Source organism: Candidatus Tachikawaea gelatinosa, from assembly GCF_000828815.1.
Classification (GTDB): Bacteria; Pseudomonadota; Gammaproteobacteria; order Enterobacterales; family Enterobacteriaceae; genus Tachikawaea; species Tachikawaea gelatinosa.
Genome location: NZ_AP014521.1, coordinates 461,372 through 692,057, shown reverse-complemented (window position 1 = coordinate 692,057; position 230,686 = coordinate 461,372). Strand labels below are relative to the sequence as shown.

The window sequence follows — 230,686 nt, the reverse complement described above, 5'->3', positions numbered from 1 at the left end:
CAATGTTTTTTGGGCAACCTGTAAATATTGCACGTTTTGATCAACAAAAATATCATGTTTTTGAAAATCTTATTGAAAAACAACTATCATTTTTTTGGCGTCCAGAAGAAATAGATGTTTCTCACGATAGAATAGATTATAAAAATTTGCCTGATCATGAAAAACATATATTTATTAGTAATTTAAAATATCAAACATTATTAGACTCTATTCAAGGACGTAGTCCAAATGTAGCTTTTTTACCTATCGTTTCACTTCCAGAATTAGAAACATGGATAGAAACTTGGTCTTTTTCTGAAACGATTCATTCTCGTTCTTATACGCATATTATTCGAAATATTGTCAGAGATCCATCAATAGTATTTGAAGATATCGTAGATAACCAACATATTGTTGAACGTGCAAAAAATATTGCTTCATATTATGACAAGCTTATTCAAATGATAAGCTATTGGAATCTTTTAGGACAAGGCAAACATAAAATTAATGATAAAATAATTAATGTTGATCTGTATGCCTTAAAAAAACAGTTATATCTTTGTTTAATTAGCGTAAATGCTTTAGAAGCTATCCGTTTTTATGTAAGCTTTGCTTGTTCTTTTGCTTTTGCAGAAAGAGGGTTGATGGAAGGTAACGCAAAAATTATTCGTCTAATAGCACGTGATGAAGCATTACACTTAACTAGCACACAACACATTTTAAATTTAATGAGAAATGGTGAAGACGATTTAGAAATGAAAAAAATATCAAAAGAATCGGAACAAGAATGCTTTGATCTTTTTAAAGATGTAGCGATGCAAGAAAAAGAATGGGCAAAATATTTATTTTATGATGGATCAATGATAGGACTAAATAATGATATTCTTTCTGAATATATTGAATATGTCACAAACATTCGTATGAATGCAATAGGTTTAAAATTACCGTTTAAAACAAGATCTAATCCAATTCCTTGGATTAACACATGGTTAGTTTCAGATAACGTGCAAATGGCTCCTCAAGAAGTAGAAGTGAGTTCTTATTTAGTAGGACAAATAGATTCTTCAATTAAAAAAGATGATTTTAAAAGTTTTAAATTATAAAATGTCCGATTTTAATATAGTTTTAAATACATCTAGAATAAAACTAAAAAAAATTCATATATATTTAAATTTATTAAATATTTTAGAAAAAAATAATATAGAAATTGAATTTCAATGTCGTCAAGGCTATTGTGGGTCTTGTAGAATGCGATTATTAAAAGGTAAAATTATATATTATAAAAAACCTTTAGCTTTTTTAAAAAAAGGAGAAATTTTACCATGTTGTTGTTATATTATGAGCAATTTAGAAATACAAACTATTATATAATAGATTTTTTAGTTTTAAATGAATTTTTTATATAAAAACATACATTATTCATGCTATTAAAAATAGTAATTTATTAAATATTTAAAAAAAATTTTTATCAAATTAAAATTTAAAAAAAACTATCTTGAATGAACAAAAAAAAAGTAATCGTTGCTATGTCAGGTGGTGTAGATTCATCTGTTACTGCATACTTGTTAAAAAAACAGGGATATCATGTAGAAGGATTATTTATGAAAAACTGGGAAGAAGATGATAATCACGAGGAAAATTGTTCTTCTTTCATTGATTTTGAAGATGCTAAATCAGTTTGTAAAACAATTGGTATTAAAATAAAAATAATTAATTTTTCTGCAGAATATTGGGAGAATGTTTTTAAAAATTTTTTAAAAGAATATAAAAATGGAAAAACTCCAAATCCTGATGTACTGTGCAATAAAGAAATTAAATTTAAAACTTTTCTTAATTATTCTATTAAAGATTTAAATGCTGATTATATTGCGACTGGACATTATGTACGAAAAAAATTTTTCAATGGAAAAGAACATTTATTAAGAGGTATGGATCGCAAAAAAGATCAAAGTTATTTTCTTTATTTATTGAATCAAAAACAAATAAAAAAAAGTTTGTTTCCATTAGGAGATTTATATAAAAATGATGTACGTAATATAGCAAAAAAATTACAACTAACAGTAGCAAAAAAAAAAGGCTCAACAGGTATTTGTTTTATAGGAAAACGTAAATTTAAAAAATTTTTAAGTCATTATTTTTCTGAAAAACCGGGGTTAATTAAAACTATTGATCAAAAAGTCATCGGAAAACATAATGGCATTATGTTTTATACAATAGGACAACGTCAAGGATTAGGCATTGGAGGAATAAAACAGAATAATAATTTACATCCGTGGTATGTTGTAGAAAAAAATGTAAAAAAAAATATACTAATAGTAGCTCAAGGTTCTAATAATCCATTATTAATGTCGACAGGTTTAATCGTTAAAAAAGTACATTGGATTGATAATAATTTAATAAAAAATTTAATGTGTTGTACAGTACAAATAAGATATTGTAAAAACGATTATGATTGTAAAGTTGAATTTTTAGAAAATAAAAAAATTTTAGTTACTTTTAATCAACCTATTAGTATGGTTACCCCAGGACAATCAGCAGTTTTTTATTTAAAAGAGATTTGTCTCGGTGGCGGTATAATTGATCTTCGATTACCATTAGTAAAAAATTAAAAAAAACTTTAGCATAAAATAAAAATATAATAAATTTTATTTTTTTGGAAAAATATTAATGCAACTATTTAGTATAAAAGCTATTTCACCAATTGATGGTCGATATAATCAGCAAGTAATTGATTTAAAAGATATATTTAGCGAATATGGATTTTTTAAATTTCGTATAGAAATTGAAATAAAATGGTTAAAAAAGCTTGCTTCAACAAAAAAAATTCAAGAACTACCATCTTTTGATAAAGATTCAAACATATTTTTAGAAAATTTAATTCTAAATTTTAATGAATCTGATGCTTTATATATAAAAGAAATAGAAAAAAAAACTAATCATGATATAAAAGCAGTTGAATATTTTTTAAAAGAAAAAATTATTCAAAATAAACAACTAAAATCTATTGCAGAATTTCTGCATTTTTCTTGTACTTCTGAAGATATTAACAATCTTGCATATGCGCTGATGTTAAAAAAAGCTAGAACAGAAATAATTATACCTTGTTGTAAAGATTTAATTAATTTAGCTAAAAATTTAGCATATAAATACAAAAAAATCCCACTATTATCACGTACGCATGGGCAACCAGCTACCTCTACAACAATGGGAAAAGAAATAGCCAATTTTGTATATCGTATGCAAAATCAATTAAATATTTTCGAAAAAATACCAATTAAAGGTAAAATTAACGGTGCTGTTGGGAATTATAATGCACATTTTTTTGCATATCCTGAAATTAATTGGATAAATTTAAGTAAAGAATTTGTTACTGATTTAGGAATTACTTGGAATCCATATACAACGCAAATTGAACCGCATGATTATATTGCAGAATTTTTAGATTGTTTAGTTCGTTTTAATAATATTTTGATAGATTTTACTAGAGATTTATGGAGTTATATTTCACGCAATTATTTTCATCAAAAAACTCAGTTATATGAAATAGGTTCTTCTACTATGCCTCATAAGATTAATCCTATTTTTTTTGAAAATTCTGAAGGAAATCTTGGTTTATCAAATGCAATAATGATTTTTTTATCTAATAAACTATTAAAATCACGTTTGCAACGTGATTTAACTGATTCCACTGTTTTAAGAAATCTTGGTGTGTGTATTAGCTATTCTATTATAGCGTATAAATCTTTTAAAAAAGGTATTCAAAAACTAGAAATAAATACAACGCAATTATTAAAAGAACTCAACGAAAATTGGGCAATATTAGCAGAACCTATACAAACATTAATGCGTCGTTATGGTATTAAAAATTCTTATGAAAAACTTAAAACACTCACATACGGAAAACATATAAATAAAAAAGAAATAAAAAACTTTGTTGAAACTTTAAAAATTCCAGAAGAATCGAAAAAAAAATTAAAAAATTTAACACCAATGAACTATTTAGGATGCGCTATAAAGTTAGTTGAAAATCTTTAACTAACTATATTTCTTATAAATGATCAATTTGCATATAAATAAAAAAAATATAATAGTAAAACTTTACCTTTTTTTTTATAAAAGATATAATCAAAATAATTAATTTTGGAGGAGTGGCCGAGAGGCTTAAGGCAGCGGTCTTGAAAACCGCCGATGGGAAACTATCCGAGAGTTCGAATCTCTCCTCCTCCGTGTTTCAATGATTTATTATTTTATTTATCATTAGTCGAACTAAGATGATGAACTTTTGATTAATTAATTGTTCTCTTAATCGTAATCATTTCAAAAACTTCAATAATATCTCCTATTCGAATATCATTATAGTTTTTAACACCTATGCCGCATTCTGTACCACTACGAACTTCGTTAACATCTTCCTTAAATCGACGAAGTGATTCTAATTCACCTTCATATATAACAATGTTTTCTCTAAGTACTCTTAATAAATGATTGCGTTTTACTAAGCCTTCTGTAACCATACATCCAGCAATAGCATTAAATTTAGGTGATTTAAATATACTACGTACTTCTGCTAAACCAATAATTTTTTGTTTATATTCTGGAATAAGCATTCCAGACATAGAGGATTTTATTTCATCAATTAAGTGATAAATTACAGAATAATAACGTAAATCTACACTTTCAGCTTCAATAATTTGACGTGCTGGATAATCTGCACGGACATTAAAACCTATTATAATTGCATTAGAAGCAATAGCTAAATTTACGTCTGTTTCTCTAATACCGCCAACGCTAGAAGAAACTATTTTTATTTTTATTTCATTATTTGAAAGTTTCATTAACGATTCTGAAATAGCTTCTAATGAACCTTGTACGTCTGCTTTTAAAACAATGTTTAGTTCTGATTTTTCTCCTTTTTTTATATTTAAAAATAAATTTTCTGATGTAGATTTTGGTTGGCGATATAATTTTAGATCACGTATTTTTTCTTGCCGATAAAGAGCTACTTCTTTAGCTTTTTTTTCATCACGTACTACTGTAATTTCATCTCCTGCTAAAGGTACACCAGATAAACCTAATATTTCTATCGGAATTGAAGGTCCAGCTTTTTTTATTTCTATTCCTAGTTCATTACGCATAGCACGTATTTTTCCATATTCTAAATTACATAAAACAATATCACCTTTTTTTAATGTTCCTTCTTTTACTAAAATAGTAGCTATAGGTCCTTTTCCTTTATCAAGAAATGATTCTATTACAATACCTTTTGCCATACCTTTTTTAACTGCGGTTAGTTCCATTATTTCTGCTTGTAATAATATTGCTTGTAATAAATCATCAACACCTTTCCCTGTTTTAGCAGAAACTTGAACAAATATATTATCTCCACCCCATTCTTCTGGAAGAATATTCTGTTTTACTAATTCATTTTTTACACGTTCAGGATCAGCAGATTTTTTATCTATTTTATTAATAGCAACTATAATTGGTACATTTGCAGACTTTGCATGTTGAATAGCTTCAATAGTTTGAGGCATTACTCCATCATCAGCAGATACTACTAGAACAACAATATCAGTAACCTGTGTACCCCTAGCACGCATATTAGTAAAAGCAGAATGACCAGGAGTGTCAAGAAAAGTAATCATTCCGTTTGAAGTTTCTACATGATATGCTCCAATATGTTGAGTAATTCCTCCGGATTCTTTATCTGCTATTTTTGTTGATCTTATATAATCTAATAATGAAGTTTTTCCATGATCAACATGACCCATGATAGTTACAATTGGAGCACGAATTTCTGCTTCTTTTATATCTATGGTATCACGATCTTTCATAATTGCTTCTTCTAATGCATTATCTTTTTTAATAATAACTTTATGACCCATCTCTTCAGCAATTAATTGAGCAGTATCTTTATCAAGGGTTTGATTTATAGTTATCATAATACCTGATTTCATCATTGCTTTAATCAACTGTGAACTTTTTATTGCCATTTTATTTGCTAAATCTGCAACGTTAATAGTTTCTCCAATAACTACGTTTCTATTCATTATTTGAATTGGTTTTTTAAAAACTTGTTGTAGAGCGCTTGATTTTAAAACTTTTCTATTTTTATTATTTCTAATAATTTTATTAACAGCACGAATTTCTTCACGATCTTTTTTTGAGTCAAAATTTTTGTTATTCTTTTTAGATTTATTAATTTTTATATTACGAGATTTTCCTTTACCACTTTCTATTGCTTGATCTATTTCATCTTCTGCTTGCCGAGCATGTTTTGATGTTGTTAAATGATAATCAATCTCTTCATAACTATTAGATTTATCTTTATTCCAATCTATTGGTTTTTCTTTTGCAATAATACGTGCTTCTTTTGCAATACGACGTGCATTTTCTTCTAATTTTCGATACGTTTCTTCTTCTGCTTTTCTTTTTAATTTTTTTGCTTCTATTTCTAAACGTATTTTTTCTATTTTTGAAGGATATCGTTTCTTTTCATGACGATTTTTTTTTTGTATTTGTTCTTTTTCAGTTTTTTTTAGTTTATTCTCAACAACTGTATTTATTTTTTGTTTTAAAATATTTTTTTTTTCAACCACAGTCTTATCTTCTTTTAAGTATGTTCTTTTTTTTATAACTTCAACTCGAACTGATTTAGTTTTTCCTCCAGAACCTAATACATTAACAGTACTTTTTTGTGTTTTTCTACGTAAAATTGCTTTTTCTAAATCCAGTTTGCAAGGTTCATAATTTAAATAAGAAAATAACTTTTTTTTTTCTTTGGAAGTTATAAAATCATCTTTTAATTTTTTAATACCCAAGTCAGAAAAATACTTAATCAGTATTTCTATTGATTGTTGCATTTCTTTTGCAAGTGATTTTATAGTGGTTTTTATCATACCCTTTTCTTCCTTTTATTGATTATTTTTTTTATTATTAAACCAACAAACATTTCGTGCTGCCATAATAATAGAACTAGCTTTTTTATCATCAATACTTTCAATATTTTTTTCAATTAAATCATCAACGCTTTGTTCAGCAAGATCTTCTAGTGTTAAAACATCTTTTTGTGCTAAACGATAAGCTAATATATAATCTATACCATCAAGATTTAATAAATCTTTATTAGGTTTTTTATAAATTAATTGTTCTTTTTGATGTAATGATAAACTAGTTAAAACTTCTTTTGATTTTTTCTGAAGTGTTTGTAAATTTTCTCTATTAATATCTGATATTTCTGATAATTCATTAATTGATAAATACGCAATATCTTCAAGAGTTAAAAAACCTAATTCTACTAAATGAGTAGCAAGTTTTTTAGAAATATTCAGATGTTTAATAAATGTATTAATAGCCGTGTAAGCTTCATCTTGATGCTTTATCTTTAATTCATCTACAGTCATAACATTTAGTTCCCATCCACTTAACTGAGAAGCAAGTCTTATGTTTTGACCGTTTCGACCAATTGCCTGTGCAAGATTTTCAGGTTCAACAGCAATATCCATTGAATGTTTCGATTCGTCAACTATTATAGAAACAACATCTACTGGTGTCATTGCATTAATAACAAATTGTGCTGGATTTTTATTCCATAGGATAATATCTATACGTTCACCACCAAGCTCACTAGAAACTGCTTGCACACGAGATCCTCTCATTCCTACACAAGCTCCTATTGGGTCAATTCTTTTATCATTTGTTTTAACTGCTATTTTTGCGCGTAAACCAGGATCTCTTGCAACTGCTTTTATTTCGATAATTTCTTCTCCTATTTCTGGTACTTCAATTCGAAATAACTCAATAAGCATTGCTGATTTAGATCGAGTAAGAAATAATTGAAAACCCCTTGTTTCTGGGCGAATTTCATATAAAACACCTCTAATTCTATCTCCTGGTCTAAAGTTTTCTTTTGGTAACATATCTTCTTTTAAGATAATGGCTTCAGCATTATTTCCAAGATCAAGAATCATGTTTTCTCTGTTTATCTTTTTTACTATTGTTGTAATTATATTACCTTTTTTTTTTCTAAATTGATCAATAACTACTGCTCGTTCTGCTTCTCTAACTTTTTGAACAATTACTTGTTTAGCAGTTTGTGTAGTGATACGATCAAATTTTACAGATTTAATTTGATCTTCAATATAATCACCAATTTTTAAAGTGTCACCTTCAAAATTAGCTGCTTCCAATGTAATTTCACGTGTTGGTTGTGAAACGTCTTTAACTACTTGCCAACGACGATATGTGTTATAATCTCCACTTTTTCGGTTGATAATAACACGTACATCTATTTCTTTATCATGTTTTTTTTTAGTTGCTGTTGCTAGAGCACTTTCTAATGCTTCAAATATTTTATCGCGTGGTAAAGCTTTTTCGTTTGAAACAGATTCTACAACAGCTAAAATTTCTTTGTTCATCTTGATAAACCTCAATCTGAACTATATTAAAAATCTTTAATGAAATATGCTTGTTAAAATTTTTGAGTAAAAAATTTTTTAATATTTAATATTAGTTAATTAATTTTTTATTACTATATAAGTATTTTCTTTAAAAGTTTTATTAGTTAAGGTTTTTTCCTAAAATTTTTATATTGTTTGTTAGATAAAGTAGTTTTTTTTAAACCTGGAGATGATATTTCTAAGTTATAAGATACATTAAAAATATCATTTATATCTAAAAGTTCACTTATTTTTTGACTAACATTTACACAATCATCAACCGTAACACCGGTTTCTTTATTAATGTAAATGCGTAAAATATTTATTGTCTTTTTTTTTATAAACTTTATATCAATGCATTCATATCTAAGTTTTTTAATTGATGTTTGAATTAATTTTTTAAGCTCTTCAGTTAAAGGCAAATTTTATACCTCTTCAAAAATATAACTAATTTAAACTATTTTTTATACTGTAATAACAAAAAACCTCGAATATTTCGAGGTTTATACTATAAATTAGTAGTGTTAACGTTTTATTTTTATCAATTTATTTAATTTAATTATTCTAAAAAGCAATAAAATATCAATTAATCTTATTATTATACTAAGTATGGTTGCGGGGGCCGGATTTGAACCGACGACCTTCGGGTTATGAGCCCGACGAGCTACCGAACTGCTCCACCCCGCGTTTGAATAACCTTTACACCTGATACATTACAACAAATTTTCTTTTATTGCAAGCTTTACTAATAATTTTAATTAAAATACCGAGGACGGGATTTGAACCCGCAAACTCAAATGAGTACTACCACCTCAAGGTAGCGTGTCTACCAGATTCCACCACCTCGGCAAAATTATTATCATTAATTTTGTATCAAATTAACAAATATACTTTATTCAGGAATTTCGTTATTGTTCTCTTTTTGTATATTTTTTTGTTTGATTGTTTTTTGTAAATTTTTTTGCGAATGATAACTATTGTTTAAATTTCCTAAAAGCAAACTGATTATAAAGAATAAGCTTGCTAAAATAGTGATAATTTTACTAAAAATATTATTTGTATTACCGTAACCAAACAATGCAGACGAATCATCCGAGTTTAATGAATTGGTTATATTTGTCCCTTTACTTTTTTGTAATATTATTAATCCTACAAGACTAATTGATATCATTGAAAAAACTATTAAAAGAGTCTTGTACATAATCTTTTACTTTTTGTTGAAAATAAATATTATATGCATTTTATATGTTTTAAAAAAAAAAGCAAAAAAATAAAATTACTTATATAAACTATATTATAGTTTTATTTTCAAAAATTTATCATCATTGCTTTATTAATTCAATTTTATAATCTTTTCAACATAATTTGCTAAAAAATTAACTTTTTTTTTATCTGGACTTTCAATCATTATTCTTAATAAAGGTTCTGTTCCAGATTTACGTAAAACTATTCTACCATTTCCTTGCAATTTATTTTTTATTTGATCAATTATTTTTTTTATTTTGTGAGAATTTATTAAATTTTTATTATTACTAATTTTAAAATTAATTAAAGCTTGGGGATATAATTTTATTTTATTAGATAAATCATAAAGACTCATTTTATTTCTTACCATTATAGTTAAAACTTGTAATCCTGCAATAATTCCATCACCAGTCGTTGTTTGATCAAGTAATATAATATGTCCAGAACTTTCAGCTCCTAAATTCCATTTTTTTTCTTTCATCTTTTCTAAAATATAACGATCTCCAACTTGTGTTCTTACAAATGGAACATTTAATTTTTTTAAAGATAGTTCTAATGCCATATTACTCATTTGCGTTCCAATAACTCCTCCAACAAGCATTTTTTGACGTAATTTTTCATATGTAATTATATAAATAATTTGATCACCATTCACTTTATTACCATAATGATCAATCATAATAACACGATCTCCATCTCCATCATAAGCTAATCCAACATCAGCTTTTTCTAAAATTACACGGTTTTTTAAAAAATTTAAATAATTAGTGCCACACATTTTGTTAATATTAATACCATTGGGACAAACTGAAATTGGAATTACTTCTGCACCTAATTCACGCAATACATGAGGTGCAATATGATAAGTAGCACCATTTGCACAATCTACTACAATTTTTAATTTATTAAGATTTAATTCATTAGGAAAAGTACTTTTACAAAATTTAATATATCGTTCAGCAGCATCAGAGATACGACTAGCGCGTCCTAATTTTATAGAACTAACACAAGTTAATGGTTTATTTATTTCTAATTCAATAGCTTTTTCAATTTTATCAGGTAGTTTTGTTCCATCTGCAGCAAAGAATTTTATTCCATTATCATCAAAATTATTATGAGAAGCAGAAATTACAATACCAGCTTCTGCACAAAAAATGCGAGTTAAATAAGCAATAGCAGGAGTTGGCATGGGCCCAGTAAGATTCGTAGATAAGCCAGCAGCAGATAAACCTGCTTCTAAAGCAGATTCTAACATATAACCAGATATTCTTGTATCTTTTCCAATAATTATTTTTTTTGATCCATTTCTAGAAAGTACTTTACCAGCAGCCCAACCTAATTTGAGAACAAAATCTGGAGTTATTGGTTTACTTCCTACTTTACCTCTAATACCATCTGTTCCAAAATATTTATGTTGATTCATAATTAATTATACTCATCCTTTTTATAATACTTTATCATTTCAACTATTTTAATTGCTTGACTGGTTTCTTTAACATCATGTACTCGAACAATTTGTACGTTTTGCATTGCAGCAATTACTATACAAGATAAATTACCAGATAAACATTGTATCGGTGTTTTTTTAAGTATTTGGCTAATCATTGTTTTTCTTGATATTCCTACTAATATAGGTAATTTAAAATGCTTTAAAAAAGTTAAATTAGCAAGTAATTGATAATTATCCACGTGGTTTTTTTGAAAACCGAAACCAGGATCAATTAATATATTTTGCATTTTAATACCTATGGATTTACATTTTGAAATTTTTTTTTGTAAAAAACAGTCAACTTCTCTTAATATGTCATATTTTTTAAAATTTTTTCTTATATTTTTTAATGGATTATGCGTTAAACAAATTGGTAAATTAATGTTATAAGCAGTGTTTAAAGCACCAGGTAATTGTAGAGCACGTACATCGTTAATCATATGAACTCCAACTTTTTTCACTTCTTTCATAACTTCTGGTTTAGAAGTGTCTACTGAGATCCATATATCAAATCTTTTTATTATAGCTTCTAAAATAGGCATGATACGTTCTAATTCTTCTTCAGCAGTGATGTTTTTTGCACCTGGACGACTTGATTCACCTCCTATATCTATTATTTTTGCACCATCCTTAATCATTTTTTTTGTGTGAGTTAATGCTTTAGATAAAGTATTGTATTTATTTCCATCTGAAAATGAATCTGGGGTTAAATTAAGTATACCCATAATTGCTATATGAGTAAGATCTAAAAAGGATTTTTGAGAATATATTTTCATAAATATGTATTAAAAATATAAAAACCCCGATGATATCCGGGGATTTTATTGTGTGAAAAAAAACTTAATAAAGTTTTATATTTAATTAAAAAAAATATAGAATTAACAATTTTTCTTAGAATCAATTGCCTCTTCAGGAGGACGCACTGAACGACGCTCCATAAGATCATCAACTTGTAAAGAATTAAGAGTTTCATATTGCATTAATGATTCTTTCATTTTATGTAAAATATCTATATTTTCATTTAAAATATTCTTTGATCTTTCATAGTTATTATCAATTATTTTTTTTACTTCCTGATCAATAATATAAGCTGTTTCATCGGAAATATGTTTAGATTTTGCAACAGAACGTCCAAGAAAAATTTCATCTTCTTCTTCGGCATAAAGTAATGGTCCTAGTTTTTCAGAAAAACCCCATTGTGTAACCATATTTCTTGCTAATGTTGTCGCTATTTTTATATCGTTAGATGCTCCTGTAGATACTTTTTCTGAACCATAAATGATTTCTTCTGCAATACGACCACCATATAATGTAGAAATTTGACTTTCTAATTTTTGACGACTCGTACTAATTTCATCTTCTTTAGGTAAAAAAAACGTAATGCCTAAAGCACGTCCTCGAGGAATAATGGTTACTTTATGAATGGGATCATGCTCAGGAACAATACGTCCAACTATTGCATGTCCTGCTTCATGATATGCTGTGGATTCTTTTTGATTCTCTGTCATAACCATCGATTTTCTTTCAGCACCCATCAATATTTTATCTTTTGCTTTTTCAAAAGCAATCATTGAAACTACACGTTTTTTATGACGTGCAGCAAATAAAGCTGCTTCATTTACTAAATTTGCAAGATCTGCACCGGAAAAACCAGGTGTGCTACGTGCTATAACAGACAGATTAATATCACTAGCTAAAGGAACACGACGTATATGTATTTTTAATATTTGTTCGCGACCACGTACATCAGGTAATGCAACTACAACTTGTCGATCAAATCGACCAGGCCGTAATAAAGCTGGATCAAGAACATCAGGACGATTAGTTGCTGCTATTACGATAATTCCTTCATTACCTTCAAAACCATCCATTTCAACTAACATTTGATTTAAAGTTTGTTCACGTTCATCATGACCACCACCTAATCCTGCGCCTCTTTGACGACCTACAGCATCAATTTCATCAATAAAAATAATACAAGGTGCTGTTTTTTTTGCTTTTTCAAACATATCTCGAACACGAGATGCTCCCACTCCTACAAACATCTCTACAAAATCTGAACCAGAAATTGTAAAGAATGGTACTTTTGCTTCACCAGATATAGCTTTTGCTAATAAAGTTTTACCTGTACCTGGTGGGCCAACCATAAGAACACCAGTTGGAATTTTTCCACCTAATTTCTGAAAACGACTTGGTTCACGTAGATATTCAACTAATTCACTTACTTCTTCTTTTGCTTCATCACAACCCGCTACATCAGAAAAAGTAATTTTAATATTATCTTCATTTAACATACGTGCTTTGCTTTTACCAAATGACATAGCTCCTTTACCATTACCTCCTTGTACTTGTCTCATAAAAAATATCCAAACACCAATTAACAAAAGCATTGGAAACCAAGAAATAAAAATAGATGTTAAAATACTTGGTTCTTCTGGAGGATCACTTACTATTTTAACTTCTTTTTTTATTAATTTATTGAATAAATATGAATTACCAGTGGGAATGTAAATGGTATATTTATTATTATTTTTTTTAAGTACATGAATTTCACGTCCATTAATATGTACCTCACGAACTTTATTTTGATTTACTTCCGATAAAAAAGTTGAGTAATCAATTATGCGATTTTTAGATTCGTTTGGTCCAAAACTCTGAAATATCGACATTAATATAACTGCGATGACTAACCAGAGAATTAGGTTTTTGGCCATGTCGCTCAAGGGAAATAACCTCATAATTGCAACTATGTTAATGGAAATCTAGTATACTGATATTTTTTTTAAATTCATTATCATGCAATAACGCTATTTTAAATATATTCACAGTATCTAGAAAATTACTATAACAATTTTGTTAAAAATATATTATTTATTATTTTAAATATGATTAATGACGTTCTTTTGCTAAAATATACACTTCACGAGATGTTAATTTAGAGGCTATAGGTTTAATAATTTTTATTTCTTTAAAAATAGAATGAAAATTTTTAAAACATTGATCAAAATCTTTTCCTAAAAATGTTTTTGTTAAAAGCGTCCCGTTATTTCGTAAAAAATTACAAGAAAAATTTAATACAGAATTTAATAGGTTTATTGATTTTGGAATATCTATTGCGGAAATACCACTTAAGTTAGGAGACATATCGGACATTATAATATGTGCTTTTTTATTATTTAGACATTTAGTAATTTTTTCAAGAAAAAATGAATCAAAAAAATCTCCTTGAAAAAATTTTACTTTCTGAATAGGTTTCATAGGCATAATATCACACGATATTATCATTCCTTTCTTTTGGATATATTTTTGAGCATATTGAGACCAACCTCCTGGAGAAGATCCTAAATCAATAATTATCATACCATTTTTAAATATTTTTTCTGATTTATTAATTTGTTCTAATTTAAACCAAGCACGTGAACGTAATTTTTTAGAATGTGCTTCTTGTACATATTGATCATTAAAATGTTTTTTGATCCAATGATAAGAACTAGAAGAACGTTTTTTTTTCATAAAAATTAATGCGTTATTCAATTTTTGTGTATTTTAATAAAGTATTGTATTATATATTTATGATTTTTCAAAAATTGTATCTTTATGCTCTATTTTTTTTAAAATATTTAATTTTTGATTAACTGAAAAAAATTGAAAAAATTTTAACACAAAATCGAGAAAAATGAAAAAACAAATTTTTTTAAAAGACATTAACTCACTATAAATATTCTACTTGTATAATTTGATATTCTACATTACCTTTAGGCGTTTCTATAACAGTAAAGTCATTTATTTTTTTTCCGATTAGCCCCCGGGCCATTGGAGAGTGAATAGAAATTAGCTTTTTTCTAAAATCTGCTTCATCGTCACCAACAATACAATATATTGATTGTTTAGATGTTTGAACATTCATAACAGTCACTGTTGAACCGAATATTATTCGTCCTTTATTAGGAATTTTTTTTATATCTATTACTTGTGCGCAAGATAATTTAGATTCAATTTCTTTAATTCTTCCTTCACAAAAACCTTGTTCTTCACGTGCAGCATGATATTCAGCATTTTCTTTGAGATCTCCGTGTTCACGTGCTTCAGCAATAGAAGCAATTATTTTAGGACGTTTGATTTTTTTAAGATTATTTAATTCTTTACGTAATTTTTTTAAACCTCTTAATGTCATTGGATTTTTTTTCATTTTAAATACACCTTATTTAATGATTTTTACATAAAAGTTATATTTTTATAAGTAATTTTAGTTTTATGAAAAAACTTATAAATAAATAATGAGATTTAAAATATTTACTGATTAGCAAATATTACGTTATATAAAACTATTTTTATATAAATTTTTTAAAATATTCTTATAAGAAGTTTCTTAAATTTTAAATTTTTATATTCTTGTTTAAAAAAAACTACTTAAAAAGTAATAAATTATAACTGATATTTTTTTATTAAAAATAATAAAATTATATAATACGATGTATATTTATTTAAAAATAAAAATATAAATAATATTTATTTAGTGTTTTTTTTTATTTTTAAATATATAAATAAAAACTATTATATTTTTATTAAAAATTAATTATATGTTTTTATACTGTTTAATTTATTTTCTTAAAAAAAGTACTTATTAAAAAAATTATAAAAGACTTACTTGTAATTTTTTCATAAATAAATTAATATTTTAACCTTTTTTTAGATCAACTTTTTTATAAATCATTTATATAAAATTATTATACCATTTTTTTAAATAAGTTTTAAAATCAGTATTATCATTTTCTTCTAATTCTTTTTGTAAAAAAATAGACTGTTTTGCTTCTTTTATAAAATCTTCTTTACTGTAAATTTCAAATTTTTCTTTTTTTAAAGAATTAAAATGTTTTTTTGCTAAATAAAGACCTGTATTTTGAAAACCATTTTTTTTTATAATCTTTAAAATGCGTCCTGAATATGTTAAATCTGGATCATTAAAAAAATGCATAAAACTTTGACAAGCTTTTTGATATTTATTACTTTTAGTATTATTATCTAAAATTTCTGCTAAAAACTGTAAATTTGTAAGAATATCTTTACCAAAATCATCAAGAAAATATTTTTTTATACTATTATTTTCTTCAAGAAAGTGTATTGTTTGTTTAGGTTTCCTTCCTTCTAGGATGATACGTTCCCAATTTTTTTTAATAAAAAAAAGTTCTTTTTTATTAATTTTAGGAGATTCTTTTAATAAACACCAAATTAAAAAAAGATCAAGAAACAAAACTTGATCAATATCAATCCCTATTGATGAAAAAGGATTAATATCTAACGATCTTATTTCAAGATATTCAACGTCTTGAATATTAAAAACATTTGGTGATTTTTCTTCATATGGGTATGTGATTTTTTTTGGTCTAATGGGTACATAAAGTTCATTAACAGTTTGTAGTATATTAGTATTTAATTGTAATAAATTATTTCTACTATCTTTTATACCTATTTTAATATATTTCTGAGATGGTGTTTTAATTGCTTGATATAATGTTTGGTTATATTCTTTTAAAGAATTATAAAGAAAACTAATATTATTTGTATTATTAGTATAACCTAAGTTACTTAATCTTAATGATGTAGCATAAGGCATCCACAATGTATTTTTACTTTTATGATTCTGATGAAATTTAAAAATATCTTGATTACCATTACGTTTATTTAGAAAACTACTAGATATAGCAGGTGATGAACCAAATAAATATACTATAATCCAACCAAAACGGTAATAATTACGAATTAAATCAAAATAACCTGATGATATAAATTTTTTCTTGTTTTTTTGTTTATTAAAAATAGCCCATTCATTCCAAAAATCTAAAGAAAGAGAAAAATTATAATGTAAACCAGCAATTGTTTGCATTAAAGGTCCATATCTATGTTTTAATCCTTTTCTATATAACGTCTTTATGCGTCCAACATTTGATTTCCCATAATTAGCTATTTTAATATGATTAATATCGTCAATAATACATGGTATACTTAATGGCCACATCAATTCTTGATCTAGTTCATGAATTACGTAACGATGAATATCACTTAAAATAGCAATCATTTTATCTGTATTATCACATACAGGAGTAATAAATTCTAATAAAGATTCAGCAAAATCAGTAGTAATCCATTTATTTTTTAATGGCGATCCTAATGTTTTTGGATGTATTTTATTTGATAAACGTCCATCAAAATTAACACGTAAAGTTTCTCTTTCAATGCCTTTTTTTATGTTAAAAATTTGAGAATTTTTTTTCATCCACGTCAAGATTTTTGAAAAGTTTTTTATCATGTTGAATTCCTAATAAAAAAATAATGTTATTAAATATCATACAATAAATACGTATCTATTTTTATCAGCATAAATATTTTTATGCAAATTATATTTTTATACTAGAACAATGAAATTTGATAAGAATCTTAAAAGGATAACTATATTATTAATAATAATTAACATAAAAAAAATATTGTTTAATCTTGATATATCTACCGCAATAAAATGGCGCATCCGAGAGGATTCGAACCTCCGACCGCTCGGTTCGTAGCCGAGTACTCTATCCAGCTGAGCTACGGATGCAAAAAAAATAAACGGTGAGAGAGGGATTCGAACCCTCGATGCGTGTATATGATGCATACTCCCTTAGCAGGGGAGCGCCTTAAGCCTCTCGGCCATCTCACCTTTTAAAAAAAAGTTAACAATGTTGATTATGATACTTTTATTCTTAATAAGTCAAATATTTTTCTTATATATTTAAAAAAATAAAAATAAGTAATAACTTTTTTTTATGTTATATCTTTTAGAAAGTATATTTGTTCTGATATTAACTGTTCGTTTTTTGATTTTTTTCAGCTTGAATTCTCTGATATATTTCTTCTCGATGTACCGAAACTTCTTTAGGAGCACTGACTCCAATTCTTACCTGATTTCCTTTAACACCTAAAACTGTTACAGTGATATCATCACCAATCATAAGGGTTTCGCCGACTCGGCGAGTTAGAATAAGCATTCTCTGCTCCTTGAAATATTAAAAAGAATCAAAGTTTAAGATCCTTAACACTATCCGTTATACTAATAAGACATTAAAAAAAATTATTAAAATTTTTTATATTCTATAAAAATTTAGATTATTTATAATATAATTTTATGACTATCTCTTTAAGAGATATCTAATTTATTAATAATTTTTTAAAAATATTATATATTGTTTATTATTTCAGTAATACGATATTTTATTTTTTTCCAAATATTTTGAAATTTTATCAAATCTTTAGTTATTCCCTGTGCAAAATCAGATTTTCCGCCTCCTTTTCCATTTGTTTCACTCGTTATTTGTTTTATAATATCATTTGATTTTATATGATTAGTTAAATCTTTAGTAATATATGAGATAAAAAGCACGTTTTTTTCAGAAACATTTGCTAATAGGATAATACCAGAAACTAATCTAGTTTTTAAAAAATTAATAATTATTTGAAATATATTTTTATCAATATTGTGCACTTGGCTAAATAAAAAATTTTTATTCTTAATATTTACAATTTTTTTTAATAAGTACTCGCTATTTTTGATAGCTTCTTTTTTATTGTTTTGATACACTTTTTCTTCTAAACTTTTTGTATATTGCAATAAATCTGATACTTTTTTTTCAAGATCTCTATCATTTGTTTGCAACACTTTTTTTATTTCTATTATTTTTTTAAAATTAGAATGAATACTGAATAATGCTTGTTTACCAGTAACTGCTTCAATACGACACACGTTTGAAGATATCTTAGATGTAGATAAAATTAAAAATGTACCAATATCTCCAGTACGTTTTGCATGTGTTCCACCACAAAGTTCTATTGAGATATCACGAATATTAACGACCCGTACAGTATTATTATATTTTTCTTCAAATAGTGCAATTGCTCCAAGATTTTTTGCTTTATTAATATCCATAAAAGAAGTTTCTATTTTAATATTATTACGAATATAGTCGTTAACTATATCTTCAATAATAAACAATTCTTTATGTTTAATCTGGTTATGATAAGAAAAATCAAACCGAAAACATTTATCCTTAACTACAGAACCTTTTTGTACTATACTTTTTCCAAAAAAATTACGTAAAGCTGAATGTAATAAATGCGTTGCTGAATGATTAATAGAAACAGATAATCTATGATCTTTATTAACTGTTGCACATAACTGATCTCCAACTCGTATAGTACCCTTTTTAAGGTTTCCTAAATGCATTATAGTGTTTAAATGTTTTTTTGTATCTTCAACATAAAACTCAAAATTATCATTTATTAATATCCCTACATCACCAATTTGTCCACCAGATTCGAAATAGAACGGTGTACTATTTAATATTATTATACCACTTTGTCCTGCTTTTAATTCATTAACTTTTTTATTTAAAAAATAAATCGATTTCACCTCTGTTTTATGCATGTCTAACTTTTTATGTTCAAAAAAACTAAACTCAATTTCGTTATCAGTATTTTTTTTTTCAGCATTTAAAATAAAAAAACTGCTTTTTCTAGCTATCTTTTTTTGTTTTTCTATTAAATTATGACATGTTTTCATATCAACAATTAAATTGCGTTCATGACAAATTTCTGTTGTTAAATCAATAGGAAAACCAAAAGTATCATATAAACGAAAAACAGTTGCTCCATCTAATACATTAGACTTCAAATTTTTAATTTCATTTTCTAGAAGAAATAGTCCACGTTTTAAAGTTTTTAAAAATTGTTTTTCTTCGATTTTCAAAACTTCTTCTATTTTATTCTGATAATTTTTTAAATTAATTTTTATAAAAGACATTAATCCAATTACAGGTTGCACTAATTTCCAGAGAAAAGTATTTTTAATACCTAATAAATTTCCATGTCTTACTGCTCGTCTAATTAAACGACGAAGAACATAACCACGTTTCTCATTGGATGGTAGTGTACCGTCTGCAATAAGAAAAACACAAGCACGAATATGATCTGCAATAACATGCAATGATTTATTGTTAGTAATATCTTTTGTTTCTGTGATTTCAGCGATGTATAATATTAAATTTTTAAATAAATCTATTTCGTAATTAGAATGAACTTTCTGTAATACTGCCGATATCCTTTCTAGTCCCATTCCTGTATCTATTAAAGGATATGGTAAAGGAATCATAGTACCATTTTTTTCACGATTAAATTGAATAAATACAATATTCCATATTTCAACGTATCTTGCACCTGATGTTTCTTTAGTTCCTGGTATTGATCCGAATAAATGATCGCCATGATCATAAAATATTTCTGTACATGGACCACATGGACCTGTTTCACTCATTTGCCAAAAATTATCAGAAACGTATTTGTTGTTATTTTTGTCTCCAATAAAAATAATGCGTTCTTTTGGAATGCCAATATCTTTTAACCATATATTATAAGTTTCATTATCATTTTGATATACTGTAATCCAAAATTTATTAGGAGATAAATTAAAAAAATCTTTATGGGTTAATAATTCCCAAGCTAACTGAATAGCTTCTTTTTTAAAGTAATCACCAAAACTAAAATTTCCTAACATTTCAAAAAAAGTATGATGACGAGTCGTATAGCCAACATTTTCTAAATCATTATGTTTTCCTCCTACACGAATACAACGCTGAGCAGTAGCTATACGTGGATATAAGCTTTTGTTATATCCAAGAAAAATATTTTTAAATTGATTCATACCAGCATTAGTAAACAATAATGATGAATCATTTTTTGGGATAAGTGAACTACTTTCAAGAATGGTGTGTCCGTTTTTTTGAAAGAAATTAAGAAATTTTTTACGAATTTGCTCTATGCTGTTGTTCATATTTCTCCTATAAAGATTATTTTTAAAAAATCTTATATTATCGCAAAATTTTAGTTAATTTTCTTAGAAAAAATATAAAATACGTATAGGTTAAAATGAAACTGATATTAATTTTTTATACATTGTTAGTATTTTTATAAAAATTTTTAAGTTTTTAAATTGTCATGAATAATATTTATTAATTTATCACGTAATATTTGCTCAATTTTTTTGGTAATAATTAAATTTTTTTTTAAAAAATCAATTGCATTATTTTTACCCTGCCCGATTTTTTTTTCTTCGTAACTATACCAGACTCCGGATTTTTCAATTAAATTGTTTTTTACTCCAAGATCAAGAATTTCTCCAAATTTGTTAATTCCTTTACCATACATAATTTGAAATTCTGCTTGTTTAAATGGAACTGCTACTTTATTTTTTACTACTTTTACACGAGTTTCACTTCCAATTACACTATCACCATCTTTTATAGCACCGATACGACGAATATCTAATCTAACAGATGAATAAAATTTTAATGCACTACCTCCAGTAGTAGTTTCTGGATTACCAAACATCACTCCAATTTTCATACGAATTTGATTAATAAAAATTAATAATGTATTGAATTGTTTTAAATTTCCTGCAAGCTTACGCATTGCTTGACTCATCATTCTTGCTGTTAAACCTATATGTAAATCTCCAATTTCACCTTCTATTTCTGCTTTTGGGGTTAAAGCAGCAACAGAATCGACTACAATTAGATCTACAGAACCAGATTTTGTTAATGCATCACAGATTTCTAAAGCTTGTTCACCTGTATCTGGTTGAGAACATAGTAATTCATTAATATTTACCCCTAATTTTTTTGCATAAATTGGATCTAAAGCATGTTCTGCATCAATAAAAGCACAAATTTTTTCTTTTTTTTGTGCTTCAGCAATAACTTGTAACGTTAATGTGGTTTTTCCTGAAGATTCAGGTCCATAAATTTCAACTATACGGCCCATGGGAAGACCGCCTGTTCCTAAAGCAACATCTAAAGATAACGAACCTGTTGGAATAGTTTCTATATCCATAGATCTATCTTCTCCTAAACGCATAATTGAACCTTTTCCAAATTGTTTTTCGATTTGGCTTAATGTAATTGCCAATGATTTTTCTTTGTTCTCCTCAATTGACATGTTTTTTCCTTGTCATGGTGATGTTTTTTACATTCATAATTTAAGTATTATAATGAGTATAAAAAAAACGTAAAAAATCTCTATGCATAATAAATAAAAATTTTTTAAGTAAGATTACCTATTTTAGTAGTGTAAAAAAAATTAGTAAAAACTTTATATGCTATAAAATATTTAATAATTTTTATTATATCAATTTTTATTAATATCTCTAAAAAAGATGTTATGATGACAAAATTTAATATACTTTCTATATTATTTTTTATATAAAAAAAATAAATCATTTTATATGAAAAATCTGTTCGAATTTTTTTTTTTACTTGTAAAAAAAAAAAACTCAATATATGATCGCTTTTAATTATAGCATTAAAGACATTTATTTTATATTAAAATTTTTTTAGCATAATATATGAGATATTTTTTTATATAAAAAAATTCTTTTTATAGAAGATTGAGATAACTTTTGTGAAAAATAGTGTAAAAAAAGATCACGATAAATTTTTATTTAGTGAAATTGAAAAAAAAATTTTAAAATTTTGGGAAAATGATAAAATTTTTGAAAAATCTTTAAAAAAGAACCAAACGAAAAAAGTTTATTCTTTTTATGATGGTCCTCCTTTTGCAACGGGTTTACCTCATTATGGTCATTTAGTTGCTTCAATTATTAAAGATATAATACCTAGATATTTTACGATGAAAGGTTATTACGTTTCACGACGTTGGGGTTGGGATTGTCATGGTTTACCTATAGAACATGAAATTGATAAATCTCTTGGTATGTCTGCTAACGAAGTAGTTAAAAAAATTGGAATAACTGCATATAATAACAAATGTCGTAATATTGTACAAAAATATACAAAAAATTGGAAAAAAACTATTACTAGAATTGGTAGATGGGTTGATTTTGAGAACGATTATCGTACCATGGAACCATGGTATATGGAATCTGTTTGGTGGGTTTTCAAATCCTTATGGAATAAAAAATTAATTTATCAGGGAAAAAAAGTCGTTCCTTTTTCTACTGCTCTTTCTACTGTTTTATCTAATTTTGAAGCAAGTTCTAATTATAAAAATGTAGAAGATAACTCAATTTTTGTTTTATTTAAAATCATTAACGAAGATACATATTTTAGTGTGTGGACTACTACTCCTTGGACATTATTTTCTAATGTTGCATTATGTGTTAACAAGAGTATTTGCTATGTAAAAATTAAAGATAACAAAAACAATATTTGTTTTTGGATAGCATTAAATTGTATTAAAAATATTTTATCGCATAATGATTATAAAATTATTGATCAATGTTTTGGCAAAGATTTGGTAGGAAAAACTTATGAACCAATTTTTAATTACTTTTCTTCGTTAAAAAAAGAAGGTGGTTTTGTTGTAGTTGGAGATAATTTTGTTTCTATAAAAAATGGAACTGGTATTGTACATTTAGCACCAGCGTTTGGAGAAGATGATTATCGAGTAATTTTTTCAAAAAAATTAATAAAAAATATTCCTTGTCCAATTGATGATTATGGTTGTTTTACAAAAGAAATTATTGATTTTTATGGTTTATATGTTAAAGACTCTGAAAAAAAAATTATTAATATTTTAAAAGAAAAAAAATTACTATATAAACATGAAAAAATTGTTCATAGTTATCCATTTTGTCCTCGTTCTGATACACCGATAATTTATCGTATAATTCCTTCTTGGTATATTAAAGTACAATCTATACGCGAAAATTTAATAAAGAATAATAAAACAGTTAATTGGGTTCCTAAACATTTGCGTGATGGACGTATGGGAAAATGGTTAGAAAACGCTAAAGATTGGGCTATATCACGTAATCGTTATTGGGGTACCCCTCTCCCAATATGGATAAATAATTTAAATAAAAAAATTATTTGTATAGGATCACGAGCAGAATTAAAAAAATATAGCGGTATTTTATTAGATGATCTGCATCGGGAATATACAGATAAAGTAACATTTAAAATACCGAATGAAAAAGGTATATATTATCGTATTTCTGAAGTTTTTGATTGTTGGTTCGAATCTGGATCTATGCCATATGCACAAAGTCATTATCCATTTTCAGAAAAAAAAACGTTTTTTAAACATTTTCCAGCAAATTTTATTGCTGAAGGTTTAGATCAAACAAGAGGATGGTTTTATACATTACAAGTTATTAGTCATTGTTTATTTCAAAAATCAGCATTTAAAAACGTTATTGTTAACGGCATTGTTAATGCTGAAGATGGTAAAAAAATGTCTAAAAGATTAAAAAATTATGCTGATCCAGAACTAGTAATTGAAAAATATGGAGCTGATGCTCTTAGATTGTATTTGATTAGCTCTAATTTGGTACGTGCTGAAGAACAAAAATTTTCCGAAACAGGAGTTCGTGAATTAGTTCGTAGAATGTTATTACCTTGGATGAATGCTTTTAAATTTTTTCTTGTTTATGCAAAAATTGATAAATGGACAATGAAAAAAAAGACTACATTTATAACAAATAATATATTTGATCAATGGATTATATCTCGATTACAAACGTTAAAAATTAATATTAATCGTTCAATGAAAAAATATTTTTTATATAACGTTATTTCACATCTCTTAAAATATATTGAAGAATTAACTAATTGGTATATTAGACTTAATCGTCAACGTTTTTGGATTTCTGGTTACCACGAAGATAAAGATTATGCTTATAAAACTTTGTTTTATTGTTTAAGTGAATTTAATAAAATAATAGCTCCATTCACACCATTTTTTGCTGATTATTGTTACATAGAAATGCGCAAATTTTTTTATAATAAAATTAATACTGTTCAATCTGTCCATTTATGTTTTTATCCAAAATGTTTAAAAAAATTAATTATGCCTGACTTAGAAAAATCTGTAGAATTTTTTAAAAATATTATATTTTTAGGTCGACAACAAAGAAATGAAGTTAATATAAAAAATAAAATACCTTTAAAAAAACTTATAATTTTACATAAAGATAAAAAAGTATTAAATAATATTAAATTATTAGAGCAGTATATAAAATCTGAATTGAATGTTAAAGAAATAGAATATCACTTTAATGAAGAAGAACATGTAGAACTTTATGCACAACCTAATTTTTATCGTTTAGGAAAAATTTTAGGAAAAAATCTTAAAAAATATCAAAAATATATTCAGAAACTCAATCAATTACAATTACATGAATTTCAAAATTCTGGAGAAATTCATCTATATGGAAAAAAATTTAAAAAAAATGATATCTCTATATTTAGACGTTCTAAAAAAAATAGCAAATTTTTATCTAATTCTAAAATTTCTATTTATTTAGATTGCGATTTGACAGAAGAATTAATAGGAGAAGGCTTAGTACGTGAAGTTATCAGCAATATTCAAAAAACAAGAAAAAAAATGAATTTATCAATAGAAAAGAGAATTAATGTTTTTTATTCTGCTTCAGAAAAATTAAAAAAATGGTTAATGAATCATCAAGATTTTTTAAAACAAGAAACATTAACGCAAGAATTGATTTCTTCTAATGAAGAAGAAAATATGACTAAACATCATATTGGCAATGAATGGATTAAATTTAAAATAAAACATTAGATTAAATATCATTTATTATGATAAAATTTATATTAAAAAAAGCAGACGATTTTTTTGAGAATGTTTATTCGCCTGCAGCTTTTTTTGTGCTAAAATTATTCAAATAAATTTTTATGTAGTATTTTTATAATTTTTTCTTCATCTTTTTTAGAGATCAAAAAACAAATATTATGATTACTCGCACCATAACAAATTAATCTCAAATGATAATCTTCTAAAATCCCAAACACTTCCTTTCCAATACCATAAGATTTTGATAGATTATTACCTATTAATGTAATTAACGATAAATTTTTTTCTATTTTTAAATGACAAATTTTTGATAAATCTTTTAATAAATATTTATTTAATAAATTTGTCTCTTCAAAAAGAGTGTTTTGAATATCTAGAGTTAAGGCTATACTTACTTCAGATGTAGTAATTAAATCTACAGATATTTTGTATTGTTTTAATATATTAAAAACTTTAGCTAAAAATCCACATGTATGCAACATTTTTACACTATGTAAAGTTAATAATATTTGATTACATCTTAAAACAATTGCTCGGAATAAAGGTGGGTTATCACTATATTGACGTATGATAGTTCCTCCTTTTTTTGGTTTTTTACTAGATCCTACAAAAACAGGAATATTATTACGAATAGCAGGTAAAAGAGTCGCAGGATGAAGTATTTTTGCTCCAAAAATAGCCATTTCTGCAGCTTCTTCAAAAGTTATTTCTTTAATTTTTTTTGCTTTATGCACAATTTTTGGATCAGTTGTATAAATACCTGGAACATCGGTCCAAATGTCAATTCTTTTTGCTAATAATGCTTCTCCTAAGAGAGAAGCTGTATAATCGCTTCCTCCTCTTCCTAATAAAGTAGTCTTTCCATTTTTTTCGCTTCCAATAAAACCTTGTGTGATAACTAATTTGTTTTTTATTATAGGTGTTAGAAATTTTTGTGCATTTTTAAAAATTAATTGACAATCCGGTTCAGCTTGTCCAAAATTATCATTAGTTTTTAGAACTTTTCGTATATCAAACCACTCTGCATGTATTTGACGTTCATGTAAAATTTCTATAAAAATATGAGTGGATAATAGTTCACCATATGCAATAAGTTCGTCTTTTAAAAAAGACGTTTTTGAGATTTTTTTATTATTTGATAGATCTATGATATTTTTTAATATACTATTTACTTTTTGATATATTTTTTCTTTGTTTTTTAATTGATTAATAATAGAGTATTGAATATAACGAATTTTTTCTATTAATAATGAACGTTGATTTATTTTTTTTTCATTAGAAAGATTAATTAAAAGATTTGTCACACCTGCAGAAGCAGAAAGAATAACTAAGCGAATATTTTTATTTGCATTTATAATATCAATGCTACAGTTCATACTATGAAAATCAGCTACACTAGTACCACCAAATTTAGCTACAATTAAAGATAAATTTTTTGACATATGTTACCTCGTATTTTAATTGATATAAAATATATATATATTGTAAAATGCTTTATTTTATAAATTTTAATGAGATTTTATTCAGTTTTTATATAAAAAAAACTATGATATTTTTTATAACATTGAATTTTAAATTAAATCATACATACAATCATAAAAAAACTTTCATATACAAATAAAAATTTTTATGTTTTATATAAAACGGTATTTATATGAACAATATTAATCCTACAAAAACAAAAGCTTGGCAAGAATTAAAAAAACATTTTAAAATAATAAAAAAAATGCATTTGATTGATTTATTTAAAAATGATCCAAAACGTTTTAAAAATTTTTCTATATGTATTAATAATAAAATGTTAGTAGATTATTCTAAAAATTTTATTACTCAAGAAACAATGAATATTTTAAAAAAATTAGCTATAGAAGTAAATTTAGAAAAATCTATCCAGAAAATGTTTGCTGGAGAAAAAATTAATGAAACAGAAAATCGCCCTGTATTGCATACAGCATTAAGAAACAATAATAATAAATCAATTATTGTTGACGGCGAAGATATTATGAAAAAAGTTAAAGAAAATTTAAAGAAAATGGATTGTTTCTCTAAAAAAATTATTAATGGTACGTGGGTTGGGTATACTAATAAAAAAATTACTGATGTTGTTAATATAGGAATTGGTGGTTCTGATCTTGGCCCTTTAATGGTTACTGAATCTTTACGTCCATATAAAAATCATATTAATATGCATTTCGTTTCTAATATAGATGGAACTCATATTCTTGAAACATTAAAAAAATTAAATCCGGAAACAGTATTATTTCTAATTACATCTAAAACATTTACTACATTAGAAACTATGACTAATGCAGAAAGTGCAAAAAGTTGGTTTTTAAAATATGCTAAAGAAAAAAAGTATATATTACAACACTTTATAGGAATTTCTACAAATATTAAAGAAGCAATTAAATTTGGAATTAATAAAGAAAATATATTTGAATTTTGGGATTGGGTAGGTGGACGTTATTCTTTATGGTCTTCAATTGGTTTATCTATTAGTTTATCTATTGGATTTAAAAATTTTAAAAGATTATTAAATGGTGCTTATCATATTGATCAACATTTTTTAACATCTCCAATTGAAAAAAATATACCAGTAATATTAGGACTTATTGGAATTTGGTATAATAATTTTTTTAAGGCAGAAACTGAAGCGATCTTACCGTATGATCAATATATGCATCGATTTCCTGCTTATTGTCAACAAAGTTTTATGGAATCAAATGGAAAAAATGTTGATCGCAATGGTAATTCAGTGAATTATCAAACGGGTCATATTATTTGGGGAGAACCAGGTACTAATGGTCAACATTCCTTTTATCAATTACTGCATCAAGGGACAAAAATGGTTCCATGTGATTTTATTGCTCCAGTAAAAACACATAATCCTCTTTCAGATCATCACACAAAACTTATTTCAAATTTTTTTGCACAGACTGAAGCATTAGCTTTTGGTAGTTCACTAAATATTACAGAAGAAAAAGAATATGTTCAAAAACAAAAAGAAAATTTATACAAAAAATTTCCAGGTAATCAACCTACAAACTCTATTTTAATTAAAAAAATTAATCCTTTTAATTTAGGTATGTTAATTGCTATTTATGAACATAAAATTTTTACCCAGGGAATTATTTTAAATATTTTCAGTTTTGATCAATGGGGTGTTGAATTAGGAAAAAAATTAGCTAATATTATTCTTCCTGAGTTAAAAAATAACTTAATGATTAATTTTCATGATAGTTCTACTAATGGATTAATTAATCAATATAAGAACTGGTTAAAAGACTAAAAAAGCAGTAAGAATTAATTCTTACTGCTTTTTTTTAACGATCTATTTTATGACTAAACTAGTTTTTCATTATGAAAAAATCGAGATTCAACTTCTTGCCAGTTGATAATTTTCCAAAAAGCTTTAATATAATCGGATTTTTTATTTTGATATTTTAAATAATAAGCATGTTCCCACAAATCTAAACCAAACACAGGATAACTGTCGTTTACTCCTGTTATTTCTTTTCCCATTAAAGGATTATCTTGATTAGCAGTAGACACTACCTCTAGTATATTATCTTTTTTAACTAGCCAAACCCAACCTGAACCAAATCGATCTAAGGCTACTTTTTCAAAAACATTAAAAAAATTTGTTAGAGTTTTAAATTGATTTTCAATAATTTTTTTAAAGGTAGTTGTGATTTTTGTGTTTGGTTTTAATATTTTCCAAAATAAAGTGTGGTTTGCATGACCACCAGCATTATTTCTAAGTTTGTTTCTTATACTTTCTGGCTTTTCTTGTAACGTTTTAATTAACTCATTAATTGATATTTTTTCTAGATGATTTTTTTTAATAATCTCATTTGTATTATCAATATATGCTTGATGATGTTTTGTATGATGAATTTTCATTGTTTTTTCATCAAAGTATGGCTCTAATGCATTATAATGATATGATAAAGCTGGTAGTGAATATGTCATTTATTTTTCCTTTTATTGCAAAACGAAAAAATTATACATAAAATTTTAACTATTAATAATATTTAATTGCATATATCCATTTTTTTAAATTTTATTGTGTTTGTTAATTAACAAGTATCATAATTATTAGCCTAATAGAAATGCAATAAATTGTATATTTTTACTAAATTTTTAATAAAAAGTATATTTGAAATTATAATTTTTAAAAAATCAATAAAAATTTTATAAATAAATATTTTATTTGTTATACTAATAAAACACATAAAAATAGAGACTTTAAAATGATTACTATAAAAGCAATAGAACGTAACTTATATGGGAAAAGCGCTAGCCGTCGTTTAAGAATTAATAATCAATTTCCAGGAATTATTTACGGTAATGATAAAAAAAATATTGGGATAATAGTCGATCAAAAATTTTTTATGAATATACAAAATAAATCTACAATGTATAAAAATTTTATAAAAATTATTCTTAGTGATGAAAAAACTATCGTAGTAAAAATAAAATCTGTACAATATCATCCTTATAAACCAAAACTACAACATATTGACTTCATTAGAACATAAATTTAAATGCTATATTTTAACTAATTTTATAAATTTTTATTATTATTTACTTATATTATATTAATATATATTTTATTTATTAATAAAATATAAATTAAAAAAATATATAAAAATTATGTAACTTTTAAAAAATTTTTTATAAAAAAAGGTTTGTTTATAAAAACATGATTAAATTAGGCATTATAATGGATCCTATCCAATCCATTAATATAAAAAAAGATACTAGTTTTGCTATTTTATTAGAAGCTAAAAAACGAAATTTTAAAATTTATTATATGGAAATTAATGATTTATTTCTTTATGATGGAGTGCCATTTGCAAAAACACGTTTATTAAATGTATATAAAGATTATAAAAAATGGTACAAATTAGATAAAGTTATGGAAATAAAATTATCTGAACTTAACGTCATTTTAATGCGTAAAGATCCTCCTGTAAATGAGAATTTCATTTATGCTACATATATTTTAGAAACAGCTGAACGCTTTGGGACAAAAGTAATAAATAATCCTAAAAGTTTACGTGATTGTAATGAGAAATTTTATCCAGCAACTTTTTTTTCAAAATTTTTACCTGAAACTTTAATTACTACTAATAAAGAAAAAATATATGATTTTTGGAAAAAAAATAAAAACATCATACTTAAACCATTAAATGGAATGGGAGGTAAATCTATTTTTCATATACAATCAGATATTTCTAATTTATCAGTAATTATTGAACATCTTACTGATTATGAAAGCCAATACTGTATGGTTCAACAATATATACCTGAAATAAAAACAGAAGGCGATAAAAGAATATTAATGATTGATGGAGAACCTATACCTTACTGTTTAGCTAGAATTCCAAAAAAAGGAGAAAGTAGAGGAAATTTAATGGCTGGCGGTCAAGCCAAAGGACTAAAACTAGGTAAAACAGAAATTAAAATAGCTAAAAAAATTGGACCTTTTTTAAAAGAAAAAGGATTAATTTTTGTAGGATTAGATATTATTGGTAACAAATTAACTGAAATAAATATTACGAGTCCAACATGTGTTTGTGAAATTGAAAATATTTTTTCTTTTTCAGTTACTAATATATTAATGAATAAAATTGAAAACTTATTAAAATAATTTTCATATTTTTTCAATGAATTATTTTAATTTTTAATTAATTAAACTATTAATCTATATATATTTAAAACTTAAATGAATTTACAACATCATTTTTTAATCGCAATGCCATCTTTACAAGATCCTTTCTTTAAAAAATCAGTTATTTATATTTGTGAACATAATAATAAAGGAGCAATGGGATTAGTTATTAATAAAACTTTAACAAACATCACTATTGAAGGTATTTTAAATAAACTTAATATAGTACCTAATAATTCTGATTTTTCAAAAACTATACTAAATAAACCAGTTTTTACTGGTGGACCTATAGCAGAAGATCATGGATTTATAGTGCATTCTAATCAAAAAATTTATAGTTCTAGTATTCGTATATCTGATAATACTATGATTACTACTTCACGTGATATTATTGAAGTAATTGGTACTAAAGAACAACCAGAAAATATGTTAATTGCGTTAGGATATTGTGCTTGGGAAAAAAATCAGCTAGAAAATGAATTATTAGAAAATATTTGGCTATTAATACCTGCTAATGATTCTCTTTTATTTCATACTCCTATTTCTGAAAGATGGAAAAAAGCTGCTAAAAACATTGGTATTGATGATATGATTAATATAAATAATCAAATAGGTCACTCTTAATGTTAAATAAAACTTTTTTTTGTTTTGATTTCGGTACAAAAAATATTGGGGTAGCAATAGGTCAAAACATAATCTGCATTGCTAACCCTCTTACAACTATTCAATCAAAAAAAAAAAATCACATAAACTGGATAAAAATACAGCATCTTTTAAAAATATGGCAACCAAATCATATAATAATTGGTTATCCTATGAATATGGATGGAACAGATCAAAGACTAACTGATTGTGTAAAAATTTTTGCTAAAACCTTCAATGAAAAATTTAAAATTCCTGTAGAGTTTTATGATGAAAGATTAAGTACTGTTGAAGCTAAATCAAAGTTATTTAAAAAAGGAGGATACCGAGCTCTTAAAAAAAAATATATAAATTCATTATCAGCTGTCGTTATATTACAAAGTTGGTTTGAAGACGTTTATAAAAAAAATAAATAACTAAAAAATTTTTTATATTTTTTTTATATCGTTATTTTCATATAATAATATATGAAAAATTATTAAACATATATTACTTTAATGCTCTGTTATTACTTACTTTAAATATTATGATCTCTATTCAAAAAAACTTACAAACTATTCGTAAAACAATTATAAATATATCTAAATACTATCACCGTGATTATAAAAAAATTAAACTTGTTGCTGTTAGTAAAACAAAAAATATTTTCGATATTCAAAATGCGATAAATAATAAACAATATTTATTTGGAGAAAATTATGTACAAGAAGCAATAAAAAAAATTGAAATAATCAAAAAAACTAATAAAAATTGTGAATGGCATTTTATTGGGAGTATACAAAAAAACAAAATTAAATTAATTGCAAAATATTTCGATTGGTGCCATACAGTTAACAAAATAAATACAGCTGAGTTATTAAATAAACATAGGTCTAATATTTCATTTTCACCGATAAATGTTCTTATTCAAGTGAACATTAGTGAAGAAAAAACTAAATTTGGTATTAAAAAAGAAGAAATATTTTATTTAGCTAAAGCTATCAAAAAATTACCACAATTATGTTTACGTGGTTTAATGGCTATACCAGCAAAAAATGAAAATTACGAAGATCAATGCTTATTATATCAAACACTTAATATATATTTTTTAAAATTAAAAAAGATATATAATACTGTTGATACTTTATCATTAGGAATGAGTAAAGACATAAATTTAGCTATTAAATATGGCAGCACCTTATTAAGGATAGGTACTTCTATTTTTGGAAGCCGTAATAATTAAAAAGAATTAAGGATTATTATGTTAACATTAACTTTTTTCATTAAAATAATTTTTGATTCATATATAACAGTTTTATTATTAAGGCTTTGGATGGAATGTTCACGTTGTGACTTTCACAATTCATTATCGCAGTTAGTAATAAAAACGACTGAATTATTTAATATTCGTTTTATTCCATCTATTAAACGTATTAATTTCAGCATATTATTTTTTTCTATATTTTTCTCTGTTATAAAATATTTTTTTTTAAATTTTATCCAATTTAAAATTTTTCTAATTAATTATTTTGTTTTTCTTATTAGCATTGTTTCTTTGTTACAGCTTTTAATAAATCTTGTCTCATGGATAATAATTATTCGTTCAATTAGAAGTTGGGCCATTATAAATTATACTGATGCAGATATTGTTTTTTTTCAATTAACAGAACCTTTAATGATCAGAATACGTCATTATATTCCTATAATTGGAGGGATAGATTTTTCAGGAATGATTGCGATACTTTTACTGTATATTTTTAACTGCATTTTAAAAGATCTTTTCCCAAGTTTTAATTTTTATTTATAATAAAATTTTTAAAAAAATAGGAATCTACTTTGAATAATAATTTTATCAAAATTGGTTTATATATTCATATTCCGTGGTGTATTAAAAAATGTCCCTATTGTGATTTTAATTCATATAAACAAACAAAAGAACATGATATTAATATAGAAAAATCATATATAAAACATCTATTAACTGATTTACAAAATAACCTTTACTTAATTAAAGATAGAAAAATTAATACAATATTTATTGGAGGAGGAACACCAAGTTTGTTTCATCCAAATTCTATAAAATTTTTGATATATGCTATAAAAAAAAAATTGAAATTACTACTGACGTGGAAATTACAATTGAAGTAAACCCAGGTACTGTTTGTTTAAGCACTTTTCAGGCTTATCAAGAAATTGGTATTAACAGAATTTCTATTGGTGCACAAAGTTTTAACAAAAATCAACTAAAAAGTATAGGAAGAATACATGATAATGTTGATATAGAAAAATCTATCGTTTTTTTAAAAAAAATAAATTTTCTAAATTTTAACATTGATTTGATGTATGGATTACCGAATCAAACTTTACAGGATTCTTTAAATGATTTAATTAAAGCTGTTCAATTAAAACCTACACATATCTCATGGTATCAATTAACGGTTGAAAAAAATACTCAATTTTATTCTTTTACTCCTACACTTCCTAGTGAAGATAATATATGGAAAATTTTTAAAAAAGGACATAATTTTTTAATCTCTCAAAAATATTTACAATATGAAATATCTAGTTATGCAGCAGTCAATCATTTCTGTAAACATAATATGAATTATTGGAATTTTGGTGATTATTTAGGTATTGGATGTGGTTCACATAGTAAAATAACTAACAATAACAAATCTATCATTCGGATAATTAAAACGAGCTCTCCAAAAAAATTTATGGAAGGAACTTACATATTTAAAACTTATAAAGTTAAAAATAAAGATAAACCATTTGAGTTTTTTTTAAATCGTTTTCGTTTATTAAAAGATATTCCACGTGAAACATTCGAAATTTATACTGGATTAAAAGAAAACTATATAAGATTGCAAATAAATCAAGCAATTGATAACAAATATATTAAAGAATCTAAAAAAAATTGGATATTAACAAGAAAAGGTAAACGATATCTAAATAATTTATTAGAGATATTTATAGATATTTAAAAAACATAAATTTTTTATAAAAAATGTAATGATATATTTCAGTTATTAGATAAGATTTCTGCTCTTAAATTGTAGGAACATTTTTTGATTAGTTATTTAAAGTTTTTTTGAAAAATATCTATGTACATGATCATATGCTATTACTTATTATAAATAATATTGCGGATACATGCTTTTCTAATTATAAAAAAACATTAGTTTTTATACTCACCATTAAAATTTTATGCTTATTTTCTAATTAAATTGAAAAATCTTATAAATTTAATATTATCTTAACAATTTTTTATAGATCTTACTTTTTTTTAAAATTTAAAAAAAAAAATTTTAGATCATATGTGAATATTCTGTAAAAAATTTTTTTTAAATTTTTCAGTTCATAGCTATAAACTGAAAAATTTAAAAATATACAAATAAATAACTAGTTTAATAAACTAATATTTTGATAATAAAAATATTTACATTATATATACAATTTTTTTTTATACATAAAAACTAAAAAAAATTTTTAAAAAAAATTAAATTAAATTTAAAATTATATTAGATATTCAAAAAATTTTATGTTGATTTTTTTTAAAATTTTAATAAATACTTTAAATAACAGCGATACTTTTTTATCAAAAAAAAAGCATATAAATTAAAAATCTTGTATAAAATAATAAAATTAATACATAAAGTATAACGAATATATAATTAAAAGTTTTAATAAAATTATTGATTTTTTTTTAAAAATAAAAACATTCAATTTTTATGAAAAACAAAATTATTAAATCATACATTGAAAATTTTTAATAAACGTTGACGAATTTCATAAACATTTTTATTCATGTTAATTATATGATATTGTATTCCACTTAATTTAACTTCTTGTTTATAAAAGTTAATAAGAGGTATAGTTAATTTATTATATTGTTGTAAACGTTTCTTTAATATATGTTCTTGATCATCTAATCTAATAGTTAATTTTTCTCCTGTAATATCATCTTTTTCAGAATTTTTAGGTGGACAAAAATTAATATGATAAATTCGACCAGACGGTTCATGAATTCGACGTCCTGTAACACGTTTAATAATAGACGGAACATCAAGACTAAACTCTAATACAAAATCAATTTTAATTTTTTCCTGTTTCATATAAATAGCTTGATTAATTGTTCGAGGAAATCCATCCAGTAAAAAGCCATTTTTACAATCTTTTTTTTTTAAACGTGCACTTATTAAATTAATTATTATTTTATCGTTAACTAATTCTCCTTTTTTAATTACATTTTTTAAATGATTGCTTTCACTAGATTCTTTTTTTAAAAACTTACGTAAAATATCTCCACTAGAAATTTGAGGAATATGATATTTATTTGTAATAAAGTTAGCTTGTGTACCTTTCCCTGTACCAGGAGCTCCTAATAGGATAATACGCATAATTTTTTTTAAAAAACTTATATGAAAAAGAAATATTAATTCACATTTAATTTATTTTAAGGAAATAATAAACGATTAACTCGATTAATAAATTTATTAGTATCTTCTAAAGTACCTTTTTCAGCTAATAATGCTTCTTCAAATAATAGTTCTATCCAGTCTTTTAAAATAACTTTGTCTGATACTTTAATAATGTGTTTTATTAAGATATGTTGAGGATTAATATTAAAAATATATTTGATATCTGGCACTGCTTGCCCAGCTGCTTTAAAAAGTTTAGCCATCTGAGTACTCATTTCTTCAGTATCTGTCGTTAAAATAGATGGAGTTTTAGTTAAAGCATACGTTAATTTTACTTTTTTTACGCGATTTTTTAGCTGTTTTTCTATAATTTGTAAAAATGGTGCAAATTCTTTTTCTTGATTTTTTTTATTATCTTGTAAATTTTCTTTGTCAATTTTTTCTAGATCTTTGTCGATTTTGCTCACAGATTTAAAAGATTTATTTTCAAAATCTGTAAAATAACTAATCATCCATTCGTCAATACGGTCAGATAATAATAATACCTCAATATTTTTTTGTTTAAACTGTTCTAAATGAGGACTATTTTTAGCAGATATATAATTATCAGCAGTAATATAATAAATATTTTTTTGATCTTTTTTTGTTCTACTAATGTAATCTGCTAAAGATACGTTTTGTTCAGGATTATTTTGATACGTTGAAGAAAATCTTAATAAATTCATAAATTCTTTTTTATTTATATGTTCTTCTGCAGCTCCTTCTTTAAATACTAATCCAAAAGTATTCCAAAATTTTTGATATTTCTCATTATCATCTTTAGATAATTTTTCAAGAATATGTAAAATACGTTTTGTGATCGCAAGTTTTAAATTACTAATTAAGTGATTTTCTTGTAAAATTTCACGGGAAATATTTAATGGTAAATCATTTGAATCTACAATACCTTTTACGAAACGTAAATAGTTCGGTAAAAGTTGTTCGGTATCGTCCATAATAAAAACGCGTTGTATATATAATTTTAAACCATGTTTATTATCGCGATGAAACAAATCCCATGGAGTATTAGAAGGAATATATAGTAAAACAATATATTCTTGTTTTCCTTCAACATGGTTATGTGTCCAAATTATTGGTTCAACAGAATCATTAGTAATACTTGTATAAAAATCTTTATATTCTTTTATGCTAATTTCTGATTTTTTTCGTGTCCATATTGCTTGAGCTTTATTCACTTGTTCCCATTTAAATAGCTTTGTTTTTTCATCTTCCATTTCCATTTTTACAGGTAAAGAAATATGGTCAGAATATTTACTAATAATACTTTTCAATCGCCAAACATCAAGAAACTCTTTTTCTGATTTTTTAATATGCAAAACAATTTCAGTACCTCGTTTTTTCTTTTCTTTTTGTGTAAGAGTATATTCTCCTTCTCCTGTAGATTGCCATAAAACTGATTCATCAGCCGAAACATTTGCTGCACGAGTATGCAAAGAAACTTTATCAGATACAATAAACGCTGAATAAAAACCTACACCAAACTTTCCAATAAGCTGTGCATTTTTGTTTTCGCTTTCAGTTTTTAAAGATTCCAAAAAATTTTTTGTACCTGATTTAGCAATAGTTCCAAGGTTTTCAATTACTTCTTTTTTTTTCATGCCAATGCCATTATCGCTAATCTTAATTAAGCAATTTTTTTTATCTAACGATATTTTTACACATAAATCAGTATCATTTTCATATAGCGATGGATTAGAAAGAGCTAAAAATCTTAATTTATCAGCTGCGTCCGAAGCATTAGAGATAAGTTCTCGTAAAAAAATTTCTTTATTAGAATATAAAGAATGAATCATCAGTTTTAGTAGTTGTTTTACTTCTGATTGAAAATTATATGTTTCTTTTTGGGTCATAGAATTTTATATCCTAAATATTTATTTTCAAATTCCAGAAAGAAATGGGGACTGAAATAAAAAATTCAAGAGAATATCTTTTTTTATTAAAAATAAATTTTTGTTATTATACATATATAAGATTTTTTTAAAATGGCATGTTAAATCCTGAAGGTAAATTTAAATTAGAAGAGACAGATGACATTTTTTCTTTTTGAACTTCTTCAATTCGTCTTGCGGCATCATTAAAAGCTGCAGCGATTAAGTCTTCTAAAATTTCTTTATCAGAATTGTTTTTTAACAAATCAGAATCAATTTGAACATTTTGGCAATTATAAGCACCATTAAGAGTAACTTTTACTAAACCTGCACCAGATTCTCCAGTTACTTTCAATAAATTAATTTCTTCTTGTATTTTAGACATCTTATCTTGCATTTGTTGAGCTTGTTTTACTAAATTGTTTATTCCACCTTTGTTAAACATATTTTTCTCGCTTATTTTAATAATTATATTTTACTAGATAATAATCAATAAAAATATTTTTTAATAAATTTGTAGCATGGTAATCTTAAAGAAAAAATTAAATATAGCTTGTTTTAACTAATATTAACTTTGAATGGTTTTATAAGATTCTGTAACTTTTGGATGAAAAGCAATGGCTTTCAAAATTATCATTTCTATTCCTGTTCTATTGCAAGGAGCGTAGTAAAAATCTTTTCTCCCTAATAAAAATATTTGATAATATAATTGAATATCACTAGGTGAAACAGAAATAGCTAAATTATTTAATATATCTAAATATTTTTTTTTTTCTTCTGGAAGACTATCAGGTAAAATTTGTAAAATAGCAATATGATGTATCCAAGATAAAATCTCAATTAATAAGTTTTCGCATAACTGACCATTTTTTTCAATATCATCTAATAAACACATAATTTTTTTAATATTACCTTTAACCAAAGATTCAAATATTAACAAAGAATATTTTTCATCAATAATCCCTAAAATATATTTTAAATCTATAAAATTTATTTTTCCATTACCTAAAGCTATAGCTTGATCAGTTAAACTTAAAGCATCTCTCATGCTACCATCAGATGATTTAGCAATTAATGTTAATGAGTTAAGTTCAGTTTTAATTTTTTCTTTATTTACAATATCTTGTAACTTTTTTGTAATCTCATTAATAGTTAATTTTTGTAAATAAAAATGTAAGCATCGTGATATAATTGTTGTAGGTAATTTATTAGGATCCGTTGTTGCTAATATAAATTTAACATGATTAGGAGGTTCTTCTAAAGTTTTTAATAAAGCATTAAAACTATACCGAGAAAGCATATGTACTTCATCTATAAGATAGATTTTAAAACGACAATGTAAAGGGTAATATTGTATGTTGTCTAAAACATTTCTAATATCTTCTACTTTACTTTGCGATGCAGCATCAATTTCTATTAAATCAATACTTGTACCATTTTCGATATCTAAACAATGTTGACACTTTCTACACGGATTATCAGTAATTTTTTTTTTACAATTTAATCCTTTTGCTAAAACTCTAGCTATTGTAGTCTTTCCAATTCCTCGAGTACCAGAAAAAAGATATGCATGATGTAGTCGATTTAATGATAATGCATTCTTCAATGCTGTTATTATATGTGTTTGTCCATTTATTTCCGAAAATGTTTGAGGTCTATATTTTCTAGCTAATACTTGATAAATCATTTTTATGTTTTATATCATATTTTTATAAAAGTTTACAAAAAACTTACTATTTTGTTATTTTTATTATATTAAAACAATTAATATTAATTTTTTCTAGTTTTTTATCCGCTTTTAGAAAATGTAAACTCATTAAAAATGCTGCATCGTTTACTTTTCCTGTTTTTCTGATTAATTTAACCGCAGCACTGACAGTTGATCCAGTAGCTAAAATATCATCAATAATTAAAACTTTATCTACAGAAGAAATAGCATCTTTGTGTATTTCTAAAGAATTTGAAGAATATTCCATATTATATTTTTCGCTATATTTTGCTCTAGGTAGCTTATTTGGCTTACGTATTGGAACAAAACCAATACCTAAATTTAAAGCAACAGGTGCACCAAACAAAAAACCTCGAGCTTCTATTCCTGCAATTTTAGTTATTTTTTTATCATAATAATGATTAGATATACATAAAATTATTTGAGAATAAATTTGAGGATTATCTAAGATATTGCTAATATCACGAAATATAATTCCAGGTTTGGGAAAATTTGGAACGTTTTTAATCAATTTTTTGATTAAAAGAATTGTTTTTTTTTCCATTTTTTAATGCACATTATAATTTTTTAAAAATGATCTGTTAGTCAGATTTCAGCATATATATTATTCTATTACGGATGCTTCTTTCCAGACCTGACCGGGTTCATAGATATATATCGTGATATGACTAACAGATTTTATATGCTAGTCAAAAACCAGAGCATATTTTTGATATTGTAACATATTTTGTTAATATAATTAAATTTTTTTTAATATATTTATTATCTATTTTATTCATTAATAACTTTTTTTAATATTTTTCCTGGACGAAATCCTGGAAATTTTGCAGCAGGAATTGTAATTTCTTTGCCTGTTTGAGGATTTCTTCCAATTCTAGCAGCTCTTTTACGTACAGAGAAAGTACCAAATCCAATTAAAGTAACTTCTTCACCAGCTCTTAATGCGTTAGAAACTGAACCCATAAATGCATTTAAAACACGTCCTGCTGTTACTTTTGAAATATCAGCATCTATAGCAATTTTTTCTATTAACTGTGATTTATTCACTCCATTTATCTCCTTAATAAATATTAATATTATAACTATAATAACGTTTTTCTTGTTAGATATATTAAAAAATAAAAAATAATGTTAATGTATTAAAAAATTATTTTTATACAATTAAAAATATTATTATATAGCATAAAACAAAAATAAATAATTGACATATTTCTAGTTATATTATCCATTTATTGAATTAGTTTTTCAGTAGATTGACTAATAGATCCTTTCCAATTATTTCTGGAAGAAGAAAAAGGAGCTTTTTCTAAAGATAAACTAAATACTTCTTCAATATGTTTTACAAGACAAATGTTTAGTTTACCAATAATATTTAAAGGAATTTCTTCCAAATCATGTTTGTTCTCATAGGGAATAATAACTGTTTTTATACCACCTCTATGAGCAGCAAGTAATTTTTCTTTTAATCCTCCAATTGATAATATTTCACCTCTTAAAGTAATTTCACCTGTCATGGCTATTTCAGAGCGTACAGGATTATTAGTTAAACAAGAAATTAAAGCAGTACACATTGCTATACCAGCACTAGGTCCATCTTTTGGAGTTGCTCCTTCTGGAACATGTACATGTATATCAATTTTTTCATAAAAATTACTATTTATGTTTAATATATTTGATCTTGATCTTACAACTGTTAACGCAGCTTGAATAGATTCTTTCATTACTTCACCTAAAGAACCAGTATAAATTAACTTACCTTTTCCAGCTACATAAGCACTTTCAATTGTTAACAAATCACCTCCACATTCAGTCCATGCAAGAGCTGTAACTTGTCCAATATTGTTTTTTTCTGCTTTACGATCATATCTATAATTTTTAATTCCAAGATATTTTTTTAAATTTTTTTTGGTGATATTGGCAGATTCTTTAAGTTTGTCAATTACAATAGATTTTACAACTTTTCTACAAATTTTTGATAATTCACGTTCTAAATTTCTTACTCCTGCTTCACGAGTATAATAACGAATAATATCAATGATAGCAGTATCATCAATATTGATTTCGTTGTTATTTAAAGCATTTCTTTTTATTTGTTTAGGAATTAGGTGTTTTTTAGAAATGTTTAATTTTTCTTCTTCAGTATATCCAGATAAACGAATCACTTCCATACGATCTAATAAAGGAGAAGGAATATCCATAGAATTCGATGTTGCAACAAACATAATATCAGATAAATCATAATCTAATTCAAGATAATGATCATTAAATGTTGCATTTTGTTCTGGATCAAGGACTTCTAATAATGCTGAAGCTGGATCGCCTCTCATATCAGAAGACATTTTATCTATTTCATCAAGCAAAAATAGAGGATTTTTTACTCCAACTTTTGCTATTTTTTGAATAATTTTTCCAGGCATGGATCCAATATAAGTTCTACGATGTCCTCTAATTTCTGCTTCATCTCTTATTCCACCTAATGCCATACGAACATATTTTCTTCCTGTTGCTTTAGCAATAGATTGTCCTAATGAAGTTTTTCCTACTCCTGGTGGTCCTACTAAACATAAAATTGGACCTTTTATTTTGTTAACACGACTTTGTACAGCAAGATATTCCATAATTCTTTCTTTTACACGATCTAGTCCATAGTGATCATCATCTAACATATTTTGAGCTGTATTTAAAGCTTTTCTTATTTTACTTCTTTTACTCCAAGGTACTTGAATAATCCAGTCAATATAACTTCTCACAACTGTTGCTTCAGCAGACATAGGAGACATCATGCGTAATTTTTGTAATTCTGAATCTACTTTTTCTTTTGTTTCCTTTGGCATGTTAGCTTTGTCTATTTTTCTTTTTAAAGCTTCATATTCATCTGGAAAATCCTCTATTTCTCCTAATTCTTTTTGAATAGCTTTCATTTGTTCGTTTAAGTAATATTCTCGTTGACTTTTTTCCATTTGTTTTTTGACACGATTACGAATGTTTTTTTCTACTTGTAATAAATCAATTTCCGCTTCCATCATAGCAATAAGATATTCAAAAATTTCTTTGGTATTAAGCATTTCTAATGCTAATTGTTTATCAGATAATTTTAAAGGAATATTAGCAGCAATAGTATCTGCTATATGTTCAGCATTTTCTATGTTATTTAGTGCAGTTAATATTTCAGAAGGAATTTTTTTATTTAGTTTAATGTAGTTTTCGAATTGATTAATTGCAGTACGAATTAATACTTTTTCTTCTTTTTTTTCTATCGTAAACATTGATATTAATTCAACTTTTGCAATAAAACAATTTTCTTCTATCAAATTTATAACACGTGCACGTTGTAATCCTTCAACTAATATTTTTATTGTTCCATCGGGCAATTTCAACATTTGTAAAATTGAGGCAATGGTACCAATAAAAAAAAGATCATTAATATTAGGGTCATCCGTTGATGCATCTTTTTGTGCAACTAACATGATTTTTTTTTCATGTTTCATAGCAAATTCAAGACATTTTACTGATTTTTCTCGGCCAACAAATAACGGAATTACCATATGAGGATATACCACTACGTCACGCAACGGTAAGACGGGAATTTTAATCCACTTAGAATGATCAGTAGGATTCATAAGATTTTCTCCCCATATAGTAGGTAGTGTATTTTTTCTAGATCATCACTGCATAATGAGAAAAATATGCAATTCAGCTCATAGGTATTATTATGAATAAAGGAAGCATTAAATAATAAGATTAAATTTAATACTAAAGATGTGATAAATAGAAGATGAAACAGTTTTTCCTCCTTTTAAGATCAATTTGTTGGAAAATTTTTGTTTCTTTCATGATTATAGATTAATTCTGGCTCAGAATTTTTTTGAATAACAGATTTATCTATAACTATTTTTTTAATTCCTTTTATAGAAGGAATTTTATACATGGTTTCAAGTAAAGCTATTTCTATAATAGATCGTAAACCACGAGCTCCAGTATTACGCAGTATTGCTTTTTTAGCAATAAAAATCAATGCTTCTTCAAGAAATTCTAGTTCTATTCCTTCAAATTGAAAAAGTTTTTTATATTGTTTTGTTAACGCATTTTTTGGTTTACATAAAATTTTTATGAGCGATTTTTCATTTAATTCATTTAAAGTTGCAACTATTGGTAACCTTCCTACAAATTCTGGAATTAAACCAAATTTTATTAAATCTTCAGGTTCTACTTGAGTAAGCAATTCTTTTTCTTTAAATTTTTTTGATTTAATAGTTTTTATTTTTGCTCCAAAACCTATTGTTGAGCTACTTTCTATACGCTTTTCAATTAATTTTTCTAATCCATCAAATGATCCACCACAAATAAATAATATTTTAGAAGTATCTACATATAAAAATTCTTGCTGGGGATGTTTTCTCCCTCCTTGTGGGGGTATAGCTGCAACAGTTCCTTCAATCAATTTCAATAAAGCTTGTTGTACCCCTTCTCCTGAGACGTCTCTAGTAATTGATGGATTATCCAATTTTCTTGAAATTTTATCAATTTCATCAATATAAATAATACCTTTTTGTGCTTTTTTAACATCATACTCACATTTTTGTAAAAGTTTATGAATAATATTTTCTACGTCTTCACCAACATATCCTGCTTCTGTTAAAGTAGTAGCATCTGCTATTGTAAAAGGAATTTCCAAATGACGTGCTAATGTTTCAGCTAGTAGAGTTTTACCACTACCAGTTGGTCCAATTAGTAATATATTACTTTTACCAATTTCTACATCATCTTTAATATCGTTATTTATACGTTTATAATGATTATAGACAGCAACTGCTAAAACCTTTTTAGCTTTTTCTTGCCCTATAACATAATCATCTAGGTTAGAATAAATTTTTTTAGGTGTTAAAAATATTTTTTTTTCTTCTTTTTTTTCTTTTTTAACTTTTTTTGTAACTGTTTTAGTATCTTCAGATATAATTTTATAACACAGACTAATGCAATTATAACAAATATAAGCAGATAATCCTGCAATAAATTTTTTTATTTCATCTTGACTTTTATTACAGAAAGAACAATGTAATAACTTTTCAGAATCGTTTTTACTATCTTCCGTCATTTTTTTACCTTTTTCTCTAAATAGAAATTATTGGTAAATAAGAATATCAAAATTTTTTATATTTTTTGTCATTTTATTTAATTATAAAAAATAGCATATAATTTTATTTACGATTTTTTAGGATCGAATCTATTAAGCCATATTGCAATGCTTCTTCTGCAGATAAAAAGCAATCTCTTTCAGTGTCCTTTTGAATTTCTTCTAAACTTTTTCCAGTATGTTTTGACATTAATATATTCATGCGTTTTTTTACATTTAAAATTTCTTTAGCATGAATTTCAATATCTGTTGCCTGTCCATGATATTCACCCATCGGTTGATGAATCATAACTCTTGCATTAGGCAAACAAAAACGTTTTCCTTTTTTTCCTACAGCTAATAAAAAAGCACCCATAGAACATGCCTGACCTATACATATAGTACTTACATCGGGTTTAATAAACTGAATTGTATCATAAATAGACATACCAGCAGTAATTACTCCTCCTGGTGAATTTATATATAAATAAATATCTTTTTCAGGATTATCTGCTTCTAAAAATAATATCTGTGCTACAATTAAATTTGCCATATTATCTTCTATTGCGCCTGTTAAAAATATTATTCTTTCCTTAAGAAGTCGCGAATAAATATCATAAGCACGTTCACCATAATGTGTTTTTTCTATTACAATCGGAACTAATCCCATATTATAAATAAAAGATTTCTCTTTATTAAACTTCATTATTCTATCCTAGATAAAACATAAAATGTTTGTCGTTTAATTAATGAATAATTTATTTTTTTACTATTTTATATAGTTTAAATTTGTTTTTTGTTTTAAAAATTAAGCTATTTTTAAAAAAGTAAAAAATATATAAATATATACGTAAAGTTATTTTAGTTCATAAATTTTTCAAATGTTACTTTTTTTTCTTTAATAATCACATTATTCAAAATATTTTTTATTATTTCTTCTTCCATAATCATATTATATATATGTTGTATAAATATGTTGTTTTTTTGTAAAAAACGTAATGCTTGATTCGGTTTTTCATGAGAATTAATAAAGCTTTGAACCATATTTTGAATTTTTTTATCATCGACCTTAATATCATAAACGTTAATAATTTTTTTAAAAAATAATTTTTTCTTTATATAATTTTTTGCTTCTTTTCTTATTATATCTTCAGAAATAAAATGTATTATATTTTTTATATCTTTTTGAGAATTTTTTATTTGATAACTTAATATTTTTATTTCTTCTTGTAGTAAAGTTTTAGGTAAAAAAAACTGATTTTTTTGTATCACTTTTGAATTAATTTGTAACATGATAAAATCATTTATTGATTTTTTTAACTCTTTTTCCATGTAACTTTTTATTACAGAATAAATTTTATCTTTTTCAAGATTTTTTATATCAAAATTTCTAACAAAGTTTTTTGTAAAATGAGGTAATGTAAACTTTTCTACTTTTTTAATAAATATAGAAAATGTTACAATTTTTTCTCTAATTTTAGAAATACTATAGTCTTTAGGAAAAGTGATATCTATCATCACTAATTCATGTTTTTTACGACCAATTAGATTTGCTTCTAAAAAAGAATGTTGTTTTTTTTTATCAATTGTTAAAATAAAATTAGATACATTAATGTCGCTTAATTCTTTTTTACCAAGCATACCTTTGTAGTTAATAGTTACTCTATCACCTATTGCTATAGGTTGATTACTGTCTTGCCAAAAATTTTTTTTTTCCTTAATTACAGATAATATTTTTTGAATATCTTTCTCTTGTATTTCAACGATCGGTTTTTCAATTGTAATATTTTTTAAGTCTATTAAATTAATTTCTGGATATGTTTCAAACATTGTAGAAAAAATTAGGTTATCTTTTTCTTTATTAATTATTTTATATTCTAGTGAATTTTCGATGATATGTAATTTATTTTTTTTAGCTATTTTTTCTATATCATTTTTTATTAAGTCTGAAATAACTTCTTGTGTAACTTTTTTTTCATAATGCTGAGCAATTATATTGAGAGGTATTTTACCTTTTCTAAATCCATTGATGTGAACTTTTTTTGAAAGCTTGATAAGTTCTTTTTTAAGATTTTCTTTAAAAATTTCATAGTTAATTTTTATTTGTATATTATGTTCAATATTTTTAGTTGTTTTTTCTATACTCGTCATTTTTTTCCTTAAGAAAAATATTATTATATATCAAATTTTATTTATTTTTTTTGTTAGTATAAATTGTTATAAAATTTTTCAAAAACTCTAAAATAATTAAAAATTCTTTATTGTTTTTGTAAAAATTTTATCAAAAAAATTTATATTTAAATAGCAAGAATTATTTGTAATGATACATAATTTTTATACAAAAAATTAACTTTTGTTATAAAAATAGAGTAAAATATATTTATAGTAAATTATTTTTCTATACTTATATAAAAAAAAATCTATAAATAATAATTTTTTATTGTTTTTTATGTAAAAAAACAACAAAAATTTTTAAAAAAATTAGTTTAGGAATGTTATTAATATTAAAAAGTAAATTTTTTGAGGTTAAAATGAGTATTGAAAAACACGTTACCAGTTATAAATTTATTTTAGTAACAATTTTTAGTTGTTTATTATTAGGTTGTGATAATTTTTTTGTCCCAAAAGGACAAATCGCAACAGAACAAAAATATCTCATTCTCATTTCTCTTTCTTTAATGTTAATTATTGTTATCCCAGTAATTTTTATGATTATAGCATTTGCTTGGAAATATAGATCTTCTAATAAATCTGCAAAGTATACACCCAATTGGTCAAAATCTCATACTATAGAAATAATAGTGTGGACTGTTCCAATTATAATAATAATATGTCTTGGAATTATTACTTGGAAATCAACTAAAAAATTAGAACCTAGTAAACCGCTAATATCTAGTAAAAATCCTATTGAAATTAATGTGATTGCTATGAATTGGAAATGGTTATTTATTTATCCTAAAGAGAAAATTGCTACGATTAATCAAATAGTTTTTCCAATTAATGTTCCCTTAGTTTTTAATATTACCTCTAATTCAGTCATGAATTCTTTTTTTATTCCATCTCTTGGTAGTCAAATATATGCTATGGCTGGAATGAAAACAAAATTATACCTTATTGCTAATAAAGCTGGAAAATATCGTGGAATTTCTTCAAATTTTAGCGGAAATGGTTTTTCTAATATGAAATTTGAAGCAATTGGAACAAATCAAGAAAAAGATTTTAAATCATGGATTGAAAAAGTAAAACAATCTAAAAATAAATTAGAAAATTTAAATGATTTTTCAAAATTAGAAAAAACGAGCGAAGATTACCAAATTAAATATTTTTCTATTGCCAATCCTGACCTTTTTTCAATGATTATTCATAAATTTGAAATGAATCATAAAAGTCACCATATCAATAAAAATTAAAAATTTTTAATATAAAATTTAAGGAAAAATGATGTTTGGAAAGTTAACTTTAGATGCAATACCATATCATGATCCGATAATTATGGTAACAATTACTAGCATTTTTTTTATTATATTATCTATTATAATAGCAATAACTTTTTTAAAAAAATGGAAATATTTATGGAATGAATGGTTCACTTCTGTAGACCATAAAAAAATAGGAATTATGTACATAATATTAGCATTTATTATGCTAATTAGGGGATTTGCTGATGCTATAATGATGCGTGCGCAACAGGTTCTTGCATCAGGCGGAAAGCCAGGATTTTTACCTCCTCATCATTATGATCAGGTATTTACTGCTCATGGTGTAATTATGATATTTTTCGTTGCTATGCCACTAGTAATTGGATTTATGAACTTTATAGTACCTCTTCAAATTGGAACAAGAGATGTAGCATTTCCATTTTTAAATAATTTGAGTTTTTGGTTAACATTTTCAAGTGTAATACTAATAAATCTTGCACTAGGTATAGGAGAATTTGCACAAACAGGATGGTTATCATATCCTCCATTATCAGGTATAGAATATAGTCCAGGTGTGGGTGTAGATTATTGGATTTGGGCACTTCAGATTTCTGGTATTGGTACAACGCTGACTGGTATAAATTTTTTTGTGACTATCTTAAAAATGCGTGCTCCAGGAATGAGTTTGTTTAAAATGCCAGTTTTTACTTGGACATCATTATGTTCTAATATACTAATTATTACTGCTTTTCCAGTATTAACTGCAACATTGCTGATGTTGACATTAGATCGTTATTTAGGATTTCATTTTTTTACAAACACTATGGGTGGAAACCCAATGATGTATGTCAATCTTATTTGGATTTGGGGGCATCCTGAAGTTTATATACTAATATTACCAGTATTTGGGATATTTTCAGAAGTAACTGCAACTTTTTCAAAAAAAAGATTATTTGGATATCATTCTTTAGTATGGGCTACTTTAGCAATTACTGTACTATCATTTATAGTATGGTTACATCATTTTTTTACTATGGGTGCAGGAGCGAACGTCAACGCTTTCTTTGGAATTATGACTATGATTATTGCTATTCCAACCGGCGTAAAAATTTTTAATTGGTTATTTACTATGTATCAAGGAAGAATTTATTTTAATTCAATTATGTTTTGGACCATCGGTTTTCTTATAACTTTTACTATTGGTGGAGCTGCAGGCGTTTTGATGTCAGTGCCTGGTGCTGATTTTCTGTTACATAATAGTTTGTTTTTAGTTGCACATTTTCATAATGTAATAATTGGAGGTGTTGTTTTTGGTTGTATGGCAGGTATAACATACTGGTTTCCAAAAGCATTTGGATTTACTTTAAACGAAAAGTGGGGTAAAAGTGCTTTTTTTTGTTGGATCACTGGGTTTTTGTTAGCTTTTATTCCTCTTTATTTTTTAGGTTTCATGGGTATGACACGTCGTATTAGTCAAAACATTGATTCACAATTTCATCCTTTTTTAATTGTTGCTAGTATAGGTGTAGCTATTATTGGAATAGGAATTTTATGCCAAATGATTATGATTTTTGTTTCGATTCGTGATCGTAAAAAAAACGCTGATCTATCAGGAGATCCATGGGATGGTAGAACTTTAGAATGGATGATGAGCTCCCCTCCTCCAGTATATAATTTTTCAACTATTCCAGTAGTAAATTCAAGAGATGCATTATGGGAAAAGAAAAAAAATATTCGTAGCATTAAAAAAAATATTGAAGATATAGTCATGCCTAAGAATACAAAAATAGGAGTTATTATGTCTATTTTTACAACTATTTTTGGTTTTTCAATGATTTGGTATATTTGGTGGTTATCTGTTGTATCTTTTTTAAGTATTGTTGCATTATTAGTTATTAAAAGTTTTGATGAAGATTTACATTATATAATTTCAAAGAAAGAAATTAAGAAAATTGAAAAAAAATACTTACAAAAAATAAATAAAACAGGTTTAAATTATGCAGAATAATTTATTACATTCACGTTCCTCATCTATTGATGATAAGAAAATTTTTGGTTTTTGGACTTATTTAATGAGTGATTGCATTCTTTTTGCAACTTTGTTTGCTACTTATGCTGTATTGGTAAGTAATACAGCAGGAGGGCCATCAGGAAAAGATATTTTTTCACTTAAATTTGTATTTTTTGAAACTGTTATTTTGCTTTTAAGCTCTCTTACTTGTGGTTTATCAGTGATTTATGCTAAAAATAAAATAAAAAGTTTTGTATATTTATGGTTATTAATGACTTTATTACTTGGCATTTCTTTTATAGGAATGGAATCATATGAATTTTATCATTTAATTGCAAAAGGATATGTGCCTAGTAAAAGTAGTTTTTTATCTAGTTTTTTTTTATTAGTAGGGACACATGCTATTCATGTTACGACAGGTATTTTTTGGATATTACTTTTAATTTCTCATATAACTAAAAACGGTTTAAATAGAAATAATAACACCCGTCTTATATGTTTTAGTCTTTTTTGGCATTTTTTAGATTTAATATGGATATGTGTTTTTAGTTTGGTATATTTAATAGGAACAATATAATGCATAAAAAATCTTGTGATACTCAATCAAAATTTAAGTATTTTAAATCTTATTTATTAGGTTTTTTATATTCAATTATATTAACAATAATTCCATTCTTTATTGCAATAAATAATCAATTTTCAAAAAAACAAAAACTTTTTACAATAATAGTATGTGCTATTTTTCAAATTTTAGTACATTCTATATTTTTTTTACACATCAATAAAAAGGATGAAGAAAAATGGAATTTAGTTACTATTCTTTTTTGTTTCATAATAGTTATGATAATTTTCTTTGGTTCATTATGGATTATGTATCATCTTAATTATAATATGATGAGTTTTTAAAAGAACAGACATGTTTAAGTCATATCTATCAATTATTAAACCAGGAATTATTGTTGGTAATCTTTTTTCTGTAATTTGTGGTTTTTTTTTAGCATCGCAAAAAAATATTAATTATCTATATTTGTTAAAAATTATAATTAGTACTAGTTTAATTATTGGATCTAGTTGTGTTTTTAATAACATAATAGATTGTGATATTGATAGAATAATGAAAAGAACAAATAATAGAGTTTTTCCTAAAAATATTATTTCCTTAAAAAAAGGATTTATTTATGCTTTTATTTTAGGAATTAACGGATTTTTATTATCTTTTTTTTGGATGAATTATTTAACGACTTTTATTGCTTTTTTAGGATTTATAATATATGTTCTTTTTTATACTGCATTTTTTAAAAAAAATTCTATTCATAGTACTTTAATTGGTAGCTTATCGGGAGCTACTCCTCCTGTTATTGGATATTGTTCGGTTTCTAATCAACTAGACTTATGTTCAATGATTTTGTTTTTTATGTTCTTTTTTTGGCAAATACCCCACACATATACTATTGCTATATCAAGATTTAAAGACTATAAAAAAGTAAATATTCCATTATTACCTATTAAGAAAGGTATTACTATTACTAAAAAATATATAATTTTTTATATATTTTTATTCACAATATTTAATGTATTATTAAGCATTAACGGATATACTAGTTATATATTTTTAGTTGTTTCAATAATACTGAATACTTTATGGATTGCTATATCTTTATATGGTTTTAAAAAAGACGTTAACAACCATCTTTGGGCAAAAAAAAACTTTTTATTTTCTATTTTTATAATTACAATGATAAGTGTGATTATAATTTTTGATTCTCTCTAACTTTTTTATAGACTAAAAAAAATGTAAGTTATAGAATATTAAATATATATCTTGTAAAATATATACAATAATTTTTTTTATTATTAAAAGTATAATACATTATAAATCAATAGTTTTCTAAGAGGTAAAAATGTTCACCGGAAGTATTGTTGCACTTATTACGCCAATGGATATTAAAGGTAATATTTGTAAAAAAAGTTTAAAAAAAATAGTTAATTATCATATAAATAGTGGTACCACTGCAATTGTTTCTGTCGGAACTACTGGAGAATCTTCTACTTTAAATCATGAAGAACATCATAAAATAGTCAAAATGACGCTAGATTTCTCTAATGGAGAAATTCCAATTATTGCTGGTACAGGAGCTAATTCTACATTAGAAGCTATTTCTTTAACAAAAAGTTTTGAAAAAAGTGGGATATCAGCTTGTTTAAGTGTCACTCCTTATTATAATAGACCTACTCAACAAGGATTATATGAGCATTTCAAAGCTATTTGTGATCATACTGATCTACCTCAAATACTTTATAACGTTCCTTCTCGTACAGGATGCGATCTTTTACCAAAAACAATTGCAAGATTATCAAAAATTAATAATATCATAGGAATTAAAGAAGCTACTGGAGATTTATCTCGCGTAAATGAAATACTAGAATTAGTGGATAAAGATTTTTATGTTATTAGTGGAGATGATAAAACTTCACTTGATTTTATGCAATTAGGAGGAAATGGAGTTATTTCTGTTACAGCTAATATAGCTGCAAAAGAATTAGCAAAAATTTGTTTTTTAGCAAAAACTGGAAAATTTTTAGAAGCACGTGTCTTAAATAAAAAATTAATGAGTTTACATGAAATTTTATTTTGTGAATCTAATCCTATTCCCATAAAATGGGCTGCAAAAGAAATAGGATTAATTAAACACGATACAGTTCGCTTACCATTAACTTCTTTAACTGAAAAAAATCATTTAAAAGTAAAAAAAGCAATTATTAATGCAAATTTAATGTTTCATAAAAATACATAAATATATAAAAATATATTTCTTATTTTATTTAATGAAATAATGTAATTGTTAAAGTTGATTTCTTTTCAAGAACCTATATAGAAGATTATATGTTCAAAATTGTTGAAAAATGGAAGATTAAAAGATTTAACATTAATTATATCATAGCAAAATATGTTAAAAGAATTAATATTCATATATAATCCTCTTAACGAAAAATATATTATCAAATGAGTATAAATGTGTAAAAAAATTTTTTCAAAAGGAAAAACAAAAACTTTATATTGTACAGAACACGTAGATTTTCTTATTATGAAATTTAGGGATGATATATCTTCAAAAAATGGTAAAAATTGTAGTTCTATTAAGCAAAAAGGTGATGTTAATAATCAGTTAAATTACTTTATTATGAATTATTTAAGTAAAAACGACATTCCAGTGCATGTAATTAAACTAATTAATAAGAATCAAGTTTTAGTGAAAAAATTAACAATGTTTCCAATTGAATTTGTGATTCGTAATCGTGTTGCTGGATCATTATCTAAACGTCTGCATTTAGAAGAAGGTAATATTATAAAACCACAGATATTTGAACTTTTTTTGAAAAATGACAAAAAAAATGATCCAATGATTAATGAATCTTATTGTGAAGCTTTTGGATGGATTAGTAAACAACATTTAGAAAAAATATACATTTTATTAAAAAATATAAACAATATTTTAATAAAACTTTTTAGTAAGGTTCAGTTAATTTTAGTTGATTTTAAGTTAGAATTTGGATTATTTAAAAACAATCTAACTTTAGGCGATGAAATTTCTTTAGATTGTATGCGAATTTGGGATAAAAAAACACTAAAAAAGATGGACAAAGATAGATTTCGTAAAAATTTAAATAATATTATTGAATCTTATAAAGAAGTAAATCAACGTTTAGGAATATATGATTTTTAAAAAAATAATATATAGTTTTTGTACTCATATTTGACTAGAGAATTTATAACATTAGTTGTTCAATTATTTTTTGATATATTAAACTTAATTTTTGTATATCTTTTATATTAATACATTCATTGTTTTTGTGAATTGTTTTATTAATTGGACCTAATTCAATAACTTCTGCACCTTGTTCTGCAAGAAATCTTCCGTCAGAAGTGCCACCTGATGTTTCAATTTTAGGATAAAAGCCATTATATAAATTTAGTATTTTTAAAACAACGTCCATTAATTTTCCTTTTTTTGTTAAAAAAGGATTTGCAAAAATTTTCCATTTAATTGAAAAATTTAAATTGTTTTTTTTTAGCAATTTTTCTACTATTTTTTTTATATATATTGAGTTAATTTCATTATTAAATCGAAAATTAAATTGTATAAAGATTTTTCCAGGAATAATGTTTTCACATAAATAATCAGCTTTTATATTAGTAATTTGAATTTGTGTAGGAACGTCACAAGTAGTTTCTTTATCCCAATTAATTAGTAATAATTCATTTAAAAAAGGTATGATTTGATGTACAGGATTAATTATTAAATTAGGATAAGCAACATGACCTTGAATTCCATAAACTGTTAAATAGGCACTCATTGATCCTCTACGACCGTTTTTTATAATATCACCTAATTTTTCCGAACTTGTAGGTTCTCCTACAATACAATAATCTAAACGTTCATTATTTTTAATAATTTTCTTGATCACTTTTTTTATTCCATTTTTTCCACTTCCTTCTTCATCTGAAGTAATTAAAAATGCTAATTTTCCTAAATGTTCAGGATATTTTAAAACAAAATTTTCTGCAGCTATTATCATAGCTGCAATCGCACCTTTCATATCAGATGCACCTCTACCAAAAATAAAATTATCTGAAATGACAGACTCAAAAGGATTATGTATCCAGTTTTTGATATTTCCTGGTGAAACTACATCTGTATGACCTAAAAAAATTAAGGTTTTACCATTATTACCATGAGTTGCCCAAAAGTTATGGGTGTCATCTATATTTAATTTTTTAATATGAAAATTAAATTTTTTTAAACGATTAATAAGTAATGTCTGACATCCTGCATCATCAGGTGTTATTGATTTCTTTTTAATTAAATCTTTAGTTAATTGAACAATTGGACAGATCATATAAAACCATTCCTTTTTATATTAATATAAATTTGATATATTTTTATCAAATAGTTTAAAGCTTTTATATACTTACTAAATTAATTATATTATTTTAAGAGTATATATAAAGTAAAAAGTAACCTATAAGTATAAGTTACTTTTAAAAATGTTTTATGAAAAAATACTATTTTTAATCCTAATGTAAAAAATTTTTGTTGTTATAGTAAGTTATGCATTAATATCTTTTCTATTTTTTGTTGATCAGTAAAAAACAAACGAATACCTTCTGAAAGTTTTTCTACTGCTATTTGATCTTGATTATGTTGCCATCTAAAATCTGATTCAGAAATATTAGGTAAAAAATGATTATTAATTTTTTTTATAGGTTTTAAACAACGTTTAATAGGTAGATTATTGGATTTTAAAATTTCTAATAAATTAGGAGAAATTGTTAAACGATCACATCCAGATAAAGCTAAAATTTGATTAGTGTTTCTAAAACTAGCAGCCATTATAATAGTTTTATAATTATTTTCTTTATAATATTGATAAATTTTACGTACAGATTTTATGCCCATATCTTCACTTTCAATATATTTGCTTGTTTTATTTTTTTCTTGATACCAATCATAAATCCTGCCAACAAAAGGTGAAATTAAAAATACTCCAGCCTCAGCACAAGCACGTGCTTGTGCAAAAGAAAATAATAATGTTAAATTGCAATTGATTTTATATTTTTTTAATTCCTTAGCTGCACATATTCCTTCCCAAGTTGACGCAATTTTTATTAAAACTCTTGAGCGATTAATGCCAGACTCTTCATATAAATCAATTATTTTTCTGGCTTGTTTAATGCAAGAATGTTGATCAAATGAATAACGAATATCTATTTCAGTAGATACATATCCTGATATTCTCTTTAAAATTTCAATTCCAAAGTTTACACTTAATTTATCGTAAGCATTTACTATTTGTTTACATTTGTCGCCTCCTTTTTTTTTTGCATAATTTATAGCATTTTGTAACAAAAATTCATAAATTTTTAATTTTGTTGTTTTTAAAATTAATGAAGGATTTGTTGTAGCATCATGTGGTTTATATAAATAAATTGATTCGATATCACTACTATCTACTACAATGGTACTATATTTTTTTAAAGCTTCTAATTGATTCATTATATAAAACCTTATAAATGTTTATTATTATTGTAATGAACAATAAAAAATTATTGTACTAAAACTATGATTCTTTATTAAATTAATTAATAATTATCTCTCAGTGAAATTATTAATTAATTTAATAAAAAATCATAGTAACCTTTCGAAAAAATTATTATAATTACATTAACAAAAATCAAAAAAAATGTTATAACATGTAATTTTTTTATTTTTATAAAGAAATTTATAATATTAACTTGTGAAATTTAAAATACTATGTATCAAAATATTATTTACGCAGAATTACAAGAATCTCAAGAACTAATTAACGATTTCATAAAAAAAAAAGAAAATATTTATGCCATTCAAAATTCTGCAATATTAATAGCGAAAAGTTTCAATAAAGGAGGAAAGATAATATCTTGTGGAAATGGTGGTTCACATTGCGATGCTATGCATTTTACTGAAGAATTAATGGGAAAATATCGAAAAAAGAGAGTAGGTTATCCAGCAATTGTTATTTCTGATCCTAGTTATATTTCATGTGTCAGCAACGATTTTGGATATCAATATGTTTTTTCGCACTATATCGAAGCAATTGGTAAACCTCAAGACATATTATTAATTTTTTCTACATCTGGCAATTCAGTTAACCTTTTACATGCAATTCAAGAAGCAAAAAAAATAGGTATGAAAATTATTAGTTTAAATGGAAATACAGGAGGAAAAATAAAAGGAAAATCAGATATTGAAATTTGTATCCCTCATTTACGATATTCTGATCGAATTCAAGAAATGCATATTAAAATAGTACATATTATAGTCTTATTGATTGAGAAAGAAATGACAAAAAATCTAAAACAAACAAAATAATTTAAAACAATCATAGGATATTTTCTATTTTTGATAAAAAAAATCGTAACAATTTTAGTATAATTCGTATTTTTTTTTAACAACTACAAATTAACAATTTTATCAACTATGCTAAAAACAATAAGTATTTTATGTCATAAATTAAATTTTATGGTAAATATCTTATAAGAATAAAGTCATAATTTTTTTATCAAAAAAATTATGCATGATGAAGAATGAGAACATAATGTATACTTTTTTTATTATAGGTTCTATACTTGTATTTGTAAGTATTTTATTAAGTTCATTTTCTTCTCGTTTAGGAATTCCAATTTTATTTGTTTTTTTAGTTTTAGGAATGCTAACTGGTTCTGATGGTATTGTAGGTATAGATTTTGATAATTATCCTTCCGCATATGTTATATCCAATTTATCACTAGCAATAATATTATTAGATGGAGGTATGCGTACAAAAAGAAGTTCTTTAAAAGTTGTCCTTGCTCCCGCCCTTTCTTTAGCAACTTTTGGAGTTGTGATTACTGCTGTGTTAACCGGTTTAGCTGCTATGTTTTTATTTAAATTCAATTTAATCCAAGGATTACTTGTAGGAGCTATTATTGGTTCTACTGATGCTGCAGCAGTATTTTCTTTATTAGGAGATAAAGGATTAAATGAACGAGTAAGTTCTACATTAGAAATTGAATCTGGTAGCAATGATCCAATGGCTGTTTTTCTTACTGCAACTTTAGTTAATATAATAGCAGCAGGACAAAACAAACTAAATTGGATGTTTTTGTTACATTTTATACAGCAATTCGGTTTAGGAATTATTTTAGGATTAGGAGGTGGATGGATACTTCTACAACTTATTAATCGAATATCATTAGCAAATGGTTTATATCCTTTATTAGCATTAAGTGGCGGAGTATTAATTTTTTCTGTAACAAGTTTGTTAGATGGTAGCGGAATTCTTGCTATTTATTTATGCGGATTTTTATTAGGAAATTCACCTATTAAAAACAAAAATGGTATTTTGCAAACTTTTGATGGAATGGCGTGGCTCAGTCAAATTGGTATGTTTGTTATTTTAGGATTATTAATTAACCCATCTGATTTATTAAAAATAATTCTTCCAGCCATTATTCTATCTATATGGTTAATTATTGCAGTTCGTCCATTTTCTGTTTTAACTATTTTATTGTTTTTTAAAGAATTTACTATAAGAGAAAGATTATTTATTAGCTGGGTAGGTTTAAGAGGAGCTGTTCCTATTATTCTTGCTGTTTTCCCAATGATTGCAGGAATCAAAAACGCTACTCTTTATTTTAATTTAGCTTTTTTTGTTGTTTTAGTCTCTTTAATTTTACAAGGAACTACAGTAGGTTTTGCTGCAAAAAAAGCACGTGTTACTATTCCACCTAGTTCAGATCCTATAAATCGTATTAGTTTAGATATTTATCCTACAAATTCTTGGGAACAATTTATTTATCAACTCCATGAAGATAAATGGTGTATAGGTGCTGCATTACGAGATTTACGCATGCCTAGAGAAACACAAATTTCAGCTTTATTCCGTAATAACATATTAATTAATCCTACTAATAATACACGCCTAAAAGCCGGAGATATACTATGTATAATAGGAAAAGAGTGTGATTTACCCATTTTAGGGAAAATATTCAGTCAATCACCATTTATTTCTATTGATCAAAAATTTTTTGGAGAATTTATAATTGATGCAAAAACGTCTATTCATGATTTTGCTAAAATTTATGGTTTAGAATTGGAAAAAAATATTGATCCTAGAAAATCACTAAACGAATTCATGATTCATATGATAGGTGGTACTCCAGTTATAGGAGATCAAATAGAATGGAAAAAAATTATTTGGACAGTAGCAGAAAAAGATAACGAAAACAATATTATAAAAGTAGGAGTACGTTTTGTAGAAAATCAATAATTTTTTTTATAATTTTTTAAAATTATCCAAAATTTTATATTTTTAAATAAAACAAGGAAAAAATATGATAATAGTAGAACTACTTATTGTTTTTTTATCAATTGGATTAGGAATTAAACTAGGTGGAATAGGAATAGGATTTAGTGGTGGTTTAGGAGTTTTTCTATTAACTTTCTTTTGCAAAGCACATATTGGATCTATTCCATTTGACGTCATAGGTATTATTATTTCAGTAATTTCTGCTACTTCAACTCTAGAAGCAGCTGGTGGAACGAATTATTTAATTGATATTTCTGAAAGATTTTTAAGAAAACGTCCTAAATATATTAATTTTCTTGCTCCTTTAGTTACTTATTTAATTACTATAGTTTCTGGTACAGGAAATATGGCTTTTGCAACTTTGCCTATTATTTCAGAATTAGCAAAAAAACAAGGTGTTCAACCTTCACGTCCATTATCTGCATCTGTAGTCGCTTCTCAAATAGCCATTACAGCTTCCCCGCTTTCTGCAGCAGTTATTCTCTTTTCTTCTTTATTAGAAGAAACAGGTATAAATTATTTAAAGTTTTTAGGAATATCTTTTTTTTCTACAATTGCAGGTATTTTTTTTGCAATATTAACTATTAATTTTTTTGAAGATAATTTTTTTCAAAAAAAATATCATAAAAATATAATAATTGATAAAAAGAAAGTATCTACTTCAAAAAAAATATTCAATAAAAAACAATCAAGAACATCAGTACTAATTTTTTTAATTGGTGTTATATTTATTGTAGTCTACTCATTTTTTTTTGAAAAAAATGCAACATTTGGTAACTTAACATTATCACGCAATAATGTAAGCATTTTAGTAATGTTAACTATTGCTACTTTAATTACATTATATTCTAAATTAGATTCTAAAAAAATTTTAAAAACTAATATATTTACCATTGGTATGAGCGCTTGTGTCTGTATTATGGGTGTTTCTTTACTTGGTGATACTTTCTTACACAGCCACTTTTCATTAATACAAAATAGTCTTAATAGTATCCTAAAAAATTATCCATGGATGTTATCTATTATTCTTTTTTTCTCCTCTATTTTTTTATACTCTCAAGCAGTAACTACAAAAATCTTTATGCCTTTAATGCTTGCTTTAGGTATTAAACCAATTATTATAATTTCTTCTTTTTCAGCTGTATCTGCATTATTTGTTTTACCAACTTATCCAACTTTATTAGCAGCAATAGAAATTGATGACACTGGATCTACATACATTGGTAAATATATATTTAATCACTCTTTTATAATTCCAGGTATTTTATCTATTTTTTTCTCTGTTTTGTTTTCTTTTATAATGTGTCTTGTTATTTTATAATAAATTAATAAGATTAAAAATTGTTACGCTACATTAAATATTATTTTAAAAATATTAATATTGACTTATTGAAACAATTAAAATAAAATCCTTTCTAGTTGCCCGGATAGCTCAGTCGGTAGAGCAGAGGACTGAAAATCCTCGTGTCCTTGGTTCAATTCCAAGTTCGGGCATTGAAGAATTAAAGTTAACAACAGTTCATTATCATCAAAAAAAAATTAAAATCCATATATAAAAAACGATTCCTTTCTTAAAAAAGACAAGAATCGTTTATTTAATAAGTTGTTAAAGTTGAAAAAATTTTATAAAGTTTTTGACCCTAATGACGTTCCTGCAAGAAAATGCAGATGAAGATGTTTTATTACTTGGCCGCCATCATCATTACAATTCACAACTATTCGATAACCTTTTTCCGCTACTTGTTCTTTTTTTGCTATTTTAGCTGCTACTGTAAACATATGACCAATAATGTACTCTTGTTCTTTTTGAATATCATTTATTGTTGCGATATAAATATTTGGAACTATAATAATATGAATAGGTGCTTTAGGAGCAATATCATGAAAAGCAGTAACTAGATCATCTTGATATACAATCTTAGATGGAATCTTGCGATTAATTATTTTGCTAAAAACTGTTTCTTTTGACACAATATATCTCCTAAAGTTATTTAAAATAATTTAAGAACTTTTTAAAGCATTATTTTTTTCTTTTATACTTTGCATATATTCATCCATTGATGTTTTTAAATTATCTGAATTTGTCCCAAAAATTGCTTGAATTCCTGACCCAACTACTAAAACACTTTGAGCACCTAGGCTTTTTAATTTGTCTTGATTCACTTTTGTAACATCTTTAACAGTAACACGTAATCGAGTAATACATGCATCAAGATTAACAATATTATTTTGCCCACCAAATGCAGTAACAAGTTCTTCAGCTTTTTCGTTATCTTGTAAAATACGATCATCTGTTTCTAACTTTAATTCTCTTCCTGGAGTTTTTAAATTAAAAGATAAAATCAAAATTCGAAAAATTGTGTAATATATTACACCATATGCAGTACCTACAATCGGAAACAACCATATTTTAGAACTATTTCCACTTAATAAAACAAAATCAATAAATCCATGTGAAAAACTAAATCCATCTCTCATACCTAAAATAATACAAATAGGAAATGCTAAACCTGCTAAAATAGCATGTATAATATAGAGTATTGGTTCTACAAAAAGGAACGAAAATTCAATAGGTTCTGTAATACCTGTTAAAAATGAAGTAAAAGCAGCTGAAATCATAATTCCACCGATTTTTACTTTATTTTCTGGTTTTGCAGATTGCCAAATAGCTAAAGCAGCTGCAGGTAAGCCATACATCTTAAATAAAAATCCACCAGAAAGTTTTCCAGCTGTAGGATCTCCTGCCATGTAACGCGCTATATCTCCATGCAATGTTCTACCAAAATTATCTACAAAATCGCCTATTTGCATTTGAAACGGAACATTCCATATATGATGTAACCCAAAAGGAACTAAAGCTCTTTCAACTACACCATATAACCCAAAAGCCATAATTGGATTTTGATATGCAGCCCATTGTGAAAATCTGTTAACTAATCTACCAACCGGAGGCCAAATGCAAGCAAATAATAATCCTATTACAATAACACTTAATCCAGAAATAATTGGTACAAATCTTTTACCAGAAAAAAAACCAAGATAATCTGGTAGTTTAATACGATAAAAACGATTAAACATATAAGCAGAAATAGCTCCAGCAAGAATACCACCGATTACTCCAGTATTTACAAACATTTTTTCTGCGCTTGTATTTAAATCTAATCCTAATATCAATGACGCTCCCAAATGTGTTGTTTCTTCCATAATGATATAAGATACGGCAGCGGCTAATGCTGCTACTCCATCGTTATTAGTAAAACCTAAAGCTATACCAATAGCAAAAATTAATGGAATATTTTCAAAAACAGCGCCTCCAGCATGAGACATTACCATAGATAATGTATGAGGCATCCATGGAATTTTTGAAGAACCTATACCTAATAAAATACCAGCAATAGGTAAAACCGATACTGGTAACATAAGGGCTTTTCCAACTTTTTGTAATCCTGCAAATACATTTTTAAACATAGAATTTAACCCCCTTTTTCGATATAGTGATATATTTACTATGTAAAAAAGATAATTCTTATAATTAAAGCATTTAATACATTTATTATATAATATACATACAAATTAATATTTAATCTATATACGAAATATTAAATAATTGAGTAAAATTTTTTTTAACAATATCTGCAAAATTTTTAACGTTCATATTTTTTATTTTTGCTATACAGTTAGCAATTTCAACAACATGAGCAGGATGATTTGTCTTTCCTCTAAAAGGTTCTGGAGCAAGATAAGGAGCATCAGTTTCAATTAAAATACGATTAGTAGGGATATATTTTATAGTTTCTCTTAGCTGTTCTGAATTTTTGAACGTTACAATACCAGAAAATGAAAGATACATACCAATATCAAGAAATTTTGATGCTATTGATTTATTTCCATTGAAACAGTGCATAATTCCCCTAAAATTTTCTATTTTTTCTTTTTTTAAAATAGATAAAATATCTGTATAAGAGTTTCTTGCATGTATAATAACTGGTTTTTTTAATTGATAACTAACATCAAGATGTTTATAAAAAGCAGATTGTTGTTGTTTTTTTCTATCGCTACTGTGAAAGTAGTCTAAGCCCGTTTCCCCAATAGCAATAACTTTTTTATCCAGTGATAATTTATATAAAGAGTGATAATCTAAACTATCTATTTCTTTTTGATATAATGGATGCACACCACAAGATATAGCAATATTTGAATAATCATTAACCAAATTTTTCAAATGTTTAAATTGCGATAAAGTAGTAGATATTCCTAAAATGAATTTTACATTTTTTAAAAAGCATGTTTCCATGATATCTTTCAAATTATAAGAAAAATTACTAGACGATATTAAAGAATCTATATGACAATGAGAATCAATAAGAAACATAGTGTATTATAAATAGTTTTTTAGTTTTTTATATTAGTTATTTTATTATAAATTTATGATTTCTTCAAAATCTAATAACAATTTTACTATAATTAATTCACGATTAATAGCACTGATTTTTATTAAAAATTTACGTGCATTTATTAAAATCTTTGTAAGATTATATAAAATACTATAGGAAAAAAAATTTTTATTTTCTTTAAAAATATTAATACAATCACAATTAGTTATATGGTATGTTGCTTTAACTTTCCATTTCATAAAATCTAAAAAAAAAGTTAATAACCAAGAAGTATATAATATTAATTGATCGTCATTAAGTATAGTAAATATTTCTTGGAAAATTTTTTTTCTAAAAAAAATCATGATATTAAAAAATAATATTTTTCTTTTATTCCATAAAATGTCATTAGACAAAAAAGAAAAAGCAGCAATAGGTCCATTTCCACATAATCGTAAAGCAGTAATTAAATCAACTTCGCATTTTTGTGTTTTTGCTTTTAACCAATTTAAATTTTCTTTTTCATTAAAATACAAAAGAGATATTTTAAAACAACGACTTTTTATACTATTTGATAAATAAGAAAAATTTTTAGAAGAAATAAAAAACCAGGTATTAGAAGGTGGTTCTTCTAATATTTTTAATAAACTATTCATAGAAGATTTACCTAACTGTTCAGCAAAAGGAAACCAAACTATTTTAGGACCATCTTGTTGCGCATAATTAAAAAGTTTTTCAATTAATTTTCTAATAATATCAACGCTAATTAATTTTTTTTTATCTTCTGCTTCTACACAATACCAATCAGGATGATTTCTTTTTTTCATTAATCTACAATGATGGCATATTTTGCAAGATATATCATAACTCGTATTATTTTGACACATAATCCAACAACTAAAATTCCAAATTAATATTTCATCACCCATACCATCAATAGTTTCTATAATAGTTGAATGATGATATTTTTTTTTTTTATATTGATATACCATATTTCTATAAATTTTTTTTAACCAACTATATTGATCTATATTTTCATTTTTATCATCCATTTTTTTAACTCTTTTTTTACGGAAAAAACTACTTTTTTAAATGGCTGCGTAGCATCAATTAATAACATTGATTGTTTTTGATTTACAATATCTAAATATTTTTGACGAGTACGAATAAAAAAATTTAAAGATTCATTTTCTTCAATTCGATCTAATTCCCCCCTTTGATAAACTCTTTTTAAACCTATTTCTGGTGATACATCAAGATAAAAAGTTAAGTCAGGTTTACAATCATTCAAAAAAAATTTTTTTAAAAATTTTATTTTTTCATCGTTGATACGTCTACCTCCTCCTTGATAAGCTTGAGAAGAAAGATCATGACGATCGTTAATCACCCACTTTCCTTTTTTTAAAGCTGGTTTTATTACTTTATGAAATAATTGAACACGTGCCGCATAAAATAGTAATAACTCTGTATCTTCAAAAATTTTTTCTGCATTTTTTTTTTTATTAAATAACGTATTTTTTCTCCTACTATTGTGTTTCCAGGTTCACGATTTAAAATAATTTTTTTTATTCCTAAATTTAATAAAATATTTTTTATTACTTTTTGTATAGTAGTTTTTCCAGATCCTTCTAAACCTTCAATTACTAAAAATTTTCCTTTCATTGCTTTCCTTTTTTAATATTGTTTCAGTATTAAATGTAAGAATACTATTGTTTATTTTTTTTAATTCAATTATTTAATTATCTATATGCATTATTGTAATTGTTAAGGTATTTTTATATAAAAAGTAATATCATTTAACTTTGCTAAAAATTAAAGAACTATTAGTTCCTCCAAAACCAAATGAATTACATAAAACATACTTTAATCCTTTAACTTGTCTTGAAATATGAGGTACAAAATCTAAATCGTCACAATTTGTGTCTTTATTATCTAAATTAATAGTTGGAGGAATAATTTGATCACGTAAACTTAAAATAGAAAAAATCGATTCTACTGCACCTGCAGCTCCTAAAAGATGACCTATCATTGATTTAGTAGAACTAACCATAATTTTTTTTGAATGTTCACCAAAAACATATTTTATTGCTTTAGCTTCTACTTCATCTCCTATAATAGTAGATGTTGCATGAGCATTAATATATCCAATTTGTTCTGGAACAAGATTAGCATCAGACAATGCATTCCTCATAGATAAAATCGCTCCTTTACCGTTAATAGATGGTGTTGTAATATGGTAAGCATCACTACTCATACCGAAGCCAACTAGTTCTGCATATATTTTGGCATTACGTTTTTTTGCATGTTCAAACTCTTCTAAAACTATTACACCAGCTCCATCTGATAACACAAAACCATCCCTATATTTATCCCATGGACGACTTGCTTTTTTAGGATTATTTTTTTTTGTTGAAAGTACACGAGCTGCCCCAAAACCTCCGATACCTAACGGAGTACTAGCTTTTTCTGCTCCACCTGCTAACATTATATCTGCATCGTTGTAAGCTATAATTCGAGCGGCTTGTCCTATATTATGAGATCCAGAAGTACAAGCTGTAGAAATGGAAATAGTTGGCCCTCGTAAACCATACATAATACTTAAATATCCTGCCACCATATTTATAATAGTAGAAGAAACAAAAAAAGGACTAATTTTTCGTGGTCCTACTTCTAATAATAATTTGTAATTTTTTTCAATTAATCTTAGTCCTCCAATCCCAGAACCAATTGCTACTCCAATACGTTGTGATTTTTTATCATCTATTTTGAGTCCAGAATCTTGCCATGCTTGTATACCTGCTACAATTCCATATTGTATAAATAAATCCATTTTTCGTTGATCTTTTTTTGAAATAACTGAACTACAATCAAAATTTTTGATTAATCCAGCAAAATTCGTTGTATATAAATGTGTATCAAAATGATCAATTAACGTAATGCCACTGTGACCTTCAACTATTTTTTTCCAAGTTGAATCTATAGTATTTCCAACAGGTGATAATATTCCTAAACCAGTCACAACAACTCGTCTTTTAAACATTGTTTCCTCAAGAATTAATTTTAAATTATCAGGCAGTCAAAGAAAAGACTGCCTGGTTAAAATTCATTGAATTTTATGGCTATTAATATAGTCAATTGCTGCTTGAACAGTAGTAATTTTTTCAGCTTTTTCGTCTGGAATCTCAGTATTAAATTCTTCTTCGAGTGCCATTACTAATTCAACAGTATCGAGAGAATCCGCTCCTAGGTCTTCTACGAAAGAAGCGGAATTAGTTACTTCTTCTTCTTTTACACCTAATTGCTCAGCAATAATCTTTTTAACACGTTGCTCGATATCACTCATGCTATTTAGTTTCCTTTCAAAACTTGATAAAATCATCATTTATATAGTGTATAAAATTTTGAAAGTTTTTAATAAAAATTTTTTTCAAAAAATTATACACGATTTTTTATGATTTTTATTAATTTTTTTAAAATAAATCAGACCATATACATACCACCATTAACATGTAAAGTTTCGCCAGTAATATATGAAGATTCATTAGAGACTAAAAAAGATACAACGTTAGCAACTTCGTCTACATTACCTAAACGACCTAACGGGATATGTTTAAGAATAGCGGATCGTTGATCTTCTTTAATATTATTTGTCATATTAGTTTCAATATATCCAGGTGATACTACATTCACATTAATTCCAAATGGAGCAACTTCCCGTGCTAAAGATTTACTAAAACCAATTAAACCAGCTTTTGAAGCAGAGTAATTTGTTTGTCCAATATTACCTATGCTAGCTACAACAGAAGATATATTTACAATACGTCCTTTTATATGTTTTTTCAACATATAACGTAATATTGATTTAGTAATAAAAAATATAGAATATAGATTGGTATCTAAAACGTTTTTCCATTCAGTATATTTCATTCTAAAAAATAATTTATCACAATGAATAGCTGCGTTATTAACTAAAATATCAACTTTTTCAAATTTATTATGAATTCTATTAATTTCATATTCAACTTTTTTATCATCATTAATGTTTAATACAATTCCCCTATCTTCATTTTTCAAATAATTACAAATAGTTTTAGCACCATCCTCAGTTGTAGCAGTACCAATAACTATTGCTCCTTTTTTTGTTAATTTTTTTGCTATTGCTTTACCAATACCTTTAGTTGCTCCAGTCACTAAAGCTATTTTATCTTTTAAACTCATAATAATTAATTATTCCTTTATAAATTTATATACTAATGATAACGATTTATAATCATTTATTGATATTGTTTCTATACTATTTGTAATAGATACAATTAATTTATTTAGAACTTTTTTTGGACCAATTTCTAATATTTTTTCAATATTTTTTTTGGTGATGAATTGTACTATCTCTATCCAACGTACTGGTTTATATAATTGTCGTGCCAAATTTTTACGAATAATATTTACATCATTTTCTATTGTTACATCTACATTATTAATAACTGGAATCTTAGGAGGATAAAAATCAACTTTCTTTAAATATTGAGAAAATTTTTTTGCAATAGGTTTCATTAAACTACAATGTGATGGAATACTAATGGGTAATTGAACAATATGTTTAGCTCCTATATTTTTGCAAGCTATCCCTGTTTTTTTAACAGATTCTTTATTCCCTGAAATAACTATTTGATATGGGCTATTAAAATTTGAAATTTCAACGATTTCTTGTTTTTTTTTATTTTCTAAGCATAATTTTTGAACAATTTTTTTTTCTAAACCTATGATAGCCATCATGAGTCCTGTTCCTTTTGGAACAGCATTTTCCATTAATTCACTTCTTATTTTAATTAATTTAATTGCATTATGAAAGCTTAGTACTTTAGCACAAACTAATGCAGAATATTCACCAAGACTGTGACCTGCCATTATTTGAGGAATTATTTTTTTTTTCTTTAAAATCTTAAAAATAGCAACTGATGCAGATAATAATGCTGGTTGTGTATTTATAGTTTTATTCAATTCTTCTCTCGGTCCGTTTTGAACCAGTTGCCATAAATCTTTGTTATCAAGAATTGATGAAGCTTCATCAAATGTCTCTTGAACTTCAGGATATTTTGATATTAATTGTGATAACATTCCAATATGTTGAGATCCTTGACCTGGAAAAACCATTCCAAATGATTTCATAATTTATATCTCATTTTATTTAAAAATAAATAAAGAAGAACTTTAAGTAAAAATATTTCTAAAAATTTTTAATAAAATTAATTATTTCATTCGTATGTTACTATTATTTCTTTATCTAAATTACAGAATATAAAAAAGTATGTTGCTATGATGATTTAACATAATAATTTTTGTGTTTATGAATGACTTTTTTGTTCACATATTTAATTATTTTTATTTTTTTTTATAAGGTATCTATCAATTTTCAATTAATTTAAATTATTTATTTTTAAAATGTACTTAAGAGTAATTAATGTTATAAGAATTATTTTTAATATCTTGTCTTTAGACAAAATATAGATATAAAAAAAATTTTTAAAATTTTTCAGTACTATAATAATAAAAAATTAACATATAAATTTTTAGAAATGCTTTTTTAAAACTTAATATTAGTTGACTTAAATTATCTTTATTGATTAATAAGATTAAATTATTATAATATTTAATAAAAAATTAATTAATATTTTTGTACTTATAATAAATTATATCTTTTATATATAATTTTTAATTTATTTACTAGTTATACTTAGGACATATAAAAAATTAATATAAATAATACTAATGTTAAAATATAAAATACTATATATTATAAATATTTAAAAATTTTTAAAAAATACATCGAGATTTTTAAGAAATATAACAAAAACAAATAGTTACTAAAAAAAATTTTATAATAATTGATTTTGTATAATAATTGTTCTTATAAAAGTGATGGTTTCATCTAAATTAGTAACATATCAATTTTTCATTTCTATATAAATAGAAATATAGATATTAACAAAAATTATTTATAATATCCTCAAAAATATTTCCGTTTCTAATAATAATTGGTTTTTATAATTTTGTTAAACATATTAAATTTATTATCCTAAGTACGGTATGTTTGCTTTATAAATTTTATTAGAAATTTTTTCAGGAATTTTGAATAGTATAGATTTTGCAGCATATTTTATTGCAATAGCAAAAGCTTTTTGGTTAGCAGAGCCATGACTTTTAATAACGGGTTTATTTAAACCTAAAAGATAAGCTCCATTATATTGATCTGTGTTAAAACAACTAAAATTACTTATAATTTTTTTTCTTGTCAAAGATTCTAAGAAGTTAAATTCATATGGCATTAAACTTTTGCTATTTTTAATAAATGTAAAAAAAATTTGAGAAATACCCTCTATTGTTTTTAATGTAATGTTTCCTACAAAACCGTCACAGACTACAACATCAGTTTTTTTAGCAAAAATATCATTACCTTCAATATAACCAATATAATTTATATTTGATAAATTTTTTAAAATTTTTGAAGCATTACGTATGTTAGCTAATCCTTTTTTTTCTTCATTGCCAACGTTTAATAATGCAACTCGGGGATAAGAAATATTCAGTACAGTTTCTGCCATTATACTACCCATTATTGCAAATTGTACTAACATTTTAGTGTCTGATATAATATTTGCACCTAAATCTAATATAATAATATTGCCTATGATAGCAGGTAATATAGTTGCTAAGGCAGGACGATGAATACCCTTTAAAGGTTTAATTAATAATTTTGATAAGCCTAATAAAATAGCTGTATTTCCAGCGCTAACACATGCTTGCGCTTTTCCATCTCTTACTAATTCTAGTGCTATTCGCATTGAACTACCTTTGCTATTAAAAATAGCCTCTGAAAGGCTAATATCACTAGAAAGTACAGTATTTGATTGAATCAATTTTAATCTTTTTAATAGATGATAATCTTCTTTATTGATTAGAGAATTAATAATATTACAATCACCAATTAAAAAAACAATAAATTTAGGATTCAACTTTAGACTTTGTATTATAGCTGGTACAATAACTTTAGGTCCAAAATCACCACTCATTCCATCTATTGATAAAGTTAAATATGTCAAAATATACCTAGATAATAATATTATAATTTATTTTTTAAATGTTATTACTTTACACCCACGATAGTAACCATCTGCTGTTATTCTATGTCTAATATGCATTTCTCCAGATACTTTATCTATAGATAAAAGCTTATTTTTTAATGAATCATGTGATCTACGCATTCCTCTTTTTGATCGGCTCGGTTTATTTTTTTGTACTGCCATAAATATATTATTCCTTTTATATTAATTTTTATTTAAAAGTTTTTAAAAGTCGTTTTTAAATTATCTGAAAAAGATAATGATTCATTATATATTAATATAAAACTTTGATCAAAAATATCATATCTTTTTTCTGACAAAATATATATTAAAAAATAAACTATAAAGAATTTATGTATACTATATTTTATTATTTCTTAACATTTTTATTAATGTTTTTAATTGATTATCCATCGGAGCAAAAAAAGTAACTTTTTTAAGAGTATAGGGGTGAATAAATGTAATATATTCAGCATGTAAACATAAACGTTTATTTTTATTATTCAATTTTTTATTAAGTAACTTATTACCATATCTAGAATCAAAAATAATAGGAAATCCTACATGTGCAGAATGTACACGAATTTGATGAGTTCTACCTGTAATAGGAACAATACTAACTAATGTAGACGAAACAAAATGCTCTTGTATATAAAAGTGTGTTTCAGATATTTTTCCTGTATTACATATAGATACTATTCTTTCACCATTTTTAAGCACATTTTTTAATAAAGGTTGTTTTACAATTTTTATAGAACTTGGCCATACTCCGTGAACTAATGCTGAATATCTTTTATGAACACTTTTTAACCGCAACTGTTCATGTAAAAATCGTAATGCAGAATGTTTTTTTGCTATTAATAAAATTCCAGAAGTATCTCGATCAAGTCGATGAACTAATTCTAAAAAATTATCATTTGGTCTTAATCTTCTTAAGCCTTCTATTATTCCAAAATTTAAACCACTTCCTCCATGGACAGCTATTCCAGAAGGTTTGTTTATAATTAAAAGATGACTATCTTCATATATAATAACGTTTTTTAAAAAAAGTACTTTATTAATATCAATATAATTTTTAGTTTTTTTTTTAAATTTGATGATATGTTAGTATATATTTTATCCTCAAACTGAAGTTTATATTTTGGTTTAACACGTTTTAAATTAACTCTAATTTTTCCTTTTCTTAAAAGACAATAAATCATAATTTTTGATAAATTTTTAAATTTATTAATTAAAAAATTATCTATACGTTGTTCTGAATTTTTTCTATCAAAAATCATTATTCTTTTAAATGCTTTCAATTTCATACCGTTCTAAATAAACCTTAACTATTACAAAACAAAAATTTTTATTTCTCTCTGAACAAAATTTTTTTTTTATAGAATTATACAATAATCTTTACTATATACTATATAAATAATTTAATAATTGTTTTTTGTTTGTCACCTATTGTTTTTGAAATTTGTGTAAAAACAATTTCATTATTTTTATAAAAAAATGATGAATTAAATACTAAATATAAAATTTTATATACCAAGTTTTTATAATATTTACATAAAAAAATACATAATTTAATGTAATTTATATTTTTTTAAATTTCTTAAAAATATTTTTATTTTTAATTTTTATTAAATAAATACGTGTTTTAGAAAAAATTTTTTGGAATAAAACTATTGTTAAGAAGTAATGAGCAACGAAAATGAAAAGAATGTTAATAAATGCAACTCAAAAAGAAGAATTGCGTGTTGCAATTGTTGATGGAAAACGTTTATATGATTTAAACATCGAAAATGTTAAGCATGAACAAAAAAAATCAAATATTTATAAAGGCAGAATTACTAGAATTGAACCTAGTTTGGATGCTGTTTTTGTAGATTATGGAGGAAAAAAACATGGATTTTTACCTTTTAGAGAGGTATCTATAGAATATTTTAAAAAAATAACAAATATTAATGCACGGTATAATATAAAGGATGTTTTATTTGAAGGACAAGAGTTAATAGTACAAATTAATAAAGAAGCTAGAGGTAATAAAGGTGCTGCTTTAACTACTTTTATTAGCTTAGCAGGAAGTTATTTAGTATTAATGCCAAATAACCCAAAAGTTGGAGGCATTTCTCGACAAATAGAAGGAGAGAATAGAAATGAATTAAAAGAAATTATGTCATTGTTAGAATTTAAAAAAGGTATGGGATTTATTGTGCGAACAGCAGGATTAGGACAAACTAAAGAATCTTTACAGTGGGATTTAAATTTCAGAATTCAACATTGGGAATCAATAAAGAAAATAGCTTCTAAACACGCTGCTCCGTTTTTACTTCATCAAGAAAGTAATGTACTTGTAAGAGCTTTTCGAGACTATTTGCGTCAAGATATTAAAGAAATATTGATTGATAACTCAAAAATTTTTGATTTAGCACGTCAGCATATTACAGCTCTTGGACGTCCTGATTTTAAAAATAAAATTAAACTTTATAAAAATGAAATTTCATTATTTAGTCATTATCAAATTGAATCACAGATTGCATCTATTTTTCAAAGAGAAGTACGATTGCCTTCAGGAGGATCAATTGTTATAGATACGACAGAAGCTCTAACTGCAATAGATATTAATTCCTCTCGTTCAACAAAAGGATACGATATTGAAGAAACTGCTTTTAATACAAATCTAGAAGCTGTAACCGAAATTGCACGTCAATTAAGATTACGCGATTTAGGTGGTTTGATTGTCATGGATTTTATTGATATGACTCCCATAAAAAATAAACGCCTTATAGAAAATAGTTTAAAAGAAGCAGTTAGACAAGATCGTGCTCGTATTCAAATTAGTCATATTTCCCGATTTGGTTTATTAGAAATGTCTAGACAAAGATTAAATTCTTCATTATGCGAATCTGATAATCATATTTGTTCTCGTTGCAATGGTAAAGGTGTCATTCGTGATTATAAATCACTATCTTTGTCTATTTTGCGATTAATTGAAGAAGAATCAGTAAAAAAAAATACAAAATCAGTAAATGTGATCGTGCCAATTAATGTTGCTTCTTATCTTCTAAACGAAAAAAGAACAATATTAGTGTTATTTGAAAAAAAATCTAGTGGAGTTAAAATAGTCATTGTACCAGATAAAAATTTAGAAACACCAAATTATTCTATCACACGTATCAGAAAAAATAGAATAAAAAAAAACATCAATAAAGTATCGCCAAAAACATATAAAATAAAATTTCTTTTTTATATTAATAAAATAATTCATTTAATTAATTTTTACAAAAGAAGAAAAATTTTTATCATATGCACAAAATAACACTTAAAATTTTATATTTTATTCTATTCATAAAAATAAATTAGATAAAATTGATAATTAATCAAGTATTATAAAAAATATTTTATTGAAATAGAACAATATCTAAAAAGTCACTAAAAACAGTTTTTTAATTAATTTTTAATATTTTAAAAATACAAAAAAATTTTTAAATACTTTGCTAAGTTATTTTGATATGGCCCCTGTTGGATTTGAACCAACGGCCAAGCGATTATGAGTCGCCTGCTCTTACCGCTGAGCTAAGGGGCCTTTTGTTATATTTTTAAATTTTTTTATATTTTTAAACAATTCAGATAAAATTATATTACTTTTTTCATTTTTTTCAATAAAAATTGTTAATTATTATTAGTTTTATATAATAAACTTTATTCGTCATAAATAAAAAAGATAATATTTTTTACTATAAACTATCATCTTTCAAGTTTAGCATGTATTTCATTAATAGATAAAACATTTTTTATTGGATTTGAGTTTAAAGCACTAATAGTAGCAAAACTACCTTTAATCGTTGTATCAAAATGAATTTGATTTTGTAAAGCATGAATTCGAATATTTTTAGAATTTTCAAAAGCATTTATTTTTTTTTCAATATTAACAATATAAACATATTCACGATTTTTTATACAATTAAAAATGTTTAACTTGTCTGTATTTTTTGAATTTAAAATACGTACATTAATGTTTTCATATTTTAATATTTTACCTGTTTCAGGTGTAGCATCTAATTGAAACCCTAAATTTATCAATTTTTTAGCTAAATTAATAATTTTGTTTTTTTCTTTTTTTCCTAAACATAACAAAACGCGACCTCTTTTTTGAAAAAAGGATTGAGTAGCTAACATTGATTTAGAGAAAGCTTCTTCAAATGTTATACCAATAGACATAACTTCACCAGTAGAACGCATTTCTGGACTAAGAATTGGATCAACTCCTTTAAATTTATTAAAAGGCAAAACTACTTCTTTAATTGAAAAATATGGAGGTAAAATTTCTTTTAAGATACCTTGTTCTTTTAGTGATTTTCCAATCATAACACGTGCTGCGATTTTCGCTAATGGAATACCGATAGCTTTTGAAACAAAAGGTATTGTTCTAGCAGCTCGTGGATTGACTTCAATTAAATATGGGACATCTTTTTTAATAGCAAACTGAACATTCATTAAACCAGAAATATTTAATTTGAAAGCTAATTTTTCTACTTGTTTACGTAATTTATTTTGAATATTTTTATTTAAAGTATATGGTGGTAAACAACATGCAGAATCTCCAGAGTGTACTCCAGCTTGTTCAATATGTTCCATAATTCCAGCAATTAATACTTGTTTACCATCACAAATAGCGTCAACATCAACTTCTGTCGCATTATCAAGAAATTGATCAAGAAGAATGGGATAATCTTTAATAGAAAACATCATTTCTTTAAAATATTTTTGTAAATCAATCTCATTATAAATAATTTGCATTGCTCGTCCTCCTAATACATAGGATGGACGAATAACTAAAGGGTATCCAATAATTTTTGTTTTTTCTATTGCTTCTTTTATATTGTTAGCAATTGCATTTTTAGGTTGTTTTAACCCTATTTCATAAATAATTTTTTGAAATTTTTGACGATCTTCTGCACAGTCAATAGATTTTGGGTTTGTTCCTATGATAGTAACATTTTCTAGTTCCAAACTTTTTGCTAAATTTAACGGGGTTTGTCCTCCATATTGAATAATTACTCCTTTTGGTTTTTCAAGATGAACAATTTCTAAAACATTTTCTAAAGTTACTGGTTCAAAGTATAAACGATCAGAAATATCGTAATCTGTAGATACAGTTTCTGGATTGCAATTTATAATAATGGTTTCAAAATTATCTTTTTTTAAAGCTAATGCAGCATGTACACAACAATAATCAAATTCTACTCCTTGTCCTATTCTATTTGGACCACCACCTAATATTAAAATTTTATTAGAATTTTTATTAGGATTAGATTCACACTCTTCTTCATAAGTTGAATACATATATGCAGTATTAGTTGAAAACTCTGCGGAACAAGTATCAATTCTTTTATAAACAGGACGTACATTTAATTTGTAACGTAATTCACGAATATCTTTTTCTGTTGTATTTTTTAAGAATGCTATACGTGCATCAGAAAATCCTTTTTTTTTCAAAAACTTTAACGTTTTTAAGTTAAAAATTTTTAATTTTTTACTTTTAATTTGTTCTTCTATATCAATTAACTCTTTTATCTGTGTTAAAAACCAATAATCAATATTTGTTAATTTAAAAATTGTTTCTATAATAATTTTCGCTCGGAAAGCATCTGCAACATATAAAATACGATCAGAACCTGGATTTTTTAATTCATATTTAATTTTCTTTATATCCTTAGCGTCATAATGAAATACTTTTTGATCAAAACCAGAAATACCAATTTCTAAACTACATAAAGCTTTTTGAATTGATTCTTGAAAAGTTCTACCAATTGCCATGACCTCTCCAACTGATTTCATTTGTGTAGTTAAACGATTATTTGTTCCAATAAATTTTTCGAAATTAAATCTTGGAACTTTTGTAACTACATAATCAATAGTTGGTTCAAAAGAAGCTGGTGTTTGATTACCCGTAATTTCGTTTTTTAGTTCATCTAAAGTGTAACCTACTGCCAATTTAGCAGCAATTTTAGCTATTGGAAAACCAGTAGCTTTTGATGCTAGTGCAGAAGATCGTGATACACGAGGATTCATTTCAATAATAATTAATTTTCCATTTTTCGGATTTACAGCAAATTGTACATTAGAACCACCGGTTTCTACTTCAATTTCTCTTAAAACTGAAATTGCAGCATTTCGCATAATTTGATATTCTTTATCAGTCAATGTTTGAGCAGGTGCAACCGTTATTGAATCTCCTGTATGAATACCCATAGGATCAAGATTTTCTATAGAACAAACAATAATACAATTATCTTTTTTATCTCTCATAACTTCCATTTCATATTCTTTCCAACCAATTAAAGATTCATCAATGATTAATTCTTTAATAGGAGATAACAGTAATCCATTATCACAAATTTTTTTAAAATCTTTTAAATTATATGCTATTCCTCCTCCCGTTCCACCCATAGTAAAAGATGGTCGAATAATACATGGAAAACCTATTTTTTCTAAGACTAATAAAGCTTCTTTAAACGAATGAGCTACTCCTGATTTTGCTGTCTCTAATCCAATTTTTTTCATTGCTTTATCAAAGAGTTGTCTATTTTCTGCTTTTTCAATAGTTTTAATGGTAGCTCCAATCATTTTTACGTTATATTTATCTAATACATGATTATGATGAAGTTCTAATACGCAATTTAATGCAGTTTGACCTCCCATAGTTGGTAAAATCGCGTCTGGACGTTCTTTTTTGATAATTTTTTTTACTATTTTCCAATGTATTGGTTCAATATAAATTATATCTGCTGTTTCTGGATCTGTCATAATAGTTGCTGGATTAGAATTAATTAAAATTATTCGATATCCTTCTTCACGTAAAGCCCTACACGCTTGTACTCCAGCATAGTCAAATTCACATGCTTGGCCAATTACAATTGGCCCGGCACCAAGAATTAATATAGATTTAATATTTATACGATTATTCATTATAACTCTCTTAAGTTTTTTTCTTTTTACAATAATTTTTCATTAATTCAATAAAATAATCAAATAATGAAGAAGAATCTTGTGGACCAGGACTACCTTCTGGATGCCCTTGAAAACCAAAAGCTGGCTTAGAAAGATGATGAATACCTTGAATAGTTTTATCAAAAAGTGAAATATGCGTGATACAAATATTATTTGGTAAATTTTCTTTATTTACAGTAAATCCATGATTTTGCGAAGTAATCATGACGCGATCATTTTTTAAATCTTTCACAGGATGATTACTACCATGATGTCCTATTTTCATTTTTATTGTAGTTGCACCAATTGCTAAAGCTAATAGCTGATGTCCTAAACATATACCAAAAATTGGAATATTTTTTTTTAAAAAAATCTTTATTGCTTTTATAGCATAATGACATGGCTCTGGATCTCCTGGGCCATTTGAAAGAAAAATACCATCTGGTTGAAGATTTAAAACGTTTTCAGCTGACATTTGTGCAGGTACTACTGTAATATCGCATCCTCTATCAGATAACATTCTTAGTGTGTTATATTTTATTCCATAATCATAAGCTATTACTTTATAGCAAAATTTTTTATTAATTTGTTCTAGTTTTTTTGTTGATTTAATCCAGGTTTTTTCTGTCCAAGTATATATTTTTTTAGTTGTAACTGTTTTTACTAAATCTTTACCTTTTAATTTTTTAGTATTACGTGCTATTTTTAATGCTAAATTATAATCAGGATTATTTCCTGTAAAAATACAACCATTTTGCGTTCCTTTTATACGTAAAATATGTGCTAATTTTCTTGTATCTATATTTGAAATAGCTACAATATTATTCTTTTTAAGATAACATGAAAATGTTTCTTCGCTACGAAAATTATTAGATATTAATGAAATATCTCTTACAACTAGTCCCTTTACATAGATACTATTAGATTCTACATCATTATTGTTTATTCCTACGTTTCCAATATGCGGATATAAAAAAACAACAATTTGATGATAATAAGAAGGATCAGTAATAATTTCTTGATAACCAGTCATAGACGTGTTGAAAACGACTTCTCCTGCAAAAAAAGAAGAATTTATACCAACACTCTGACCATAAAATTTTGTTCCATCTTCTAAAACAAAAATTGCTGATCTATTCAAAAGATCCTCCAAAAAAAATTATATAATTATAAATCTTAATTATATATTTTAAATATAAAATAATTAAAGACCTTTAAAAAATGTTTTTTAAATTTAAAACATCTTGCATATCAAAAAGACCTTTCTCTTTTTTATTTTTTTCAATCCATATAGCCGCTTTAACAGCACCACTGGCAAAAATTTTTCTATTTATAGCTTTATGAGTAATTTCAATTTGTTCATTCTTTTCATGAAATAATACAGTGTGTTCACCAATAATTTCTCCAGAACGGATACTTGAAAATTCAATAACTTTTGGAGGACGTATTGCAATATTATTTATATTATTATAAAACATAGATTCTTTTAAATTCCAATTCATAATCTGCGCTATTTTTTCCCCGATAGTTAATGCAGTACCTGAAGGACAATCTTTTTTTTGTCGGTGATGTTTTTCAATAATATCTATGTCTGAAGAATTTCCTATAATTTCTGTAGTTTTTTCTATTAATTTAAAAAGTAAATTAATTCCGATACTAAAGTTTGAAGAATAAACAATAGGAATTTTTTTTGCGGCATCTTGAATAATTTTTCTTCCAGATTCATCAAAACCAGTTGTCCCAATTACAATAGATTTATTATTTTGATAACAAACTAATAAATTTTTTAAAGTATTTTCTGGACGAGTAAAATCGATAAGGATATCAAAATTATTAATAACGCTATTAATATCGTTAGTAATTTTTGCATTAAAATTATCAATTTTTCTAATTAAACTATTTTTTTTTTCAAAATTAAAACAAGATTTAGTTATAATTACACTTAAAACTATATTTTTTGTTTCTTCAACACATTTAATTAGTTGAGAACCCATACGACCATTTGGTCCAGCAATAGCTATTCTAAGTTTTTTCATATTCATTTTTTAGCCAATATATAAAATGTTATTAAATTTATTTTTTAGAAAAAATTAACTTTAAAACTAATAAATATTTAATATAACTATATTAATTTATATAAAATTATAATAAAACAGACGGTTTTCTATAAAAACTTTTAGGTATTTTAAAAATAAAATTTTCTTTAATACCTGATAATTCTATTACAGATGTATTTTTTATTTCGCATAAATATTTAATAATTTGATTAATTATTACATCTGGAGTAGAAGCCCCAGCAGTAATTCCAATGTTCTTGATATTATTTAAACAGATTTTTTTTATATCACTAATAGAATCTATTAAATAAGATTTCTTTTCGTATTTTTTTACAATTTCTACTAATCTATTAGAATTTGAAGAGTTTTTTGAACCTATTACAAATACTATTTCTGTTTTTTCAGCTAATTTTTGTACAGCAATTTGACGGTTAGTTGTTGCATAACAAATATCACTTCTACTAATATTAATTTTTGGAAATTTTTTTATTAATATTTTTTTAAATAAGTAAACTTCTTCTGTAGATAACGTAGTTTGATTAGCAATTACTACTCTACTAGGGTTATTAATTTTTATTTTTAAAACATCTTGAAAAGATTCTATAAGATATATTCCCCCATTTTTATTATTAATATATTGCCCTATAGTCCCTTTAATTTCTGGGTGATATGAATTGCCAATTAGAATAACTTCTATACCTTGATCGCTGGCTTTGCATACTTTTTTATGCACTTTTTTAACTAATGGGCAAGTAGCATCAAATATCTTTAGATTACGTTTTTTAGCTTGATTCTGTACGTTTTTAGAAACACCATGTGCAGAAAAAATTAGTATAGATCTTTTTGGAACATTTTCAATATTTTCAACAAAAACTACACCTTTCTTACGTAAAACGTTCAAAACATGACTATTGTGTACAATCTCATGATAAACATAAATAGGTTGTCCATATATCTTTAGAATTAAATTAACAATATTAATTGCTCTGTTTACTCCCGCACAAAATCCGCGAGGATTAGCTAAGAAAATATTCATATCGCATAAAAGTATTAATTTTTTTTTGTAACATATTATATATAAAGAATGTTATTTTTTTATACTATTTATCTAACTTAAAAAAGATAATAAAAAAATTTATAGTTAAAATAATTAATAAACCAATAAAAATACTAAGATCAGCAATATTAAAAGTAGGAATATGAAATTTTATAATTTTTATATCAATAAAATCAATTACATATCCATGATATATTCGATCAAATACATTACTTAAACCACCCCCAATAATTATTGAATAAGCTATTTGTTGTGTTTTTTTAAAAATTTTTTGACAATTCATCATAACTAAAAAAATCATAAATATTATCAGACAAGAAATACTAGATAAAAACCAACGTTGGAATTCCTTAGAAAAATTTGATAAAAAATTAAATGCCATTCCATAATTATAAGTGTAAAAAAAATTTAAAAAAGAATTGATATGAAAAGTTTTATGTAATTTTACATGCATGACTACCCATTTTTTACTAATAGTATCGATAGTAATAATAATTAATATTAATAACAAATATGTTGTTTTAAAAAAAATAGATTTTTTCATATAATGATTAAAAGATTAAATAATAAATTATAAAGATAATTTATTTAATGAAAGTTAACATGAATATATATGATTTGTTAAAAAAAAAAAATTAAATGTTATATCTATTATTTTTTTTTTGAATAAAAAAATTTTTTGTAAAAAGTATATCTTTTTTTATCTGATTTTTTAATTCGCTTAATGAACAAAACTTGATTTCTTCTCTAATTTTTTTTATTAAAACAATTTGAACATAATATCCATAAATATTCATACAAAAATCGATAAGATGAATTTCAATCCGTTTTTTCTTTCCATTTAATGTTGGACGAGTTCCAATATTTGCTACTCCTAATATAGGATCTTTTTTTATACCTAAAACTTGTACGATATAAACTCCTTTAATAGGTAAAACATTATAATAAGAATAAAGATTAGCTGTAGGAAATCCAATTTTTTTCCCTATAGAATCGCCATAAATAATTCGCCCTGAAATGCTAAAATTTCTTCCTAAAAGTTTTTTGACTAATAAAAAATTATTTTCATATAATGCTTGTCTGATAAAAGTACTACTAATTCTTTGTCCATATTTGCAAAAAGTTTTAGTACTAATCACTTCAAAACCATATTTTTTTCCAAATATTTTTAACAAAAAAAAATTTCCCTTTCTATCTTTACCAAAACGAAAATCATCACCTATTATCAGTAATTTTATATTTAACTTTTTTACTAATAAATAAAAAATAAAATCTTCTGCTGACATTTTAGAAAATTTTTGATTAAAAGAAACACAAAGCACAATATCTATATTTAGTTGAAATAAATAATTTAGTTTATCTTTTAAATTAGTTAAACGGTATGGAGCTTTTTTTAAAAAAAATTCTAAAGGTTGCGGTTCAAAAATCATAACTATAACTGGAAGATTACGTTTTTTTCCCTCAAAAAAAAGATGAGAAAGCAAAATCTTATGACCATAATGTACACCATCAAAATTTCCGATTGTTAATACACAACCTTTTTCTTGATAATTAAGATTATGTATACCACGTATAAATTTCATAAAATTCCTGTATATATGAAAATTTATACATTATTATAATGAAAATAATGTAAAATCTAATTTTAATTTTTTTAAATTAAAATTTTTATAAAATTATAAAAAAAATATAATATAAATTATCTATTTATATTATTATCGACATTTAAAAAATTAACATAAGGATTTAAAGTTGGCAAATATTAAATCATCTAAAAAACGTGTAATTACTTCAGAAAAACGTCGTAAAAAAAATGTAAGTCATCGTTCTATGCTACGCAATTCGATTAAAAAAGTATGTATGGCAATAGATTCTGGTGATAGAAATATTGCTCAAAAAAAATTTGATCAAACACAACCAATTATTGATCGTCAAGCATCTAAAAAATTGATAAGTAAAAATAAGGCTGCGCGTCATAAATCAAATTTAATTAAAAAAATCAAAAAAATTATTTAATAAAATTTAAAATTAGAAAACCGAATGATTAAACATATCGGTTTTCTTTTAATTTTATTATTTTTATTTAATGAACTTTTATTTTATCAATTAGTTAAATCATCAAAAAATTTTTTTACACTTTCAAAAAAACGTTTAGATTTTGGGCTATTTTTTTCTCCAGTAGGTCCTACAAGACTATAATTTAGTTCACGTAGCAAGTTTTTTTGTTTTTCATTAAGATTTATAGGTGTTTCTATAATAACGCGACAAAACAAATCACCAAGAGATCTTTTTCTAATTGATTTAATCCCTTTTCCACGAATACGAAATAATTTTCCTGTTTGAGTTTCTGAAGGTATTTTTAATTTTACACGGCCATCAAGTGTAGGAACTTCAATTTCCCCACCTAAAGCAGCCATTGAAAAGCTAATTGGTATTTCACAAGAAAGATTGTTATCTTCTCTATTAAATATAGGATGTTTTTTTATAAAAATTTGAACAAAAATATCACCCATTAAAGCAGCATATTTCCCTTTTCCTTTATCATAATTTACTCTAATTCGATCATTTGTATCAACTCCTGCTGGAATCCTAACATTAATTTTTTTTGTACAATCAACATAACCTCGAGTACCACAAATATTGCAAGGATTTCTTATGATTGATCCTCTTCCTTGACATGTTGGACAGGATTGTTGTAGGGTAAAAAATCCTTGTCTCATTTGAATTTGCCCTGATCCATGACAAGTTCGACAATTCTCAGGTTTTTTACCCATTTTTGATCCACTACCATAACATGCATAACATTCTTTAATAGATTTTATGTTAATTTCTTTACTAATACCTTTTACAGCTTCTTCTAAACTCATTTCAATATTATATTGAACATCTGCATGCCGTTCGTTATGCTGTTTTTTTCCGCCTCCAAAAATATCACCAAATACATCTCCGAAAATATCATTAAAATAAGAAGAGCTGTTATCAGTATTATTAGATCCTTGTTCAAAAGCAGAATCTCCATATTGATCATATGCAGCACGTTTTTTTGGATCAATTAGAATTTCATAAGCTTTTTTTATTTCTTTAAATTTTGATTCTGCTTTTTTATCATCTGGGTTTCTATCAGGATGATATTTCATAGCTAATCTTTTGTAAGCTTTTTTAATTTGACGTTCATCAGCGTCGTTAGAAATATTTAAAATTTCATAATAATTATTTTTTTTTGACATTATTTTTTATCCCTTAAACATTACTACACGGGCGAAAAGATGCCCGTGTTTTAATATAAAAACATAACGGCAAAGAAAACCGCACTCGCTAGTCAAGGGAAGTTATTTTTTATTATCTTTTACTTCTTCAAATTCAGCATCTACAACGTCATCATTTTTTTTATCTGAATTATTCTTTGTATTTGTATTGTTATTTGCGTTATCTTTTTCTTGTTTTTGTATTAATTCCATTAACTTTCCAGATACTTGTAATAATTTTTGTATTTTGTCTTCAATTTCGTTTTTATCTTCACTTTTTAATGCTAAATTTAATGCATCTAATGAAGACTCAATAGATTTTTTATCATCAACAGATAATTGATCACCAACTTTTTTTAATTGTTTATTAGTGTTATGAATGATTTGATCACCTTGATTTTTTGTACGTATCAGTTCTTCAAATTTACGATCTTCTTCAGCGTTAATTTCTGCATCTTGAACCATTTTTTTGATTTCTTCTTCTTTTAATCCTGAAGATGCTTTAATTGTAATTTTTTGTTCTTTTCCACTATTTTTATCTTTTGCAGAAACATGTAAAATTCCATCAGCATCAATATCAAAAGTCACCTCTATTTGAGGAATTCCTCTAGGAGCTGATTGAATACCATCAAGATTAAATTGTCCTAATGATTTATTATCTAATGCTCGTTTACGTTCACCTTGTAAAACATGAATAGTAACCGCAGATTGATTATCTTCAGCAGTTGAAAATATTTGACTATGTTTTGTAGGTATAGTTGTATTTTTATTGATTAGAGCAGTCATTACACCACCCATAGTTTCAATTCCTAAAGATAATGGTGTTACATCTAATAATAATACATCTTTAACATCACCAGTTAATACACCTCCCTGTACAGCAGCTCCAACTGCTACTGCTTCATCAGGGTTAACATCTTTTCTTGGTTCTTTCCCGAAGAATTCAGCAACCTTTTTTTGAACCATCGGCATACGGGTTTGTCCACCGACCAATATAACATCATTAATATTATTGATAGATAGTTTTGAATCTTTTAAAGCAACTTTTAATGGTTCGATTGATCTTAATATTAAGTCTTCTACTAATGATTCTAGTTTTGCACGTGTTACTTTAATATTTAAATGTTTTGGACCACTAGAATCTGCAGTAATATAAGGTAAATTTACATCTGTTTGCTGTGCAGCAGATAACTCAATTTTTGCTTTTTCTGCTGATTCTTTTAATCGTTGCATAGCCAATGGATCATTTTGTAGATTTATTCCTTGATCTTTTTTGAATTCTGAAACTAAATAATTAATTAAACGTATATCAAAATCTTCTCCACCTAAATGTGTATCTCCATTAGTAGCTAAAACCTCAAAAGTTTTTTCTCCATCTACATCATCTATTTCTATTATAGAAATATCAAAAGTTCCACCGCCTAAATCGTAAACGGCGATTGTTTGATTACCTTTACTTTTATCTAAACCATAAGCTAAAGATGCAGCAGTGGGTTCATTTATGATACGTTTAACTTCTAGACCAGCAATTCGACCAGCATCTTTCGTTGCTTGTCTTTGAGCATCATTAAAATATGCAGGTACTGTTATTACTGCTTCTGTAACTGATTCTCCTAAATAATCTTCAGCAGTTTTCTTCATTTTTTTTAAAACTTCTGCAGAAATTTGGGGCGGAGCTATTTTTTGATTATCTATATTTAACCATGCATCACCATTATCTGATTTAATAATTTTATAAGGCATGATTTTAATGTCACGCTGTACTTCTTCATCTTCAAAACGACGTCCGATTAATCGCTTAATTGCAAAAAGCGTATTTTTAGGATTAGTTACAGCTTGACGTTTAGCCGGTTGACCAACGAGAGTTTCGCCGTCTTTAGTATATGCAATAATTGAAGGTGTAGTTCTATCACCTTCAGCATTTTCTAGAACACGTGCTTTTTTACCATCCATAACTGCAACGCAAGAGTTGGTTGTACCTAGATCTATACCAATAATTTTACCCATCTAAACGTCTCCCATTTAAATTTTTTTAAAATTGGATAATAAATAATTTTCATATGGTTATCTTTTATAGATTGTCATATGTGTGAATAGGGATTAAATGGGGCTTCTTTTTGATGTCATCAAGGTCTAAAAAAAAAAATATTCATAATTTTTTAAAATTGCCTGTATATAATTTTAAAATTGTTCGCTTTTTAACACTTATTGATATGTTCGTTAAGTTTTTTAAAAAAATTAACTAATATATTTTAACTATTTCATTCTACGTTAGATATATTAATCAAAAAATTTTTAATGTCATCAAAATTTGGATCCATATTTATGGATAAAAAAGGTAAATTTATTTTTTTTTCTAAATCAATTGATATAGGAATCGTTTTTTTTATTAAACTTTCAACTAGTTTATTAAATTTAACAGGATGTGCTGTTCCTAAAAATATTCCTATTTCTTTTGGTTTTAAATGTTGCTTTAATGACATCCAAGCAATAGCTGTATGTGGATCTGCAACGTAGTTTAATCGATTCAGTTCAAAAATTGCTTGTTTAGTTTTTTGATCCGAAAAAGTACTATAAGAGATGTCAGATAGTCTCCAATTTTTTCGTCGAAATAGTTCTTGAATTCTTGGCCAGTTATTTGGTTTATTAATATCCATTGAATTTGAAAGTGTTTCAATAGTTTTCTTTGGATTCCAAATACCAGTTTGTAGATATCTTGGAACGGTATCATTAATATTACTAGCAATAATAAATTTTTTAATAGGTAAACCAAGAGATTTAGCTAAATAACCTGCTGTTAAATTACCAAAATTTCCACTAGGAACAGAAAAAACTAATTGATTTCGATATTTTTGAGGAACTTTTTTTACTGCTTCAAAATAATAACAAATTTGAGCAAATAACCTACTAACATTTATTGAGTTAGCTGAATTAATATTTACAATATTTTTTAAAGTTTGATCTTGAAAAGCTCTTTTAACAAGATTTTGGCATGTATCAAAATTACCATTTATAGAAATTGTATATATATTTTTTCCTAATGTACAAAATATTTTTTCTTGAATAAAACTAATTTTACCTTTTGGATATAAAATAACAACTTTAACATTGTTCATTTTATAAAACGCATGAGCAACTGCTGCTCCTGTATCACCAGAAGTTGCAGTTAATATTATAGTAGATTTTTTATTATTTTTTTTTATATTAATCATTTGCGCCATAAATTGAGCACCAAAATCTTTAAATGCCAAAGTGGGTCCATGAAATAATTCTAAACAAAAAATGTTATTCTCTACTCTTTTTAAAGGAATAGGAAAAAAAAATGATTTTTTAACATATTGAAAAATTTTTTTAAAACTTATCTCTTTTCCTATATATTGTGATAATATTTTTGCACTACAATAAATAAAATCTGTTTTTAACAATGAACTAATTTCTTTTTTCGTAAACTTAGGAAGTTTTTTAGGAAAAAATAAACCTTGTTTTGAGCCAATACCAATATTTGTTGCTTGAATAAAATTCATTCGTTCATATTTATTTTTAAGATTATAAAATTTCATTATCTATCCTAATTTTCTTGCACCTAAATCATCAACTTTGCATATATGAACAAAACCTTTGTTATTTTGCAAATAATTTTTTTTTAACCAATCTGCTATTTTTATAGCTATTTCTTGTTTATCACAAATAGCAAAAACACTTGGACCAGAACCAGATATTCCAGATGATAATGCACCAATTATTTTGAGAGACTCACGCATGTTAAAAAATTTCGGTAATAATTTTATACGGTAAGGTTCTGCAATGATATCTTGCATAAGTTTTATAGCTAAATCACATTGTTTTGTATGACAAGCATGAATAAAACCAGACAAAAGACGGCTATGTTTTATACACGTTTCTTTGTAATATTTTTTTGGTAAAATAGATCTGGATTTAGCGGTAGAGAGTTTATAACCTGGATAAGCTATAATCCATATCCAGTTTTTAAATATTGGTATTTTTTGAGTAATATTTTTTTCTTGATTTAGGATAATTTGTAATCCACCGAAAAGACAAGGAGCAACGTTATCGTAATGTATACTACCAGCAATTTCTCCTTCTATTTTTCCCATCATAATCAATAATTCTTGATAATTTAATGGATTTTTTAAAAAAATATTAATTGCTAATAATGTAGCCACTGTAGAACACGCGCTTGATCCAAGTCCAGAACTAATAGGTATATTTTTTTCTAAAATAATTTCTATATCAATATTTCTTTGAATAAAATTACAAAAATTTTTCCAACAATTCCAAACAATATTTTTATTTAATTCTAATGGTAATTCATTAGCGAACTTACCTTTGATTTTTAACGAAAAAGAATTAGCTGATTTTACGGTAACAAAATCTCCTAAAAGACTTCCATCTACTGGAGAAATTGCCATTCCTAATACGTCAAAACCCACGTTTATATTGCCTATAGAAGCTGGTGCATAGATTTTTATCATAATTATTATTCTCTTAAGTATTATAGAATTCGTAATAAATCTGAAAATATTCCTGCAGATGTAACATTATTTCCTGCCCCATATCCAGTTAATAGTAATGGATTAGGTGTATAATATTTAGTGTAAAAAGCCAAAGAATTTTCTCCATTTTTTATCTTAAAAAATGGATGATTAGAATCTACTGCAATAATTTCTACTTTACATTTACCATATTTTCCAATTGTTCCAACTAATCGTAACACTTTTTTTTCTAAATGTGCTTGTATACTTTTTTTATGAAAAATAGAATCCATAATTGATATTTCTTGCATAAATAACTCAACGTTACTAACTTGCATAAGTTTTTTTGTTATAATTGGCTCAATAAATATATCTTCCATTTCTATAAAATATCCTACTTCCCTAGCAAGAATTAATAATTTTCTAGCAACGTCAATTCCAGAAAGATCATCACGAGGATGAGGTTCAGTGAACCCTAATTTTTTTGCTAATTTTGTAGCCTGAGAAAAAGAAATTCCTTCATCTAATTTACCAAAAATAAAAGAAAGAGATCCAGATAAAATACCAGAAAATTTTATTAATTTATCTCCTGTATCCATTAATTTTTGTATGTTTTCAATAACAGGTAGTCCAGCACCTACGTTAGTTTCATAAAAAAATTTAGTATTATAATTTTTTGCAGCATGTCTAATATTTTGATAGTTTTTTAAAAAACTAGAATTTGCTTTTTTATTTGCAGTAATAACATGAAAACCGTTAGTTAGAAAATCAATATATTGATTAGCAATAATTTGGCTTGATGTACAATCAATAATAGTTGGGTTTGAAAAAAAATTTTTATTAGATAATTTAATTAATTTATTGAAATTAAATTTTTTCTTGGAAGATTGTAGAAAATTTTCTAAATTTTTTAATACAATACCCTTTAAATTAATATAAAATCCTTTTGTATTTGAAACACCTAAAACGTTTAAAAAAATATTTTTTTTTTGCAGACGTTTTTTTTGAAAAAATAATTTTTCTAAAAAAGATTTACCAATTGAACCAATACCTATAAGAAATATGTCAATATTTTTTTTTTTTAAAGTTAATGTTTGTTGTATTGAAAAATGTATTTTTTGTAAATTAGTGTTATTAGATAATAATGATATTGAATATTTTGAACAGTTATTTGTAGTAATTGGAAATTGATGAGAAAAAATTTTTGTACAAATATTAAATAATTTTTGTGATTGTTCTATAAAAGTGATAATAGATACATTATTAATAGTTTTAATAATTTTAAAATATTCATTTTTTAATAGTTTAGAAAATAGATTTTTAAAAAGATTAAAAATTCGTTTTTGTTCGTTATGAGAGATAGAAAAAGTAATCGTTTTTTTAATAAAAGATTGACTTATTAAAATAACAGAAATACCCAAACTAGAGATTTTTTTTAACATTTTTGAAATAAACATCTCATTTTCTTTATGTTGAATATGAAATATGATCATTTCATTTAAATGAACTATTTTATAATAAGAGCATTTTTCTTTAATTAAAAATTTTCCAATATAAATTGAAAAATTTTTAGAAAATTTAATATTTTTTATAGAATAATAAATATTAAATTGATGAATTAAAGAAATTATTCTAGGATGAAAAACTTTTGAATAAAAGAATGATAATTCCATTGCTTCTTCATAACTAATGAAAATTGAATTATATACATTTTTACTTCTTTTAATCATTTTTTTTATAAACTTATTAGAGTTAGTCCAATTTTCTAAGTAACCACAATTTAAACAACTTGCTAAAATAGCTGCTGAATAATCAGAACCGTTTCTTCCTAATAAAACTAATTCTCCTTTTTCGTTACCTGCGATTTTTCCTGTCATTAATATTATTTTTTTATTTATAAAAAAATTTTTTATTCTTTTTTTCGATTCATAGATATCTGCAGTAGATTCAAAATAATTGCCTATTCCTAATATTTTTTTTATGGGATTAATAACAACAAACTCATTGTTTCTAGCTTGTAATAATAATTCTATAATGTTAGTGTAAATTTTTTCCCCTCTAGATAAAATAAAAACGTAAATTTTATCTGGACAGTATCTTAATACATTTACTATTTTTAGTACTTTTTGTATAAACAAAAAATCTAAATCTAATTTTTTTTTTATATTATTTAAATTAAAATTATTTTGAACTTTTGATATTTTTTTTGATATTAAAATAAAATTATTTTTTAATTTTTTCAAATCATTATCAATATTTATTCCATTAATACTATTTTTAATAAGCATAAATATTTTTATAAAAATTACATGTGGTGCTGAAATTATTCCTGCTATTTGTTCTTTTTGAGATTTTTTTTCTAAAAGATGAACTAAAAAAATAATTTTTTCTGCGGTTTTTAGTAAATTTTCATCAATTTTTACTACTTTCATATTTGTTTTTTTCCTAAACTTTATTAATAAAAATTTATTTTAATATAAGACATATAACTTTTTTTAAAAGATATTAAAATACTATATAAATCTAGTATAAAATATTTTTTTTATTTTTTTATAAGCTATATTTCATATAAAATATTTTTTCTAATAAATTTATTAAAAATAATTTAAATATTTTTTATAAAATATATTTATATTTTTATAAAGGATTAACTAATGATAAGTTTAATTGCTGCTTTAACAAAAAATTATATTATTGGTATACATAATACAATACCTTGGTACATACCAGAGGATTTATTATGGTTTAAACGTAACACAATAAATAAACCTATCATCATGGGTAGATTAACTTTTGAATCTATTGGTTATCCATTAAAAAATCGTATAAATATTGTGGTTAGTCGAAAAAAACTAATAAATTTTAATGAAGTTATTTGGGTAAAATCTATTGAAGAAGCTATTACATTAGTAAAACATGAAGAAGAAGCAATAGTTATTGGAGGAGGATTAATTTATGATCAAATGTTAAGATATGCAAATCGCTTATATTTAACTCATATTAATTTTGAAACATTCGGTGATACTTATTTTCCTATATATAATAGTAAAAATTGGAAAGTAACTTTTAGAAAATTATGTTCTAATTTTAAGAATAAAAATATAAATTATTATTTTGAAATTTTAGATCGTTAATTTATTCATAGTTATAACGATTCTTTTATTTCATAACAAACATTTTTGAATTTTGTTTAAAAAATTTGTTTTTTTCCCAAAAAAACAAAGTTAGATATTTTCCCCAACAACATCCAGTATCTAATCCAATAATTTTATTAGGAGTTCCTTTCCCTTCTAAAGATGCCCAATGACCAAAAAATATCGTATAATTCGCTATTATTTCTTTATTAATAAGATTAAACCATGGTTTTAAATAAAAAGGAGCATTAGATGGTTTATCTTTAAAATGCATATCTAATGTTCCGTCTAAAAAACAATAACGCATTTTAGTAAATGCATTAATAGAAAAACGTAGTTTGGATAAACCCATTAAATTTTTATAACTACAAGAATTTTTTTCATATAACATTTGAAGATGTAGTTTATAGTTATTACTAGATAAAACTTTTCTTAATTCATTAGCACAAATAAAAGCATTTTCAATATCCCATTGAGGAGCAATACCAGCGTGTGACATGATAATTTTTTTTTCTTTATCAATTTGTAAAAATGGTTGTTTTCGTAACCAGTTAACAAGTTCATCAATATCTTCTGATTTTAATAAATCTGTCAGGTAATCTTTAGGTTTACAATTATAAATTCCTGCATAAATAGCAATAAGATAAAGGTCATTGTTTCCTAGCACTAATTTTATACAATTGCCTAATGATTTTATATAACGTAATACTTGTAAAGATTTTAATCCTCTTGTCACTAAATCCCCAGTTAACCATAATGAATCTTTTATAGGATCAAATTTTACTTTTTCTAATAGCAAACAAAGTTCATCATAACAACCATGTATATCGCCAATTAAATATGTACTCATTTTTCATGCCTAACATAATAATTAGTTTTTTAATAAAATTATTAACTTAATGATATATAGTGTATATACTATACACTATATACGTTTTTTATGTAATTTTAGATTTTTTTATATTTTTTAGATAAAAATTTGTTATTTCAAAATATTGTTGTACAGATAGATTTTCTGCACGTAAATTACAATTAATTCCTATAGTTTCTAATTTTTTTACATTAAAAATTTTATTTAAACTGTTTTTAATAGTTTTTCTTCTTTGATTAAAAGCATCAGTTAGTATTTTTTTTAAAAAAAATATGTCTTCTTTAATAAAATTATAAAATTTATGAGGTATAAATCTAAGAAAAATAGAATTTACTTTTGGTTGTGGTAAAAAAGCAGATGAATGTATTTTATCTACTACTACAGTTATTTTAAAAAAAGATTGAGCAAGTATAGTTAATTTTCCATAATTTTTACTATTAGGAATAGCAAGTAATCTATCCGCTACTTCTTTCTGAAACATAAAGTGTACATCTTTTATTAAATCAATATATTTAATAAGATGAAATACTAAATTCGTGGATATGTTATAAGGTATATTTCCAAATATTCGTAGTTTCTTTTTATATTGTTTTGTTAAATTATTAAAATTAAATTTTATTACATCCGCATTAAAGACAATAAAATTAACATGTTTTAAAAAAATGTTCTTTAAAAGAATCACAAGATTATTATCAATTTCAATTGCAATTAATAAATTAACATCTTTTATAACGTGTTTAGTTAATGCTCCATTTCCCGGACCTATTTCTACCATAATATCTTCACTTTGAGGATTAATAGCATTAATAATAGCAGAAATAATATCTTTATCTTTAAGAAAATGTTGTCCATATCTTTTACGAAATATATGAAATTTTTTTGTTTTGAATATTTTCATTATTTTTTACTAAATTAATTGCTAATTTAATTGCTAATCTAAAACTTTCTAAATTTATTTTTTTTGTGCCTGCTAATTCTAAAGCTGTTCCGTGATCAACGGATGTACGAATAAAAGGTAATCCTAAGGTTACATTAACTGCTTTTCCAAAACTATGACTTTTTAGTGCAGGTAATCCTTGATCATGATACATAGTAAGAATAACATCATATTTTTTTAAAGGAAAATTAAAAATTGTATCAGCTGAAAAAGGTCCTATAACGTTTAATCCTTCGTTCTTAAGTTTTTGCAAAACAGGAATAATAATATCAATTTCTTCTTTTCCTAAATATCCATTTTCTCCAGCATGAGGATTTAATCCTGTTACTAAAATTCGCGGTTTTAAAAATCCAAATTTATTTTTTAAATCAGTATATAAAAGAGTAATTTTTCTATATAAAATATCTTTGTTAATAAAAGAAGCAACATCTTTTAAAGGAACATGTGTTGTAATCATAGCCATATGAATTGATTTTACAACAAATAACATCAATACTATTTTTGTTCCTGTATAATTGGCTAAAAACTCTGTATGACCTGAAAATTCTATTCCTGCTTGATTAATAATACTTTTTTGTACTGGGCCGGTAATTAAAGCTGAAAATTCTTTTTTTAAACATCCAAAGCATGCGATAATAAGTGAATTAATTACATAGTAACTATTTTCAATACATAATTTTCCTATTTCTACTATTTTATTAGTTTTAATTGGAAGAATAATCATTTCACTTTTTTTCACTATGTTATTTGTTGCATTTTTCTTATAAATTTTTATATCAATTGGTAATTTTAATTCTTTAGCACGGTTATAAATTAACATAGGATCAGCGCAAATGACTAATTTTACCGGCCATTTTTCTTGTATTAATTGAATTATAATATCCGGCCCAACTCCTGCGGGTTCACCAGGAGTAATAATAAATTGATGATTTTTCATAAAGTATTTACATATTTAATATATGTCTGATTTTTTTGTTCTTGTATCCATTTCTTTGCTTCTTGATCAAATTTTTCATTAAAGAAAAAGTTTTCAGCTTGTTTTTTATTTAAAATATTTGTTATATCCACTCTTCTTTTATCAATTAATTGAATAACATGCCAACCAGAATTTGAGCGAAACGGATAAGTCATATTTCCTTTTTTTAGTTTTTCAATAATTTTTTCAATTTTTTTTCCAAAATATTCAGACGAAATCCATAAAAGATCACCACCTTTTGCAGCAGATTTACTATCTTCAGAATATTTAATAGCAGCATCACTAAAACTTTCTTCTTTGTTTTGAATATTTTTTATAATTTTTTCTAATTTTTTCTTTTTTTGTATATCGGTTTTTTTGGAGGATGATTTTAAAAAAATATCTTTTACATGAAATTGTTTAATAATCGTATGTAACTTACTTTCGTCCCTATTATGTATTTTTAATACATATAATCCTTTTATATTTTTTATAGGACCGATAACATGAACATTTTTAGGACTATTAGATAATGCTTTTGAAAAAAAAACAGGTAAATCATTAATACATTTTTTTTCAATTTTTTTATATTCTATGTTTAATTTTTTATTAGATAAAAAATGTAGTATTTGCGTAATATCATTATTCTTTTGAAGGTTTTTAATAGTATCATGTGCTAATAAATTAATTTTATTAATTATTCTTTTGTTAACGTTTGCCTTTAAAGGAAAAAAAATATAAGTAAATGTATATTCAATATTTTTATCTTGATCTTTTTGGAGCTTTTTTAAAAAAAATTTTTCTTCTTCTTCAGTAACGTGTATTCTTTTTTTTACTTCATTTTGAAGTAGTATTGATATAATAAATTTTTTGCTAATATCATTTATATAATCTATATATTCAATATTGTGTTTTTTTAGATAATCATGTAATTGATCAATAGTTATACCATGTTTTTTTATTCCATTTTTTATCATTTGATTTAGTGTTTTTTCATCAATTTTTATTCCTTTTTTTTCTCCAAGTGCTAATAAAATTTTATTTATAATTTCATTTTCAAAAATTTTTTTTAAAAAATTTTTATCGCTAGTAGTAACTAATGGATTTTGTTTTTTTATTTGATCAACAACATTTTTTATATCACTTTTTAGTATTACATCATTGTTTACAATAACAGCTATTTCGTCTAATAAATGAGGTTTAGCAAAAGATGTATTATATACTAGTAGTATAATTAAAATTAATTTTTTTAACATTTTGTTTTATTTATATGTTTTGATTTATGAAATTTAGGTGTTGTGTGGATTAATATGTAGTTCATTATATATTAGTTTATATATTTAATTAACATTTTACCTTGATAAGATAAAATCTATAAAATGACAATTATATTTTTACTAATTTTTGTTCACATATAAAAATTTTTTATATTTTGAACTAAAAATATAGTTATATTAATTATCTTTTATCTTTAATACTTAATTAATAATTTTTAAAAAAAATAGTAATAATTTTTAATTTATGTATAAAAATAAATCAAACATTCCATGATAATCTCTATTTTTTATAAAAATTGTGAAAAAGGATTATTGTAAATTTTTTCAAAAATAAAATCATCATCTTTACAACGAAAGACATAAATATACCAGATATTTAATTTTATATTTTTAATTTCTTTGATAAAGATAAAAATAAAAAAATGTCTTATTAACAACGCTAAAAATATCTATTTTAAATTTATTATGATGTTTATGAGAAGTATTTACACAAAAAATTTGAAGTTTTATTAAACAATATTAAATATCAGTTTTAAAAAACGTTAACATTTACAATATGTTTTAAAACAAGCAAAAATTTTAGAATATGTAATAAATATCACTATAAGACATATCTTTTTAATGATTTTCTTCATAAAAAATATATAATGCATAAATATTAAGTTTTTTAAAACTGATATTTTTTTAATACAAAATATATTTTGTAAATTCACTCTGTTAAACTAGCTACAATAAATATTCATGTGTACTTTAATTTTTTTTAAACATATTTATACAATAAAAAATATATTTTTTTTTAAAAACTATATTTTTTTTGAGAGAATAAAAAGATATGTAGTATACTTTGATAAATCGAAAAAGTAAAATATGAAAGATAAAACCTCTGAATTCTATTAATTTTTTATAATGATTATAACGTTTGTATACTAATTTTTTTTTAAATCTAATATTATCTTTTTACAAAAAAATGAATTTATTTTTATTTTTAGCAAAACAAAAATAATCTTTAACAGAATATTTTATTTTAGATAAATTCTATTACAAACCTTTATATTTTTATAATTAAAAGTTTCACTAAAAATTTTTATATCAAAATAAAAATTTACTATAATTATCGATTATATTATTTATTATTTTACATAAATGTAAGAGTTTGTTTTTATGTTTTTTAAAAAAAATTGTAAATATAAAATTATTCAATAATTGTAATTAAAAAAAATGAAACTTATCAAGTTTTTCAATATATTTTTATTAATATATAAAAAATTTTAAAATTTATTAAGCAATCAATAAACAAGTAAAATTAATCATTTCTTTTTTAGAGTTATATGAAATATTAAAGAATAGCAATAATGCATGGAGATATATTTATATGCATCCCTTTGGTAAAATTTTTGGAATATTAATTGGATCTATATTAGGAACTGGATTTTGGAATATTATTATTGGATTTTTTATTGGTTACATAATTGATAAAATATTTGATCATAAAAAAAAAAAGTTGTATATCGATGATAATCGTTATCAAAAAATTTTCATTTGTACTACATTTCAAGTAATGGGAAATATTGCGAAATCCAAGGGATACGTTTCTGCAAAAGATATAAGAATTGTTTCAACATGCATGAATGATATGCAATTAAATAAAGATTTATGTATACAAGCACAACAGGCTTTCCGATATGGCAAGCAAAACAACTACCCGTTACGATATAAACTAAAAGAATTACGTCAAATTTTTTATAAAAATTTTGATATAATAAAATTTTTTTTTGAAATTCAAATAAAATTAGCATTTTCTGACGAAGTACTACATCCCAATGAAAGAAATATTTTATATGTAATTGCTCAGGAATTAAGTACGTCAAAATTTCAATTAGATTATCTTTTAAATATGATAGAAGAAAAAAATTTTTTTTTCTATCACAAATATCATAGAAGCTTTCAAACAAAAAAAAACAATTCACAATCAACAATAGAAAATGCTTATAATACTTTAAAAGTAAAAAAAACTGATGATAATATTACAATTAAACGTGCTTATCGAAAATTCATGAATAAATACCATCCAGATAAACTATCATCAATAAAAACATCATCCGAAATGTTAAATACAGCAAAACAAAAAATGCAAATTATACAAAAAGCTTATAATATTATTTGTAAAGAAAGAAATTTAAAATAAGTATTAAACTAGTTTATTTATTTAAAATACATAAATTTTTACTTTTATTGATAGATAGAAATTTTATTATAAAATATAATAAATTATATTTTTAGGAAATTTTTTTTATAAAAAAGCGACTATTTTTATCATCTATTATACGAAAAATATCTGCTGTTTCAGATTGACTGCTTAACAAAACTTGTATCCAAATAATTTTATTATCTAATTGAGTTACATGTAATATATTTCCAGTTTCTTTCCAAGAATCTTTAACTTTTATTTCTAATATAGATTTAACAGATGGCACAACACTAGATGTTCCTTCTAATAAAAAAATAGAAAATTTATTTTTTCCACGATACTGTATACGTGAAATAATTTCTTGACCAAGATAACATCCCTTTTTAAAACTTATTGCATTAAATTTTTCTAGATTTAAAAACTGAGGGAAAAATTTTCGTATATTATAATTATTAATTACTGGAAAACCACATTCCATATCTAACGAAAACCATTGCTCATCTTTTGACAATTGTAATTGATTTATTTTTTTTATTTTATTAAAAATCAATTGATCAATAATTATTAAATAACGTTCGATCGGTTTCTCAAACCATAACAATATATTTTTTTTAAAAACTATTTTTTTTTTATTTTTATTTGGTAATTCAGGAAAATATTGTTTTAAAAAAAATTTTGCTTCTTTTCCTACAACTCCTAATAATTTTTTTTGATCGTTTTCACAAATTTTTATATTTGAAAATATTGCATATTTTTTTAACTCATTCATTTGAATTTCAGAGATATCATTATATATAGTATAAAAATAGCTATCTTTATATAAAAAAATAGGAAAAATACCTAAAACTTTCCCATAAACATTACAATGAGCAGTAATTAAATAATTATTTTCTTTTAACAAAAATATATTAGCAGTAAATTGACTCTGTAAATATTTTTTAACATTATTTCCTTGTATATTAATTAATTTTAATTTTTCAAAAAAAATAATTTTCAAGGGTAATCTATAAGAAGGAAGAGAAAAATGATATGATAAATTTTTAGACACAATTATTCCAAATAAAAAATATAAGAATTCTAATAAAAATTTTTGCCAATCTAAGTATAATATAATATTTAACTTATTAATAATAATTTTTTTTATTAACAATATTTTAAAGGTTAAACTCTAATTGACATATAATATATTTACAAAAAATTTTAAACTAAAACGTCGACATATTAAACACGATAATCATTCATTAAATGAATATCCGCCATTACTACGCAAAATTTATCTTCACAGAGGTATTGATACAGTAAACGATCTACAAAAAAGTTTAAATCATTTATTATCTTATGATCATCTCAATGATGTTCATAAAGCAGTAAAAATTTTGTATGATTCGATAAAGAAAAAAAAACGTATTACTGTTGTCGGTGATTTTGATGCAGACGGAGCAACGAGTACAGCACTCGTAGTTTTAGCAATACAATCAATGGGCAGTCATAACATAAACTACTTAATTCCCAGTAGATTAAAAGATGGGTACGGTTTAAGTCCTAGCATAGTCAAACAAGCCTATGAAATAGGAACAGATTTAATTTTAACTGTTGATAATGGAATTTCTTCATATGAAGGTGTTAAAGAAGCAAACAAGTATAATATTCCTGTTTTAATTACAGATCATCATTTACCAGGAAATGAATTACCTCCTGCAAAAGCAATTGTCAACCCTAATTTAAAAGATTCTAAATTTTTATCCTGCAATTTAGCAGGTGTCGGCGTAGCTTTTTATCTTATGATTGCGTTAAGAGCTTATTTACAAAAAAAAAAATGGTTTGAAAAAAATAAATTATCAATTCCAAATTTAGCAAACTTTCTTGATTTAGTCGCAATTGGTACTATCGCTGATATGGTGCCATTAGATAAAAACAATAGAATTTTAGTTTGGCAAGGATTAAACAGAATACGATCTGGCAAATGTCGTCTTGGAATTAAAGTTTTGTTAGATATTACTCATTGTAACTTATATGATTTAGTAGAAAATGATTTAAGTTTTGTTATAGGATCACGTTTAAACGCAGCTGGACGTCTTGATAGTATGTCAACAGGAATTTCTTTATTATTGTCCAATAATATTGAAAATATTTATTATTTAGCAAATAAATTAAATGCATTAAATGAAAAGCGAAAAAAAATTGAAAAAAAAATGAATAATCAGGTAATTTTTTTATTAAAAAAGTTATTTGAAAAAAATCAAAAAAATTCACCATCAATTCTAATTTTTTATGAAAATAATTGGCATCAAGGAGTAGTAGGTATATTAGCATCACGTTTGAAAGAAAGATTTCATTGCCCGGTAATTACTTTTGCTCCTGTAGACAAAGATATTTTGAAAGGTTCTGCTCGTTCTATATCAAACGTTCATATTTATCATCTATTTGTAAGATTTAATCATTTATATCCAGGGATAATATTAAATTTTGGTGGCCATGCAATGGCGGCAGGTTTATCAATAGAAAAAAAAAATTATGAAAAATTTTATAAAATTTTTACTGAATTCATAAAAAATTTTTTTCATGAAAATAATATACAAGATATTATTTGGTCTGATGGAGAATTAGATCCTATAGAGTACACATTAAAAACAACACAAATTTTAAGACATGCTGGTCCTTGGGGGCAAAATTTTCCAGAACCATCTTTTGATGGAAAATTTTTATTAATTAATCAAAAATTAGCAGGTAATAGACATTTAAAACTCACGTTAAAACCATTAAACGGAAATAATTTTATTAATGGTATTCTTTTTAATGTTAATACTTTATTCTGGCCAAATAATGATATTAAGAAAGTAGAAATAGTTTATAAACTGTACATGAATAATTTTCGAGGTAATCGTCAAATGCAACTTTTAATTGAAGAGATTTGGCCTTTATAATGTTTTATTGCAGCGTTTATTCCTAGACTATTTATATTTTTAATTTTATATATTACTTATATACATTATTTTTTATAGTGTAATAAAATGATAAATACTAAATATAAAAGAAACTATGTTTGAATTAAATTTAATTAAAAATCGTATACAAAAATTAATAGAAAAAAATAAAAATATTAGAGATATTTTTAATTATTATAATAATAAAAAAAAAGTAAAAAAAATTGAAAAAGAACTAAAAAATGTTGATTTTTGGAAAGATAAAAAACGTGCTAAATTTTTAAAAAAAGAATATTCTGCATTATTATGCAATGTTAATAATCTTGAAACTCTTCAAGAAAGATTACAAGATATTAAAAGTTTTATTTTATTAGCAGAAGAAGAAAAAGATTTAATAATGTTTAACGAGATTATATCTGAAATAAACGAATTAGAAAATCAATTTAATGACTTAGAATTTCATCGTATGTTTACTGGAAAATACGACAGTTTTAATTGTTATATTGATTTCCAATCAGGTTCTGGAGGAATTGACGCACAAGACTGGACAAAAATGTTATTAAGAATGTATATAAGATGGGCAGAGAAAAAACATTTTAAGTATAAAGTTCTTGAAGAATCAGGAGGGGAAAGTGTTGGTATAAAATCTGCAACAGTTTTTATATCAGGTAAATGTGCATTTGGTTGGCTAAAAACAGAAACTGGAATTCATAGATTAGTACGTAGAAGTCCATTTGATTCTAGCAAACGTAGGCATACTTCTTTCAGCTCAATTTTTGTTTATCCAGAAATAAATGATAAAATTTCTGTAGAAATAAATTTACTTGATTGTAGAATAGATGTATATCGAGCGTCTGGTGCAGGTGGTCAACATGTTAATAGAACAGAATCTGCTGTTAGAATTACTCATCTTCCTACAGGAGTCGTAACACAATGTCAAAATGATAGATCACAACATAAAAATAAAGAACAAGCTATAAAACAAATGCAAGCAAAACTATATAATTTAGAATTACAAAAAAAAAAAAAAACACAAAAAGAAATAGAAAATAATAAAGCTGAGATTAGATGGGGTAATCAAATTCGTTCCTATATACTGGATGATTCACGCATTAAAGATTTGCGAACTGGCTTAGAGTCTCGAAATATACAGTCAGTACTTGATGGAGATATAGATCTTTTTATTAAAAAAAGTTTACAAGTAGGATTATAGATCAAATGTTAAACAAAAACTTACAGAAAGATCGTGAAAAATTACACATCTCAGAAGAAAAAGAAAAAGAGATACGTAGAAAAAAGCTAAAAAATTTACGTAATTCTAACGACGAAATTTTTCCTAATGACTTTCGTAAAAATTGTATTGTTAGCAAACTAAAAAAAAAGTATCAAAATGAAGACAATCAAAAATTACTTAATATTAACGTTAGTATTGCTGGACGAATAATTAGCAAACGTATTATGGGTAAAGCTTCTTTTGCACATATACAAGATGAAGGAGGAAAAATTCAATTATATATAACATGTAATTCAGTAAATAATAATTTTTATGAAAGTTTTAAAAAATGGGATCTTGGAGATATTATAGGTGCAAAAGGTTATTTGTTTAAAACAAAAAAAGGCGAACTTTCTGTTCATTGCTTAGAAATTTTTCAATTAACTAAAGCTTTACGTCCTTTACCGGATAAATATCATGGTCTTGTAGACAAAGAAATTTGTTATCGGAAACGATATTTAGATCTTATTGTAAACACTAAATCTCGCGAAAAGTTTAAAATACGTTCCAAGATTTTTCATTATATCCGTCAATTTATGTCAGAAAACAACTTCTTAGAAGTAGAAACTCCAATTTTACAAACTATTCCAGGAGGAGCATCAGCTCGTCCATTTATAACTTATCATAATTCTTTAAATATGGACATGTATTTAAGAATATCTCCAGAATTATATTTAAAACGTTTAATAGTAGGAGGATTTGAAAGAGTATTTGAAATAAATAAAAGCTTTCGTAATGAAGGTTTATCAACCTTTCATAATCCTGAATTTACTATGTTAGAATTGTATATAGCATATGCTGATTATAAAGATCTAATGAGTTTTATAGAAAATTTTTTTTACCAATTAACCATGAACGTTTTAAAAAAAACAATTGTCAAATACGGAACAGAAACTTTTGATTTTTCTCAAAAATTTATAAGAATGACAATGAATGAAGCTATTATAAAATATAATACAAAAATCAAAAATATAAATTTAGACAATTTTATTGAAATATCGAATTTTGCAACTTCTATTGGAATCTCTATAGAGAGAGATTGGACTGTTGGTAACGTTATTTACGAAATTTTTGAAAAAACTGTTGAAAAAAAATTAATACAACCTACTTTTATTACAGAATATCCTATAGAAGTCTCGCCTTTAGCAAAAAGAAATACAAAAAAAAAATCTATAACTGATAGATTTGAATTATTTATTGGAGGATATGAAGTTGGTAATGGTTTTTCAGAATTAAATGATGCAGAAGATCAAAAAGATCGATTTAAAAAACAAATTAGCACAAAAGAATTTAACAGTATAAATGAACACTTTTTTTATGATAAAGATTATATAATTGCTTTAGAACATGGTTTACCCCCAACAGCTGGTTTAGGTATAGGAATAGATCGATTAGTAATGTTATTAACAAACAGTCAAAGTATCCGTGATGTTATATTATTTCCAATATGTCGTCCTGATAACAAATAATTTATTCAAAATGCTATTAAAAAAAAATTAATTATATATGAAATTTTTATCTTTTAATGTTAACGGATTAAGAGCTAGATTAAATCAATTAGAACAGGTTATTAGTATACATAACCCTGATGTAATTGGTTTACAAGAAATAAAAGTTCATGATGATGTATTTCCAATTTTAGATATAAAAAAATTAGGATATCATTCCTTTTTTTATGGTCAAAAAAGATATCATGGAGTAGCTTTATTAACAAAAAACAAACCTATATGTATTTTGCGAGGATTACCAGATGATACTATACATACAAAACGTCGTTTAATTCTTGTAAAAATAAAAAGCAAGATTGGTATTATTACTATCATTAATGCTTATTTTCCTAATGGAGAAAATAGAAAAAATATAGAAAAATTTACTGAAAAAAAAAATTTTTTTTATAGATTAAAAAAATTTATAGAAAAAAATTTTTCTCCTAATGATTTTGTCTTATTAATGGGTGATATAAATGTTGCTATTAATGATAAAGATATTGGAATCAGCGAAAATAATAAAAAAAATTGGATAAAAAATGGAAAATGTGCTTTCTTACCAGAAGAAAGAGAATGGTTTGCTAGTTTAGTAAATTGGGGTTTTATAGATATTTGGAGATCATTTAATCCAGATATAAATAACTGTTTTTCTTGGTTTAGTTATAGTTTCAATAGTTTCAAAAAAAATCAAGGATTACGCATTGATTTATTATTATGTAGTTACCCACTATATAAATTTTGTAAAACAACAGAAATGGATTATAGCTTTAGAGCAATGATTAAAACATCTGACCATATTCCTATTTGGGCTGATTTCAGTATCTAATATTCTTATTAGTAAGGAAAAGGTTCGCTAAAAAATAATTGCTTATGATAAAAAAAAATATCTTATATATCATATCCGCTCCCAGCGGAGCGGGTAAGTCGACGTTAATAACGAATATTTTAAAAAACAAATTTTTTTATAATATCAAATTATCTATTTCATATACTACTAGAGAGATAAGATCAGGAGAAATAGATGGAGAAGATTATCACTTTATTTCAAAAAAAGAATTTAAAAAATTAATTAAAAAAAACGAATTTTTAGAGTATGCAAAAGTCTTTGATAATTATTATGGTACTTCAAAAGTATTAGTTAACAAACTACTACTAAAAAATTATGATGTAATACTAGATATTGATTGGCAAGGAGCTAATCAAATTCGTAAAAAAAATAAAGATATATGTAGTATTTTTATACTACCTCCATCTAAAAAAGTATTATATCATCGTATAAAAAATAGAGGACAAGATACTGATGTTGTTATTATAAAAAGGATGAAAAAAGCTATTAAAGAAATGAGTCATTATCATGAATATGATTACTTAATTATTAATGATAACTTTAGTAAAGCTTTATTTGATCTTAAAAACGTTTTTTATACTGCGCATCTATCTACTAAACAACAAAAAGTTTATAATTATGATTTAATTAACAAATTATTAACATAACAAAAAGGTAATTGTAATATGGCAAGAGTAACAGTGCAAAATGCGGTTGAAAAAGTAGGAAATCGTTTTGATTTAGTCTTAGTTGCCGCTAAAAGAGCTCACCAAATTCAATCTGGTGGTAAGAAAACATTAGTTCCTGAAGATAATGATAAAGCTACTGTTATTGCTTTACGTGAAATTGAACAAGGATTAATTAATAGTAGTATTTTAAATATATATAAAAATATTAGTGATTAAATTTTTTTATTTTAATTTATTAATTTTAAAAAATTTTATAAATATATTTAGAAAATTTTGTTTGAGCATTATTATCTTTTATGTATTTATTTTTCTATAAAAATTTAGCAAGCATAGTATGAATATGAAAAATATTTATCTTAGAAATATCTCAATTAATTCACTTATTAATATTTCTTTAGATCAAAAGAAAATATTTTTAAAAAAAGGAATAAATAATATTCACGATCTTTTGCTATATTTTATTCCATTAAGATATGAAGATTATAGAAAAATTTCAAAAATTAATGTAGTTATTCCAAATAATGTTTATATTATCAAAGGGACAGTTATAAACTGTAAAAAAATTATCAAAAAAAATCGTTATATTTTCCTATATAAAATAAAAGACGAAAGTGGTGATCTTTTTTTGCGTTTTTTTTATTTTTCTCCACAAATAAAAAAAACATTATTTATTGGTGCTACAGTTACATTCTATGGAAAAATCATAAAAAATTTTAATCAATTAGAGATTATTCATCCTAAATTTTTAATGAATAACAAAGATTATCTTAATATAAAAAAAAAATCAATAATTCCAATATATCCTAAAATGTTAGGAATATCTCAAAATACAATTAAATTTTTTATTAAAAAAGCTCTAAATTTATTAAAAGAAGTACATATTAAGGAAATTATTCCAGAATTCATAAAAAATAATTTGATAGACTTTTCAAGCGCATTAAGAGAAATACATCAACCATCAATTGATTTGTATAAGAATACGTTAAAAGAAAATATAATTTTTTTAGCAAAAAAACGATTAATTTTAGAAGAAATTTTAGCTTATCATTTACATTTAATTTTTTTAAAAAAAATCAAACAACAATATAAATCCATTCCTTTTTTTATTAATAAAAAATCTGTTGAAAAATTTATCTCTAATTTACCTTTTCAATTAACAAACGCACAAAAAAAAGTTATAAATGAAATCAATCAAGACTTAAAAAATGATTTTCCTATGTATCGTTTAATACAAGGTGAAGTTGGTTCAGGTAAAACTTTAATAGCTGCTATTACTGCATTAAATGTAATTTTGCATGGAAAACAAGTAGCTTTAATGGTTCCTACTGAATTATTAGTTGAACAACATAAAAAAAAATTTTTAAAATGGTTTTTACCATTTAATATTAAAATTGTTTGTTTAACTGGTAAGCAAAATAAGAAAATTCGTCAAGAACAATATCATCAAATAGCGTCGGGTTATGTATTAATGATCATTGGGACTCAAGCTTTACTTCAAAAAAAAGTAATATTTAAAAATTTATCTTTAATCATCATCGATGAAGATCACCGTTTTGGTGTGAATCAACGTTTTTCTATATTAGAAAAATCCGAATATAAAAAAAAATATCCTCATCAATTAATGATGACTGCTACACCTATTCCAAGAACTATAAATATGGTATCTTTTGAATATATTAATATATCTATTATAAAAGAACTACCTAAAAATCGTTTACCTATTGTTACAGTAATTATACCTGATATTCGTAGAAAAAAATTGATTAACCGTATAAAAAAAATTTTAGAAAAAGGACAACAAATCTATTGGATATGTACATCAATTATTCAATCAAAATCATTGAATATTAGAGATTTAGAAATTACTTTAAAAGAATTAAAAAATCTATTACCTCAATATAATATTGGTATTTTACATGGTAAAATGAAAGATTCCGAAAAAAAAAATATTATGTTTCTTTTTAAGAAAAACTTTTTTCAACTATTAGTTACCACAACTATAATTGAGGTAGGAATTGATATTCCTAACGTAAGTTTAATAATTATTGAAAATTCAGAACGATTAGGTTTATCTCAATTACATCAATTACGCGGAAGAGTAGGAAGAGGAAGTCATCAATCTTATTGTATAATGTTATATAAACATCCATTAAACGAAATTGCAAAAAAACGCTTTAAAATTTTAAAGAATTATAATAGCGGTTTTGAAATAGCAAAATATGATTTAGAACATAGAGGTTTTGGTGATTTTTTAGGTACCCGTCAAACTGGATTTATTAATTTTAAAGTTGCCAATCCTTTCAAACATCGATTATCTTTTCTTGAAATGAAAAAAACAGCTTTTTATATTTATAAAAAATTTCCTAATATAGCACAAGAAATTCTTAATCGTTGGTATCCAAATATTAAAAATTTTTTTTAATATTTATATATTATAGTTAACTATATGAAACGTATTTACTGTCTATATAAAAAATTTAAAAAAATTTTAATAAACATACTTTATTTTAGATATACTAATATAATTAATGTAATGTGTAGAAAATAAATAGTGTAACAAACCAATTATCAATATAACGTATTTACATTTAAAAAAAATTAATAAAAATTTTATTTAAAGCAGTTAGTCTTAATGAGATCTAAAATAAAATTAATAAAAAGAAAATATAAATTATTTAATAATAAAAAAAAGTTTAATATTAATAAAATATATAAATAAACAAAAAATAAAAAATTTACATAAAATAACTAACAATATTTATGATAAAATTATCTATACAAAATATTTTTTAAAAATTTATATAAAAAACACACTAACTTTGTTATTATTGGTAAGTTTAACTATTTTTTAATATAAAAATATTAATTAAACACAGATTTTTAAAAAAACTCGTATTTATTTACGATAATGTAATATTTTATATATACAACGTTTAATAAAATAATTTAAATTTATATTTTATATAAAAATATAAACGTTTATTATTAATATTTATTAAAAACCCTATAATTTTTTTTTACAATGGCAAGAAATTTTTTATATAAAATCATTTATTTATTATATATACTCTACTAATAATAAATTTCATTAAATGATTCATAAAAATTTAATTGCTCAAGGAGCAAACAAACTATGAATCTTTTTTCTATTAGTCTATCCGAATATATTAAATTTTTAATTGGACTTTTTGTAATAGTAAACCCTGTTGGGGTATTACCAATTTTTATTGGAATGACTAGTACACAATCTGTAACAGAACGAAAACAAACTAATATTGTTGCACATTTTACTGTTGCTGCAATATTATGTATTTCACTTTTTTTAGGAGATTCTATATTACGTGTTTTTGGAATTTCAATTGAATCTTTTAGAATAGCAGGTGGTATATTGATTTTAACTATAGCAATGTCTATGATTAGTGGCAAACTAGAAAAATCTCAAAATAACAAAAAGTCTAGTTCTGATGATATTGATAATAATTCTAATGGAAATATTGGTGTAGTACCTCTTGCTTTACCATTAATGGCGGGACCTGGAGCAATAAGTTCAACAATTGTTTGGAGTACACATTCTAAAAATATTTTTGATTTATTAGGTTTTAGTTTATCAATTATGTTATTCTCTTTTTTCTGTTGGTTATTATTTCTTGTTGCACCTTATGTTGTACGTATTCTTGGAAAAACTGGAATTAGTATTGTCACAAAAATTATGGGGCTATTATTAATGTCTTTAGGTATTGAATTTATTGTAACTGGAATTAAAGTTGCATTTCCTAGTTTTTCTAGTTAGATATATAATCTAAAAAAAATTAAAAATTTATAATAAAGGGCTAAAAAAATAAAAAAGCCGTTCAATTATTCGTTTCCACCAAGATCTTTTTGACCAAATTTTAATATTTAATAGCGTGGATTTGGCAATGTATTCATTATGAATATGGTATAATTTTTTTCCAAGTTTTCTATCATCAATTACTAATGTAATTTCAAAATTTAACCATAAACTACGCATATCAAAATTAGCTGTACCAACTAAACTTAATTGTTGATCAATTAATAAACTTTTGGTATGTAGTAATCCACCTTCAAATTGATAAATTTTAACCCCTGCATTTAATAAATCACTAAAAAAAGAACGGCTTGCCCAAGTGACTAAAAAAGAATCATTATTTTTAGGAATAATGATTCTTACATCGATACCTCGTATAGCAATTTTACAAATAGCTTCTAAAAGACGAGCACTAGGCACAAAATATGGAGTAGTTATGGTTAATTGTTTATGAGAAGAATATATTGCGGTTAACAAAGTTCTATGTAATATATTTTTTTGATAACCGGGCCCGGAAGGTACCATTTGAATAACATGATCATATTTTTTTTTACTATAATCATTAATTTGAAGTTGAATAGGTTCTCCTGTTTCTATTTCCCAATCACAAGCAAAAAGTACATTGATAAAAATGACAATTGGTCCTTTTAATCTGATCATAATATCAATCCATTGACCAACTTTTTTTTTTTGTTTAAAATAGAAAGGATCAGCTAAGTTCATGCTTCCTGTATATGCAATATTATTATCAATTAAAACTATTTTTCGATGTTGTCTTATATCTATCCTTCTAGAAAATATTCTAAAAATATTTATTTTTAAGGCTGCTACTATATCGATTCCTGCATCACGCATTTTTTTTGCCCAAAAGCTTTTAAAAAAGCAAAAACTACCAACTGAATCTAAAATTAATTTACAAGATATTCCACGTTTTGATGCAAGTATTAAGGATTTTGCAATTTCATCCGCTAAACCCCCAGGATACCAAATATAAAAAATCATTTTTATACTATTACGTGCTAATAAAATATCACGAATTAGTACATGCATAATTTTTTGAGCGTGCGTAAAAATTTTTAATTGTTTTCCTTTAACGCCCAATAACTTTTGTCGATAATGAGAGAATTTAAATAATGATTTTGCTACATTACTATAAGTATTTGTAAAAATGTTTTGATACTTTTTTAGTTCATCATACCAATTGCTAATAGACAATAAAATTGCATGTGATCTTCTTGATCTTTTTTGTTCAATATATAACTCATCAATTAATAAATAGCAGATAATTTTAACTGACATTAAAAAATAAATAATAAGTAACCATTTCATAAAAGAAGTTACTAGTTTTTTGTAGTAATTAATGAATTATACTCATTATTAATAAATAGTAGTGAAAAATTTTAATAAATAGTTAAAAAATTATTCATGATGTATAAATTTATAAATATAACAACAAATTTAAAAAATTATTTTTCCAAATTATTTTTTTTAAAAATATAAATACCATTTAATAAAAGAAAAATAAAAGTTATTGAAGTAAAACCAAATATTTTAAAATTTATCCAAAATACTTCAGAACAAAAAAAAGTAACATAAATATTTATTAATCCGCAAATAAAAAAAAATATAGACCAAGCTATATTTAATTTACTCCAAATATTTTCAGATAATTTAAAATCTTTTTCAAAAAATTTTTTTATTAAAAATTTTTTTTTCCACCAATGATTAATGACAAAAACAAACGATAATATAAAATATATAACTGTAACTTTCCATTTTATAAAGATAGCGTTGTGAAACAATAAACTAATAATACATAGTGATGTAAGACAAAAAAAGTTAATAATTTCTATCTTAGTAAGCTTTTTTTTTAAAACAAACCGATTAAATAACAACAAAAAACCGCTAGTTATTACCATACTTATGGAGGCAATAAAAATATCATATAATTTATAAAAGATAAAAAAGAAAAACAACGGTATAATGTTTATTATATATTTCATATATTTTATATAACATTAAAAGAAAAAATTATAAATAAAATAGAATTAAAATTTATTTAGGTAATAGCATATATAATCTAGATAAATAAATTAACTCTATTGCATAAAATAAGTTATTAACAAAATTAATTAAAAAAGAAAATATATAATCATGCTCTATTCCTATAAAGTTTTTTAAAAATATTAAAAAAATCATTTTTATTAAAAAAGAAAATAATATTATAGGAGCTATAATCCAAAGATTTTTCCAAGTAACAGATATACTTTCTTGAAAGGCATGCCATAATTTAATTCTCTTTGCAAAAAGAATAATAGGTGATAGCGATAAAAGAATGGCAATAAAAATACTAGGTAACATAAAAAATGCAAAAGAACTATTAATAAGTAATCTAATAATCAAAGTTTGAATAAATATTTGAAAAAAAACTGGCTTGATTTTTTTTATGAGATTTATTAATGTACAAGATCTATGAGAAGATATAAGATCGATAACAGATAAAATAACGCCAACAAATAGTGAAATATTTGTAATAAATAAAAAAATTTTAATAACACATACGTATAATAAAGTATATTTTTGAGTTAACGTTAGACTATTAATATATTCAAAAATAGAAGAAAACTTTTTTTTATTTTCAATAAATGTTGTAATAATTTCTTTATCACTATGTAAAAAAGAATCAAAAAATACTACAAAAAATGAAAAAATTATTGAAATAAAAATAATTTTAATTAATTGATTTCTTATAAAAGAGATTGTATCACGGTACAACATATTTGCCGTAATAACCATTATTTCTCCTTGCAAAAAAACTTTAAGAGTAGTTAAATAAAAAAATAGTTTATTATAATAAATTTAATAAAAATGAGCTATAAAACATTTTTATTAATATTTTCAATACAATAATAAATTTCTTTCTTTATAGAGATGAAAAAAAATCGTTATATTTTATATAAAATTTACATAATATCAAATGAAAGATTTAAAATTGATAGATTTTTATATTATTGTATTAATTGTAGCATTTTTTAACAAACGTACAATTGAATTTAATTTTTTGCATAACAAAGTCAAGTTTGACTGATTTTCTTCTATAATTTTTATTATAACAGATCCAGAAATTACTCCTGTTGCACCAGATTGAATAATAGTTTTTATTTGATCAGTATTACTAATTCCAAAACCTTGTATAATAGGTACTGAATTATATTTTTTTAATTTATTAATTAAACTTTTTAAAAAAAGTAACTGATTATCTTCAACACCAGTAATTCCTAATCTAGATACTAGATATATGTAACCTCTTCCTAATTTAGATATTTTTTTTAAAAAATTATCGGTTGCATTTGGCGGACAAATAAAAATTTCATCTATATTATAATAATTAGCAACTTTACAAAAATTTGATGACTCTTCTATTGGAAGATCTGGTATTAATACAGAATCTACACCTGATTCTTGACATTTTTTATAAAATTCTTCAATACCATTACAAAAAACTAGATTTGCATAAACTAATATACCAATAGGAATCTGAGGATATTTGTTTCTAATCTCTTTAATACAGCTAAAACAAAAATTTTGATCAACTCCAGATTTTAAAGCTCTCATCATTGCAGATTGAATAGTCGGGCCATCTGCTACAGGGTCAGAAAATGGAAAACCTAACTCTAAAGCATCTGCTCCACTGTTTATAATAATATCAATAATATTTTTTGTGTATTCAATACTAGGATCTCCAATAACAACAAATGGTATAAAAGCACCTTCATTATTTGATAATAATTTTTTAAAAACGTTATTATATCTTTTCATTGAATTTTCCTTGCATTTTTAGATAAAAAATCATTTACAGTAATAATATCTTTATCACCACGTCCAGAAAGATTCACAATTATTATTTGTTCTTTATTTGGATTTTTTTTAATAATTTTTAAAGCATATGCTAAAGCGTGAGCAGACTCTAAAGCAGGGAAAATCCCTTCATATTTACAAAGTTTTTTAAACGCATCAACTGCTTCTTTATCGTTTATTACAACATATTTTGCACGTCCAATATCTTTTAAATATGCATGTTCAGGACCTATAGATGGAAAATCTAACCCAGCAGAAATTGAGTAAGATTCTAAAATTTGTCCTGTATTATTTTGCATAATAGGTGACTTCATTCCAAAATAAATTCCTAAATCTCCACAATTTAAAGGTGCACCATGTTTGCCACTTTCTATTCCTTTTCCAGCAGGTTCTACTCCAATGAGTTTTACATGTTTTTCTTCAATAAAATTGGTAAATATACCAATAGCATTAGACCCTCCTCCAACACAAGCAATAATCATATTGGGTAATTTTCCTTCTCGATTTAAGATTTGTTCTTTAGTTTCTTTACCTATTATTCTTTGAAATTCGCGAACTATTGTAGGATATGGATGAGGACCTGCTGCTGTACCTATCATATAATGTGAGTTTTCATAGTTTTTAGACCAATCTCGTAATGCCTCATTACAAGCACTTTTTAATGTTGCTAATCCACTTTTAACTGGAATAATTTCTGTGCCTAAAAGACGCATACGCATAACGTTTTGAGATTGGCGATCTATATCTTTTAATCCCATATAAACACGGCAATCCATATTAAATAATGTGCTAGCAATAGAAGCAGCTACTCCATGTTGTCCTGCCCCTGTTTCAGCAATAATTCTTTTTTTACCCATATGTTTTGCTAATAAAACTTGACCTAGAGCTTGATTAATTTTATGTGCTCCGCTATGTAATAAATCTTCTCTTTTTAAATAAAGTTTTGTTTTTGTGCCTTGTGTTAAATTACGACATAAAGTCAAGGATGTCGGTCTACCAGCATAGTTTATAAGCAAATCATTAAGATCACGACGAAAGTTTTTCTGATGCATTACTTGAACAAAATATCTTTCTAATTCTTTCAAAGCGTTAATTAGGATTTGAGGGACAAACATTCCTCCAAATTTTCCAAAATATGTATTAAGTAACATTTTTTTTCTTCTAAATAGTTTTATAGGTTTTTAAGTATATAGAAAACAGAATTAATTTTTTGATGATCTTTAATACCTGGAGAAATTTCTACTCCAGAATTAAAATCAAGGCCAGAACATCCAAAATAAGAAGCTTTTTGGCAATTTTTAGCATTTAAACCGCCTGCTAATAATACATTTTCTAAATTTTGATTTTTTAATAACGACCAATTAAATGATTTATTACTTCCTCCATATACATTATCAAAAACATATCGATCAATATGAAAAAAATTTCTTTCTGGCAAAAAATTTTTTATTTTTAATACTTTCCAAATATTAATTTTTTTAGGTAAAATTTTACGTAAAGTAGTAATAAAATCTTGAGTTTCTTCTCCATGTAGTTGAATAACTTTTAATTTTAATTGTAATGCTTTATTTAAAATATTCTTAATTGATTCATTAGAAAATACTCCTACCCATTGTAGTGGAACACTATTAATAATTTTTTTTGCTGTGATATCATCGATTTTCCGTTTTGATTCTTTTATAAAAATTAAACCTCCATAAATTGCTCCACATTGATAAGCAAATTTAGCATCTTCTATACGTGTTAAACCACAAACTTTATTTTCTCCAAAAATAATACGTTTTATTCCTATATTAATATTTTTTTTTTTAACAATATTGGTCCCTATTAAAAAACCATGAACAAATGGGTTTAATTTTTTAATATCAGCATAATATGCAATTCCTGATTCGCTAATAATTTTTATGTTTTTGTTTATTAAATTTGCAGATAAATGATAAGTACGATTAAAATCAATAGAAAAATTTCTCAAATCACGATTATTAATACCAATAACTTTTGCTTTTAATTGCATTGCACGGTTTACTTCATCTTGATTACTAACTTCTGTTAATATTCCCATTTTTAGTTGATGTGCTATTTTTGATAAATTTATATATTCTTCATCGTTTAGTATTGATAACATTAATAAAATTGCATCTGCTTGATAATAACGTGCTAAATAAATTTGATATTTATCAATAAAAAAATCTTTACATAATATTGGTTGAGAAATTTTTTTTTTTGCAATCAATAAAAAATTAAAGTCTCCTTTAAAATATTCTTCATCAGTTATAATAGAAACAACTGAAGCATAATTTTTATATTCTTGTAAGAGTTTTTTTAAATCAAAGTGTATTGAAATATTTTTTGAAAAAGGAGAAAATTTTTTACATTCTAATATAAAAATAGTTTCTTTAGTATTTGTTATTGTTTTATAAAATTTGTTATCAGCTTTTTGTAACAAATTTTTTAAAACAGTAATAGGTTCATCTTTTTTTTTTTTATTTATCCATATCTTTTTATTTTTAATAATTGTATCTAAAATTGTGTTGTTCATTATTTTTTTCCGTTAACTGTAAAACTTTTTTATACGACTCACCGCTACGAATAACCTGTAAAGCCCATTTTGCGTTTTCATATAAGTCTTCATGGTTGAATAACTTTAATAGTAATGCAACATTAATAGCTATAAGTTCTTCATAGAATTTATCACTTTTTCCTTGCAAAATTTTAATAAAAATTTCATAATTTTGTTCATCGGTATTTTTATAAAAAAAACTTCTAGAATAAAAAGGTAAACCAAAATTTTCTGGTGAAACTTGGTAACTAAAAATTTTTTCTCCTTGAACTTCAACTATTTGAGTAATTTTATGCAAAGATACTTTATCTATATTACCACTATTAACAACAATAGCTCTTTTGTAGCCCAATAACTGTAAAGTTTTTGCAACAGGTAAAAGCAGAAAAGGATGATAAACTCCAATTAAACCTAATTTTGGTCTTGCAGGATTAATTAGTGGTCCTAAAATATTAAAAATTGTTTTTACTTTAATCGTTTGTCGTATATTTTGAATATTTTGAAAAATAAAATGATAATTGTTTGAAAATAAAAAACAAAGATTTATATGATCTAAAAAAAATCTGGATTGTTCTGCAGTGATGTTAATATTAATTCCAAGTTTTTGTAAAAGATTAAAAGAACCCAACCGAGTATTACTGATATTGCCGTGTTTTGCTATTTTTACACCACAAGTTGCAGCAACAAATGCACTAGCAGTAGAAATGTTAATATTATTACCAGAGTCACCACCAGTTCCAACTATGTCTGCGAAGTCATAGTTTGGTGATGGAAATTTTTTTGCTTTTCTTAATATAGCTATTGCAGCTCCAGTTATTTCTTCTGGTGTTTCACCTCTAACTTTCATAGCAATAATAACGCTAGTTAATTCAATTAAATTTAGTTGATTTTCAATAATACAATCAAATAAAAAAAAACTTTCATTTTGAGTAATAAATTTTCCATTATATATTTTTTTTAAAATTATTTCTTTTTCCATATTTTTTCTCATTTTTTTTAAAAAACTATCCATTTTAATGTTTTTTTTAATAGTTCTTCACCTTGTGTTGTTAATATAGATTCTGGATGAAATTGAAAGCCACAAACTCGATCTTTTTCATTAATAATACCCATTACCATATTATTATATTGAGCATTAACAATAAGTGTTTTTGGAATTTTAGTTCCCACTAATGAATGATAACGTGCAACAGATAAAGGATTTTTTAATCCCTGAAACATTGCTTTCCCATTATGATGGATTAAAGAAGACTGTCCGTGTAAAATTTCATTAGCTGGTTTAATAACACCACCATAAGCTTCAATAATTGCTTGATGTCCTAAACAAATTCCTAAAATTGGAATAATTCCTTTTAATTTTTTTATTAATTCTAATATACACCCAGCTTTTTTAGGAACACCTGGCCCAGCAGAAATGATTAATATTGGATTATGCATTAATTTTATTTTTTCTAATAAAAAAGTACTAGAAAAGTTATTACGAAAAATAAATACTCTATATGATAAAACTTTTAATTGATCAACTAAATTATATAAAAAAGAGTCAAAGTTATCGATTAATAATATATCAGACATTAAAATGTATCCTTACAATAGTGAGCTTTTGCAATAGCGTATAAAACAGCTCTAGCTTTATTTAAACTTTCGTTAGTTTCATCTTCCGGATTAGAATTTACTACTACACCTGCTCCTGCTTGTATAGTTGCAATATCATTTTTTACATATGCAGAACGTATAATAATACATGTATCTAAATCACCCATAGAAGTTAAATAACCAATAGCACCCCCATAGCTCCCTCTCTTTTTTGTTTCTTTTTCTGCGATTAATTGCATTGCACGTATTTTAGGTGCTCCTGTTAAAGTACCCATATTCATACATGCACGATATGCATGTAACACATCTAAATCATTTCTTAAAGTTCCAACAATTCGAGAAACTAAATGCATAACAAAAGAATAACGGTCGACTTTTAGTAGTTCTTCTACAAAACGACTACCTGGAATACAAATCTTTGATAAATCGTTACGAGCTAAATCTACAAGCATTAAATGTTCTGATAATTCCTTTTTATCAATTCTCATTTCTAATTCAATACGTTTATCTAAATCATTATTTATAAATCCATTTATAGAATAACCACGCGGTCTTGTACCAGCAATAGGATAAATTTCAATTTTTCTCGTAGATGAATTAAACTTTAGTGAACTTTCTGGTGAAGCACCAAAAAGAGTAAAACTTTTATCTTGCATAAAAAACATGTAAGGACTAGGATTTTTTTTTTTTAAAATATTATAAGCAGTTAATGAAGAAGGACAAGGAAGGTAAAATTGTTGTGATGGAACCACTTGAAAAACTTCTCCTAAAATAATTTCTTTTTGCATCTCTTTAATAATTCTACAAAAATTTTCTTTATTAGGAATTGCTTTTAATTTCATGTTTTTTATTTTTTTAGTAGGTATTTTATATAGAGATATATTGGATTTTTCTATTATGTTCGTTAATTCGTTTACACGCTTTTTTAATCTTTTTTCTTCGGATTGAGAAGGTACAAATAAACTTGCTTGTAGAATAGAAGTTTTATTACGATGATCTATAATTAGCAGAGTTTCAGCTAAATAAAAACAATAATCTGGACAATTTTTTTTTAAGTTAACATATAATAATGGTTCAAAATGATCTACTAAATTATAAGAAAAAAATCCTCCAAGAAAAACAGACATTTTTTCTTCTTTTGAAGATTTTACTACTTGATTAACAAATCTTAAAGCATCAAACACAGATATTGACTTTAATTTGCTATCTTCATCTTGCATATGATTAATTGTAGGAAATATTAATTCATATCCATCTTTATAAAAAATAATCTTAATAATATCAGGTATTAAATTTTTCATTAATGATAATAATTTCTTTCCATTCTTAGATAATATTTTAAATCTTACTTTATTATCCAATGCAGTAATACGTATTGCGCTATCTATAATTAATAAACTTTTTAGATCTTTTTTTTTATTAATATCAGCAGATTCTAATAATAAAGTAAACGAACGTTTTTTACATAATTCATAAAATAAAATAGATGGGTTTTTTTTATATACTACATGATTTTTAATTAATTTTAATGTAGGTTTTTTATACATTTTTTCTCCAATAAACATAAAATAAAAATTTTAATAATGCTTATTCAATATAATAAAGATTCATATTAAGCTTTTAATTGATATTTAATATAATTTAGTTAACGCATATGTTAAATATATTTTTCATAAAATATATTTATTTAATTACATAATAAAAATTTTATTTTTTTGTATAAAACACATTATGAATATAATATGATATTGTTTTTGTAGTTATTAAATACATTTATTTTTAATATCAAAAAGGTTTTTTCAATGAATTTTTTTTCTTATTATGGATTATTTCTTGCAAAAACTATGACTATAGTTATAGCAATTTTATTTATATTAACTCTGATTATTTATGCTAAAAGTCGTAAACGTAAAAAAAGTGATACTTTACAAATAATCCAATTGAATAAAGAATATCAAAAAATAAAAGAATCGTTATTACTTTCAAAATTAGAAATCTATGAAAAAAAAATTTTTTTGAAAAAAATAAAAAAAGAAACAAAAAAAAACAAAAAAATCTTACAAAAAACACCAAAACCAACACTTTATGTTTTAGATTTTCGAGGAGGTATAAACGCAGAAGAAGTAGAATCTTTACGCAAAGAAATTTCGGCTATATTATCAGTTTTTCAAAAAAATGATCAAGTTTTGTTGAGATTAGAAAGTTCAGGTGGGGTGGTACATGGTTATGGATTAGCAGCCTCACAACTCCAAAGATTGCGTGATAATAAACTACATTTAATAATTACTGTTGATAAAATTGCTGCAAGTGGTGGATACTTAATGGCCTGTGTCGCAAATAATTTAATAGCTGCTCCTTTTGCTATTATTGGTTCAATTGGTGTTGTCGCTCAAATTCCTAACTTTCACCGATTCTTAAAAAGAAATAACATTGACATTGAATTACATACGGCTGGTGAATATAAAAGAACATTAACGATGTTTGGAGAGAATACTGATTCTAATCGAAAAAAGTTTGTTGAAAATTTAGAACAAACACACCAGCTATTTAAAAATTTTGTTTATAAAATGCGTCCTCAATTAAATATGGAAGAGGTAGCAACAGGTGAATATTGGTTCGGAAAACAAGCTTTTGAAAAAGGTCTAGTAGATTCATTAAAAACTAGCGATGATGTTATTTTAAGTAAACTATCTGATTTTAATATTATTAAAATTCGTTATTTTAAAAGAAAGAGAATGATTGATCGTTTTATTTATAACATTGAAAAGTGTTATAAATATTTTATATGAAATAAAAAAAAAATAGCAATTTTTTAGAAAAAAATTAATTTTTGATTGAAAGAATATTATTTTTCATTTTTGTTAAAATATTTAAAAGTTTTTAACTTTATATAACTAGTTTAATTAAATTTTTACAAATTTTGTTAATAAAATTTAATAAATTTGTATTTTATATTTTTATTATATAATAATTTAATTAAATTAGTTTAAAGTAATTTAAGTAGTTTATAAAAAAAATTATTAATTTTACAAAACTTTTAAAACATATTCTAAAAAACAGTTTTTATAAATAAAGTCTATATAATTTTAAATCAAATGAAGTAACATATATTAAATTTTTTTAATATTTTTAAATAAAAATATTAAATTTTTGATATGTTTAGGGAAAATAAATATATATTAAAAATGAAAATATATATAAGATATATAAATAGTTATAAATTTAAAAACTGACTTTTTTATTAGTATAGTATTTAGAAAAATAAATTTTAATAAAAAAACAACATTTATATAAATCTTTGTTAATTTATTTAGTATTACTAATTAATTTAATTAATAATTTGACTATTAAATTTATGTATATTATAAAATAAAATGAATATTTTAGCCTTCTAAGGTAAATAATTATGAAATTGCAGCAATTGCGCTATATTGTCGAAGTAGTTAATCATAATTTAAATGTATCTTCTACAGCAGAAGGCCTATATACTTCACAACCAGGTATTAGTAAGCAGATTCGTATGTTAGAAGATGAGCTTGGAGTGCAAATTTTTTCTCGTAGTGGAAAACATCTGACTAAGATTACAGTAGTTGGCAAAGAAATTATTCATATTGCTCGAGAAATATTATCTAAAGTTGATGGTATAAAAGCAATTTCTAGTGAATATACTTGGCCAGATAAAGGTATCTTATCAATTGCTACAACACACACTCAAGCTCGATATGCTCTTCCTGATGTTATTAAAAACTTTGTTAAACGTTATCCTCAAGTTTCATTACATATTAATCAAGGATCTCCTGCACAAATTATTGAAGCAGTATCTAAAGGTAACGCAGACTTTTTTATTGCTACTGAATCAATTTATAATCATAATGATTTAATCATGTTACCTTGTTATTCTTGGAATAAAATAATTATTGTTAAACAAGATAATCCTTTATCGGGAAAAAACAATATATCTCTTGAAGCACTTGCTAAGTTTCCATTAGTAATTTGTACGTTTGGTCTTAACAATGAACATTCTGAATTAGATTTAATTTTTAATCGTGCAGGATTAACTCCTAAAATTGTATTTACTGCAACTGATGCAGATATTATTAAGACATATGTTCGTCTTGGATTAGGAGTTGGAATAATAGCTGATATGGCTTTTGATCCAGTTTATGATAAAGATTTAGTACGTATTGAAAGTATTAACATATTTGATAGTAGCACTATAAAAATAGGATTTCGTAGAAACAAGTTTTTACGTGGTTATATGTATGATTTCATTCAACGATTTGCTTCTCATTTAACACGAAAAGTTGTAGATACTGCTATTTCTTATCGATCTAATGAAGAAATTGAAGAAATGTTTAAAACAATTAAATTACCTTTAAAATAAGAACAAAAGTTCTTTCACGCAAATAACTACTATGTTAAAAATTTTCATTTTTATAATAATACATTTGAAAATAAAAACTTATGATGGTAACAAATGACCCATTTTTATAGCTTTAGTATCAAGATAACGAGAATTTTTAGAATTGCGTCCTACAATTAATGGAACACGTTCAATAACATTGATTCCTGCTTCAAGTAATATTTCAACTTTTTGTGGGTTATTAGTGAGTAAACGAATTTCATTTATTCCTAAAAGTTTAAACATATCAGCACATACTGTAAAATCACGTTCATCAGTAGCAAAACCTAACTGATGATTAGCTTCAACAGTATCGTATCCTTGATCTTGTAGAGCATAAGCACGAATTTTATTTAATAATCCTATATTACGTCCTTCTTGCCGATGATAAAGAAGTACACCACTTCCTTCATCGGCAATAGCTGTTAAAGCCGCTTCTAATTGGAAGCCACAGTCACAACGTAAACTAAATAATGCATCTCCTGTTAAACATTCAGAATGAATACGGGCTAACACTGGACGATTTTCGCTAACATCATTATAGATTAATGCAACATGACCATGTCCTGTTGTAAATTCTTCAAAACCTAAAATTAAAAATTCTCCCCATGGGGTCGGTAATTTAGCTTGTGTTACTTGTTTAATTTGCATGATAATTTCCACAGTTTTTTATAAAATTAAACAAACATTTATTATTATAGCAATAATAATGTATATTAATAATTTATCTAAATTAATTGGATAAAGAGGAGATCCATAAAACACGAAAATTACTTTACGAAATACATAAAAAAATCATTAGAATAAAGGAAAAAAAAATTTTGAAAACAATTCAACGTCTTACTTTCAATTCTTTTTTACTTCTAATTATTCCAACAATTTTTTGGTTATCTGGATGGCAATGGAAGTTAAATATAAATCAAATTATATTAATAACATTTTTTTTTTAACTGAAATAACATCCTTAAAAATTCTTTTTTTTATGCATCTAATTTTTAGTGTGTTAATTGTATATTTTTTACGTTTTTCTATCAAGCGTGCAATACTCATTATAGTAGTTATAAATTTAACAATTTTTATTGGGCAATATATTAAATATTGGATTAAAAATACAGTTAAAGAACCTAGACCTTATACATTTTGGATCAAAGAAAAACAAAATTTTATAAAAAAAAATAAATTTTTAGAAAAAAAAACTATTAACATTAAAAATAAGATATCTATTTTTGATAAAAAATTACCTTATTGGTTAAAACATCAATCAATGTTAAAGAACGATTTTTCTTTTCCTTCTGGACATGCTATTTTTTCTACAATTTGGTTTTTATTTTTTATAGAATTATTTTCAAAGAAAAAATACATTAAAACTATAATTTATTTATTCTGTTGGACAAACACCATTATCATTAGTCGAATTTTACTTGGTATGCATTGGCCATGGGATGTTATTGTATCTATTATAATAGCTTTTTTATTAGTTCTAATAGCTATAAAACTAATAATGTTTATTGATAACAAATTTTTGTTAAAAGAAGACTGAAAACAAAAATATTAATTATATTTTATAAAATATATATATTACTTTTAATAGTAATTATTTTTATGTCGTAATATTAGATAACTGAACTAGTTATATAACCATTTTTCATATTTAATAATTCGACATAATATATACTTTTATTTTTATAAAAACTATAATAATTTTAAACTATTAGAGTTTCTTTGTTTTTAAAAAAAAACAAAAATTTATTTAAAAAAAATAACTTTCGTAAAAATTTTAAATTTTGTTCAAAATATATAAACATTTCATACAAAATTAATCTAAAATATTATTTATTAATATTTTATTAAATTTTTTGATTATGACTTTAAAAAATGTTTACTACAACAATAAATAATTCTTCTCCTATATTAATTGCACTAGATTATTCTAATTTAAACGAAATGTTAGATTTTGTAGATAAAATTGATCCACAATATTGTCGATTAAAAATAGGAAAAGAAGTTTTTACACGTTTTGGACCTTCATTAATAAAAAATCTTCAAAAAAAAGGATTTCAAATTTTTCTTGATTTAAAATTTCATGATATTCCAAATACTGTTGCTCGAGCAGTTACAGCTGCTGCAGAATTAGGCATATGGATGGTTAATATACACGCAATAGGAGGGATAAATATGATGATTTCAGCATCAAAAGCTATCATGAAATTCGGAAAGGATGCTCCTTTATTAACTGCAGTAACAATATTAACTAGTATTAGTCAGAATGATTTAAAATTTATTGGAATTCAATTATCATTAGATCAATATGTTAAAAAACTTGCAGTTTTAGCACAGGAATGTGGTTTAAATGGCATAATTTGCTCTGCAAATCAAGTAAAAAGTTTGAAAAAAGATTTAGGTAAAAATTTTAAGATAGTAGTACCAGGTATACGTTTATCAGGTGATCAAAAAAATGATCATTGTTATGTTACAACTCCTTTAGAAGCTAAAAATATAGGTGTAGATTATATGGTTATAGGAAGATCAATTACAAATTCAAAAAATCCTTTTGATGTTCTTCAAAAAATATTGTTTGAATTAAACATTATAAAAGAATTATAAAGATCTTTAATGTTTGTTTTATTGTAAACGAAATAAAAAATATCCTTAATATATAAGTATAAAAAAATGACATATAAAGAATTACGTTCGATATGGGGGCTATGTTTACTTCTTTCATTAAGAATGTTAGGTATGTTTATGTTATTACCAATTTTAACAACTTATGGATTATTATTACCTCATTCAAATAAATTTTTAGTAGGTTTAGCAATTGGAATATATGGTTTTACACAAGCAATTTTTCAAATTCCTTTTGGTTTATTATCTGATAAAATAGGAAGAAAACCTATAATTATAATAGGTTTATTAATTTTGACTTTTGGCAGTATAATAGGATTTTTATCTAAATCAATATGTGGAGTTATTATTGCAAGAGCTTTACAGGGATCAGGAGCAATATCATCAGTTTCTATTGCATTATTATCTGATTTAGTCAGTGAACAAAATTATACTAAATCAATGATATTTTTAGGTATAAGTTTTGGAATAAATTTTATTATTGCAATGATTTTAGGTCCGATTTTAGCTTCTATTTTAGGTTTAAACGGGATCTTTTTTTTAATTATAATTTTTTCCGTTTTAGGAATATTAATAACAATTTTTCTCATTCCAAATACTAAAATTTATACTTTTAATCGCAATACTATAATTGTAAAAAAGAGCTTACTTTCTGTCTTTTTTAATAAAGATTTGTTAAAAATTAATATCAGTATTTTTTTATTACACATGTTTCTTGTTTCAAATTTTATTGCATTACCTATACAATTAGAATTATTTAATTTTCCAAATAGTAGACATTGGCAAGTTTATTTTGTAACAATAATTGTTAGTTTTTTTCTGATGTTTCCTTTATTAACGTATGCTGAAAAAAAACAAAAAATTAAAAAGATTTTTGTTTTTGGAGTAATTTTAATTACTTTATCAGAAATAATTTTATGGAAACTTAATCAAAATTTTTGGATAATAATTATAGGTATACAACTGTTTTTTTTATCATTTAACCTCATAGAGGTTATTTTACCTTCTTTAATTACAAAAGAATCTCCTGTTGGATATAAAGGTACTTCAATGGGTATATATACAACTAGTCAATTTTTAGGAAGTGCCATGGGAGGAAGTATAGGTGGATTTTTGTTTCAACATTTTGATTTCAAAACAGTTTTTTTATTTAATATAATTTTTGGGTTTTTATGGATACTGTTAAGCTTAAAAATTCATGAACCTCCTACTTGTAAAAATTTTCGTATTTTTTTTAAAGATTTAGTTAATAATGAAGAAATAGTTAAAAAAAGACTGAAAAAATCTCCGGGTATATTATCATATTTTATTGATTTAAAAGAAAATTATATTTATATTAAAGCAAACACTAATATAACAAATGAAAAAAAAACTAAAAAAACAATTTTGAAAAATTTAAAAAACTAAAAAACATAAATATTTTTATAGATATAATTTTAAATGAGAATCATTAATGAATTTTAATAACTTTTTTGTAATATATAAAAAACGCATTAATCAAGCATTAAAAAATTTTCTTGCTCCTTTTTTTTCTAAAAAAAATATTTTATCACATGCTATTAAAAATCAACTATTTCCTGGAGGTAAACGTATTCGGCCTTTATTAGTATACGCTATAGGAGAAATGTTAAAAGTTAAAATACATAATTTAGATATTCCAGCAGCAGCAATTGAATGTATGCATACTTACTCTTTAATTCATGACGATCTTCCTTCCATGGATAATGATAAATTTAGACGTGGAAAATTAACTTGTCATGCAAAATACGGTGAAAATATAGCAATACTTGCTGGTAATTGCTTACAATCTCTAAGTTTTTCTATTTTATCTGATCAATCCATGCCTGATGTTAATAATAAATGTAGAATTGCTATGATATCTGAACTATCAAAAGCAAGCGGAATAAAAGGTATGTGTAACGGTCAAGCTTATGATTTATTTTTAAAAAAAAAAAAAATTACTATATCTGATTTAGAAAAAATTTATTTTTATAAAACAGGAGCTCTGATTCATGCAGCAATTAATATAGGTATGTTATCTGCAGAAGAAAAAAGATATCATGTTATGCCATTATTAAAAACCTATGCACATTCTATCAGTCTAGCTTTTCAACTAGTTGATGATATTTTAGATAAAGACCAAGATACATTTGGAACAAAAAAAAATAAGATTACGTATCCTAAACTTGTTGGTATTAAAAAAACTTATCAAAAAATAAGAATACTTCATGAAACAGCTCTTGAAACTTTAGAGAAACTTTCATCTCAATCATTTAATACAAATTTATTGAAAAATATTGTAAATTTTATTGTTATGCGTAAAAAATAATTTTAAAAATGAGTAATTTATGAAATTATTAGAAAATAAAGAACACACTTTTCTATCGAAAATTGATAATGTTGAACAGTTAAGATTACTTAAAAAAAAAGATCTACCATTTTTATGTGAAGATTTACGTAATTATTTATTAGAAACTGTTAGCATATCAAGCGGACATCTTGCATCTGGTTTAGGAGTAGTAGAACTAACCGTAGCTATTCATTTTTTTTATAATACACCGTTTGATTTGTTGATTTGGGATGTTGGTCACCAAGCTTACCCACATAAAATTTTAACGGGAAGAAAAAAACAGATCAAGACTATTCGTCAAAGAAAAGGATTACATCCTTTTCCATGTAGAGAAGAAAGTAAATTTGATGTTGCTAGTGTAGGACATTCCTCTACATCGCTTAGTATAGGATTAGGATTATCTATCATATCATCACTTGAAAAAATAAAAAGACATACCATTTGTGTAATTGGTGATGGCGCTCTTACTTCTGGAATAGCTTTTGAAGCACTTAACCATATAGGAGATATTCAATCCAATATATTAATTATACTTAATGACAATAATATGTCTATTTCAAAAAATGTAGGAGCAATTAATAATACGTTATTACAAAATTTTTTTCATATTAAACATTCAACTTTTGAAAAAAAATTCGTGAATTTGTCACATACTCAAAAAAATTATAATAATGTCATAAAAGCTCTAAAAAAAGATTTTGTCCCAAGTATTCTTTTTAAAGAATTAGGATTTAATTATATTGGCCCAGTTGATGGTCATAATGTCATAGAGTTAATCAAGATATTTAAAAATATATCTGAAATGCAAGGTCCACAATTTTTACATATTTTAACTAAAAAAGGTAAAGGTTATGCTCCTGCAGAAAATGATCCAATTGCTTGGCATGCAGTTCCAAAATTCTGTTTAAACAAAGATATTCTTCCTAAGAAATTTCAAAATACATCAAATTATTCACAAATTTTTGGTGATTGGTTATGCGAAATAGCAAGTATAGATTCTAAATTAATGGCTATTACTCCAGCTATGTCTGAAGGATCAGGCATGGTAAAATTTTCTCATCATTATCCAAGACAATACTTTGATGTAGCTATTGCTGAACAACATGCTGTAACTCTCGCAGCAGGTATGGCTATAGGAGGATATAAACCTATTGTTGCTATATATTCAACTTTTTTACAACGTGCTTATGATCAAGTAATACATGATGTTGCTATACAAAAACTCCCAGTTTTATTTGCAATTGATCGTAGTGGAATTGTAGGAGAAGATGGTCGAACACATCAAGGAGCGTTTGATATTGCTTTTTTAAGATGTATTCCGAATATGATCATTATGACTCCTAGTGATGAGAACGAATTACGTAGTATGTTATACACTGGTTATAAATATAAACAAGGACCTTGTGCAGTACGATATCCCCGTCGTGCTATTGCTGGAAATTTTTTACAACCCTTTACAAAACTACCTATAGGAAAAGGATTATTAAAAAGGAAAGGAAAAAAAATTGCTTTTTTAAATTTTGGAATGCTTCTCAAAGAAGTTTCTGTAGTCGCTGAATTAATGAATTCTACGCTAATTGATATGAGATTTGTAAAACCTTTAGATCAATCGTTAATAATAGATTTAACATATACTCACGAATTTTTAGTGACTGTAGAAGAAGGAACAATATGCGGTGGAGCAGGTAGTGGAGTAAACGAATTAATCATGAAAAACCGTAAGTTGGTTTCTGTATTAAATTTAGGAATACCAGATGAGTTTATTCCTCATGGTAATCAAAAAGAAATTCTTTGTGAATATGGATTAAACGCAAAAGGAATTAGGAAAACAGTACATGAGTGGATAAAATCTAATAAAAAATAAAAAATTTTGTTTTTTAATATTGATTACTATTTCTTATTTTAGCTTTTTGGACCGCTTTGTCTAAAACTCCATTAATAAATTTATGACTATCTTTTGCACCAAAAATTTTTGCTAATTCAATTCCTTCATTAATAGCAACTTTATATGGAATATCATTTCTTTTAAACAATTCATAAAAAGCAATGCGTAAAATAGCTTTTTCTATTTGATCAAGTTTATATAAATTTCTTGATAAATAAGGAATCATTAGCTGGTCAACATATTTGATATTTTTATATACACCTATAATTAAATCTTTACAATATTTTAAATCAACATTTTTAATGTCTTTATTCTTTAAAAATTGATTTTCAATATCATAAATATCGTTTTTAGAAATTTGCCATGAATACAGTGCTTGTAAAGCATATTCTCTAGCACGACGTCTTGCACTATATTTCATATAATCTCTCCATATTTCTATATTTATTAGTTTTTAACTATGTTAATAAGATTAATCATTTCTAATACCGTCATTGCTGCCTCATATCCTTTATTACCAAATTTTCCACCTGAACGATCTAGAGCTTGTTGCATATTTTTAGTAATTAGTATTCCAAAACCAATTGGTATTTCTCTTTTTTGCATAATTTCTATAATACTAGAACTGACACTACTAGCAATATGCTTAAAATGATCAGTTTCACCTTTAATAATTGTTCCTAAAGCAATAACGGCTGAAAAATTACTATTATATTTTAATAATATATTTAAAACTAAAGGTAACTCATAAGAGCCTGGTACCCAGATAATTGTAATATTTTCATCTTTTATTTGACCTATTTTTTGTAATGCATGAATAGCTCCCTCTAACAAGTTATTATTTATATGTTTATTGAATTTTGATACAATAATTGCAATCTTTGAATCAGAATTATATAAATCAGCATGGATAGTTTTCATAATAGCAACCTTATATTAAATTTAAATATTTTTTTTTGGTGTTAATATTAAACGTAAATCATTTCCTAATACTTGAATATCAGTAAATTTATATTCTAATGCTTCAGATAATTTATGTAACTTAGGAATATAAAATAATTCCTTATTTTCATGACCAAAAATTTTAGGTGACATATATAAAATTATTTCATCTGCTAATTTTTGTTTAATTAAAGCACCTGCTAGTTTTGGTCCAGATTCTACTAAAATTTTATTTATTTGTTTTTTTCCTAATATTAGAAACATTTTTAACAAATCAATATTTTCATTCTTTGTTGGAACAAGAATTTGTTTTATTTTCTTTAAAGAAAGAAATTCTCGTTTAATATTTTTTCTTATAAACCAAATATTATTAGACGATTGATTTATTATTTTATATTGTGATGTTACTTTATTTTTGCTATCAATAATGATAATGATAGGTTGACGAACATCTTCTTTTTTTAAAATCACTTTTGTGTTCGTATCCAATTCATTCCATCTCACATTAAGAGATGGATTATCTATCATCACAGTTGCACTGCTACTAAGAATAGCCGAACTTTGTGCTCTAAATTTTTGAACATCACTTCTTGAAAATGAATCTGTAATCCAACATTTTTTTTCTGATAATAAAGAAGTTCTACCATCAATAGATGATGCCATCTTTATTTGTATCCAAGGAAAACCTGTTTTCATTCTTTTAAAAAAACCACAATTGATTTTTTTAGCTTCGTTAGCCATAGTACCAACTTTAGTTTGAATGCCATGTTTTTGAAGATAAGTTAAGCTTTTTCCAGATACTAAAGGATTTGGATCTTTAGTAGCAATAACTACACGATTAATACCACTTTTTATTAACTCTATACAACATGGGGGGGTTTTTCCAAAATGATTGCAAGGTTCAAGTGTAATGTATGCTGTAGCATTTAATGAATTTTTTCCAGCATTTATTAAAGCATATATTTCTGCATGCATATCACCTGCTTTTCTATGCCATCCCTCTCCTACAATATGATTATTTTTTACAATTACACAACCGACATTAGGATTAGGATCTGTTGTAAAAATACCGCGATATGCTAATTGTAAAGCACGATTCATATAAAAATCGTCCATTATAATATATCCTTAAATATAAATAACATGAGTATTAATTTTAATACCAATTATTTTATATGATTAACATGTTTTATTTATTTTATTTTGTTAAAATTTTATTATTGATACCAAATACTAACGCTAAAGCAGAAGTGATATAAAAAGATGAAAGGGTTCCTATCGAAACACCAATTAACATTGTTAAAGAAAAACTTTTCAAAAATTCTCCTCCAAAAATAGCAAGTATTATAATGGCGATTAAAATTATTGCGGCAGTCATAAGAGTTCTTTTTAAAGTTTGTGTTAATGATAAATTTATTATTTCATAAGAACTAATATTTTTAATTTTATTAAAATTTTCTCTAATACGATCAGAAGAAACAATGCTGTCATTTAAAGAATAACCAATAACTGATATTAGTGACGCAATACTTGTTAAATTTATTTCAATAGAAAATAATGATAAAAATCCAATAGTAATAATTATATCATGTATTAATGCTATAATTGTACTTAATGCTAATCTCCATTCAAAGCGAAAAGTAACGTATATAAAAATAGAAAATAAAGCAGCAAAAAAAGCTGTTATTCCCTTTAAAAATAAATCTGCACCTGCACCAGGACCAATCGATTCAGTTCGAGTAATAATGACTTTTTGTTTTTTTTGTAAATAAATATTATTTAGTATATTTTTAATAGTCAATGTATCATCAGCATTTTTATTTAAATAAAATTGTATTTTTATATTAAGATCACTGTCAAATTTTTGTAAGTTTACTTTATAAAGTCCAGATTTTTGTAATGATTTTTTCAAAATAGTTAAATTTATTGGTTTTTCTAATTGAATTTCAACAATTTTTCCTCCAGTAAAATCAATTCCTAGATTAAAATTTTTATTATAAATTACAAGAATAGAAATAATACATAAAATTACCGAAACAAAAAAAGCAAAATAATTCCAACGCATAAAATCATAAATTTTTGTTTTTTGTTCTGTTTTACTAGTTAATAGTACATTCATGAAAATTTTTCCTAAATGGAAAGTTTTTTAATATTCTTGTGACCATATAATAAATTAACTATTCCACGAGTTATAAAAATTGATGAAAACATTGAAGTAAAAATACCAATTGCAGTGGTAATTGCAAATCCTTTAATTGCACCAGTACCAAAGATATAAAGAACTATTGTAGTTATTAATGTACTAAAATTAGCATCTAATATACTAGATAATGCATTTTTATATCCATAAAAAATAGATAATTGTATTGAATTATTATTAATTAATTCTTCTTTAATTCTTTCATTAATTAATACATTAGCATCTACTGCTATAGCAATAGTTAGTACTATACCAGCTATACCAGGCATAGTTAATGTAATATTAGGAATTAATGACATAAGTCCTGTAATTAAGATTAAGTTAATAAATAAAGAAAATACTGCAATAAGACCAAATTTTTTATAAAAAATAATCATAAAACAACTAGCAGCAATTACACTCCATATACATGATTTAATTCCTTGAGTGATATTTTTTTTACCCATAATTGGTCCAATTATACGTTCTTCAAGTATTCGTAATGGAGCAATCAGAGCACCTGAACGTAATAATAACGATAACTGACGTGCTTCATCAATATTTTTAATTCCACTAATACGAAAATTATTGTTCAATACTGATTGAATTTTTGCGATATTAATTATTTCTTCCTTTTTTTGAAGGACTTTATCTCCATGAATGTCTTTTTTTCCTGTTTCATAATATTCAATTAAAAGAGTAGCTATTAACTTTCCAATGTTTTTTTTACTAAAATTAAACATAAGATTACCACCTTGATCATCAAGCATAATATCTACTTGAGGTTTATTATATTCATCAATGCTAACATTTGAATTAATAATATGGTTACCTGATAATATTACATTTTTTTTTAATAAATATTTTTGACCGTCTCTTGTACTTTTTACTTCTAACGTTTTTTCATAATCTTGACTATATTTTAGAATATCTGTTTCAACTACATGTAACTCTATCATAGCAGTAAGACTAATAATTTCTTTTGCGTGTGTAGCATCTTGTATGCCTGGAATTTCAACAACAATTTTGTCAAAACCTTGTTGATAAATTAAAATTTCTGATAATCCTAATTGATTTAAACGATTACGAAGAATACCGATATTTTTTTTTGTTATTTCTATAATAGTTTTATGAACAAATTCATCTTTCATTTGTACATAAATGTTTTTTTTAAAAACTGAAATAAAAAAATTTTTATTTAGCAATTGAAGATTTTTTAATAATTTTTTGCTATCTTTTTCATCATATAAATAAATTTTTATTTTTTTATTTGATATTTTTTCTATTTTTTTATAATGAATTTTGTTTAAATTAATAGTTTTTTTTATTAATTTAATATTATTATTCTGTATGTTAATAAAATTTTTATCTACATCTGATTGCATTAAAAAATAAATTCCACCTCTTAAATCTAAACCAAGTTTCATAGGATGAGCTCCAATTTTCTGCATCCATTTTGGGGTAGAAGGATATAAATTTAAGGCAACTAAATAATTTTTTCCTAGCTTTTTTTTTAAAATATTATAAAAATTTAATTGTGTTTCTGTATTTTTAAAAAATATAAAAAAACTTTTATTATCTAATATCAGTTTTTGAGCTGAAATTTTTTCTTTTTTTAAAACATTATGTATTTGATTTAAAGTATTTTTAGTAAACGGTTTATAGTGAGTTAAAGTAATTTGAATAGCTGGACTTTCTCCATAAATGTTTGGTAAAGCATATAAAGAACCTATAATTATGATAATAATAAATAAACAATATTTCCAAAAAGGATAACGATTTGACACAAAAATTCCAACCTATAACAAATTATAATTCATTAATGGTGCCTTTAGGCAAAATAGAAGCAATAAAGTCACGTTTAATAACAACTTCTGTTTTTTCGTTTAAAGCAATACTAATATATCCAGTTTTTTTGATGTTTACTACACGTCCTAATAAACCACTAGTAGTAATAATTTCATCTCCTTCAACAATCGAATCTATAACTTTTTTTTGTTCGTTTAAACGTTTTTTTTGAGGTAAAAAAACAACAAAATAAAAAGTAACACCAAATAATATTAATATTAATATTAAAGAATAAGGATTACTCTGATCAGTAGAGTGTATATTTGACATTTTTTTATTCCTATATTATATATTTCACCATTTGTTATCTTAATATATTATTTTTTATATAGAAATCATTAATAAATTTCTCAAGATTGTTATTTATAATAGCCATTCTTATATTTCTCATAAAAAACTGATAATAATGAAGATTATGAATAGTATTTAATCTCATACCTAGAGTTTCATTACATTTGTCTAAATGATGCAAATATCCTCTACTATAATTTTGGCATGTATAACATAAACATTCATAATCTAATGGACGTAGATCAGTTTTGTATTTCGTATTCCTGATTTTTATAATTTTTTTATTTGTAAACAAATACCCATTTCTTGCATTCCTTGTAGGAATGACACAATCAAACATATCGACACCATTTAATACTGCTGTAATAATATCTTCCGGTTTTCCAATACCCATAAGATAACGAGGTTTTTTAGAAGGAATTTTAGAACAAATATATGATAGAATGTTATTTATATCTTTTTTTGGTTCTCCTACTGATAAACCACCAATAGCGTAACCATCAAAGTTTATATCTAATAATTCTTTTAAAGAAAAAAGACGCAAATCTTTATAGATACTACCTTGAATAATACCAAATAAAAGTTTTTTCTTTGTTGTAATGGTTTGAAAACATATTTTACTTCTTTCAGCCCATTTTAAAGATCTTTCCATTGATTTTTTAGCATCTTTCCAAGTAACAGGATATGATGTACATTCATCAAAAATCATAAAAATATCAGATCCAAGATCATTTTGGATTGATATCGATTTTTCTGGATTTAAGAAAAAATATTCACCATTAATTGGACTTTTAAACTTTACTCCTTTTTCGTTAATTCTTCTAAATTTTTTTAAGCTAAAAACTTGAAAACCTCCAGAATCTGTAAGAATTGGTTTTTTCCACTGAATAAAATTATGTAAACCATTATAAGATTTTATAATTTTTGTTCCTGGTCTTAAAAATAAATGTAAAGCATTACATAATATTATTTGTGAACCAGTATTAGTAATCTCATCTATGGAGAGACTTTTTATCGTTCCATATGTTCCCACTGGCATAAAAGTAGGCGTGTCAATAACGTTGTTATTGATAATAAGACGACCGCAACGCGCTTTTCCACATATTGCATCAATCTTAAATTTCAATATTTTCTCCTAAAAATTTAATGTTTAAATGTGAGGATCATTACTAATAAACATTGCATCGCCATAACTAAAAAAGAGATACTTTTTTTTAATTGCTTCCTGATAAGTTCTCATGAGCAGTTGACGTCCAACAAAAGCTGAAACTAAGATAATTAAAGTAGATTTAGGCAAATGAAAATTCGTAATTAACGCATCAATAACTCTATATTTCCATCCTGGATATATAAATATATTTGTTTTACCAGAGTATGGAACAAAATTTTGATTGTTGTTTATAGCTATACTTTCTAATGCTCTAACTGTACTAGTACCTACTGCTATTATTTTATTACCTCTAGCTTTACAAGATAAAATTGCATTAATTGTTTCTTGTGAAATATTTAAGTATTCATCATGCATAGTATGATATTTTATATTCGTTTTTCTGATACTTTTAAATGTACCAATCCCGATATGTAAAGTTATAAATGCTGTTTCTATATTCTTTTTTTTAATTTTTTTTAATAATTCTTGATCAAAATGTAAACCTGCAGTATGCGCTGCAATTGAACCAATATTTTTTCCATATATTGTTTGATAATATTCGTAATCTATTTTTTCATCAATACGTTTTATATATGGAGGCAATGGAATATGACCTACTTCATAAAGAATATCAAGTGTATTAAAATTATTTTTACTAAAACTAATAATTGCTTCATTTTTAATAATTTTTATAATAATTGCTTCTATATATTGAGTAGAATTCTTTCTTTTTTGTAAAAATATCTTTGAACCTAATGATAATGGACGTTTTGAATAAATATGTACTAAAATATTTTTGTTGTCTAAAATACGTTCTACTAAAATTTCTATTTTTCCTCCAGTATTTTTATGTCCATATATTCTAGCAGGAATTACTTTGGTATCATTAAAAATTAATAAATCTCCTTCATTAATTTTGTTTACAATATCGTAAAATTTCGTATGAGTTATTTTACCACTGATTTTATTTAGTATAAGTAATCGACAACTACTTCTTTTTTTTTGTGGAAAACGTGCAATTAGTTTAGTAGGAAGATCAAAAAAGAATTTAGATATATGCATAATTTTAAATATTTTTTTTCAATTAATTAAAATATTGAATAGTTTTTACTTATAAAAATTTTCAAATTTTTTTATTGCTTGATTAATTAAGCCATCAAATACAATTTTTCCTTTGTCTATTAATATACTTCTTAATGAAAGATTCTTAAAATCATCAAGATGATGAGTAATATTTAGTAAAGTGATATTATATTCGTTACAAATTGTATCGATCAACTTGATAATTTCTTGTCTTAAAAAAAAATCTAAACTTGAAAATGGTTCATCTAATAGTAATACTGGTCTTTTTTGCAATAAACAACGACTTAATGCAACACGTTGTTGTTGTCCTCCTGATAATTGATAAGGAAAAAATTGCATTAAATCAATAATTTTCATCTTTTCTGCTATTTTTTTTATTTTTTTTTTTTCTAAATCATTTAGTTTTAATCTAGAATTTAAAGCTAATCCTATATTTTCATAAACAGTTAAATGCATAAAAAGATTATTTTCTTGAAATAACATTGAAACTGGTCGTTGATTTGAATAAATTTTAGTATAATCATAATTATTAATAAAAATTTTTCCTTGTATAGGTTGAAAAAAACCAGATATTAAGTTTAAAAGTGTAGTTTTACCAGAACCACTAGGGCCTATTACAATGATTTTTTCTCCTTTTTTAGCTGTAAAAGAAAAATTAAAAATTGTGTTAGCATGCCGATACTTTATATCAATTAATTTTAACATTTTTAAATAAAATATTCTCAATAAAATAAAATAATAACAAACAAAAAAATAAAATAAAAAAAGATATTACATTTGCATCTTTATAATTGTAATTATTCATTTGTTCATAAAGATATATTGGCAATGTGCATATATTATCATTTTTAAATAAACCAAGAATTCCAAAATCTCCGATTGAAAGAATACAAGAAAAAGCTAAAGCATATGCTATTTTTTCTTTTAAAAAACGAAATTCTACAAAGATAAATCGATTAATACCAGAAATATTTAAAGATTGACAAAGATTATTATATTTTTTGTTAAAAATAAACATTGGATGTTCTAAAATTTTTATTATATAAGGCATAACAAGTAAAGTATTATTAAAAATAAATAAATTATTAATTAAATATTTTGTATTATCAAAAAAGTTATGAAATAAAAGAAAAAAAGTTATAGATAAAACATTACTTGGTATAGTTAAAATTAAAATTCCACTTATTCTTAATATTTGCGCTTTTACTTTAGAAAAGTATACATTTAATTCACGAATAGTCCATAATAACATTATGGAAAAAATTAAAGCAAAAATACTTGATGTTAATGAAATTTTGATGGATGAATAAACAGCATTTAAAAAGTTATGGTTTTTCAAGATAGAAATTATATTTTCTTGTATACCGTAATAAACTATCGTAAATAAAGGAGGTAAGAAAAAAAACATAGCAATCATGATTATGATCATATCTACTAATTTTAAAACAAAAGAATCTTGTGTATAATTTGAAAAATTAGAAGCATATTTTATCGAAGTTATAATTTGGAGGTTTTTAAAGCGTTCATTGATTAGTAAAAATATTAGACAAATAAAGAATTGAATACAAGATAATAATGCAGCATAACTTGGATTAAAATTAAAATTTAATGATTCATAAATGAGCACTTCAATAGTAGTTGATTTAGGTCCACCTCCTAATATCAAGGCTATAGTAAAAGTGGAAAAACATAAAATAAAAATAAGCGTAAAAATAGGTATTATTTGATTTCTTAAAAAAGGCCACTCTATTAATTGAAATCTATTCCAACCATATATATTTAGTTGCGAAGATAATTGGCAATATTTTTCAGAAATATTTTCCAAATTTTGTAAAAACAAACGAGTAGCAAGTGGTAAGTTTAAAAAAATATGTGTGATTAAAATTCCTTTAATACCATATAAAGAAAAATTATAAGAAATATGAAAATACGTACAAATTTTTGCAAGCCATCCGTTATGACCATAAATCGAAACTATACCTATTATAATAACTAAAATAGGTATGACTAAATTAATACTAAAAATTTGTAATAAAAGTTGACGTCCTAAAAATTTTCTTCTATGTAAAGCTTGAGCTAACATTATAGCTAATATTATAGATAAAAAAGCAGATAATATAGCTTGCCAAAAAGAAAAAAACACTACATGATGTAAATATTTATCGTGTAATAAAATATCAATCCACTTTTGGTTGTTTTCTTCTAAATGAGAAATTTTTCTTAATACAAAAAAAACTGACATTATAATAGTATATAAAAGAAAAGATATCATTATTCCAGGTATAATAATTAAATTTTTATTGTTTTTTAATTGTTGATTGCTTCCTGCCATTCTTTAATCCATTTTAATCGATTTTTTTCTATTAATATTTCATCTAAATTTAATATGTTTTTAGGAAAAATGATTTCTTTATAAGATTTTGGTAGTTTTTTTTGAATTATTGGATACATCCAATTTTTTTTTGGAATAAATTCTTGAAAGTCTGGTGTTAAAACAAAATTCATAAATTTTTTAGCTAATTGTAAATTTTTACTATTTTTTAATTGTGCTACAACTGATACTTTTAAAACATGACCTTCAGGAAATATACAAGCAACATAGTTTTTTTTATTTTCTTTCATAATATGATATATTGGGGAAGTTGTATAACTAAGTACTAAATCAGCTTCTCCTTTTAAAAATAAAACATAAGCATCGCTCCAAGTTCTTGTAATGGTAATTGTTTTTTTTGATAATTTTTTCCAAACGTTAATTGAATCATGAGCATAAATTTTTTTAATCCAATAAACAAAACTAAATCCTAAAGAACTTGTACGAGGATTTTCATAAATAATATTTCCAATTTTTTTATTTTCTACTAAATCTTTGAGACTTTTTGGTGGAGTTTTGAGTTTGTTTTTATCATAAATAAATGTGATACATCCGTACTCAAAAGGCATAAATATAGGATTGTTCCAAAGTATTGGTAAGTTTATTTTTTTTATATCAACATCATGTTTCATAAACAAACCTGTTTTTTCCGCTAATTTCATTAGATTTTGATCTAATCCAATAACAATATCAGCTGTATTGTTTTTACCTTCTAACCTTAATCTATTTAATATAGCGAAACTATCTTTTAACGAAATATAATTTATTTTACATTTATATTTTTGTTCAAATTTTTCCTTAATTTCCAAACCTGGGCCAAAATTGTTAGTAAAAGAATTACATGAATAGATTGTTAAAATAGATTTTGCAGATACTTCAGAAAAAAAAATAAATAAAAAAACTAAAAAAAAAATTTTTTTATATTTCTAAAAAAGTTTATAAAAGTTAAAGATAATTTTTTACGTAACATAAAAGATGTTATTTTACTATATTGATGGTTTAACAACTATGTTATTGGTGTCCAATTTTACTTCATGTATTTTAACATAAATTATATCAGAAATTTTATATAGAATTTTTTTTTTTAAGTATAAAATACCTTGTTTGTTATTTACGAATAAAAAATCATTTTTATTCACAATAAAAGATAAAGGAATAAAAGCTATTGCTCCGTTTTCTATTAAACATACACGTATTCCAAAACGGAGTATACTAATAATTTCAGCTTTAAAAATATAATTTTTATTATTGATAGAAGATATATATTGAGCATAAAGCCAATTTTTAATTTCACGTTCTACCACGCGGTACATTCGTCGTCTTTCATGTATTTTTTTAACGATAGATTCTTTGGGACACTCAACTTTATTATTAAAAATAACAGATTTAATTAATCGATGATTAATTAAATCACTATATTTCCGAATAGGTGACGTCCAAGTAGCATATGAATTTGTTCCTAATCCAAAATGAGGGCCCGATTTCGTTTTTATTTCTTGAAAATTTTGAAATTTTCGAATATACCTTAAAAGGTATTGATTTTTTTGATTATTTAATTGACGATATATTTTGCAAAATCCTTTAACAGTAGTAATGTCATAATTATTCGTTTGAATGCCATTTTTTAATAATATTTGCACTACTTCTTCAATATGTGCATCATCAAAACCAGTATATATATTATATATACCGAACCCTAATTTATCTTTTAAAAATTTTCCTGCGCATATATTTGCTATAATCATAGCTTCCTCAACAATATAATTTGCAGTTCTGCGATACTCAACAAAAATATTAGTAATTTTACCTTTTTCATTCATAGAAAAACGATATTCAGGAGCGCTTTTTAAGATTAACGTGTTTTCGTAACGCCATTTTCTACGTATAAGATAAAAACTGTATAATAATTTTAATTGATGAATAACTTTTTTATGAAAAACTACTTCTTTTTTACTATTTTTTTTTTCTAAAAAATTTGAAACATCATAGTAAGCCAATTTTTCTTTAGACTTTATCCATGCAAGAAAAAACTCAATACTGTTATTAATAATAGTTCCAATTTTATTTATTTTTACACGACAAACTAATGCTGATCTTAATAATGAAGGTTTTAAAGAACAAAGATTTTCCGATAACTGATAAGGTAACATCGGAATATTAAATCCAGGAAAATAATAAGTAAATGCACGTTTTTCAGCTGTTTTATCAACTTCACTATTTTTTGAAAAATATGCTGTAGGATCTGCAATTGCAATTGTAAGACAAAAAACTTCTTTTGATATTTCTTCTATATATAATGCATCATCTATATCTTCAGTATTACTATTATCAATAGTGATAAAATCTAAATGAGTTAAATCTATTCTTTTATTAGAAATATCTAAAATTTTTTTTTCTGTAACAATGTTTAAATCTTTATATTCTACATCGTAACGAGATAAAGTAACTAACCAAGGAACTAAATAATTTGTTTCTCTAGCAATAAATGTAATTAATTTAGCGTAAAAATAGTCGTTTCCGTTTAGTGGATGACCACACATTTCTGCTATTAACCAATCTCCTGTTTTTAACATTTTTTTTTGAACATTATTATTTAAAAAACAAATAATTTTTTCTTTTTGATATTTATAAGTTGCATAGATAAAAAAACGGTTGTTTTCTTTTTTTATTTGACCCACAAATCGTTTTAAAAAAGGTTCAATTAATTTTTCAGGTTCTGCTTTATTACAATTTTCTGACAAATAAACAAGAGCAGTAATTTTATCACCATTCATAACTTTATTTTTTAATGAACTAGGAATAAAAAAACTTTTTTGATGAACTGTTTCAAGAGAACAATATCCTTTATTATTTTTTTTTACAGTGCCTTCAATGCGTAAAAAATTTTCTTTAAATTTATTTTTAAGTTTTATGAGTATAGGGTTATCATGCAACATGTGTTATTAATATCTTATATATTATTTATTAAATATTAATTCATAATTTTAAAAATCATTTTAAAATATAAATTATTTGTGTTTTTTTTTAAAAAAACTACCTTTTAAAGTATCTTCAATTAAAATATCCATTTTTTTTAATCTTTCTCTGATTTTATCAGCAAGTATCCAATTTTTTTCTTTACGTGCATTATTTCTTATAATGATTAATTCATTAATTTGATCAAGCTCAATTGTTGATATAGTTGGTGTTTTTTTATTCAAAAAATATGATGAATCATTATTTAATAATCCTAATATATTACCTAGCTTACGTAATTTTGTAGCGAGTAAATTAACTATCTTATCTTTTCTGTTTTTTTTATAAAAATTAATTTTTTGTGCTATTTTAAACAAAATTGAATAGGCTTTAGGAGTATTAAAATCATTATTCATAGCATTGCAAAAAGAAATATCATATTCTTTTGTATAATTAGTATTATCTTCTATTTCATGTGTATTATTTAATGCTTTATATAAATGTCGTAACGCAGATTCTGCTTGATCAAAACTTTTTAATGTACAATTAATAGGTTTTCTATAATGACTAGACAAAGCAAAGTATCTAATTGTTTCACTATCATATTTTTTTAAAATATTTTTTAATATAAAAACATTGCCTAATGATTTAGACATTTTAACTGAATTTAACATTACCATTCCAGAATGAATCCAATAATTTGGATAACTCTCACTATCATATGCACAAACGGATTGTGCAATTTCATTTTCATGATGTGGAAAAATTAAATCAGAACCGCCACCATGAATATCAAATTTTTTTCCAAAATATTTATAACTCATAGCAGAACATTCAATATGCCAGCCCGGTCTACCATAACCCCAAGGTGATTTAAAATTAAAAGTTTGATTAGAAGCATCATATTTCCATAAAACAAAATCCTCACAATTTACTTTACTTGACACATTAATTCGCGTATTTAATTTCAAATAATTAATCTTTTGATGTGATAAACAACCATAATTTTTATAAGTTTTAATATTAAACATCACATCACCATTTTTAGCTATATAAGCATGGTTTTTTTTTATTAATTTTTTTATAAAATTAATAATTTCTGTAATACATTCTGTAACCTTAGGTTCGAAGTTTGGTAGAATTAAATTAAGCAATTTAAAGTCTTTATTCATTGCTTTTATCATATCGTTTGTTAATGTAAAGATGGTTTTTTTATTCAATATTGCTTGATTAATAATTTTATCATCTATATCAGTAATGTTACGAATATAGTTAACTTCATATCCTATATGTTTAAAATAACGTATAATCATGTCAAAGATAATAAACGTTCTACCATGTCCAATATGACAAAAATCATAAGGTGTTACACCGCAAATATATATATTAATTTTTTTCGGATTAATAGGTTTAAATATTTCTTTTTTTCGATGTAATGTATTATAAATTTTTAGCATTAAATTTATCCTAATAAAGTTATATTAATTAGATAAAAAATGATAAAATACATTATATATTATATGCGTATTTTTTTACTTTTTATTTTATAGTCAAAAGTGTATTTTTGTTTCAAAAACATTAGATAATTTTTTTTCAAAACGCATAATTCATTATTTATTATTGATATTTTTTATTTTAAATATGTCACACACACTTTTTATTTCTGATTTGCATCTTTCTCAAAAAAAAAAAACTGTAACTAAATCTTTTTTTAAATTTTTAAAAAAAATAACAAAAAATTGTGATGCTTTATATATATTAGGTGATTTATTTGAAATATGGATTGGTGAAGATTACTCTAGTATTTTATATAAAAAAGTTACTATATTCTTAAGTTTATTAACTTTTCCTGTTTACTTTATTCACGGTAACAAAGATTTTTTAATTAATGAAACATATGCAAACAAAAGTAATATGATTATTCTACCAGAAAAAAAAATATTATTTTGTTATGGATACAAAATTTTAATAACACATGGTGATATATTTTGCACTAAAGATTTCAAATACCAACAGCTTAAAAAAATTTTACAGAAAAAGTTTTTAAAAAACATTTTTCTTTTATTACCTTTATTTATAAGAAAAAAAATTGGAGCATATATACAAAATAAAAGCAAAAAAATAAATAAGTATTTTAGAACAGATACAAACATTGATGAAAAAAAAGTTTTTGAAATAATGAATGAAGAAGATGTACAAATATTAATTCATGGACATACTCATAAATCCGGAATACATAAAAGTAAAGGATCAAAAAAGTCTTATAAAAGGATAGTATTAAGTAAATGGAAAAAAAACAAAGGCTCTTATGTAAGAGTTGATGAAAATGGTATTAATCTTTGTTTTTTAAATTTCGATAATTGAATAATAATGGTATTTATTAATAAATCACAATCACGAAAAGTAATAAAATATGTTTAAAAAAAAATCAATAGTACCTGTTGCTGTAATAATGGGATCCAAAAACGATTGGAATATTATGAAAAATTCTTGTGATATTTTACAAAAATTATCCGTTTCTTTTTATAAAGAAGTTATTTCTGCACATCGAACTCCAGATAGATTGTTTAGTTTTGCAGAATCTGCAGCAAAAAAAGGATTTAAAATAATTATAGCAGGAGCAGGTGGATCCGCTCATTTACCTGGTATGTTAGCATCAAAAACATTAGTTCCTGTTTTAGGTGTTCCTATTAATAGTACTGTTTTAAATGGAATAGATAGCTTATATTCCATAGTGCAAATGCCAGGTGGTATACCTGTAGGTACTTTATCTATTGGAAAATCTGGAGCAATAAACGCAGCTTTATTAGCAAGTCAAATTTTATCCATTTATGATAAAAATTTACAAATACGTTTACAAAATTGGAGAAACGAAAACACAAAAAATATATTAAAAAACTCACAATTCAATGAGAATTCTTAATCATGAAATTAATATACGTATTAGGTAATGGACAATTAGGTCAAATGCTTAAGCAAGCAGGAGAACCTTTAGGAATTAAAGTAATGTTCATCAATAAAAATACAAAATCTTTAATAAAATTTTTTGATGCTATTACAATAGAAACTGAAAATTGGCCAAAGAATATAATTACTCAGACATTAATAAAAAATCCTCTTTTTTTTAACTATAATGCCATAATCTGTTTAACGGATCGCTTAACACAAAAGAAATTTTTAGATCAATTAAAAATGCCTAATGTTAAATGGATATATTTATCAAAAAAAAAAACGTTAAAAGACGCTTTCCAAAAATTAGGTAAACGTTTAATTTTAAAAAAAAGAACTGGTGGATATAATGGTCTCTACCAAAAATTTATAGAAAAAGAGAATGTTGAGAACAATAAACAAGATTATCAACAATATATTTTTGAAAAAAAAGTTGATTTTATTGAAGAAATTTCTTTAATTGGTGCACGTTCAAAAAATAATCATATTGTTTCATATCCTATTACATATAATTTTCACGAAAATAGTATGCTGAGAGCAAGTATTTCTTTTAAAAAAACAAATAAAAATATTCAAAATCAATCAGAAAATATACTAAAAACTATAATGAACCAATTAAAATATGTAGGAGTTATGGTAATAGAATTTTTTTTAATTGATTTCAATACATTATTAATTAATGAGATAGCACCTAGAGTTCATAACAGTGGGCATTGGACACAAAACGGAGCTTCTATTAGTCAATTTGAATTACATCTTCGTGCTATTTTAGATTATCCTATGTACAACCCAACGATTTGTTACGATTATTCAGTAATGATTAATTTAATTGGGATTGATTTTAATATGTTGTGGATTAACCAGTCTTCTGTACATTTACATTGGTATTCAAAAAAAACGTTTAAAGGAAGAAAAGTTGGTCATTTAAATATAGTTGATAATAATTATTTACGATTATGCAAAACTTTAAAAAATTTACAAAAAAATTTACCTAACAATTATGCTTCAAGTATAGAATGGTTAATAAAAAAAATAATATTGCATAATAAGTTTTAAAAAATATTATTATATCGTTTTAAATTTAAAAGGAATAAATATGATTACAATTGGAACTCCACTTTGTTCTAGCGCAACTCGTGTAATGTTATTAGGTTCTGGTGAATTAGGAAAAGAAATAGCTATAGAATGTCAACGTTTAGGAATAGAAACAATTGCTGTTGATAGATATCAAAATGCACCTGCAATGCAGGTTGCACATAAGCAATATGTTATCAATATGTTAAACGAAAAAGAATTATGTATGTTAATAAATCAGGAAAAACCAAATTTTATTGTTCCTGAAATTGAAGCTATTTCTACTACAACATTACTAAAATTAGAAAAAAAAGGTTATAAAATAGTTCCTAGTGCTTATGCTATAGATTTAACAATGAATAGAGAAAAAATTCGCTCTTTTGTCAGAAATCAGTTAAAGATTCCTGCTGCAAAGTATTATATTGCAAATAATAAAATAAAATTTATAGAAATGATAAAAAAAATAGGTTTCCCATGTATTGTAAAACCTTTAATGAGTTCTTCTGGAAAAGGTCAAAGTGTGCTTCATAACTTTGATAAAATTAATGAAGTATGGGATAAAACACAAAAAGAAAATAGAGCTCATATCGCTAGTAGCGTTATTATCGAAGAATTTATAAATTTTGATTTTGAAATTACTCTTTTAACTGTTAGTGCTGTGGATGGCATCCATTTTTGTAGTCCAATTGGTCATCGTCAAAAAAATGGTGATTACAGAGAATCTTGGCAACCCCAAGAAATAAATGATGCGATAAAAAAATCTGCGTATAAAATTGCAAAAAAAATTGTTCTTTCTTTAAAAGGATATGGAATATTTGGGGTAGAATTATTTATAAAAAATAATGAAGTTATTTTTAATGAAATCTCTCCTAGACCTCATGATACTGGATTAGTTACATTAATATCTCAAGATATGTCACAGTTTTCTTTACATGTACGTTCTTTTTTAGGCATACCTATCGGAAGTATTAGAAATCATAACTTTTATTGTGCTTCCTCTGTTATATTGTCAACTATTAATAGTAATAACATTAAATTTAATTTTTTAAAAGAAGTTCTAAAAAAAGATATTGAAATAAAATTGTTTGGAAAACAACATGGTTTTATTGGAAGGCGTTTAGGTATTGTTCTATCAAAAAGCAATATATCAATTAAACATGCTATAAAACAAGCAAAAATTTTTGCAAAAAAAATCGTAATAACATAATAATAATTTTCTTAATGTTGTATATATATAATGTAAACTACTTCTTATATTTTATCGAAATAAAATATATATTAAATAAAAACAATTATTTTTTTTCAGAAACATAGGGGATTTTATCTAACATCTTTCCTATAATTATTTCTTCTTTTCTATGATTATATGCATTTACAAAGTACGCTTTTTCATTAATCTGAATTTCATGATACATATGATTGTAAACTCTTTCTAAAGTGTTTAATGTACGACAACGGCGAAATTTTAATAAATAATCAATTTTTTTCATTTTTTTATCTTTTTTTAAATTTTTGTTATTAAAATAATTATGAAATATTTTTATTTTTTATAAAGTTATTTAATTACATTTCATTTTTTAATATCGATATTAGTGATTTCTACAAATTAACGACAAGGATAATAAAATAAAATTTTTAATATTTGAAGAAAAAACTTTATAAAATTAATATAATTTTTATGTTTTTTTATATATTCATAAAACCAATACTTACAGTAAGGCAAATACATTAAAAATGTTAGATTATATTATAGTACCTGTAACTATTTTTCATCAGAATTGTTCGATTGTTTGGTGTAAAAAAACTTATATAGCTACCATCATAGATCCTGGAGGAGATACAAACAAAATAAAAAAAGTTATTACTGATAATAAACTTGTTCCTACTAATATATTAATAACACATGGACATATTGATCATATAGGAGCAGCAAAAATAATATCTAATTTTTATAAAATTCCAATATTCGGTCCTCATAAATACGATAAATTTTTATTAGATAATTTATCAGAACAAAATAAAATGTTTAATACAGATTTAGAGTATCTTAATTTTTTACCAAATTCTTGGTTAGAAGAAAACAACAAAATCAAAATTGGTAAATTAATTTTTAATATTATTCATTGTCCTGGACATACTCCTGGGCATATAGCTATATTTAATCAAAAAAATAATTTTTTAATATCTGGAGATATTATTTTTAAAAATGGTATTGGTAGAACAGATTTACCTGGTGGTAATCTAAAAGATTTAATATTATCAATTAAAGAAAAAATATTTACTTTAGGTAATAATATTACTTTTTTGCCAGGTCATGGTCCAATATCAACTCTTGGAGAAGAAAAAAAATTGCAACTATTTTAATAATATATCTTGTAACTAATTGCTGAGAAAAACGAGATGGCCTCTCGTTTTTCTTCTATTAATATATCTAAAAATTATAAACGATACCCGTTGAAAAACTGTTATCTAAACGTGTTTCTATATCGCGATTCTTATGTAGTTTATTTAATACTATTTCAGCATAAACGAAAGCATTTTTATTAAAGTAAAAAGTAGTGTTTATTTTAAAATCATTTCCTACTGGAATATTTCCATCATCTACAGTGTTTTGAATATGATATCCTTCCAATCGAGAATAAAGAATTGAGGCATTTAGTCCAAAATCAAATCTATATTGAATCATTGCTTCAACATTTCTAGCTTTAGTAATACTGCCATGTGCAAAATATCCTCCATCATGATATGTTATTCCTTCAAGATATATTCCGTTTAAAGATTGTGAATAACTTAATGCAAGATATAGTGGTTTTGTGTCATATTTAAAAGCAGTAGTCCAATATTCACTACGGTGGCCTACTCCAAATATAATAGGATGTGCAGCAGTCGCTTCTTCATTACGGCGTTTTTGCATACCATAAGCAAAAGAAAAACCCATATTAAATGGTGTAATGTATGTTAAAGAAAAACCGTAACCGTTATCATTATAACGATCTTGTCTATCGGTTTTAAATAAACTTTTTTGAACATATTGAGCAGCAATATCTAATCCATCAAAAAATCCAAATAGATCAGAGTTACGATATGTAAAAGCTCCATTCATTCTACCAGCAATTGTATTGTTTTGAACGAATTTACTACCAAAATGTAATTTGTTTGTCCATGATAATGCATCATTTATTACACCATAATTATGTCCATAGTCTAAAGAACCTAAATAAGGTATTTTGATACCAGCAAATGCTAAATTATTGTTTATCGAAATATCATTTTCATGTTTAAATCCAAATTCTACTTTATTTGTAGGAATAGAATATTCTAATTGCCCATAACTATAAATTAAATTATTAACTGTTGATTCACCTTTTAACCCTATTTGTATATTAGATTGATTACCGTTAAGATCAGAATATCCTGTTTTTTCTTTACTGATGTCAAATTGTTCTCGTATTTGACCGTAAATTTCTATATTATTTTGATTATCGTTTGAAATTTCTGCAGCGTTTAAAGAGTTTATGCTAAATAAAATGGGGATAATGATTGCGAGTATTTTTTGCTTAATCATTATTTTCTACCTCACAAATTTTATTAATATTTTCAATTAATTTTATTAATTTTCGAGAAAGTTCATGCACTATATTTTTATATAAATTTATTGGTTATTTTATTTTATTGATGAAAATATATCATGATTTTTACCATAAAGAAAATAAGCTAAAATATTTTTTTTAAAAATTAATATTTTTTGGAGTTCTTGGAAACGGAATTACATCTCGTACATTTTTTATACCTGTTACATAGCTTAATAAACGTTCAAATCCCAGTCCAAAACCAGAATGATGAACTGTTCCATAACGACGAAGATCACGATACCACCAATAATCTTTTTTAATTAACCCCATTTCTTGTATTCTATTATCTAAATATTTTAAACGTTCTTCGCGTTGAGATCCTCCAATAATTTCTCCAATACCTGGCACTAAAACATCTATTGCAGCAACTGTTTTTTCATCTTCATTTAGACGCATATAAAAAGCTTTAATTTTTTTAGGAAAATTTTTAATAATAACTGGTTTTTTAAAATACTTTTCTGTTATATATTTTTCATGTTCTGCAAAAAAATCCATTCCCCAAAAAATTTTTCTCTCAAAATTATTTTCATATTTTTTTAAAATTTTAACGACATCATCGTATTCAATTTCTTCAATATTATTACATATAAAATATTCAAAATGAGATAAAATATTTTCATTCACTGTTTTTTTCAAAAAATCTATATCATCCATACATGTTTTTAAAAGATTTTCAAGAACGTTTTTTAACATAGATTTAATAAATACGATAATATCGTTAAGTTTATAAAATGCTATTTCAGCTTCTAACATCCAGAATTCTGAAAGGTGTCGACTAGTGTTAGAATTTTCTGCACGAAAAACTGGACCAAAATTATATACTTTTGATAAAGCACAAGCAAAACATTCTAAATTTAACTGACCTGATACAGTTAAATAACTTTCTTTCCCAAAAAAATTTTTCTGATTATTTTGAAGTGTTTCAGTTGATTTCATGTGTGAAACATAAAACATTTCTCCAGCGCCTTCTGTATCTAAAGAAGTAAGTATGGGAGTTGGTATCCATAAAAAACCTTCTTGATTTAGAAAAGAAAAAAAAGATTGTGCTAAGTGATGTCGTATTCTAGAAATTACTCCAATTATTTTAGTACGAGCACGTAAATGAGAAACTTCACGAAGATATTCAATGCTATGATTTTTTGCAGATATGGGATAATTTTCTGGATTCTTGATCGTACCAATAATTTTAATATCATGTGCATAAAGATCATATATTTGAGATCTACCAACAGATTTTTCTAAATTTCCTAAAATAATAACACTACAACCACTATTCAATTTTTTAACTTCACTATAATTTTTTATAGTATTAGGTACAATTATTTGAAGATTATTTATACAAGAACCGTCATATATATGAATAAAAGAAATTCCAGATTTAGAATCTCTTTTTGTTTTTATCCAACCACGCACGGTAATTTTAGTTTTTATTTTTATATGATGCTTGAGTACATCAGATATTGATACAACTTTCATAGAAGTTTCTCACTAAAATAAATTGATTTAAAAATATTATTAAAAATATTCATTTTTAAATATCTTTTGATGAAAAAAAGATATTTGTTATAAAATTGCTATGCAGACAAATAATTTTTTTAATTTATAATTGGTAAATTATATGCTTTATGTAAAGTTTGTATAAAAGACTGATCTTTACAAATAGTTTTACCAGGGCTATCAGAAATTTTTGCTACTGGTTTTCCATTACATTCAATTAATTTAATAATAATATTTAGAGGATTAATATTAGGAATATCACAACTTAAATGTGTTCCTATTCCAAAAATTACATTAGTAAGATGACCAAATTTTTTATATATATTTAATGTTTTATCTAAAGTTAGATTATCTGAAAATATTAATGTTTTATTTTTAGGATTAATTCCTAGTTTTTTATAATGTAAAATAGCTTTTTCACCCCATTTTAATGGATCTCCTGAATCATGACGAAGTCCATTATATTGACATGCAAATTTTTTTCCAAAATCTTTTAAAAAAGCGTCCATATTGATACAATCAGTAAGAGCGATTGAATATTGATTATAATATTCTTCTAACCATACTTGTAACGCTACGCGTTGACTATTAGCTAATATAGGACTAATTTGTTGATGTGCTTGAAACCATTCATGCGAATTTGTACCAATTGGGGGAAGATTAAATTTTCTTGCAAAGTGATAATTACTAGTTCCTATAAACCATGGAAAACTTTTTTTTAGTGTTAGAATAATTAGTTCTTGAACTTTTTTTGAAAATCTTCGTCTTGTTCCAAATTCAATTAATTTAAAACGGGACATATCTAATTTTTTTGTTTTTTTATAAAAATTGTATAATTTTTCTTGTAAAAAAATTATTGCTTTATTTGGTAAAATTTTTGGTGATCGGTTTCGATGTACTATCTCGCTAATTACAGCTAGAAGCGGTGTTTCCCACATAACAACTTCTAACCATAAACCTTTGATAGAAATTTTTAATTGGTTATTATAGTTATATATTTTGATTAATTTTGGGTTATAACGAAATTTTTTTAACCAATTTTTATAATCTTTTTTAAAACAGTTAAACTTAGATATATAATTAAGTTCTTCATTTTTTAAATAAAGAAATTCCATCATTTTTATTTCTTGATATATTTCTTTTATATAACAACCAATAAAATCTTTACTACGACAATAAAATTCTGCTTTCACTCTTACATTATAATAACGGTGAAAAATTGCTTGTTGTATATAAAATTTATATACGTCTGTATCAAGTATTGTTTTAATAATTGGATCAATTATTTTCATATTTTTTTTTTTTTATTTTTAAACAATAAAAATTAGTTTTAAAATTAATAATTAAAAATATTTAAATAAAATAAAAATATATAAAATATTGTTTTATTTACATATTTTAAAGTTTTTTTCATAATAAAAAGAGCAATTTTAAAATAAAAAAACTATTTTTAGTATGATTTGAAAATATGTTTTTTGCAAAACTATAAAATATTATATATGAAAAAATTTTTTATTTTCACTGTGCTGTAAATACTTACTAAAATGAAATAAAAAAAATTAAAAAAATTTAAGTGTTTTATAAATATAATGTAGTCCCTTTTTGGTGATACTTAAATTAAGAACGAAATATATAAAAAAAGATATATATTAAAATTATTACAATAAATATTTTTTTTGTTATTTATAATTATATTATAAAAATTTTTATTTAAATAATAAAATAAATATTTTAAAAAACATACATATTGTATTATTGTTATTTTATCTATCTTAATGAGTAAATTTTAGTATCTACATATCTTTAAAAACTATTCTTAATTTTTGTTAGTCTTTATAATAAAAAGTATATAATATATTATATTTAAAAAAAAATTGTGAGAAAAAATATTTTCTGAAAAATTTTTTTACTTTTTCTAATAGAAAATCTATATTTTTTTGTTAAATTAGTTAAATTATTTTTGCATATTTTTGTATATTTCTGAATTTTTTATATATAGAAGTGAATAGTTTTATCCTTATATAATTAATGTTATTATAATTAAAAGAAAAAATAAGTTTAGAATACATTATATTAAATATAAAAAAACAAATAATCGTGATTGCATGATTACTATTGAACTACTTTAAAAGTAATTACAACATATAACAATAAAATAAATATTATAATAATTTAAGTAAGTTTTTAATGAATCTTCATTTATCATCTTGATATAAAATTAAAAAAAACTTTTTAAACCATTATTGCTAATTATTAAATTCAGTATAATTTCTAATTGCTTTAGAAATTTTAATATATTTTTATAATAAACTTATAAATTTTATTAGACTAATTAATTTAACACTAATTGACATAACTTTATTTATTATATATATATAAAATTGTTTTTATAAAAAAATTTAGGAAAACATATGATATTTAATATCAAAAAATTTGATATAGAAAAAGAGCATATTGATTGTATAGTTACAGGCATTTTTTCTCTAAAAAATTTATCGAATTCAGCTACAATGATAGATAATTTAAGTAATGGTTATATAAAAAAAATATTAAGTTATGGGGAAATGCAAGGAAAAATTAAACAATCCTTAATATTGTATAATATTCCTAATATAATATCTAAAAAATTTTTATTAATTGGATGTGGAAAAAAAAATAAAATTAACGATGATCAATATCAAGAAATTATTTGTACAATTGTAAAAAATTTAAATAAAATGTCAATGAAAAAAGTTGTTGTTTATTTGAATGAATTAAACGTTGAAAAAAGAGATTTGTATTGGAAAATACGTCAATTTATAGAAATTTTTTATGAAAAAACTTATATTTTTAGCTTAAATAAAAATAAACAAAAAACATTCAACAATACATATGAAATAATTATTCATCTTGAACAAGAGAGTGATTTTTCTATTGGAAAAATTGCTATAAAACACGCTTTAGCAATTGCTTCTTCAATAAATATTGCAAAAAATATTAGCAATTTACCCTCTAACATTTGTAATGCTGAATATATTAGTCATAAAGCTAAAGAAATGGAAAATATTTATAATAATATTCATACATATAATATATATGAAAAAGATATGAAATTGTTAGGTATGAACGCATATTTAGCAGTTGGATCTGGATCAGAAAATCAATCTATAATGTCAATTATCCAATATAATAACTCTAAAAAATCTATAAAAAACCCTATAATATTAATAGGGAAAGGTTTAACTTTTGATTCTGGAGGATTATCAATCAAACCTGCAGAATCAATGTCACATATGAAATATGATATGTGCGGTGCAGCAGCAGTATATGGTATAATCAATATGATAGCTACTTTAGAGTTACCTTTATATGTAATTGGAGTATTAGCATGTTGTGAGAATATGATAGGGAAAGGTTCTATGAGACCAGGTGACATTATTACAACCATGTCAGGAAAAACTGTAGAAGTGTTAAATACAGATGCAGAAGGAAGATTAGTTTTATGTGACGTTCTTACTTATGTACAAAAATTTAATCCAGAAATTGTTATTGATATTGCAACTTTAACAGGAGCTTGTTCAGTAGCACTTGGTACAGAAATAAGTGGTCTTTTTTCTAATAGTACTTATCTGATAAACGAGTTATATAAAGCATCAAAATATACTTTAGACTATGTTTGGCATTTACCTATTTTTAAAAAATATAAAAAACAGCTTAATTCTAAATTTGCAGATATAAATAATATCGGTGGTCGTATGGGTGGAGCAATTACAGCAGCTTGTTTTCTAGAAAGTTTTGTAAAAAAATATCAATGGGCACATTTGGATGTTGCAGGCACAGCTACAAATGAAGAAAAAAAAGTGGAAGCTACTGGTCGTCCTATCCCACTTATATCTCAGTTTCTATTAAATCGTGTTAAAAGTTTATTAAAATAATGTTTAATAAAACAAATGAAAATTTTTATGAAAATCTATGTTTTTATTTATGAAATAATAAAAAAATTTTAATAAATGAAGCTGAATATATAAAATATATTACACTTAAACTAGGATCCAATGTGTTAGAAAAAATTCTTAATATTTTATCAAAACAGAAAGTGAACCATTTTATTAAATAAACTATTTTAGATATATCTATTAAGCTGTTTTATTTTTTATCATTTATCTACAAAAAAACAAATATTCTTTCAATCGTAGAAATCTCATGATAAAAAAAAAGAATACTTTTAAATATAGTATATTGATTAATTTATGTAAAAATATGCAACTCTTTAAAAGAAAAATTTTTAAAAATTATTAATTTTACTTCTAAAAATGAAAAAATAATAATATTAACAAACAAACGTTACAGATTTTATGAAAAATGAAGAATTCATTTATTTATTAAAAAATAAAAAAACATTATAAAAATGAAAAAAAAATATAGTCCTAAAGAAATTGAGCAAAAAATTTATAAAAATTGGGAAGAACAAGGTTATTTTAAGCCTACTAATAATAGTAAATTAAAAAATTTCTGTATTGTTATACCTCCTCCAAATATTACTGGTCATTTACATATGGGGCATGCCTTCCAACAGACTATAATGGATATTATTATTCGATATCATCGAATGAGTGGCCATAATACTTTATGGCAAGTGGGAACTGATCATGCAGGAATTGCTACACAAATAATTGTAAAAAATCAAATTAATATTGATAATAAAAAAAAGATTAATGATTATTCAAGAAACGATTTTATTGAAGAAGTATGGAAATGGAAAGAAAAATCAAGTCAAATTATTACAAATCAAATGCGTCGTTTAGGAAACTCTATTGACTGGACTCGTGAACGTTTTACAATGGATAAAAATTTTTCACAATCTGTTAAAGATGTTTTTATTCGTTTATATAATGAAAAATTGATTTATAAAAAAGAAAGATTAATTAATTGGGATTCAAAACTTCTAACTGCAGTTTCTGATTTAGAAGTAGAAAACAAGCTAATTAAAGGATCAATGTGGTATATTAGATATTTTCTTACTGAAAAGAATCAAACTACAGAAAAAAAAAATTATTTAGTAGTAGCTACTACTCGTCCTGAAACATTATTGGGGGATGTAGCTATAGCAATAAATCCAAAAGATCTACGTTATAGACATTTAATTGGAAAAACAGCAATAGTACCGATTATAAATCGTACTATTCCTATTATTGCTGATGAACATGCAAACATTAAAAAAGGTACTGGTTGTGTAAAAATAACACCCGCTCATGATTTCAATGACTATGATGTTAGTAATCGTCACAATTTACCTGTTATTAAAATTTTTACTAAAAATTGTAGCATTCGTCATGTTTTAAAAATTTATAATAATAACTATTTTTCAAAAAAACTTTTTTCTAAAAAAGTTCCTTATTTTTTAATAGGATTAGATCGTTTTTCTGCTAGAGAAAAAATAGTAAAAAAACTAGAAAAACAAAAATTCTTAGAAAAAATTGAATTACATGATTTAATGATACCTTATGGTGATCGTAGTGGTTCTATTATAGAACCTATGTTAATGAATCAATGGTATTTACGAGTTGATGCTCTATCCAAAACAGCTATTCAAGTTGTTAAAGAAAAAAAAATTCAATTCTTTCCAAAAAATTATAAAAATCTATATTACTCTTGGATGTATCATATTAAAGATTGGTGCATTTCTCGTCAAATTCTATGGGGTCATCGTATTCCTGCATGGTATGACAATAAAGGAAACATATATGTAGGAAATAACGAAAAAGAAATTCGTTTGAAACATTGTTTATCTAAAGATTTAAAATTAAATCAAGACAAAGATGTTTTAGACACATGGTTTTCATCAAGTATGTGGACTTTTGCATCTTTAGGGTGGCCTCAAGAAAAAAATTTCTTAAAAAAGTTTCATCCAACTAATGTATTAGTTAGCGGTTTTGATATTATATTTTTTTGGATTGCTAGAATGATTATGATAACTACACATATAATGAAAGATGTGCATGGTAATCCTATAGTTCCTTTTAAAAATGTTTATATTACGGGATTAATTCGCGATGAGTATGGAAATAAAATGTCAAAATCGAAAGGAAACGTTATTGATCCACTTGATTTAATTGATGGTATTTCTCTTGAAGACCTCTTAAAAAAACGCACTTTTAATATGATAAAACCAAAAATTGCTAAAAAAATTTTTGAAAACACCATTAAAAAATTTCCTAATGGTATTAGTGCTTATGGAACTGATGCATTAAGATTTACATTAACAGCTATTGCATCTAATGGAAAAGATATTAATTTTGATATAAATAGATTAGATGGATATCGAAATTTTTGTAATAAACTATGGAATGCTAGTATTTTTATAATGTTAAATACTAAAAATTACAACGAAAAACAAAAGAATAAAAAATTTTTAGTTATAGATTATTGGATTCTTCATGAATTTAATATTTTAATAAAAAATTATAGAAAAGCTTTAGATACATATCGTTTTGATTTAGCAGCAAATTTCATTTATGATTTTGTTTGGAATAAATTTTGTGATTGGTATTTAGAATTTTTTAAAGTAATCGCAAAAGAAAATAAAAAAGAAATAAATGGCACTCAATTTACATTAATTACAGTATTTGAATCGTTATTAAGATTGGCTCATCCTATTATTCCTTTTATTACTGAAGAAATCTGGCAAACAATAAAAAATAAAAAAAATCTTGATAAAGAAAATACGATTATGTTACAACCTTTTCCTAAAGAAAATATTGTTTATAAATATTTAAAAGAAAAACAACAAATAATATTGATACAAAAAATAATTAGTACAATAAGAAATATACGTAATGAGTGTAAAATATCTCTAAATACATTGCTTAAGGTATATTTTGAAAGTTGTCTAAAAAAAGATCAAGAATTTATAATTGATTATAAAGATTTTATAATAAAATTAGCAAAAATTGATGATTTGTTTATTTTTTCTAAAAAAGAGAAAAACAAAGGAAATTATATAACTAAAACAATCGATAAAAATACAAAGTTATTTATTAATATTGAAAATTTTAACATTAATTATGAAGAGCAAGTAATATTATTAGATAAAAAATTAATAAAAGTAAACCGTGAAATAGCAAAGGCTAGTAATATTTTAGAAAACAAAAACTTTTTAAAAAATGCTCCTAAACAAATTGTTGATAAAAAAAATGAACATTTAAACCAATTGATTTTTTTAAAAAATCAATTATTAGAAAAACGAAATATGCTTGATAAAACATCAAATAAAATATAAAATTTTGCAATGAAGTAGTTTTAAAATTTTATTAATCTTTATCTATTCGACTTTTAATAATATGGTTTTGTTTGTAATATTTAGAATTAACACGAGAATTATAAGGACGTATTGCATGTCCAGAAAGTTTTTCAAAACTTATTGCTGCAATTATCATTTTTTTCCTTAATGCTAACGGTAATTTTCCAGAATTATAAAGTTCTAAAACAATATGTCCTGACCATCCTGGATCAATACGGTGTGAAGTAATATGTACCATTAAACCTAATCTTGCTAAAGAAGATCTTCCATCCAACCATCCTACTAAATTATCTGGTAAATTAATATATTCATAAGTTAAAAAAAGAACTAGTTCACCTGGATGTAAAAAAAAAGCTTCATTTTTTTTAAGGTGTTTTTCTTTACTCATAATTTTTTCCAGAGCATTACTAAGTTCATTTTTAGGACCACTTAAATCTATAAAAGGCACATTGTTTCCACAAAAAGTACGAAATCGATCTCCCAAATGAATATCTAAAGTAGCACCGTTTATGTGTTTTTTTAATGGTTCAGGAGAAATAACTATTTTTTTTTTATTTAACCATATTTCAATATCTTGATCACATAGTTTCATATTTATTTGTATCTTCTAAAAATAAAAAAAAATTTATATATTTAAAAAAATATGCTTTTAAAAAAAACAAATGACATTTGAATATATAATTAATTTTATAGTCATATTTTTAATAGAAGCATTATTTAGAATTATTATTGCTTAATTATATTTGTTCTGAAAGATAGCGTTCAGCATCTAAAGCTGCCATACATCCACTTCCTGCAGAAGTAATTGCTTGTCGATACACCGAATCGATAACATCTCCTGCTGCAAATATGCCTTTTACGCTTGTTTGTGTAAAATTTTCACGAGTATGAGATATTTTAATATATCCATATTTATCTAACTTAATATCATTTTTTAAAAAACCTGTATTAGGATCATGACCAATAGCAATAAAAATTCCCGATATTTGAGTTAATTCTTTATATTTTTTACTATCCAATGTAGAATTAATTAGTGCTCCAGTGACGCCATTTGAATTTCCAAAAATTTCAATCATTTTATAGTTTTTATACAGAACTATTTTTTTACTTTTAACATATTTAGTTAGGCGATTGATTAAAATTTTTTCCGCACGAAAGTTTTCTCTACGATGTACTAAATAAACTACGGATGCTATTTTAGATAAATAAATAGCTTCTTCTATTGCAGTGTTTCCTCCACCAACTACCACTACTTTTTTATTAGCATGAAAAAATCCATCACAAGTAGCACAAACAGAAACACCTTTTCCTTGGAATTTTTTTTCAGATTTAAGTCCAATATATCGTGGCGATGCACCGGTAGCAATAATAATTGAATTAGCTGTATAATTTTTATCTCCTGTTAATTTAAATGGAAAAACTTTTGTATTAATTTCTTGAATGTGATCAAAAATAACTTTAGTATTAAATTTTTTAACATGTAATTCCATTCGTTCCATTAAAGATAATCCAGTTAAAGATTTAAAATCTCCTGGCCAGTTTTCTATCTCTTGTGTAGTAATTAATTGACCCCCTTTTTGTAATCCAGTAATAATTAAAGGATTTAAATTAGCACGAGCAGCATAAATACCTGCTGTATAACCAGCTGGTCCTGATCCTAATATTATTAGTTTTTTATGTATATTATTCTTTTTCATAAATTATATTATATTTATAGTCAAAAACAAAATTTATTGTATAATATAATGCATATTATTAATAAATCTACAAAATAATAATTAATTCATAATTTTTTTATATTGATCTAAAAATTATAAAAATGGATTCATTCAAACAATGAAAAAAAAATTATATAAAATATTTTTTGTTCTTTTGTTTTTTTTTTAACTAACAATATTTCAGCAATTTCTTCTACTCAAATATTAAAAGAACGCTTAAGTAAAATTAGTAATTTCTATGTTAAGTTTACACAAAACGTTACTGATCAAGAGGGTAATAGTTTTCAAAAAAGTAATGGAGAAATATGGTTAGAATTTCCTAATAAGTTTAAATGGCATGTTCTTCTTCCAGAAGAAAGTTTTATCATATCTACAGGTAAAGAAATTTGGTTTTATGAACCAAATATTAAGCAAGCTAGCGTTTCTTTCCTAAAAAAAATTTTTAAAAATTTTTCATTGTTAAGTTTTTATAGAAAAAGTAATTTAGCAGACTATGTGATTAATCAAAATAGAAATACATTTATCATACACTCTAATAAAAGAATATATAATAATATTAAGGAACTTAAAATAAACATTTTACCGTCAGGTAAAATAACTGATGTTACTATTTCAGAAAACGATGGTTTATGTACAAAGTATCACTTTTATGATTATCAATACAATATTATTTTTAATAATCAATTTAAATTTTTACCTCCAAAAGATACAATGATAGACGATCAAAGATATTAATGGATAATTAACAAGAAAGAAACTAATTAACACATAAATTAATATTTCATACTTAGAATGTTAAAAAAATGATTGATATAAACACATTACGTCAAAATTTAAACGACGTTGAAAAAAAACTACAAAGTAGAGGGTTTCTTTTAGATAAAGAGAAATTCATTGTTCTTGAAAAAGCTAGAAAAAAATTACAAATAGAAACAGAAATTTTACAATCTAAAAAAAATAAATTATCTAAAATTATAACTAATGATTTAGAACATAAAGATGAGATAATAAATTTAAAAAAGAGTAAATTAATTAATCAAAAAATAAATAGTAAGCAAAAAGAATTAAAAAAAATACAAAAAGATTTATATGATTTTTTAATTGATTTGCCAAATATCCCAGATAAAGATGTTCCTATAGGTAAAGATTCAAAGGATAATAAAGAAATTTTTCGATGGTTTCCTAAAAGCATTAAAAAAAATTTTGTTCTAAAAGATCATGTATGTTTAGGAGAAAATCTTAAAGAATTAGATTTTGAATCTGCAACAAAATTAACAGGATCAAGATTTGTTGTAATAAAAGGTAGTATTGCTTATTTATATCGATCTCTTATACAGTTTATGTTAGATTTACATACTATAAAACATAACTATATAGAAACTTATGTACCTTATATAGTAAATCATACAAGTTTATATGGTACTGGACAATTACCAAAGTTTTCGGATGAACTATTTCATATTAAACCACTGCAAGAATCTAATAAAAATCAAAAATATGCACTTATTCCTACAGGTGAAGTGCCATTAACAAACTTAATTCGTAATAAAATTTTTGATATAGACAAATTACCATTAAAATTTGTATCTTGTACTCCTTGTTTTCGATCAGAAGCAGGATCTTATGGACGAGATACAAGAGGTATGATTCGTATGCATCAATTTGATAAAGTTGAATTAGTAAAAATTGTTCATCAAGAAGATTCGTATGAATCTTTAGAGAAATTAGTAGAACATGCAGAAACAGTTCTAAAATTACTTGAGTTACCTTATCGTAAGATATTGCTTTGCACTGGAGATATGGGTTTTTGTGCAAATAAGACATATGATTTAGAAGTTTGGTTACCTGCACAAGAAAAATTTTTAGAAATATCTTCATGTTCGAATATGGAAACTTTTCAAGCACGCCGTATGCAAGCAAAATATAGAGATAAAAAAGGAAAAAAACATTTTTTACATACTTTAAATGGATCTGGATTAGCTATCGGTAGAACATTAGTAGCTATATTAGAAAATTATCAATTGTCTGATGGTAAAATACAAATCCCTAATGTTTTACAAACTTATATGCAAAATTTAAAATATATTGGATAAAAATATTTAATTACAGTATGATAAATCTTACTTACTAAAATTTTCATAAAAGATTTGATATCAATTCTTTACAGAACAAAGAAAATAAGGCAATATAAAAATACTTAATAAGTATAAATGTATATATATAGAATTAAATATCGATGATAAAAGAAGAAAATATTGAAATGCAAGGTACTGTTTTAGATACTCTTCCAAATACTATGTTCCGAGTGGAATTAGAAAATGGTCATTTAATTATTGCACATATTTCTGGAAAAATGAGAAAAAATTACATTCGTATATTAACTGGTGATAAAGTTACTGTTGAACTCACACCGTATGATTTAAGTAAAGGTAGAATTATATTCCGTAGCCGTTAAAATATTAAAGTTTTCTTGAAATAAAAAGGAAGATCAATTATATAACTAGATGCCATCACCATATTCAAAACCTGAAATTAATATACTAATTTGGTGTTTATTATTTTCTGAAAAACTATTATTAACTATTGATTTTTCAATAATGCGTGCTGGAACTCCTACAGCTGTAGTATTAGGAGGAACTGTTTTTAATATAACAGAACCAGCCGCAATTTTTGAATTTTTTCCTATTTCAATATTACCTAATATTTTTGCACCTGCTCCGATAAAAACGCCTTCTTTTATCAAAGGATGACGATTTTTGTTTTTTTGATAATCACTTTTTTTGTAAGTTCCACCCAGCGTAACAGATTGTAAAATTGATACATTATTTTCTATAATAGTAGTAGAACCTATCACTATTCCTGTCGCATGGTCAAGCATTATCCCATACCCAATTTGGGCTGCAGGATGAATATCAATAGAAAAAAATGATGACATTATATTTTGTAAATAAATTGATAATTCACGTCTATTATTATTCCATAACCAGTTATTAATTCTATGTATTTGTAATGCATGAAAACCTTTGAAATGAAGAAAAGGTGTAGAATATTTATTTATTAGAGGGTCTCTATTATATATCGCTTGAATATCTAAAATTGCAGAATTTATAATTGATGGTTTTTTTTTATAAATTTTCTTAAAAATATTATAAAAAGTTACTAACGATATAATAGATAATTTAGATAATTTGTACGATAAAATATAACTTAGTGAATCATCAAAATTTTCATGTTTTAATACCATATTATAAAAAAATTCTTTTAAAATAGGTTCATTATGCAATAAATATTGCGTTTCTTTTTTAATATTTTGCCAAATTTTTTTTTTTATTTTTTTTTCTAACATAATTTATTCTCTTATAATTTTTTAATTATTTATAAAAAAAATTATTTAATACTGATCTTCTTCTTTTTGTTTTCTTTGTAATAAATTTAACACTGCTTCTTGTACTGATTTATTAGAATATAAAATTTGATAAATTTGTTCAGTGATTGGCATATCAATTTTTAAGTTTTGTGATAACATCCAAACTTCTTTTGTACTTTGATAACCTTCAATTACTTGACCAATTATTTTTTTTGCTGTATAAGTGCTGTTTCCTTTACCTAATAACTTTCCGAACCTTCTATTTCTTGATTGATCATCTGTACAACTAAGAACTAAATCGCCTAAACCTGCCATTCCCATAAAGGTGTTTGATTTTGCTCCTAAAGCAATTCCTAAACGACTCATTTCTGCCAAACCTCTTGTAATTAAAGCGGTTCTTGCATTTGCTCCAAAACCAATGCTATCAGATATACCGGCCCCAATAGCAATAATATTTTTAACGATTCCACCTACTTGTACTCCAATACAATCAGAATTTTTATAAATACGAAAATTTTTCCCACAATACAATTTTTTTTGCAAATATTCTGCAAAATTTTCATTAAACGAAGCTAACGAAATAGCTGTTGGCAAACCTAAAGCTAATTCTTTAGCAAACGTTGGACCTGATATAATAGCTAAAGGAATCATATTACCCAGAATTTTTTTTGCAACATCATGTAACAAAAGTCCTGTACCTTGTTCTAATCCTTTTGTAGCCCATAATATTTTAGACTCTCTTTTTAAGAGAGGTTTTATTTTTTTTAGAATTGAACTAAATGCATAACTAGGAACTACAATAATCAAAGTAGGGCTAATATCAACTATTTTAGATAAATCAGATTCAACAATAAGATTATCAGGAAAAAAAATTTCTGGAAAACATAATTGATTACAGCGATTTTTTTCTAGTTGTTTTAAATGCATTTTGTTATGCCCCCATAAAAATATGGGATATTGATTATTTTTAGCTAAGGTAATAGCTAAAGCAGTTCCATATGACCCTGCACCTATAATACTAATAGAAGATTTTGACATATTTTAGAAAATTATTATTATTGTTAATAATTTATAACAAATATTGCTATATAAACAATTAATTTAATTTAAATTGAAAAATTTTTATTTTTTTTTAAAATAAAATCAAGTTTTCTGTTTTTTTCTAAATTATATAAATCGTCACATCCCCCGATATGTTGATTATCAATAAAAATTTGTGGAACTGTTTTACGATTGCTTCTATTAATCATTTCTTTACGTTTTTCAATATCGTTATCAATTTTAATTTCTTTAAATAATACTTTTTTTTTTTTCAATAAAAGTTTTGCTTGATGACAAAAAGAACACATTTCACTTGTATAAATCTCAATTTTTTTAATCATATGGAGAACATCCTAACTTTTTAGTATTTATTTTTTATTAACGGTAATTTATTTTTTTTCCAACCATTTATACCATCTTTTAATACAAAAATATTTTTAAATTCTAACATTTTTAATTTTTTTGCAAATGTATTTATATTATAACCAGTCATAGAAACTATAATAATAGAATGATTTTTATATTTTTTTAATATATTTTTTTTAATTTCTTCAAAATTTAACAAATTTATATGTATAGCATTTACTATATGACCATTTTGATAATCTTTTATAGAACGTATATCAAATATAACTGCATTTTTTCTATTTATTAATTCAATTGCTGTATTTTTATCTATAATTTTTCCAATAGCAAAAAAATTTTTGATACACATAATAATAATTAAAAAAAACATAAAAAACCATATTAAGAATAATATTAAATGATTTTTAATAAATAATGTTATTTCTTGCATAATTTTTTTAGTTAATCATTGTATATTTACAATATAATTTTTAAAGAAATATTTTTTATGTAGTTTTTATATATTGAAAAATTTATGTTAAAAGTTTTATAAACAGTATATAAGGTTAACATATTTATGTTATTTAATTAATAATTAAATAATATATTATAAATATAAAAAAAAGTTCAATTTTATATATAAAAAGTATAATAACAATATTTCTTTAATACAATCACTGTATATTATTTTATTAAAATGTTTACTAATATAAAAAAATTATTAAAAATAGCAAAATACTACAAACAACCATTTTGGGTATATGATGCGAATATAATTTACAAAAAAATTCATCAACTAAAATTATTTGATACTATAAGATTTGCGCAAAAATCTTGCTCAAACATTAATATTTTAAAATTCATGAAAAATTTAAATGTGAAGATTGATGCTGTATCTTTAGGAGAAATTGAACGTGCACTAATAGCTGGGTATCAAACAAAAAATCATGATATTGTTTTTACAGCAGATTTATTTGATATTCCTACTTTAAATCGCATTAACGAATTAAAAATACCTGTTAATGCAGGTTCTATCGATATGTTACACCAACTTGGTAGAATTTCACCTGGACATTTAATATGGATTAGAATTAATCCTGGTTTTGGTCACGGACATAATAAAAAAACTAATACTGGAGGTATAAATAGTAAACATGGAATCTGGTATACAGATGTTCCAATAGCATTATCCGCAATTAAAAAATATCAATTAAGATTAATAGGCATACATATGCATATTGGTTCTGGAGTTAATTATTATCATCTAAAAAAAGTATGTAAAAAAATGGAAGAATGTGTACTAAGTTTAAATCATGATATAAAAATTATTTCTGCTGGTGGTGGTTTAACTGTTCCTTATAAAAAAACTGATAAAGCTATTGATACAAAACATTACTTTGATTTATGGAATTTATCAAGAAAAAAAATATCATCCCACCTTGGGCATAAAGTTCATTTAGAAATTGAACCAGGTCGATTCTTGATTGCAGAGTCAGGATTGCTAGTAACTCAAGTATTTGCTGTAAAAAAAATTTATAAACGATATTTTGTTTTAGTTAACGCAGGTTTTACAGAATTAATGCGTCCATTATTGTATGGAAGTTATCATAATATTTCTATTATTAAAGAAAACGGAGATCATATCACTGAAAAAAAATCATCTCAAACTTATAACACTGTAATTGGAGGACCATTATGTGAATCAGGTGATATTTTTACTCAAACTGAAGATGGAACAATAAAAGATCGCATGATGCCTAAAATAGTAGTTGGAGATTATTTAATTTTTCATAACACAGGGGCGTATGGTGCTTCTATGTCATCTAATTATAATAGTCGACCTTTAGTACCAGAAATTTTTTTTAAAGAAAATCAATTTTATGAAATTCGTCGATCTCAAACAATACAAGAGCTTTTAAATTTAGAACTAAATAATAGAAAAATTATTTTTTAATAACAAATATAATTAATATCAATTATATTTGTTAAAATTAATTATATACTAATTTTTTAATAAAAATTTCTCAATTTTTATTAAAACTACTTTTTTTTATAAGCACGAATAAAAAAATTGAGAAGAAATATAAAAAGTATTGTAAATATGCTAATTAAAAATACAATCTTTAAACTATGATTAAATTTATAAATCCAAGGAACAATAATGGCACCTGAAAAATAACCTATAGTGATACAAAAAGTAGCCCAAATACTAGTACCTATTACATTTAATATCATAAATTTAATTGATCTTAAATAACTATTTCCTATAATAATAGGACCGATGATACGCAAACCATACATAAAACGTACACCAATAACAATTAAATTAGGATATTTATGAATTAAATTGTGAAGTTTAATAATATAATAATTATATTGGTTAAATTTTTTAAAAATTTTATCTCCATATATTCGTCCTATCCAAAATAAAAACTGATCACCTATGAAACCACCAATTATCACTACAATAACTGATCCATAAAAATTCAGTAAACCTTGATTAACGGCTATCCCGCCAATTAGTATAATAGTTTCTCCTTCTATAAGACTACCTATAAAAAGCGCAAGATATCCGTATTGTATTATGAATGTATTAATATTAAAATTTAATGTAAATTGTTTCATTAATTTAACTAGATTAAAATAATTTTTGTTTAAAATTAATTTAATGAGAAATTAGTTATCTTAAATCAATATTATTTGAAATCCTATTTAATTTTGTAAAAAATTAAAAAATATATTATTGTTTATGAATATTTGGCTTTAATGGATCAACTGCTTTTTTATTTAACCATAATTCATAGTGTAAATGTGGTCCAGTTGAACGTCCCGTATTTCCTGATAAACCTATACAATCACCTTGCTTTATTTTTTGCCCAATTTTGACTAATATTTTTTTTAAATGCATATATCGTGTTATAAATTTTCGATTATGTAGCAAAGTTACATATTTCCCTGCTGTTTTACTTTTTTTAATCTTAATCACTTTGCCATCACTTACAGAAAATATTGGAGTGTTAATAGGTGTTGCAAAATCTACTCCTTTATGAGGTAATATTTTTTTTGTAATAGGATTAATACGTTTTGGATTAAACTGAGAAGAAATTTTATAATTTTTTATGATAGGTAAATTAATAAATCCTTTTTTAAATTGTATTTCAGTATTATTAAATAATATTCCATTATTTGAATAAAATAGATAAGAATTTTTATTTAAATAATGTAAACGTAACCCGAATAATTTATTTTCTATGAAAAATGTTTTATAATTTAGCTTCCATTGCATAAATTTAATAATATTAAAAAAATTTTTATCATTTAATGAAATATATTGAGCACTATTATTTATAGTACTTAATGTTTTTTTTTGTACTTTATAATTTATTTTTTTGATATCTTTTTTTATTGATTTAAAATTATTTTTTTTAGATAATATAAATTGATCATTATATCTTTTATAAAGATGTTTTTTTTGTAAAAAGTAATTATGTCTTTTAATATTATAAATTTTTTGATGTATTATTGATAATAACTCATTAAAATTTTTGCTATTTTTTATATTAAAAAATAATAAAAAAATTGTTAAAGAAAAAATTATTTTTAACATATTGCGATAATTTTTGATAAAGTAATGAAAAATTAAAAAAATGAATAAGTTATTATTTGCACTATATTAATTTTTTTATTTGATTTTTATTAAAAACGGTTAATCTATTGATTTTAAAATTTTTTATTAATTTTACACTATCCATGGAATATTTATTTTTTTTATTGAAGTAAAAAAACAAGCATTTATCATTCTTCTAGAAGTTCTTTATGAAAGCTCTTTTTTCAAAGAGGTATTTTTTAAAAACATATTCAACAATTTTATTTCTTTTTCAAGTGTTATTGATAAATAATATAAACTTACTAACGATCCTTCTAAAAATTTATTAATAATTGTTGTCAATAAAAACCTTATATCCATATAATATAGCCCTTGTTGATCAGTATTTGAGATTTTTCAAGCTAATAGTTTCATTAATGGATTTATATGTTGTAAGAATTTTAAAAATAATGTATACGGCGTAATAATAGTTTTACTATTATTCTTCAATTTATTTTTGTTATACAAGCAAAATTTAATACACTTTTTTTATCAGTTTCAATATCTAAAATAGATGTATTCTTCAAAAGAATTTTTTTTAAATTTATTGCAGAATAAAACCCTAATTTTTGAAATATACCAAATCTATCATTTAAAGGTTCAGCCAATTCAATGATTTTAGTTGTAGTACTAATTAATGTAGATAGTTTTAATTCTATTTTAATAAATCGAGAATTCGATTTTTCTATGGGCATGATATCTATTTTAAAATCTTCCATAGTTGAAGTATTCCTTCTTTTAGAAGAGGTAATTTATCAATTTTCATCAAAAAGTATATTTTTATTATCTAAGTTGATTAATATCACTGCTAAATTTCCTGATTTCTCTGAATTTGGACCGGATTCTGGTTTAAAAAATACCTCCAAGTTCATTTATAATAATATTATTTTACTTAAACCTGGTTATCTAAAAATTAATAAATAATCTATAGAGCTTTTTAAAAAAATATAACTTTTATAAATATTTTTATTTATTTAGTTATATTTTTTATTTGATGTATTCTTTAAATAACTTTTGATTAAAAAATATGATCAAATTATTTTTACTGATTTAGTATCTTCTCTCTAAATAAAGAATTTCAATATTTCATAAAGTAATAGTTGATCATTTTTTTTTAAACTATTCAAATAGTTAATGTTTTATCATACTAACTGCTTCCTTTATGTTTATATTCTAAATAAATTAATGTAGTCATAGATATTCTTTAATATACAAGATTTTTTTACTTTTTAAAAAAGTTTTATTTTTTTCGTTTTCTATAATTTTTTTGAATTTTTTTATTTTAAAAAAATAATTATTTTACAATTTTTTGTCTATACTACTAAGTGATGCTAAAAAATTTACTTGTTTATTGTTTTTATAGCATCAAAAATTGTTTAATAGACATTTTAAAAAAATAAAAATTACTAATTCTGTTTCTATTCTATTAATCTTATTAATTTACAAAAAAGATAATATTTATTTTCATAACTAAATCCAAAAAACACTTATATATTTTTTTTTATTAGTAAATGAGTAAAAATAATAATTTTTTACTGATTTAAAATAAATATACAGATATAACATATATAAAATAACCTATACTATTTATAAAACAATTAGTTATTTATTGTTAATAACTTTTCTATAATTCTATTAATTATTTTTACTACTTTCTTTTAATAAAAGACAAAAATTTTTTATTTTATATAAATAAATCCTTATTAAGAAATAATATTTTTTTGATGAATATAATAATGAGTAATAGCAATAGCTAAGGCATCTGCAGCATCTTCTTGAATTTTTTGAGAAAGATTTAATAATATTTTTACCATGTTTTGGATTTGATGTTTATTAGCGTTTCCAGTTCCTGTTACGGTTTTTTTGATTTTTCGAACAGCATATTCAAAGACAGGAATTGATTGATTTGCAGCAGTAATGATTGCTACACCTCTTGCTTGACCTAATTTTAATGCAGATTTAACATTTTTTGATAAAAAAACTTCTTCAATTGCAAAATAATTTGGAGAAAACTGATTTACCACTTCAGTTAACATAACATAAATTTCTTGTAAACGAAATGCAAGATCTTTTTTGCTAGTACGAATATACCCACTATTAATATAACTGATACCTTTTTTAGTGCATTTAATAATACCATACCCAGTTATTTGTAAACCGGGATCAATTCCAATTATTGTAAACATAAATAACTTCTATAAAAATTTTTTAATATTTTTAAAATTTTTATTCTTAAATATTTATTTGACTATTATGATAAATCGCTTGTACATCTGAAAGATTTTTTAATAGCTGTATTAAATGTATTAATTTTTCTTCATTTTCTCGATTTATTGTTATTTTGACGAATGGTATCATGATAGTAGCAATTTTTTTTGGAATAATGTTGTTTTTATTAAGAATTTTTTTTGCTAAATTAATATTTTCCCAAGAAACATGAATATCAATTAAATTATTTTTTTGAAAAGAAATATTTTCTGATTTTATTTGTAAAGCAAGATCTAAAATATAATCTTCGCTTAAAATGGACTGAATTGATATTGTTCCTTTCTTTTGAAATAAATAACTTACAGAACCAGATGTTCCTAAATTTCCTCCAACGCGATTAAAAGAGTATCTTATTTCTGAAGCAATACGTTTATTATTATCACTGAAACAATCAACCATAATCGCTACGCCTCCTGGGCCATATCCTTCATATGTAAATTTTTTCATCAATATGTTATTATTTTTTAAATTACGAAAAACTGCTCTATCAATCGTTTCTTTTGTCATGTTTTGAGAAAGTGCTTTATCCATAGCTGTGCGTAAACGTGAATTGGAAGAAGGATCTGTTCCTCCTATCTTTGCTGCTGTTACTAATTCACGTATTATTCTTGTAAAAATTTTTCCTTTTTTTGCATCTTGTGATGCTTTTCTATGTTTTGTATTTGCCCATTTACTGTGTCCTGACATATTAGAGTCCATTTATATTTTGAAATTTTATTTTAAGTTTTTTGTATTATTTTAAATTTGCAATAAAAATATTACAGCTAATATAGATTTTCAGTACTATATTTTATTTAAAAAATTTATTTTATATGATAAAATAGCTATTTTAATAACTGTATAGATAATTCTTTTATAAAATCATTGTCTATAAAACTTGGAGCACCCGTCATTAAGCAAGAAGTAGACGTGGTTTTAGGAAATGCAATCACATCACGTATGTTGTCTGTGTCAGTAAGTAACATAATTAAACGGTCTAATCCAAAAGCAAAACCTGCATGAGGTGGAGTACCAAAATTTAAAGCATCTAAAAAAAAACCAAATTTTTCTTTTTGTTCTTCTTGTTTAATATTTAAAATATCAAAAACTAATTTTTGTATTTTTTGACAATGGATTCTTTTTGATCCTCCTCCTACTTCATTGCCATTAATAATCATATCATATGAATCAGATATTATATATTTATGTTTTTCTTTTATTTCTTTTATATCCTTATTATAAGGAGCTGTAAACGGATGATGAACAGAATATATTTTGTTATTTTCATCAAAGTTAAACATTGGAAAATTAATAACCCATAACGGCTTCCATTCACCACATGAAATTTTTAGTTCATTACCTGCTTTTTTTCTAATTGTTCCTAATACATCAGAAACTATTTCTGTATTATCTATGCATAAAAAAATTAAATCATCATCATTTGCATTTAATATAGTAATAATTTTTTCAAGAATATCATAATTAGAAAAAACTTTTATTTTTTTTTCTTTACTAAACCATTTCCATAAATTTGATGTTTTTCTTATCCATCCAAAATTTTTACTTTTAGATTCTAAAATAATTTTTTCATAGTTATCTAATTTTTTTCTGCTAATTTTTTTTCCTTTTGGAACACAAATTGCAGCTAAGCGTTGGTTATCTTTTTTTAATTTTAATAATTCTAAAAAATTTAAATTAAGATCTATAATCTCTATAGGATTACGTAAATCAGGATTATCACATCCATACCGTAACATAGATTCACGATATGTAAGAATAGGAAAAGTACCTAAATCAAAATTTTTAATTTTTGACCATAATTTTCGAACAATGTCTTCTGCTATTTTTCTAACTTCTGATGTTTTTACAAAAGACATTTCGAAATCAATTTGAGTAAATTCTGGTTGTCTATTTGAACGTAAATCTTCATCACGAAAACATTTAACTATTTGATAATAACGATCCAAACCAGATATCATAAGTAATTGTTTAAAAATTTGTGGGGATTGAGGTAACGAAAAAAACTTGTTTTTTTGAATTCTACTAGGAATTATATAATCTCTTGCACCTTCTGGTGTCATTTTTGTCAAAAATGGAGTTTCAATTTCAAAAAAATTATTTTTTTCCATATAATCACGTACATATCTAATAATTTTTGCACGTTTCTTTAAACGATCAATCATTTCTGGACGACGTAAATCAAGATAGCGATACTTTAAACGCATTTCTTCAGTATTATTATGATTATTATCTAAAGGGAGTGTTTCAGATGTATTAATTACTTTTAAATAAGTAGCTAATACTTCTATTTCCCCAGTAAACATTTTAGAGTTTTTGTTTTTGTTGTCACGTTTTTGTACAATTCCTTGAACTTTTACACAAAATTCTTTTCTTAAAATAGAAGCTAATTTAAAAATTTTTTTATTATGCATATCAAAAACTATTTGTAAAATACCTTCACGATCACGTAAATCTATAAATATCATTTTTCCTAAATTACGATGATTGTTCACCCATCCATATAATGTTACTTCTTTTTGAAGGTAAAATAAGTTGATTTTTCCACAATATTCTGTACGCATGTTTTTTCCACTTGATTAAAATTAAAATTCTTTATAAAAGTTATGTTATGTTAATATAAAATAGTTAGTCTTTTAATATAATAAAAAATATTTTTTATGGATTTATATAAATTTTTTTTAAAAAATTATATAACTTCATTTATTTATATAAGTGAACTTTTAAAATTACTTAATAAAATTTTAATTTTTTAAAAAAAAATATCTGTAAAATCGTGATATTTATATTTTATAGATTTATTAATTTAATAGAAAAAATATCATTGCATGAATAATTAACTATAATATATTAACAATATATCTTAGTGTTCTATCATCGTAGATGCTTTATTAATCTATGATTAACTAGAATATTAGCAGAAAAGTTTCTTTAAAATTGAAGTTATTGTTAATATTTAAAATATTTTTCTGATAACGCTATGATGATTATTTATAACAGAGTTAATATCACGCTATGTTTTTTTATAGTTAATCATTCATAATTTATATCAAATGAAAATTATAAACACTTAAAAAATTTAATTATAGGAAAAAATCTTCATTTATTAAAATAATATGTGTCATTTTTTAATTAATAATACTATATTAATAATTTTAAATTTTATTTTACAATTTATTAATGTTTTTTTATTTGAAGTTATTAAAAAATTTTAACAAGATTAATAGAAGAGAAAAGTTTTTCTAGAAATATAAAAAATAAATTTATACATTAATAATATATTATATATTTAAGAATAATCATAATTATATTTAATTTAAAGTTAAAAAAAAGCTTTTACATAAAATAATGTTTTTTTAAAAAATATAAAAAATCAAGAAACAACAAAAAAAATAAAACAAATATTGTGATATCTAATAAAAAATAAAAATTTGTCATTAAAAATTTCATCATGCATCAATTAACTTACTAAATTCATTTTTAATGAACAAAAAACTAAAAATATGCGATATAAACGATATATAAAAATTATATTAAAATTTTTAATATATGAAAAAAAAATACTATATTATTTATTTAGAATAAAAATTAACTCTAAATCGAAACCAAATTGGAAATATATCATTTACTAACCTTATACTTTTTTAAAAAAGTTTTAGAAATTCAGTGTAACAATAAATGTTGTATCTACAGAATAATCAATTTAGATCAAAAAATTAGTTAAGCTATCTATTTTAGATTTATATTCATATATAATTATACACACATTTCAGATTCTATTAGCTGCAATAAAGTAATTGATAGTTTCAAGATTTTATAAGCATAAAAATAAATATCAAAAAAACTCTAAAATAAAAAATTTTAAAAACTGTTATTATGTTTTATAATGTTTTAAGCGAAAAAATAAAAATCACTGAAATATCTTATGAATTATAAATTCTATAAAAATAGAATAAGGTTAATTTTTGAATACTCATGCATTTATATCAAACAAAGTTCGTGAAGCAATGACTTCTATTAACATTCCGGAAGATTTTGACCCGCAAGTTAAACAAACTAATAGAATAAAATTTGGACATTATCAAGTTAATGGCATTATTTCAATAGCAAAAAAATTAAAGAAGTCATCTTTTTCATTAGCTAATGAATTAATTTTAAAAATTGATTTGCAAGGAATAGCAAAAAATATTACGGTTATAAAACCTGGATTTATTAACATTTATTTAGATGAAAATTGGTTATCTATACAACTTGAAAAAATTTTTTGTTCTTCTCGTTTATCAATTAATGTTGTAAAAAAACCACAAACTATTGTAATAGATTATTCATCTCCTAATTTAGCTAAAGAAATGCATGTAGGACACTTGCGATCTACAATTATTGGAGATTCTTCTGCAAGAATATTAGAATTTTTAGGTCATAAAGTTATAAGAATGAATCATGTAGGAGATTGGGGTAATCAATTTGGCATGCTCATTGCCTATATAATAAAAAAAAAAATACAAGATATATCTTTAATTAATTTAGAAAAAATTTACAAAAAATCAAAAATATTATACGAACAAGATATTAATTTTAATAGTGAATCAAGAAATTGTTTAAAACAATTACAAAGCGGTAATGTCTTACACAAAAAAATATGGAAAAAAATAGTAAAAGTTTCATTAAACAATAATCAAAAAATTTATAATCGTTTAAATGTTTCCCTGAAAGATCAACATGTTCTTGGAGAAAGTTTTTATCATAACGATTTATCTAAAATTGTAAAAGATTTAAAAGAAAAAAAATTAGCTGAAGAAAGTGAAGGAGCTATCGTTGTTTTCTTAAAAGAATATATAAATAAAAATGGACAACCTTTTGGAGTAATTATTCAAAAAAAGGATGGAGGTTTTTTATATACTACCATTGATATTGCTTGTTTAAAATATAGATATGAAACATTAAAAGCAGATCGTATTTTATATTATATAGATGCACGTCAGCACTTACATCTAATGCAAGTTTTTAATATTGCTCTTAAAGCAAATTATATCACTGCTGATCTTCAATTAGAACATCATGCTTTTGGTATGATATTAAATGATAATAAACAACCTTTCAAAACACGCAGCGGAAACACAATTAAATTAATTGATTTATTAAACGAAGGGTATAAAAAAGCGTTTAAATTAATACAAATGAAAAATCCTTGTATGAAAGATCTAGAAAAACAAAAGTTAGCTGAAATAATTAGTATTAGTGCCATCAAATATGCAGATCTTTCAAGAAATAGAACACATGATTATATTTTTAATTGGGATCTAATGTTATCTTTTGAAGGAAATACTGCTCCTTATATACAATATGCATATACTCGTATATTATCTATTTTAAAAAAATCTTTTGTTAAAAATCATGAAATTAATAACAAAATAATCATTAGTAATACATATGAAATGCAATTAGCAATTTGCTTATTACAGTTTGAAGAAACTATAGAAAAAACAGCATTTTTAGGAACCCCTCACTTAATTTGCACATATCTTTATAAAATATCTGGATTGTTTTCCATATTCTATGAAAATTGTCCTATTATTAATAACAAAAAAATGAATATTAAAAAAAGTCGTTTAAAACTAGCAATCATTACTGCAAAAATAATTAAACTTGGTTTAGACTTATTAGGAATTCAAACTATAAAACATATGTAGTAATATATAATTGTTATTACTAAAAAATATCTTATTTCCTTCTGTATATTTATAGTTAAATGTTCAAATGCCATCCAAAACCATCACGCTCAATAATTTTTCTTGAAGAATATGGACCCCATGTACCTGCAGGATATGGTTCAATTTTACTTCTTTTTATTTTCCATGCATAAATAATTGAATCTATCCATTCCCAAGCTAATTCTACTTCATCTCTACGAACAAATAAATTTTGTAAACCTTGCATTACATCTAATAAGAGACGTTCATAAGCGTCTATTAAGCATGATTCTTTAACATCTTTAAAATAATTTAAACTCATTTTCATAGGTTTTAAATTATATTTATGATTAATACCAGGAGTTTTATTCAAAAACTCAAAATCAATACCTTCATTTGGTTGTAATCTAATAATCAGTTTATTTTTAGCTAAAACAGGATATAAATCTTTAAAAATATTTATTTTAGGTTGTTTAAAATAAATAACTATCTCTGAATATTTTTTAGGTAAACGTTTTCCTGTTCTTAAATAAAAAGGTACACCACTCCATCTCCAATTATCAATATCTACACGTATTGCAACAAATGTTTCAGTATCACTTTTTGATATTTGAGCATCACTTTCTTCTAAGTACCCTACAACTTTTTTACCATTTAATACACCAGCAGAATATTGTCCTCTTGAAGTATTGAGATCAATATTTTTACAATCTATTCGACGTAAAGAATTCAACACTTTTACTTTTTCATCTCGTATACTATCAGCGTTTAAATTTGCAGGAGTAGACATTGCAATTATTGTCAAAATTTGCAATAAATGATTTTGAACCATATCACGAGTTTGCCCTACATGATTAAAATAGTTCCATCGTCCTTCAATTCCTACTTCTTCTGCAACTGTAATTTGTATATGATCAATAATATTTTTATTCCAGTTATTCATAAAAATAGAATTAGAAAATCGTAAAGCTAACAAATTTAATACTGTTTCTTTTCCTAAATAATGATCAATACGAAATATTTGACTTTCTTCAAAAAACTTTCCAACACTATTATTAATATCTTGTGAAGTTTTTAATGATAAACCTAAAGGTTTTTCTATTACAATACATGCTGGTTTTGCATTCAAAGAAGCAGTTCCCAATCCTTTACAAATAGCTCCAAAAGTATCAGGAGGCATAGCAAAATAATTAATAGTATGACGATTTTTTTGATCCAGTAATTTTTTTAATTGATAAAATTTATTAGTATCATTTACATCAAGATTTAAAAAACAAAAACGATCAGTCAGTTTTTGTAAAATTTTTTGATCTATTTTTGTTGAAGAAAAATCTAAAATAGATTTTTTAACGATATCTATATATTTTTCTTTATTCCATTGCGCACGTCCCACACCAATAATTCGAGTGTCTTTATGGATTTGTTCTAATTTTTCTAATCTGTATAATGAAGGTAATAATTTACGTCTAGCAAGATCTCCTTTTGTTCCAAAAATTACTAAATCACAAGCTTTAAAAGATTTTATTATTGACATTATTTTTTCCTTAAAAAATAACAAATTTTTATTTTTAATAATTTATATGAAATAGATCATGTTAATATTAAAATAATTTTTTTTAAATTTTTATAAAGAAATGATTTTTTATCATTTATAAAAACCGTATAATTTTGTTTTACTTTTTTTAAATTTATATAAATTTAAATATTAAAAAAAATAAATGCAAATACTTTTAAAAAATAGCGAATAATTTTATTTTTTTTAATTATATTAAATATTAAAAGTTTATGAGAACATTTATTTCATTTTTATAAAATAAATAATTAAAAAATATTAACATTATTTGTTAAAACAGGAATTTTTATGCTAAAACGTTTTAGAAGAACAAAAATTGTAACAACTCTCGGTCCTACAACAGATTCTAATAATAATCTTGAAAAAATTATTAAAGCAGGGGCAAATGTTGTAAGAATAAATTTCTCTCATGGAGAAAAAGATGATTATTATCGTTATGTTAAGAAAGTGAGAAACATTGCTAAAAAAAATGAAATTTATATTGCAATTTTAGGGGATTTGCAGGGCCCAAAAATAAGAATTTCTAGTTTTAAAACAGGAAAAATATATTTAAAGAACGGAAATCAGTTTATTATTGATCCAAGTATTAATTCTATAGAAGGAAACGAAAACACTGTTGGAACAGACTATCAAGATTTACCACAAGATTTAAAAAAAGATGATGTTTTATTATTAGATGATGGTCGTATCCAACTCAAAGTTATAAAAATTGAAAATAAAAAAGTTTTTACAAAAGTAAAGGTGGGTGGTTTTTTGTCTAACAAAAAAGGAATTAATAAATTAGGAGGTGGTTTGTCCGCAGAAGCATTAACAGAAAAAGATAAAAAAGATATTATTACTGCGGCTAAAATTGGAGTAGATTATTTAGCAATATCTTTTCCTAGATCAAGCAACGATTTAAATCGTGCTCGTTATTTAATTAATCAAGCAGGTTGTTTTGCAAAAATTATTGCGAAAATAGAAAGAGCTGAAGTAGTTTCGAGTCAAAAAGCAATAGATGATATTATTTTAGCATCAGACGCTATTATGGTAGCACGCGGAGATTTAGGTGTAGAAATTGGAGATCCGGAATTAATTGGCATACAAAAAACATTAATTAGTCGAGCACGTCAATTTAACCGAGTTATAATAACTGCAACGCAAATGATGGAATCTATGATTGCTAATCCTACTCCTACTAGAGCAGAAGTTATGGATGTAGCTAATGCTGTTTTAGATGGTACTGATGCAGTTATGTTATCAGCAGAAACTGCCACAGGAGAATATCCATATGAAACTGTGTCTTTAATGTCTAAAGTCTGTTTTGGAGCAGAAAAGATACCAAAAATAAATATTTCAAAACATAGATTAAACATTACGTTTAAAACAGTTGAAGAAGCAACTGCTATGTCAGCAATGTATACTGCTAATCATTTGCAAGGAATTTCTGCAATTATTACTATGACTGAATCTGGAAAAACAGCTTTAATGACATCCAGAATTACTTCTGGATTACCAATTTTTGCTCTTTCTCGTCATGAAAAAACGTTAAATGCAGTGACATTATATAGAGGAGTGATACCTGTTTTTTTTGATAATCATGATGATGGTTTAATTGCCGCAAAAAAAGCTGTGCATTTATTATATAAAAAAAACTTTTTAAGATTTGGTGATTTAGTAATTGTTACACAAGGTGATGTTATGGGTACTACTGGAACTACTAACATTAATAGAATATTAAGTGTAAGTTAACGCTAAAAAATAATGTAATTAAATAATATAAATATTATTGATGTTTTTTATAAAAATTTTAATAAAAATTAAACAATGAATATCCAAAAGATTATAAAAAAAATTATCCGTAAAAAAAATGATTATAGTATGACGTTTAACGATTCAAAAAAACTTTATCAATGTATTCTAGAAAATAAAATTGCAGATTTAGAATTAGGAACTTTATTACTTGCTATACGTTCAAAAGGAGAAAGTATAAAAGAATTACATGGTTTTTATTGTGCTATGCAAGAAAAGATATCTTGTTTTCGCATTAAAACTAAAAATATTGTAGCTATTATTCCAAGTTATAATGGTGCGAGACGTCAATGTAATTTAACTCCTTTACTAGCAATTTTATTAAATAAATTAGATTTTCCTGTCTTAGTACATGGAGTTACTGAAGATCCAACAAGAATAATTAGTAAAGATATATTTAAATATTTTCAAATATTTCCAACTAGTGATTTTTTAGTAGCAGAAAAAAAAATAAATAATCATGAATTAGTTTTTATGCCTATTGAAAACTTATGCAAATCTATAGCTAATCAGGTATCTTTACGTTGGCGTACTAATATGAGAAACAGTTCACATATTTTAGCAAAATTAATTTATCCTTTTAATATAAATCAAGCTATACGATTTGTTAGTGTTTCTCATCCTAAATATTTTAATTTAATAAAAATGTTATTTAGAAAAACTAATGAATCAGTACTTTTAACATATGGAAATGAAGGTGAAGTTTCTATTCATCCAAACAAGTCACAAAAAATTACTTTTATTTATGGAAATAAGTTTGAAAAAATTTTTTTTTATGATTATAAAGAAAAAAAAACTTTATTGCCATCTAAAAACATTCAAGAGACAATATCTTGGATGAAAAAAATTATAAAAAAATTGTTACCAATGCCTCCTTCTATTCGTTTTCAAATTGCTAGTTATTGTGTAGCTAGTAAAGTATGTTCTTCTTTTGAAGAAGCGTTTTTAAAAATAAAAAAAAAAGGATATTGAGAGAAGTTATTTACTTATTTTTTTATTTTAATAATGATATTTAAAATTTTAAATTAAACGTATTTAATTTTTTTATACTGACGAAGTTTTTTCTAAAAATTACATTTATTTAAAATAATCTGCGTTTGATTTTTTTAAAGAATCTGTATAAATATTATTATCTCTTATTAAAGAGAGGTATTATTTTAGTGAACTAAATAATATATTTAAATTGATTATTAATAAAATTAACTATTACTTTTGGAGTTGTTAATATTTCAAATCTTTTTTTCTAAAAAAAATAATACATCACGTATAAAAAAATTATTTAAAGAAGATAAAAATGATTGTTAACAATAATTAATTGAATATTTTTTAGATATATTATGGAATAATTTTTTTAATGTTAAATGTATTTGCTGTATACAATTTGTAAGAAATAATTTTATTTTTTTAGAATGTAATCATTTTTTTTATATCGTTTACCTATGCTTATAATATTTTTTTGATTTTTTGCTATGTAATTATAAATTATTCATAACATATAACATATATTAATATATTGTTTACTATAAAAACTTTATAGTTTTTATAGTAAAATTATGCGTACAAGTAATATATTTTATTAATATTCTTATATATAAATTTTTAAAAATTTATATATAAATATCTTTTCATTTATAACAACATATAAAAGTTTTACTTAAAATTTTTCATAAATAACCCTCTTAAAATTTTTAATGAGGGTTTTCTTTTTTTTAATTATAAATGACCAAAAAAAGGAAAAATAATGTTAAGTAATCGTTTAAGAATAGCTATACAAAAATCTGGTCGATTGAGTAACGATTCATGTGAATTATTAATAAGATGTGGAATTAAAATTAATTTAAAACAACGTTTAATTACTTTTTCTGAAAATATGCCTATTGATATTATGTGGGTTCGTGATGATGATATCCCAGGATTAGTTATAGATAAAGTAATTGATCTTGGTATTATTGGTGAAAACGTTTTAGAAGAAGAATATTTAACGCGTAAATCTAGAGGAGAAAATCCATTTTTTTCAACTTTATTACGATTAGATTTTGGAAAATGTCGTTTATCTATTGCTATTCCTATTCATCAAAATTATGAAGGATTAGAATATTTAAATAATACCCGGATAGCAACTTCTTATCCTCATATTTTAAAGAAATATTTTAATAAACATGGGTTATCTTTTAAATCTTGTTTATTAAATGGTTCAGTAGAAGTAGCTCCTAGAGCAGGTTTAGCAGATGTTGTTTGCGATTTAGTATCTACTGGAGCAACTTTAGAAGCAAATGGATTAAAAGAAGTAGAAGTAGTTTATAAATCAAAAGCAGTACTCATTCAACGTCATGGCCCAATATCAAAAAAAAAACAAGAATTAATAAAAAAAATAATTATGCGAATTAATAGTGTAATAAAAGCACGTGAATCAAAATACATTATGTTGCATATACCAGCTAAAAATTTACAAAAAGTTATTAATTTATTACCAGGAGCAGAACGGCCTACTGTTTCATCACTAGCAGGCGATAATAATCGTGTTGCAATGCATGTAGTAAGTAGAGAAACAATTTTTTGGGATACAATGGAAAAACTAAAATCTTTAGGTGCTAGTTCTATTTTAGTATTACCAATTGAAAAAATGATGGAGTAAAAAATGAATGATTTTAATTCAATAGTTTTTTGGAAAAATTGTAATCAAGAAAAAAAACAAAATATCTTATTAAGACCAGCGATATCTGTTTCAAAGAAAATTAGTAAAAAAGTTGCTGATATTATAGAAACAGTTAAAAAATATGGAGATGATGCGTTAATAAAATTTAATAGTAAATTTGATAACTTTCATGAAAAAAATTTGCGTATTAATCCAAAAAAGATTAGTTATTCTAAAAATTTTTTAAATAAATCAATAAAAGATGCTCTATTGGTAGCAATGGAAAATATAAAAAAATTTCATATGGCCCAAAAAATTTCTCCTATAAGTATCGAAATAAAACCTGGAATTATTTGTGAACAATTTTTTCGTCCAATAGAATCAGTTGGAATTTATATACCTAATGGTTCAGCACCACTATTTTCTACAGTTTTAATGTTAGCAATACCTGCTAAAATTGCAGGATGTAAAAAAATTTTATTATGTTCACCACCTCCAATTGGTAATGAAATACTATATGCATGTGAAATGTGTGGCATAAAAGATATTTTTCAAATAGGTGGAGCTCATTCTATTGCTGCTTTAGCTTTTGGTACAAAATCTGTTTATAAAGTAGAAAAAATATTTGGACCCGGTAACATATGGGTTACTGAAGCTAAAAAACAAGTGAATTATCAATTCGATGGCCCGGCTATTGATTTTTTTGCAGGTCCATCAGAACTATTAATTATTGCAGATTCTAATGCTAGACCTGACTTTATTGCTGCTGATTTGTTATCTCAAGCAGAACATGGTGAAACATCACAAGTATTGTTATTAACACCTTCATTTTCATTAGCTTCTTCTGTATTAAAAGAAATAAAAAAGCAAATTATTTTTTTGCCTCGTTCTTTAATTGCTAAAAAAGCGTTAAAAAATAGTTTGTTAATAATCACATCTTCTTTACAAGAATGTATAAATATCTCTAATCAGTATGGTCCAGAGCATTTAAGTATTCAAACTAGTTGCCCCCGTGATTTATTAAAAGAGGTAAAAAACGCAGGATCTGTTTTTCTTGGAAAATGGTCCCCAGAATCTGCAGGAGACTATGCTTCTGGTACTAATCATGTGCTACCTACTTATGGTCAAACTGCTACTCATTCTAGTATTGGTTTACTTGATTTTCAGAAACGTATTACCGTCCAAGAATTAACAAAAAAAGGTTTACATAAACTTTCTTCTACTATTGAATGTTTAGCTCTTGCAGAAAAATTAGAAGCTCACAAAAACGCTATTACTTTACGTTTATCTTAATTTTATATATAAATATGAATATAAAAAAAATTATAAGAAAAAATATAGATTTATTAATTCCATACGAATCGGCACGTAGTTTAGGTAACCAAGGTAAAGTTTTTTTAAACGCGAATGAATTACCTTTTTCTTTTGTTTTTTGTAATAAACATTTAAATCGTTATCCTGAATGTCAACCAAAAATATTAATTCAATATTATGCTGATTACGTCAATCTTAACACAAATCAAATTCTTGTAACACGAGGAGCAGATGAAGGTATTCAACTTTTGATGACTGCTTTCTGTGAACCAAAAAAAGATTGTATTATTATCTGTCCTCCTACTTATGGTATGTATTATGTTTCTGCGCAAATAATTGGTATTAAATGTCATTTAATTAACCTTTTACCTAATTGGCAATTAAATATTTTAGAAATTATGAAAAAAATTAATAATACTAAGATAATTTACATATGTCGTCCGAATAACCCAACTGGAAATGTATTTTCTTTTAATGATATTAATAAATTATTACGAATGACTAAAAATAAATTATTAATAGTAATTGATGAAGCTTATATCGAATTTTGTAAAAATGAAACGTTAGTGAAATTAATGGAAAAATACTCTCATTTAGTTATTTTAAGAACTCTTTCAAAAGCTTTTGGTCTAGCTAGTATAAGATGTGGTTTCGTTTTAGCCAATACTTTAATAATTAATAGTTTATTAAAAGTTATAGCTCCCTATCCAATATCAACAATAGTTACGGATATTGCAATACAAGGATTAAGTAAATCAAAACTATCTGTTATGAAAAAAAATATTTTTTCTATAAATAAAAATAAAGAGTGGTTAATTAACAATTTAAAAACATGTCCATTAGTAAAAAAAGTGTTTCCAAGTAAAACTAATTATATATTAGTACGTTTTTTACAATCACAAGCAATTTTTCGATTTCTTTTAAACAAAGGAATAGTTTTACGGAATCAAAATAGTTATATAGATTTATCAGAATGTTTACGTATTACTATTGGCAGTTATAAAGAATGTAAAAATTTGCTACATGTATTGAATAGTTTTCCAATGGAGAGTATATGAAGCAAAAAATAGTTTTTCTTGATAGAGATGGAACAATTATTTTTGAACCATTAACAGATTTTAAAGTAGATAAAATAGAAAAAATACAGTTTGAACCTGATGTTATTAACACTTTATCTTATCTTTATAAAAAAAAATATAAATTAGTTATAGTTTCAAATCAAGATGGTTTAGGTAAAAAAGGTTTTTCAAAAAAAAATTTCTATAAAACTAACGACTTTATAATAAAAATATTAAACTCTCAAAATATTTTTTTTGAATCAGTATTAATTTGTCCTCATTTAGAGAAAGACAATTGTAGTTGTCGTAAACCAAAAACTAAAATGATTACATCATGGTTACAAGGAAAAAAAATTGATAAAGAAAAAAGTATGGTGATTGGTGATCGTTTAAGCGATATGGAATTAGCAAAAAATATGAATATTTTAGGAATACTTTATAACCGAAAAACTAAAAATTGGAAAAATATTAAATATTTATTAAGCAAAGTAAATCGTTATGCATGTATACATCGTATTTCAAATGAAACAGATATACTTGTCAAAATATGGTTGGATCGTCAAGAAAAAAATGAATTAAATACAGGTATTAGTTTTTTTGATCATATGCTTGAACAAATTGCTGTACATGGTGGTTTTAGGATAAAAATAAAAGCAAAAGGAGATCTTCATATTGATGACCATCATACTATTGAAGATACTGGTATTACACTTGGTAAAACTTTATTAAAAGCTTTAAATAAAAAAAAAGGGATAGGAAGATATGGTTTTGTGTTACCTATGGATGAATCTTTAGCAAAATGTGTTTTAGATATATCTGGACGTTCTTATTTTAAATTTTATGCAAACTTTCGTTTTAGACTTATTCATAATTTTAGTGTTGATATGGTCGAACATTTTTTTCGTTCTTTATCAAATTCAATGGGTATTACTTTACATATGGAAGCAAAGGGTAAAAACGATCATCATATTGCTGAAAGTTTATTTAAATCTTTTGGACGTACTTTAAGACAAGCAATTGTAATAAATGACAAAATATTACCTAGTTCAAAAGGTACTTTATAATTTATGAAAATAGTTATTATCAATACTGGTTGCGCAAATATTTTTTCTTTAAAGATTGCAATAAAAAGATTAGGTTATCAACCTATTATTACTAATAATAAAAAAATCATAGAACAATCAGATAAAATTTTTTTACCGGGTGTAGGAACTTCAAAAAGTGCAATGAGTTTTTTGAATAAAAAAAAAATAGTTAAATTAATAAAAAATTATGATCGTCCTGTTCTTGGTATTTGTCTTGGAATGCAACTATTAGGCAAAAATAGTGAAGAAAGTCCTGGTATTTTAAATTTAAATATTATTGAAGAATCAAGCAAACTAATAAATACGAAAAAACTGCCTTTGCCTCACATGGGATGGAATAAAATAAAAATTTTAAAAGAAAATAATCTTTTCTATGATGTAGATCAAGAATCTTATTTTTATTTTTTACATAGTTATGCAATGTCAATTAACGAAAACACAATATCTAGTGTTTTTTATGATGGATACTTTTCTGCAGCAATACAAAAAAATAACTTTTTTGGAGTTCAATTTCATCCAGAACGTTCTGGTAAAGCTGGTGAGAAATTGTTAAAAAATTTTTTGGAGATTATATGATTATTCCTGCTTTGGATTTATTAGACGGTAAAATAGTGCGTTTATATCAGGGTGATTATAAAAAACCGACCTATTATCAAAATCATCCATTTTTTTATATGAATATGTATAAGGAAAAAGGTGCAAAAATGATTCATTTAGTTGATTTAAATGGAGCAAATAATAGCAAGAATCAATTACCTTTAATAAAAGAATTAATAAAAAGCATCAAAATACCAATACAAATAGGCGGAGGTATTCGTTCAATTAAAGATATTTATACACTATTTAAAATAGGGATAAATCGTGTAGTTATTGGTTCCAGTGTTATTCATAACAAAAAAGATGTTAAAATTTGGATTAATGAATTTGGCGCAGACAAAATTGTTTTCGCAATTGATATTATTGTAAACGCTTCTAATAAAAAATTAGTAGCTATTAATGGATGGAAAAAATTGACTCAAATAACTTTAGAAGAAGTAATTTCTTGGTTTGATGTTATTAAAATAAAACATATGATTTGTACTGATATTTTACGTGATGGAACATTTTTAGGCCCTAATATTGATTTATATAAAGAAATTTTAAAAAAGTTTCCTTATATTATATTACAAGCTTCAGGAGGTGTATATTCTTTAAGAAATGTTAAAGATTTATGTAAATCTCATATAAATAGCGTAATAATTGGGCGTGCTTTTTTAGAAAATAAATTTACATATGAAGAGGCAATTAAATGTTGGCAAAAAGAATCATTCCATGTTTAGACGTAAAAGATGGAAAAGTAATAAAAGGAATACAATTTATAAATCATAAAGTTGTTGGTGATATTATAGATTTAGTTAAAAGATACGTAAAAGAAGGTGCAGATGAATTAGTTTTTTATGATATCACTGCTTCTAGTAATAAAAAAAAGGTTAATAAAAAATGGATTGCTGAAATAGCAGATGTTATTAATATTCCTTTTTGTGTTGCAGGAGGAATTAAGACTGTTGATGATGCAGAAGAGATTCTTTATTTTGGTGCTGATAAAATTTCAATTAATTCACCTGCATTATCTGATCCTAAATTAATTAATCGTCTATCAAAAAAGTTTGGGAAACAATGTATTGTAGTAGGAATAGATGCATGGTTTGATGAAAGTACACAAGATTATTATGTAAAGAAATATACAGGGAATATATCTAAAACATGCATAACAAAATGGAATCTTTTCAAATGGATTAAAAAAGTTCAAAAATTAGGAGCTGGAGAAATTGTTTTAAACGCTATTAACCAAGATGGTATGAAACAAGGATATAATATATTCTTATTTAGAAAAATACGAGAAATTTGCAAAGTTCCATTAATTGCTTCAGGTGGTGCTGGAAATATGCAACATTTTTTAGAAGTATTTAATATTTCTAAAGTTGATGGAGCTTTAGCAGCTTCAATATTTCATAGTAAAATTGTTAATATTTATTCTTTAAAAAAATTTTTAATCAAAAATAATGTAGAGATACGTTTATGTTAAATACGCAAGAAATAAATAGCTTAGATTGGATCAAAACAAATGGATTAATTCCAGCAATTATACAAGATAAAATATCAGGTCAAATTTTAATGCATGGTTATATGAATAAAATTGCTGTTAAAAATACTGTGACTACTAAAAAAGTAACGTTTTTTTCTAGAACAAAAAAATCTATTTGGATTAAAGGAGAAAAATCTGGAAATTTTTTATATGTGGTTGATGTTTTATTAGATTGCGATAAAGATACTTTATTAATTTTAGTAAATCCAGTTAAATATTCTTGTCATCTTGATGAGATCAGTTGTTTTTCATCAAAAAAAAATAAAACATTTTTATATGATTTAGAAGAATTAATTTCTTTAAAAAAAAATGATTCTTTGATTTCTTCATATACTACTGAACTTTATTCTCAAGGGACAAAACGTATTGCACAAAAAGTTGCAGAAGAAGGTATAGAGACTGCACTAGCAGCAGTTGTTAATGATAATAACGAGTTAATTAATGAAGCATCTGATTTAATATATCATTTACTTGTATTGTTACAAGAAAAAAATATAAATTTTAATATGATTATTAAAAACTTATTTAAAAGATATAAAAAAAATAAAATTAACTATTAATTTTTTAGGATAACGGACTATTTTATCAATTCTTAATAAAGGTAAATTATTTGTTTAATTATAACGATAGTTATTTAATAATATATAAAATATTGTTTTTACCAAAAATAATATTGTGTTGAGAACATTGTAAAAAAATTATAGACGTATACTTTTTAAACAAATTAATAAATAATCAATTAATGATTTTTGAGAATTTAGTGAATTTCTATCAATTTTTTTAAAGAAAAATTAGTAATTAAATTTATTAAAGTAATTTCTTTAAAAAAATTGATAAATCTTTTTAATAAAAAAACATCTCAAATAAATTCCATTACTAATTTAAAAAAAACGCTCATTTCCTATAACTATTTTATAATTTTTAAAAATTTTTTGATAAATTCTTAAATAAATTCTTAGTACTTTGCATAAAAATTTAAAATAATGTTATTAATATTTCAAATAAAAAAATTATTTGATTTTAATGTGTTTTTAAAATAAACAATATCTTCAAAAAATTTGCTTATTAAAACTATGCTGAAATTTTTGTATATTTTTTTATATAAAAATTTCATAAAATTTTTCTTTCTATCAAAAGAATTGTAAATATTTTATTGGAATATTAATTCTTTTAGAATATCAAAAAAAATTGATATAATTCAAAAAAATGCTATTTTTTATTATTTTATTTTATTTAAAACTTATATGACAATAAAAGCAATTTATCCAGGTACGTTCGATCCAATTACAAACGGACATCTTGAAATATTAAATCGTTCTATAAAAATTTTTAATCATATTACTATCGGTGTTTCCCATAACATAAAAAAAAAACTTTGTTTTCTTTAAAAGAACGTGTATTTCTTGTTAAAGAAGTAACTAAAAATATTAAAAATATAGAGGTAGTAAGTTTTAAAGGTTTAACAGCTGATTTTGCTAAAATGAATAACATTAACTTTTTAATCAGAGGTTTACGTAATTTTATTGATTTTGAAAACGAAAAATTATTATTTCGGATGAATCAACATCTTTTTGTAAAGTTAGAATCTATTTTTTTAATTTCTTCAAAACAATATTCTTCAATTTCTTCTTCTTTAATAAAAGAAATTGTCCTTAATAGAGGAGATGTTTCTTTTTTCCTTCCTAAAATTGTTCAAAAAGCATTAAATAAAAAGTTTTTTTAATTATTTATAAAAAAAAACCCTAATAATTTAGGGTTTCAATAAAATTATTTAATTTTTTTTTCTTTATATATAACATGTTTTCTTGCAACAGGATCATATTTTTTTAAAGATATCTTTGTAGATTTATTTCGTTTATTTTTAGTAGTAGTATAAAAATGTCCTGTTCCAATTGATGAAAGTAATTTTATTATTTCACGACCACCCTTAGCCATATTTTTACCTTATTTTAATAATGATAATTTTTGCAGAACCTCATCAATTCCATTTTTATCAATAATACGCATTCCTTTAGCAGATACTCGAAGAGTAATAAAACGTTTTTTATTTTCAAGCCAAAAGCGATGTAAATGTAAATTTGGTATAAATCTACATTTAGTTGCGTTCATAGCATGAGAACGTTTATTACCTACCATAGGTTTCTTCCCAGTAATTTGACAGATTTTTGACATATTTATATCCTTAAATATTTGTATAATAGCGAAAATTTTTGATAAAATATAATGAAAAAATTTTTAATATTTACAGTAATTTTATTTTACTTAAAATATTATATTCAATACATTTATTACAAAATATAAAAAAACGTTGATACATTATAATAATTTTTTTATTTTTTAGTTAAAACAAAATATTTTATATAAATAGCTTAATATATAAATTTTTTATAAATATTAAAAATTATATTGTATAAAAAACTTGATGAATTTAATAATCACTTTAATTTTTTAGCTTTATTATTCATTGTAAGATTACTACTTTTAATCTTTATTTATTGTATAGATTACTATTTTTCTGACTTAATGAATGAATATATCATGCGATATATAAATTAATCAAATGGTTTAAAATTAAAAAAAAAACATAAATTCTTATAAGAATTTATATAAATTAAAGCTATTATATATAAATATTTTTTAATCTAATTTATTTTAAAAATTTTTAAAATATAAAAATAACTGAATATATATATAAATTTAATAACTGATAATTTAAAAAAAGATTTATTACTTAATTATTATTTTATTAATATTAAAAAAATATTTATAATATTCTATTTATAATCATGGATATAATCCATATCAAAAAAATATCCAAAAACAAAAAAAATTATTAATAAATAATTGTACTAAAATTATTAAAATATTAGGTAATGTAATGAAAACAATAGAAATAAAAATAATTGATCAACGTTTTGGAAAAATATTCCCTTTACCCAATCATACAACGATTGGATCAGCTGGTATAGATTTACGCGCTTCTATAACAGAAGAAAAAATAATTCATCCAGATGAAACTATTTTAGTCCCTGCTGGAATTGCTATTTATATTGCAGATAAAAATTTTGTAGGTATGATTGTTCCTCGATCAGGCCTGAGCCATAACAATGGTATTATCTTAGGTAATACCATAGGCATTATAGATTCTGATTATCAGGGTGAATTATTTTTATCTTTATGGAATCATAGTAAAAAAGAGTTTTTTATAAAACCAGGTGATAGATTAGCACAATTAATTTTAGTAAAAATAACTCAAATAACATTTAAAATAGTAAATACATTTAAAAAAACTATACGTAATAAAAAAGGTTTTGGTCATTCTGGAACGAATTAAAATTTATAATGTAAGTGATTATTATAATCCATATATTTTTTTATATGTATCAATAGCGATAAGTTCTTGATTATATTCAATATTTTTTTGCATATAATTGATAACATCATTTAGTGTAATAATAGAATAAATACAATATTTTTGTAAGGTATCAGAAGAAACAAAAAAGTCGTTATTTTTTTTTTCCTGACGGTTAAAAGCAATTAAAATACCCACAATTGAAGTTTTTTTATAATTGCATACATTGTTTATCAACTCTTTAATAGAACTGCCAGAAGTTATAACATCATCAATTAATATAATTTTTTTTTTTTGAAAACTACTTCCTATTAGTAATCCTTGCTCTCCATGTTTTTTTTGTTCTTTACGATTGAAACTATAGTTTACTTTACGATTATAAGTATTATACAAAGACATTGATGTTACAATTGCACTAATAATTCCCTTATAAGGGGCACCAAAAAGCAAGTTAAAATCAACGTTAATATTTATTAAAACTTTTGCATAAAATTCGCCTAAAATATTTAAATCTTTACCATTATTTAATGCACCAATATTAAAAAAATATGGACTTATTCTACCAGATTTTAAAAAAAACTTTCCAAATCTTAATACTTTTTTACTAATAGCAAACTTAATAAAATCATCTTTCCAATTATTCATACTATTTTTTTTTAAAATGTTATATGTAGATTAAATTTTATAAAAATTTTACATAATTGTAAAAGAAAAAAATAAAATATATATTTTTAATATATTTATAATATAAAATATAATAGAATACATAAATGAAAAAGACAGTTAATAAAAAATACAATATACTATTGTTTAATTTTAACATAAATTATTAAGTACTAATCATTATGATTCATAGTATGACCGCTTATGCGCGTTATGAAAAAAAAAACAAATGGGGGGACGTTTTATGGGAATTACGTTCTGTTAATCAGCGTTATTTAGAAATTAACATTAACTTACCAGAAATATTACGTAATTTAGAAGAAAATATTTTAAAAAAAATACGTCAACGTTTATCTAGAGGTAAAATAGATTGTACTCTTCATTTTGAAAAAAAAAAGTTTATGAAAAATGACTTTATAATCAACAAAAAATTAATAAGAAATATTACAAAGTTAATTGATTCTATAGTTCTTAAAAATCATCCAGGTATTATTAATTTAATAGAAATATTGAAATGGCCAGGCGTTATTTCAGTAAAAAAATTTAAAATTAATCAATTTAATTCAGAAATTTTAGAAAACTTCGATACAACACTGGATAATTTAATTCATCAACGTGAAAGAGAAGGTGCAATATTAAAAACAATTATTGAAAAAAAATTAAAGTCTATGTTAACTGAGATTAAAAAAATTTTTAAAAATATTCCTATCGTTATTGAATTTCAACGAAATCGTTTATTAAAGAAAATGAAAGAAATTCCAATAAATAACGATTTTCATCGGTTTGAACAAGAACTTTTAATGATGTTATGTCGAATGGATATATCAGAAGAACTTGATAGAATTAAAATTCATACTAAAGAAATTTTTAATATATTAAATGATAAAAAAATAGTCGGGCGAAGATTAGAATTTATGATACAAGAGTTAAACAGAGAATCAAATACTCTAGCTTCAAAATCAATAAACGAAAATATAACTGCTTCTGCTATTGAACTTAAAATATTAATAGAACAAGTTAGAGAACAAATTCAAAACATAGAATAAAATATAATAATTGGTTTTTACTAATTTTATAGTAAAAAAAACCGTACCAAAATTAGATTCGGCATAAATATAAAAAACATTATTCAATAATCACATTTTTTTATTGATTGTAACTTTTTTTCTAAAAAGTGTACATTTATACAACCAGCGTGAAAAACTGGATCTGAAATAATTCTCATTTGCAATTCAATATTCGTTTTAATACCTTCTATAATAAGCTCTGACAAAGCATTTTTCATTCTCATGATAGCAACATGTCTATTTTCTCCGTATGTAATTAGTTTTCCAATCATTGAATCATAGTATGATGGTACATTATAATCAGAATAAATATAGGAATCCCATCTTACTCCTAAACCTCCTGGTGCATGAAATCTTTTTATTTTACCTGGACTAGGTAAAAAATTAATAGAATCTTCAGCATTTATACGACATTCTATAGCATGTCCTTTAATACATATTTCATGTTGTTTTAAAGAAAGAGGAAAACCAGAAGCAATTCGAATTTGTTCCTTAACTAAATCTAATCCAGTAATCATTTCTGTAACTGGATGTTCTACTTGAATTCGAGTATTCATTTCAATGAAATAAAAGTTATTGTTTTCATATAAAAATTCAAAAGTTCCAGCATTACAATATTTAACGTCTAAACATGCTCGAATACAACTTTTACTTATTTCAAAAAGTATCTCTTTAGAGATACCTAAAGATGGAGCTTCTTCTAGCACTTTTTGATTTCGACGTTGTACAGAACAATCTCTTTCAGATAAATAAATAGCGTTTCCTAAACAGTCTCCTAATACTTGAATTTCAATGTGACGTGGATTATTAAGATATTTTTCCATATAAATAATATCATTATTAAAAGCAGATTTAGCTTCTATGCGTGTAATATTAATGGCATCTTCTAATTTATTTTTATCAAAAACAACACGCATACCTACTCCACCTCCACCAGAAGAAGCTTTAATAATTACAGGATATCCTATTTTTTTTGCAATTTTATGATTATTATTCATATTATTGCTTAATGGTCCATTGGATCCTGGTAAACATGGAACGCCAACTTTTTTCATCGTGTTAATCGCAGATAATTTATTGCCCATTAATCTTATCGTTTCTGATTTAGGCCCAATAAATATAAAACCAGATTGTTCTACTTGTTCAGCAAAATCTGCGTTTTCAGCAAGAAAACCATAACCCGGGTGAATACCAGTAGCACCAGTAATTTCAGCTGCAGAAATAATTGCAGGAATATTTAAATAACTTTTTAATGATTGCGGTGGACCAATACATACACTTTCATCTGAAAGCAACACATGCTTTAAATTGCAATCTATACTAGAATGTACAGAAACAGTTTTAATGCCTAATTCTTTACAAGCACGTAATATTCGTAATGCTATTTCCCCTCTATTAGCAATGACAACTTTATCTAACACATCTAAGATTCCTTATTTATTTTTTAATTATCATTATTGGTTGATCAAATTCAACTGATTGACCATCTTCAACTAATATAGCTTGTACAACACCAGGTATTTCTGCTGATATTTGGTTCATCATTTTCATTGCTTCTACAATACATAAAACATCGCCTATATTAACATTTTTGCCAATTTCTATAAATGGTTTAGAGTCTGGGTGAGGTGTTCTATAAAACGTTCCAACCATCGGTGATTTTACAACATAATTATTTATGTCATCATAACATTTTAAATCAATTTTCTTATCTATATTTGAGATATTATTTTTTGAAGATATGTTAAATTTTTGATTAGATGAAGAAGTTGATGTTTGATACATTTGATTATGATAAAAAGAAGCGTGAGACGCTCTATTAATGCGAATTGATTCTTTTTCTTTTTGAATCTCTAATTCAGAAATTCCATACTTTTCAACAATTTCAATAATTTTTTTTATTTTCCGAATATCCATAAATTTAGTACCATTTTAAATTGATAATTTTCTTATTACTGATTCTAAAGCTAATAAATATCCATCAGTTCCTAATCCACAAATAATTCCAGATGAAATATCAGAAAAAAAAGAATGATGACGAAATTTTTCACGAGAAAAAATATTAGTAATATGTACTTCAATAAATGGAATATTTACTGCAATTAATGCATCACGTAATGCGATACTAGTATGTGTTAATGCCGCAGGATTTAATAATATATAGTTTATATTTTCTATTTTAGCATTATGTATTTTTTCTATAATTTTATATTCTGCATTAGATTGAAAATGACTAATTTGTATATTATTTTTTTTTCCTTTTATTATTAGTTGATCAACAATTTGTTTCAAACTTGTTGTTCCATAAATTTTTGTTTCACGATTACCTAACAAATTAATGTTAGGTCCATTTAAAATCAAAATATGAAATTTTTTTTTCATTATGTAATTTTCCATAGATTATTTATTGCAAAAACTAACATTCAAAATGCACTTTTTTTGTTAATAAAATTTAGATAACAAAATTTTATTAACAAAAAAACAATAATAAATTATAAAAAATTTCATCATATTTTTAGTATATTATCGTATATTTTAAGTAAATTTAAAAAATATTTTTATGATTTTTTTTTAAATACTTATATATTTATATGATATATTTTGTTTTAAAATAACATATTTAATGTAAAATATATTATATTATTTATTATTTTTATTAAACTTTATGATCTTTTAGAATGTTTAAAAAATTTAGAGGTATATTTTCTAGCGATTTATCCATTGATTTAGGTACTGCAAATACTTTGATTTATGTAAGAGGACAAGGTATTGTTTTAAATGAACCTTCAGTAGTTGCTCTTAGACAAGATCGATCAGGTTTTCCTAAAAGCGTTGCAGCAGTTGGACAGGAAGCAAAACAAATGCTAGGTAGAACTCCTGGTAATATTGCAGCTATTCGACCAATGAAAGACGGAGTAATCGCAGATTTTTTTGTAACTGAAAAAATGTTACAATATTTTATAAAACAAGTACATAGTAATAGTTTTTTACGTCCAAGCCCACGTGTTCTTGTTTGTGTTCCTGTAGGAGCTACTCAGGTTGAACGTCGTGCTATTCGTGAGTCAGCACAAGGAGCTGGAGCTCGTGAGGTATTTTTAATTGAAGAACCAATGGCAGCTGCTATTGGAGCAGGATTACCAGTTTCTGAAGCAACAGGGTCTATGGTAGTAGATGTAGGTGGAGGAACTACAGAGGTAGCAGTAATTTCTTTAAATGGAGTTGTTTATTCTTCTTCTGTGAGAATTGGAGGAGATCGTTTTGACGAAGCAATTATTAGCTATGTACGTCGTAATTATGCATCATTAATTGGTGAAGCAACAGCTGAACGAATAAAACATGAAATTGGTTCTGCATATGCTAACGAAAAAATTTGTGAAATAGAAGTACGTGGTAGAAATCTAGCTGAAGGTGTTCCTCGGAGTTTTATATTAAACTCTAGCGAAATTTTAGAAGCTTTACAAGAACAGTTAACAGGAATAGTTAGTGCAGTAATGGTTGCATTAGAAAAATGTCCTCCTGAGCTAGCTTCTGATATTTCAGAAAAAGGCATGGTATTAACTGGTGGAGGTGCTTTATTACGAAGTTTAGATAGATTAATTATGGAGGAAACTGGAATTCCAGTAATAGTTGCTGAAGAACCTTTAACTTGTGTAGCTAGGGGAGGAGGAAAAGCGTTAGAAATGATTGACATGTATGGAGGAGATTTATTTAGCGAATAATAATATATATCATTAATTTTATTAAATTATTTTAAAAATAAGGTTTAATTCTTATTGTTTTTTTATAGAATAAACCTTTATTTTTATAAAGTTGTAACTTTGTACTCCCAAATTAAGAATACATAAATATTATGAAATTATTTTTTAATAAAAAATTCTTATCTAAATCTTATTTTTTTACATTATTAGTAATAACATTAATACTTATTTTATTAGATATACGTTTTGGATTATTATTCAAAACAAAATGTTATATTAACCAATTAATATCACCAATTTTATGTATAAAAAAAAATTTTAAAGAAAAATTTAGTAAATTTTCAAAATATTTAATATCAAATGAAAAACTTCAATCAGAGATTGATACTTTATATCAAGAATTGATGTTAAAAAATCATAATATATTGATCTTGAACAATTATAAAAAAGAAAACAATCAACTTCGTCAATTACTTGATGCACCAGTTCAATTAAAAAATTTACATCATCCTAAAATATTTGCTCAAGTTCTTTCTTTTATTATTAATGATAAAAAAAATTATATTATGATTAACAAAGGAAGTGATAGCGGTATTTATAAAGGACAACCAGTTTTTAATGGATTAGGTATAGTTGGTCAAGTTCGTTATGTAGATAAAAAAACTAGTAATGTAGCATTGATTTTTGATAAATCTCATGCATTACCTGTAAAAATTGCAAGAAATAATCTTCATGCAATTATTTATGGTAATGGATTGAATCAACATTTAAGTTTAAGATATTTCCCGGAAGTCAGAACTATTGATGCAAAAGTAGGTGATTTAATAGTTACATCTGGTTTAGATGAAATATTTCCACCAGGTTATCCTGTAGCTTTTATTTCATCAATTAAAAAAGATTTAGAGAACATTAACGCTTTATCTATTAAAGCACAACCAATATTTGGTATTAATAAAATTTCTTATGTTTTATTATGAATATATTCTCATTTATTAATACATACTAAACAGTTAAAATTTTTTTATATATGGACAAAAAAAATGTTAGAAAACAGATTTAAACCTAGTAATTTTATTATTAATAAAACTACTCTTATATGGTTATCTTTATTAATAGGATTTTTTTTACATTTTTTTTTTATAAATTATATAATACTTCACCATCTTTTTTATTAATTATTTTAATTTATTGGATAATCAATACACCATATAGTATAAATTTAAGAACTGTTTTTATAACATCTTGTTGTATAGATTTTTTAAAAGGTTTTATTTTTGGCGTTCATTTTTTTTCAATAATAATTTTTATTTACTTTATTCAATGTAAACTTTCTTTTTTTTATCAATTAGTTTCATGGAAAAAAACATTAATTATTATGTTTTTTTTATTACTTATAAATAATATTGCTTTCATTTTAGAAAGTTTTTTTTTAAAAAAACCGTTTGAATCTTTAATAAAGATATTATTAGAAACTTTTCAAAATGGAATTTTTTGGATATTTTTTTCTTTTTTGATAAAAAAAACATTTAATCGATTTCATATTTGTGTTTAACTGAATTACTTTTAATATGTAAAATAAGTTTTTTTAACACTTAATTATTTTTATATTTAAAATGTAAACTAATTTAGTTGTATTTGAAAAACACTACTTATAATTTTATAAAAAAATGACAAAAAATATAATTAATCAAGACTTGCTAATTGAAAATAATCTTAATAAATCAGATATCTTTTCTCTATTAGATCAATTTTCAGTAAAGAACATAGACTATGGAGATTTATTTTTTCAATCGAATACATCTGAAAACTGGATATTAGAAGACACAATTATTAAAGATGTTTCATATAATATTGATCAAGGCGTTGGAGTACGTGGTATTGCTGGAGATAAAACTGGATTTTCTTATACGAATAAAATAGATTATGATTCTATATCTGAAAGTATAAAAACTGCACGTAATATTACTTTTGAAAAAAACAGTCAGAAAATAAAAAAAAATTTTCAACATTCTTGTTTGAATTTTGGTAAAAATTTAAATCCTTTAACATCAATAAAAAATAAAGAAAAAATAGATTTCTTAAAAAGAATAAATCATATTGCACGTATGACAGATAAAAGAGTAAAAAAAGTTAACATACAATTAAATGGACAATACGAAAAAATAATTATTGCTGCTACAGATGGAACTTTTAAAAGCGATATTAGACCTTTTATTCGTTTATCAATTGGAGTTTTAGTAGAACAAAATGGAAAATATGAATCTGGTTTTAGCGGAGGCGGGGCAAGAAACGACTATAATTTTTTTATTAAAAATAAAAAAAATGGCTTAAACCTTGCTGAATTCTGGACAAAAGAAGCAGTACGTATCGCTTTAATTAATCTTTCTGCAGTTTCTGCACCAGCTGGTTTATTTCCAGTAGTTTTAGGTCCTGGATGGCCTGGTGTTTTATTACATGAAGCTATAGGTCATGGTTTAGAAGGAGATTTTAACCGTAAAAAAACTTCAATTTTTCATAAGAAAATTGGGGAAGTAGTAGCCTCTGAAATATGTACTATTGTAGATGATGGTACATTACATGGAAAAAGTGGATCTATTCTAATAGATGATGAAGGTACTTTAGGAAAGTATAATATTTTAATTAAAAACGGTATATTGAAAAAATATATGCAAGATAAAATCAACGCAAAGTTAATGAATACTAAACCAACAGGAAACGGAAGACGTGAATCATATAATTGTCTTCCTATGCCTAGAATGACGTCTACTTATATGTTACCTGGTAATTTTCTTCCTAATGAGATTATTGAAAGCATTGATTATGGATTATATATTGCTAATCTTAGTGGAGGTCAAGTTGACATAACAACTGGTAATTTTGTTTTTTCTACTTCTGAAGCTTATTTAATTAAAAAAGGAAAAATTAATACACCGATTAAAGGTGCAACTATTATTAGTTCTGCAATTGAAACTATGAAAAAAATATCAATGATAGGAAATGATTTAAAATTAGATGATGGAATGGGTATGTGTAGTAAAGATGGTCAAAATATTCCTGTAAATGTTGGTCAACCCACATTAAAAGTAGATGAAATGATTATTGGAGGGACAAAAGTAGCGACGAATATTTAATTGATATTTTAAACTTGAATATATTAAAATTTCAGTAATATATTCAAAAAAAATTATTCAAAAATAATTTTTTTTACACGGTAGATTTGCTATTATATATTTTTATGTTTACCTTGTGTAAGAACTAAATGTAGTTCCTTATCATTTTTTGCAGAACGTAACATGTCACATATTTCCTTATTATTCAAATATTTCGCTAATAATGAAAGTGTATGTAAATGATCTTTACATTGATCAAATGGTACTAATAAAGCAAATAAAAGATCAACTGGTTGATTATCTACAGATTTAAAATCAATTGGTTGATCAAGACTAATAAAAATTCCTAAAATTTTTGTCATGTTTTTTTCTAGTTGTCCGTGAGGTATAGCGATTCCGTTACCAATGCCAGTGCTACCCATTTTTTCACGTGTTAAAATTGCGTCAAAAATTTTTTGATAAGGAATTTTAATTTGTTCTGCAGCTAATTCGCTTATAATCTCTAATGCTCTTTTTTTACTTTGACAATGCACTCCGCTACGTATACATTCTGGAGTAAGTACAATGTTCAATTTAAATATTAAATCATTGTTCATTATTTTTAACTTTTGAATTATACAGGGTTAAAAAGATAAATTTTGAATATTGATAAGACTACATCGGTATTATATAATAATTTTATAAATAATTTTATTCAAAAAAATTTTTAAAAATCCTTTATTTCAATTAAAAAAATATTAAATAAATTATTAGTAATATATCGGACAAATTAAATTATTACTTTTCGGTACAATTTTTTTTTTTGATTAATATCAAATTTAATTTTTTTTAATGTTTCAATATTATATATTACATTTTTTTAATAAGTATATTTTAAAAAAATTCTTACTATTTATTATTTCATTAATAATTCCTTAATATAGTAAGATATTAATTTATTTATAGTCACAGTTAATATCATTATGTCTAAATCATGTTTAGACAAATATTGAATATTTTTTAAAATATGCAATAGATATAAAATCTATTTCCAAAAGATATTTGTCAAGCAAAAATAATTTTCAAATTATAGCTAAAGTTTTAAGCATTGTATAATTCTTTTAGATTTTTTTGCTAATGATAAAAATAAATTTTTTTAAAAATATTTGCGATATTAAATTTTTTATAAATTGGTAGAATTAAATATTTTTTATTAATTATTAAAATAACTCTAAATTAATGTGAGTTATTTTACTCTCAAATATTAATGTTTTTGAGATAAATTATTAATTCTATATTTTGTATTTTTATATAATGAAAAAATTGATGTTTTTTTTATTAATTTTTTAATGTATTTTTTTATAAAATAAAAAATAAATTAGATTACTATTAATAGTATTATTTTTAAATTTTTGATAAATATTTTTACAAAAAATATTGATTATTTTTTCTTATTATAATAATTTATTCACTTTTTGTTTTTTAATACTTTTTAAGCGACAATTTTTATTTAATTTGTTTTTATCAAAAAGTTTTAACAGGTATTGTATCATAGTTTTGTTAATTTAAAATTTATCTATTAGCTTTAACATCTTTTTTTTTATAATTAGTTAAAAAAATTGTTTAAACAGTATTTATTTTCATAAAAAAATAAATACTTTAAGACTATCTATAACAATTTTTTTTGTTATAGATATTATATTTTTTTATATTACTTATTGTTTTTTTATAAATAATCATTGATTCAAAGAAATAATTATTATTTTACTGTTTTTGCAAGATATAATAAACTTTTTTAATTTATTCATTACAAATTTTTTAATAAAAATTAATTGAAATAATCAAAAATATACATAATTTTTATAAATATCATGTACTTATTTTTTTTAAAAAAAATGTAAAAAATAATACATAGAAAAATTCTATAAAAAAATTTTGAAGCTATGTAAATAATTTAATTTATTAAAATAAATAAAAAAATTAAATCTAAATAAATATTATAATAATTTTAATCAATAATTTTATTAGATATAAATAATTTTAAAAAGAAAAAACAATGAAAAAACGAAATATTAAACAAATTTTAATTAGTGAACTATCCTTACAAAAAGTTTATCTTAACAGTGAAGATAATAATCATTTTCATTTAATAGCTATTGGAAACATTTTTAATAATTTAAATTCTCTTGAAAAAGAACAAATTATTTATAAGGTTTTAATGGACTATATTATTAATGGCGATATTCATGCTATTTCTATAAAAACTTTTACGCCCAATGAATGGTTAGAAAATGCTAACTTATACAAAAAAACAATTAAAAAAAATATTGAGTAATCTAAATAATTGAGAATTTTATGCATAAATTCAGAATACAAGGACCAACTTGTTTAAGTGGAGAAGTAAAAATTTCTGGAGCAAAAAATGCAGCTTTGCCTATTTTATTTTGTACAATTTTATCCAAAGAAGAAATAAAAATTAAAAATGTTCCAAAACTCAAAGATATAGATACAGCAATTAAACTATTAAAGTTATTAGGATCTAAAATAGAAAATAAAGAATCTATTTTTTTTATTAATAACAAAGATATTAATAAGTTTAATGTGCCTTATAATTTAACAAAAAAGATGCGTGCATCTATATGGATTTTAGGTCCATTAATTTCTCGTTTTGGACATGGGGAGGTTTCTTTACCAGGCGGTTGTTCAATTGGTAATCGTCCAATTGATTTTCATATATATGGATTAAAAAAATTGGGAGCGAACATTGATATAGAAAATAATTATATTAAAGCCTTTAATAAAGGTCGATTAAAAGGTGCACGTATAGTTATGAAAAAAAAAAGTGTAGGCGCTACATTAACTATCATGAGTGCCGCAACTCTTGCAACAGGAAAAACGATTATTGAAAACGCAGCATGTGAACCTGAAATTGTTGACACAGCTAATTTTTTAAAAAGTTTAGGCGCTAAAATTAATGGAGCAGGTAGTAAAAAAATTATAATTGAGGGAGTAAAACAACTAAAAGGAGGTACGTATTCTATTATGCCTGATAGAATAGAAACTGCTACTTTCTTATTAGCTGCAACTGTCTCAGGAGGCAAAATAATATGTCGTAATACTAATCCTAATTTTTTAAGAGTAGTTTTAAAAAAACTTCAACAAGCTGGAAGTGAAATAAAAATAGGTAAAACTTGGATAAGTATAGATATGCATAAAAAAAGACCTAAATCAGTTGATTTATATACAGCTCCTTATCCTGGATTTCCAACAGATTTACAAGCACAGTTTACATTATTAAATCTCATTGCAGAAGGGAATAGCACTATAACTGAAAATATTTTTGAAGATCGATTTTCACATATATCAGAATTAATAAAAATGGGGGCGTGCGCAAAAATAAAAAAAAATACAATCATATGTTATGGTGTTAAGAAATTATACGGCGCTACAGTAAAAGCAACTGATTTAAGAGCTTCAGCAAGTTTAGTGCTAGCAGGATGTATTGCACACGGAACTACATTAATTAATCATATAAACCATATAGATCGTGGGTATGAAAACGTCGAAAAAAAATTAAAATCAATTGGTGCAAATATTATAAGAATCAAAAATTATAAGTAAACACTGCAATTTTTTATTAATTATTTATATTACTTGATAAATATTAATATTAATCTAAAATTAAATTATTAATATATTTTTTTAATTTATTACAATATAAATAACTAGCATCATATATAAATTTTATGAACACTCAAAAGAAATTTAATACTTAGGAAAAAATATGTACGCAGTTTTTAAAAATGGTGGAAAACAATACCGAGTAAAGGAAGGACAAACTATTCGTTTAGAAAAAATTTCTGATGACATCGGAAATGTTGTAAAATTTGATCAAGTTTTAATGTATTCAAAAAATGATCAAATATTTTTTGGAAATCCATTATTAAAAAATAGCTTTATAAAAGCAACTATTATTAGTCATGGAAAGAATAAAAAAATTAGAATAATTAAGTTTCGTCGTCGTAAACACCATCGCAAACACCAAGGACATCGTCAAAATTTTACTGAAATTAAAATAACTGATATTAAATATACTATATAGGAAAAAAAAATGGCACATAAGAAAGCTGGTGGTTCCACTAGAAACGGTCGTGATTCACATTCAAAAAGATTAGGAGTAAAGTGTTTTGGAGGAGAAAAAGTTAAAGCTGGAAGTATTATTGTTCGTCAAAGAGGTACAAAATTTCATGCTGGAAATAATGTTGGTTTAGGTCGTGACCATACGATATATGCTATAAAAACAGGAGAAATTCAATTTAAAAAACAAAAATCTAAAAAAAATAAAACATATATAAATATTATATAATATGCATTATTTTTATCTTATTTATATCAATATTTATTTAAAAATTTAGTTTTAGATTATTTAAAAAATATATTAAAAACATATCATAACCCATGATTTCATGGGAGTAATAAAGAAATGCAATTTATTGATGAAGCAAAAATTTTAGTAATCGCAGGGCATGGAGGAAACGGATGTATTAGTTTTCGTAGAGAAAAGTATATTCCTAAAGGTGGTCCAGATGGTGGAAATGGTGGAAATGGTGGAAATGTATACTTTATTACAGATCGAAACTTAAACACATTATCAGTATTTTTTTTAAAAAAAAATTTTCAGGCTGGTAATGGAAAAAATGGAAAAAGTGGTAATTCTACTGGTCAAAAAGGAAAAGATATTTTTATAAAAGTACCATTAGGTACTCAAATTATTGATGCAAATACAGGAAAAATTATAGATGATATGATTCAATTGAAACAAAAACTATTAATCGCAAAAGGTGGAGCACATGGATTAGGAAACGCATGTTTTAAATCTTCAATTAATCGTGCTCCTCGTAAAAATACTTTAGGAAAATCAGGTGAAATAGTTAGTATTCATTTAAAATTATTATTATTAGCTAATGTCGGAATTTTAGGTTTACCTAATTCTGGAAAATCTACTTTTGTAAATATAGTATCATCTGCTCGACCTAAAATTGGAGATTATCCTTTTACAACTTTATTTCCAACTTTAGGTACAGTATCTGTGAAACAAAATTTAATAAAAAAACGTTTTATTATTTTAGATACTCCTAGTTTAATAAAAAATTCAAATATAGGTAAAGGTCTAGGTATAGATTTTTTAAAACATTTAGAAAGATGTCAATTATTATTACATGTAGTTGAAGTTACACCAAATAATTTTTTAGAATCAATAAAAAATATTAACGTTATTACAGAAGAAGTGCGAAAATATAGTGAATTTATCTATAATAAAGAATGTTGGATAATTTTTAATAAAATTGATTTATTAAGCAATAAAAAAAATATCGAAAATTATATAAAAAAAATACAAAAACACATAAAACTAAAAAATAAATTTTTTTTTATTTCTGCTCTAAAAAATATTGGTATAACAAATTTATGTAAAAAAATAATGAGTATATTATAATAAATTAAAATGAAAAAATTTTCATAGTATATCCTTTTCCTCTCTTGTAAGAGAGGAATTTATAGTTTTATAATAACTCTTCAGATAACTGTTTTGCTCGATCTATTTGTTCCCAAGGAAAATGATTTCTTCCAAAATGACCGTAATTAGCTGTATCACGATAAATTGGTCTTAATAGATTTAACATTTTTATCAAACCATATGGACTTAAATTGAAATATTTTTTAATTAATTGAATAAGTCGACTATTTTTAATTTTTTCAGTTCCAAAAGTCTCAACCATAATAGATATAGGCTTAGCAATTCCTATAGCATAAGATATTTGAATTTCACAACGATCAGCTAGTCCTGCAGCTACAATGTTTTTAGCTACATAACGAGCAGCATAAGCCGCTGAACGATCCACTTTAGAAGGATCCTTTCCTGAAAAACTCCCACCACCATGTCTTGCCATTCCTCCATAAGTATCTACTATAATTTTTCTTCCTGTTAAACCGCAATCTCCCATAGGACCTCCAATAACAAAACGCCCGGTTGGGTTAATAAAAAACTTTGTTTCTCGGTTTAACCATTTCTTTGGTATTATAGGCTTAATGATTGTTTCCATTACTGCCTCTTGTAGATCTTTTTGAGAAACATCTTGAGTATGTTGTGTAGACACTACTAATGTATCAACTCCTATGATTTTTCCAGAATCATATTGAAGTGTTACTTGACTTTTTGCATCTGGTCTTAACCATGGTAATATTCCTTTTTTTCTTATCATAGCTAATTGTTGAACTAATCGATGTGCATAAGTAATTGGAGCAGGCATAAAAACATCGGTTTCATTAGTAGCATATCCAAACATTAAACCTTGATCTCCCGCCCCTTGTTTTCTAGGATCAGGATGCGTTATTGCTTGATTAATATCAACAGATTGTTTACCAATAGTATTTAATACAGCACAAGAATTCGCGTCAAAACCCATATCTGAATTAACATAACCTATATCCCGAATAGTATTTCGTATAATTGTTTCAATATCAATATATGCTGCTTTTGTCGTGATTTCCCCACCAACAAGTACCATTCCTGTTTTCACATATGTTTCACAAGCAACTCGTGCATTTTTATCATCTTTAATGATTGCATCTAATATAGCATCAGAAATTTGATCAGCTATTTTATCAGGATGTCCTTCTGAAACGGACTCAGATGTAAAAAGGTATCCGGTCATTTTTTAACCTAATTAAAATTATTTAAAAGTGTTTGTTTTAGTCAAAAAAATGTTATATTTTTTAGGTATTTAAACTACTTGCTAGTTTGTTATTAATACAAAATTTATATGCAATATTTCTATTTATGTATATTTAAAAATTAACATTTTAACCAAATTCTTACATATAAGAAATTAAAGATATACTCAGTATTATTTTCATAATATTATGAAAATAATACTGAGTAATTGTTAACAACACAATTTTTATTGTAATTATATGTATAAATTATACATGTAATCGTTAATAAAAAATCTAATATTTATATATAATATTATAATAATAACAATTATTGACAAAAATTTAAAAAAATAATTTCTTCATTTAAGAAAGTGTTATGAAATATTACAAAAAAAAAATATGTAAAAAATATAATATTTCGTTTTGGGGCGAAAAATATTATGATATAGATGATAATGGAAACATAATAGTCTTTCCAGATCCTATTAATATGTCTAGTGTATGCGTAAATTTAACTGAATTAGCAAATGATAGAAAAAAAAACAATCAACGTTTTCCAGTTTTATTTTGTTTTCCACAAATTTTAAGAGATCGTTTATATCTCATTAATCAATCTTTTAAAAAGGCATGTAAATTATATCAATATACAGGAAACTATTTCCTTGTTTATCCAATTAAAGTTAATCAACAAAAAAGAATTATAGAATCATTAATGTGTTCAAAAGAAAAATTTGGATTAGAAGCAGGATCTAAATCAGAATTAATAGTTGTTCTAACATACGCTATTAATAAACCTTCAATAATTATTTGTAATGGATATAAAGATCGTGAATACATTAGTTTAGCTATTATTAGTACAACAATAGGTCATAAAGTTTATTTAGTTATTGAAAAAATTAGTGAAATATTTTTAATTTTAGAGGAATCTAAACGATTAAATATTAAGCCTTCTGTAGGAATAAGAATTAGACTGGCAGCAAAAAATATAGGAAAATGGGAATTGAGTAGTGGAGAAAAATCAAAATTTGGGTTAACAACTTCTCAAATTCTAAAGTTGATTAATATTTTAAAGCAATCTAATCAAATTAATATTTTAGAACTTTTACATTTTCATATTGGATCACAAGTACCTAACATTAAAGATATTATATCTAGTGTTAAAGAGTCTATTCAATTTTTTGTTGAACTTAATAATTTAGGCGTAAAAATAAAATGTTTAGATATAGGAGGAGGATTAGGTGTAGATTATGAAGGAACTCGTTCTAAATCCGATTATTCAGTTAACTATAGTGTATATGAATATGCAAAAAATATTATTTATATAATTACTCAAGCATGTAAAAAATATGGGTTAAAACATCCTATAATTATTACAGAATCCGGACGAGCTTTAACAGCTCATCATGCTGTTCTAATATCTAATATAATTGAAACTGAAAAAAATGAACATGATATTTTACCAATACCACCTAAAAATTCTATTATTAAAATTAAAGAAATGTGGAATAATTGGCAAGTCATCAAGAAATCTAAAAAATCTAGTGTTTGCTATAAACTTTTTCGCATAAGCAACAAACAATTATTAGAAATTCAAAATGGTTATTCTTTAGGTTTGTATTCTTTAAAAGAACGTGCTTGGGCTGAACAATTACATTTATATCTCTGTTTTTATATACAAAAATTTTTTAAAAATAAAAAAAAATATAAAAAAAAATTAATTGAACTCGAAGAACGTATAGCAGATAAAATTTACGTAAATTTTTCATTATTTCAATCTCTTCCAGATTCTTGGGGAATTAATCAAATATTTCCAATTCTACCTTTAGAAGGTTTAAATGAAAAAATTAAAAGAAAAGCAATAATATTTGATATCACTTGCGATTCAGATGGAAAAATTGAGCGTTACATAGATGAAAATGGAGTTAGAACAACAATATCAATGCCAAGATATAATATAAAAAAACCTCCTTTAATAGGTTTTTTTATGGTTGGAGCTTATCAAGAAATATTAGGAAATATGCATAATCTTTTTGGTAACGTTGAGACTGTGAATATTAATTTATATCCTAATAAAAAAATTAAAATTTCAGTTTCTAATATAAATGATACTGTTAAAAAAACTTTAAATAATATAAATGTTAATCCAGAAGAAACCATGCATTTTTTTTATAATCAATTAAAAATAAAGAATCTTGATGAGAAATTGTTTGATAACTTTATATTAGTTTTTAAAAAAGTTCTTTATGGATATACTTATTTAAAAGAAATTGTATAAATTTAAAAAAAACAAATGTTATATACTGTATATATCTTTATAAATTACTTTTTAACAAGAAGGTTTTATGCATAATACTCTGAATAATGAACGCGATAATTCTTTAACATCTAATGCTTTTGGTTTTATGCGAATACCTCTTTGCTTTAATCCTTATGAAAAAAATGATAATCAATATGTAATTACGGGTGCACCTTTTGATTTAGCAACGTCTGGTCGTTCTGGTAGTCGTTTTGGCCCAAATTCTATTCGTCAAATGTCAACTAATTTAACATGGGAAGAAAATCGTTGGCCATGGAATTTCAATTTTCGTCAATATGTTCAAGTTATTGATTGTGGTGACTTAGTCTATTCACCGGGTAATGCACAAGAATTTTCAGATAAATTATATTTACATGCAAAAAAATTATTATCCTTAAAAAAATATATGATAACAATTGGTGGTGATCATTTTATAACATTGCCTATATTACGTGCATATAAGAAATATTTTGGTAAAATAGCACTAATACAATTTGATGCTCATTCTGATACTTATCCAAGTCAAAATATTTTTGATCACGGAAGTACATTTTACCATGCTATAAATGAAGATTTAATTGATCCTTTATATTCTGTTCAAATTGGTATTCGGACTCAATATAACAAAAATTTTTATTTTAAAGTTTTTGATTCTATTCAAGTAAATAATCTACCAACATATAATATTTTAAAAGAAATAAAAAGTACTATTGGTGATATGTTTGTTTATATTAGTATTGATATTGATTGTTTAGATCCTGCTTATGCCCCTGGTACTGGCACACCAGTAATCGGTGGTATTAGTACAGAAAAAATAGGTAAAATAATTCGAGGATTAACAGATATTAATATTATAGGAATGGATGTCGTTGAAGTATCACCTCCATATGATGCTTCTGGTATAACATCTCTTGCTGCTGCTACAATTATATTAGATTTAATTTATTTAAACACCTTTAGAAAAAAATAATTTTTTTATAAAACATAAATACACATTTAAAATATTTTTTTATATATTTTAATTCTACAAAATTTTAATTAATTATTGGAAAAAAAATGTTTTCTCGAAAAGAACTTGCTAACGCTATTCGTTTTTTAAGTATAGATGCTATACAAAAAGCGAAATCAGGTCATCCTGGAGCGCCAATGGGTATGGCAGATATTGCTGAAGTTTTATGGCGTGATTATTTAAAACATAATCCAAGTAATCCTCAATGGATTGATCGTGATCGTTTTGTTCTTTCAAACGGTCATGGTTCTATGTTAATTTATAGTCTTTTACATTTAACTGGTTATGATTTACCTTTATCTGAATTAAAAAATTTTAGACAATTGTTTTCAAAAACACCTGGACATCCTGAATATAAACATACTGTCGGCATTGAAGCAACAACCGGTCCATTAGGGCAAGGTTTAGCTAATGCAGTTGGTTTTGCAATTGCTGAGCGAACTCTTGCAGCACAATTTAATCGTCCTAATTTTAATATTATAGATCATTATACATATGCTTTTGTAGGAGATGGTTGCATGATGGAAGGTATCTCTCATGAAGTATCTTCTTTAGCTGGCACGTTGAGATTAGGAAAACTAATCGTTTTTTACGATAACAACGGAATATCAATAGATGGAAAAATAGACGGTTGGTTTAAAGATGATACAGCAAAAAGATTTGAAGCATATGGATGGAATGTAATAAAAAATATTGATGGACATAATTCAGAAGAAATAAAAAAATCAATTGACCAAGCTAAAAGCATTAATAATAATAAACCTTCATTATTAATATGCACAACAGTTATTGGTTTTGGTTCTCCTAATAAACATGGAAAAAACGAAGCACACGGCGCACCATTAGGAGAAGATGAAATTATTTTAACACGTAAAAAACTAAATTGGAAATATTCTAAATTCGAGATTCCAGATCATATTTATAAAAAATGGAATGCAAAAGCAATAGGAAAAATTAAAGAACAAGTATGGAATAAAAATTTTTCTGAATATAAAAAAATATATCCTCAACTAGCTAATGAGTTTGAAAGAATAATTGTAAATAAATTACCCCAAAATTGGGAAGAAAATTCACAAAAATTTATAAATAAAATATATAACAATCCTATTAATATATCGACTCGTGAAGCTTCTCAAAAAACTATTGAAGAATTTGGAAAAATTTTATCTAATTTTTTAGGAGGATCTGCAGATTTATCACCTAGCAATCTTACTTTGTGGTCTGGATCAAAACCAATTAATATAAATCCAGCAGGAAATTATATTTATTATGGTGTTAGGGAATTTGGAATGGTAGCCATTGCCAATGGTATTGCATTACATAATGGTTTTATTCCATATACAGCAACGTTTCTTATGTTTATTGAATATGCAAAAAATGCCGTACGTATGGCTGCTTTAATGAAAATACAACAAATAATTATTTGTACACATGATTCTATTGGATTAGGTGAGGATGGACCAACCCATCAACCAATAGAACAATTATCTAGTCTTAGAATGATCCCAAATGTCAGTGTTTGGCGTCCATGCGATCAAATTGAGTGCGCTATAGCATGGAAATATGCTATTGAAAATTTTACTGGGCCTACCGTATTAGTTTTATCTAGACAAAATTTATCTGCACAAAATAGACACCAAAAACAAATAAAAAATATATCGCGCGGGGGTTATATATTAAAAGATTGTGATAAAAATCCAGAATTAATTTTGATTGCTACTGGGTCAGAAATAGACTTAGCAGTTTCTGCTTATTCTATTTTATCCAAAGAAGGATATCAAGTAAGAGTTGTATCTATGCCTTCTACTGACGTTTTTGATAAACAGGAAAAATATTATCGTGATTTTGTTTTACCTCCTAAGATTTTGAAAAGAATAGTCATTGAAGCAGGTGTTTCTGACTTTTGGTATAAATATATTGGTTTCAATGGGATTATCATAGGCTTAAATGAATTTGGGCAATCTGCACCTAGTGTAAAACTTTTTCAATTATTTGGTTTAACTGTTGAGAATATAGTAAATAAAGCAAAAAAAATTTTGTAAAAAATATCAACATAGTTTATAGAAAAACGAGACATAATATCATTATGAAAAATTTAAAATTTTTAAAAAAAATAAACGATTTAGATATTGTTAATAAACGCGTTTTAATTAGAGTAGATTTTAATGTTCCGATTAAAAATAAAAAAATTATATCTTACCAAAGAATTAATGCTGCTTTATCAACGATTGAATATGCATTGAAAAAAAAAGCAAAGGTTATTTTACTTTCTCATTTAGGTCGTCCTACAGAAGGACAGTATAATAAAGATTTTTCCTTACATTTAATTATGCAATATTTAGAAAAAAAAATACAAGGAATAAAAATTAATTTAATCAGAGATTATTTGAACGGAATAAATTTTAATAAAAATGAAATTATACTGTTAGAAAATGCACGATTTAATAAAGGAGAATTAGAAAATAATGACAATCTTGCAAAAAAATATGCTAATCTTTGTGATATTTTTGTTATGGATGCTTTTGGTGTTGCTCATCGAGCTCAAGCATCAACTCATGGTGTAATTAAATTTTCAAAGCAATCTTGTATTGGTTTTTTATTGCATAAAGAAATAACAATGCTTAATCAAATAATGATTAAACCGTTACGTCCATTAGTTTCTATAGTTGGTGGTTCAAAAATTTCAACTAAATTTAAAATATTAGAATCATTAGGGAGATTATCTGATGCTATCATTGTTGGAGGAGGTATTGCTAATACATTTATTGCTATTGAAAATAAAGTAGGAAAATCTCTTTATGAACCTGCTTTTGTTAAACAAGCAAATAATTTAAAAGAAAAATATAATATATGTATTCCTATTGATGTAAGAGTAAGTAAAACTTTTGAAGAAGAATCTTTAGCAATCATAAAAAAAAATCATTTAATTAATAGTGATGAAGAAATTATGGATTGTGGTGAAGAAAGTATTAAAAAAATAAAAAATTTACTAAAAACCGCAAAAACCATTCTATGGAATGGCCCAATAGGAGTTTTTGAATTTAAAAATTTTAGACAAGGAACAAGAGAGTTAGCTAAAGCAATTGCTGAAAGCAATTCTTTTTCTGTTGCAGGTGGAGGTGATACTTTAGCAGCTATTGAACTTTTTAATATTCAAGATAAAATTTCATATATTTCTACTGGAGGAGGCGCTTTCTTAAAATTTATAGAAGGAAAATCTTTGCCATCATTATCTATTTTACAAGAAAAAAATAAAATGTAATTTTTTATATAATTGATTATGATATTTTTTTGTTTTTTTAAGGAATGTAGATATGTCTAAAATTTTAAATTATATAAGACCAGGTGTTGTATTTGGAAGTGATGTACAAAAAATATTTTCAATAGCAAAAAAACAATCTTTTGCAATCCCTGCAATAAACTGTATTGGTACAGATTCTATTAATGCAGTATTAGAAACAGCAAAAACAGTTAATTCTCCAGTAATTATTCAATTTTCTTATAGTGGATCTCAATTTATAGTAGGAGAAGGACTAAAAGAAGATTCTAGTGAAGAAGAAAAAAATAATGCAGCAGTCATAGGTGCAATAGCAGGTGCTAAATACGTTCATTTCATTTCAAAGCATTATGGTATTCCGGTTATTTTACATACAGATCATTGCGCAAAAAATTTACTTCCATGGATTGATAAATTGCTAGACTTTGGAAAAAATTTTTTTATTAAAAATAAAAAACCATTGTTTTCATCACATATGATTGATTTATCAGCAGAAACTTTAGAAGAAAATATACAAATTTCTCAAAGATATCTAGAAAAAATGTCAAAAATAGGCATGACTTTAGAAGTGGAATTAGGGTTAACTGGAGGAGAAGAAGATGGAATAAACAATTCTAATTTAAATAAAAAATTTTTTTATAGTAATCCAAAAGATATCTATTATGCTTATAAAAAACTACAATTAATTGATAATAAATTTACTATTGCAGCTGCTTTTGGTAATGTACATGGTGTTTATAGTCCAGGTAACGTTAAGTTAATGCCAAATATTTTAAAAGAAGCACAAAGATATGTGAAAGAAAAAAATCGATCATTAAATAACAAAATTGTAAGTTTTGTTTTTCATGGTGGATCTGGTTCTTCATTAGAAGATATTAGAAAAGCTATAAAATATGGTGTAATAAAAATGAATGTTGATACAGATATTCAATGGGCAACATGGCAAGGTGTTTCACATTTTTATAAAAAAAATAAAGAATATTTACATCAACAAATAGGTAGTTCTCATGACAAAAATCAACCTAATAAAAAATATTACGATCCTCGAAAATGGTTGCGATCTGCACAAATTTCTATTATAAATAGATTAAAACAAACGTTTTCTGATCTAAATTGTATTGATAGACTTTGAAAAATAAAATTTTTGTAAAAATACATTATTGATGATTAATGAATCGTATTTTTTGTTTTTAATATAACACATACTTTATTTTTCGATAAATTTAATAAAATTTTATTAACTTTTTTTAAAAGATATGAAACAAGAAAAACTAAAAAAAATAGTAGGACACGCTGTAATTAAATATATTAAATACGGTACAATAATTGGTATTGGTAGCGGTTCTACTGTTTCATATTTTATTGATGCTTTAAGCACCATTAAAAATAAAATAAAAGGAACAGTATCTTCTTCTGAAGAATCCACTATAAAATTAAAGAAGCTTAATATTCCTGTTTTAGATTTAAATAAAATTAATACATTATCTCTTTATATTGATGGTGCAGATGAAATTAATATGAATATGCAAATGATTAAAGGTGGTGGAGGAGCATTAACACGTGAAAAGATATTAGCGACAGTAGCTAAAAAGTTTATTTGTATTGTAGATTTTTCAAAAATAGTTAAAAAGTTAGGAACTTTTCCGTTACCGATAGAAATAATTCCTATGGCAAAAAATTATATTATAAAAGAAATGAAAAATCTAGGTGGACAACCAATATGTCGTAAAAATTTTATTACAGATAATGGTAATATTATTATTGATGTTCATAATTTAAATATTATTAACCCTGTTTTTTTAGAAAATTTAATTAATAGTTTACCAGGTGTAGTTACTGCAGGTTTATTTACAAAAAGACGTGCAGATATTGTTTTAATTAGTACTAAAAATGGTGTTAAAAATATTTCATTTAAATCATAGCAATTTTTTATATTTAAAAGTTAAATATTTTAAAATTTAAAAATTTTAGATGGAGTTATCACAACAGGCAATGAAACATCCCATTTTTTTATAGAAAAATTTTTTATCAACTGAAAATCATATGCAATTCCAATAATTAAATTTTTTTTTCTTTGCAAAGTATAATCATAAAATCCTCCTCCCATACCTAATCTATTACCATTTTCATTAAAAGCTACTACTGGTAATATAATTATGTTTAAATCCTCTAATTTAATTACATTATCTTTTTTTAAAATTGGTTCTGGTATTGAAAATTTATTTTTTATAAATTTGGTATTTTCTAAATATCGTATAAATAATAATTTTTTTTGTAAAAATGGATTTAATACGGGTAAAAAAACTTTTTTTTTATTTTTCCATAAATTTTTTGCTAAAAATTTAGTATTACATTCTCCATTAACTGAAAAATAAATAGCAATTGTTTTGAAATCTAAAAAAGAAAAAAATTTTATTATATTTTTTGTTAAAAAATATGACATTTTTTTTTGTTCTGTTGACGTTATACTTTTTCTAAAACTACAAATTGTTTTTCTAATATGAGTATTCATTGTATTTAAATAATTTTTTTATAGCATATAAAATTAACAAATATTTTTATTTTTTATAAATTAAATTTTTTAAAAAACGTTCTGTAGTAGTAACGATTATTTGAGTATATAAATCTATTTCAATGTTTACTACATCATTAATTAATCTGTTTTTTAGATTTGTACATTTTAATGTTTCTGGAATTATATTAACTGAAAAAATATCGTTTTTTACTTCATATATAGTTAAGCTCATACCATCAATACCAATAAAACCTTTATTAAAAATATATTTTTTTTTTTGTATATCTGTGATTTTAAAAATAAAACAACATGTTGCTTTATTTTGACAAGGAATAATTTGTAAGATTTTTGCAGTGGTTATAATATGTCCTGTCATTATATGACCACCAATTTCCTCATTAATTTTCATAGAACGTTCTACATTTACAAGATCTTTGACTTTTAACATATGAAGATTAGTTAATGATAATGTTTTTTTAATAATATCAAAACTGATAAAATTATTAATAATTGATGTAATTGTTAAACAACATCCATTGTATGATATGGAAGAACCAATTTTCAATATAGGTTGTAATAAATTATTTGGCAATAAAACTGTATGAGTATGAAAAGATTTTTTTTTTTCAATACGTACAACTTCTGCTATTCCTTGTATGATTCCTGTAAACATAATATGTTGTGTGCTTTTTTTTCTTAAAATAAATTTAATAAATAATAATATATTATTTTTTATTTTGTTGATAATTTTAATATATATATTATATAAATTATAGATCAGCGTAGTTATTTTATTAATATTTAAATTTTTAATTATATTTTATGAATTTTTTTTATAAAATTTCTTTTTAAAATAATTGTATTCATGTAATTATGTGTAGACTTTTTAACGTTTTAACACATATAATATACTTTGATTTAATTTGCGTTCTTAGCTCAGTTGGTAGAGCGCCACTTTGACGTAGTGGAGGCCAATGGTTCAAATCCATTAGGACGCATTTTATTTTTTTTAAAGTTGATAAGTTTATTATATATTAACTTTATGAAAACTTTTATACATACTAACTATTAATTCTTTATATAAATTTGGAATTTATTATTCTATAGATAGTATTTATAAAGCACAAGAATTATTATAACATCAATCCTAATAAATATTATTACTAGGAATTATTAATGAATCGCAAAATAGCAAGTACTATTATTGCTGCATTTATTTTTTTAAGTGGTTGTTCAAATAAATCTAATGTCGATAAACTTACCGTTGATGTTAATCATTTAATGGAAAAGACTGAACAATTATCTAATGATTTTAATAAAATGAATGCAGAGTTTAAAAAAATGAAAGAGAACGTTGCAAGTACTAACAAAAAAGTAGATACTCAATTAAAAGCTCTTGCTCAACAACATCATAAAAAATAAGTTCGAAAAAATGATTCAGCACCTTAGAAATAAGGTGCTGAACTTCTATTTTTTTTTAAGATTAAGAAATTCATTAACACGTACATGAATTTTTTTTATAATAGAATATAAGCCTTGTATACGAGAATTAGTAAGATTTTGATTAATGCAAATTTTTTTCAGGTATTTTTCTATATCAAATGTAAGTATTTCTTTTGCTTTTAATCCATTATAAAAAATAAAAATTAATGCAATTAATCCTTTTACTAAAGCAGCATCGCTATCACCATATAATATGGTTTTATTATCTTTTTCAAAAGATAAATCAATCCAAACTTTACTTAAACAACCTGGAACAACATTTTTCGATAAATATAAAGATTTAGATTTTTTTAGTTCTTTTCCTAGTTCAATAATATATAAATATTTTTCTTCCCAACATGAACAACAATTAAAATTTTTAAAAAATCTTTTTTTATCTGGAAGCACCTATACCTCTTTTATACAAAAAAATACTTTATTTTAAGTAACGTTGAATTTTTTTTAAAGAGTCGAATAAATGATCTACTTCTTCCTTAGTATTGTAAAAAACAAAAGAAGCTCTACACATGTTCGAAACATTAAAATAATTCATTAAAGGCATAGCACAATGATGTCCTGTTCGTATAGCAATACCATATTGATCAAGAAAACTTCCAACATCATATGCATGATGTTGATCTAAGTTAAATGAAAGCACACCAATTTTATTGGTTTTAGATCCATAAATTTTTAATTTTTCTATTTTTTCTAATTTCAGGATTGCATATTGCATTAAATTTTTTTCGTATTCATATATATTATTAATTCCTAAATTTTCAATATAATCAATAGCAGCACCTAATCCTATTATACCTCCAACATTTAAAGTTCCTGCTTCAAATAACCAGGGTACATCTCTATAAGTAGTTCCGTAAGGTAAAGTAACTTTCTCAATCATAGAACCGCCACTTTCATATGGTGACATTTTTTTTAAAATGTTTTTTTTTCCATACAAAATGCCAATTCCATTAGGTCCGTACATTTTATGACTTGAAAATACATAAAAATCGCATCCAATTGAACGAACATCTATTTTTTTATGCATTATTGCTTGCGCACCATCAATTACCGTAATAATTTCTTTTTCTTTTGCAAAACGAATAATTTCTTTTATTGGATTAATAATACCTAAAACATTAGAAATATGAGTAAAGGTAATAACTTTTGTTCTTTTGTCTATTAATACAGGTAATTTTTTAATATTTAATATACCATTTTGTGTCATAGGTAAAATACGTATATCAATTCCTATATTTTCTGCTATTATTTGCCATGGAACAATATTGGAATGATGTTCCATTTCTGTAATAATTATATTATCACCTTTGCATAAGTAATTTTTACATAAACTATTAGCTATTAGGTTGATGCCTTCAGTAGTACCTTTAGTAAAAATTATTTCTTCAGAAGAAAAAGAATTTATAAAATTAGCTACTTTTTTACGTATATCTTCTATCATTGATGTAGCATTCATACTAAGCGTATGAATACCTCGATGTATTCCTGCATAATGTTGTTTGTAAAATAAAACTTCTTTATTGATAACAGAAATAGGACGCTGTGAGGTTGTTGCACTATCTAAATAAGACAAAGGATAATTATTAATTTTTTTTTTTAATATTGGAAAATCCATTCTTACTTTTTCTAGATTAAAAGTCATATTTTTCTCCAGAAAAACACTTGATAATTAATTTCTTAATAAATACATTTAAGTTTTTGTTTTCTAATAGATATAATGATTCTGAAATAAATCCATAAATTATTATATATTTTGCTAATGCTTTATTAATGCCTCTAGAACATAAATAAAAGATTTGTTCTTTATTAATAGTACCTATTGTAACTCCATGAGAACATTTAACATTATTAGCATAAATTTCTAATTGAGGTACGCTAGTTACTTTTGAAAACTTTGTCAGGATTAAATTGTGGTTAATCATTTTACTATTTGTTTTTTTTGCTTTTTTAAAAATTTTAATAGATCCTTTAAAAGATCCTGTGCCTCTATTTTTTGTTACTATTTTATGTAATTGATTTGATTTACAATATCCTTTATTATGGCTAATATCAGTATTAATTGTATAATGTGAATTTTTAAATGGCAATCCAAGACTTTTTATAGAAAAATTGCTATTCTTTTCTTCAAATTTTACAAAAATTTTATTTTCTATATTTTTTGATTTTAATAAAAAATTATAATTTTTTACAATAACATCTTTTTTTAAAAAATAGCGATTTTGAGCAATGTGATAACTTTTATTATTAGAATATACTATTTTTTTGTGATTTAAACGTACATTATTATCGGCTTTAATAGTTAAATTCATATTTGTATAACAAGGATAATTATTAATGTTTATGTAATGCTCTATTATCGTTGTACTAGAACCGTTTTCTAATGTTATATTATGACGATAATTTATTATATTAAGTCCATTTTTTTCTCCAATATTAATATATAACAAATATAATGGATATTTAGAAAAAACATTAGATGGTAATTTAATATTGATGTATTCTTTTAATAAACTTTCAGTTAAATGAAAAAATGCAGTAGATTCATTTATATTATTTACTTTTTTAAACGTTTTTGATGATAATGGAATAAAAGATATTTGAAAATCGTCAGCATCTGTATCATTTATTTTTTTTAGAAAAAATCCATTCACGAAAATTATTTTAATTGAATCAATAGGTATTAATAAATGATCAAATTTTAAGTTTTTAAATTGCGTAGAAACAAGACTATTAGTGAGTAGAAGATTAATAAACCTTTCTTGTGTTGTCTTTTTTTTTACATCAAAAAAATTTATTTCCTTTATTAAATTTAAATGTTTTAGTTGATACTCATTAAGTTTTTTTATTTCATGTGGTTGTAAATAATTGTACCATTTTTGAAGAAATTTATTATCTCGATCTGATAAGCCATTCATATCCCTTTTCCTCTATTTTCTTTACTAATTTTAAATTATCAGAAACTAAAATTTTTCCATTATATAATATATGAACAACATCAGGACGAATATATTCTAAAATTCTCTTATAATGAGTGATAATAATAAATGATCGTTTACCATCACGTAATTGATTAATTCCATTTGCTACAATTCTTAATGCATCAATATCTAATCCAGAATCAGTTTCATCGAGAATACATAATTTTGGCTCTAATAAAATCATTTGTAATATGTCATTTCGTTTTTTTTCTCCTCCTGAAAAGTCAACGTTTACAAAACGATTTAACATCTTTTTTTCTATTTTTAATAAACTAAGTGCTTTTTCAATTAATTTAGATAAATCGTATCTATCAAGTATGGGTAAATTTCGATATTTTCTAATAGAATTAATCGCTGTTTGTAAAAAAAATTGATTGTTCACTCCAGGAATTTCTGCAGGATATTGAAAAGCGACAAAAATACCTTCTCCAGCTCTTTCTTCTGGTGAAAGTAACATTAAATCTTTATTATTAAAAAACATTGATCCATTTAATACTTTATATTTTTCATTTCCTGCTAACGTAGCAGAAAATGTACTTTTCCCAGATCCATTAGGACCCATGATTGCATGTATTTCATTTAACCCTATTTTAAAATTAAAATTATTTAAAATAATTTTATTTTTCATTGCAATCTGTAAATCTTTTATTTTTAACATAAATAGCCTTGATAAAAAAACTTAGTTAATTAAATTATCCAACACTGTTTTTTAAATTAATAGTTAACAATTTTTGTGCTTCTGTTGCAAATTCTAAAGGTAGTTTTGATAAAACATCTTTACAAAACCCATTAATAATCATTGAAATTGCGTTATCTTTACTAATTCCACGTTGTGCGCAATAAAAAAGCTGTTCTTCTTCAATGCGAGAAGTGGTTGCTTCATGTTCAATTTTTGCTGTACTATTTTCTACTTTTATATTTGGAAACGTATGTGTACTACAATCTTCTCCAATTAACATTGAATCGCATTGTGTAAAATTACGAGAATTTTTTGACGTAGATGCAATTTTTATTAATCCCCTATAGGTATTTTGGCTTTTTCCAGATGAAATTCCTTTGGATAAAACAGTAGACTTTGTATTTTTTCCTATGTGAATCATTTTTGTGCCTGTATCAGCTTGTTGATGTCCATTTGTTAAAGTTACAGAGTAAAATTCTCCAACAGAATTATCACCTTTTAAAATACAACTAGGGTATTTCCAAGTAATAGCTGAACCAGTTTCTGACTGTGTCCAAGACATTTTACTATTTTTTCCTATACAAACAGCTCTTTTAGTAACAAAATTTAAAATACCTCCCTCTCCATTTTTATTACCAGAGTACCAATTCTGTACTGTAGAATATTTAACTTCTGCATTTTTATGTACAAAAACTTCTACTACTGCTGCATGCAATTGATAATCTTTTCTTCTTGGTGCAGAACAACCCTCTATATAACTAACATAACTATTTTCATCAGCAATGAGAATAGTTCGTTCAAATTGTCCTGTTTTAATTGCGTTAATTCTAAAATAGGTAGATAGTTCCATAGGACAAATAACTCCTTTTGGTATATAAATAAAAGTACCATCAGAAGCTACAGCAGAATTTAAAGCTGCAAAAAAATTATCATTATAAGGAACTAATTTTCCTAGATATTCTTTAACTAATTTTTCATGTTTTCTAATTGCTTGATTAAAAGAACAAAATATAATTCCTAATTCTTTCAATTGCTTGCTATACGTTGTAGATACTGAAACAGAATCAAATATTGCATCAATAGCAATACCTTGTTTTTCGCTTGTAGGTACTCCAAGTTTTTCAAAAGTATTTTCTACTTCTTTTGTTAAAAAAGGATTTTTTTTTTGTAGAACTTCTTCATTATTTTTAATGAATTTATGGCGATCTTTATCGTATAGTGGAGCTGAATAGTAAATATAATTTTGATAATTAATATGGTTATAGTTTGCTTTTAACCAATGAGGTTCTTCACTTTTTAACCAATAAAAATAAGATTTTAATCTAAAATCTAACATCCATTGCGGTTCGTGTCTTTTTATAGAAATTGTACGTATAATTTTTTCATTAATACCATTTTTTAAACTTTCATTTTTTAATTTTGTAAAAAATCCTTCTTTATAATATTCATCATTATGTTTCTTTTTTTCTGTTTTTTTAAACATATATTTTACTCTATATTAAAACTGATTCCGCAACCGCAAACATTTTGTGCATTAGGATTTTTAAAAGTAAAAATTTTATTAATTCCTTGGCTTATAAAATCAATTTCAGTTCCGTCTAACAAAGGCATTAGTTTTTGTGAAATATATAAACATATATTACTATAAGTAAAAACAATATCTTCTTTATTAGGAGTTAAAACTAAATCTAATCTATAACTAAATCCAGCACAGCCAGATTTTTTAATATTCAACCGTAATCCTTTAACATTTTTATTATTATTAGAAATTAATTTTTTAAATTGTTGCGTCGCTGTTTTAGTTAAAGTTAACCCTTTCCAATGCATTTTTTTTAAAGAAGATTCTGAAGTATTACAGTTCATTTTGTATCTCTTAAAACAATTATTTTAACCGATTTTTATAATGAAAATATTTTTTAAGATTTTATTAAATAACTTTAATTTTAATGTAATATTTAATTATAATGTTATTATTTTGTAATGATGTTATAATTTCTATTATATACATTAATAAGACTTTAAAAAATTGATTAAAATTTAAAAAAAAATGTCAAAAACTTTAAAAGTTATTAACTTTATATAAAATTAATTTATTTTATTGAAAATAAATATTTTTTTATAACATTGTAAATGAAAAAATTAGTTTAAAAATAGTTATTAACTTTCAAATTTAAAGTTATCTATGAATTAATAATAATATTTTTTTTTAATTGTTAGAAGAATTTCATTATATTCTTTTAAATTAAAAATTATAAAGTTTTTTTATTTAATTATTAAGTAATTTTTATGAAAAAACTGCAATTTAATGAAAATTTTCTAAAAAATTTTTTCATATTAACAACTATTTTTCTTGCAGTTATAACTTTTTTTTTGATATTAAAACCTTTTATTATAAGCTTTATTTGGTCTAGTTTATTTGTTATTTCTATTTGGCCAATAGCAATAAGATTAGAAAAAATATTTTTGGGGCGTCGTTTTTTAACGTTAGTTTTTATATTTTTTTTGTTATTATTAATATTTATAGTTCCAATCATATTGGTAATAAACTATTTAAAGAATCATATTACATATTTATTATATTTATGTAATCAAGGAAAAATACATTTACCAGAATTAAAGTGGTTAATAAAAATTCCATTTTTTGGAAAAAATATATTTTCTCATTATCATCTATTTATTTTTAAAGAAAATCCTACTATTACATGGAAATTGATTAAAGATCTAAAAATATATCATTATAATAATTATTATATATTTATAAAATATATACATCATTTCACTTATTTTTTTTTACAGTTATTTTTTATTATACTATTTAGTTTTTTTTTATATTTAAAAGCTGAAACTTTAAAAAATATTATATATTGTTTGTTAAATCTAGTAATTCCTAATTATAGCAACCAAATAATATCAACTATAATTCAAACTATCCGTTCTATATCATTTGGCATTTTTTACACGATATTAATTCAAGGAATTTTAGGAGGTATTGGACTTATAATTTCTGCTGTTAATTATAAAATTATTTTAATGGCAGTTATAATACTTTCTTGTTTAGTTCAATTAGGACCACTACCTATATTATTACTTATAGTGTTTTGGCTTTATGTAAACAATAATAGTTTTTTAGGAACATTATTACTAATATGGAGTTTTTTTGTGGGAGTTTTAGATAATATAATAAAGTTATTTTTAATTAAAGCAGGAATTGATCTCCCAATTATTTTATTTTTTCTAGGCATTGCTGGTGGATTTTTAGCTTTTGGTTTTATTGGTTTATTTATTGGTCCAATAATTATGATTATCTTCTATCAATTAATATTAATATGGGTTAATGAATTTCCTATCAAAAAAAATAATTAAGAAGTCAAATATTTAATTAATTTTTTGATAGGAAATTATATAAACATTAATACCATAAAAAATTTATATATATATATATATATCAAAAATATATATAAAATATCTTTATGTACTACAATAAAACAAAATGTTATAATAAAAAATAATCAATTATAAAAAATGTATGAAACGTTTTTGAATAGATAAAGGTTTATAGAAATATGTTTATTAAACGTTCTTCTTATAAAAAAGAAGATTTAGTTTCTGCTGGTTATAAAAAACTTTTTGGGGAAAATAGTCCTCCTCTCCCTTCAGGAAGAATGTTAATGATAGATCGAATTACAAAAATAATGGAGAATGGTGGAAAATATGATAAAGGTTTTATAGAAGCAGAACTTGATATAAACTTAAAATTATGGTTTTTTTCTTGTCATTTTATTGATGATCCAGTAATGCCAGGATGTTTAGGTTTGGATGCAATGTGGCAATTAGTTGGATTTTTTCTTGGTTGGTTAGGATCAAAAGGAAAAGGTCGTGCTTTAGGAGTAGGACAAGTAAAATTTATTGGACAAATTTTACCGAGTTCTAAAAAAGTAACTTATCAAGTGCATTTTAAACGAGTAATTAATCGAGCATTAATTATGGGAATAGCTGACGGAGAAGTATTTGTAGATAAAAATTTAATTTATACTACTAAAGATTTAAAAGTTGGTTTATTTAAAAATACTTCTTTATTTCAATCTAAAAAAGTCATTTAAAAAAAATTTAATATATCCTTTAATAAACGAGAGCCTTTATAAATTAATCCAGAATATAGTTGTATTAAAGATGCACCACACTTAATTTTTTCTTTAGCCGAAATTAACGAATTAATTCCTCCGACCCCAATAATTGGTATTTTTCCTTTTAATTTTTTTGATAAAATTTGAATTGTTCTATTACTATACCATTGTAATGGTCTTCCACTAAGCCCACCATGTTCTTGACTATTTTTTACTCCATTCACTAAAAAACGATCAATAGTTGTATTTGTAGCTATTATTCCATCTATTTTATGATGTAATAAATTATCAGCAACGTTCACAATATCATTGTGATCTAAATCAGGTTCAATTTTTACCAGAAATGGTACATATTTATTATGCTTTATGACAAGTTTTTTTTGTTGATTTTTTATTGAAAATAGAAGATCATCCAGTAATTGACCGTGTTGCATTCTACGTAAATTTTCTGTATTAGGAGAAGAAATGTTAATGACGATATAGCTAGCATATTTATATACTTTTTTTATGCATAAAATAAAATCATTTTTTCCATCTTCTATTTTTGTATCCTTATTTTTGCCAACATTAATACCTAAAACTCCTGAAAATTTTGTTTTTTTTATATTTTGAACTAAATTATCCACTCCTAGATTATTAAAACCCATTCTATTAATGATACCCTGTACTTTTCTTAAATGAAAAATTCTGGGTTTTAAATTACCAAATTGTGCTATAGGTGTTACAGTACCTACCTCTATAAAACCAAACCCCATAGCATCAAAAACATCAATAAATTCTGCATTTTTATCTAAACCAGCAGCTAAACCCACGGGGTTTTTAAAATTCAAACCCATACATTGTATTGGAATATCAGGTAGTTTTTGAAAAAAAAAATTATGAAATATACTGTTATTTATGATTTTTAGTTGTTTAAAAATTATTTTTTGGGCTATTTCAGGATTAATTTTGCTTAACATAGCTAGTAAAATTTTATCTAACATTTTTATAAAATTCATTATTTTTATTAATAATTTTTTTAAACTATACATGTAATTTAATTATAAAAAATTTACTAATATATAAATTTTGATATATATATTTTAACATATTTTATAAATAAAAATTAAAAATAAATATTTAGCCATATAAACAAAATTTTTATATTTTTTTTAAAATAATATTTGAAATATAATAGTTTAATTTTTGTGCTCTTTCAGAGAATTTAGTATTAACTTTTTCATTTAAAATATTATATAAATTATTTGTGGAATAAATTTTATAATCTTTCAATTCGTCAAAAATATTCAATATAAATTCAGCATATTCATCAAAATCTGTAATAACATGAATTTTACCGTTAATCTCCAATTTTTTTAATACTATATTTATAAAACTTCTTTGCAATATTCTTCTTTTTTTATGGGATTTTTTTTTCCAGGGATCTGGAAAAAAAAGTTGTACGCAATGTAAAGAATTATTAGGAATCATTTTTTCTATTACTTCTATTGCATCATGATAAATTATTTTTAAATTTTTAACTTTTTCTTGACAAATTGCATGAAGGCAATTTCCTATACCAGGTAAATATACCTCAATTCCTAAAAAATTAATATGAGAGTTTTTTTTTGCCATATCTATTAGCGAAGTTCCGTTTCCAAAACCAATTTCTAAAATTACAGGAGCTTTTTTTGAAAATAATTCTACAAAGTTTAGATAGTTATTTTGAAATAAAATAATTGTTTTATCCCAATATAAATCAATTGCTGTTTGTTGTTTATTATTTAAATATTTATTTCTTATAACAAAACTACGTATGCTTCTTTTTGAAAGAACTATTTTTTTACATTTTTGTTTTATATTTTTTTTAAGCATGATTATCAGAGAAAATGAATTAAAATAATTAATATTAATTTTATATTTTATTAAAAAATTAATTTATACTTAATGTTTTAATAAAATATAAAATTAATTTTGACTATGTATACTGATATAAAATTTTCTGAATTTATTCTAAATTGGTTTAATAAATTCGGAAGAAAAAATTTACCTTGGCAAATAAATAAAGATCCATATAAAATATGGATTTCTGAGATTATGTTACAACAAACACAAGTAAAAACTGTTATACCATATTTTTATCGTTTTATGAAAAATTTTCCTACAATTTATCATTTATCTAATGCATCACTTGATGAAGTATTATTTTTATGGAGTGGTTTAGGGTATTATAAAAGAGCTGATAATTTATATAAATCTGCAAAGTTAATAGTACAAAAATTTAAAAAAAAATTTCCATCAAAATTTGAACAACTGATACAATTACCAGGAATAGGTCGTTCTACAGCACATGCTATTTTATCTTTTTCTATGCAAAAAAAATTTTCTGTTTTAGATGGAAATGTCAAAAGAGTGTTATCGCGTTATTATAATATTTCAAAAGCTGTTGGAGAAAAGAATAGACTTTTTTGGAAAATTATTGAAAAATTAACTCCAGCTATAAATAGTGATAAATTTAATCAAGCAATGATGGACATTGGATCACTGATTTGTACAAGTCATCATCCAAAATGTATTTATTGTCCAGTTAAAAAAAAATGTATGTCTTATAAAAATGGCGTTTTTATAGATTCTTCTAAAAAAAAATTAACGAAAAAAATAATAAAAAATAAAATTTGGTTTTTTTTATTAATAATAAACAAAAAAAAAATATGGTTAGAAAAAAGATGTTCTTCAGGAATTTGGCCTAATCTTTTTTGTTTTCCACAGTTTGAATCACAAAAAAAACTTAAAAGTTGGTTAAAACATTTTAGTTCTGATGATAAAATTAAAATACTGAAATCTTTTTTACATGTTTTTAGTCATTTTTCATTGAAAATTGTTCCTATTGTTACTAATATATCTAACATAAAAAAAAATATTTTTCATGAAAACGATGGTATTTGGTATAATTTAACCAAACCTCAAAAAGTAGGTTTATCTATACCAGTAAAAAAATTATTAAATGACATTATTGTTTAGTAGTATTACTATATAAAAACTATGTTTGTTTAATCAAAAAATGAAAACTATGAATAATAATCTTATTTATTGTAAATATTTAAAAAAATATGCTCCTAAACAAAATTACCAAATTTTTTCTAATAAAATAGGTAAACGTCTTTATGAAGAAATTTCTCAAGAAGCTTGGGAAATATGGTTAAAAAAACAAACAAAAATAATTAATGAACAAAAATTAAACATGACAATTTTACAAGATAGAAAAAAATTAGAAAAACATATGTTAAATTTTTTTTTCGGAAAATAATATATTATTTAAAATAAATAAGAATAATGCTGAACATGAATATAAATGTTGCTATATATTTTTTAATAAAAATCTATTTATTTTTTTTTCTTTCTTTCTTTTCAAAAGAAAAAATAAACAACCAGTGGATAAAAAGTATATCTCAAGAACATTTGATAATAAATCCTGATATTTTTTTTAAAAATATATGTAATAAGCATTACAATCTAAATATTCAATCATATTATTTTTTACAAAAAAAAAAAAATAGAATTAATAATTATATAGTTTTTGAAAAAAATAAATTATTTATTAAAAATTTTCTAAAAAAAAAACTTTATCTAAATTAAAAAAAAATATAGTTACTTTTTTCATTAGCGATAAAAAAGCTTTTGTAAAAAAAATAAATAATAATATACAAAAAAAAATAAAAATTTTAAAAAACAAAGAAATTTATAAAAAAATGTTAATTTTTTATAAAGATCCTATAATTTTAGTAAAAAAATCATATAATTACTTTTATTTAAAAATCAAAAAAAACTCAATACTTGCTAAATATATTGATCAACGTTCAGATAAATATTTTTACTTAATAAAAAAAATTTCTGAAAAGTATAATATAGATATTTCTTTAGTTTTAGCTATAATTAAAATAGAATCTAATTTTAATCCATATGCTATTAGTAATTCTGAAGCGTTAGGTTTAATGCAAATTATGCAGACTACTGCTGGGAGAGATGTCTTCAGAATGCAAGGAAAGCTAGGATATCCTAGTAAGAGTTATTTATTAAATCCTAAAAATAATGTCAATATTGGAATAGCATATCTATCTTTATTGCAAAACACGTATTTAAATAATATTGTTAACCCTCTTGCTCGTCTCTATATACTTATTATAGCTTATAATGGTGGTCTAAATGGTGTATTTCATATATTTTCAGAGGATAAAAATAAAACAATGTTAATGATTAATAAAATGAAACCTTCTCAAATTTATTCTATATTAATAAATGATCATCCATCTTTAGTATCTCGAAAATATCTTTATCAAGTAGTAAGAATGCAAAAAATTTATAAAGAAAGATTTCAAAAAGCAAAAAAATACCTAAATTTATAGATGTTATATTTTTCATATATTAACGAAAATTAAAAAAAAATATAAAATATTATAGATTATGATATCAAATATCTCTTAATTTTTTATCTGCTATAATTTTTTCTTAATCTTTATAGAGATATATTTTTTATTTTTAAATAAATATGAATACTAAAAATGCAAAAAAGTATTCGCTAATAAAAACATAAAAATATTAATAAATTTTTCTGTTATCTTCCTTGAACAAAACTAATATACTAAATAAAAAAATAGAAATCATAAGTGATATTTATTACCAAATATTTTATGGTATTAGAAATCACTGTTATAAAACTACATCCTTATTCAAAGATAAATTCCAGAACATAGCTTTTAAATTAAAGATACGGTACTCATAATAAATCTTGACAAAAATGTCAATAACATTATTTTAGAAAAATGTTTAAGAAGAATAAAGTTTATACTTACATTATATTACACATCAAACTTAATATTTCTATTCCAATAACTATAATTTTACGCCTATTATAAATATTAGTTTAGATCTAATTTATTAATAATAAATATTATAATTAAAATTTCTGCAATATTAATATCAGTTAAACTTACAATGATAAATCATATATATTTTATGAAATATAAAACCAATTGTTGACTATGATATACAATAACGTTTATTCTGATAAACTATTATCAGCATTTATATAATATCTGAAAATACTGTGTTTAACTAAATTTATTATAAGTCTTAAACAAATAATAAGAATAGCTATCACTTGTTATAATTATCTCTAACTTTTTTATCAAAAAAAAATGATATTCACTTATCAAAAAAAACAAGTCATAACGAATAACGTCATAAAACGAATAACTAATTCTTTTTTATATAATTGTATAATTTTAAGGATTTTTACATTAAATAATAAGACTTTAGCAATCACACCAAGATCTAAATTGGAAATAAATATGTACAAGCAGTAATAAAAAAATAAAAAGAGCAATATATTTTTTTTTCATTATAATAAGATTATATTTTAAATATTTTTAATTATTTATGATAAATATCATGATAATCAATATAGATAAAATACTTATAAAACAATCTATATATAAAACATGTAGCACTTTTCAAAAAGTAAAAGTTTTCATATTTTTATAAACAATCAACTGCTTATTTATTTAAATTTATTAATATAAACAATACTTAATTGATGAACTGAAAATAAATTGCTACGATGTTTTTTAAAATTTAAAAATTATATAATTTGGTTTTCAAAAAAATGTTCGATAATCTAATTAATCGTTTATCAAAAACTTTAAGTAATATTAAAAATCGTGGGAGATTAACTGAAGCAAATATCAAAGAAACTTTACGTATAGTAAGAATAGCATTATTAGAAGCTGATGTTGCTTTACCAGTAGTTCATAGTTTTATTAGTTCTTTTAAAAAAAAGATAATAGGAAAAAAAATAAATCAAAGTTTAACACCAGGACAAGAATTTATAAAACTTTTTAATAATCAACTAATAAAAACTATGGGATCAAATAATGAACTTAATTTATCAACAAAACCTCCTGCAATAATATTAGTTGTTGGATTACAAGGAGTTGGTAAAACAACATTTGTTAGTAAACTAGGTCATTTTTTATTCAAAAAACAAAAGAAAAAAATATTGACTGTTTCTACCGATATTTATCGTCCTGCTGCAATTCAACAACTAGAAATTTTATCAAAAAAAGCTTTAATAGATTTTTTTCCTTCTAATAAAAATCAATTACCAACTAATATTGTTAAAAAAGCTTTAGAAAAAGCTATTATTCAATTTTATGATGTTTTAATTGTAGATACTGCAGGTCGTTTATCAATAGATGAAGACATGA

198 protein-coding genes, 8 tRNA genes, 1 other RNA gene and 6 pseudogenes (2 of these 213 cut by a window edge) are annotated in these 230,686 nt (G+C 24.1%); 93 read left to right on the top strand and 120 right to left on the bottom strand.

Annotated features, from left to right (window positions below; genetic code table 11):
- The 5 genes from nrdB to TGUWTKB_RS03220 form a co-directional block, all read left to right on the top strand.
- Window positions 1–1,082 carry the 3' portion of a class Ia ribonucleoside-diphosphate reductase subunit beta gene (nrdB, locus tag TGUWTKB_RS03240; RefSeq protein ID WP_041063456.1) on the top strand. It extends 49 nt beyond the left edge of the window, so 1,082 of the gene's 1,131 nt are visible here — the last part of the coding sequence; its start codon lies beyond the left edge, outside the window; it ends in the stop codon at window positions 1,080–1,082.
- Window position 1,083: 1 nt separating this feature from the next.
- Window positions 1,084–1,350, top strand: a complete 267-nt coding sequence (gene yfaE / locus TGUWTKB_RS03235) for a class I ribonucleotide reductase maintenance protein YfaE (protein ID WP_041063685.1) — start codon at window positions 1,084–1,086, stop codon at window positions 1,348–1,350.
- Between the two features lie 128 nt (window positions 1,351–1,478).
- Window positions 1,479–2,588: a tRNA 2-thiouridine(34) synthase MnmA gene (gene mnmA, locus TGUWTKB_RS03230; RefSeq protein WP_041063455.1), complete on the top strand. Its 1,110-nt coding sequence runs from the start codon at window positions 1,479–1,481 to the stop codon at window positions 2,586–2,588.
- A gap of 58 nt (window positions 2,589–2,646) precedes the next feature.
- Window positions 2,647–4,014 carry an adenylosuccinate lyase gene (gene purB, locus TGUWTKB_RS03225; protein ID WP_041063454.1) on the top strand — a complete coding sequence of 456 codons (1,368 nt, stop codon included), beginning with the start codon at window positions 2,647–2,649 and terminating at the stop codon, window positions 4,012–4,014.
- A 107-nt stretch (window positions 4,015–4,121) separates the two neighbouring features.
- Window positions 4,122–4,206 (top strand) — tRNA-Ser (locus TGUWTKB_RS03220).
- A 59-nt stretch (window positions 4,207–4,265) separates the two neighbouring features.
- Here the strand turns inward: TGUWTKB_RS03220 and infB are convergent.
- The 17 genes and pseudogenes from infB to recA all read right to left on the bottom strand — a co-directional run bounded on the left by infB (window position 4,266) and on the right by recA (window position 22,170).
- On the bottom strand, window positions 4,266–6,878 hold the full coding sequence (infB, locus tag TGUWTKB_RS03215; protein ID WP_041063453.1) for a translation initiation factor IF-2: 2,613 nt from the start codon (window positions 6,876–6,878) through the stop codon (window positions 4,266–4,268).
- 15 nt (window positions 6,879–6,893) lie between these two features.
- Window positions 6,894–8,396: a transcription termination factor NusA gene (nusA, locus tag TGUWTKB_RS03210; protein ID WP_041063452.1), complete on the bottom strand. Its 1,503-nt coding sequence runs from the start codon at window positions 8,394–8,396 to the stop codon at window positions 6,894–6,896.
- A 146-nt stretch (window positions 8,397–8,542) separates the two neighbouring features.
- Window positions 8,543–8,839 (bottom strand): ribosome assembly cofactor RimP, encoded by a 297-nt coding sequence (locus tag TGUWTKB_RS03205; RefSeq protein ID WP_052459581.1) that lies wholly within the window; start codon window positions 8,837–8,839, stop codon window positions 8,543–8,545.
- 188 nt (window positions 8,840–9,027) lie between these two features.
- A tRNA-Met gene (locus TGUWTKB_RS03200) sits at window positions 9,028–9,104 on the bottom strand.
- A 77-nt stretch (window positions 9,105–9,181) separates the two neighbouring features.
- Window positions 9,182–9,266, bottom strand: a tRNA-Leu gene (locus TGUWTKB_RS03195).
- A gap of 43 nt (window positions 9,267–9,309) precedes the next feature.
- Window positions 9,310–9,618: a preprotein translocase subunit SecG gene (secG, locus tag TGUWTKB_RS03190; RefSeq protein ID WP_052459580.1), complete on the bottom strand. Its 309-nt coding sequence runs from the start codon at window positions 9,616–9,618 to the stop codon at window positions 9,310–9,312.
- 132 nt (window positions 9,619–9,750) lie between these two features.
- Window positions 9,751–11,085, bottom strand: coding sequence for a phosphoglucosamine mutase (gene glmM, locus TGUWTKB_RS03185; protein WP_041063450.1), 1,335 nt, complete (start codon window positions 11,083–11,085; stop codon window positions 9,751–9,753).
- Between the two features lie 2 nt (window positions 11,086–11,087).
- Window positions 11,088–11,927 (bottom strand): dihydropteroate synthase, encoded by an 840-nt coding sequence (folP, locus tag TGUWTKB_RS03180; RefSeq protein WP_041063448.1) that lies wholly within the window; start codon window positions 11,925–11,927, stop codon window positions 11,088–11,090.
- A 117-nt stretch (window positions 11,928–12,044) separates the two neighbouring features.
- Window positions 12,045–13,865: pseudogene (gene ftsH / locus TGUWTKB_RS03175) on the bottom strand (ATP-dependent zinc metalloprotease FtsH); the annotation flags it as partial.
- 175 nt (window positions 13,866–14,040) lie between these two features.
- Window positions 14,041–14,664: an RlmE family RNA methyltransferase gene (locus tag TGUWTKB_RS03170; RefSeq protein WP_041063446.1), complete on the bottom strand. Its 624-nt coding sequence runs from the start codon at window positions 14,662–14,664 to the stop codon at window positions 14,041–14,043.
- A 199-nt stretch (window positions 14,665–14,863) separates the two neighbouring features.
- A complete protein-coding gene (greA, locus tag TGUWTKB_RS03165; protein ID WP_041063444.1) occupies window positions 14,864–15,340 on the bottom strand; it encodes a transcription elongation factor GreA in 477 nt (158 codons plus the stop codon).
- Window positions 15,341–15,865: 525 nt separating this feature from the next.
- Window positions 15,866–17,458: a glutamate--cysteine ligase gene (gene gshA / locus TGUWTKB_RS03160; protein ID WP_041063441.1), complete on the bottom strand. Its 1,593-nt coding sequence runs from the start codon at window positions 17,456–17,458 to the stop codon at window positions 15,866–15,868.
- Between the two features lie 208 nt (window positions 17,459–17,666).
- Window positions 17,667–17,743, bottom strand: a tRNA-Arg gene (locus TGUWTKB_RS03155).
- A 12-nt stretch (window positions 17,744–17,755) separates the two neighbouring features.
- A tRNA-Ser gene (locus TGUWTKB_RS03150) sits at window positions 17,756–17,845 on the bottom strand.
- 142 nt (window positions 17,846–17,987) lie between these two features.
- A complete protein-coding gene (gene csrA / locus TGUWTKB_RS03145) occupies window positions 17,988–18,173 on the bottom strand; it encodes a carbon storage regulator CsrA (RefSeq protein ID WP_041063439.1) in 186 nt (61 codons plus the stop codon).
- 188 nt (window positions 18,174–18,361) lie between these two features.
- Entirely contained in the window at window positions 18,362–21,007 is a 2,646-nt protein-coding gene (alaS, locus tag TGUWTKB_RS03140) for an alanine--tRNA ligase (RefSeq protein ID WP_052459579.1), read from the bottom strand.
- Window positions 21,008–21,153: 146 nt separating this feature from the next.
- On the bottom strand, window positions 21,154–22,170 hold the full coding sequence (gene recA, locus TGUWTKB_RS03135) for a recombinase RecA (RefSeq protein WP_052459578.1): 1,017 nt from the start codon (window positions 22,168–22,170) through the stop codon (window positions 21,154–21,156).
- A gap of 462 nt (window positions 22,171–22,632) precedes the next feature.
- Between recA and ileS the strand changes: the two genes are divergently transcribed.
- The gene (gene ileS, locus TGUWTKB_RS03125; RefSeq protein ID WP_041063437.1) at window positions 22,633–25,773 is read left to right on the top strand and encodes an isoleucine--tRNA ligase; all 3,141 of its coding nucleotides are present in this window, start codon (window positions 22,633–22,635) and stop codon (window positions 25,771–25,773) included.
- Between the two features lie 95 nt (window positions 25,774–25,868).
- On the opposite strand, the gene lysC is transcribed toward ileS, so the two are convergent.
- Window positions 25,869–27,227, bottom strand: coding sequence for a lysine-sensitive aspartokinase 3 (gene lysC, locus TGUWTKB_RS03120; RefSeq protein ID WP_041063435.1), 1,359 nt, complete (start codon window positions 27,225–27,227; stop codon window positions 25,869–25,871).
- Between the two features lie 212 nt (window positions 27,228–27,439).
- On the opposite strand from lysC, the gene pgi reads away from it, so the two are divergent.
- Window positions 27,440–29,074: a glucose-6-phosphate isomerase gene (gene pgi, locus TGUWTKB_RS03115; protein WP_041063433.1), complete on the top strand. Its 1,635-nt coding sequence runs from the start codon at window positions 27,440–27,442 to the stop codon at window positions 29,072–29,074.
- 53 nt (window positions 29,075–29,127) lie between these two features.
- Here pgi and TGUWTKB_RS03110 read toward each other — a convergent pair whose 3' ends face one another.
- Complete coding sequence (locus TGUWTKB_RS03110) at window positions 29,128–29,757, bottom strand: Fe-Mn family superoxide dismutase (RefSeq protein ID WP_041063432.1); 630 nt, start codon at window positions 29,755–29,757, stop codon at window positions 29,128–29,130.
- A 281-nt stretch (window positions 29,758–30,038) separates the two neighbouring features.
- Here TGUWTKB_RS03110 and rplY point away from each other — a divergent pair, with 281 nt between their 5' ends.
- The 8 genes from rplY to hemW all read left to right on the top strand — a co-directional run bounded on the left by rplY (window position 30,039) and on the right by hemW (window position 35,067).
- Entirely contained in the window at window positions 30,039–30,326 is a 288-nt protein-coding gene (gene rplY / locus TGUWTKB_RS03105) for a 50S ribosomal protein L25 (protein WP_041063430.1), read from the top strand.
- 164 nt (window positions 30,327–30,490) lie between these two features.
- Window positions 30,491–31,441, top strand: coding sequence for a glutathione synthase (gene gshB, locus TGUWTKB_RS03100; RefSeq protein ID WP_041063428.1), 951 nt, complete (start codon window positions 30,491–30,493; stop codon window positions 31,439–31,441).
- A 75-nt stretch (window positions 31,442–31,516) separates the two neighbouring features.
- Window positions 31,517–32,086 (top strand): YqgE/AlgH family protein, encoded by a 570-nt coding sequence (locus TGUWTKB_RS03095; protein WP_041063427.1) that lies wholly within the window; start codon window positions 31,517–31,519, stop codon window positions 32,084–32,086.
- Window positions 32,086–32,520, top strand: coding sequence for a Holliday junction resolvase RuvX (ruvX, locus tag TGUWTKB_RS03090; RefSeq protein ID WP_041063426.1), 435 nt, complete (start codon window positions 32,086–32,088; stop codon window positions 32,518–32,520). Before TGUWTKB_RS03095 ends, ruvX begins: the two co-directional genes overlap by 1 nt.
- A gap of 110 nt (window positions 32,521–32,630) precedes the next feature.
- Window positions 32,631–33,326 carry a YggS family pyridoxal phosphate-dependent enzyme gene (locus TGUWTKB_RS03085; RefSeq protein WP_041063424.1) on the top strand — a complete coding sequence of 232 codons (696 nt, stop codon included), beginning with the start codon at window positions 32,631–32,633 and terminating at the stop codon, window positions 33,324–33,326.
- Between the two features lie 312 nt (window positions 33,327–33,638).
- On the top strand, window positions 33,639–33,890 hold the full coding sequence (locus TGUWTKB_RS03425) for a YggT family protein (RefSeq protein ID WP_232501625.1): 252 nt from the start codon (window positions 33,639–33,641) through the stop codon (window positions 33,888–33,890).
- A gap of 29 nt (window positions 33,891–33,919) precedes the next feature.
- The gene (locus TGUWTKB_RS03440; RefSeq protein WP_320408541.1) at window positions 33,920–34,231 is read left to right on the top strand and encodes a radical SAM protein; all 312 of its coding nucleotides are present in this window, start codon (window positions 33,920–33,922) and stop codon (window positions 34,229–34,231) included.
- Window positions 34,117–35,067 carry a radical SAM family heme chaperone HemW gene (gene hemW, locus TGUWTKB_RS03075; RefSeq protein ID WP_320408545.1) on the top strand — a complete coding sequence of 317 codons (951 nt, stop codon included), beginning with the start codon at window positions 34,117–34,119 and terminating at the stop codon, window positions 35,065–35,067. The genes TGUWTKB_RS03440 and hemW overlap by 115 nt, the downstream gene beginning before the upstream one ends.
- Window positions 35,068–35,835: 768 nt before the next feature.
- Here hemW and adk read toward each other — a convergent pair.
- From adk to tig, 11 genes are all read right to left on the bottom strand, one after another.
- Window positions 35,836–36,483: an adenylate kinase gene (adk, locus tag TGUWTKB_RS03070; RefSeq protein ID WP_041063420.1), complete on the bottom strand. Its 648-nt coding sequence runs from the start codon at window positions 36,481–36,483 to the stop codon at window positions 35,836–35,838.
- 56 nt (window positions 36,484–36,539) lie between these two features.
- Window positions 36,540–38,414, bottom strand: coding sequence for a molecular chaperone HtpG (gene htpG / locus TGUWTKB_RS03065; protein WP_041063418.1), 1,875 nt, complete (start codon window positions 38,412–38,414; stop codon window positions 36,540–36,542).
- 127 nt (window positions 38,415–38,541) lie between these two features.
- Window positions 38,542–38,877: a YbaB/EbfC family nucleoid-associated protein gene (locus TGUWTKB_RS03060; RefSeq protein WP_041063416.1), complete on the bottom strand. Its 336-nt coding sequence runs from the start codon at window positions 38,875–38,877 to the stop codon at window positions 38,542–38,544.
- 123 nt (window positions 38,878–39,000) lie between these two features.
- Complete coding sequence (dnaX, locus tag TGUWTKB_RS03055; RefSeq protein WP_052459577.1) at window positions 39,001–40,119, bottom strand: DNA polymerase III subunit gamma/tau; 1,119 nt, start codon at window positions 40,117–40,119, stop codon at window positions 39,001–39,003.
- A gap of 46 nt (window positions 40,120–40,165) precedes the next feature.
- Window positions 40,166–40,705 (bottom strand): adenine phosphoribosyltransferase, encoded by a 540-nt coding sequence (apt, locus tag TGUWTKB_RS03050; protein ID WP_041063415.1) that lies wholly within the window; start codon window positions 40,703–40,705, stop codon window positions 40,166–40,168.
- 32 nt (window positions 40,706–40,737) lie between these two features.
- Window positions 40,738–40,835: signal recognition particle sRNA small type (gene ffs / locus TGUWTKB_RS03370), an RNA gene on the bottom strand.
- 97 nt (window positions 40,836–40,932) lie between these two features.
- Window positions 40,933–41,208 carry an HU family DNA-binding protein gene (locus TGUWTKB_RS03045; RefSeq protein WP_041063413.1) on the bottom strand — a complete coding sequence of 92 codons (276 nt, stop codon included), beginning with the start codon at window positions 41,206–41,208 and terminating at the stop codon, window positions 40,933–40,935.
- A gap of 182 nt (window positions 41,209–41,390) precedes the next feature.
- Complete coding sequence (lon, locus tag TGUWTKB_RS03040; protein WP_082018175.1) at window positions 41,391–43,781, bottom strand: endopeptidase La; 2,391 nt, start codon at window positions 43,779–43,781, stop codon at window positions 41,391–41,393.
- A gap of 182 nt (window positions 43,782–43,963) precedes the next feature.
- The gene (gene clpX / locus TGUWTKB_RS03035) at window positions 43,964–45,256 is read right to left on the bottom strand and encodes an ATP-dependent Clp protease ATP-binding subunit ClpX (RefSeq protein WP_041063412.1); all 1,293 of its coding nucleotides are present in this window, start codon (window positions 45,254–45,256) and stop codon (window positions 43,964–43,966) included.
- Between the two features lie 103 nt (window positions 45,257–45,359).
- Entirely contained in the window at window positions 45,360–45,980 is a 621-nt protein-coding gene (gene clpP / locus TGUWTKB_RS03030) for an ATP-dependent Clp endopeptidase proteolytic subunit ClpP (protein WP_041063411.1), read from the bottom strand.
- A 155-nt stretch (window positions 45,981–46,135) separates the two neighbouring features.
- On the bottom strand, window positions 46,136–47,425 hold the full coding sequence (gene tig / locus TGUWTKB_RS03025; RefSeq protein WP_041063409.1) for a trigger factor: 1,290 nt from the start codon (window positions 47,423–47,425) through the stop codon (window positions 46,136–46,138).
- A gap of 380 nt (window positions 47,426–47,805) precedes the next feature.
- On the opposite strand from tig, the gene cyoA reads away from it, so the two are divergent.
- The 7 genes from cyoA to purC all read left to right on the top strand — a co-directional run bounded on the left by cyoA (window position 47,806) and on the right by purC (window position 54,429).
- Entirely contained in the window at window positions 47,806–48,684 is an 879-nt protein-coding gene (gene cyoA / locus TGUWTKB_RS03020; RefSeq protein WP_102007742.1) for a ubiquinol oxidase subunit II, read from the top strand.
- Window positions 48,685–48,715: 31 nt separating this feature from the next.
- Window positions 48,716–50,701 carry a cytochrome o ubiquinol oxidase subunit I gene (gene cyoB / locus TGUWTKB_RS03015; RefSeq protein ID WP_041063407.1) on the top strand — a complete coding sequence of 662 codons (1,986 nt, stop codon included), beginning with the start codon at window positions 48,716–48,718 and terminating at the stop codon, window positions 50,699–50,701.
- Window positions 50,691–51,281 carry a cytochrome o ubiquinol oxidase subunit III gene (gene cyoC, locus TGUWTKB_RS03010; protein WP_041063406.1) on the top strand — a complete coding sequence of 197 codons (591 nt, stop codon included), beginning with the start codon at window positions 50,691–50,693 and terminating at the stop codon, window positions 51,279–51,281. The genes cyoB and cyoC overlap by 11 nt, the downstream gene beginning before the upstream one ends.
- Entirely contained in the window at window positions 51,281–51,610 is a 330-nt protein-coding gene (gene cyoD / locus TGUWTKB_RS03005) for a cytochrome o ubiquinol oxidase subunit IV (RefSeq protein ID WP_041063404.1), read from the top strand. Before cyoC ends, cyoD begins: the two co-directional genes overlap by 1 nt.
- Window positions 51,611–51,620: 10 nt before the next feature.
- Window positions 51,621–52,475, top strand: coding sequence for a heme o synthase (cyoE, locus tag TGUWTKB_RS03000; RefSeq protein ID WP_041063402.1), 855 nt, complete (start codon window positions 51,621–51,623; stop codon window positions 52,473–52,475).
- A 130-nt stretch (window positions 52,476–52,605) separates the two neighbouring features.
- Window positions 52,606–53,499: a 4-hydroxy-tetrahydrodipicolinate synthase gene (gene dapA / locus TGUWTKB_RS02995; RefSeq protein ID WP_041063400.1), complete on the top strand. Its 894-nt coding sequence runs from the start codon at window positions 52,606–52,608 to the stop codon at window positions 53,497–53,499.
- A 219-nt stretch (window positions 53,500–53,718) separates the two neighbouring features.
- The gene (gene purC / locus TGUWTKB_RS02990) at window positions 53,719–54,429 is read left to right on the top strand and encodes a phosphoribosylaminoimidazolesuccinocarboxamide synthase (protein WP_041063398.1); all 711 of its coding nucleotides are present in this window, start codon (window positions 53,719–53,721) and stop codon (window positions 54,427–54,429) included.
- Window positions 54,430–54,472: 43 nt separating this feature from the next.
- On the opposite strand, the gene dapE is transcribed toward purC, so the two are convergent.
- Complete coding sequence (dapE, locus tag TGUWTKB_RS02985; RefSeq protein WP_041063396.1) at window positions 54,473–55,603, bottom strand: succinyl-diaminopimelate desuccinylase; 1,131 nt, start codon at window positions 55,601–55,603, stop codon at window positions 54,473–54,475.
- A 200-nt stretch (window positions 55,604–55,803) separates the two neighbouring features.
- Complete coding sequence (gene tal, locus TGUWTKB_RS02980; RefSeq protein ID WP_041063394.1) at window positions 55,804–56,760, bottom strand: transaldolase; 957 nt, start codon at window positions 56,758–56,760, stop codon at window positions 55,804–55,806.
- Between the two features lie 258 nt (window positions 56,761–57,018).
- On the opposite strand from tal, the gene lpcA reads away from it, so the two are divergent.
- The 4 genes from lpcA (at window position 57,019) to TGUWTKB_RS02960 (ending at window position 61,087) form a co-directional block, all read left to right on the top strand.
- Window positions 57,019–57,615, top strand: a complete 597-nt coding sequence (lpcA, locus tag TGUWTKB_RS02975) for a D-sedoheptulose 7-phosphate isomerase (RefSeq protein ID WP_041063392.1) — start codon at window positions 57,019–57,021, stop codon at window positions 57,613–57,615.
- A gap of 226 nt (window positions 57,616–57,841) precedes the next feature.
- Window positions 57,842–59,554 carry a potassium/proton antiporter gene (locus TGUWTKB_RS02970; RefSeq protein ID WP_232501624.1) on the top strand — a complete coding sequence of 571 codons (1,713 nt, stop codon included), beginning with the start codon at window positions 57,842–57,844 and terminating at the stop codon, window positions 59,552–59,554.
- A 64-nt stretch (window positions 59,555–59,618) separates the two neighbouring features.
- Window positions 59,619–60,914, top strand: coding sequence for an anaerobic C4-dicarboxylate transporter family protein (locus TGUWTKB_RS02965; RefSeq protein WP_041063390.1), 1,296 nt, complete (start codon window positions 59,619–59,621; stop codon window positions 60,912–60,914).
- Window positions 60,915–61,014: 100 nt separating this feature from the next.
- A tRNA-Phe gene (locus tag TGUWTKB_RS02960) sits at window positions 61,015–61,087 on the top strand.
- 129 nt (window positions 61,088–61,216) lie between these two features.
- On the opposite strand, the gene TGUWTKB_RS02955 is transcribed toward TGUWTKB_RS02960, so the two are convergent.
- From TGUWTKB_RS02955 to rluC, 12 genes and pseudogenes are all read right to left on the bottom strand, one after another.
- Window positions 61,217–61,564 (bottom strand): HIT domain-containing protein, encoded by a 348-nt coding sequence (locus TGUWTKB_RS02955; RefSeq protein WP_041063388.1) that lies wholly within the window; start codon window positions 61,562–61,564, stop codon window positions 61,217–61,219.
- Window positions 61,565–61,594: 30 nt separating this feature from the next.
- Window positions 61,595–63,061, bottom strand: coding sequence for a PTS glucose transporter subunit IIBC (gene ptsG / locus TGUWTKB_RS02950; RefSeq protein ID WP_041063386.1), 1,467 nt, complete (start codon window positions 63,059–63,061; stop codon window positions 61,595–61,597).
- Window positions 63,062–63,173: 112 nt separating this feature from the next.
- Window positions 63,174–63,965 (bottom strand): TatD family hydrolase, encoded by a 792-nt coding sequence (locus TGUWTKB_RS02945; RefSeq protein ID WP_041063384.1) that lies wholly within the window; start codon window positions 63,963–63,965, stop codon window positions 63,174–63,176.
- A 45-nt stretch (window positions 63,966–64,010) separates the two neighbouring features.
- Window positions 64,011–65,018, bottom strand: coding sequence for a DNA polymerase III subunit delta' C-terminal domain-containing protein (locus tag TGUWTKB_RS02940; protein WP_041063382.1), 1,008 nt, complete (start codon window positions 65,016–65,018; stop codon window positions 64,011–64,013).
- Window positions 64,994–65,628: pseudogene (gene tmk / locus TGUWTKB_RS02935) on the bottom strand (dTMP kinase). Before tmk ends, TGUWTKB_RS02940 begins: the two are co-directional and overlap by 25 nt.
- A gap of 130 nt (window positions 65,629–65,758) precedes the next feature.
- Window positions 65,759–67,006, bottom strand: coding sequence for a beta-ketoacyl-ACP synthase II (gene fabF, locus TGUWTKB_RS02930; RefSeq protein ID WP_041063380.1), 1,248 nt, complete (start codon window positions 67,004–67,006; stop codon window positions 65,759–65,761).
- A 63-nt stretch (window positions 67,007–67,069) separates the two neighbouring features.
- Window positions 67,070–67,309 (bottom strand): acyl carrier protein, encoded by a 240-nt coding sequence (gene acpP / locus TGUWTKB_RS02925; RefSeq protein WP_041063378.1) that lies wholly within the window; start codon window positions 67,307–67,309, stop codon window positions 67,070–67,072.
- A gap of 137 nt (window positions 67,310–67,446) precedes the next feature.
- Window positions 67,447–68,184, bottom strand: coding sequence for a 3-oxoacyl-ACP reductase family protein (locus tag TGUWTKB_RS02920; RefSeq protein ID WP_041063377.1), 738 nt, complete (start codon window positions 68,182–68,184; stop codon window positions 67,447–67,449).
- 9 nt (window positions 68,185–68,193) lie between these two features.
- Window positions 68,194–69,135 (bottom strand): ACP S-malonyltransferase, encoded by a 942-nt coding sequence (fabD, locus tag TGUWTKB_RS02915; protein WP_041063376.1) that lies wholly within the window; start codon window positions 69,133–69,135, stop codon window positions 68,194–68,196.
- Window positions 69,136–70,037: 902 nt separating this feature from the next.
- The gene (gene plsX, locus TGUWTKB_RS02910; RefSeq protein ID WP_041063375.1) at window positions 70,038–71,066 is read right to left on the bottom strand and encodes a phosphate acyltransferase PlsX; all 1,029 of its coding nucleotides are present in this window, start codon (window positions 71,064–71,066) and stop codon (window positions 70,038–70,040) included.
- A 27-nt stretch (window positions 71,067–71,093) separates the two neighbouring features.
- Window positions 71,094–71,270 carry a 50S ribosomal protein L32 gene (rpmF, locus tag TGUWTKB_RS02905; RefSeq protein ID WP_041063374.1) on the bottom strand — a complete coding sequence of 59 codons (177 nt, stop codon included), beginning with the start codon at window positions 71,268–71,270 and terminating at the stop codon, window positions 71,094–71,096.
- Between the two features lie 177 nt (window positions 71,271–71,447).
- Window positions 71,448–72,394 (bottom strand): annotated as a pseudogene (gene rluC / locus TGUWTKB_RS02900) (23S rRNA pseudouridine(955/2504/2580) synthase RluC).
- Between the two features lie 392 nt (window positions 72,395–72,786).
- Between rluC and rne the strand changes: the two are divergent.
- Window positions 72,787–74,307 (top strand): annotated as a pseudogene (gene rne / locus TGUWTKB_RS02895) (ribonuclease E); the annotation flags it as partial.
- 281 nt (window positions 74,308–74,588) lie between these two features.
- Here the strand turns inward: rne and TGUWTKB_RS02890 are convergent.
- The 7 genes from TGUWTKB_RS02890 to ribF form a co-directional block, all read right to left on the bottom strand.
- Window positions 74,589–74,661: transfer RNA gene (locus TGUWTKB_RS02890), tRNA-Ile, on the bottom strand.
- Between the two features lie 161 nt (window positions 74,662–74,822).
- Window positions 74,823–78,047: a carbamoyl-phosphate synthase large subunit gene (gene carB, locus TGUWTKB_RS02885; protein ID WP_041063373.1), complete on the bottom strand. Its 3,225-nt coding sequence runs from the start codon at window positions 78,045–78,047 to the stop codon at window positions 74,823–74,825.
- Between the two features lie 10 nt (window positions 78,048–78,057).
- Window positions 78,058–79,209 carry a glutamine-hydrolyzing carbamoyl-phosphate synthase small subunit gene (gene carA / locus TGUWTKB_RS02880; protein WP_041063372.1) on the bottom strand — a complete coding sequence of 384 codons (1,152 nt, stop codon included), beginning with the start codon at window positions 79,207–79,209 and terminating at the stop codon, window positions 78,058–78,060.
- Between the two features lie 73 nt (window positions 79,210–79,282).
- On the bottom strand, window positions 79,283–80,104 hold the full coding sequence (gene dapB, locus TGUWTKB_RS02875) for a 4-hydroxy-tetrahydrodipicolinate reductase (protein ID WP_232501623.1): 822 nt from the start codon (window positions 80,102–80,104) through the stop codon (window positions 79,283–79,285).
- 106 nt (window positions 80,105–80,210) lie between these two features.
- Window positions 80,211–81,161 (bottom strand): 4-hydroxy-3-methylbut-2-enyl diphosphate reductase, encoded by a 951-nt coding sequence (ispH, locus tag TGUWTKB_RS02870; RefSeq protein ID WP_041063370.1) that lies wholly within the window; start codon window positions 81,159–81,161, stop codon window positions 80,211–80,213.
- Between the two features lie 64 nt (window positions 81,162–81,225).
- On the bottom strand, window positions 81,226–81,726 hold the full coding sequence (gene lspA / locus TGUWTKB_RS02865) for a signal peptidase II (protein ID WP_041063369.1): 501 nt from the start codon (window positions 81,724–81,726) through the stop codon (window positions 81,226–81,228).
- 91 nt (window positions 81,727–81,817) lie between these two features.
- Complete coding sequence (gene ribF / locus TGUWTKB_RS02860) at window positions 81,818–82,765, bottom strand: bifunctional riboflavin kinase/FAD synthetase (protein ID WP_041063368.1); 948 nt, start codon at window positions 82,763–82,765, stop codon at window positions 81,818–81,820.
- Window positions 82,766–82,934: 169 nt separating this feature from the next.
- Here ribF and rpsT point away from each other — a divergent pair, with 169 nt between their 5' ends.
- On the top strand, window positions 82,935–83,198 hold the full coding sequence (gene rpsT, locus TGUWTKB_RS02855) for a 30S ribosomal protein S20 (RefSeq protein ID WP_041063367.1): 264 nt from the start codon (window positions 82,935–82,937) through the stop codon (window positions 83,196–83,198).
- 86 nt (window positions 83,199–83,284) lie between these two features.
- Here the strand turns inward: rpsT and dnaJ are convergent, their stop codons facing one another.
- The 5 genes from dnaJ to thrA form a co-directional block, all read right to left on the bottom strand.
- Complete coding sequence (gene dnaJ / locus TGUWTKB_RS02850) at window positions 83,285–84,409, bottom strand: molecular chaperone DnaJ (RefSeq protein ID WP_041063366.1); 1,125 nt, start codon at window positions 84,407–84,409, stop codon at window positions 83,285–83,287.
- A gap of 102 nt (window positions 84,410–84,511) precedes the next feature.
- Window positions 84,512–86,434, bottom strand: a complete 1,923-nt coding sequence (gene dnaK, locus TGUWTKB_RS02845; RefSeq protein ID WP_041063365.1) for a molecular chaperone DnaK — start codon at window positions 86,432–86,434, stop codon at window positions 84,512–84,514.
- Between the two features lie 254 nt (window positions 86,435–86,688).
- Window positions 86,689–87,987: a threonine synthase gene (gene thrC / locus TGUWTKB_RS02840; RefSeq protein WP_041063363.1), complete on the bottom strand. Its 1,299-nt coding sequence runs from the start codon at window positions 87,985–87,987 to the stop codon at window positions 86,689–86,691.
- Between the two features lie 3 nt (window positions 87,988–87,990).
- Window positions 87,991–88,920: a homoserine kinase gene (gene thrB / locus TGUWTKB_RS02835; protein WP_041063361.1), complete on the bottom strand. Its 930-nt coding sequence runs from the start codon at window positions 88,918–88,920 to the stop codon at window positions 87,991–87,993.
- A 20-nt stretch (window positions 88,921–88,940) separates the two neighbouring features.
- Entirely contained in the window at window positions 88,941–91,352 is a 2,412-nt protein-coding gene (gene thrA, locus TGUWTKB_RS02830) for a bifunctional aspartate kinase/homoserine dehydrogenase I (protein WP_041063359.1), read from the bottom strand.
- A gap of 222 nt (window positions 91,353–91,574) precedes the next feature.
- Here thrA and folA point away from each other — a divergent pair, with 222 nt between their 5' ends.
- Entirely contained in the window at window positions 91,575–92,054 is a 480-nt protein-coding gene (gene folA / locus TGUWTKB_RS02825) for a type 3 dihydrofolate reductase (protein WP_041063357.1), read from the top strand.
- Window positions 92,055–92,079: 25 nt separating this feature from the next.
- Here the strand turns inward: folA and apaH are convergent, their stop codons facing one another.
- From apaH to TGUWTKB_RS02805, 4 genes are all read right to left on the bottom strand, one after another.
- A complete protein-coding gene (apaH, locus tag TGUWTKB_RS02820) occupies window positions 92,080–92,904 on the bottom strand; it encodes a bis(5'-nucleosyl)-tetraphosphatase (symmetrical) ApaH (protein ID WP_041063356.1) in 825 nt (274 codons plus the stop codon).
- An 88-nt stretch (window positions 92,905–92,992) separates the two neighbouring features.
- Window positions 92,993–93,823 (bottom strand): 16S rRNA (adenine(1518)-N(6)/adenine(1519)-N(6))-dimethyltransferase RsmA, encoded by an 831-nt coding sequence (rsmA, locus tag TGUWTKB_RS02815; RefSeq protein ID WP_041063354.1) that lies wholly within the window; start codon window positions 93,821–93,823, stop codon window positions 92,993–92,995.
- The gene (pdxA, locus tag TGUWTKB_RS02810) at window positions 93,783–94,799 is read right to left on the bottom strand and encodes a 4-hydroxythreonine-4-phosphate dehydrogenase PdxA (protein ID WP_041063353.1); all 1,017 of its coding nucleotides are present in this window, start codon (window positions 94,797–94,799) and stop codon (window positions 93,783–93,785) included. The genes rsmA and pdxA overlap by 41 nt, the downstream gene beginning before the upstream one ends.
- A complete protein-coding gene (locus TGUWTKB_RS02805) occupies window positions 94,796–96,073 on the bottom strand; it encodes a peptidylprolyl isomerase (RefSeq protein ID WP_041063351.1) in 1,278 nt (425 codons plus the stop codon). The genes pdxA and TGUWTKB_RS02805 overlap by 4 nt, the downstream gene beginning before the upstream one ends.
- 1,393 nt (window positions 96,074–97,466) lie before the next feature.
- Between TGUWTKB_RS02805 and djlA the strand changes: the two genes are divergently transcribed.
- Complete coding sequence (gene djlA, locus TGUWTKB_RS02800; RefSeq protein WP_041063349.1) at window positions 97,467–98,279, top strand: co-chaperone DjlA; 813 nt, start codon at window positions 97,467–97,469, stop codon at window positions 98,277–98,279.
- Between the two features lie 91 nt (window positions 98,280–98,370).
- Here djlA and ygfZ read toward each other — a convergent pair whose 3' ends face one another.
- Complete coding sequence (gene ygfZ, locus TGUWTKB_RS02795; RefSeq protein ID WP_041063658.1) at window positions 98,371–99,330, bottom strand: tRNA-modifying protein YgfZ; 960 nt, start codon at window positions 99,328–99,330, stop codon at window positions 98,371–98,373.
- 136 nt (window positions 99,331–99,466) lie between these two features.
- Between ygfZ and recJ the strand changes: the two genes are divergently transcribed.
- The 8 genes and pseudogenes from recJ to TGUWTKB_RS02755 all read left to right on the top strand — a co-directional run bounded on the left by recJ (window position 99,467) and on the right by TGUWTKB_RS02755 (window position 109,271).
- Window positions 99,467–101,206: a single-stranded-DNA-specific exonuclease RecJ gene (recJ, locus tag TGUWTKB_RS02790; RefSeq protein WP_041063656.1), complete on the top strand. Its 1,740-nt coding sequence runs from the start codon at window positions 99,467–99,469 to the stop codon at window positions 101,204–101,206.
- Window positions 101,207–101,321: 115 nt separating this feature from the next.
- Window positions 101,322–102,419, top strand: a complete 1,098-nt coding sequence (prfB, locus tag TGUWTKB_RS02785; protein ID WP_041063347.1) for a peptide chain release factor 2 — start codon at window positions 101,322–101,324, stop codon at window positions 102,417–102,419.
- Between the two features lie 5 nt (window positions 102,420–102,424).
- Window positions 102,425–103,948 (top strand): lysine--tRNA ligase, encoded by a 1,524-nt coding sequence (lysS, locus tag TGUWTKB_RS02780; RefSeq protein WP_041063345.1) that lies wholly within the window; start codon window positions 102,425–102,427, stop codon window positions 103,946–103,948.
- A gap of 37 nt (window positions 103,949–103,985) precedes the next feature.
- Window positions 103,986–104,792: an exodeoxyribonuclease III gene (gene xthA, locus TGUWTKB_RS02775; protein WP_041063343.1), complete on the top strand. Its 807-nt coding sequence runs from the start codon at window positions 103,986–103,988 to the stop codon at window positions 104,790–104,792.
- 47 nt (window positions 104,793–104,839) lie between these two features.
- Window positions 104,840–105,460, top strand: a complete 621-nt coding sequence (gmk, locus tag TGUWTKB_RS02770) for a guanylate kinase (RefSeq protein WP_041063653.1) — start codon at window positions 104,840–104,842, stop codon at window positions 105,458–105,460.
- 18 nt (window positions 105,461–105,478) lie between these two features.
- A pseudogene (gene rpoZ / locus TGUWTKB_RS02765) lies at window positions 105,479–105,676 on the top strand (DNA-directed RNA polymerase subunit omega); the annotation flags it as partial.
- Window positions 105,677–105,821: 145 nt separating this feature from the next.
- Window positions 105,822–107,903 carry an ATP-dependent DNA helicase RecG gene (locus tag TGUWTKB_RS02760; RefSeq protein ID WP_041063646.1) on the top strand — a complete coding sequence of 694 codons (2,082 nt, stop codon included), beginning with the start codon at window positions 105,822–105,824 and terminating at the stop codon, window positions 107,901–107,903.
- Window positions 107,904–108,614: 711 nt separating this feature from the next.
- Window positions 108,615–109,271 (top strand): YchE family NAAT transporter, encoded by a 657-nt coding sequence (locus TGUWTKB_RS02755; protein WP_041063342.1) that lies wholly within the window; start codon window positions 108,615–108,617, stop codon window positions 109,269–109,271.
- Between the two features lie 27 nt (window positions 109,272–109,298).
- Here TGUWTKB_RS02755 and cls read toward each other — a convergent pair whose 3' ends face one another.
- The 9 genes from cls to TGUWTKB_RS02710 form a co-directional block, all read right to left on the bottom strand.
- On the bottom strand, window positions 109,299–110,669 hold the full coding sequence (gene cls, locus TGUWTKB_RS02750; protein WP_408605742.1) for a cardiolipin synthase: 1,371 nt from the start codon (window positions 110,667–110,669) through the stop codon (window positions 109,299–109,301).
- Window positions 110,670–110,773: 104 nt separating this feature from the next.
- The gene (locus tag TGUWTKB_RS03455) at window positions 110,774–111,310 is read right to left on the bottom strand and encodes an inner membrane-spanning protein YciB (protein WP_041063339.1); all 537 of its coding nucleotides are present in this window, start codon (window positions 111,308–111,310) and stop codon (window positions 110,774–110,776) included.
- A gap of 52 nt (window positions 111,311–111,362) precedes the next feature.
- Window positions 111,363–112,103, bottom strand: a complete 741-nt coding sequence (locus TGUWTKB_RS02740) for a YciC family protein (RefSeq protein ID WP_041063337.1) — start codon at window positions 112,101–112,103, stop codon at window positions 111,363–111,365.
- A gap of 207 nt (window positions 112,104–112,310) precedes the next feature.
- Entirely contained in the window at window positions 112,311–113,126 is an 816-nt protein-coding gene (trpA, locus tag TGUWTKB_RS02735; protein WP_041063335.1) for a tryptophan synthase subunit alpha, read from the bottom strand.
- The gene (gene trpB, locus TGUWTKB_RS02730) at window positions 113,123–114,316 is read right to left on the bottom strand and encodes a tryptophan synthase subunit beta (RefSeq protein ID WP_041063333.1); all 1,194 of its coding nucleotides are present in this window, start codon (window positions 114,314–114,316) and stop codon (window positions 113,123–113,125) included. Before trpB ends, trpA begins: the two co-directional genes overlap by 4 nt.
- A 20-nt stretch (window positions 114,317–114,336) precedes the next feature.
- Complete coding sequence (trpCF, locus tag TGUWTKB_RS02725; RefSeq protein ID WP_041063332.1) at window positions 114,337–115,704, bottom strand: bifunctional indole-3-glycerol-phosphate synthase TrpC/phosphoribosylanthranilate isomerase TrpF; 1,368 nt, start codon at window positions 115,702–115,704, stop codon at window positions 114,337–114,339.
- Window positions 115,673–116,704 carry an anthranilate phosphoribosyltransferase gene (gene trpD, locus TGUWTKB_RS02720; RefSeq protein WP_041063644.1) on the bottom strand — a complete coding sequence of 344 codons (1,032 nt, stop codon included), beginning with the start codon at window positions 116,702–116,704 and terminating at the stop codon, window positions 115,673–115,675. The genes trpCF and trpD overlap by 32 nt, the downstream gene beginning before the upstream one ends.
- Before the next feature lie 17 nt (window positions 116,705–116,721).
- Entirely contained in the window at window positions 116,722–117,300 is a 579-nt protein-coding gene (locus TGUWTKB_RS02715) for an aminodeoxychorismate/anthranilate synthase component II (protein ID WP_041063330.1), read from the bottom strand.
- Window positions 117,300–118,868, bottom strand: coding sequence for an anthranilate synthase component 1 (locus TGUWTKB_RS02710; RefSeq protein WP_041063641.1), 1,569 nt, complete (start codon window positions 118,866–118,868; stop codon window positions 117,300–117,302). Before TGUWTKB_RS02710 ends, TGUWTKB_RS02715 begins: the two co-directional genes overlap by 1 nt.
- 255 nt (window positions 118,869–119,123) lie before the next feature.
- On the opposite strand from TGUWTKB_RS02710, the gene sohB reads away from it, so the two are divergent.
- Both sohB and cysB read left to right on the top strand, forming a co-directional pair.
- Complete coding sequence (sohB, locus tag TGUWTKB_RS02705; RefSeq protein ID WP_041063329.1) at window positions 119,124–120,110, top strand: protease SohB; 987 nt, start codon at window positions 119,124–119,126, stop codon at window positions 120,108–120,110.
- A 617-nt stretch (window positions 120,111–120,727) separates the two neighbouring features.
- Window positions 120,728–121,705, top strand: coding sequence for an HTH-type transcriptional regulator CysB (gene cysB, locus TGUWTKB_RS02700; protein WP_041063328.1), 978 nt, complete (start codon window positions 120,728–120,730; stop codon window positions 121,703–121,705).
- A 78-nt stretch (window positions 121,706–121,783) separates the two neighbouring features.
- Here cysB and ribA read toward each other — a convergent pair whose 3' ends face one another.
- Complete coding sequence (ribA, locus tag TGUWTKB_RS02695; protein ID WP_041063327.1) at window positions 121,784–122,374, bottom strand: GTP cyclohydrolase II; 591 nt, start codon at window positions 122,372–122,374, stop codon at window positions 121,784–121,786.
- Window positions 122,375–122,618: 244 nt separating this feature from the next.
- Here ribA and TGUWTKB_RS02685 point away from each other — a divergent pair, with 244 nt between their 5' ends.
- The 5 genes from TGUWTKB_RS02685 (at window position 122,619) to dxs (ending at window position 128,559) form a co-directional block, all read left to right on the top strand.
- Window positions 122,619–123,263 (top strand): phosphatase PAP2 family protein, encoded by a 645-nt coding sequence (locus tag TGUWTKB_RS02685; protein WP_082018171.1) that lies wholly within the window; start codon window positions 122,619–122,621, stop codon window positions 123,261–123,263.
- 335 nt (window positions 123,264–123,598) lie between these two features.
- Window positions 123,599–124,327, top strand: coding sequence for an orotidine-5'-phosphate decarboxylase (gene pyrF, locus TGUWTKB_RS02680; protein ID WP_041063324.1), 729 nt, complete (start codon window positions 123,599–123,601; stop codon window positions 124,325–124,327).
- A gap of 66 nt (window positions 124,328–124,393) precedes the next feature.
- Entirely contained in the window at window positions 124,394–125,752 is a 1,359-nt protein-coding gene (locus TGUWTKB_RS02675) for an MFS transporter (protein WP_041063323.1), read from the top strand.
- Between the two features lie 46 nt (window positions 125,753–125,798).
- Complete coding sequence (gene ispA, locus TGUWTKB_RS02670) at window positions 125,799–126,674, top strand: (2E,6E)-farnesyl diphosphate synthase (protein ID WP_041063322.1); 876 nt, start codon at window positions 125,799–125,801, stop codon at window positions 126,672–126,674.
- A 19-nt stretch (window positions 126,675–126,693) separates the two neighbouring features.
- Complete coding sequence (gene dxs, locus TGUWTKB_RS02665; RefSeq protein ID WP_041063321.1) at window positions 126,694–128,559, top strand: 1-deoxy-D-xylulose-5-phosphate synthase; 1,866 nt, start codon at window positions 126,694–126,696, stop codon at window positions 128,557–128,559.
- Window positions 128,560–128,572: 13 nt separating this feature from the next.
- On the opposite strand, the gene nusB is transcribed toward dxs, so the two are convergent.
- The 13 genes from nusB to cysS form a co-directional block, all read right to left on the bottom strand.
- Window positions 128,573–129,001 carry a transcription antitermination factor NusB gene (gene nusB, locus TGUWTKB_RS02660; RefSeq protein WP_041063320.1) on the bottom strand — a complete coding sequence of 143 codons (429 nt, stop codon included), beginning with the start codon at window positions 128,999–129,001 and terminating at the stop codon, window positions 128,573–128,575.
- A gap of 26 nt (window positions 129,002–129,027) precedes the next feature.
- A complete protein-coding gene (ribH, locus tag TGUWTKB_RS02655) occupies window positions 129,028–129,501 on the bottom strand; it encodes a 6,7-dimethyl-8-ribityllumazine synthase (RefSeq protein WP_041063319.1) in 474 nt (157 codons plus the stop codon).
- A gap of 21 nt (window positions 129,502–129,522) precedes the next feature.
- Window positions 129,523–130,641 carry a bifunctional diaminohydroxyphosphoribosylaminopyrimidine deaminase/5-amino-6-(5-phosphoribosylamino)uracil reductase RibD gene (ribD, locus tag TGUWTKB_RS02650; protein WP_041063318.1) on the bottom strand — a complete coding sequence of 373 codons (1,119 nt, stop codon included), beginning with the start codon at window positions 130,639–130,641 and terminating at the stop codon, window positions 129,523–129,525.
- A gap of 79 nt (window positions 130,642–130,720) precedes the next feature.
- Window positions 130,721–131,641 (bottom strand): protein translocase subunit SecF, encoded by a 921-nt coding sequence (secF, locus tag TGUWTKB_RS02645; protein WP_041063317.1) that lies wholly within the window; start codon window positions 131,639–131,641, stop codon window positions 130,721–130,723.
- Between the two features lie 11 nt (window positions 131,642–131,652).
- The gene (secD, locus tag TGUWTKB_RS02640) at window positions 131,653–133,488 is read right to left on the bottom strand and encodes a protein translocase subunit SecD (protein WP_041063316.1); all 1,836 of its coding nucleotides are present in this window, start codon (window positions 133,486–133,488) and stop codon (window positions 131,653–131,655) included.
- A 22-nt stretch (window positions 133,489–133,510) separates the two neighbouring features.
- The gene (gene yajC / locus TGUWTKB_RS02635) at window positions 133,511–133,819 is read right to left on the bottom strand and encodes a preprotein translocase subunit YajC (RefSeq protein WP_041063315.1); all 309 of its coding nucleotides are present in this window, start codon (window positions 133,817–133,819) and stop codon (window positions 133,511–133,513) included.
- 34 nt (window positions 133,820–133,853) lie between these two features.
- Window positions 133,854–134,966 (bottom strand): tRNA guanosine(34) transglycosylase Tgt, encoded by a 1,113-nt coding sequence (gene tgt / locus TGUWTKB_RS02630; protein WP_041063314.1) that lies wholly within the window; start codon window positions 134,964–134,966, stop codon window positions 133,854–133,856.
- Window positions 134,967–134,990: 24 nt separating this feature from the next.
- On the bottom strand, window positions 134,991–136,052 hold the full coding sequence (queA, locus tag TGUWTKB_RS02625; protein ID WP_041063313.1) for a tRNA preQ1(34) S-adenosylmethionine ribosyltransferase-isomerase QueA: 1,062 nt from the start codon (window positions 136,050–136,052) through the stop codon (window positions 134,991–134,993).
- Between the two features lie 45 nt (window positions 136,053–136,097).
- A complete protein-coding gene (gene thiQ, locus TGUWTKB_RS02620) occupies window positions 136,098–136,778 on the bottom strand; it encodes a thiamine ABC transporter ATP-binding protein (RefSeq protein ID WP_041063312.1) in 681 nt (226 codons plus the stop codon).
- Window positions 136,762–138,405, bottom strand: coding sequence for a thiamine/thiamine pyrophosphate ABC transporter permease (gene thiP / locus TGUWTKB_RS02615; RefSeq protein ID WP_052459570.1), 1,644 nt, complete (start codon window positions 138,403–138,405; stop codon window positions 136,762–136,764). The genes thiQ and thiP overlap by 17 nt, the downstream gene beginning before the upstream one ends.
- A complete protein-coding gene (gene thiB / locus TGUWTKB_RS02610) occupies window positions 138,381–139,295 on the bottom strand; it encodes a thiamine ABC transporter substrate binding subunit (protein WP_408605741.1) in 915 nt (304 codons plus the stop codon). Before thiB ends, thiP begins: the two co-directional genes overlap by 25 nt.
- Window positions 139,296–139,430: 135 nt before the next feature.
- A complete protein-coding gene (locus TGUWTKB_RS02605; protein WP_041063309.1) occupies window positions 139,431–141,380 on the bottom strand; it encodes an exoribonuclease II in 1,950 nt (649 codons plus the stop codon).
- A gap of 72 nt (window positions 141,381–141,452) precedes the next feature.
- Window positions 141,453–142,856 (bottom strand): cysteine--tRNA ligase, encoded by a 1,404-nt coding sequence (gene cysS, locus TGUWTKB_RS02600; protein WP_041063308.1) that lies wholly within the window; start codon window positions 142,854–142,856, stop codon window positions 141,453–141,455.
- 184 nt (window positions 142,857–143,040) lie between these two features.
- Here cysS and TGUWTKB_RS02595 point away from each other — a divergent pair, with 184 nt between their 5' ends.
- Genes TGUWTKB_RS02595 through purT form a run of 4 tightly spaced genes read left to right on the top strand, consistent with a single transcriptional unit; the run spans window position 143,041 to window position 146,629 of the window.
- Window positions 143,041–143,763, top strand: coding sequence for a UDP-2,3-diacylglucosamine diphosphatase (locus tag TGUWTKB_RS02595; protein ID WP_041063307.1), 723 nt, complete (start codon window positions 143,041–143,043; stop codon window positions 143,761–143,763).
- Between the two features lie 49 nt (window positions 143,764–143,812).
- Entirely contained in the window at window positions 143,813–144,322 is a 510-nt protein-coding gene (purE, locus tag TGUWTKB_RS02590) for a 5-(carboxyamino)imidazole ribonucleotide mutase (protein ID WP_041063306.1), read from the top strand.
- Window positions 144,323–144,324: 2 nt separating this feature from the next.
- Window positions 144,325–145,404: an ATP-grasp domain-containing protein gene (locus tag TGUWTKB_RS02585; RefSeq protein WP_041063305.1), complete on the top strand. Its 1,080-nt coding sequence runs from the start codon at window positions 144,325–144,327 to the stop codon at window positions 145,402–145,404.
- A 40-nt stretch (window positions 145,405–145,444) separates the two neighbouring features.
- Window positions 145,445–146,629, top strand: a complete 1,185-nt coding sequence (gene purT, locus TGUWTKB_RS02580) for a formate-dependent phosphoribosylglycinamide formyltransferase (RefSeq protein ID WP_041063304.1) — start codon at window positions 145,445–145,447, stop codon at window positions 146,627–146,629.
- 85 nt (window positions 146,630–146,714) lie between these two features.
- Here the strand turns inward: purT and TGUWTKB_RS02575 are convergent, their stop codons facing one another.
- Window positions 146,715–146,912, bottom strand: coding sequence for an Hha/YmoA family nucleoid-associated regulatory protein (locus TGUWTKB_RS02575; protein ID WP_041063302.1), 198 nt, complete (start codon window positions 146,910–146,912; stop codon window positions 146,715–146,717).
- A gap of 244 nt (window positions 146,913–147,156) precedes the next feature.
- Here TGUWTKB_RS02575 and TGUWTKB_RS02570 point away from each other — a divergent pair, with 244 nt between their 5' ends.
- Window positions 147,157–147,786 carry an MBL fold metallo-hydrolase gene (locus TGUWTKB_RS02570; protein ID WP_041063300.1) on the top strand — a complete coding sequence of 210 codons (630 nt, stop codon included), beginning with the start codon at window positions 147,157–147,159 and terminating at the stop codon, window positions 147,784–147,786.
- A 67-nt stretch (window positions 147,787–147,853) separates the two neighbouring features.
- Here TGUWTKB_RS02570 and TGUWTKB_RS02565 read toward each other — a convergent pair whose 3' ends face one another.
- The 3 genes from TGUWTKB_RS02565 to pncB all read right to left on the bottom strand — a co-directional run bounded on the left by TGUWTKB_RS02565 (window position 147,854) and on the right by pncB (window position 151,843).
- On the bottom strand, window positions 147,854–148,987 hold the full coding sequence (locus TGUWTKB_RS02565) for a porin (protein ID WP_041063298.1): 1,134 nt from the start codon (window positions 148,985–148,987) through the stop codon (window positions 147,854–147,856).
- A 163-nt stretch (window positions 148,988–149,150) separates the two neighbouring features.
- On the bottom strand, window positions 149,151–150,530 hold the full coding sequence (gene asnS, locus TGUWTKB_RS02560; RefSeq protein ID WP_041063296.1) for an asparagine--tRNA ligase: 1,380 nt from the start codon (window positions 150,528–150,530) through the stop codon (window positions 149,151–149,153).
- Window positions 150,531–150,649: 119 nt separating this feature from the next.
- Entirely contained in the window at window positions 150,650–151,843 is a 1,194-nt protein-coding gene (gene pncB, locus TGUWTKB_RS02555) for a nicotinate phosphoribosyltransferase (RefSeq protein ID WP_041063294.1), read from the bottom strand.
- A 1,119-nt stretch (window positions 151,844–152,962) separates the two neighbouring features.
- Here pncB and TGUWTKB_RS02550 point away from each other — a divergent pair.
- Both TGUWTKB_RS02550 and TGUWTKB_RS02545 read left to right on the top strand, forming a co-directional pair.
- Window positions 152,963–154,465, top strand: a complete 1,503-nt coding sequence (locus TGUWTKB_RS02550; RefSeq protein WP_041063292.1) for a leucyl aminopeptidase — start codon at window positions 152,963–152,965, stop codon at window positions 154,463–154,465.
- Between the two features lie 473 nt (window positions 154,466–154,938).
- Window positions 154,939–157,809, top strand: coding sequence for a valine--tRNA ligase (locus tag TGUWTKB_RS02545; RefSeq protein WP_041063290.1), 2,871 nt, complete (start codon window positions 154,939–154,941; stop codon window positions 157,807–157,809).
- A 31-nt stretch (window positions 157,810–157,840) separates the two neighbouring features.
- Here the strand turns inward: TGUWTKB_RS02545 and dcd are convergent, their stop codons facing one another.
- On the bottom strand, window positions 157,841–158,422 hold the full coding sequence (gene dcd / locus TGUWTKB_RS02540; RefSeq protein WP_041063288.1) for a dCTP deaminase: 582 nt from the start codon (window positions 158,420–158,422) through the stop codon (window positions 157,841–157,843).
- A 145-nt stretch (window positions 158,423–158,567) separates the two neighbouring features.
- A complete protein-coding gene (gene trxB / locus TGUWTKB_RS02535) occupies window positions 158,568–159,527 on the bottom strand; it encodes a thioredoxin-disulfide reductase (RefSeq protein WP_041063286.1) in 960 nt (319 codons plus the stop codon).
- A 162-nt stretch (window positions 159,528–159,689) separates the two neighbouring features.
- Here trxB and lolA point away from each other — a divergent pair, with 162 nt between their 5' ends.
- The 3 genes from lolA to infA all read left to right on the top strand — a co-directional run bounded on the left by lolA (window position 159,690) and on the right by infA (window position 162,003).
- On the top strand, window positions 159,690–160,283 hold the full coding sequence (gene lolA / locus TGUWTKB_RS03400; RefSeq protein ID WP_082018170.1) for an outer membrane lipoprotein chaperone LolA: 594 nt from the start codon (window positions 159,690–159,692) through the stop codon (window positions 160,281–160,283).
- A gap of 68 nt (window positions 160,284–160,351) precedes the next feature.
- Window positions 160,352–161,641: a serine--tRNA ligase gene (gene serS, locus TGUWTKB_RS02525; protein ID WP_041063282.1), complete on the top strand. Its 1,290-nt coding sequence runs from the start codon at window positions 160,352–160,354 to the stop codon at window positions 161,639–161,641.
- 143 nt (window positions 161,642–161,784) lie between these two features.
- Window positions 161,785–162,003: a translation initiation factor IF-1 gene (gene infA / locus TGUWTKB_RS02520; RefSeq protein WP_041063281.1), complete on the top strand. Its 219-nt coding sequence runs from the start codon at window positions 161,785–161,787 to the stop codon at window positions 162,001–162,003.
- A 45-nt stretch (window positions 162,004–162,048) separates the two neighbouring features.
- Here the strand turns inward: infA and cysE are convergent, their stop codons facing one another.
- From cysE to TGUWTKB_RS02500, 4 genes are all read right to left on the bottom strand, one after another.
- A complete protein-coding gene (gene cysE, locus TGUWTKB_RS02515) occupies window positions 162,049–162,894 on the bottom strand; it encodes a serine O-acetyltransferase (protein ID WP_041063280.1) in 846 nt (281 codons plus the stop codon).
- Between the two features lie 45 nt (window positions 162,895–162,939).
- Complete coding sequence (gene gpsA / locus TGUWTKB_RS02510; protein ID WP_041063278.1) at window positions 162,940–163,953, bottom strand: NAD(P)H-dependent glycerol-3-phosphate dehydrogenase; 1,014 nt, start codon at window positions 163,951–163,953, stop codon at window positions 162,940–162,942.
- A 68-nt stretch (window positions 163,954–164,021) separates the two neighbouring features.
- Window positions 164,022–164,294: a glutaredoxin 3 gene (gene grxC, locus TGUWTKB_RS02505; protein ID WP_102007741.1), complete on the bottom strand. Its 273-nt coding sequence runs from the start codon at window positions 164,292–164,294 to the stop codon at window positions 164,022–164,024.
- Between the two features lie 23 nt (window positions 164,295–164,317).
- Window positions 164,318–164,692: a rhodanese-like domain-containing protein gene (locus tag TGUWTKB_RS02500; protein ID WP_158499410.1), complete on the bottom strand. Its 375-nt coding sequence runs from the start codon at window positions 164,690–164,692 to the stop codon at window positions 164,318–164,320.
- A gap of 306 nt (window positions 164,693–164,998) precedes the next feature.
- Here TGUWTKB_RS02500 and lysA point away from each other — a divergent pair, with 306 nt between their 5' ends.
- Window positions 164,999–166,255, top strand: a complete 1,257-nt coding sequence (gene lysA / locus TGUWTKB_RS02495) for a diaminopimelate decarboxylase (protein ID WP_041063272.1) — start codon at window positions 164,999–165,001, stop codon at window positions 166,253–166,255.
- A gap of 86 nt (window positions 166,256–166,341) precedes the next feature.
- Here the strand turns inward: lysA and TGUWTKB_RS02490 are convergent, their stop codons facing one another.
- The 7 genes from TGUWTKB_RS02490 to aspS form a co-directional block, all read right to left on the bottom strand.
- Window positions 166,342–166,926 carry a DedA family protein gene (locus TGUWTKB_RS02490; protein ID WP_041063268.1) on the bottom strand — a complete coding sequence of 195 codons (585 nt, stop codon included), beginning with the start codon at window positions 166,924–166,926 and terminating at the stop codon, window positions 166,342–166,344.
- A 115-nt stretch (window positions 166,927–167,041) separates the two neighbouring features.
- The gene (locus TGUWTKB_RS03345; protein WP_052459568.1) at window positions 167,042–167,908 is read right to left on the bottom strand and encodes a peptidoglycan DD-metalloendopeptidase family protein; all 867 of its coding nucleotides are present in this window, start codon (window positions 167,906–167,908) and stop codon (window positions 167,042–167,044) included.
- Window positions 167,909–168,115: 207 nt separating this feature from the next.
- Window positions 168,116–168,268: a hypothetical protein gene (locus TGUWTKB_RS03415; protein WP_158499409.1), complete on the bottom strand. Its 153-nt coding sequence runs from the start codon at window positions 168,266–168,268 to the stop codon at window positions 168,116–168,118.
- Window positions 168,269–168,393: 125 nt separating this feature from the next.
- Window positions 168,394–168,666 (bottom strand): hypothetical protein, encoded by a 273-nt coding sequence (locus tag TGUWTKB_RS03430; RefSeq protein WP_041063266.1) that lies wholly within the window; start codon window positions 168,664–168,666, stop codon window positions 168,394–168,396.
- 984 nt (window positions 168,667–169,650) lie between these two features.
- The gene (gene ruvC / locus TGUWTKB_RS02470) at window positions 169,651–170,133 is read right to left on the bottom strand and encodes a crossover junction endodeoxyribonuclease RuvC (protein ID WP_052459567.1); all 483 of its coding nucleotides are present in this window, start codon (window positions 170,131–170,133) and stop codon (window positions 169,651–169,653) included.
- Window positions 170,134–170,179: 46 nt separating this feature from the next.
- A complete protein-coding gene (locus TGUWTKB_RS02465; protein WP_041063260.1) occupies window positions 170,180–170,902 on the bottom strand; it encodes a YebC/PmpR family DNA-binding transcriptional regulator in 723 nt (240 codons plus the stop codon).
- A gap of 137 nt (window positions 170,903–171,039) precedes the next feature.
- On the bottom strand, window positions 171,040–172,776 hold the full coding sequence (aspS, locus tag TGUWTKB_RS02460) for an aspartate--tRNA ligase (protein WP_041063257.1): 1,737 nt from the start codon (window positions 172,774–172,776) through the stop codon (window positions 171,040–171,042).
- Between the two features lie 1,401 nt (window positions 172,777–174,177).
- Here aspS and argS point away from each other — a divergent pair.
- Entirely contained in the window at window positions 174,178–175,902 is a 1,725-nt protein-coding gene (gene argS, locus TGUWTKB_RS02455; RefSeq protein ID WP_041063255.1) for an arginine--tRNA ligase, read from the top strand.
- Window positions 175,903–175,957: 55 nt separating this feature from the next.
- Here argS and zwf read toward each other — a convergent pair whose 3' ends face one another.
- Window positions 175,958–177,436, bottom strand: a complete 1,479-nt coding sequence (zwf, locus tag TGUWTKB_RS02450; RefSeq protein WP_041063252.1) for a glucose-6-phosphate dehydrogenase — start codon at window positions 177,434–177,436, stop codon at window positions 175,958–175,960.
- Between the two features lie 327 nt (window positions 177,437–177,763).
- On the opposite strand from zwf, the gene pyk reads away from it, so the two are divergent.
- From pyk to coaD, 11 genes and pseudogenes are all read left to right on the top strand, one after another.
- Window positions 177,764–179,206 (top strand): pyruvate kinase, encoded by a 1,443-nt coding sequence (gene pyk / locus TGUWTKB_RS02445; protein WP_041063249.1) that lies wholly within the window; start codon window positions 177,764–177,766, stop codon window positions 179,204–179,206.
- A gap of 75 nt (window positions 179,207–179,281) precedes the next feature.
- Window positions 179,282–180,238, top strand: coding sequence for a DNA-binding protein YbiB (gene ybiB, locus TGUWTKB_RS02440; RefSeq protein WP_052459566.1), 957 nt, complete (start codon window positions 179,282–179,284; stop codon window positions 180,236–180,238).
- A gap of 769 nt (window positions 180,239–181,007) precedes the next feature.
- The gene (hisG, locus tag TGUWTKB_RS02435) at window positions 181,008–181,901 is read left to right on the top strand and encodes an ATP phosphoribosyltransferase (RefSeq protein ID WP_041063246.1); all 894 of its coding nucleotides are present in this window, start codon (window positions 181,008–181,010) and stop codon (window positions 181,899–181,901) included.
- A gap of 3 nt (window positions 181,902–181,904) precedes the next feature.
- Window positions 181,905–183,194 (top strand): histidinol dehydrogenase, encoded by a 1,290-nt coding sequence (gene hisD, locus TGUWTKB_RS02430; protein WP_041063243.1) that lies wholly within the window; start codon window positions 181,905–181,907, stop codon window positions 183,192–183,194.
- Between the two features lie 14 nt (window positions 183,195–183,208).
- Window positions 183,209–184,273, top strand: coding sequence for a histidinol-phosphate transaminase (gene hisC / locus TGUWTKB_RS02425; protein WP_173402094.1), 1,065 nt, complete (start codon window positions 183,209–183,211; stop codon window positions 184,271–184,273).
- Window positions 184,270–185,337, top strand: coding sequence for a bifunctional histidinol-phosphatase/imidazoleglycerol-phosphate dehydratase HisB (gene hisB / locus TGUWTKB_RS02420; protein ID WP_041063240.1), 1,068 nt, complete (start codon window positions 184,270–184,272; stop codon window positions 185,335–185,337). Before hisC ends, hisB begins: the two co-directional genes overlap by 4 nt.
- A 3-nt stretch (window positions 185,338–185,340) precedes the next feature.
- Window positions 185,341–185,934: an imidazole glycerol phosphate synthase subunit HisH gene (gene hisH / locus TGUWTKB_RS02415; protein WP_041063237.1), complete on the top strand. Its 594-nt coding sequence runs from the start codon at window positions 185,341–185,343 to the stop codon at window positions 185,932–185,934.
- Window positions 185,931–186,677 carry a 1-(5-phosphoribosyl)-5-[(5-phosphoribosylamino)methylideneamino]imidazole-4-carboxamide isomerase gene (hisA, locus tag TGUWTKB_RS02410; protein WP_041063235.1) on the top strand — a complete coding sequence of 249 codons (747 nt, stop codon included), beginning with the start codon at window positions 185,931–185,933 and terminating at the stop codon, window positions 186,675–186,677. Before hisH ends, hisA begins: the two co-directional genes overlap by 4 nt.
- Window positions 186,647–187,423 (top strand): imidazole glycerol phosphate synthase subunit HisF, encoded by a 777-nt coding sequence (gene hisF, locus TGUWTKB_RS02405; RefSeq protein WP_041063233.1) that lies wholly within the window; start codon window positions 186,647–186,649, stop codon window positions 187,421–187,423. The genes hisA and hisF overlap by 31 nt, the downstream gene beginning before the upstream one ends.
- Window positions 187,417–188,043, top strand: a complete 627-nt coding sequence (gene hisIE, locus TGUWTKB_RS02400; protein WP_041063229.1) for a bifunctional phosphoribosyl-AMP cyclohydrolase/phosphoribosyl-ATP diphosphatase HisIE — start codon at window positions 187,417–187,419, stop codon at window positions 188,041–188,043. Before hisF ends, hisIE begins: the two co-directional genes overlap by 7 nt.
- Before the next feature lie 684 nt (window positions 188,044–188,727).
- Window positions 188,728–189,206, top strand: a pseudogene (coaD, locus tag TGUWTKB_RS02395) (pantetheine-phosphate adenylyltransferase).
- 44 nt (window positions 189,207–189,250) lie between these two features.
- Here coaD and rpmG read toward each other — a convergent pair.
- Together rpmG and rpmB are read right to left on the bottom strand one after the other, a co-directional pair.
- Window positions 189,251–189,418: a 50S ribosomal protein L33 gene (gene rpmG / locus TGUWTKB_RS02390; protein ID WP_041063226.1), complete on the bottom strand. Its 168-nt coding sequence runs from the start codon at window positions 189,416–189,418 to the stop codon at window positions 189,251–189,253.
- A 9-nt stretch (window positions 189,419–189,427) separates the two neighbouring features.
- A complete protein-coding gene (gene rpmB, locus TGUWTKB_RS02385) occupies window positions 189,428–189,655 on the bottom strand; it encodes a 50S ribosomal protein L28 (RefSeq protein WP_041063223.1) in 228 nt (75 codons plus the stop codon).
- Window positions 189,656–190,361: 706 nt separating this feature from the next.
- Between rpmB and dut the strand changes: the two genes are divergently transcribed.
- Entirely contained in the window at window positions 190,362–190,817 is a 456-nt protein-coding gene (gene dut / locus TGUWTKB_RS02380) for a dUTP diphosphatase (protein ID WP_041063220.1), read from the top strand.
- Between the two features lie 21 nt (window positions 190,818–190,838).
- Here dut and pyrE read toward each other — a convergent pair whose 3' ends face one another.
- Complete coding sequence (gene pyrE, locus TGUWTKB_RS02375; protein WP_041063217.1) at window positions 190,839–191,480, bottom strand: orotate phosphoribosyltransferase; 642 nt, start codon at window positions 191,478–191,480, stop codon at window positions 190,839–190,841.
- 212 nt (window positions 191,481–191,692) lie between these two features.
- On the opposite strand from pyrE, the gene TGUWTKB_RS02370 reads away from it, so the two are divergent.
- Complete coding sequence (locus TGUWTKB_RS02370; RefSeq protein ID WP_232501622.1) at window positions 191,693–192,544, top strand: YicC/YloC family endoribonuclease; 852 nt, start codon at window positions 191,693–191,695, stop codon at window positions 192,542–192,544.
- A gap of 83 nt (window positions 192,545–192,627) precedes the next feature.
- Here TGUWTKB_RS02370 and accC read toward each other — a convergent pair whose 3' ends face one another.
- The 3 genes from accC to aroQ are packed head-to-tail and all read right to left on the bottom strand — an operon-like array spanning window position 192,628 to window position 194,947.
- Entirely contained in the window at window positions 192,628–193,986 is a 1,359-nt protein-coding gene (accC, locus tag TGUWTKB_RS02365) for an acetyl-CoA carboxylase biotin carboxylase subunit (protein ID WP_041063211.1), read from the bottom strand.
- A 16-nt stretch (window positions 193,987–194,002) separates the two neighbouring features.
- On the bottom strand, window positions 194,003–194,482 hold the full coding sequence (gene accB / locus TGUWTKB_RS02360; protein ID WP_041063209.1) for an acetyl-CoA carboxylase biotin carboxyl carrier protein: 480 nt from the start codon (window positions 194,480–194,482) through the stop codon (window positions 194,003–194,005).
- Window positions 194,483–194,497: 15 nt separating this feature from the next.
- Window positions 194,498–194,947, bottom strand: coding sequence for a type II 3-dehydroquinate dehydratase (gene aroQ / locus TGUWTKB_RS02355; RefSeq protein ID WP_041063206.1), 450 nt, complete (start codon window positions 194,945–194,947; stop codon window positions 194,498–194,500).
- A 296-nt stretch (window positions 194,948–195,243) separates the two neighbouring features.
- Between aroQ and TGUWTKB_RS02350 the strand changes: the two genes are divergently transcribed.
- The 4 genes from TGUWTKB_RS02350 (at window position 195,244) to tldD (ending at window position 199,394) form a co-directional block, all read left to right on the top strand.
- Complete coding sequence (locus TGUWTKB_RS02350; RefSeq protein ID WP_041063203.1) at window positions 195,244–196,284, top strand: rod shape-determining protein; 1,041 nt, start codon at window positions 195,244–195,246, stop codon at window positions 196,282–196,284.
- A 131-nt stretch (window positions 196,285–196,415) separates the two neighbouring features.
- The gene (gene mreC / locus TGUWTKB_RS02345; protein ID WP_052459565.1) at window positions 196,416–197,240 is read left to right on the top strand and encodes a rod shape-determining protein MreC; all 825 of its coding nucleotides are present in this window, start codon (window positions 196,416–196,418) and stop codon (window positions 197,238–197,240) included.
- A 119-nt stretch (window positions 197,241–197,359) separates the two neighbouring features.
- Window positions 197,360–197,815 (top strand): rod shape-determining protein MreD, encoded by a 456-nt coding sequence (gene mreD / locus TGUWTKB_RS03450; RefSeq protein ID WP_041063200.1) that lies wholly within the window; start codon window positions 197,360–197,362, stop codon window positions 197,813–197,815.
- A 115-nt stretch (window positions 197,816–197,930) separates the two neighbouring features.
- Window positions 197,931–199,394, top strand: coding sequence for a metalloprotease TldD (gene tldD / locus TGUWTKB_RS02335; RefSeq protein WP_041063198.1), 1,464 nt, complete (start codon window positions 197,931–197,933; stop codon window positions 199,392–199,394).
- Between the two features lie 92 nt (window positions 199,395–199,486).
- Here tldD and ptsN read toward each other — a convergent pair whose 3' ends face one another.
- Window positions 199,487–199,969: a PTS IIA-like nitrogen regulatory protein PtsN gene (ptsN, locus tag TGUWTKB_RS02330; protein ID WP_173402093.1), complete on the bottom strand. Its 483-nt coding sequence runs from the start codon at window positions 199,967–199,969 to the stop codon at window positions 199,487–199,489.
- Window positions 199,970–201,408: 1,439 nt separating this feature from the next.
- Between ptsN and TGUWTKB_RS02325 the strand changes: the two genes are divergently transcribed.
- The 5 genes from TGUWTKB_RS02325 to cgtA all read left to right on the top strand — a co-directional run bounded on the left by TGUWTKB_RS02325 (window position 201,409) and on the right by cgtA (window position 204,846).
- Window positions 201,409–201,687 (top strand): BolA family protein, encoded by a 279-nt coding sequence (locus TGUWTKB_RS02325; RefSeq protein WP_041063192.1) that lies wholly within the window; start codon window positions 201,409–201,411, stop codon window positions 201,685–201,687.
- A gap of 20 nt (window positions 201,688–201,707) precedes the next feature.
- On the top strand, window positions 201,708–202,973 hold the full coding sequence (murA, locus tag TGUWTKB_RS02320) for a UDP-N-acetylglucosamine 1-carboxyvinyltransferase (protein ID WP_041063190.1): 1,266 nt from the start codon (window positions 201,708–201,710) through the stop codon (window positions 202,971–202,973).
- 163 nt (window positions 202,974–203,136) lie between these two features.
- Window positions 203,137–203,454 (top strand): 50S ribosomal protein L21, encoded by a 318-nt coding sequence (gene rplU / locus TGUWTKB_RS02315; protein WP_041063188.1) that lies wholly within the window; start codon window positions 203,137–203,139, stop codon window positions 203,452–203,454.
- A gap of 9 nt (window positions 203,455–203,463) precedes the next feature.
- Window positions 203,464–203,718, top strand: coding sequence for a 50S ribosomal protein L27 (gene rpmA, locus TGUWTKB_RS02310; RefSeq protein ID WP_041063186.1), 255 nt, complete (start codon window positions 203,464–203,466; stop codon window positions 203,716–203,718).
- 117 nt (window positions 203,719–203,835) lie between these two features.
- Entirely contained in the window at window positions 203,836–204,846 is a 1,011-nt protein-coding gene (gene cgtA / locus TGUWTKB_RS02305) for an Obg family GTPase CgtA (protein ID WP_041063184.1), read from the top strand.
- Window positions 204,847–204,913: 67 nt separating this feature from the next.
- Here cgtA and metK read toward each other — a convergent pair whose 3' ends face one another.
- A complete protein-coding gene (gene metK, locus TGUWTKB_RS02300) occupies window positions 204,914–206,065 on the bottom strand; it encodes a methionine adenosyltransferase (protein ID WP_041063182.1) in 1,152 nt (383 codons plus the stop codon).
- A gap of 377 nt (window positions 206,066–206,442) precedes the next feature.
- On the opposite strand from metK, the gene speA reads away from it, so the two are divergent.
- The 6 genes from speA (at window position 206,443) to rpiA (ending at window position 214,570) form a co-directional block, all read left to right on the top strand.
- The gene (gene speA / locus TGUWTKB_RS02295; protein WP_041063179.1) at window positions 206,443–208,341 is read left to right on the top strand and encodes a biosynthetic arginine decarboxylase; all 1,899 of its coding nucleotides are present in this window, start codon (window positions 206,443–206,445) and stop codon (window positions 208,339–208,341) included.
- Window positions 208,342–208,408: 67 nt separating this feature from the next.
- The gene (speB, locus tag TGUWTKB_RS02290; protein ID WP_041063176.1) at window positions 208,409–209,332 is read left to right on the top strand and encodes an agmatinase; all 924 of its coding nucleotides are present in this window, start codon (window positions 208,409–208,411) and stop codon (window positions 209,330–209,332) included.
- An 86-nt stretch (window positions 209,333–209,418) separates the two neighbouring features.
- Window positions 209,419–211,413: a transketolase gene (tkt, locus tag TGUWTKB_RS02285; protein ID WP_041063173.1), complete on the top strand. Its 1,995-nt coding sequence runs from the start codon at window positions 209,419–209,421 to the stop codon at window positions 211,411–211,413.
- 44 nt (window positions 211,414–211,457) lie between these two features.
- Window positions 211,458–212,633 carry a phosphoglycerate kinase gene (locus TGUWTKB_RS02280; RefSeq protein WP_041063170.1) on the top strand — a complete coding sequence of 392 codons (1,176 nt, stop codon included), beginning with the start codon at window positions 211,458–211,460 and terminating at the stop codon, window positions 212,631–212,633.
- A 52-nt stretch (window positions 212,634–212,685) separates the two neighbouring features.
- On the top strand, window positions 212,686–213,780 hold the full coding sequence (gene fbaA, locus TGUWTKB_RS02275) for a class II fructose-bisphosphate aldolase (RefSeq protein WP_041063167.1): 1,095 nt from the start codon (window positions 212,686–212,688) through the stop codon (window positions 213,778–213,780).
- A gap of 124 nt (window positions 213,781–213,904) precedes the next feature.
- Window positions 213,905–214,570 carry a ribose-5-phosphate isomerase RpiA gene (gene rpiA / locus TGUWTKB_RS02270; RefSeq protein WP_041063165.1) on the top strand — a complete coding sequence of 222 codons (666 nt, stop codon included), beginning with the start codon at window positions 213,905–213,907 and terminating at the stop codon, window positions 214,568–214,570.
- 29 nt (window positions 214,571–214,599) lie between these two features.
- On the opposite strand, the gene TGUWTKB_RS02265 is transcribed toward rpiA, so the two are convergent.
- Together TGUWTKB_RS02265 and TGUWTKB_RS02260 are read right to left on the bottom strand one after the other, a co-directional pair.
- Window positions 214,600–215,160, bottom strand: coding sequence for a 5-formyltetrahydrofolate cyclo-ligase (locus tag TGUWTKB_RS02265; RefSeq protein ID WP_041063162.1), 561 nt, complete (start codon window positions 215,158–215,160; stop codon window positions 214,600–214,602).
- A gap of 46 nt (window positions 215,161–215,206) precedes the next feature.
- Window positions 215,207–215,836, bottom strand: coding sequence for a riboflavin synthase (locus tag TGUWTKB_RS02260; protein ID WP_041063160.1), 630 nt, complete (start codon window positions 215,834–215,836; stop codon window positions 215,207–215,209).
- 252 nt (window positions 215,837–216,088) lie between these two features.
- Between TGUWTKB_RS02260 and TGUWTKB_RS02255 the strand changes: the two genes are divergently transcribed.
- Window positions 216,089–216,161 (top strand) — tRNA-Val (locus TGUWTKB_RS02255).
- A gap of 178 nt (window positions 216,162–216,339) precedes the next feature.
- Window positions 216,340–216,585: a hypothetical protein gene (locus tag TGUWTKB_RS02250; RefSeq protein WP_041063158.1), complete on the top strand. Its 246-nt coding sequence runs from the start codon at window positions 216,340–216,342 to the stop codon at window positions 216,583–216,585.
- A gap of 45 nt (window positions 216,586–216,630) precedes the next feature.
- Here TGUWTKB_RS02250 and TGUWTKB_RS02245 read toward each other — a convergent pair whose 3' ends face one another.
- From TGUWTKB_RS02245 to TGUWTKB_RS02220, 6 genes are read right to left on the bottom strand one after another with little or no spacing between them, the layout of a single operon-like run.
- On the bottom strand, window positions 216,631–217,053 hold the full coding sequence (locus TGUWTKB_RS02245; RefSeq protein ID WP_041063156.1) for a SufE family protein: 423 nt from the start codon (window positions 217,051–217,053) through the stop codon (window positions 216,631–216,633).
- A 28-nt stretch (window positions 217,054–217,081) separates the two neighbouring features.
- On the bottom strand, window positions 217,082–218,305 hold the full coding sequence (locus tag TGUWTKB_RS02240) for a SufS family cysteine desulfurase (RefSeq protein WP_041063154.1): 1,224 nt from the start codon (window positions 218,303–218,305) through the stop codon (window positions 217,082–217,084).
- On the bottom strand, window positions 218,295–219,578 hold the full coding sequence (locus tag TGUWTKB_RS02235) for a SufD family Fe-S cluster assembly protein (protein WP_041063152.1): 1,284 nt from the start codon (window positions 219,576–219,578) through the stop codon (window positions 218,295–218,297). Before TGUWTKB_RS02235 ends, TGUWTKB_RS02240 begins: the two co-directional genes overlap by 11 nt.
- Complete coding sequence (gene sufC, locus TGUWTKB_RS02230) at window positions 219,553–220,299, bottom strand: Fe-S cluster assembly ATPase SufC (RefSeq protein ID WP_041063150.1); 747 nt, start codon at window positions 220,297–220,299, stop codon at window positions 219,553–219,555. Before sufC ends, TGUWTKB_RS02235 begins: the two co-directional genes overlap by 26 nt.
- Before the next feature lie 34 nt (window positions 220,300–220,333).
- Complete coding sequence (gene sufB / locus TGUWTKB_RS02225; RefSeq protein ID WP_041063147.1) at window positions 220,334–221,803, bottom strand: Fe-S cluster assembly protein SufB; 1,470 nt, start codon at window positions 221,801–221,803, stop codon at window positions 220,334–220,336.
- A 5-nt stretch (window positions 221,804–221,808) separates the two neighbouring features.
- A complete protein-coding gene (locus TGUWTKB_RS02220; protein ID WP_041063144.1) occupies window positions 221,809–222,183 on the bottom strand; it encodes an iron-sulfur cluster assembly accessory protein in 375 nt (124 codons plus the stop codon).
- Window positions 222,184–222,606: 423 nt separating this feature from the next.
- Between TGUWTKB_RS02220 and TGUWTKB_RS02215 the strand changes: the two genes are divergently transcribed.
- Window positions 222,607–223,683: an AI-2E family transporter gene (locus tag TGUWTKB_RS02215; RefSeq protein ID WP_052459564.1), complete on the top strand. Its 1,077-nt coding sequence runs from the start codon at window positions 222,607–222,609 to the stop codon at window positions 223,681–223,683.
- A 200-nt stretch (window positions 223,684–223,883) separates the two neighbouring features.
- A complete protein-coding gene (fabA, locus tag TGUWTKB_RS02210) occupies window positions 223,884–224,420 on the top strand; it encodes a bifunctional 3-hydroxydecanoyl-ACP dehydratase/trans-2-decenoyl-ACP isomerase (RefSeq protein WP_041063142.1) in 537 nt (178 codons plus the stop codon).
- On the opposite strand, the gene pyrD is transcribed toward fabA, so the two are convergent.
- Entirely contained in the window at window positions 224,417–225,427 is a 1,011-nt protein-coding gene (gene pyrD, locus TGUWTKB_RS02205; RefSeq protein WP_041063619.1) for a quinone-dependent dihydroorotate dehydrogenase, read from the bottom strand. The two genes, fabA and pyrD, sit on opposite strands and share 4 nt — an antisense overlap.
- 157 nt (window positions 225,428–225,584) lie before the next feature.
- Window positions 225,585–226,298 (bottom strand): tRNA (guanosine(46)-N7)-methyltransferase TrmB, encoded by a 714-nt coding sequence (gene trmB / locus TGUWTKB_RS02200; protein ID WP_052459563.1) that lies wholly within the window; start codon window positions 226,296–226,298, stop codon window positions 225,585–225,587.
- A 105-nt stretch (window positions 226,299–226,403) separates the two neighbouring features.
- Here trmB and mutY point away from each other — a divergent pair, with 105 nt between their 5' ends.
- The 4 genes from mutY to ffh all read left to right on the top strand — a co-directional run.
- Window positions 226,404–227,444 carry an A/G-specific adenine glycosylase gene (gene mutY, locus TGUWTKB_RS02195; protein ID WP_041063140.1) on the top strand — a complete coding sequence of 347 codons (1,041 nt, stop codon included), beginning with the start codon at window positions 226,404–226,406 and terminating at the stop codon, window positions 227,442–227,444.
- A 49-nt stretch (window positions 227,445–227,493) separates the two neighbouring features.
- Window positions 227,494–227,730 carry an oxidative damage protection protein gene (locus TGUWTKB_RS02190; RefSeq protein WP_041063137.1) on the top strand — a complete coding sequence of 79 codons (237 nt, stop codon included), beginning with the start codon at window positions 227,494–227,496 and terminating at the stop codon, window positions 227,728–227,730.
- 442 nt (window positions 227,731–228,172) lie between these two features.
- Window positions 228,173–228,826 (top strand): transglycosylase SLT domain-containing protein, encoded by a 654-nt coding sequence (locus TGUWTKB_RS02180; RefSeq protein ID WP_052459561.1) that lies wholly within the window; start codon window positions 228,173–228,175, stop codon window positions 228,824–228,826.
- Between the two features lie 1,259 nt (window positions 228,827–230,085).
- Window positions 230,086–230,686, top strand: partial view of a signal recognition particle protein gene (ffh, locus tag TGUWTKB_RS02175; RefSeq protein ID WP_041063131.1) — the beginning only. The gene runs 734 nt beyond the window's last position; the window shows 601 of its 1,335 coding nt (coding positions 1–601); the start codon lies at window positions 230,086–230,088; its stop codon lies off the right edge, out of view.

Bases quoted from the DNA above. Each gene is read 5' to 3' on its own strand.
- yfaE (WP_041063685.1), top strand. From the start codon at position 1,084: ATGTCCGATTTTAATATAGTTTTAAATACATCTAGAATAAAACTAAAA.
- mnmA (WP_041063455.1), top strand. From the start codon at position 1,479: ATGAACAAAAAAAAAGTAATCGTTGCTATGTCAGGTGGTGTAGATTCA.
- purB (WP_041063454.1), top strand. From the start codon at position 2,647: ATGCAACTATTTAGTATAAAAGCTATTTCACCAATTGATGGTCGATAT.
- infB (WP_041063453.1), bottom strand. From the start codon at position 6,878: ATGATAAAAACCACTATAAAATCACTTGCAAAAGAAATGCAACAATCA.
- nusA (WP_041063452.1), bottom strand. From the start codon at position 8,396: ATGAACAAAGAAATTTTAGCTGTTGTAGAATCTGTTTCAAACGAAAAA.
- secG (WP_052459580.1), bottom strand. From the start codon at position 9,618: ATGTACAAGACTCTTTTAATAGTTTTTTCAATGATATCAATTAGTCTT.
- glmM (WP_041063450.1), bottom strand. From the start codon at position 11,085: ATGAATCAACATAAATATTTTGGAACAGATGGTATTAGAGGTAAAGTA.
- folP (WP_041063448.1), bottom strand. From the start codon at position 11,927: ATGAAAATATATTCTCAAAAATCCTTTTTAGATCTTACTCATATAGCA.
- TGUWTKB_RS03170 (WP_041063446.1), bottom strand. From the start codon at position 14,664: ATGAAAAAAAAACGTTCTTCTAGTTCTTATCATTGGATCAAAAAACAT.
- greA (WP_041063444.1), bottom strand. From the start codon at position 15,340: ATGAAAAAAAATCCAATGACATTAAGAGGTTTAAAAAAATTACGTAAA.
- gshA (WP_041063441.1), bottom strand. From the start codon at position 17,458: ATGATAAAAAACTTTTCAAAAATCTTGACGTGGATGAAAAAAAATTCT.
- csrA (WP_041063439.1), bottom strand. From the start codon at position 18,173: ATGCTTATTCTAACTCGCCGAGTCGGCGAAACCCTTATGATTGGTGAT.
- alaS (WP_052459579.1), bottom strand. From the start codon at position 21,007: ATGAACAACAGCATAGAGCAAATTCGTAAAAAATTTCTTAATTTCTTT.
- recA (WP_052459578.1), bottom strand. From the start codon at position 22,170: ATGTCAATTGAGGAGAACAAAGAAAAATCATTGGCAATTACATTAAGC.
- lysC (WP_041063435.1), bottom strand. From the start codon at position 27,227: ATGTCAAAAAATTTATCTTTAATTGTAGCTAAATTTGGTGGTACTAGT.
- pgi (WP_041063433.1), top strand. From the start codon at position 27,440: ATGAACAATATTAATCCTACAAAAACAAAAGCTTGGCAAGAATTAAAA.
- TGUWTKB_RS03110 (WP_041063432.1), bottom strand. From the start codon at position 29,757: ATGACATATTCACTACCAGCTTTATCATATCATTATAATGCATTAGAG.
- rplY (WP_041063430.1), top strand. From the start codon at position 30,039: ATGATTACTATAAAAGCAATAGAACGTAACTTATATGGGAAAAGCGCT.
- gshB (WP_041063428.1), top strand. From the start codon at position 30,491: ATGATTAAATTAGGCATTATAATGGATCCTATCCAATCCATTAATATA.
- TGUWTKB_RS03095 (WP_041063427.1), top strand. From the start codon at position 31,517: ATGAATTTACAACATCATTTTTTAATCGCAATGCCATCTTTACAAGAT.
- ruvX (WP_041063426.1), top strand. From the start codon at position 32,086: ATGTTAAATAAAACTTTTTTTTGTTTTGATTTCGGTACAAAAAATATT.
- TGUWTKB_RS03085 (WP_041063424.1), top strand. From the start codon at position 32,631: ATGATCTCTATTCAAAAAAACTTACAAACTATTCGTAAAACAATTATA.
- adk (WP_041063420.1), bottom strand. From the start codon at position 36,483: ATGCGTATTATCCTATTAGGAGCTCCTGGTACAGGGAAAGGTACACAA.
- htpG (WP_041063418.1), bottom strand. From the start codon at position 38,414: ATGACCCAAAAAGAAACATATAATTTTCAATCAGAAGTAAAACAACTA.
- TGUWTKB_RS03060 (WP_041063416.1), bottom strand. From the start codon at position 38,877: ATGTTTAACAAAGGTGGAATAAACAATTTAGTAAAACAAGCTCAACAA.
- dnaX (WP_052459577.1), bottom strand. From the start codon at position 40,119: ATGATTTATCAAGTATTAGCTAGAAAATATAGACCTCAAACATTTTCG.
- apt (WP_041063415.1), bottom strand. From the start codon at position 40,705: ATGGAAAAAAAAACAATTCTTTTAATCAAAAAATTGATTAAAAACGTT.
- lon (WP_082018175.1), bottom strand. From the start codon at position 43,781: ATGAATCCTACTGATCATTCTAAGTGGATTAAAATTCCCGTCTTACCG.
- clpX (WP_041063412.1), bottom strand. From the start codon at position 45,256: ATGACGGAAGATAGTAAAAACGATTCTGAAAAGTTATTACATTGTTCT.
- clpP (WP_041063411.1), bottom strand. From the start codon at position 45,980: ATGAAGTTTAATAAAGAGAAATCTTTTATTTATAATATGGGATTAGTT.
- tig (WP_041063409.1), bottom strand. From the start codon at position 47,425: ATGACGAGTATAGAAAAAACAACTAAAAATATTGAACATAATATACAA.
- cyoA (WP_102007742.1), top strand. From the start codon at position 47,806: ATGAGTATTGAAAAACACGTTACCAGTTATAAATTTATTTTAGTAACA.
- cyoB (WP_041063407.1), top strand. From the start codon at position 48,716: ATGTTTGGAAAGTTAACTTTAGATGCAATACCATATCATGATCCGATA.
- cyoC (WP_041063406.1), top strand. From the start codon at position 50,691: ATGCAGAATAATTTATTACATTCACGTTCCTCATCTATTGATGATAAG.
- cyoD (WP_041063404.1), top strand. From the start codon at position 51,281: ATGCATAAAAAATCTTGTGATACTCAATCAAAATTTAAGTATTTTAAA.
- cyoE (WP_041063402.1), top strand. From the start codon at position 51,621: ATGTTTAAGTCATATCTATCAATTATTAAACCAGGAATTATTGTTGGT.
- dapA (WP_041063400.1), top strand. From the start codon at position 52,606: ATGTTCACCGGAAGTATTGTTGCACTTATTACGCCAATGGATATTAAA.
- purC (WP_041063398.1), top strand. From the start codon at position 53,719: ATGTGTAAAAAAATTTTTTCAAAAGGAAAAACAAAAACTTTATATTGT.
- dapE (WP_041063396.1), bottom strand. From the start codon at position 55,603: ATGATCTGTCCAATTGTTCAATTAACTAAAGATTTAATTAAAAAGAAA.
- tal (WP_041063394.1), bottom strand. From the start codon at position 56,760: ATGAATCAATTAGAAGCTTTAAAAAAATATAGTACCATTGTAGTAGAT.
- lpcA (WP_041063392.1), top strand. From the start codon at position 57,019: ATGTATCAAAATATTATTTACGCAGAATTACAAGAATCTCAAGAACTA.
- TGUWTKB_RS02970 (WP_232501624.1), top strand. From the start codon at position 57,842: ATGTATACTTTTTTTATTATAGGTTCTATACTTGTATTTGTAAGTATT.
- TGUWTKB_RS02965 (WP_041063390.1), top strand. From the start codon at position 59,619: ATGATAATAGTAGAACTACTTATTGTTTTTTTATCAATTGGATTAGGA.
- ptsG (WP_041063386.1), bottom strand. From the start codon at position 63,061: ATGTTTAAAAATGTATTTGCAGGATTACAAAAAGTTGGAAAAGCCCTT.
- TGUWTKB_RS02945 (WP_041063384.1), bottom strand. From the start codon at position 63,965: ATGTTTCTTATTGATTCTCATTGTCATATAGATTCTTTAATATCGTCT.
- TGUWTKB_RS02940 (WP_041063382.1), bottom strand. From the start codon at position 65,018: ATGGATGATAAAAATGAAAATATAGATCAATATAGTTGGTTAAAAAAA.
- fabF (WP_041063380.1), bottom strand. From the start codon at position 67,006: ATGTTTAAAAGACGAGTTGTTGTGACTGGTTTAGGAATATTATCACCT.
- acpP (WP_041063378.1), bottom strand. From the start codon at position 67,309: ATGAGTGATATCGAGCAACGTGTTAAAAAGATTATTGCTGAGCAATTA.
- TGUWTKB_RS02920 (WP_041063377.1), bottom strand. From the start codon at position 68,184: ATGAGTTTAAAAGATAAAATAGCTTTAGTGACTGGAGCAACTAAAGGT.
- fabD (WP_041063376.1), bottom strand. From the start codon at position 69,135: ATGAAATCATTTGGAATGGTTTTTCCAGGTCAAGGATCTCAACATATT.
- rpmF (WP_041063374.1), bottom strand. From the start codon at position 71,270: ATGGCAGTACAAAAAAATAAACCGAGCCGATCAAAAAGAGGAATGCGT.
- carB (WP_041063373.1), bottom strand. From the start codon at position 78,047: ATGAATAATCGTATAAATATTAAATCTATATTAATTCTTGGTGCCGGG.
- dapB (WP_232501623.1), bottom strand. From the start codon at position 80,104: ATGAAAAAACTTAGAATAGCTATTGCTGGACCAAATGGTCGTATGGGT.
- ispH (WP_041063370.1), bottom strand. From the start codon at position 81,161: ATGAATATTTTCTTAGCTAATCCTCGCGGATTTTGTGCGGGAGTAAAC.
- lspA (WP_041063369.1), bottom strand. From the start codon at position 81,726: ATGAAAAAATCTATTTTTTTTAAAACAACATATTTGTTATTAATATTA.
- ribF (WP_041063368.1), bottom strand. From the start codon at position 82,765: ATGAAATTTATACGTGGTATACATAATCTTAATTATCAAGAAAAAGGT.
- dnaJ (WP_041063366.1), bottom strand. From the start codon at position 84,409: ATGTCAAAAAAAAATAATTATTATGAAATTTTAAATATTTCTAACGAC.
- dnaK (WP_041063365.1), bottom strand. From the start codon at position 86,434: ATGGGTAAAATTATTGGTATAGATCTAGGTACAACCAACTCTTGCGTT.
- thrC (WP_041063363.1), bottom strand. From the start codon at position 87,987: ATGAAATTTTATAATCTTAAAAATAAATATGAACGAATGAATTTTATT.
- thrB (WP_041063361.1), bottom strand. From the start codon at position 88,920: ATGATAAAAATCTATGCACCAGCTTCTATAGGCAATATAAACGTGGGT.
- thrA (WP_041063359.1), bottom strand. From the start codon at position 91,352: ATGAAAGTAGTAAAAATTGATGAAAATTTACTAAAAACCGCAGAAAAA.
- folA (WP_041063357.1), top strand. From the start codon at position 91,575: ATGATAAGTTTAATTGCTGCTTTAACAAAAAATTATATTATTGGTATA.
- apaH (WP_041063356.1), bottom strand. From the start codon at position 92,904: ATGAGTACATATTTAATTGGCGATATACATGGTTGTTATGATGAACTT.
- rsmA (WP_041063354.1), bottom strand. From the start codon at position 93,823: ATGAAAATATTCAAAACAAAAAAATTTCATATATTTCGTAAAAGATAT.
- pdxA (WP_041063353.1), bottom strand. From the start codon at position 94,799: ATGAAAAATCATCAATTTATTATTACTCCTGGTGAACCCGCAGGAGTT.
- TGUWTKB_RS02805 (WP_041063351.1), bottom strand. From the start codon at position 96,073: ATGTTAAAAAAATTAATTTTAATTATACTACTAGTATATAATACATCT.
- djlA (WP_041063349.1), top strand. From the start codon at position 97,467: ATGCATCCCTTTGGTAAAATTTTTGGAATATTAATTGGATCTATATTA.
- prfB (WP_041063347.1), top strand. From the start codon at position 101,322: ATGTTTGAATTAAATTTAATTAAAAATCGTATACAAAAATTAATAGAA.
- lysS (WP_041063345.1), top strand. From the start codon at position 102,425: ATGTTAAACAAAAACTTACAGAAAGATCGTGAAAAATTACACATCTCA.
- xthA (WP_041063343.1), top strand. From the start codon at position 103,986: ATGAAATTTTTATCTTTTAATGTTAACGGATTAAGAGCTAGATTAAAT.
- TGUWTKB_RS02760 (WP_041063646.1), top strand. From the start codon at position 105,822: ATGAAAAATATTTATCTTAGAAATATCTCAATTAATTCACTTATTAAT.
- TGUWTKB_RS02755 (WP_041063342.1), top strand. From the start codon at position 108,615: ATGAATCTTTTTTCTATTAGTCTATCCGAATATATTAAATTTTTAATT.
- TGUWTKB_RS03455 (WP_041063339.1), bottom strand. From the start codon at position 111,310: ATGAAATATATAATAAACATTATACCGTTGTTTTTCTTTTTTATCTTT.
- TGUWTKB_RS02740 (WP_041063337.1), bottom strand. From the start codon at position 112,103: ATGGTTATTACGGCAAATATGTTGTACCGTGATACAATCTCTTTTATA.
- trpA (WP_041063335.1), bottom strand. From the start codon at position 113,126: ATGAAAAGATATAATAACGTTTTTAAAAAATTATTATCAAATAATGAA.
- trpB (WP_041063333.1), bottom strand. From the start codon at position 114,316: ATGTTACTTAATACATATTTTGGAAAATTTGGAGGAATGTTTGTCCCT.
- trpCF (WP_041063332.1), bottom strand. From the start codon at position 115,704: ATGAACAACACAATTTTAGATACAATTATTAAAAATAAAAAGATATGG.
- trpD (WP_041063644.1), bottom strand. From the start codon at position 116,704: ATGGAAAAAGAAATAATTTTAAAAAAAATATATAATGGAAAATTTATT.
- TGUWTKB_RS02715 (WP_041063330.1), bottom strand. From the start codon at position 117,300: ATGTCTGATATATTATTAATCGATAACTTTGACTCTTTTTTATATAAT.
- TGUWTKB_RS02710 (WP_041063641.1), bottom strand. From the start codon at position 118,868: ATGTATAAAAAACCTACATTAAAATTAATTAAAAATCATGTAGTATAT.
- sohB (WP_041063329.1), top strand. From the start codon at position 119,124: ATGAATTTTTTTTCTTATTATGGATTATTTCTTGCAAAAACTATGACT.
- cysB (WP_041063328.1), top strand. From the start codon at position 120,728: ATGAAATTGCAGCAATTGCGCTATATTGTCGAAGTAGTTAATCATAAT.
- ribA (WP_041063327.1), bottom strand. From the start codon at position 122,374: ATGCAAATTAAACAAGTAACACAAGCTAAATTACCGACCCCATGGGGA.
- TGUWTKB_RS02685 (WP_082018171.1), top strand. From the start codon at position 122,619: ATGGCAATGGAAGTTAAATATAAATCAAATTATATTAATAACATTTTT.
- pyrF (WP_041063324.1), top strand. From the start codon at position 123,599: ATGTTTACTACAACAATAAATAATTCTTCTCCTATATTAATTGCACTA.
- TGUWTKB_RS02675 (WP_041063323.1), top strand. From the start codon at position 124,394: ATGACATATAAAGAATTACGTTCGATATGGGGGCTATGTTTACTTCTT.
- ispA (WP_041063322.1), top strand. From the start codon at position 125,799: ATGAATTTTAATAACTTTTTTGTAATATATAAAAAACGCATTAATCAA.
- dxs (WP_041063321.1), top strand. From the start codon at position 126,694: ATGAAATTATTAGAAAATAAAGAACACACTTTTCTATCGAAAATTGAT.
- nusB (WP_041063320.1), bottom strand. From the start codon at position 129,001: ATGAAATATAGTGCAAGACGTCGTGCTAGAGAATATGCTTTACAAGCA.
- ribH (WP_041063319.1), bottom strand. From the start codon at position 129,501: ATGAAAACTATCCATGCTGATTTATATAATTCTGATTCAAAGATTGCA.
- secF (WP_041063317.1), bottom strand. From the start codon at position 131,641: ATGAATGTACTATTAACTAGTAAAACAGAACAAAAAACAAAAATTTAT.
- yajC (WP_041063315.1), bottom strand. From the start codon at position 133,819: ATGTCAAATATACACTCTACTGATCAGAGTAATCCTTATTCTTTAATA.
- queA (WP_041063313.1), bottom strand. From the start codon at position 136,052: ATGCATATATCTAAATTCTTTTTTGATCTTCCTACTAAACTAATTGCA.
- thiQ (WP_041063312.1), bottom strand. From the start codon at position 136,778: ATGTTAAAATTAATTGATATAAAGTATCGGCATGCTAACACAATTTTT.
- thiP (WP_052459570.1), bottom strand. From the start codon at position 138,405: ATGGCAGGAAGCAATCAACAATTAAAAAACAATAAAAATTTAATTATT.
- TGUWTKB_RS02605 (WP_041063309.1), bottom strand. From the start codon at position 141,380: ATGTTGCATGATAACCCTATACTCATAAAACTTAAAAATAAATTTAAA.
- cysS (WP_041063308.1), bottom strand. From the start codon at position 142,856: ATGCTAAAAATTTATAATACATTACATCGAAAAAAAGAAATATTTAAA.
- TGUWTKB_RS02595 (WP_041063307.1), top strand. From the start codon at position 143,041: ATGTCACACACACTTTTTATTTCTGATTTGCATCTTTCTCAAAAAAAA.
- purE (WP_041063306.1), top strand. From the start codon at position 143,813: ATGTTTAAAAAAAAATCAATAGTACCTGTTGCTGTAATAATGGGATCC.
- TGUWTKB_RS02585 (WP_041063305.1), top strand. From the start codon at position 144,325: ATGAAATTAATATACGTATTAGGTAATGGACAATTAGGTCAAATGCTT.
- purT (WP_041063304.1), top strand. From the start codon at position 145,445: ATGATTACAATTGGAACTCCACTTTGTTCTAGCGCAACTCGTGTAATG.
- TGUWTKB_RS02575 (WP_041063302.1), bottom strand. From the start codon at position 146,912: ATGAAAAAAATTGATTATTTATTAAAATTTCGCCGTTGTCGTACATTA.
- TGUWTKB_RS02570 (WP_041063300.1), top strand. From the start codon at position 147,157: ATGTTAGATTATATTATAGTACCTGTAACTATTTTTCATCAGAATTGT.
- TGUWTKB_RS02565 (WP_041063298.1), bottom strand. From the start codon at position 148,987: ATGATTAAGCAAAAAATACTCGCAATCATTATCCCCATTTTATTTAGC.
- asnS (WP_041063296.1), bottom strand. From the start codon at position 150,530: ATGAAAGTTGTATCAATATCTGATGTACTCAAGCATCATATAAAAATA.
- pncB (WP_041063294.1), bottom strand. From the start codon at position 151,843: ATGAAAATAATTGATCCAATTATTAAAACAATACTTGATACAGACGTA.
- TGUWTKB_RS02550 (WP_041063292.1), top strand. From the start codon at position 152,963: ATGATATTTAATATCAAAAAATTTGATATAGAAAAAGAGCATATTGAT.
- TGUWTKB_RS02545 (WP_041063290.1), top strand. From the start codon at position 154,939: ATGAAAAAAAAATATAGTCCTAAAGAAATTGAGCAAAAAATTTATAAA.
- dcd (WP_041063288.1), bottom strand. From the start codon at position 158,422: ATGAAACTATGTGATCAAGATATTGAAATATGGTTAAATAAAAAAAAA.
- trxB (WP_041063286.1), bottom strand. From the start codon at position 159,527: ATGAAAAAGAATAATATACATAAAAAACTAATAATATTAGGATCAGGA.
- serS (WP_041063282.1), top strand. From the start codon at position 160,352: ATGATTGATATAAACACATTACGTCAAAATTTAAACGACGTTGAAAAA.
- infA (WP_041063281.1), top strand. From the start codon at position 161,785: ATGATAAAAGAAGAAAATATTGAAATGCAAGGTACTGTTTTAGATACT.
- cysE (WP_041063280.1), bottom strand. From the start codon at position 162,894: ATGTTAGAAAAAAAAATAAAAAAAAAAATTTGGCAAAATATTAAAAAA.
- gpsA (WP_041063278.1), bottom strand. From the start codon at position 163,953: ATGTCAAAATCTTCTATTAGTATTATAGGTGCAGGGTCATATGGAACT.
- TGUWTKB_RS02500 (WP_158499410.1), bottom strand. From the start codon at position 164,692: ATGTTTTTTTTAATTATTATTATGTGTATCAAAAATTTTTTTGCTATT.
- lysA (WP_041063272.1), top strand. From the start codon at position 164,999: ATGTTTACTAATATAAAAAAATTATTAAAAATAGCAAAATACTACAAA.
- TGUWTKB_RS02490 (WP_041063268.1), bottom strand. From the start codon at position 166,926: ATGAAACAATTTACATTAAATTTTAATATTAATACATTCATAATACAA.
- TGUWTKB_RS03345 (WP_052459568.1), bottom strand. From the start codon at position 167,908: ATGTTAAAAATAATTTTTTCTTTAACAATTTTTTTATTATTTTTTAAT.
- TGUWTKB_RS03415 (WP_158499409.1), bottom strand. From the start codon at position 168,268: ATGGATATAAGGTTTTTATTGACAACAATTATTAATAAATTTTTAGAA.
- TGUWTKB_RS03430 (WP_041063266.1), bottom strand. From the start codon at position 168,666: ATGGAAGATTTTAAAATAGATATCATGCCCATAGAAAAATCGAATTCT.
- ruvC (WP_052459567.1), bottom strand. From the start codon at position 170,133: ATGTTTACAATAATTGGAATTGATCCCGGTTTACAAATAACTGGGTAT.
- TGUWTKB_RS02465 (WP_041063260.1), bottom strand. From the start codon at position 170,902: ATGTCAGGACACAGTAAATGGGCAAATACAAAACATAGAAAAGCATCA.
- aspS (WP_041063257.1), bottom strand. From the start codon at position 172,776: ATGCGTACAGAATATTGTGGAAAAATCAACTTATTTTACCTTCAAAAA.
- zwf (WP_041063252.1), bottom strand. From the start codon at position 177,436: ATGTCAATAATAAAATCTTTTAAAGCTTGTGATTTAGTAATTTTTGGA.
- pyk (WP_041063249.1), top strand. From the start codon at position 177,764: ATGCTAAAACGTTTTAGAAGAACAAAAATTGTAACAACTCTCGGTCCT.
- ybiB (WP_052459566.1), top strand. From the start codon at position 179,282: ATGAATATCCAAAAGATTATAAAAAAAATTATCCGTAAAAAAAATGAT.
- hisG (WP_041063246.1), top strand. From the start codon at position 181,008: ATGTTAAGTAATCGTTTAAGAATAGCTATACAAAAATCTGGTCGATTG.
- hisD (WP_041063243.1), top strand. From the start codon at position 181,905: ATGAATGATTTTAATTCAATAGTTTTTTGGAAAAATTGTAATCAAGAA.
- hisC (WP_173402094.1), top strand. From the start codon at position 183,209: ATGAATATAAAAAAAATTATAAGAAAAAATATAGATTTATTAATTCCA.
- hisB (WP_041063240.1), top strand. From the start codon at position 184,270: ATGAAGCAAAAAATAGTTTTTCTTGATAGAGATGGAACAATTATTTTT.
- hisH (WP_041063237.1), top strand. From the start codon at position 185,341: ATGAAAATAGTTATTATCAATACTGGTTGCGCAAATATTTTTTCTTTA.
- hisA (WP_041063235.1), top strand. From the start codon at position 185,931: ATGATTATTCCTGCTTTGGATTTATTAGACGGTAAAATAGTGCGTTTA.
- hisF (WP_041063233.1), top strand. From the start codon at position 186,647: ATGTTGGCAAAAAGAATCATTCCATGTTTAGACGTAAAAGATGGAAAA.
- hisIE (WP_041063229.1), top strand. From the start codon at position 187,417: ATGTTAAATACGCAAGAAATAAATAGCTTAGATTGGATCAAAACAAAT.
- rpmG (WP_041063226.1), bottom strand. From the start codon at position 189,418: ATGGCTAAGGGTGGTCGTGAAATAATAAAATTACTTTCATCAATTGGA.
- rpmB (WP_041063223.1), bottom strand. From the start codon at position 189,655: ATGTCAAAAATCTGTCAAATTACTGGGAAGAAACCTATGGTAGGTAAT.
- dut (WP_041063220.1), top strand. From the start codon at position 190,362: ATGAAAACAATAGAAATAAAAATAATTGATCAACGTTTTGGAAAAATA.
- pyrE (WP_041063217.1), bottom strand. From the start codon at position 191,480: ATGAATAATTGGAAAGATGATTTTATTAAGTTTGCTATTAGTAAAAAA.
- TGUWTKB_RS02370 (WP_232501622.1), top strand. From the start codon at position 191,693: ATGACCGCTTATGCGCGTTATGAAAAAAAAAACAAATGGGGGGACGTT.
- accB (WP_041063209.1), bottom strand. From the start codon at position 194,482: ATGGATATTCGGAAAATAAAAAAAATTATTGAAATTGTTGAAAAGTAT.
- aroQ (WP_041063206.1), bottom strand. From the start codon at position 194,947: ATGAAAAAAAAATTTCATATTTTGATTTTAAATGGACCTAACATTAAT.
- TGUWTKB_RS02350 (WP_041063203.1), top strand. From the start codon at position 195,244: ATGTTTAAAAAATTTAGAGGTATATTTTCTAGCGATTTATCCATTGAT.
- mreC (WP_052459565.1), top strand. From the start codon at position 196,416: ATGAAATTATTTTTTAATAAAAAATTCTTATCTAAATCTTATTTTTTT.
- mreD (WP_041063200.1), top strand. From the start codon at position 197,360: ATGGTTATCTTTATTAATAGGATTTTTTTTACATTTTTTTTTTATAAA.
- tldD (WP_041063198.1), top strand. From the start codon at position 197,931: ATGACAAAAAATATAATTAATCAAGACTTGCTAATTGAAAATAATCTT.
- ptsN (WP_173402093.1), bottom strand. From the start codon at position 199,969: ATGAACAATGATTTAATATTTAAATTGAACATTGTACTTACTCCAGAA.
- TGUWTKB_RS02325 (WP_041063192.1), top strand. From the start codon at position 201,409: ATGAAAAAACGAAATATTAAACAAATTTTAATTAGTGAACTATCCTTA.
- murA (WP_041063190.1), top strand. From the start codon at position 201,708: ATGCATAAATTCAGAATACAAGGACCAACTTGTTTAAGTGGAGAAGTA.
- rplU (WP_041063188.1), top strand. From the start codon at position 203,137: ATGTACGCAGTTTTTAAAAATGGTGGAAAACAATACCGAGTAAAGGAA.
- rpmA (WP_041063186.1), top strand. From the start codon at position 203,464: ATGGCACATAAGAAAGCTGGTGGTTCCACTAGAAACGGTCGTGATTCA.
- cgtA (WP_041063184.1), top strand. From the start codon at position 203,836: ATGCAATTTATTGATGAAGCAAAAATTTTAGTAATCGCAGGGCATGGA.
- metK (WP_041063182.1), bottom strand. From the start codon at position 206,065: ATGACCGGATACCTTTTTACATCTGAGTCCGTTTCAGAAGGACATCCT.
- speA (WP_041063179.1), top strand. From the start codon at position 206,443: ATGAAATATTACAAAAAAAAAATATGTAAAAAATATAATATTTCGTTT.
- speB (WP_041063176.1), top strand. From the start codon at position 208,409: ATGCATAATACTCTGAATAATGAACGCGATAATTCTTTAACATCTAAT.
- tkt (WP_041063173.1), top strand. From the start codon at position 209,419: ATGTTTTCTCGAAAAGAACTTGCTAACGCTATTCGTTTTTTAAGTATA.
- TGUWTKB_RS02280 (WP_041063170.1), top strand. From the start codon at position 211,458: ATGAAAAATTTAAAATTTTTAAAAAAAATAAACGATTTAGATATTGTT.
- fbaA (WP_041063167.1), top strand. From the start codon at position 212,686: ATGTCTAAAATTTTAAATTATATAAGACCAGGTGTTGTATTTGGAAGT.
- rpiA (WP_041063165.1), top strand. From the start codon at position 213,905: ATGAAACAAGAAAAACTAAAAAAAATAGTAGGACACGCTGTAATTAAA.
- TGUWTKB_RS02265 (WP_041063162.1), bottom strand. From the start codon at position 215,160: ATGAATACTCATATTAGAAAAACAATTTGTAGTTTTAGAAAAAGTATA.
- TGUWTKB_RS02260 (WP_041063160.1), bottom strand. From the start codon at position 215,836: ATGTTTACAGGAATCATACAAGGAATAGCAGAAGTTGTACGTATTGAA.
- TGUWTKB_RS02250 (WP_041063158.1), top strand. From the start codon at position 216,340: ATGAATCGCAAAATAGCAAGTACTATTATTGCTGCATTTATTTTTTTA.
- TGUWTKB_RS02240 (WP_041063154.1), bottom strand. From the start codon at position 218,305: ATGACTTTTAATCTAGAAAAAGTAAGAATGGATTTTCCAATATTAAAA.
- TGUWTKB_RS02235 (WP_041063152.1), bottom strand. From the start codon at position 219,578: ATGAATGGCTTATCAGATCGAGATAATAAATTTCTTCAAAAATGGTAC.
- sufC (WP_041063150.1), bottom strand. From the start codon at position 220,299: ATGTTAAAAATAAAAGATTTACAGATTGCAATGAAAAATAAAATTATT.
- sufB (WP_041063147.1), bottom strand. From the start codon at position 221,803: ATGTTTAAAAAAACAGAAAAAAAGAAACATAATGATGAATATTATAAA.
- TGUWTKB_RS02220 (WP_041063144.1), bottom strand. From the start codon at position 222,183: ATGAACTGTAATACTTCAGAATCTTCTTTAAAAAAAATGCATTGGAAA.
- TGUWTKB_RS02215 (WP_052459564.1), top strand. From the start codon at position 222,607: ATGAAAAAACTGCAATTTAATGAAAATTTTCTAAAAAATTTTTTCATA.
- fabA (WP_041063142.1), top strand. From the start codon at position 223,884: ATGTTTATTAAACGTTCTTCTTATAAAAAAGAAGATTTAGTTTCTGCT.
- pyrD (WP_041063619.1), bottom strand. From the start codon at position 225,427: ATGTTAGATAAAATTTTACTAGCTATGTTAAGCAAAATTAATCCTGAA.
- trmB (WP_052459563.1), bottom strand. From the start codon at position 226,298: ATGCTTAAAAAAAATATAAAACAAAAATGTAAAAAAATAGTTCTTTCA.
- mutY (WP_041063140.1), top strand. From the start codon at position 226,404: ATGTATACTGATATAAAATTTTCTGAATTTATTCTAAATTGGTTTAAT.
- TGUWTKB_RS02190 (WP_041063137.1), top strand. From the start codon at position 227,494: ATGAATAATAATCTTATTTATTGTAAATATTTAAAAAAATATGCTCCT.
- TGUWTKB_RS02180 (WP_052459561.1), top strand. From the start codon at position 228,173: ATGTTAATTTTTTATAAAGATCCTATAATTTTAGTAAAAAAATCATAT.